Here is a 194,752-nt window from a genome sequence, read left to right on the forward strand (position 1 = left end):
TCCTGGAATCAATTCTGAATGTCCGCTGTCAGGTAGCGATCTTGTGATTTGCCTGATCGCGGACGGAACACGCAATCGCGCGTCGCAGGGAGCCGCAGATGACTATCGGCTGTTATGGCTATTGCACAGCTGATACATGGCTTGACCTCTAACACAACCGGTGATCAATCCGCGACATGGTGCTGTTTCAAGGGCGCGGCATCGGCGGCATCATTGGGGTGGAGGACTGTCCGGGCTTCATCATGCCGCCCGGGCCCGTCATGCCGCCCGGGCCCGTCATGCCGCCTGGACCCATCATGCCGCCTGGGCCCATCATCGGGCAGGTTCCATTGGAGCCATCCCGCAAAGAGTGCTGGGCATATCCGTGGTGCCACCCGTCGTAACTACTGGTGGACCATCCAGCGAATAGGCCGGACACGAACACCACAGCAACGATAAACAAGGTACCGGCGACGATTCCGACCCACGCGAGGGCTTGGTAAAGCCGATGGTTTTGACTGTCAATCCTGACGCCGGGTGTAACGGCAACAGAGTCCGCTGGCGCTGGTTGCGTTGACGATTCGGGTGTTTCGGTCATTTCGCACAACTCCTTTTAGGGGCGCTAGCCGACGTCCGTTCGCTAGTTTCGCGGTACGCCTTCAGCTGCTGAGAAAGTTACCGCCGAAGAACCATGCCGTGTAGCTATCATCGGTCCCCGATGACGTGGACCTTGGTCACGGTGAGGCGAATAATTCCTGCGCCCGGGTATAGGCGGCCGAGCCGCAGCGTCGTGAGAGGGTGGCCGGATCACGCTGTTGGGCAGGAGATTTTGTTGGGGTCGGACACGTCTTCGGTGAGGGTGAAGTAATTCTCCTCCTCCTGCATGAAGTGCAGCCGAAGCAGTTCGTACAGGCCGTATAGGCACGCCAGCAGATCGTCAACTTGATCGGGTTGTATCGCTCCGCCGCCCTTGGCCAGAGCCAGATGCGTGCCGATTCGCTCTGCGAGTCGCTGGATTTCGGCGTGGGTGCGACTCATCGTGGCGGTGGCCTCGCCGCTGCCCAACGGGTGCGCCAGCGCAGGGTAGAGCTCGGTTTCCTCGGCGTGTTCGTGGGGCAGCAGGCGATCGCACAGAAACGCGTGTGCCTTGGTCAATGCATCTAGCGCCGTCGCGCCGGTTCCGGCCGTGAGCAGATTGGCTGCGTCGCGCAACAGTCCAACGGCGTCGCGCAGTTCGTCGTGTTCGGCAGCGAAGCGGCGCAGCATCTGCTCAGTCTCGGCGGGCAGCTCGACCCTAACGGCAGGATTGCCGCCCAAGGCGCGCAGAGCATTGAGGATGACCGCGATATCGATCCCCTCCTGTAGCAGGGCACCCGCCGCGGGCGGTAGCCAACCGAGCGCAGCGATGACCATGGCGATGAGCGATAGGCCCATGCCCACGACGGCGCTCTCCACCGCGATGTGCCGTGACCAACGGGCGATGTCCATCGCATCGGCGAGACGGTCGAGACGGTCGGTGGTTAACACGATGTCGGCGGCTTCAGAAGATGCGGTGGCGCCGCGGGCCCCCATCGCAACGCCGACGGTGGCAGCGGCCAGCGCCGGCGCATCGTTGATCCCGTCGCCGACCATCACGGTGACGGCGCGATCGCGTTCGGCTCGGACGGCGGCGACCTTGTCGGTGGGAGTCTGTTGGGCGTACACCTCATCGAGTCCCAGTACCGTGGCGACCTCGCGGGCGGGTTCGACACGGTCGCCGGTCAGCATGACTAGTCGGTTGAGCCCGGCAGTGCGTAACCGGCGCATCGTGCGAGATGCATCTCGGCGCAATGGGTCCCGCAGTAGCAATGCCCCCACGGGGGTACTTTCCAGGCACACCCATGTGACAGCGGCGCTGTCGAGGCGGGCGTGATTGGTCGCCTTGCGGGCCCATTCGGCCGTCACGTTGTTCTCGGCGAGTTTGCCAACCTGGATCCGCAGGTCATCGATGGTGGCGGTGACGCCACGTCCGGGTTCCTCGGTGACGTCGACGGGAAGCGAAAGCTGCAAGCCCCGGTCGAGAGCCTCGGTGACGATAGCCTCGGCCAAAACGTGCGGCGAGAACTGGTCGACCGATGCGGCCAGCCGTAAAATCTCGGTGCCATCGCGCCCGGGTCCGGCCACGACCTCGACGACCGTAGGACACCCCATCGTCAGTGTGCCGGTCTTGTCCATGGCCAAAGTAGTTGCGTGCCCAAGATTTTCGAGCGCGCCGCCACTACGAACCACCACGCCGTGACGCGATGCTCGCGATAAGCCGGAGACGATGGCCACCGGCGCGGCGAGTAGCAGTGGACATGGCGTGGCCACAACCAGCACCGCGACCGCGCGCACCATCGAACCGGTAGCCAGCCATGCGCCGCCGGCTACCAACAGCGCCAGAGGTAGAAACCATGCCGCATACCGGTCGGCCAAACGCACGACCGGTGCGCTTTCTGCACCCGTCTGCTCCGCTAATCGCACGATGCCTGCGTATGTGCTGTTCTCGGCGGTGGCGCTGGCGCGTAGTTCACATGCGCCGCCTGCGTTGACGACACCGCTACGCACTGGCTCACCGACTGCTCGCTGCACATGCACCGGTTCGCCGGTTAGCGCGGATTCGTCAAATACGGCTACCGTGCCCGCGATACGCCCGTCCACCGGCACAATCTCACCCGGCCCAACGACGAGCAGATCGCCCACGGCCACCTCGGCGAGTGGAATCACGGTTACCTCGGACCCGGTGCGGCGTCGGGCGGACCGCGGTGCGCGCTGCAGCAGGGCTCGCAGGTCATGGGACGCGCGGCGGCCAGCGGCAGCTTCCAATGCTCGGCCTCCAGCGAGCATCACCGCGATCAACGCGCCGGCCAGGTACTCGTGCACGAGCATGGTGCCGATCAACGACAACACCGCAATAAGATCCACACCGGCCTGATGGCGACGCAAGGACGCGACGACCCACGCCACTGCTGGTACCACAGCCGTCACCGTGCCGGCCATCCAGCAGCCGTCTGCCGTACGAGACCAGCCGGCTAGCCAGGCCGCCGCACCGGCCACCAGTGCGCCTAGCGTCACCAGCACCAGCGCGGGCCCGAACCATCGACCTAATCGCGAGACCCAGCTGTCGACCGGCGATCCGACATTGTTCACCACAGACTCCTTGGCTGTCTCGGGCGTGCAGCTAGTTGCTGGAGGACGCCGTCTTGTTCTAGCGATTAAGAAGTCGCGAATGGACATGGTCTGCTTCCATGGCCCAACTGATCGTGACGTTTGTGTGCGATGGCGTTTATCGCAGTCTCTGTTGAGTCCACAATCTTTGGATAGAGAAGAAGGTCACCGGCTGTCCTGCCGCGCCGTAATTCGCGGCAAAAGCGAAGAACCGGATTTCATACGCGTAGCTTCGCGTACGCCCGACAGTTGCCCACGTACCGGATCGGGTCAGTGAGGTGGTGCCGTGGTGCGCAGTGAATCGATGACGGCCTGCATCTTCTTCGTAACTTCGTCCGCGATATCCCGCAGAGCGTGTTCGCCGGTAATCTCGGCCAGTATCTGCGGGTTCATAGCCTCGACGATGACGGACATGTCGTCATCCGGGTCGGAGCGCACGATGACGTTGCACGGCAACAGTAAACCGATCTGACGGTCCGCGTTTACCGCGCGGTGGGCTAGGGGTGGGTTGCAGGCGCCGAGAATGAGGTAGTCCTCCATGTCTTCGTTCAACTTCGCCTTGAGTGTGGCCTTCATATCGATCTCGGTAAGAACTCCGAAGCCCTCTTGTGCCAGGGCATCCCGGGTTCGAGCGACGGCATCAGCGAATGATGTATGCAGAGCGGCTGACAGCGCGATTGACATGATGACTCCGCGGTCGTGGGTGTGGATACGAAAGCGCAAGGTTGAGTCGTTTGCACCGTAGTATCAAAATGCAGTGGATTCTTGTCGAAATTTCGCGAAACAAGCAGGGGGCGCGGCGGTCCGGGTCCGTGCGGTGATATCAACGCCTGACTTGTCCGGGGCGATCAACGATCAGTCTTGATTGAGGCCCGTCTTCTCCAGGTGTTCACGTATCTGTGCGAGCTCCCCGCTGATCGTGACGAGAGCTTCCACCTGGGCGAGTCGCTGGCACCAGGCGAGGTAGTCGCGATGCGCCGGGTCCAGACTGTCGTATACGGTGCGCTGCTCAAACTTCTCGCAGTGTCTGACCCGATCCAACGCTTCATGACGCATCCGCGCCAAGTCAACTTCTTTCATGTGAATTACCTTCCTAGTTATCCCTTGTGTTCTCGGGCACTCCGCGGTGCTCTTGACGTAGCCGTGACTCAGGCAATAGATGCGGGTTGATATCGACGCGCGCAAACCGCCGTGCTGGAAGTCGAATTTCGTAGCATCGCAGACTATTTCATTATCCGAGGCTGCCAAGTTCGTGGCGAGACGACTTACCGATGTACGCCATGACGCGCTCTAGAAGCATGGTATGGATGTCGCCGTCATAGGCAGTCCGGGCAATCTCGTGATGGCGGAGAAATCCTTCGAGGCGTTGATCGATTGGCCAACCCGCGTATGTGTGGTCGACATATTCCGACCTCAGAAATTCCTGAGTGAGGAACCCTGCGCTAAACGCTGTCGACTGAATCCTATTGCGAACCATGGCATTCGTATCCATATCTTCGATGGTCGATCGGCTCCCCGCAGCTGAGGTGCCAAGATCATCATCGCTACAGCCAATGTCTCGATACAGAGCCGAAAGTCACCGTCCGGGGCTCTGCGGTGGAACATGTACTCGAGTGGAACGATGCCAGTCCCGGCTCTTCAAATGGCATGTCTCCACTGTGGAGATCGGAGAGCTGATGTCGTTGAAATCGGTTGGCGGCGAGTGCTCGTTGTGCGCCTACCGCTGACGAATGGCCCGCAGACACGGGACGTGTGCCTCTGCCGCTGGCTGCCGCCAACAGATCTACTAGCGCCATGATATTTCGTGATATTCGGTGACGTAGGAACCAAAGTAGTTGCGGCCAAACAACTCTAACCAGCGGAGGAGATCCTCATGAGTTCGCAAATCCAGAATCGCACCCGCCTGTTCGCCCAGGTGCTGGGTCCGTATCTCGTCGTCGCCGCGCTGACCATGGTCGCCCGCGTCGCATATATGCGCGCCCTGCTAACGGAGTTCGATACCGACGCCGCTTGGCCATGGATCTGTGGCGCATTTGTTCTGCCCATGGGCCTGTCTGTGATCGTGCTTCACCCCTACTGGCGTGGCGCCGCCGCTAGCATCGTGTCACTGCTCGGTTGGTTGACGGCGTTCAAGGGGCTGGCTTTGATGGTATTTCCCGTGTCGTACTTGTCATTTGGAAACAAAATGCTTGACGCGGTCATCTGGTGGCAGGTCAGCGGCGCCGTCCTGGCGATGGCTGGGTTGTACCTGACTGTCATCGGCTGGGTTCCTGCCGCGAGTCGAACGGCATCAGAACGGCCAACGTCCGCCAGCAACTAAAGTGCGGGCGGACCGGCGCTTGCGCGAACTGCCGGTCTCTCCACCTGCGGAGAGGTCCGTCCGTGCCATCGGCGGCCGGATGGAGAAACGGACAACAATTCTAAAAATGCTCCGTCAAGTGGGGTTCTGCGGTATCCAGAACGCATACCTGCGCGCTCGCTGAAGGAGCTCCCTGGAATGAGCCGGGACAATCCCACTTCGTTCACAGTGGGGCGTTTCTACGCGTATGCCGCCGAATCTGTGTGGCAGGCCCTCGTGTCGCGAGACTTTGTGCTGGCTGACTGGGCTCTGGAACTCGCGATGCCGGTTATTGAAGCCGGACGCACATTCACTTTCAAGACTTACCCCATACTCGGGACGGACTTCGACGGTCTCATTGAGTGTGAGCTTCTGCACGTGAAACCCCAGGAGACAGCCGTATTTCAGTACACCTCCGAGGAGGGGGCACGGTTGTGGACGTCCACTGCGGTGTGGACATTGCATCCAATGGACTGCGGAACACTACTTCTCTACGTGCAGTCTGGATTCGATCCCGACAACGCGGGGCATATGCGTATACGCAGTGTCTTGCGCGGTGGCCTGGTGGCAGGGTTGCAGCGGCTTGCGGAGATGCTCGACCACCCCGACGGGGACCGGCCCTAGGCGCGGTCATCTTGCGTTGTGCTGAACGCTTGGCCTGCGCCGACTGGTGATGGCCGGAGAAAATAAAAGGTGGGAGGCCTGAGGCCTCCCACCCGTGGGGTGGCTGACGGGACTCGAACCCGCGACAGCCAGGATCACAACCTGGTGCTCTACCAACTGAACTACAGCCACCATTGCCGCGTGAAGCGGCGTGAAAGATCTTAACCGGTGAGGGTGCCTTAGGCCGAATCGGTATCCGGCGCGTTGTCCAGGTCCGCCACGATCGCGACAAGGTCACTGGTAGACGGCCCGGGGTCGGGTACGAAGGCCGCGCGGCGGTAGTAGCGCAGCTCGCGGATCGATTCCTTGATATCGGCGAGCGCGCGGTGGGCCAGGCCCTTGTCGGGCTGGCCGAAGTAGATCCGGGGATACCAGCGGCGGCACAGCTCCTTGATGGAACTGACGTCGATCATCCGGTAGTGCAGGAAACCGTCGAGTTCCGGCATATCCCGTGCGATGAATCCGCGATCGGTGGCGATGGAGTTTCCGGCCAGGGGAGCGGTCTTGGCCGATGGCACATGCTGACGGATGTAGTCGAGAACCAGCGCCTCGGCTTCTTTCAGGGTGACCGTCGACTTGCGGACCTCATTGGTGAGCCCGGACTTGGCATGCATGTCCTTGACCACCGGGGGCATCGCAGCCAAAGCGGCGTCGTCGGCATGAATGACGACGTCGACGCCTTCGCCGAGGATGTTGAGATCGCCGTCGGTGACGAGGGCGGCTATCTCGATCAGCTTGTCCGAGCCGAGGTCGAGCCCCGTCATCTCGCAGTCGATCCAGACCAGTTCTTCGCGTGGAGCACTCACAGTCTGACCACAGTAGCGGTCGGAGCCGCCGGTGACGCCGAGATGACATCCACGAACGGGGTGTTTCGTGTTTCGCGTGCACAGATGTCATCTCGGCGATGAGCCGATAGGGTCGTTGCCATGGCCGAGCCGACCACCGCTGGAACCACCCCCGCACAGCAGATCGCCGCTGGATACGCCACCACGGGTCAAGCACTTGAACTGGGGTCTGTCATCGTCGACGGCACCGTCGACCCGGCCGCGCGGATCCGAATTCCGTTGGCGACCCTGAACCGCCACGGGCTGATCGCCGGTGCCACCGGCACCGGTAAGACCAAGACGCTCCAGGTGATCGCCGAGCAGCTCAGCGCCGCCGGAGTTCCCGTCGTCATGGCCGACGTCAAGGGCGACCTCTCGGGCATCTCCAAGCCCGGCGAGGCGAACGACAAGACCGCCGCGCGCGCCAAGGACACCGGCGACGACTGGGCGCCGTCGGGGTTCCCGGCGGAATTCATGTCGCTCGGGACGACGGGTATCGGAGTTCCGATCCGCGCCACCATTCACAGCTTCGGCCCCATCTTGCTGTCGAAGGTGTTGGGGCTCAACGCGACCCAGGAATCAACGCTGGGCCTGATCTTTCACTGGGCCGATCAGCAGGGGCTGGCGCTGCTGGACCTGAAGGATCTGCGTGCGGTTATCACCTACCTGGCCAGTGATGAGGGCAAGGCGGATCTGAAGTCGATCGGTGGGGTGTCTGCCGCGACCGCCGGTGTCATCCTGCGCGCTTTGGTGAATCTGGAGGCCGACGGCGGCGATACCTTCTTCGGGGAACCCGAGATCCAGCCCACCGACCTGATGCGCATCGCAGACGGCCGGGGCATCATCACGCTGCTGGAGCTGGGCACCCAAGCTGCGCGCCCGGCGTTGTTCTCCACGTTCCTGATGTGGATTCTGGCCGACCTGTTCACCGTCCTGCCTGAGGTCGGTGATGTCGACAAGCCCAAGCTCGTCTTCATTTTCGACGAGGCGCACCTGCTGTTCACCGATGCATCCAAGGCGTTCTTGGAGCAGGTCGAGCAGACGGTCAAGCTCATCCGTTCCAAGGGTGTCGGTGTCTTCTTCTGCACCCAGTTGCCCACCGATATCCCCAACGACGTGCTCTCGCAGCTGGGTGCACGCATCCAGCACGCCTTGCGCGCGTTCACGCCCGACGATCAGAAGGCTCTCACCAAGACGGTGCGCACCTACCCCAAGACCGGTGTGTACGACCTCGAGAAGGCCCTGACCTCGCTCGGTATCGGTGAGGCGATCGTGACGGTGCTCTCGGAGGTGGGTGCGCCCACCCCGGTGGCGTGGACCCGGCTGCGCGCTCCGCGCTCCCTGATGGGGGCCATCGGCGATGATGCGATCAAGGCCGCGGCCGCGGCGAGCCCGTTGCAGTCCAAGTATGGGCAGACGGTCGATTCACGATCCGCCTACGAGATCTTGCAAGAGCGCGCGGCGCAGCAGGCCCCGGCCGACCAGACTCCTACTGATCAGGCTCCGGCGAAGAAGGGTGCCACGCCCGTGCCCGAAAAGCCGCGCTGGTGGCAGCGTCTGCTCAGTAACCGGAGCTTTCAAAGCTTCCTCAGCGCGCTGGGCAAGCAGCTCATCCGCAATATGGGTAAGAAGTAAGGGCTGCCGGGCAGATCGTTGACTGTGCGTCCAGGGGCGGATTGCGACAGATCGCGGGTAATCGCCGCTGAGACCTAGGCGTCTGCCGCCCTGACCGACTGGGAGACAAAATCTTTGGGCAGCATTCGGGAGCGGCGCCAGAGGTGCTCAACCAGCCGCCCTTCGATCATGTTCGCCTCGTCCATGACGCGGACCAGGCGCTCGCCGAAGAACCTCAGATTCGCGTGATAGTGCGGATTGCGTAGCGCCGTCCAGGCCGCTCGCACGGGCGGAAGTCCGGCATCGCGGTAGACGGCCGGTTGCACCATGACCAGTGGCACCACCGCCGCGCCGGCGGCAACGATCAAGCGCTCCACGGCCATTCGGGTGCGTCCGGTTCGTGCGACGGCACGGTTCAGTGCGACGCGCGCGTAGCTGATGTGTCGGGCCTCCTCGACGACGTGGATTTTGGCGATCGCCCGGGTACGGGGTTGCAGTGTCTCGTCGTTCATGGTCTGACGCTGCAACCGGTCCAGTATTTCCTCGACCATCAGCATCATCGAGAAGATGGTCGCGGACAGCGGGGCGAGCGCGGTGATGCCCACCAAAGCCCGGGCAATCATCGGCGGGTCATAGCTTCGATCGCTCAGCGTGTTGATCTGGCGGCCGAACATCACCGAGTGGCGGCACTCGTCGGCGACCTCGGTCAGCGCGTATTGCGCCGTGGCGCTGCGCGGATCGCTGACCGAGGCCAGCTTGAGCATGGGATGCATCAGGGCGCTCTCGGCGAGAATGCCCCAGCTGGCCAGTGCCGATGCCTCGAGACGTCCGAGGCGGATCTTCTCCTCCTCGCTCATCCTGTCGAAGATTTTGGTGCCGTACAACGAGATGTATTTGTCGGGCACATAGCGCAGACCGGGAACGTCGGGCGCATCCCAATCGATGTCCACCTCCGGGTGGTAGGAACGCTCAACCGAAGAGCGCAGCAGTCGTGCGGCTGTGCGCTCGATGGGTGAATCGTCCTCGACGATGGGCGTTTGCGACATGACATGCCTCCGCTGTTCAGTGCGCCATTCCGTAGTAGTACTGAAAAGTACCGGGTACTTCAAGTATCGTCAATGGTATGTCAGACGGTGGTGACGCCCGGCGTGAACGCTGGGCACAGCACAAGGTGCGGGTGCGTCGAAGATTTATCGCCAGCGCGGTCGTCGCGATCGAGAGGAAGGGTCCGTCGGCGACCGTGGAGGATGTCGTCCGTGTGGCGCACTCTGCTAAACCCAAGTTGTATAGGCATTTTGAAGACCGCAATGATCTGTTCGATGCGGTGGCGCAGGCTATGGTCGCCGCCGTCCGGCGGCAGCTGTCCGGGGCCGTCGACATGGGCATCCCGCCACAACAGTCCGCGCGGCGCGCTGCATCCCGCCTCATCGAGCTGGCGCGGCGGTTCCCGCAGTCGACCCGCTTTCTTTTCGAGCACCAGATGATCAGCGTGCGCGACAGGCCTGCCCCGGCTCTTCGGCCCGGCGGGGTCATTGCCGAACTCACCGCGGCGATCTCGTCGTTCCTCGAGCGCGTCAATGTGCACCCGGCGGGTGCTGATCAGTTGGCCGCCGCGTTGCTCGGCACGGCGGCTACCACGGCGATATGGCAAGTGGCGCAGAGTGATATGCCGGATGACGCCGGGGTTCAGCGCCTTGCGGAGATGTTGTGGGCCCCGGTCGACGCCTTCCTGCGATCCAAGGGCGTCATTGTCGATCCTGACCGAATGCTCGATCCGGCGGGGGTCGAGATAGCCCGCGCTGCGCTAGTGGACTTGCGGGGCGCGGGTCAGTCGCCGAGCTTCTTGTAGAAGCTGCCGACGATCGGGGCCACGATGGCACGCGGCGCGTAGCCCGCGGCCACCGACATCGCCTTGGAGGTGATGCCCGGGACGACACGCATCTTGTTGCGGTCCAGCGCATTCAACGAGACGCGTGCGGTGTACTCGCCGTTGATCCAGAGGAAGTCTGGAACCACCTTGTCGACGATCGATGCCTCGGCGGGGTCGGGTTCGACGGTGCGCACCGGTCCGGGCGCCAGCAGCGTGACGTGCACACCCGTGCCCTTGAGTTCACCGCGTAGCGACTCGGAGAAGGTGTTCGCGAACGCCTTGGTGGCCGCGTAGGTGGCGTTGTTGGGGATGGGGGAGTTACCCGCCGCGGATCCAGAGATCAGGATGCCGCCGGCTCCGCGCTCAAGCATTCCGGGTAACACCGCCAGCGTAAGATCATGCACCGCAACAGCATTGAGCTGTACCTGCTTGCGTTCCCCCTCAGGGTCCAGGCCGCGGATCGGCCCGAACGTCGCGGTTCCCGCGTTGTTGCACAGGATCGAGATGTTGCGCTCGGAGAGTTCCTTGCACAACGCGTCGCGTGCGCCGGGGTCGGCGAGGTCTACCGCGCGCACCTCGACGATGACACCCGTCTTCTCGGTCAGGCTGTTGGCGAGGTCGTTGAGAATCTCGCCGCGACGGGCGGTGATGATGAGGCTGTGTCCGCGGGCGGCAAGCTCTTCGGCGAGCGCCGCTCCGATCCCTTGGGAGGCTCCGGTGACGACGGCGCGGGCTTCGGGACTTGGTGCGGGTATCGGCATGGGGCAATCGTAAAGGTTTGCGATGAGCGCTTGCGTGAAGAGCGTCAGGCGGCGTAGAGCGCTTGCGTGAAGAGCGTCAGGCGGCGTAAACGGGCCGGGTTACGCTGGTCGGTAATGAGTATCCCTGGGGTCGAAGAGCCTGTGGGGCGTCAAGACCCGGGACCCGGTCGACAATTGGACACCCCCACCTCGCGTGGTCGCATCGCCGCGTGGGCGGCATTCGACTGGGGTTCTGCGGCCTTCAACACCGTCATCGTGATGTTCATCTTCACGCCCTACCTGACCGGCCGTGTCGGTGCGGGTATGCCCGATGGCGTGCCGCAGGGCCTGCTGGGCTGGATGATGGGCCTCGGCGGTGTGCTGGTCTTCCTGCTCGCACCGGTGATCGGGGTCTGGGCGGACACCCCGCGGCGCAGGCGTGTCGCGCTGGGCACGCTGACCTCGCTGGTAGTGGTGGTGGCTACCGCGATGAGCATGGTGCGCGAGGATAATCGCTACCTCTGGCTGGGTCTCGGATTGTATTGCGCGGGTTCGGTATTCAACGAGCTGGCGCAGGTTCCCTATAACGCGATGCTGCACGGGCTCACCACACCGGCCAATGCCTCACGGGTGTCCGGACTGGGCTTGGCGGCCGCCTACATCGGCGGTGTCGTCGTCCTCCTGGTGTGTTACCTGGGCTTCATCTCGGGGGATGGCCCGACCCGCGGTCTCTTCCACATACCCGCCGCCGACGGATACGACGTGCGCGTGTCCGCGCTCCTGGCGGGCGCGTGGTTCGCGGTGTTCGCTTTGCCACTGGTGCTCACTCGGCCGCTGGCCGATCCCGGGGCCCCGCCGGCCAGCTCGCCCGGGCTGCTCGGGGTGTACCGGGAGCTGTGGCGCGATCTGGTCGAGCAGTGGCATATGGATCGGCGCATCATCTATTTCCTGGCGGCGAGTGCGATCTTCCGTGACGGGATGGTGGCGATGTTCGCGTTGACACCCGTCATCGCCAATGGGGTGTTCCACCTGTCCGGAGCGGACATCACGTTGTTCGGGGTGGCCGGGAACGTGATGGCGGCGGTCGGTGCGGTGGTGGGCGGATTGGTCGACACCCGGTTGGGGTCCAAGGGGATCATCATCGGTTCGCTGACCGCGATCGTCACTCTTGGGGTTGTGATGATGTGCCTGACGGGTGAATCGGCGTTCTGGATCTGTGGGCTCGCCATCGCGGCATTCGTCGGGCCACCTCAGTCGGCGGCCCGAACGCTGGTGTTGCGGATGGCGCCGGTTGGCCGGGAGGCCTTCGTCTTCGGTCTGTACACCATGACGGGGCGGGCGGTCTCTTTCGTCGGCCCGTGGCTGTTCGCCACGTTCGCGTTGCTATTCCACGCCACCAGGGCGGGAATCGCCGGGCCGGTGGTGATGATCGCTCTGGGTCTGGTCGCGGTGATGCTCGTCAAGGTCCCCCGTTACGACCCTGTCCTTGGTGAAAACGTCAGCGGTGCAAGCTAGCCCAGGGTGCTGCAGGTTGCCATCTTCCCCGAGGTGGCGCTCTTCTGCGCCCCGTTGACCAACAGGGTGCAGGACACGTCGTGCGAGAAATCGGCGGCGATCACCACGGCGTTCGTTACCTGCTCGGTGTTCAGCTTGACCTCTTTGTGCCAGGGCAGCTTGACGTTGAACTCCATTTGCAGCGAACCACTGGCATCGAAGTAGGTGATGTTGAGGGCGGGTCCGTGGCCCGCGACCTCGTAGACGACGCTCTCCGTCGCGGCCTGGCTTCGCTGTGTGGGCGGGTTCACCGGGATCGGTGGAATGGTGAAGCTCGGAAGCGGCGGGATGGTCGGCCGGCTGGGCGCTGTCGTCGTCGAGGTCCGGGTGGACGGAGTGGGAACGACGGTTGGGGGACGTTCGTCTTGGCGCTGAATCAGTACGACCAACGTGATGATCAACGCGATGATGACCACCAGCGCGCCGATCCCCACGACCCACAGCCAGAAGGTGTTCGATCGGCGTGGAGGCTCGGGATCCTGCGGCGGGGGGCCGTACGACCCGTACTGCTGCGGCAGCACCGCCGTTTGATTCGGCTGGGCAGCGCCGGACAGCGCGGGATACTCGAATGCCTGTGACGCGTAGGCCGGATCTTCGGGGTAGTCCAACGGCTGGTTGGACTGCGGCCACGAACCGTATGACGTGGAGCCGCTTGCGGCGGCCGCGTCGTCGCGACGGTTGCTGTCCATGGCCGTCAGGGTACCCGTCAAGCCATCAATGCAGGTGAAAGCCGGTCGGCCGTGTTTTCGGCGGTTATCGCCAGATGTGGGTGAATGGCGGGGTTGCGCTGTGATCCCGGTCACGGTACGGCACGATAGGGGCCATGACAGTGACCGAATCAGCGGCTTCCGAGAGCACACCACCGAAGAAACACAAGGACCGTACACATTGGCTGTATATCGCGGTCATAGTCGCGGTGGTGCTCGGTGTGATCGTCGGCATGCTGTGGCCGGGGTTCGGCAAGTCGGTGGGTGTGCTCGGTGAGATATTCGTCAGCCTCATCAAGATGATGATCAGCCCGGTGATCTTCTGCACGATCGTGCTGGGCATCGGATCGGTGCGCAAGGCCGCCAGCGTGGGCCGGGTCGGCGGGTTGGCGTTCGTGTATTTCCTGGCGATGTCGACCGTCGCGTTGGCGATCGGACTCGTCGTCGGCAACCTGCTCGCGCCCGGTACGGGTTTGCATCTTTCCGGCGCGAATCAGGGGGCCGGGGCCAAGTACGCGGACCAGGCTCATGCCGCCGGTGGAACCTGGTATTTCATCAAATCGATTGTGCCGGAGACCATGTTCTCGGCGTTGACCTCAGGCAGTGTGCTGCAGACCCTGTTCATCGCGTTATTGGTCGGCTTCGCGGCGCAAGCGCTGGGATCTACCGGCGAGTCGATTGTGCGTGGTGTCGGGATGCTGCAAAAGCTGGTCTTCAAGGTCCTCATCATGGTGCTCTGGTTGGCGCCCATCGGCGCCTTCGGCGCCATCGCGAATGTGGTGGGCCAGACCGGCTGGGATGCGGTCAAGGAGCTGGGCACTCTGATGCTGGGTTTCTACGTGACATGCGCGATCTTCATTTTCGGGGTGCTGGGTGCACTGTTGTGGGCGGTATCGCGGGTGTCGATCTTCCGGCTGGTGCGCTATCTGGCGCGCGAGTACCTGCTGATCGTCTCGACCTCATCCTCCGAATCGGCCCTGCCGCGGCTGATCGCGAAGATGACCCATTTAGGTGTCGACAAGTCGACGGTGGGAATTGTTGTTCCGACCGGGTATTCGTTCAACCTGGACGGGACCGCGATCTATCTGACGATGGCCTCGTTGTTCGTCGCCGACGCCATGGGTGCGCCGCTGTCGGTGGGGCAGCAGATCTCGCTGCTGGCGTTCATGATGATCGCCTCCAAGGGTGCGGCCGGCGTGACCGGCGCCGGAATGGCCACGCTGGCAGGTGGATTGCAAAGCCACCGGCCGGATCTGGTCGATGGGGTCGGCATGATCGTCGGCATCGACCGATTCATGTCCGAGGCGCGGGCGCTGACCAATTTCTCCGGTAACGCGGTGGCCACCCTGCTCATCGCAACGTGGACCAAGACAATGAATCGCGACCGGATCAAGGCAGTGCTGTCTGGTGAGGATCCGTTCGACGAATCCACCATGCTCGACGATCACGCCGGGGCTGCTGAGGTCGAGAAGGTGCCCGCGCCGGTGGCCACCTGACGCCCGTCCGTGGTGTCAGTTCATTCGGTACGGGTAGTTGGCGACAATCGCGTCGGTGCGATCAATCAGGTTTGCGGTCAACACAATTCCCGTCTGATTGTGCAGGATCTGGTGCCAGCGGCGCTTGGTCTTGATCTCCGTGATGAGCACCGTCACCTGGCGGCCGTCGCACTGACGTTTCTTGACGTACTCGACCAGCGGAGTGACCAGTGAGCGGTGTTTGGTGGGCAGGACCACGAGCTCTAGCCCCGGATTCCATTCCTCCCAGCGCTTGGTAATCGCTTCGGCCTTCTGGTCGGTGCGGCTGATGATGACCGGGACTACCTCACCCCCGAGATGTAGCGCCGCCTCCAGGAGCTGGACGGTGCGCTTGTTGATGTCATCGATCGGCACGATCACCAGCGGCGTCTGATCCGGCGGGTTAGGGGTGAGGGCCGGCAATTCGTCGAGGGCCAGTTCGCGTTTCACGCCCTGGTAGTAGTTCTCGGTACGCCCGAACAGTAGAACCAGTGACGGGATGATGATGAGGAGAACCCAGGCGCCCTCGGTGAACTTGCTGACGAAGAACACCACCATCGCGATGGCGGACAGTACCGCGCCGAACCCGTTGAGTGCGGCCTTCCACTGCCAGCCGGTTGTGCGAGCGCCAAACCAGTGCTTGACCAATCCGGCTTGGCTGATGGTGAATCCGATGAAGACACCGATCGCGAAGAGTGGCAGCAGCCGGTGGGTGTCGGCATCACTCGCGACGAGAATGATCGCGGAAAACAGTGCCAGGGCAATGACGCCGTAGCGGTAGACCGGCTTCTCGGCCCGCAGCCCGAACAGGTGCGGCATCCGGTCGTCCTTGGCCAGCAAACTCATCAGCACGGGCAGTCCGCCGAAACTGGTGTTGGCGGCGAATCCGAGGATCAGTGCGACGGTGACGTTGGTGACGTAGAACGGCCATCCGGTGCCGAACGCCGCAGCAGACAGCTGCGCCAGAATGGTGACGTCGCCGCGGGGGACCACGTGATGGGCCTTGATGAGGACGCTGAGCCCGATCAACATCAGACCCAACAGGATTCCGAGCGCAACTTCGGTGTTCTGGGCCCGCTTGATGGCGGGTGTCTTGAACGCGGGGACGCCGTTGGCGATCGCCTCGACACCTGTCAAGGAGGAACAGCCTGCCGCGAAGGCCTTCAGAACCAGGATGATTCCCAGCGCGCTCATCGGCTCGACGGGGCCGAGATCCTTGCCGATGACGGCCACCGGCGTGGAGTGCATCAGGCCAAAGACGATCACCGCGATGATGCAGACGATGAACAGTAACGTCGGCAGCATCAGTACTTTGGCCGACTCGCTGATCCCGATCAGGTTGATCACCGTCAGGATCGCCAGGCCGATCAACGTGATGGACAACAGATGCGGCGCCAGCGAGGGAAAGGCGCTCGCCAGGCTCGCCGCACCCGCGGCAAGGCTCACCGCGACGGTCAACACGTAGTCGACGACCAAGCTCGCTGCCGCCAACAGGCTGGCGCCGCGGCCTAGATCCTTCTTGGCGACGGCGTACGAGCCGCCGCCTTCGGGATGTACGGCGATCACCTGTCGGTAGGAGAACACCAGCACGATCAACAGCACGGTGATGGCGATGGCCACCGGGAGGGTGAAGGAGATGGCGCCGACCCCGCCGGCGATCAAGGCCAGCACGATGGCCTCGGGGCCGTATGCGACCGAGGAGAGCGCGTCGAGGGAGAGCGCCGCGAGTCCGCCTACGGCGGTCAGTTTGTGGGCGTCGTCCTTGAGGACCCGGCGCAGCCGGGGGTCGGCTACGCGCTGCGGTCTGGGCTTGGTGGGAGGGGCTGAAACCACCGGGGGAGAATAGGCACAGACATGGCCGTTTTCGTGGTTCTTTACGCAATCTTGAGGCCCTGAACATGGTGGTGCCCGGCAGTGCGACAGTGGTGTCAATCACGATGACATCGGCGAACCTATGTCCAATGAGGTCAACGGATGTAGACTCACCCGCATGAAGGGACTCAGTCTTACTGCGATGATCGCGATGGGTGCGGGTGCTGCGGCGATCGCCATGGCCTCCCCGGCACACGCCGACGATGTCAGCTTCAACGAGACGTTGCACTCCTACGGCATCTACGCGCCGCCGGACAAGACTGCTTACCTCGGCAAGATCGCGTGCCACCGGCTGGACACCGGCCTGGACAAGGACGCCTACCAGTCCACCGATTTCCTGGCCAAGAACCTTGACCGGAAGAGTTCCACCGAGCAGAAGTGGCAGTTCCTGTCCGCGTCCATCGACGAGTACTGCCCGGAGCAGCGGCCCGTTCTGGAACGCGCCGCCAACCGCACCTAAGCCGGTTCGTTCTTAACCGCGCTCAGCGAGCGCGGTTAAGAACGTCGAGTACCTGTGCCACCAGCTCGTCGATATCGGCCCCGGTGGTGTCCAGGATGAGCTCAGGATTCTCCGGAGCTTCATAGGGTGCCTCGACACCCGTCAAACCCTTCAACTCACCCGCGCGGGCCCGCGCATACAGCCCCTTAGGGTCTCGTTTCTCGCATTCGGCCAGCGGTGTGGCGATATACACCTCGATGAACGGCAGCTTCGCCGCGGCATTGATGCTGCGTGCGGTCTCGCGGTCGGAGCGCAGCGGCGATACAAGTGAAGCCAGGGCCACCACTCCGGCATCGGCGAACAGGCGCGTCAGGTGCGACACCCGGCGGATGTTCTCGGCGCGGTCGCCCGGAGAGAACCCGAGGTCATCGGAGAGTCCATGACGCAGGTTGTCGCCGTCGAGCAGGTACGCGACCTGCCCGGATTCCACCAGTGCGCGTTCCACCGCTACCGCAATGGTCGACTTGCCCGATGCCGGTAGGCCGGTGAACCAGATGATCGCGCCGCGCTGCGTGGTGCTGTCCCAACGGTATTCGCGGTCCAGCGCCGACGGATGCCAGCGGATGTCGGTACGCGAGTGCGTCTCCGGTTTGACCTCGCGCGCCTCGATGATGGTTCCGGCGCCGACGGTGTCGTTGGACGCCTCGTCGATCAGAATGAACGCGCCGCTGTCCCGGCTATCGGCGTAGGAGTCGGCCACCACGACCGAACTGGTGCGCAGGGTGACCGCGCCGATATCGTTGAGCGCCAACTCGACCGGTCCGTCGAGTTCGTCGAGTGTCTCCGGATCCAGGCGAGTATGCAGCGCCTGAACGGTGGCGCGCACGGTCCGGGTGCCCTGCTTGAGCGCCAGCCGATCTCCGGCGCGCAGCGGGCCGTTGGTGAACCAGCAGACCGTCGCATCCAGCTCGCGGGCCAGCACGGGTAACACCGCGTCTTCGGCACCGCTCACCAGCACATCGCCGCGGCCCACGTCGATATCGTCGGCCAATTCGATAGAAACCGACAGCGGAGCCACACCGGTGGAGCGGTTTTCGTCCAGGGTGTCGACCACCGTCACCGTTGATCGGGTTCCCGAGGGTAGGTTCACCACCTGATCTCCGACGCTGAGCGTGCCCGCGGCCAGCCGGCCGGTGTATCGGCGACGCTGTTCTGCGGTGGGGCGCGAGACCCACTGCACCGGCAGGCGCAGCTTGGCGGCCTCGGGCTGCGGGGGCGAAAGCTCCACGCCTTCAAGGTATTCGAGCAAGGTCGGTCCCGAGTACCAGGGTGTGTTCTCGGAGCGGTGCACCACGTTGTCGCCGTGCTTGGCGGCGATCGGAATGACCGTGATGTCCACCTTGCCGAGTCGGTCGGCCAGTAGATGCAGCTCGCGATCGACCTCCGCGAACCGCTGTGCATCGAAGTCGACCAGGTCAATCTTGTTCACCGCTGCCACGAAGTGCTTGATACCCAACACCTTTGCGATACGGGCGTGGCGGCGGGTTTGACGCAGCACCCCGGCTCGCGCGTCGACCAGCAGGATCGCCACATGGGCGTTGGAGGCGCCGGTGAACATGTTGCGGGTGTAACGCTCGTGGCCGGGGGTGTCGGCCAGGATGTAGCTACGGCTTTCGGTGGAGAAGAACCGGTATGCCACATCGATCGTGATGCCCTGTTCGCGTTCGGCGCGCAGGCCATCGGAAAGCGCTGCGAGGTCGGCGTTTCCCTCGTCGTCGGTGACGGCTTCCAGATGGTCGACCGGCAGGCTGTCGGTGTCGTGCAGCAGCCGCCCGATGAGCGTGCTTTTGCCGTCGTCCACGGAACCGGCCGTGGCGATGCGCAGTAGTTGGCGGGTATCCACCGCGGTGTGGGTGCTCATCAGAAGTAGCCCTCTCGTTTCCGGTCTTCCATGGCGGCTACGGACGTGCGGTCGTCGGCGCGGGTCTCACCGCGCTCGGACACGGTGGCCGCGGAGATCTCCGCGATCACCCCTTCGATCTCGGTGGCCTGGGAACGCACGGCGCCGGTGATGGTCATATCGCCGACAGTGCGGTAACGCACCCATTCAGTGGCGGCTGTCTCGTCCGCAGTCGGGGTGGTGTACTCGGAGGTGGCCAGCAGAATCCCGTCACGCTCGAAGACCTCACGCTGGTGCGCGTAGTAGATCGACGGCAGCTCAAGGTCTTCCAGCTGGATGTAGCGCCAGATATCGAGTTCGGTCCAGTTGCTCAACGGGAAAACGCGCACCTGCTCACCCTTGCGGATGCGCCCGTTGTACAGCGACCACGGTTCGGGCCGCTGGGCCCGAGGATCCCACTGCCCGAACTCATCCCGGAAGCTCAGGATGCGCTCTTTGGCTCGCGCACGTTCTTCGTCGCGTCGCGCGCCACCGAATGCCGCGTCGAAACCGCCGGCCTCCAACGCATCCAACAGGGTGCGGGTCTGCTGACGGTTACGCGACGCACCCGGGCCCGGGTCGGCAACCCGTCCGGCGTCGATGGTTTCCTGCACCGAGGCGACGATCAGCTTGTGGTCGTGTCCGGTGGTGCGACGGTCACGGAATTCGATGACCTCGGGGAAGTTGTGTCCGGTGTCGACGTGCAGAACCGGGAACGGCAGTGGCGCCGGACGGAAGGCCTTCTCCGCCAGCCGCAGCAGCACGATCGAGTCCTTGCCTGCCGAGAACAGCAGCACGGGGCGTTGCAGCTCGGCGACCACCTCGCGGATGATGTGCACCGCCTCGGCCTCCAACAGCCGAAGCTCGTTGACCTGCAACAAATCTGGTGTCGTCGCGGTATCGCTCATACCGGCAACCCCTCTCGTTCGGCGTCGATCCGGTATCGGTCCACCCAGTCGTCGGACCGCTGATCTGCTTGTCGTTCCAGCACCGGCGGCGGCGCCAGCCGGGGGTCTTGGCCGAGTGCCTCAAGTACGGTGCCGACCACCTCGGTCAGGTTGCGCCACAGGTATGGGTACGAGACATCGATCGGTTGGATGTTCTCCTCGGCGAACCAGCGGCGCCATCCCGCCTCCTGGGCCTGCAGCATCGTGATGACGTGCGCGATGGCGCCGGCGTGGTATTCGGCACGGGCGTCACGCACCGGGTCGGGGCGCCCGCGCCACACCCGGGTCTGCACCGCGCGCCAGAACGAAACCGCCTGGGACACAACGTCTGGGCGGTACACGTGTACCAATACCGGATCGCTTCCGACGACATCGCGTATCGCGGCCAGCAGACCTTCACCGGAACGATCGGGAAGTCCCTCGGCGCGGTTCAGCAGCAGCGGGGTCTGGTTCCACATGAGCTTGCCACCCCAGATTCCGTTCGGGGTGCGCCCAACGGTGCGGATGTAATCGCGCCAGATGGTGGGCGGTGCCAGGTCGGGCTTGCCCTCGTCCAGCGGATCGAGCAGACGCAGGATCGACTCGTCCTGTGTGTCGGCGAACCATTCGCGCGGCTGCGGGGACATGCTCGTGGTCGGCAGGTACTGGAAGAACTCCTGCGGTTCACCGGCCACACCGGTCGCGCGCAGGGATTCGACCAGCAGGGTGCTGCCGCTGCGCTGGGACGCGAGCACCAGATATGCGGTGGGATGGTCGGACATGCGCAGTAGCCTAACGGTAATTGTTTTGCATTCGAATAATTGGGTTCGCCATGAATTGCAATCACATCGAACAAAACTATTGTTCGATACCGCGTTCGTCCGCAATGGCGGAACGGTTAGCTCCCGGTCTGCCGTGGATCCGTAGGAATGTCTCGGTGTACCGAGCGGAAATGCGTGTGCCCGCAAAATCAGAGGGGATCACGTCGAAGGTCTGCTCGCGCCAATCGTTCAGGCGCAGCGACAGATCGTTGGCGATGGCCTCGGACTCCTCGTTGGCGTCGAGTCCGAGCAGGTTATGTGCCTCTTCCGGGTCGGCCTGGAGGTTGTAGAGCTCGCGGTGTGGCCGAGGGCCGGTGACGTGGCTGGCGACGGCGCGGCCCGGTGGGCTGTCGGCAATGTCCCATGGAAGATCCAGAACGGGCCGTGGCGCGTAATTCTCGATATAGCTGTAATTCTTTGTCCGAATAGCTCGAATAGGGTCAAAGGAATCGTGATAAGTCTTGGTGGTAAATACCTCGGATCGGACTTCTTCAGGTTCGCCCGATGGTTTATCGATATTGCCGGCGTGGGAAACACCCTGAATCTCTTCAGGAATGTCGATACCGAGTAGTTCCAAAAGGGTGGGCAGCAGATCGACCCCGCTGAAGAGCTCGTCGTACCGACGCGGCTCAATGGAGCGACCGCGTGGGGGCCGCACGATCAACGAGATGCCGGTGCCGGCGTCGTACAGGGTGGATTTGGCCCGTGGCAATGCCGGGCCGTGGTCGGTCATGAAGACCACCCAGGTGCTCTGGTCCAATCCCGTCTCGGTCAATACCTCGAGCAGTTCGCCGACTTTGGCGTCGGCCACCGTGATGGAGCCGTAGAACTCGGCAAGGTCATCGCGCACCTCGGGGGTGTCGGGCAGATAGTCAGGGACATTCACCGTCTCGGCATCGGAGGGTTCATAGCGTTCCCGGGGAAAGGGGCGGTGCGTCTCGAAAAATCCAGCGGTGAGCAGAAACGGGGCAGTGGGGGAATTGCGTAACCAGCGGGTCGCATGTTCCACCACGTATTCGCAATACGAGTTGGAGACGTCGTACTCGTCGAATCCCAGCGTGGCCGGATACGCCGATTCATGCTGCATTCCGAACAGTGCTGTGTGCCAGCCCGATCCGGACAAAATGTGCGGGAGTGTGCGCACCCCGGCGCGATATTCCCAGCCGTGATGTGCCAGGCCGATAAGACCATTGCTCTGCGGATATCGCCCGGTGAAAAGGGAGCCGCGCGACGGCGAACACAGCGGCGCGGTGGCGTGTGCGCGGGTGAACAGGATGCCTTCGGCGGCAAGCTGGTCCAGATGGGGGCTGGACACATCAGGGTGCCCGTAGACGCCCAGGTAGCGACCGAGGTCGTGCCAATGGACGATCAGAACATTGTCCCGTGACGCTTCGGCCACTGTGCTCCCTTCCCGAGGTTCAACGCTTCAGAGAACAGTGTGCCTTGCGTTTCTGGCAATCCTTCGGCTCACGGCGAACGGCTACCCCTCAGCGTGATCCCCAATGCCAGGGCGGTGCCTTCAGTGGCTCGAGTCCCACGATCTGGGTCTCGCCCCAATCTTTGACGAGTTCAAGTCGCACCGCCGTCCCTGCATCGTCGAATCGGTCGTGCTCACCCGCGAGGACGTCGCGCAATGGGCGGGCGGCAAGGTGATCCAGCAGGGCGCGTGCATGGGTGATCACCACCACCTGAGTTTTGGCGGCAGCGGCCCGAATGAGCGTTGCGAGCGGAGCGATGAGGTCGGGGTGCAGGGAGGTCTCGGGTTCGTTGAGCACCATCAGCGGCGGCGGCTCGGGACTGAGCAGCGCAGCGGCCCAGAGCAGGAAGCGCAGGGTGCCATCGGACAATTCCGCCGCCCGCAGCGGCCGCAGCATGCCGGGCTGCTGCACCTGAAGATCGAACATCCCCTCACTGACGGCCACCGCGACCGACGCACCATCAAAGGCGGCGGCGACGGCCGTGTCCAAGGTGTCGCTGCGCGTCTCGATGATGGTCTGGATGGCTGCCGCCAAATCGCTGCCGTCATTCGACAACACCGTTGTCCGCGTGCCGATCTGACGTTGACGTGCCGGTGCGAGCGCGTCGACGCGAAATCCGTCGTAGAACCTCCAGCCGCGGAGTGTGTCCCTGACAGCACCCAGTTCCGGGAATTTGTCGGGGAATTCGGAGAGCACGCTGCGATGCGTCGGTAGCGAGCGGCTGAATCCCTCGAATCCGCGCCCCGAATCCGGGCGAGCTTCTACCACCGGGCGAGTTCTTCGCACCAGGGTCGCGCTGGGGCGAAGGGACCGTCCGGTAAAGACGATCTCACGCTTGATCTCCGGATCGCGCCCGAACGCGGATTCGCTGGGTATCGGCAGGCCGAGATCGACGAGATAGCCGAAATCGGTTGATGCATAACCTAACTCAATTGACACTGGGCGAGTGCGCCTGGTGGGCTGGACGGCTCCGGTGCGGCGCGCGCCTTTGAGGTTCTCGGGCCCGGCCCACATGGCCGATTCCAGGCCGCCCTGCCGTGCCAGTGAGCCGATGATCTCGCCGCGGCCGCAATCGGCCAGTAGCTGCAAGGCTCGGTAGAGCGATGACTTTCCGGTGCCGTTGGCGCCGGTGACGACCGTCAGTTGGGCAAGTGGCAGTACAAGATCGCGCAGCGATCGATATCCCCGCACGGCGACGGTTGTCAACACGGGGCCAGGTTAGCCGGGGGTGCCGACAAGTGGCGATACGCTGCGACTGTGTTCCAGCGGATGCTGATGGCGATTGCGGTACTGCTGTGTCTCACGGGAGTTTCGGCATGCCGGACGGGCGCCGATTCTCTTGCACAGTGCCGGAACGTCTTCAGTCAAATGGATGCGAAGAATTGTCAGCTCACCTCGGCCGATTCGGTAGGGCTCCGATTCGAGAAATGGGTGGTTGGCACGTCCGCTCAGATTCGCATCTTCACCCGAAGCGGGATCATGGTGCAAACGGTCAGCTCGAAGATCGAGGGTTCCGCCGAGTCAGGTGTCATGCTCCTGCGAGATCTGGACGGCGACGGCCGCGACGAGTTGCTCCTTTCACTGGACACCGGTGGTGCGCACCCGAATTCGCAGTGGGCGTTGTGGCGCACGACCGGCGATTCCACGCAGTTCCGCGCGGTTCGTACCGGGATGCCGGACGACATCATGCATCGCGAGGGAGCGTTGTTCGGCAGCTCCTTCTGGCAGGTGGGGGATGGACTCGTCGCGGAGTACGGGACGGGTCCCACGCGCAGCTGGCTGACGCGGATCTACACATTCGAGGGGAGCCAGTTGGTTCCTATCGTGTCGGTTCAGAACGATGGATTTCGGTTGGACGGCAGCATGAGTCGGTGTCGGTTGGAGAAGGTGTACGACCTTGCGCGCATCGGTCTTACGGCAGACGAGGCACGGGATCGTTTCTGCGCCGCCACCGAAGAGCGTCAACGGCGTTAGATCACCCGGTTCTGTGCCTCGAGAGTGTTCGGTGTTCGGTACCATCACCCCGCATGGGGCTCGAGGGGATGCGCAAGTTAGCCATTGCGACGGCTGTGGTGACCATCAACCTGATCGGATCACTTTGTTCCGCAGCGCCGGCGATCGCGGCTCCCGAGTTCCCGGACATCGACTCACTGCCCATGGCCTCGATCAAATATCCCGCGGGCTTCGACCCGACCGACGGGAAACAGTGGCCAATCGAGAACATCTTCTCGCCCGCCGACGGGGTGTACTGCCGGTTGCGTCTGCAGGCGTGGGGGACCTTCCAAATGCCACCCGCGGATGTCGCCTGCGCGGGTGAGCTGCCTGGAATGCCGAACGGCGAGAACATCGCCCGTATTGACATCGGCACCTCAGGCGCCCCGCAGGCAAGATTCCTCAAGGGATCTAACTCCTTGGGGGACCTCAAAACATACCCGCACTTTTCTGCCGGGAAACAATTGCAAGTGTTTCTCAATGTTCGGAGCATTCTGATGTCGTGCGGCAGCGGCAATGGGGAGGATTTCATCTTCGCCTGCCATGCCTGGAAAAGCCTTGGCGAGGCCGATTTCCCTCCGCACGGCTTTGTGCTGGCCGCTTCGGGCAGCTGGGTGTTCTGAGGGGCGATGAAGCGCAAGATCGCTTCTGCACCGCCACGAGAGCATCGAGGGCGGATCGCGTACGGTCTGTTCGTCCGCAAGCCCGGCGAGGATCCCCCGAGCTCCTACCGTCCAAACCCCGCGTTGCGCAATGCGTCCGCCATCGAACCCGTCGGGCGGGCTTCTTCTCGCTGGCGGGAGCTCTTGTCGCGGTTCGGGTTTCGCCGCCCCTGATTCTTGTCATCGCGGTTCTTGTCGTCGCGACGGGGAGCGCTGGCGCGCTCGGGGCGCTTGCCCTGCTGCGGATCATCGTTGAGGCGTAGGGTCAGCCCGATGCGCTGACGGGGGATGTCCACTTCGGTGACCTTGACCCGGACCACCTGACCGGATTTGACCACCTCGTGGGGATCGGACACGTACCGGTCCGACATCGCCGAGACGTGCACGAGGCCGTCCTGATGCACGCCGACGTCAACAAACGCACCGAAGGCAGCCACGTTCGTCACGACGCCCTCCAACACCATGCCGACCTTCAGGTCCGACACCTTCTCGACGCCGGCGGCGAACGTAGCCGTGGTGAACGCCGGTCGCGGGTCGCGTCCCGGCTTCTCCAGCTCGCCGAGGATGTCTGTGACGGTGGGAATTCCGAACCGGTCGTCGGCGAAATCGGCGGGCTTGAGCGACCGCAGCGACCGCTCGTTGCCGATCAGCTCGGCAAGGGTCACGCCCGAGCGGTCCAGGATCTTGCGCACCACGGGATAAGACTCGGGGTGTACCCCGGACGCATCGAGCGGGTCGTCGCCTCCCTGGATCCGCAGGAATCCGGCGCATTGTTCAAAGGCCTTGGGGCCCAACCGGGGAACCTCCAGTAGTCCCTTGCGGCTCCGGAACGCGCCCGCCTTCTCGCGGTGCGCGACGATCGATTCCGCCAAGGACTCGGTGACCCCGGAAACACGCGCGAGCAGCGGTACCGAGGCCGTATTCAGGTCGACGCCGACAGCGTTCACCGCGTCTTCGACGACCGCGTTGAGGCTGCGGGCGAGCGTGCCCGGGGTGACGTCGTGCTGGTACTGGCCGACGCCGATCGACTTGGGCTCGATCTTGACCAACTCGGCCAACGGATCCTGCAGTCGCCGTGCGATCGACACCGCGCCACGCAATGTCACATCGAGGTCGGGAAGTTCGTGTGCGGCGTAGGCGGAGGCTGAGTACACCGACGCGCCGGCTTCACTCACCATCGCCTTGGTGGGCGCCTTGGCGCCTGCGGCCTTGATATCGGCGATGAGTTCGGCTGCCAGCGCATCGGTTTCACGTGACGCGGTTCCGTTGCCGACCGCGATCAGCTCGACATTGTGGCGGGCGACGAACGCCGCGAGGGTGGCCTTGGCCTCGTCCCACTTCTTCTGCGGCTGGTGCGGGTAGACCGCGCAGGTGTCCACCACCTTGCCGGTGCTGTCCACGACCGCCACTTTGACGCCGGTGCGGAAGCCGGGGTCAAGGCCCAGGGTGGCGCGCGTGCCCGCGGGCGCGGCCAGGAGCAGATCCTTGAGGTTGCGGGCGAAGACCCCGACAGCGTCTTCCTCGGCGCGCTGGCGCAGCTTGAGCCGCGCGTCGACGGAGGCGGAGAACATGAGTTTGGCGCGCCAGGCGACCCGAACGGTACCGGCCAGCCAGGGCGTCGCCGGGGTCTTGGCGGTCAGATTCACCCCGAGCGACTGCGCGACCATCGCCTCGTAGGGTGCGTCGTCGCCGCCGTCGAAGTTCAGCGACAAGACCTGTTCCTTCTCGCCCCGCATGACCGCGAGCACTCGGTGCGAGGGCATGCTCTCCAGGGATTCGGAGAATTCGAAGTAGTCGCGGTACTTCTGTGCCGCTTCGGTTTTCGCCGCATCCTCGGACCATGGGGCCGTGCGCAGGGCGCCATCCGCCCAGAACTTGGTGCGGGTGGCACCGACGAGCTCGGCATCCTCGGCCGCGCGCTCGATCAGGATGTGGCGGGCACCGTCCAGGGCGGCGTTGGCGTCGGCGACGTCTTCGGTGAGGAACTCGGTGGCCACCTCATCGGGCACCAGGCTCGGGTCCGCCAGCAGCCTGTCAGCCAGCGGCTCCAGGCCGGCTTCGCGGGCGATCTGCGCCTTGGTGCGCCGCTTGGGCTTGTAGGGCAGGTAGATGTCCTCGACACGTGCCTTGGTGTCGGCCGAGAGTAGCGCGGCCTTCAAGTCGTCGGTGAGCTTGCCCTGTTCCTCGATGGAGGACAGCACCGCGGCGCGTCGTTCGTCGAGTTCCCGCAGGTAACGCAGCCGCTCTTCGAGGCTGCGCAGCTGCCCGTCGTCCAGGCTGCCGGTGACCTCCTTGCGGTAACGCGCGATGAACGGGACCGTGGCACCCTCGTCGAGCAGCCGCACAGCCGCCGCGACCTGGGCCTCGGCGACTTCCAGTTCAGCAGCGAGGCGGGCATTTACAGATTTCACGGTCACGCTCTGAGTCACGCCGAGGGACCCTACCCAATGTTGGGGACAAGCTACGCTCACCGGGTGCGTGTCTGGAGCGTGTTGGCCCTGATCTTGCTGGTTGCGGGATGCGCACCACACCGGCAGCAGACGCCCTCAACCTCGTCCTCGGCGACGTCCACCAGCTCTTCGTCGACGGCATCGACATCGACAACGACAACGACTTCGACAACCACATCGAGGACCACGACAACAACGTCGCGTGCCCCCGCGCCGGGGCCGCGGGCGTCCGTGGAGTCGGTTACCCGGTGGATCGAGGCGGGCGATCCCGTCGCTGCCGAGAAATTCCGCACCGTCGATCAAGACGGCACGCCAGGTCAGCTACCGGAAGGCGACGTGGCTTTCCGCGCGCCCGGTGAGCTCGGTCCCCGCACGGTTGGCGGATGCATCACGGAGATGAAGTACCAGGAGCCGTTGTCGTGTCTGCCGGGGCTTCGCAACGCGCCGCGCCGTCCGCCCGATCTGCCGGGCCAATGGATCGGGGGCTGGGTGAGCTTCGACGGTGCCACTGTCACGGTCGGTAGTCGCCACGGTGACCCCGGGCCGTTCATCGCCGGCGTAGGGCTGCCGCTTGAGTACGGCAAGCGCCTGAAATTCGGTGACTACCAATGCAGATCGGACCAGAAGGGTCTGTATTGCGTGAACTATCCGCACCACTCGGCCATCAGGATGAGTGACGAGCTTGAGGTGTTCGGGTGCACGAAGCGCGCGACACCGCCGCGCGGTATCGGAGTGCAGTACGACTGCGGGTGAAACCCCTGCCGTCCTGTTCCCAGGTTGTCGACCCGGGAACAGGACAGCCGGACGGACTTACTTCTTGGCCCAGCGGTCCTTGCCGTCGTCGCCCTTGGTGCAGGTCAGGACGGTGCCGTCGCTGGCCTTGCCGGTCTTACCCTCGAGATCCTTGGCGCAGAACTTCCCGGCACTCGCCTTGTCGGCACCGGCAGAATCGGTGGACGCGGTCCAGCGGTCCTTGCCGTCGTCGCCCTTGGTGCAGGTCAGCACGGAGCCGTCGCTGGCCTTGCCCGTCTTGTCTTCCATGTCCTTAGAACAGAACTTGCCTGCGCTCGGGGTGGCGGTACTCGGCGCCGGGCTGGGGGTGCTGGGATCCGCGATCGCAGTCGGTGCGTAGCAACCGAACATCATGGCCGCGCTCACTGCTGCAACAGTCGCCAATCTTTTCATCACACTGTCCTTTGGTCGTTGACTTATCGGTGAGTCGAACGCCGACAACCTACCCGGCAAACGGGGCGTATCGGTTGCCAATCGCATGAACATCGGTGCGTGGATTTCGGCAATGTCGACACGTGTGAGCTGTTCGGCCGAAACGGCCTGGTCAGTAGTTGCCAGCTACTTCGCAGCTAATCCTCAGGCTTGGTGTCGTCGTGGCTCAGGAGGACCGCGGAAAAGCGATACAGGGCGAGTAGTGAGATGAATCCGAACATGAAGAGGATGACGCTGCCGACGGACTCGTTGACCGGGTTGAGGAACAAGCCGAACGCATACGCGCCGATGACCACGATGGGTGCGGCATCAACCCAGCTGAGCGGACGTTGTTCGGACTGTGTGAGCGCGTCCTTGCCGAGGAGCGGCAGGAGCACGAACGAGATGATGAAGGTGATCAGGAAGCCCCAGATTGCCCACCCGATGGGTAGGGCCGGATCGCCGAAGAACGAGTCCTCCGGGGCCAGCGCCTTGGATTTCCCGACCCATTCGTAGATACCGAAATTTGTGCAAAAACCGTTGGCTAAGAAGGCGATCCAGGCATGCAGCATGCCGTACAACACGCAGTGCCACACGACCTGCCACGCTCGCAGGGTGTGCGGGTTCACCACGATCTTGCCGTCGAGTATCACGTTGATGATCACGTAGATCGGCCACAACAAGGCGACCATTCCGACGGGGACGAGCAGAGGAACGCTGCCGATATGTGGGCCCATCATCGGTATGTCGCCGTAGCGCAGATCTCCCCACACAAACCCGCCGAAACTGATGTTCGCCTGCTCGAACGCCCACTCGACGATGGATGCGATGACGAAGTAGGCCGACGCGAGCTTGACGCCCAGATGTTTGAGCATATGGCCGAATACCGCCACCACCAGCGCCAGTGAGGTGATCGTCTGTGCGATCACGGGTAGGCCGGCGCCGCCGGTGGAAATGCCCGACCAGAGTGTCATGACCACCCACACCACGCAGGCGACGCCAAGAGCCACATCCATCGGGCTGGCCCGTCGCGCTTCGTTTTTCGTGTGGTTCTCGGTGTCCGCGCTCATCTGTCGCAGTCCCTCCCGCCGTGAGGTTCGCCGTCGGGTGGAAAATTATTCTAGAAAAATTCTCTAGTCAAGAGGTGGTTCAGTATTGTTCGGTGGTGCCCACCGCTTCGAATGCCGGCGTCGCCCGTCGGCGCGCGATCCTTGACGCGGCGCTCACGTCCTTCCTGAAAAGCGGGGTGGCGGGGGCCACGGTCGAGGCGCTGCATCGTGAATCCGGGGCCAGTGTGGGCAGCATCTACCACTTCTTTGGCAGCAAGGAAGGCGTGGCCGCCGAGCTGTACTTGGAAGCACTGCGTGATTATTACGACGCGTATCTTGCTGCATTGCAAGCGAGTTCAGGTGCCCGCGATGGGGTTGTGGCCGCGGTGCGCTTCCATCTGGAGTGGGTGGCCGCCCATGAGATGCGGGCCCGTTTTCTGTTTCATTGTCGTGAGTTCGAGGTGATCGAGGAATCGCGCTCGACGATCACCGCGCTGCACGAGGACTTCTACGGCAAGGCCAGCGCATGGTTACAACCGCACGTCGAGAAGCGGCGCATCAAGCCGCTGCCGCCCAGGTTGTGTCAGGCATTGTGGATGGGGCCCTGCGTCGAATATGCCCGGCTGTGGCTGGCCAGGTCGGCCGACTTCGATGTGCTTGCCGCGGCGCCGGTTCTCGGACAGGCCGCGTGGGACGCGATCAAGGTCTGAGCAACCCGCGCCCTTGTGTCATCAGTATGCATTCTTTAGGCTTATGGCCTAGGAAATGCATACTTGGAGGGAGGCGATGGTGCACCGTCGAAATATCGCGCCACCGGCGCTTGCACGCGTGCCACTGCGGACCATCCGAGCCGCCGATGCCACCGGGATTTATGCATTTCCAGGACCTGAACTTGCGAGGCTCGCCGACCGCGGGCTCCTGAAGAGAGTTGCCAACGGTTACTACGTGGTAGTGCCCCAGGACATGGTAGGCCGGCAATGGGTGCCCAGTCTGGAGGCGATTGCGGCTGGAATAGCCACGGCGATCTATGGCGCCGAAAGCGCGGTGTTGATGGGAATCAGCGCGGCCCGGTTGTTTGGGGCAATTCCACGGGCGCTTGCAACGGCGATTGTTGCCGTACCCAAACAACATCGGCTGATTCGGCTCGCCGATCGAGCTGCTGCGGTCACCTTCGTCAAACGAGACACCCGCGCGTTGGACGCGGAATTGATCGAGACGCCATTAGGGCCTGCCCTTGTGACAACACCTGAGCAGACCGTCCTCGATCTGGCGCATCGGCCTCAGCTCGGAAATGCCGAGGACGAGGTCCCCGCAGCCATCGCAGCGCTGTACCGCAGATGTGACCCGCAGCGGCTACAAGCGCTTGCAATTGAACAACGACTCGTTGCATCACTACATCGTGCGAAAACATGGGCTGGCGTCACCGGTGGACGGTGATGAGCGCGATGCAATCGCACTTCAGTTTGGTGTTGATTCCGGGCAAGTTGTCCGTGATCACCTCATCTCGCACCTGCTTGCCGTAATCAGTCAGACTCTTGGAGATCGGGTTCACTTCATTGGGGGTACAGCCCTCGCACGCACGTATCTACCCAATGGGCGGCTGAGCGAGGACGTAGACCTCATTGCTGTCGATAGTCGAAAGTCTGTAGCACAAGAACTTGATTCGGTGCTGCCGCGCGCACTGGCTCGGACGCATGGCCGGCTCACGCTGGACCCACCCCTGAGCTACATACGAGATACCGAAGCCAGCTTCCTACGTTCCACCGGCGGCGTATCGGTCAGAGTTCAACTGCTCTCTTCAAGCGATCGCACCTTGTGGCCGACGGAGCGCCAGACATTGGTTCAGCGCTACCAGGATGCCCCGCCCGCAGAACTCGCCGTTCCAACACTTCCAGGGTTCGCTGCGTCCAAGACCGCTACATGGGCAGATCGGGCAGCGCCTCGCGATCTATGGGATTTATGGGCGCTCAACGAAATTGGCGCCATAAATGCCAACGCCCTTGATCTGTTCAAGAGGTATGGGCCGACTGGTCGGGCACCCGGCGACTACATCTTTGACAAGCCGCCTTCGGATGTTGCATGGCGGACGCAGCTCGCTGGGCAGACCAGGCTTACGGTTACGGCGGCAGAGGCCATTACGGCCGTGCGTAAAGCGTGGGCTTCTGCAAAAAACTAGATCCCTCATCGGTTTTCGGGTTGATGGTGAGGATTACACCGACGGTGGTGGCGCCGGGTTCAGCGCATTCGGGCACAGCTCGCTTTGCAGAATGTCCAGGTACACCTGAGGGGCAGGCGCAGGCGCGACGCCGTTACCCCAGGGGAAAGAATTGCCGACCTCTTCGGGAGGGACGCCGTTGTGCAGATCGCGGCACGCCCGATGCCCCGCCTGGATCACGTACGGCTCGGCATCCTTGTGGATGTACACCCCCGCGGCGCGCAGACTGTCCAGGAACGTGTGGTCATTCGCCTGTGCGATCCCGGCGCCGAACGGGCCACCAACCGAAGCGCCAACGGCAGCGATCCCGACGACAATCCTGGTGCGGAGCTTGTACATCCTTGTATTCCTTCCGGTCACCAGCATTATTGCCATCAGGGCGGGCCCGGCAGTGCCGAATTGCGAAGACGGCCGCTCCTAGGGCGCCTTAGTTCAGGCCACCGCCGATGACCAGGATCTCTCCGGTGATCCACGAAGCCAGGTCTGAGGCCAGGAATGTCACTGCTGGCGCGATGTCCTCCGGCACGCCGATCCGGCCAAGGGGGGTTATGTTCTCGATCTCGGTGCGGAACTCGCGACTTGAGAAGGCACTCGACTGCATGCCGTCGGTCACGGTCAACCCGGGATTGACCGAGTTCACCCTGATGCCCCGCGGGCCGAGCTCCTTGGAGAGCGTGCCGGTAATCGTGTCCACGGCCCCCTTCGACGCGGTGTACACCAGCGAGTTGGCCGGCGTGAAGCTGGTGACGCTTGACCCGATGTTGACGATGCTCGCGCCGGGACCAAGGACGCTGCCGAGTGCTTCGGTGATCGTGGTCGTCAGGCCGAAGACGTTCAGGCTGAACTGGCGCTGAAGTTCTTCTGGGGTCACTGACTCAACAGCGCCCATCTCGTACACCCCGGCGTTGTTGACGAGGATGTCGAGCCTGTCGATCCGAGTTCTGAGCTGAACGAAGAGTTCTCTGACGCTGGACGGATCGGAGATATCAGCCTGGATGGCGAAGGCCTGGCCTCCGGCATCCAGGATTGACTTCACCACGTGGTCGGCTCCGCTCTTGCTTGACGAGTAGTGGACTGCCACATGTGCTCCCGCGGAAGCCAGGTCGCGCGCGATAGCCGCGCCGATTCCCTTCGACGCGCCCGTAACAAGTGCCGTCTTGCCTGTCAAAATACTCATTGATCTCCGTCTTTCACTTGACCGCAACATATTTCATTCACATACGGTTGCTTCCTCAGCGTAAATTCGCGGGCTGAGTCCTGGAAGGGTGCGCTACTCCTACCTGGGCATCCCGTGCGGCTGAAGTGACGCGCCGCTGGGTGGGTGTACTACACCCTGGTTGGCGCGAGTTGCCGTGAGTATGTTGAGGACATGGATCGGCGAAATGAGTTGGGCGACTTTCTGAAGGCGCGCCGTGCTCTGGTTTCGCCGCGACAAGTGGGGCTGCCGGAGGACGAGCCGCGCCGCGTCTTGGGCTTGCGCCGGGAAGAGGTTGCCGCGCTGGCCGGGGTGAGCGCCGACTACTACAGCAGGCTTGAACAGGGGCGTGAGCGGCATCCCTCAGAGCAAGTGCTGCGGGCGATTTCCCGGGCGCTGCAGCTGGATACGCATGCGACTGAACATCTCGCCGGCCTTTCCCGGCCGTCCGGGGCAGCGGCCGATGTAGGTGGCCAGCGCGACGCCAGCGAGGGGACGATGAGAATCGTCAACAATGTGGTGCACGCCCCAGCGTTGGTCATCAGCCCGGCACTGGACATTCTGGCTATGAACGCTCACGCGCAGGCGCTTTACGGTGACTTCTCGCGGGCGGACAACCTCGCGTACATGGTGTTTCTTGACCCTGTGGCCAATGAGTTCTACGCCGAATGGGACGACATCGCGCGGGATACCGCCCGAAATCTGCGTGCCATGTCGGTGTCGTTTCGCGATGACCCTCGTGTAGCAGAAGTCGTGGGTGAGTTGACGATTCAGAGCGACGTTTTCACGTTCGTGTGGATGCAGCACGATGTCCGGCCACGAACAAGCGGGACCAAGCGATTCCGCCACAGCCAGGTCGGTGAGATCAGCCTTCAGTACGACAGCTTCGCCGTCGGTGGGGCACCCGGGCAGCAGCTGCTCATCTACTCGGCTGACCCCGGCAGTGCCGACGCCGATGGGCTTGAGCTACTGGCCCGACTCGCCGCAGACCAGCAGCCCGAATAGTAGGAAACCAAATCCAAATCCCTTTGAAGCAAGCGATATTCGCGGCTTCTTGAGTTCAGATTGCGCAGGATCGAATCGTGACGTCAACACAGCCCGTTGGAGCAGGAACTCTTACCCTCGGCGGTGACATCACCGTCAATCGGCTCGGCTACGGCACGATGCAGTTGACCGGCCCAGGGGTATGGGGGCCGCCGCGAGATCCGGTATCCGCGGTGCGGTTGCTCATACGGGTGATCGAGTTGGGAGTGAACTTCCTGGACACCGCGGATGCGTACGGCCCGCAGATCGTCGAGGACCTGATCCGTGAAGCGCTGCACCCGTATCCCGGTGATCTCACGATCGCCACAAAAGTCGGTCTCGCACGCACTGGCCCGGCTGAGTGGGGCTGGATTCCGTTGGGGCGGCCCGAATACCTGCGCCAACAGACGGAAATGAGCCTGCGGCGCCTGAAACTGGAGCGCATCGATCTGCTGCAGCTGCATCGAGTCGACCCCACCGTTCCCTTCGAAGACCAGATCGGCGAACTCAAGCTGCTGCGAGACGAAGGCAAAATCCGGCACGTCGGGCTCTCCGAGGTCTCGGTGGACCAGCTGCACGCGGCACGGCAGATCGTGCCCATCGCCTCCGTGCAAAACCTGTTAAACCTCACCAACAGGTCAGCATCTGATGTGGTGGACTACGCCGCCGCTCACGGCATCGCATTCATCCCGTACTTCTCGCTCGCTACCGCAGGCCTCGACGGCGCCGGTAGCGCTCTGGATGTCATCGCGCACGCACACGGCCGCACCCCGGCGCAGATTGCGTTGGCATGGCTGCTTCGCCGCTCCCCGATTGTGCTTCCGATCCCGGGAACATCGTCGGAAGCGCACCTTGCGCAGAACGTCGCCGCTGCGGACATCGCACTGAGTGATGCCGAGTTCGCGGCCCTTTCCGCGGCGGTGCCGTTGCCCGACGACAGAGATGAATAGCCGGAGAGTTCCATGCGGATAGGTATTTTCACCGCGGTCACCGACGAAGGTATGGAGCCCGGCGAGCTAGCGGTCGAGATCGAGACCCGTGGGTTCGAATCCCTTTTCGTGCCGGAGCACACGCACATACCGGTGACGATCGAGACAATTCATGCCGGATGGGATGAGATACCCCGCGACTATTGCCGCAGCCTCGATCCGTTCGTCGCGTTGTCGTTCGCGGCGGCTGCGACTCGAGACCTCCGTATCGGTACCGCGGTGGCGCTGCTTGTGCAGCGAGATCCGATCACGTTCGCCAAAGAAGCGGCAACCCTGGACAGCGCATCGGGCGGGCGGCTGGAATTGGGAATCGGTGTCGGATGGCTGCGCGAGGAGATACGAAATCACGGCACCGATCCGCGCACGCGGGTGGCATTACAAAGCGAGCGTATCCACGCGGTCAAAAAGATTTGGACGGAAGAGCAGGCCGAGTTCCACGGCAAGTATGTGGCGTTCGACCCGATTCTCTCGTGGCCCAAGCCTGTTCAACGACCGTATCCACCGGTGTGGTTGGGGGGCTGGGGCCTGTCTACCCATGAGCGAGTGCTCGACCATGCCGACGGCTGGATGGCACCGACAACGCTTGGGGTGGAAGAGCTTCGTAAGGGAATCGGCGAACTCAACGTGCTGGCAGCGCAACAAAGCAAGCCGACTGTTCCGGTGACCGCGACCATCCTGGCGCCGCGGCCCGGAGATATCGAACGCCGCGCCGACCTTGGCGTGCATCGTGTGCTGTTGGGCCTGCTGCCGGTGGCGTCCCGCGACACCACGTTGCGCGAGCTGGACCGCTTCGTCGCACTGATGGCCTGAGCGCGCCGGCTGCGGACGTACTTCCGCCATTAGCCGATCAGACATGGTGGCGGTGATTACCATGCCAACTGACTCAGCTAGACGGGCTAGGGCGGTGCACATCGTGGACGGAGCGCGGCCCGGATCTGTTGGTGTCGACCCCGCCGAACTCGCGGAACTTGAGTTCTTCGCGGGCAACTCGATTGGTGCACTCGCCCCGTTGGCCGAGCTGCTCTCGTCGCTGCAGGCGACCCCCGGTGAGATGCTGATGCGCCAGCGGGAGGCGGCTGACTGGTTCCTGCTGGTCGGCTCGGGGGGCGGCGAAATCCTTCATGCCGGCCCGAGCGGGGATTCTGTGGTCGCGCATCTGATGCCCGGCACCGTTGTCGGCGAGATCGCGCTCCTGCGTGGGACCGCCCGGACGGCAACTGTGGTAGCGACCGAACCGGTGCGAGGCTGGGCCGGTGGTCGCGACGCGTTCGCCGTGATGCTCGAAATCCCGGGTGTGTCAGAGGCATTGGTATGGACCGCGCGGCAGCGGCTAGCCTCCTTTGTCACGCCCATTGCGGTGCGGCTGCGTGATGGCGCCGAGTTCCATCTGCGGCCCATCCTGCCCGGCGACAGTCAACGTCTGGCGAGGCTTTCCCCGCGCACCGTGTACCGCCGGTTTATGGGGGTCCCCAGTAAGCGGATGATCACCTACCTGTTCGAGGTGGACTACCTCGAGCACTTCGCGTGGGCCCTCACCGACGGGCCAGACGGTGTGGACGGTCTCGTCGTCGCCGACGCTCGATTTATCCGGCACGCCGACGAACCCGACAGTGCCGAGTTGGCATTCACGGTCGGCGATGACTACCAGGGCCGCGGAATCGGCACACTGCTGATGGAAGCGCTCTCGGTTTCGGCGCATGCCGGCGGTGTGCGCCGGTTCACGGCGACCGTGCTCTCGGATAACTACGCGATGCGCACCGTTCTGAATAGGTACGGTGCGTGCTGGGAATCGGACGGGCCAGGCGTGGTCACCACGGTCTTCGATGTTCCTCCGGTGGGGGAGTTGAGTCTTTCCCCGCGGGTATCCATACAGGTCGACGTCGCCACCCGGCAGATGGTGCAGGCGTTGTGTTGACGGTCGAACCAGCGCCCCCGGCAGGAATCGAACCTGCGACCTAGGGATTAGAAGGCCCTTGCTCTATCCGACTGAGCTACGGAGGCATGTGGCGCTAGCCGGATGGGAGTCTATCGAACCGGTGGCGGTGTGGATCGCATCTCGCCATACCCTTGACTGGTGACGACCACTCCCACCGCTAGGAAGACCGATTCGCCGATGTGGACGATCGTCGTCGGCCTTGCGGTACTGGCGGGCCTGGTCGCAGCCACTATCGGCGCCCTGTCACTCACGGACGCGCTGATCGCGACCGGTCTGCCCAACCCCGGCCCGGTCACCTCCTACGGTCTGCCGTTCGTGCGAGCGGCGGCCGAAATCGCAGCCGTCGTCGCCGTCGGCGCGTTCCTGGTCGCGGCCTTTTTCGTCCCCCCACAAACCAGCGGGGTGCTCGACGTGGACGGGTATCGCTCGTTGCGCATCGGCACGGCGGCATCGGTCGCGCTAGCGGTGCTCTCGGCGGCCATGGTGCCGCTGTCGATATCCGATGTGGCTGGTCAGCCGGTAAGCGATTTCGGCCCTGGCGAGCTCTGGACGCTGACCGGGCAGATCGAGACCGTGAACGCGTGGCGCTGGATGGCCTTCATCGCCGCCGGCGTCGCGATCGTTAGCCGCGTGGTGCTGCGCTGGTCATGGACGCCGCTGCTGGTGCTCGGATCGGTGGCGACGCTGATGCCGCTGGCTCTGGTGGGGCATTCGGCCACCGGCGGCGCACATGACCTGGGCACCAACAGCCTCATCATCCATTTGGTGTCGGCGGCGCTGTGGGCGGGCGGGCTGGTCGCGCTACTGATACACGCGTTGCGCGGTGGCGGCTATCTCGATGTGGCCGCACGCCGGTTCTCCACGCTGGCGCTGTGGTGCTACGTCGCGGTCGGGCTCAGCGGAATCATCAACGCGCTTATCCGAGTGCAGCTTTCCGACCTGATCACCACCCGTTACGGCTGGCTGCTGGTGGGCAAGGCCACCGCGCTATTGCTTTTGGGTGTGCTGGGTTATCTGCAGCGCCGCACGGCGATAACGGCATTGAACAAGGACCCGCAGAACCGTCGGCCGCTGATTCGGCTGGCCGGAGTGGAAGCCGTCATCTTCGCGGTCACCTTTGGTATCGCCGTCGGGTTGGGACGCACCCCGCCTCCTCCGCCGGTCAACCTCAACCCGTCGCCGGTCGAAGTCGCCATCGGATACAACCTCGGCGGCCCGCCGACCCCGCAGCGACTGATGTTCGACTGGCGCTTTGATCTCATCTTCGGAACGGCCGCGCTCGTTTTCGCCGTTGCCTACCTGGTCGGTGTGCGGCGGCTGAAGAAGCGCGGCGACGAATGGCCGGTGGGGCGCACCATCGCCTGGCTGTCCGGCTGTGCCTTCCTGCTCATCGCCACATCGTCCGGCGTTGGCCGGTATATGCCCGCCATGTTCAGCATGCACATGGCCGCGCACATGATGCTCTCGATGTTGATACCCGTGCTGCTGGTCCTGGGTGGCCCCATCACGCTGTTGCTGCGGGTGCTGCCTGCCGCGGGCAAGGGCGATCCGCCGGGGCTACGTGAATGGGTGCAGATCGCGTTGCACAGCAAGTTCTCTCGCTTCCTGACGCATCCGCTGGTGGCGACCTCGTTGTTCATCGGCGGTTTCTACGGCCTGTATCTCAGCGGGCTGTATGACGCTTCCGTTGATGTGCACGCCGCGCACTTGGCGATGAATCTGCACTTCCTGCTCAGCGGATACCTGTTCTATTGGGTGGTCATCGGCATCGACCCGTCGCCGCGGCGCCTGCCCCCGGTCGCCAAGCTGGGTATCGTGCTGGTGTCCCTGCCCCTGCACGCCTTCTTCGGTGTCATCCTGATGGGCACGAAATCGATTCTCGGCGAAAAGTTCTACAGCAATCTGGCGCTCCCATGGCGGATCGATCTGGCTGCCGATCAACACATGGGTGGCGCGATCACCTGGGCGACGGGGGAGCTCCCGCTGTTAGTGGTGATGATTGCCTTGGTCGTCCAGTGGTCACGCTCGGACGAGCGACTGGCCCGCCGCCAGGACCGTGCCGCCGACCGTGATGACGACGCCGACCTCGCGGCCTACAACGCGATGCTCTCCAAAATGGCCCAGCAAGACGAGAAGACGCGCGGTTAGACCGCACCCGCGGCAATGGCGGCCGGCCAGCTGCCGTGCTCGCTGATATCAACTCCGGCCTGTGCTGCCGCACCGTCACAGCCAAAACCGGTGCGCCACAAGCCGTCATCGCATTCGACCTTGCCCAGCAGCATCGGCTCGGGCAGTTGCGCGAGGAAGGTGCCCAATGCGGCGGGAGACAGCCGCCAGATCTCACCGCCGATGCTTACCCCGTCTTCTTCGGAGCGGGTGAGGCCGGGTTTGGGCGGGGTGGTGCGCAGCGCCGCCATCCGATACTTCGGTGCGGTCCGGATCGGACCGACCCACCGTGCGCCCAGGTCGGTGAGCTGGAACTCCAGCGGGCCGCCCTTGAGGTGCGCGCCAAACACCGCAAGCTCGTGTGACAGGGTGATCGCTGCAGGCCAAACGTCTTGTTCCACGGGGTCTCCAGTGACCAGCGCGGCAATGTCGAAGGCCACCGCATCGTCGAACGCGCGCGCCACCACCGTCACGCCGAACTGGGCCTCACCCGCGATTCCCGCCGGTACTGCCACCGCGCACAGGTCGAACAGGTTGCAGAAGTTGGTGTAGGTCCCCATGGCCGCATTGACGCCAATCGGGTCCGCCGCGACTTGTTCGATCGTCGGATGTAGCGGCGCGGTGGGTACCAGTAGCGCATCCGCGCCGGCTAGCGAGTTCAGGGCCTGCTCGCGAAGGCGTTCTACCTCGGCGCGATCGCGGACCAGGCGATGCGCGGGAATGTCACGTGCACCGGAAATAATTTGTGAGACAGTCGGATCCAACGACGCTCCGGGTTGGGCATCGATGAAATCGCCCACCGCTGCATAGCGCTCGCTGACCAACGCGCCTTCGTAGAGGAGTTTCGCGGCGGCTAAGAACGGTGTCAGGTCGATCTCGACAATCGTTGCGCCGGCATCGCGCAGGTCGTCAACCGCCGCATGAAATGCGTTGCGCCACAACTCATCTAGAGCGGGGAGCTCGCGCGGGATGGCGACCGTGGGTCGTGGGGGAGCAGCCAGTCGGGTGTTGGTGGGCCAGAGCCGTGGCCCCGCGGCCGTCCCCATAGCAGTCATCGCCGCGTTGGCGGCGGTCAGTGAAGGGGCGAAAATGGTCACGCAGTCATAGGATTCGCACGCCGGAACCACGCCTTCGGTGGAGATGACACCGACGGTCGGTTTGATGCCGACGATGCCCTGCAACCCCGCGGGAACACGCCCTGACCCGGCGGTGTCGGTGCCGATCGCGATATCGACCTCCCCGGTGGCGACGGCCACCGCGGATCCCGAACTGGAACCGCCGCTGATGTATTCGGGGCGGCGTGAGTCGGGCACTGGGCCGTAGGGCGAGCGCGTACCCACCAGCCCGGTCGCGAATTGATCGAGGTTTGTCTTGCCCACCACGACGGCACCCGCCGCACGTAGCGCCGCGACCGTCGGCGCGTCGTGCTCGGGAACGTATGCGTACTCGGGGCAGGCGGCGGTGGTAGGCACGCCGCCGACGTCCACGTTGTCTTTGACCGCGAGTCGCACCCCCGCCAACGGCCCTGATGAGCCCTCCAATTCGGAGGCGATTTCGTTCTCGGGGCGTCGCGTGATCCAAACCGTCATGTCAAGGAAGGTACGGGTGGTCCGACTCATCGGCCACTTATCCCCAATCCGAAGTTCATCCACAACCACCGCCCGAACCTGCCCTCATGTCGGTGCGCGGTGTCGGTGTCTGCCGGGTTACTGGAGTCACCAAGGGCACCCGTTGGAGGTGCTGAGGAGAGATGCAGAGATAGACAAGGAAGGCATGGACCATGTTTGAAACTCCAGTGACTGTGATCGGCTCCATCGTCGGAGACCTCAAGAGACGTCAGGTCGGCTCCGACGAGATGATCAAGTTCCGCGTCGCCAGTAATGCCCGCCGTCGGCGGGAGGACGGTAGTTGGGTGAATGCGAACTCCCTCTTCATCAATGTGACCTGCTGGGGCCGGTTGGTGACCGGGGTCGGTGCCGCGTTGGGAAAGGGAGCGCCGGTGATCGTGCACGGTCACCTGCACACCAGTGAATTCGAAGACAAAGACGGCAACCGCCGCCAGATCACCGAGATGAAAGCCATCGCCGTCGGGCCGGATCTATCACGGACCATCGCCCGGATAGAGAAGGCCGGATACACCGGAAAGCAAGAGGACGCCGAAGCGGCCGAGCAACCCGATTCGGGTGCCGAAGAATCGACCACCGAGCCCGTAGAGGCAGACGAGAGCAGCGAGGATTCGGTGAACATGCGCCTCAGCGCATGATCCGGGGCTGACACCGGCGACCGCGCGGTCGCCTCTCACCTAGGATGGTTCGGGCAGCTCACCTGAATGGTCGTGAGCTGCGACGAAGAACTTAGAGGAGAGGCGACAGCGCGGCAATGGCTGAGTACATCTACACGATGATGAAAGTCCGCAAGGCGCATGGCGACAAGGTCATCCTCGACGATGTCACCCTGAACTTCCTGCCCGGCGCCAAGATTGGTGTGGTCGGTCCGAACGGCGCCGGTAAATCCAGCGTCTTGAAGATCATGGCCGGGCTCGACAAGCCGAATAACGGCGAAGCATTCCTGGCCAACGGGGCCAGCGTCGGAATCCTGATGCAGGAGCCGCAGCTGGACGAGACGAAGACAGTGCGCGAGAACGTCGAGTCCGGCGTGGCGCTCAAGGGCAAGCTCAATCGGTACAACGAGGTCGCCGAGTTGATGGCTACCGACTACACCGACGAACTCATGGAGGAGATGGGCAAGCTCCAGGAAGAGCTGGACGCCGCCGACGCCTGGGATATCGACTCGCAGCTGGAGCAGGCGATGGATGCGCTGCGCTGCCCGCCGCCGGACGAGCCGGTGACGCATCTGTCCGGTGGTGAGCGCCGACGGGTTGCCCTGTGCAAGCTGCTGCTGTCGAAGCCCGACCTGCTGCTGCTCGACGAGCCCACCAACCACCTGGACGCCGAGAGCGTGCTGTGGCTTGAGCAGCACCTGGCCAGCTACCCGGGCGCCATCCTGGCCGTGACCCACGATCGGTACTTCCTGGACAACGTGGCCGAGTGGATTCTCGAGCTGGATCGCGGTCGCGCGTACCCCTACGAGGGCAACTACTCCACTTACCTGGAAAAGAAGGCCGAGCGCATCGCCGTTCAGGGTCGCAAGGACGCCAAGCTGCACAAGCGACTGCAGGAAGAACTCGCGTGGGTGCGTTCGGGTGCCAAGGCGCGCCAGGCCAAGAACAAGGCACGGCTCGGACGTTACGAGGAGATGGCTGCCGAGGCGGAGAAGACGCGGAAGCTGGACTTCGAAGAGATTCAGATCCCCACCGGTCCACGGTTGGGCAACGTGGTGGTCGAGGTGAGCCATCTCGACAAGGGGTTCGAGGAGCGCGCCCTCATCAAGGATCTGTCGTTCACGCTGCCCCGCAACGGCATCGTCGGCGTCATCGGCCCCAACGGTGTCGGTAAGACCACCCTGTTCAAGACCATCGTGGGGTTGGAGAACCCCGACGGTGGCGTGGTCAAGGTGGGCGAGACCGTCAAGTTGAGCTACGTCGACCAGAGCCGGGCCGGTATCGACCCCAAGAAGAACGTCTGGGAGGTCGTTTCCGACGGGCTTGACCACATTGTGGTCGGCCAGAATGAAATGCCTTCCCGGGCATACGTTTCGGCCTTCGGATTCAAGGGGCCGGATCAGCAGAAGCCGGCCGGCGTGCTTTCCGGTGGTGAGCGCAACCGTCTCAACCTGGCGCTCACCCTCAAGCAGGGCGGAAACCTGATCCTGCTCGACGAGCCCACCAACGACCTGGACGTCGAAACCCTGAGCTCGCTGGAGAACGCGCTAGAGCTGTTCCCTGGCTGCGCGGTCGTCATCTCGCACGACCGGTGGTTCCTGGACCGCACGTGCACGCACATTCTGGCGTGGGAGGGAAGCGACGATAACCCCGCTTCCTGGTTCTGGTTCGAGGGCAACTTCCAGGCGTACGAAGAGAACAAGGTCGAACGTTTGGGTATCGATGCAGCCAGACCTCACAGAGTTACCCACCGCCGCCTGACACGCGACTAGGGTGATGTTGCGTGCCGAAACCCGGTACGCAACATCGGCCAGGAGCGTTCTGCGTGACTGTTAACACAGGGACCACCACTTCCGAAAACACGCCATCTACCAATGGATCTGGCGTCCCGACCATCGAGGCGCTGGAGGCTGCGTTCAGCCACGCCCGGTATACGGGGGAGATGGACTGGGACGAGTCGCTGGACCCCGACGGTCACGCCGCACCCGCGGTGCCGCCGGTGCGTGAGGTGCTCATGCGCGCGCTGCTGCGGTTGGCGGCGCGGCGCCAGCCCCACGAGATCGCAATCGCGACCTATCGCAATGGCGATGATGCGGGACTGGGTACCGCCCTGCAGTTGGTCACCGATTACACCCCGTTGCTGACCGAGTCCATCACGGTGCTGCTACGGCGCCTGGGTGTAGCGATTGTCGATCTCATGGACCCGGTCTTCACCGTGCGGCGTGCCGCCGATGGCACGCTGCTGTCGGCGGAATCGGTGGACAAACCGCAAACTGACGTCGCCGCCGATACCGAGTGCTGGATCCATCTGCAGCTGCCACCGTCGATTGATGCCGAGCGCTTGGCGTTCATCGAAACACAGCTTCCCCACACTCTGGAGGATGGCAGCCACGTCGCCGCCGATGCCGATGCGATGCGCGATGCGGTCATTGAACTGGCCGGTGACCTGGACGCTTCGGCGGGCAATGCCAGGTTCTCCTCAGCCGAGCTCACCGAGGTCGCGAATCTACTGCGCTGGTTGGTAGACGGGAACTTCACGGTGCTCGGATACCAGCGCTGCACCGTGGAGAACGGGCGCGCCACCGCCGACGAGTCGAGCCGGCTTGGCCTGCTCAAACGACGCGAGGAGGTGCTCCCACAGCTCACCCACAATGATCAGCTACTGGTGCTCGCGCAGGCGACCACACCCACGTACCTGCGATACTCCATCTACCCGAACATCGTGGTGATCAGGCAAGAAGACGGCAGCGGACCGGCCATCGAGCATCGCCTCGTCGGTGTGTTCACTGTTGCCGCGATGAACGCCGACGTGCTTGCCATCCCGGTGATCTCCGACCGGGTGCACCAAGTACTAGGCCGTTCGGACACGAACCAGGACTCGCTAGCGGGTCACATGTTGATCGAATTCATGCAGAACCTGCCCCGGGCGGAGCTGTTCGCGTCGAGTGTCGACCGGCTGTACGACCTGGTAACCGCAGTGAGAAACATTGGCGCGCATCCAGGTTCGCTGTTGTTCCTGCGGGCTGACGAGCTGGGCAATTTCGTGACCGCGCTGGTGTACCTGCCCCGTGACCGCTACACCACCACGGTACGGCTGGCCATGCAGGACATTTTGGTGCGAGAGCTCGGCGGCACCGGTATCGACTACACCGCCCGTGTCAGTGAATCGCCTTGGGCATTGGTTCATTTCACGGTGCGCATGCCAGAGCACAGCGTGCACACCAGTATCGATACCTCGGAGGCCAACCGGGTCCGCATCCAGGCGCTGCTCACCCAGACCACCCGCACCTGGAGCGATCGTCTGGTCAGTGCGGTGCGCCCCGATTCTCCGATCGACAGGGCATGCGCGGAGCGGTACTCGGTCATCCTGCCCGAGGTCTTCAAGCAGAACGTCCCGCCCGCCGAGGCCATCGCCGATATCGCCAGAATCGAAGGGCTGCACGAGGACTCCATCGATCTAGCGTACGACGCCGACGCGCTGGGCACCGGTGTACTCAGCATGTACCTCGGTGGACGCTCGGCGTCCCTGAGTCAGGTGCTGCCGGTGCTGCACAGCATGGGTGTCGACGTGATGGAGGAGCGCCCATACCACTTCACCCGACCCGACGGCCTGGCCGTGTCGCTCTACGCCTTCCGCATCGTGGTGCATCCGGCGATAGCACGCAGCTTCGATGCGGAGGGCACCGCGCGCCGCGCCGACCTGCTCACCCACGCTATTGATGCTGTGTGGCATGGCAGTGTCGAAACCGACAGGTTCAACGAACTGGTGCTGCGCGCCGGGCTCACCGCCGGCCAGATCACCATCCTGCGCGGATATGCCAAGTACCTGCGACAGGCGGGTTTCCCATACAGCCAGGCGCATATCGAGACGGTGCTGGCCGACAACTCCCAGACCGCACGCGATTTCGTGGAGCTGTTCGAGGCCCGCTTCGATCCGGCCAACACCGACGACACCGTGGCCGACGCCAAGGCCGCGCATGTGCTGGCGGAGATCGACAAGGTGGTCAGCCTCGACACCGACCGGGTGCTACGCGCCTTCTTCGGTCTGATCCAGGCCACCCTGCGCACTAATTACTTTGTGACGAAGGAGGACTCGGCGCGCGCGAAGGGTGTGCTGTCCTTCAAGCTCAATCCGCGCGAGGTCAACGAGCTGCCCGAGCCGCGGCCCCGGTTCGAGATCTTCGTGTACTCGCCACGCGTCGAGGGTGTGCACCTGCGGTTCGGTCCGGTCGCCCGCGGCGGCCTGCGCTGGTCCGACCGTCGGGAGGACTTCCGTACCGAGATCCTGGGCCTGGTGAAAGCGCAGGCCGTGAAGAACGCCGTCATCGTGCCTGTCGGCGCCAAGGGCGGGTTCGTCGTCAAGAATCCTCCGGCGGCCACCGGAGATGCTGCGGCCGACCGCGATGCGTTCCGCGCGGAAGGTGTCGAGTGCTACCGGCGCTTCATCAGCGGACTGCTCGACATCACCGATAACCGCGATCGCACCACCAATGCGGTTGTGCCGCCCGAAGGCGTGCGCCGCCGCGACGGCGACGATCCGTATCTCGTCGTCGCGGCCGATAAGGGCACCGCGACCTTCTCCGATATCGCCAACGATGTCGCGCTGTCGTATGGGTTCTGGCTCGGCGACGCATTCGCCTCCGGTGGCTCCGTCGGGTATGACCACAAGGCGATGGGCATCACGGCCCGGGGTGCCTGGGAGAGCGTCAAACGTCACTTCCTGGAAATGGGGATCGACACCCAGACAGAGGATGTCACCGTCGCCGGGGTCGGCGATATGAGCGGCGACGTGTTCGGCAACGGCATGCTGCTGTCCCAGCACATCAAGCTGGTGGCCGCCTTCGACCACCGGCACATCTTCTTGGACCCCAACCCGGATCCCGCGTCCTCGTGGGCCGAGCGCAAGAGGATGTTCGCGCTGGAACGCTCCAGCTGGGCCGACTACAACTCCGCACTGATCAGCGCCGGAGGCGGCGTGTACAGCAAGGAACAAAAGTCGATACCGATCAGCCCTGAGGTTCGTGACGTGCTCGGAATCGACAGCGACGTCACGGAGATGACGCCTCCGCAGCTTGTCCGCGCCATCCTGCTCGCACCGGTCGACCTGTTCTTCAACGGCGGCATCGGCACCTACATCAAGGCCGAGAGCGAATCGCAGGCCGACGTGGGCGATAAGGCCAATGACGCCGTCCGCGTCAACGGAAACCAGGTGCGCGCCAAGGTGATCGGTGAAGGCGGCAACCTGGGTCTGACATCGCGGGGCCGCATCGAGTTCGAACTGAACGGTGGCCGGGTCAACACCGACGCCTTGGACAACTCCGCCGGCGTGGACTGCTCTGACCACGAGGTCAACATCAAGATCCTGATCGACTCGCTGGTCAGCGCCGGCAAGATCCAAGCTTCCGAGCGGACGGCACTGCTGGAGTCGATGACCGACGACGTTGCCACGCTCGTGCTGGCCGACAACGAATCCCAGAACAACCTCATGGGCACCAGCCGTGCCAATGCGGCCTCGCTGCTGAGCGTGCACGCCCGCCAGATCGCCTACCTGGTCAACGAGCGTGGCCTCGACCGTGAGCTGGAGGCGCTGCCCTCCGAGAAGGAGATCGAGCGCCGCGCCGCGCTCGGGATCGGTTTGACCTCACCGGAACTGGCGACGCTTATGGCGCACGTCAAGTTGGGGCTCAAGGATGACCTGCTGGCCAGCGACGCCCCGGACCAAGAGGTCACGCTACGGCGCATGGTGCATTATTTCCCGGACGTGCTGCGCGAGCGGTTCGACGCCGAGATCCGTCAGCATCCACTGCGCAAAGAGATCTACGCCACCATGCTGGTCAACTCGGTGGTCGACTGCGGTGGGATCACCTACGTGTACCGGCTTTTCGAGGACGCCGGGGCGGGTTCGGTGGACGGGCTCAAGACATACGTGGCCGTCGAAGCGATCTTCGGGCTGCGCTCGCTGTGGGATCGCATTCGTCATGCCGATGTGCCGGTAGCGGTTTCGGACCGGCTGACGCTCGACATGCGCCGCCTGCTTGATCGGGCCTCTCGCTGGCTCATCAGCTACCGGCCGCAACCCCTGGCGGTCGGCGCCGAGATCAACCGCTTCGCCGCGGGCATCGCCGAGCTGAGTCCAAAGCTGACGACCTGGTTGCGCGGACATGATCTGGAGATTGTCACCAAGCAGACCGAAGACCTGGTGGCGCTTGGAGTTCCGTTCGACATCGCCAGCGATGTCGCCAGCTGCCTGTACGGATTCAGCCTGCTGGATATCATCGATATCGCCGATATCGCCGATCGTGATGGTGCCGAGGTTGCCGATCTGTACTTCACCCTGATGGACGACCTGCGGGTGGATGATCTGCTGACCGCCGTCTCGCAGCTGGAGCGCAATGACCGGTGGCATTCGTTGGCCCGGTTGGCGATTCGCGATGACATCTATTCGTCGCTGCGGGCCCTCACCATGGACGTGCTGTCCGTCGGTGAACCGGATGAGACCGGCGAGCAGAAGATCGCCGAGTGGGAGTTCACCAACGCTTCGCGTCTGGAGCGGGCTCGCGGCACCCTTGCGGAGATCTTCGCCTCGGGGGAGCCGGACCTGGCGACACTGTCGGTGGCAGCACGCCAGATCAGAGGGATGATCAGGAACAGCATCACCGGTCCTGCATGATGGTGGGATGAGCGTTAGCGAAGACCATCACACGCCGATGAGTTCTGAGAAGCCCGGCTATGTCGCGGCGGTGCCGGTTCGTTGGTCCGATATCGACATGTACCAGCATGTGAACCACGCGACGATGGTGACGATCTTGGAAGAGGCGCGAGTGCCCTTCCTGCGTGATGTATTTGGCGCCGAGATCACCACCACGGGTCTGCTCATCGCAGATGTCCACGTCAAGTACAAGGGGCAGGTACGGCTCGCGGATTCGCCGTTGCAGGTGACCATGTGGGTGTCGAAGATCCGCGCGGTGGACTTCACCATCAACTACGAGGTGCGCTCGGTGAGCGCGTCGCCAGACTCCAAGCCCGCGGTGATCGCGGACACCCAGCTGGTGACCTTCCATCTCGACAGCCAGACTCTGCTGCGTCTTACCGACACCCATCGCGAATACCTGCAGCGGTGGTCTCGGCCATGAGCGAGGCCGCGCTGCGGGTTCCGGACGCCTCCGACCGTAAGGACCTGGCGACCTTCTTGGCCCGTGTCTCACAACTCGACGAGTCGGCCGTGGTGCGGCTGCGTGCTCGGGGAGACGATCGCGTAGTTGTCTGGGCCGCAACACAGTTCGATGTGCTGGTCTGCCGCGCGGTACGCGGCGAACTGAGAACGCCCGACATCAGCGCCGCAGTCGACGAGGTGCTGCGTGGCCTGCAGACCGCGGAAGCGGACGGATCGGTGCACACGGGATTCCCGATGGACTCGGTGTGGCGCGGTGCGCTGCCCGCCGACAACGGCTTCGAGTACCTCGACGATATTCCTGCGCGGTCCGTGCTTGAACTGGCGCAGCGCGGGGGAGAGCTGGCCCGTGAACACGGCAGCGCGCACGGGCCACCCGTGTCGCTGCTGGATCAGCCGGTCGTCACGATCGACGGGGCAGACGGCGAGCAGGTCGACGTACCGATGCGCTGCGTTTTCGCCTTGACCGCAATGGGATTCATCCCGACGAACCCTGCCGAGGATGAGCCGGTACGCGTGCGCGCTGTGCCGTCGTGGTTGCGGCTGGACGCCCGTTTTGGTTCGGTGTACCGCCGTCGGAACGATCTATCGCTGCGGGTGCGCTAGACGATCCAGGCCGCGGTGTTGCGTGGCAGCTTGCCGTTGACAAGCGGGCCGCTGGTCAAGATGATCTCGCCCGCAGGCAGATCGACCAGATCACTGCTGACGTTCAGGGCACACGTCAGGCCGCCGCCCTTGACGCGGAATGCCAGCGCTCCCGGTGGGCTGCCGTACCACTCCAGGCTGGTGCCGGTGAATTCCGCACGGTTCTTGCGCAATTCGATGGCCCGCCGATACAGCGACAGCATGGAGTCGGTGCGCTCCAGCTGGCGCTCCACCGTGAATTCGGCCCAGCCGTGCGGCATGGGCAGCCAGGTCTGGTCGTTGCTCGAGAAGCCGTACGGGGGATCGGTGCCCTCCCAGGGGATCGGCACCCGACAGCCGTCGCGGCCCCGCTCGGTGTGGCCGGAGCGCTCCCATACCGGATCTTGCAACGCTTCGTCGGGCAGTTCGACATTGGGCAGTCCGAGTTCGGAACCGTTGTAGATGAAGACAGTTCCGGGCAGCGCGAGCATCACCAACGCCATGGCCCGGGCGCGCCACTGGCCGATCTGGCCGTCGCCGTAGCGTGTCACCTCGCGTTCCACGTCGTGGTTGGACAACGTCCAGGTCGGTGTCGCGCCCACTGAATCCACTGCGGCAAGCGAGTTTTCGATGGCGGCGCGGATCTGGTCCGCATCGAAGTCGGCCTCAACCAGTTTGAAGTTGAATCCGAGGTGCAGTTCGTCGGGCCTGACGTACTCGGCGAAGCGGGTGTTGTCGTTCACCCAGATTTCGCCGACCGCGACCACGTCGCGGTACTGGTCGAGCACCTTGCGAATCTTGCGGTGGTGCTCGTGCACGCCCTCGTTGTTGAAACGCGGGTCTTCGTCGCTGATATGCAGCATCGAGGTTTCGGTGTCCTCGATGTCGGGAAGGCCCGGCGGCTTGGCCATGCCGTGGGCGACATCGAGGCGGAATCCGTCGATGCCGCGGTCGAGCCAGAAGCGCAGGGTGTCGGCGAAATCGTCGAACACCTCAGGGTTGTCCCAGTTGACATCGGGCTGCTCGGGCGCGAACAGGTGTAGGTACCACTGGCCGGGAGTGCCGTCGGGCTCAGTCACCCGTGTCCAGGCCGGACCGCCGAACACCGAAGGCCAATTGTTTGGCGGCAGTTCGCCATTGGCGCCCTTGCCGTCCCGGAAGATGTAGCGGGCGCGGGCATCACTACCGGGTTTGGCGGCGAGAGCCTCGATGAACCAGCGATGCTCGGAACTGGTGTGGTTGGGCACCAGGTCCATGATCACTTTGATGTCATGTCGGTGGGCGGATGCGATGAGCCGGTGCATCGCGGTGAGCCCGCCGAACAGCGGATCGATCTCGCGCGGGTTCGACACGTCGTAGCCGTGGTCGGCCATCGGCGATCTGGTAACGGGATTTAGCCAGATTCCCTGGATGCCGAGCAGATCAAGGTAGCCAAGTTTTGCTGAAATGCCATCGAGATCGCCGACGCCGTCACCGTCGCTGTCGCCGAACGACCGCGGATAGATCTGATAGAAAACGGCCCGCGACCACCAGGGGTCGTCATGTTGGCCCAAGTAGGCGGCGGTCACGGTTGATCATTCTGCACCACGGCGGCTCAGGCCTCGAATCGCGATCGACTGTCAGAACGGTGAATTGACCATTGACTGCGCCGCCATTTCCAGGTAGCTCCACAGCTGGGCACGATGATCGTCGTCGAGGGTATTTCGGTCGACGGAGTCGACGGCGGTGCGCATGCAGCGCAACCACGCGTCGCGTTCGATGGGGCCGATCCGAAACGGCGCGTGACGCATCCGCAGCCGGGGATGTCCCCGCTGGTCGGAGTACGTGCGTGGACCGCCCCAATACTGCTCAAGGAACATTCGCAGGCGATCCTCGGCGCCGGTGAGGTCTTCCTCCGGGTACAGCGGACGCAGCACGTCGTCGTCGGCAACGAGCTCGTAAAAGCGGGCCACAATCGCGTGGAAAGTCGTGGCGCCACCGACGGCGTCGTAGAAGTTTTCAGGGGTAGGGGCTGCCACGTTGTCCATTGTGCTGGCCATTGTGCCGGTACGTCCTTTGGCCGGTCAGCGGGGTTGGTCACGTGATGTTCATTGGATTGACCTGGGAACACAGTGCAAATTGTCGTGCGAAGACCGCCGAATCGTGGTGCACTGGTGGTAATGGCGCACCAGAAGAAGAGCCGTGGGCACCGGCATAACAGTGCCAGCGCTGGGCCGACCCAAAACGGGACGGCCCGAATACTGCACAGCGTCCCAGGAGTCCTTGAAAGCAGGATGCCTGGGGCGATGCCCCCGCAGCAGTCCAACGACGCCGGTTCCCTATGGGGCCGGCGTCGCGTGTTATTGCTGAACTCCACGTATGAGCCACTGACCGCGCTGCCGATGCGTCGCGCCGTGATCATGCTGCTGTGCGGTAAGGCCGATGTGGTGCACGACGATCCCGCTGCCCCCATCATTCATTCCGCTACCACGTCTGTGGCGGTCCCGTCGGTGATCAGACTGCGCACCTTTGTGCGGGTGCCCTACCGGGCGCGGGTTCCGATGACGCGGGCCGCGTTGATGCATCGCGACCGGTTCCGTTGCGCCTACTGCGGTGGACGGGCCGACACGATCGACCATGTGATTCCGCGCAGCAAGGGCGGCACGCACTCCTGGGAGAACTGTGTGGCCTGCTGTTCGTCCTGTAATCACCGCAAGGCCGACCGGTTGTTGGCGGAGTTGGGCTGGTCGCTGCACACCACGCCGATGCCGCCCAAGGGCCAACATTGGCGGCTGCTGTCGTCGGTGAAGGAATTGGACCCGGCGTGGGTGCGATACCTAGGCGAGGGTGCGGCATGACGCATCGGCTACGGTTTGCATTGTGAGCTTCCTCAACAGCCCTACATACATCGGGATGCCGGTCTGGGTAGCCCTGATCGCACCGGTCTTCCTCGTGCTCGTCGGCCTGTGGACGATGCGCAAGAAGGGGCCGCACCCCGCGACTTACAACATGAACGACGGCTGGACGCATGCCCCGATCCTGTGGGCCGCTGTCGACGAGAACATCGGTGATAGTCACGGACACGGCCATGGCCATGCCGGCGTCGAGGCGATTGGAGGGTCCGCAAGTGGCAAGTGGTGAGGTCACCAAGACTGCTCCCGCCGAGTTGCCCCGCGGCTGGGCCGAGACCGTAAGTGGACGCCTCTCGGGTGTTACCGAGCCTGGCGAACTGTCGGTTAAGTACCCGTTCCCCAACTACCAGCTGGCGACGTTGGACGACGCTCTGACCTACGGCAGTCGCTCGTCGAAGGCCCGCTTCTCCGTATACATCGGTGACCTGGGCAACGACACCAACAAGGGCGCCCGTGAGGTGTTCCTCGAGGTGCCGACGCCTGACGAGGCCGTGCTGATCGCCGTTTCTCCGGACCAGCACGTCGTGGAGGTCGTCTACGGCGAGGGGCTCAAGGGACGCGGGGCCGAATCGGCCGCCGACCTTGGTGTTGCCGCAGCGTTGGCGTCCTTCAAAGAGGGCAACCTGCTCGACGGGATCATCAGCGCGGTGCGTGTCATGAGCGCCGCCATCGCCCGTCCCTAGTTCTTCGCGCGGGTTCCCGCGCACCGCTTTGTGCCGAGCGTGAAGCTACTGCGAGATTTGAGTCCATTTCCCGCAGTAGCTTCACGCTCGTTGCATGTCAGCGGGTAAGCGCACACTGCCCGCATGGGGGAACCATTTCTGGGCAGTGAGGCGATCAGATCCGGCCGGCTGACGCCGCATGCCCTACGCACCCGCTTTGTGGCCCTACATCGTGATGTCTATCTGCCGCGCGCCGCGGAGCTCACGCCGCTTGTGCGCGCGCGTGCCTGCTGGCTGTGGACGGGGCGATGCGGAATTATTGCCGGCCACTCGGCATCCGCGTTACACGGTGCACGGTGGGTGGATTCGGCGCGCAACGCCGAGGTGATCCACGGCAATCGGCATCGACAGCCAGGAATCACCGTCTGGTCGGGGGATATCTCACCCGACGAGATCTGCATGGTCGATGGCATGCGGGTCACCACTCCTGCTCGCACCGCGCTCGACCTTGCCTGTCGCTATCCCCGGGGAGTGGCGGTGACTGCCATCGATGCGCTGTGTCGCGCGACCGAGCTCAAGACCTCCGAGATGTTTGATCTGGCCTCAAGACATCGCGGGATGCGTGGGATTCGCCGGGCGCGTGCTGCCTTCGATCTGGTGGACGCCGGTGCGCAGTCGCCCAAGGAGACCTGGCTGCGGCTATTGCTTCGCGATGCCGGGCTTCCACCCGTGACCACCCAGATCCTGGTGCACAACGGCGACTTCGTGGCGCTGGCGTACATCGATATGGGCTGGAAGGACGTCATGGTTGGCGTCGAGTACGACGGCGACCAGCACCGCAGCGACCGTCGGCAGTACCGCAAGGACATCACGCGGCTGGAAATGCTCGATGGCCTGGGCTGGCTGATCGTCAGAGTGGTCGCCGAGGACCACCCCGACGACATCATTCGCCGAGTACGTGAAGCCGTAGCCCGCCGACAGTGAAGCTATTGCGGGAAACTACCCGGAATCCCGCGATAGCTTCACGTTCGGCACGAAGTTACTGAGCGTCGAACTCCCGGGCCCGCAATGACCTGACGATCCCCGCGCGGCCCTCGGAAACCAGACGGCGCAGCGCCGACGGAATCTCCTTGGCCAAGAAGCCGTCTGACTGGTGAACGGCTTCCGATGAAATGTCCCAGGACGGGTACAGGCCGATCACCACGGTCTGGGCCACTTCGCTGGAACGGCGCGCCCACACCTTCTCGATGGCATCGAAGTAGCGGCCAGCGAACGGCGCCAACAGCTCGGCCTGTCCGGGCTGCACGATTCCCGCGATCACCGAGCGTGCGGTGATGTTCGGCAGGGAGTCATCCTCGATGACCTGCTTCCACGCCGCCTCTTTCACCTCGGCGACGGGCCGGGCCGCCCGGGCCTGCGCCGCCTGGCGCTTACCTGCGGCGGTCTGATCGCGCTCCAGCTCCGCGTCGATGAACACCGATGCGTCCGGCTCCAGCGCGCCAGATGCGGCCAGCGCGTTGACGATCCGCCAACGCAGGTCGGTGTCCACTGTCAGGCCGGGCAGGTCCAGCGTCGCCGGATCGGAGTCCAGCAGCGCCTGCAGCACCACGGTGTGTCCGGCCGACAACACCGAGTTGGTGAAGGCGTTCACGAAGGCCAGCTGATGATCCGAGCCCGGCTCGGCGGCGCGGGCCAGCTCCAGCAGCCGGTCGGCGAAGGCAGGCCAGCCGTGCTCGCGTGCCCACTGCGGTTCCACATACGAGCTCAGCGCCGTCTGGGCCTGCAGCAGCAGGCGCTGTGCCACACCGACTTCGGACTCCGCGTGCACACCGGAGGACACCAGTGCCACGAAGTCACGAGCTCGCAGCTCGGCCTCGCGGGTCATCTCCCAAGCGGCCGACCATGCCAACGTGCGCGGCAGCGGCTCGGCGATATCGGCGATCCGTGACAGCACCGTCTCCAGGGACTCGTCATCGAGCCGCAGCGAGCAGTAGGTCAGGTCATCGTCATTGACGAGGATCAGCTTGCCGCGGGAAACACCAACCAGCGCAGGAACATCCGTCGTGGGGCCCTCGACGTCAAGTTCCTCGCGATGGATTCTGACGAGTTTGCCGCTGGTCCCGGATGTCGCCGCCTCCGCGGCTCCGGCGTCGTCGTAGATCCCGACCGCCAGGCGGTGCACGCGGGTCTCGCCGGCACCCGGCGCGGCGCCGGACTGTTTGACGGCAAAGCGCGTGAACTTCCCGTCGGCATCGACCTCGAAGTCAGGCGACAGCGTGTTCAGTCCGGTGGTCTTGAGCCACTGGGTGCCCCAGTCCGACAGGTCGCGTCCCGACGCCTCTTCCAATGCGCCCAGCAGGTCGTCGAAGGTCGCGTTCCCGAAGGCGTGTGCCGTGAAGTACGCGCGCAGACCCGACAGGAAGTTCTCCAAACCGACATACGCCACAAGCTGTTTGAGCACGCTGGCGCCCTTGGCGTAGGTGATGCCGTCGAAGTTCACCTCGACGGCGGCCAGGTCCGGGATGTCGGCGGCCACCGGGTGAGTGGAGGGCAGCTGGTCCTGGCGATACGCCCACGACTTCTCGACGTTGGCGAAGGTGGTCCATGCCTCGGTGTACTCAGTGGCCTCGGCCTGGCACAGCACCGACGCGAACGTCGCGAAAGATTCGTTGAGCCACAGGTCATCCCACCAGCGCATGGTGACCAGGTCGCCGAACCACATGTGCGCCATCTCGTGCAGCACGGTCTCGGCGCGGCGCTCGTAGGAGTACTTGGTGACCTTGGACCGGAAGACGTAGTCCTCCAGGAATGTCACGGCGCCGGCGTTCTCCATCGCGCCCGCGTTGAACTCCGGTACGAACAGCTGGTCGTACTTGCCGAACGCGTACGGAACTCCAAAATTCTTGTGGTAGAAGCCAAATCCCTGCTTGGTTTCGGTGAACAGGCGATCGGCGTCCATGAACTCCGACAGCGAGGCGCGGCAGTAGATACCCAGATCGATGGTGCCGTGGTCATCGGAGTACGCATCGTTCCAGCGTGCGTACGGCCCGGCGATCAAGGCCACCAGGTAGGTGCTCATCTTCGGGGTGGTCGCGAAGGTGTGCACGCCGTCGGCGACCGACAGGGGCGCACCGTTGGAGATCACCTGCCAGTGGGCCGGGGCGGTCACCGTGACATCGAAGGTGGCCTTGAGGTCGGGCTGGTCGAAGCAGGCGAACATCCGCTTGGCGTCGGCGGTTTCGAACTGTGAATAGAGATACACCTCATCATCGACCGGGTCCACGAAGCGGTGCAATCCCTCACCGGTGTGCGAGTATTCGCAGTCGGCCTCGACCACCACGGTGTTGGTGGCGGCGAGCTCGGGCAGCGTGATGCCCTGCTCCTCGTCGTAGCTGCTGACGTCCAGCTCGCTGCCGTTGAGTTCGACACGGCGCACCGTGCGGGCGGCGATATCAATGACCGTCGATGTCCCGGGTTGCGCGGTAAAGGTGACGGTGGTCGACGAGTGGAAGGTCTCTTCGCTCGGACCACCTTCGGCGGTGGTGAGGTCGAGGGTGATTGCGTAATGCTCGACGTCGATCGCAGCGGCGCGGGCCGCGGCCTGGTCACGGGTGAGGTTAGGGAGTGCCACGTACCCAACGTAGCGGGTGCAGCGCGGAAGGGGTGGGGGTAGCCACTGGTGGCGGCGGGAACACGACGGCAGGATGGTGAGTTGGGATGGACGGGGACCCGTCCCACCCAACTCATATGCGAAAGGCGCGTTATGTCTGCAGGCAAGAAGGACCTCGCCGAGTTCTGGTTTGACCCGCTATGTCCGTGGTGCTGGATCACTTCGCGGTGGATTCTGGAGGTCCAGAAGGTTCGCGATATCGAGGTCAAGTTCCGGGTGATGAGCCTGGCGGTTCTCAACGAGGGGCGCGACGATCTGCCGGAGCGCTATCAGGAACTGATGAAGACGGCCTGGGGGCCGGTACGGGTTGCGATTGCCGCCGAGCAGGCCAAGGGCCAGGAAATCCTGGAGCCGCTGTACAGCGCCATGGGTACCCGGATCCACAACCAGGACAACAAGGATCTGCCTGCCGTCATCGCCGAATCCCTCGCGGAGGTGGGTCTGCCGGCAGAGCTTGCCGACGCCGCCGAGTCGACCGACTACGACGAGGCCTTGCGCGTCAGCCACCACGCAGGCATGGACAAGGTGGGCCCGGACGTCGGTACCCCGACCATCCACGTCAATGGTGTGGCCTTCTTCGGCCCGGTGATCTCGAAGATCCCGCGCGGCGAAGAGGCCGGAAAGCTGTGGGACGCGTCGGTGATCTTCGCCTCGTACCCGCACTTCTTCGAGCTCAAGCGCACGCGCACCGAGCCGCCGACGTTCGACTAGTAGCGCGGCGGGGGATTGTCGTACGTGTACCCCTGCTGAAGCGGCATGTAGCCGTGCGGGATCGGCGGCGGTGCGGGCGGTAGTACCGGCGGCACCGGAGGAATGGGGGTCGGCGGCAGCAGCTTGGGTCGAAAGAACAACGATCCGGCCTGCTGCCGGTTCCGCAGCGCCGCCGCCCGCCAGGTGTGCACAGGGTGGCCGGAGAGCATGTTGACCAGCCAGACGAAGAAGCCCGTTTCCAGGGTTGCGCGGTTGGCCAGGGTGTCGAATTCGACCCGCTTGAGCAGGTACTTGCCGGCCGCCATGACCCCGATGGCCCCCTGAATTCCAGTAGGGCGCATGGAGTATCCGTGGTTGTCGGCGGTGTACTCCATGGACCGCGACAGCGATGTGCCCAAGAACGGGACGAAGTTCATCGCCGTCTGAGCGAACTGGCGCCAGTACGACGCGTGCCCGGCGGCGATATGCCCCACCTCGTGGCCGATGATGAAGGCCAGGGCTTCCGGGTCCCGGGCGTCACCCCCGATCTCGAACAGGTCGCTGTAGACGACGACGAATCGACGGAAGCCGTGCCCGCTGGCGAACGCGTTGATCTGACCGTTGCCCAGCACCACGTAGGCGTCGGGTATCTCGTGTAGGCCGAACCGCTGCGCGGCCTCGACCACCATCGCGTACCCCTCGGGGAACTGTGTGGGGGACATTTTCACGCCATTGACCCGTTGCTGCCCGTAGAGAATGCCTCGACCGATGAACAGGGTCAGGGGGGTGGCGGCCAGCGCCAGGATGATGATGTTCAGCTGGACGTGCTCGGGATCCGCGAGAAAGCTGATGATGCCGAAAATCGCGCCGACATACAGCAGCACCGTGAACAGGATCACGACGACGAGCAACCCGATCTCCCACGGATGGCGGCGCGGGGGATAGGTGTACTGGGGCAGTCCGACCGGGTACATGCGCGCCACGGTAACCGACCGCAGGGCAACCTGGCACAACGCGGCTGTCACAATTGGGAGATGCGCGTCTATGTGGGAGCCGATCACGCCGGATACGAGTTGAAGCAGAAGATCATCGAGCATCTTCGTGGCCGCGGTCACGAGCCGGTGGACTGTGGTGCCTTTGAGCTGGACCCGCAGGACGACTACCCGGCGTTCTGCATCGACGCGGCCCGGCGCACTGTCGCCGATCCGGGCAGCCTCGGCATTGTGCTGGGCGGTTCGGGTAACGGTGAGCAGATTGCCGCCAACAAGGTTCCGGGTGCCCGCTGTGCGCTGGCGTGGAGCCTGGAGACCGCGGTGCTGGCGCGCGAGCACAACAACGCGCAGCTGATCGGGATCGGTGGCCGCATGCACACCGAGCCGGAAGCCCTTGCCATTGTCGACGCGTTTCTGACGGCCACGTGGTCGGAGGAGCCGCGCCATCAGCGCCGCATCGACATCCTGGCCGAGTACGAGGCTACCCACGAAGCGCCGCCGGTACCGGGCGCTAGCGCGTAAACGCTTGTGCCGGAGGGGCATACCCTGCACCGGCTGGCCCGGCTGCATCAGCGCCGGTTCGCCGGTTCACCGGTATCGGTGAGCAGCCCGCAGGGGCGGTTCACCGAAGGCGCCGCGGCGGTCAACGGGCGCACCTTCGTCAAGGCGCATGCCTGGGGCAAGCACCTGTTCCACGACTACGGTCCGGCGGGCGTCGTGCACGTCCACTTGGGGCTGTACGGCACCTTCACCGAACTGCCGGTGCCGATGGGGCTGCCCATCGGTCAGGTGCGGATGCGTATCGAGGGGTCCGAGTTCGGTACCGACCTGCGTGGCGCGACGGCATGTGAGCTGATCGACGCCCCACAGGTCGACGCGATTCTGGCCCGTCTCGGCCCCGACCCGCTGCGTCCACGGTCCGATCCGTCGCCCGCATTTGAGCGGATTGCTAAGTCACACAGGCCGATCGGCGCACTGCTGATGGATCAAAAGGTGATGGCGGGCGTGGGCAATGTGTATCGCAGCGAGGTGCTGTTCCGTCAGCGAATCGACCCGTACCGGGAAGGCAGCCGGCTGGATCCAGAACAGCTCGCGGCGCTCTGGGGTGAGCTGGTGGACCGGATGCGGGTGGGGCTGCGGGTCGGCAAGATCGTCATCGTGGACCCCGAACACGATCGCGGCGACCCGTCATATGCCCCTGATCGTCCCCGGACCTATGTGTACCGGCGCGCGGGCGCGCCGTGCCGGGTCTGCGGAACCCCGATCCTCACCGCGGAGATGGACGCGCGAAATCTGTTCTGGTGCCCCTCATGTCAAATTCGCTGATGCCCGCCGCGACGACGCCTCCGGCTGTAAACTGCACTGAATGGGACGGCGAGTACCAATAACCCGAAAGGGGAGGTCATGACGCGACCGGGTGCGCCACTGGGAAAGCTCATGGCGCGCGCAGTTCGCGGACTAGGCTCGCACCCCGAACCTGACGATATCGAGACCCGATTGCTGGACGCCGCCATCGAGGTGCTGGCCGAGCGGGGTACTCAGACGGCCACCATCGATGAGGTGGCGCGGCGGGCGAAAGTGGGCCGCGCCACGGTGTTTCGGCGCTTTTCCAGTAAAGACCAGCTGTTCGAGCGGGCGCTCACTCAAGAAATGCGAAAGTTCCTGGACGAGTTGCAAGAACGTGCGGGCGGTTTCGACGATATTGGCGAGCGCGTCGCCGAGGGGTTCGCGGTCTGTATCGAGATTGTGAATCATCCTCTCCTGCGCGGTGATTCACTTGTGGCCAGGATGACTGCGATAGAAGCGATCACCCAGGGCGATCCAGCACCGATAGAACTGGCGCGGACCTATCTCCTCACCCAGATCGACCGGATGCGCGAGGAAGGGCGCATTCCGCCGGGAGATTCCGGGCGGCAGGTCGATGTCCTGATTCACCTGGTGCTGGGATATCTTGCCGCGCCGGCGACCACCATCGACCTCAGCAACACCGAGGAGGTGCGTGCGTTGGCGCGTGAGACCTTCGCGCCCATTCTGCTCACGCCCAACGTGCCCATCCAGGCGCGGTAGCTATCTCTAGAAATCCCCGAAATCGCCACCGAAGTCGCCGCCGCCGCTATCCCAGCCGCCGCCGTCCCAACCGCCCCCACTTTGGTCCCAACCGCCACCGCTCTGATCCCAGCCGCCTTGATCGGCGCCTGACCCCTGATCCCAGCCTGTCTGGTCCACTCCGCCCTCGTTTCCGGCATTGCGCCCGGCGTCATAGCCGTCCGAATACCCTTGGCCGAAGCCGCTTTCGAAGCCTTGTGCGCCGTATCCCACGCCGTGCATACCGGAGAAGAGCGAGTTGAACAGCAGCGCGGAACCCACGCCCCAGGCACCGGCGACGAGGGCGGGTTTCCACCACGGCTCGGAGTACCAGCCGGCAGGAACCGGACGCCCCGCGACCGTGCCGCCGGGGTAGTAGTTGGGGGTCCGGCCCGACGGCTCCGGGGAGGCCTCGATGTCACGACCCTCGAAGTTGATGCGCCGCTCTTCGGTGACCGAGCCGGCCCGGCTCTGCCCGGCGGTCGAGGGGAGTTCCGGGCCCGGGTCCATGCCCATGGCAAGTCGAGCCGCCCGCACGTAGTACAGGCCCTCGATGGCGCTCTCCTTGGCAAGTGCCGCCTGTGAGGGGGTGCGAGCCTGCTCGATGGCCGAGGATGCGGCGGTGTAGCGCTCAGAGGCGTCGGCGAGTGCCTGACGGGAGGCGTCGTCGGTTCCGCCCAGACCCAGAACCTGTCCACCCAGACGCTCGGTGACGCGGCGAGCGTCGGCCTTGGCGTCTTCGAGCTGCTCGCCACGCCGGCGGTTCGACCCCTGTGTGTAGATGATCGCGCCGCCTACGATCACGCCGACAAGAAGCAGGCCCAGGATGATTTCCATGGCACCCACCGTACTGATGTGTGGAACGGGTGAATGCAGCGAACTTATGCTGATCGCGAAACAGTGGCGTGGTTAAGGTGACCGGTATGACGGGGCCCGATCGGATCGCCGAGCTGTCTCAACGGATCACCACCTTGACCGGGCAAACCCTGAGTCGCGACGAGGTGATGACGGTGGTTGGCCGGGCCTTCGAGCATCAGGTCGATCTCGACGACGACGGACAGCTGCGCGCCCTGCTCGGTGGACTCGCCTCGTCTCCGGTTGTCCGAGGGCCAGCGGTGGCCGCACCTCAGCCGGGCCGGCCAGCTGTGCCGCCGCGAGAACCTTCGCCCTCCGGCGCTACGGCGAAAACTGCGGCGGTGTTGGCGTTGCTCGGCGGTATCGCCAACCTTGCGATTGGTGCCGTGTTCTTCGCGACTGGCAATTACGTTTCCGAGAACGACACGATGCCCGGCTGGTACCACGCGGTTTACTACGTCGTTGCCGGTGGTTCGGTCATCGTGGGTGGGGCGCTGTTGACGGGCGCGGTGATGATGTTCAGGCGCAAGCGGTTTGGGCCGCGGATCGTGGCGGTCGGATGCGCGTTGTGCCTTGCCGTCTTCTTCGGTGACCTCGCCATGACGTTCGCCGCGGCCGACGAAGGTGGTGTCGGCATGAGTGGGTCGCCCGGCCGCCATCTGTCGGGCCTCGTCTTCCCGGTGCTAACGCTGGTGTTGGTGCTGCTGCCTTCGACCAAACGGTGGGTGATGCGCGAGGCGCTACTGGCCGACGGGCACTTGCTGCCTAGCCAAGTCCCCAGCGACAGCCCCATACCCCGCACTAAGACGCGCGGTGTTGTCCACATCGCAGGCATAGTGCTTGTCGCAGCATCGGTAGTGGCCGGGGGTGTCTTCGTTGTCAATCACTTCGTGCGCACCCAATCGACGCGCACCCAGTCAACGACGGCGTCGAGCCCAGATCGCCGACAGATCGAGCTTCCCTTCGCCGACTTCGACATCGTTCCCCTGTATGGCATCGCGATCGATACAGGAGGAAATGTCTACGTAAGCGCCGAGGCCGGGATGTTCAAACTCGCCCCCGATACGGCAGCCCCTATCAAGCTGCCCTTCCCCAAACTTCGCAGCACGTCCTACAACGAGTGGCACGGCCCCTCTGATGTGGCCGTCGACGTCGCGGGCAACGTCTATGCCACTTACGGCCAGGCCAACCGGGTACTCAAACTTGCGGTCGGCGCCAGCGCTCCCTCCGAACTGCCGCTCACCGACCTTGGCTGGCCGCGGGGGGTCGCCGTCGACGCCGCGGGCAACGTCTATGTCGCCGACGCCGATAGCGACAACCCCCGAGTGCTCAAACTTGCGGTTGGCGCCGATGCGCCTACCAAGCTGCCCTTTGTCGAGCTGGAGAAGCCGGCCGGGGTCGCCGTAGACGCCGGGGGCAACGTCTATGTCACTGACGTCGGCGCCGTCCACAACGGCGTCTTCAAACTCGCTGCCGGTTCCCGCACTTCCACCGAACTGCCGTTCAATGGCTGGTCTCGTCGCTCAGGGATCGTCGTCGACACCGCCGGAGACATCTACGTTGTTGATGAGCATGCGAAAAAGGTGCTCAAACTTGCCGCCGGCGCCGATGCCCCGACCACGCTGCCGTTCGGCGACCTGAACAGTCCGAGAGCGGTTGCCGTCGACAGCACCGGTGATGTCTACGTCATCGACGGCAGCGGTAGTAACGACCGGGTCGTCAAGTTGTACGCCCAATAGATCTGGAGCGGGTGACGGGAATCGAACCCGCGTAGCTAGTTTGGAAGACTAGGGCTCTACCATTGAGCTACACCCGCATGCGTGCGAGGTTGTCCCGCACGCGTTGACGAATGTACAGCGCCGGGGCGGATCAAATCCAATTCATACCGTTGCATGTTGAGGCCGTAAGATCGCTTGGTCTCGTACGGAGTCTTGGATGAAGTATGGACGCAGGTCCGACGGGGTGTAGCGCAGCTTGGTAGCGCATCCGCTTTGGGAGCGGAGGGTCGCAGGTTCAAATCCTGTCACCCCGACAGCACGACAGCACGAAGAACCGCAGGTCAGGACGATCTGCTGTGCCTATAGGAACGACTGAAGGAGTCACCGCACGTGAAGAGCACCGTCGAAAAGCTGAGCCCGACCCGGGTTCGCATCAACGTCGAGGTTCCCTTCGCAGAGCTCGAACCGGATTTCTCCAAGGCGTACAAAGAGCTGGCTCAGCAGGTTCGTCTGCCCGGATTCCGGCCCGGCAAGGCTCCCGCGAAGCTGCTCGAGGCCCGCGTCGGCCGTGCCGCCGTGCTGGAGCAGGTCGTCAACTCGGCTCTGCCTGCCCGCTACAGCGAGGCCGTCACCGCCTCCGACGTCAAGCCGCTCGGCCAGCCGGAGATCGAGGTCACCAAGATCGAGGACGGCCAGGAGCTGACCTTCACCGCAGAGGTGGATGTGCGCCCGGAGATCGAGCTGCCCGACCTGAGCACCGTGGCCGTCACCGTCGAGCCCGTCACCGTCGAGGATTCCGAGGTCGAGGGCGAGCTGGACGCGTTGCGTGCGCGGTTCGGAACCCTCAAGGGCGTGGAGCGTGCCGCCGAGAACGGCGACTTCGTCTCGATCGACCTGTCGGCCACCGTTGACGGCAAGGAGGTCGAGGAAGCCGCGACCACCGGTCTGTCGCACGAGATCGGGTCCGGACAGCTCATCGACGGTCTGGACGAAGCCATCATCGGCCTGAAGGCCGGCGAGGAGAAGGTGTTCACCACCAAGCTGGCCGCCGGCGAGTTCGCCGGGCAAGAGGCCGAGGTCACCGTTAAGGTCGGTTCCATCAAGGAGCGCGAGCTGCCTGCCGCCGACGACGATTTCGCCCAGCTGGCAAGTGAATTCGACACCATCGGCGAGCTCAAGGACAGCCTCGTCGAGCAGGTGAAGGGCCGCAAGCGCATCGCCCAGGCCGACGAGATCCGCGACGAGACCATCACCGCGCTGCTCGAGAAGATCGAGATTCCGGTGCCGGAGAAGATCCTCGAGGAGCAGATCGGCAACAGCCTGCACGAGGCCGTCCACGGTCTGGACCACAACGAGGACAAGCTCAATGAACTGCTGGAAGAGCAGGGCACCTCGCGTGAAGAGTTCGACAAGGACATGCGCGAGTCCGCGACCAAGTCCATCAAGACCGAACTGCTGCTCGACGTGATCGCCGACAAGTTCGACATCAATGTCGACCAGCAGGACCTCACCGAGCGTCTGGTGCTCATGTCGCGCCAGTACGGCATCGAGCCGCAGCAGCTGGTGCAGTACCTCACCCAGCAGCAGCAGCTGCCCGGGTTGTACGTCGACGTGCGCCGCGGCAAGGCCATCGCAGAGGTCATCCGTCAGGCCAAGGTGACCGACTCCACCGGTGCCGATGTCGACGTTGACGCCGTGCTGGGACCGCGTCGTGGCGGATCCGACGAGGCCGGTGCCGAGACCGACGCCGAGGACAAGGCGGAGAAGGCCAAGAAGAAGGCCAAGGACACCAAGGACACCAAGGACGAGGACAAGTCCGATAAGGCCGAGAAGAAGGCCAAGAAGAAGAGCAAGGACGAGGACGGCGAATAGTCCGCGTCACGCTCTGAGCGAACTCGCCCGTGGCGGGGAGTGCGCAGCAGCCGATGTTGGTTAATGTCGGCAGTACGCAAAGTGGTTCTCAAGATTGGTTTCATACGAACCCCGAAGAGCTAGACGAAGGCAGGTTGCATAGTGACTGAAATGCGTTCGGCGACAGCCGGGCTCAACCTGATCGACTCGGTGTATGAGCGTCTGCTCTCCGAGCGCATCATTTTCCTGGGCCAGCAGGTGGACGACGACATCGCCAACAAGCTGTGCGCGCAGATCCTGCTGCTGACGGCCGAGGACCCCACCAAGGACATCCACCTGTACATCAACTCGCCCGGTGGGTCGATCAGCGCCGGCATGGCGATCTTCGACACCATGGAGCTGTCGGAGTGCGATATCGCCACCTACGCGATGGGCATGGCGGCCTCGATGGGTGAGTTCCTGTTGGCGGCCGGTACCAAGGGCAAGCGCCACGCGCTGCCGCACGCCCGCATCCTCATGCACCAGCCGCTTGGTGGTGTCACCGGCAGCGCCTCCGATATCGCCATTCAGGCCGAGCAGTTCACGGTCATCAAGAAGGAAATGTTCCGCCTCAACGCCGAATTCACCGGCAAGAGTGTCGAACAGATCGAAGCTGATTCGGACCGCGACCGCTGGTTCACCGCGCCGGAGGCATTGGAGTACGGGTTCGTCGACAAGATCATCACCCGCGGCGATCTCAACGGCAGCAAGGGAGCATCCAAGTGATCTCGAAGCACCTCAACCCCGAGTTGGCGCCCCAAGCGCGCTACATCCTGCCCTCGTTCATCGAGCACTCGAGCTTCGGTGTCAAAGAGTCGAACCCGTACAACAAGCTGTTCGAGGAGCGCATCATCTTCCTCGGCGTGCAGGTGGACGACGCCTCGGCCAACGACATCATGGCGCAGCTGCTGGTGCTCGAGTCGCTGGATCCCGACCGTGAGATCACCATGTACATCAACTCCCCGGGTGGCTCGTTCACCTCGTTGATGGCGATCTACGACACCATGCAGTACGTGCGCTCCGACATCCGCACGGTGGTGCTCGGCCAGGCCGCGTCGGCCGCGGCCGTGCTGCTCGCCGCCGGTACTCCCGGCAAGCGGATGGCGCTGCCCAACGCGCGTGTACTCATCCACCAGCCCTCACTGTCCGGCGTGATCCAGGGACAATTCACCGACCTGGAGATCCAGGCCAAGGAGATCGAGCGCATGCGCGTGCTGCAGGAGACGACGCTGTCGCGGCACACCGGTAAGGCCACGGAGGTCATCCGCAAGGACACCGACCGCGACAAGATCTTCACGGCCGAGGAGGCCAAGGACTACGGGATCATCGACGTCGTTCTGGAGTACCGCAAGCTCTCCGCGCAGGCAGCCTCGTAGCTGCCGGGCGGCGGCCCCGGATAACAGTTGCAACACACCGGTCTCCGGTGCGCGTCATCCGAGGCTCCAGTCGGTGCGAGGCGATATGTTCTCCAGCACGGCAGCGCGTAAATGCCGTCGGTGCGATTCGCTTTATCGGTCGCGGTGCGGCCGAGATAGCGGGTAGCGTCGGGTTCGATAGCTCGTTAGTCAGGGCAGGGACGTGTCGACACCACGATCCACCACCGCGTGACAGGAAGTAGGACTGGCCACCATGGCACGTATCGGAGACGGCGGCGACCTGCTGAAATGCTCGTTCTGCGGAAAGAGCCAGAAGCAGGTCAAGAAGCTCATCGCCGGCCCCGGCGTGTACATCTGCGATGAATGCATCGACCTCTGCAACGAGATCATCGAAGAGGAGCTGGCCGACGCAGACGACGTCAAGCTCGATGAGCTGCCCAAGCCGGTGGAGATCCGGGAGTTCCTGGAGAACTACGTCATCGGTCAGGACAACGCCAAGAAGACGCTGGCCGTCGCCGTGTACAACCACTACAAGCGCATCCAGGCCGGCGATAAGGCCCGTGACGCCCGTGGTGAGACCGTTGAACTGGCCAAGTCCAATATCTTGATGCTGGGCCCCACCGGCTGCGGCAAGACCTACCTGGCGCAGACACTGGCCAAGATGCTCAACGTCCCGTTCGCCATCGCCGACGCCACCGCGCTGACCGAGGCCGGGTACGTGGGCGAGGATGTGGAGAACATTCTCCTCAAGCTGATTCAGGCGGCCGACTACGACGTGAAGCGCGCCGAGACCGGCATCATCTACATCGACGAGGTCGACAAGATCGCCCGCAAGAGCGAGAACCCGTCGATCACCCGCGATGTCTCCGGCGAGGGTGTGCAGCAGGCGCTGCTGAAAATCCTGGAGGGCACGCAGGCGTCGGTGCCCCCGCAGGGCGGCCGCAAGCACCCGCATCAGGAATTCATCCAGATCGACACCACCAACGTGCTGTTCATCGTGGCCGGTGCGTTCGCGGGCCTGGAGAAGATCGTGTCGGACCGCGTCGGCAAGCGCGGCCTGGGCTTTGGTGCCGAGGTCAAGTCGAAGGCCGATATCGACACCACGGACCACTTCGCCGAGGTCATGCCCGAGGACTTGATCAAGTTCGGGCTCATCCCCGAGTTCATCGGTCGTCTGCCGATCGTGGCCTCGGTGACAAACCTGGACCGCGAATCGCTCATCACGATCCTGTCCGAGCCGAAGAACGCATTGGTGAAGCAGTACACCCGCCTCTTCGACATGGACGGTGTCGAGCTGGAATTCAGCCAGGATGCGCTGGAGGCCATCGCCGATCAGGCCATCCACCGTGGCACCGGCGCCCGCGGTCTGCGCGCCATCATGGAGGAAGTGCTGCAGCCGGTGATGTACGACATCCCGAGCCGCGACGATGTCGCCAAGGTCGTCGTGACCGGCGAGACCGTCATCGACAACGTGCTGCCGACCATCGTGCCACGCAAGCCTTCGCGTACTGAGCGGCGCGATAAGTCCGCTTAGGTCGCTGTGCAGAGCGCCATGGGACTGGCGCGGGCCGAGCGAATCGACCTCGCAAATTTCCTGGCGGGGTTGACGACGGAGCAGTGGGACGCCCCATCGCTGTGTAGCCAGTGGCGGGTGCGTGACGTTGTCACGCACATGATCGGGTATGAAGACCTCAGTGGTATGGAGTTCTACTCCCGGTTGGCCAAGGCAGGTTTCAACCCGAATAAGGCTAACGCCAATCGCGTCGCCGAATTGGCCGATCGCACCCCGCAGCAGCTGCTGGAGATGGTTCGGGCCGCGCAAACGCCGGGTGTATTGACATCAGGTTTCGGCGGCCGGATTGCCTTGCTGGACGGGATCATCCATCAACAAGACATTCGGCGCCCGTTGGGCATCGCCCGCGAGATTCCCGGCGACCGGCTGATCGTCGCCATGGATTTCGCACGCTGGGCACCGCCGGTACGCGGAGCGATACGGGCCCGTGGGGTGCGGTTGGTGGCCACCGATCTGGACTGGTCGCGGGGGAGTGGACCCGAGGTGAGCGGGCCGGCGGAGGCGCTGCTGATGGCGATGGCGGCCCGCCCATGTGCGCTGGCGGACTTGGATGGCCCCGGTAAATCAACCCTGGCGCAACATATTTCGTAACTGCTCGTAAGCTGATAGTGATGTCCACCGAGTTCATGAGCCAACCGACGCTAGAGGGGCCGACGCTCACCCTGCGTCCGTTGGAAGAAGACGACCTTGAGCCGCTGTATCGTGCCGCCAGCGATCCGCTCGTCTGGGCGCAACACCCCAGCCCGGACCGTTACCAGCGGCCGGTCTTCGAGAAGTGGTTCACCGAAGCGCTGGCCGCGAAATCGCTTGTCATCATCGATCACTCAACGGGGGAGATGATCGGGTCGTCTCGATTCTACGAGTGGGATCCGAACAAGCGTGAAGTCGCGATCGGGTACACCTTCATTGCGCGCGAGTACTGGGGCGGCACCGTCAACGCCGAGCTCAAGACGCTCATGTTGGACTACGCGTTCATCAACGCCGACCTGGTGTGGTTCCACGTGGGGGCAACCAATCTCAGGTCACAAAAAGCGCTCGCCAAGATTGGTGCTCACGAGCATCACCGCCAGAAGCGGGTGGGCAGCAATGACGTGCCCGAGGACTACGTGTACTTCACCATCACCGCCGCCGACTGGCGGGATGCCTCCGACTGAGCGCGACGCTCGCCGTCGAGCAGAATGTCGCGCCCGTCAGCTGAGGATCAGTGCGCAGCAGGATCCTCGTCGACGTCCGTGACGTCCCGCGAGTGATCCTGCTCGGCGCGCTTGGCCGCCTCACGCATCTCGAAGGCGTCCGTGGCGATCTCGCCGATCTGCCTCGTGACGTCGACCACCGCGTTGGTGATGATCTTGGCGATCTCACCCACGTGGTCGGCAGCGGACGACACGACCTCTTGGGCCAGGTCCTTGTTGCGTTCGAACTTGCTCACCACATCCCCTAACTTACGCGTCTACCAGCTCGCCGGAGCCGCTGGCCGGTGACATCACGTTCCCACGCTCGTCAATGACGACGACCTCGGGCTCGGTGGCTGCTTGCTTGCGTGCGTCTCGCTCGATGTGCACGACGAGCTCCTCGTCGTCGCGGAACCAGCCGTTGGGCAGCGATAGGCGCGCGATCTTCTTCCAGGTGGACGAGAGCTGGGCGAAGAAGCCTCCCGTGTTGTAGGGCAGGCCGTACTTCTGGCACAGCTCTCGTACCTCGGTGGCCATCTCGGGGTAGCGGTTGGCGGGCAGATCGGGGAACAGGTGATGTTCGATCTGGTGGGACAGGTTGCCGCTCATGATGTGAAAGAGCCTGCTGCCCTCGATGTTCGCCGAGCCAAGCAGCTGCCGGACGTACCACTCGCCCCGGGTCTCGTTGGCGGTGTCCTCTTTGGAAAACGTCTGGGTTCCGGAAGGGAAGTGTCCGCAGAAGATGATCGAGAATGTCCACAGGTTGCGCACGAAGTTGGCAGACATGTTGCCCAGGAAGGTGATCGGAAATAGCGGGCCGGTGAGCGCCGGGAAGATCACGTAGTCCTTGAGAACCTGCTTACTGGCCTTGCGCCACATGCCCTTGATCAGGGGCTTGAGGTCGTACCACTTCCGCCTGCCCCGCACGATGTTCTCGGCCTCGAGCTCGTGCACCATGACGCCCCATTCGAAGAACACCATCAGGGCGGTCGCCCAGGCCAGGTTGCCCAGGTAGTACGGGTTCCACTTCTGCTCCGGCGCCATCCGCAGGATGCCGTAGCCGACATCGCGATCCATGCCGACGATGTTGGTATAGGTGTGGTGCATGTAGTTGTGCGAGTGCCGCCACTGATCGGCGGGGCACACCGTGTCCCATTCGAAGTCGCGTGAGTTGAGGCCCTTTTCGCGCATCCAGTCGTATTGGCCGTGCATCACGTTGTGGCCGATCTCCATGTTGTCGAGAATCTTGGAGACGGACAGCGCGCCCACCGCGGCGAGCCATACCGGCGGGATGAAGCCCAGGTACATCATGGCGCGCCCGGCGAGCTCGCAACCGCGTTGCGTCTTGATGATCGAGTAGATGTACTCGCGGTCGCGCTCGCCCAGATCGGCGACGGTCCGCTCGCGCAATGCATCGAGGTCCTTGCCCAGGGCCTCGATATCCGCTGCGCTGATGGTGATTTCGTTGCTGGTCATCGTCTATCTCCTGGATCTAAAGGCCGATCGAGACGTCACCGACGGGTGCGGTGATACAGAGCTGGATGTGCTGATCGGGATCGTGATTCTCGTCCCCGGTGCGCAGGTTCCGGGTGCATCCGGATGTCTTCACCGCGGTGCAGGCGAAGCAGATTCCCATCCGGCAGCCGAATTCAGGCTGCAGTCCGGCGGCCTCCGCCTGTTCGAGGATGGGCCGTCCATCGTTCTCGGCAGTGATGCCCGATGTCGCGAAGCGCAGCACGCCCCCGGCCTCGCCGGTGGTGCCCGATGTGGCGAGGGTGAACTCCTCGGTGTGCAGACGGTCGGAGAGTCCACGTTCGGCGTACAGCGCGGTCACCGCCTCATGCAATGACGGCGGTCCGCACAGGAACGTCTGAGCGTCCGCATGCCAGGGCGCGACGGCCTGCAGCTGTTCGGCGCTGAAGTGCTGGCCGCCGTCCCGGGTGTACTCCGTGTGCACCGTCACCGACGGCACCTCGCCGAGTGCAGCGAGTTCATTCGCGTAGGCGTTATCTGCGACTGTCGGGGCGTAATAGAGCACCGCGAGCTGGCCGGGGTACCCATTGCCGATGAGTGTTCTCGCCATTGAGAGTACGGGTGTAATCCCGCTTCCGGCGGAGATCAGTACCGTCCGGATGGGGCGCGGCGTGGGGAGCACGAACGTGCCCGCGGCCGGGGTGATGCTGTACACGTCACCGACGGCGGCGTGCTTGTACAGATAGTTCGAGACCAGTCCTTCAGGCCTGCGGGCAATGGTCAGCTCGATGATGTCCCGTGCGTCGTCGGCGCACGAGGGTGAGAAGCAGCGGACGTGCCGTACGCCGTCGACCACGATGCCCAGTTGTACGAACTGACCTGCGCGAAAGCCTTTGAATTGATGAGTTGTGCGCAAGGTCAGGGTCACGGACCGGGTGGTGCGGCGCTGCACGCGAATGACGCGGGCGCGAGCCTCTTCCCAGGTGATCATCGGGTCGACGAGTTCGAGATAGCGGTCGACGGCGTGCGGGGTGAGGGCGGCTGTCAGCAGTCGGCCCAGTGACGACTCGGGCGTGAGGATGCGTCGGGTGGCTTTAGTTAGAAATGTCATTCGAACTCCCTCCGTTAAGTTAACGAATGTACACTGAAATTGTGAATCAACATGCCCCCACTCAGTCAAGCCGTAATCACCGTGTCGGTCATCACAGCGATACAGTGATCGACATGACCAGTCATCGGGAACGGGGATCGCATGCAGGTGCCTCCTCCCGGCGCGACTCGGTTCGCGGTGAGCAGAAACTGCGCACCCGCACCGCTTTGATGGAGGCCGCGCTCGAGCTCTCGCGCACACAGTCGTTCGCCGGGCTGAGCCTGCGTGACGTCGCTCGTGGTGCGGGAATCTCGCCGACGGCGTTCTACCGCCACTTCTCATCTCTGGATGATCTGGGGGTGGCGCTGGCCGAGGAGGGCATGCGCATCGCGCGGGGGATCGCTCGGGAGATACGTCGAGGCGAACCGGCGACATTGGCGGAGTCCATGCGCATCCTCGCCGAGCAAGTGCGGGTAAACCCGGATCAGCTGCGGTTTGTCGTCACCGAGCGATACACGGCACCCACTGAGGTGCGGCGGGCGGTGAGTATCGAGATGCGCCTGCTCGCAGGGGAGCTGGCGATCGATCTGGCTCGACGCGATCAGATGCGGCTATGGGATTCCGCCGATCTCACGACGGCGGCCAACCTGATTTTGTCGATCGCCGCCAATGCGGTGGCCGAACTGGTGCAGCCCGATGCCGACACCGCCGAGGTTGTCGATGGTGCCACCAACGCGTTGACGATGGCCTTTGTTGGCTTGCAGAACTGGAAGTCGGTGCCGCGCTAACCGCGACGCTCCGATTCGCCGAGTCGTTGATGTAGTCGATCGCGGATCTCTTCCACCGTGTACGCCTTGCGTCTGCGTTGATCACGAGCGACCAGCACGCCCCCCGCTGCCACCCCGACGGCCCCCGCGAGCCCGACCCACTTCCACATGTTGGCCATCGGTCCAGGCTACGGTGCGGGAGTGGACGGGAATGCGACAGGATGAGCCGCTTGCGTGAAGACAATGGATCCGTGTCGATCGAGGAGGCCCTCGATGCGACACGGACCGGCGACATTTGGGTGTTCCGCGGACGATCGGGTCCCGATCGTCTGATTCAGACATTGTCGAACAGTCCGGTCAACCATGTCGGCATGACGTTGGCGATCGACGATTTGCCGCCGCTGATGTGGCACGCCGAACTCGGCAACAAGCTCACCGATGTGTGGACAGGCGATACCCACCGGGGAGTGCAGCTGCACGATGCCCGTGAGGCGATCGAGCGATGGTCACACGTCTACGGCCAGCGATGCTGGCTACGCCAGCTCAGCCCGCGGGTGACTCGTGAGCAGGAGGACGCAGCGCTGCGCGTGGTGGCCCGCATGGACGGGACACCGTTTCCGGCCACCGCCCGGTTGACCGGCCGTTGGATGCGGGGCCGACTTCCCACCGTCAGCGATCTGACTCGTGGACTTCCCTTCGTGCACAAGAAGGTTCGCGAGGTGGCCGAGCGGGACATTACGAAAAAACGGCAAGCTGGGCTGGAGACAGCGTTCTGCGCCGAGACGGTGGCGATCACCCTCGAGGAGATGGGGCTGCTCGTCACCGAGAAGCGGTCGAACTACTTCGATCCGGGATCGTTCTGGAGCGGTGACAATCTGCCGCTGGCGCCGGGCTACTCGCTGGGCAGGGAGATCGTCGTCGAGGTGCCCGAGCCTTAGGCAATCGGACTCACGTGATCCGAATTGAGCGGACCAGCTGTTCGGCCGGCGCCAGATCCCGTTCGTGGTCAAAGTAGACGGCGAGCTGGACGTGGCTGGGGACCCCGATTGCGAAGCCGAACAATGCAGGTGCGCGTCCATCATGTGATTGTTCGTCTACACGGTAGGAATGGAACAAGATTCCTTCGGCGGACCAGTCGTTGCGGTCATACGCAGCCGGAGAGGCGTTTTGGATAATTTTATCGAGCCGTTGCCGCGGCTCTTCGATGTTCTCCCATACCGCGATCCACGCGGTGAGGCCGGGGCGCCACAGCACGAGGTGCTCGTCTTCGGTTCGGCGGCTCATGGGCTCGGGCACAGCGATACTGCAATGTGCGGTCAGTTGGCCTCGCCCCTCGACCCACGGAAAGTCCGGATTCAAGCCATGCGGGTTTGAAGCAGCCGGATCGATTGGGGCGCCCTCCGGGTCCTCCACGAAGCGGTCGCCGTCTCGTATCCATGCGGTGCCGTGGCGCGCATCGAGATGGGGAAGTATCGCGCGGTCGTAATTGGCGATGGTGTTGAGCGAGTACATGCCTAGATTGGCGGCGTCGTCGACATAACTCTGGCTCTCGTCGCCGGCGAAGAAGGTCCAGCCGGAGTAGTCGCGGAACATGAAACCAACTGGCCGTCCATCGACCGTGATCCGATCGCTGGCGATGCAAGCCTCGTTTCGCGCAAGGTCGGGGACTATCTGTTCGGCGGCAAGCCGGAACTTCTTCTCTGTCACAGGGTCACCCGATCTGTTCGGCTGTAGACGTTCATGCTGTCTTCGCGCAGGAATGCCACGAGCGTCATCCCCGACTGCGCCGCGAGGTCCACTGCCAGAGAAGACGGTGCCGACACCGCGGCCAGGATCGGAATGCCCGCCATGGTGGCTTTCTGGGCGAGTTCGAAAGAGGCGCGACCACTGACCAGCAGCGCGGTCCCGGTGAGGGGCACCCTGTCGCTTTCGAGTGCCCACCCGATGACCTTGTCCACCGCGTTGTGTCGGCCGATGTCCTCGCGCACCGCCAACATGGTCCCGTCCACGGTGAACAGCGCGGCGGCATGTAGCCCACCGGTGGTCGCGAAAACCTTTTGCGCCGAACGAAGTTTGTCGGGCAGGCCGGCCAGTGTGCTTGATGTGATGGTGGACGGGTCATCGCCGGGGGAGAAGCGGCTGATGGTGCGCACCGCGTCCAGCGAGGCTTTACCGCAGACACCGCACGAGGAGGTGGTGTAGAAGTTTCTGGTCACCGTGGGGTCGGGGGCGGCAACTCCCGGGGCCAGGGTTACGTCCAGAACGTTGTAGGTGTTCAGGCCGTCGGGCCCGTCGCCTTGGCAGTAGCGCACGGTCCGCAGGTCGTCGCGGCTGGAGATGACTCCCTCGGTGAGCAGGAAGCCCTGGGTGAGTTCGACATCCGATCCCGGGGTACGCATGGTGACCGCCACCGCGCGCCCGTTCACCCGAATTTCCAGCGGTTCTTCGACGACGAGCGTCTCGCTGCGGTCATTGCGTCCGTCACCTTCGATGCGACGGATCCTGCGCCGGTCGGTGACCCTACCCACGACTCACCAATCGGATCACGACCGCCTTCGACACCGGAGTATTGGACCTATCCGCGACGTGATCAAGGGGCACAAGCGGATTGGTTTCTGGATAGTACGCGGCGGCGTTGCCGCGCGGAGTGGAGTACGGCACCACGAGAAAATCCTCGGCGCGACGTTCCTCGATCACACCGTCGGCACCCGGATACTCGGACACCAGGTCGACCCGCGCACCCTCGGACAACCCAAATGCTGCAAGGTCTTCCGGGTTGACAAAGATCACGCGCCGACCGCCCTTGACGCCGCGGTAACGGTCGTCCAGGCCATAGATGGTGGTGTTGTATTGGTCGTGGCTGCGCAGGGTCTGCAGCACCAACCGGCCTTCGGGGACCGCCACCCACTCCAGCGGTGCGGTCGAGAAATTGGCCTTGCCGGTGTGGGTTGGGAATTGGCGATCGTCGCGCGGCGGATGCGGCAGCGCGAACCCATCCGGTTGGCGCACCTTGGTGTTGTAGTCGGCGCATCCGGGCACCACCCGTGAGATCGCATCGCGGATGGTGTCGTAGTCGTCGGCGAACCGCTCCCACGGCACGGGATGCGTCGGTCCCAGGATGGCGTTCGCCAGTTGGCAGACGATGGCGACCTCGCTGCGCAGCTGAGTGCTCGGGGGGTGTAGACCGCCGCGTGACAGGTGCACCATGGACATTGAATCCTCCACGGAAACAACCTGTTTACCCGACTTCTGGATATCTTTGTCGGTGCGCCCAAGGGTCGGCAGAATGAGCGCGGTACGCCCGTTTACCACGTGACTGCGGTTGAGTTTGGTGGAGATCTGCACGGTAAGGGCGCAGTTGCGCAGCGCGGCCTCGGTGACGGCGGTGTCGGGTGTGGCGGAAGCAAAGTTGCCGCCCATCCCGATGAAAACAGAAACCTTGCCGTCCCGCATGGCACGGATGGCGTCGACGGTATCGAAACCGTGCTTGCGAGGGCTGGCGATACCGAACTCGGAATCCAATGCGGCCAAGAATGTTTCGGGCATCTTCTCCCAAATGCCCATGGTGCGGTCGCCCTGGACGTTCGAGTGGCCGCGAACGGGGCACACTCCGGCACCCGGCTTGCCGATCATGCCGCGCATCAGCAGCAGGTTTGTCGCCTCGCCTATGGTGGCGACCGCGTGCCGATGCTGGGTGAGGCCCATTGCCCAACAGAAGATGGTGCGCTTCGAGTCGGCCAAGAGCCCGGCAACAGTCTTGAGCTGGGACATCTCGATGCCTGTTGCCTGCATGACTGTTTCCCAGTCAACCGCGCGCGTGCGCGCGGCCCATTCCTGGTAACCCGCGCAGTGCTCGTCAATGAATTGGCGGTCGACGACGCTCCCCGGGTTGGCATCTTCGGCCTCCAGTAGCAGCCTGCCCAGTCCGGTGAACAGCGCCATATCCCCGCCGAGGCGGATCTGCACGAACTCGTCGGCGATCGCCACGCCATGTCCGACGACGCCATGGACCTTCTGTGGATCCTTGAACCGGAGCAATCCCGCCTCGGGGAGTGGGTTGACGGCAATGATCTTGGCGCCGTTGGCTTTCGCCTTCTCCAGCACCGACAGCATGCGAGGATGGTTGGTGCCGGGATTCTGGCCGGCGATGAGGATGACGTCGGCGTGTTCGATATCGGGCACTGACACCGAGCCCTTGCCGATTCCGATCGAGTCCGTCAGTGCGGTGCCCGACGATTCGTGACACATGTTGGAGCAGTCGGGCAGATTGTTGGTGCCCAGGCTGCGCACCAACAGTTGGTAGCAGAACGCGGCCTCGTTACTGGTGCGCCCCGACGTGTAGAACACCAGTCGGTCCGGGTCCGCGGCCGCCCGCACCTCGTCGGCGATCAGCGCATATGCGTCGTCCCAATCGATGGGGCGGTAGTGCGAATCGCCGGCGCGCAGCACCATCGGGTGGGTCAGGCGACCTTGCTGGCTGAGCCAGTACTCGGGGAGTTCCGCTAGCTCGTCGACCGAGTGTTGGGCGAAAAACGCGGGAGTGACGGTGCGTGTTGTGGCCTCTTCGGCAACGGCTTTGGCGCCGTTCTCGCAGAACTCGGCGAGTTTGCGGTGGCCAGGAGTTTCGGGCCATGCGCAGCCGGGGCAATCAAAGCCGTGACGTTGATTCAGCTTGGTCAGTGCCGCGGCGGTGCGCAGCGGGCCCATTTGTTCGAGACCGCGTTGCAGGGAAACCGCGACCGCGGTCATCCCCGCTGCGACGTCCTTCGCCCCGGTGACGGAGATATCGGGTTCGGCATGCGCGCCCGGTTCGGCCTCCATGTCTGGCTGAACCGTCGGTATCCGGTGCCCGGTCATGGTTCTCATTCTGGACCCGTCGTTCACTCTGGGCGCCACAACCCTGAGATGGCATTTCCCGTCCAGACGGTGTTCGGGAGTAACCAAGCAGATGCTTGGCTGATCCTTGTGATTTGCCTCACGTCTACTGGTGGGTAGCGCGGCAACGACACTGGCCAGGCAGCGGGAATGGCTCGACAGGTGTCAAGTTCTGCACCTGCGGGTATGCCCTCGGCAAGGTCAGCGGTGTGAAAGTGCAATAATCGGTACCGAGAGTGACAGAAAACTCTGCTGAATGGTGGCGTACGTACCGTCACCGCCAGAGTTCGTCGTGAAAGGTAGGTCACCGGTGGGCGACGGAGCCGTATCGGAGAAGCTGGAAAAAGTCGTCATCCGGTTTGCTGGAGACTCTGGCGACGGTATGCAGCTCACCGGAGACCGATTCACCTCCGAAGCCGCGATCTTCGGCAACGACCTCGCAACCCAGCCGAACTATCCCGCCGAGATCCGGGCCCCTCAGGGCACCCTTCCCGGCGTTTCTTCGTTCCAGATTCAGATTGCCGACTACGACATCCTCACCGCGGGCGACCGGCCCGACGTGCTGGTGGCGATGAACCCGGCGGCCCTCAAGGCCAACATCGGGGACCTGCCGCGCGGCGGCATGGTGATCGCCAACTCCGATGAGTTCACCAAGCGCAACCTTGCCAAGGTCGGCTACCAGTCCGATCCGCTGGAGCACGACGACATGTCGGATTACGTGGTCTATCAGGTTCCGATGACCACCCTGGCGCTTGGCGCCGTCGAGCCCGCCGGAGTCTCCAAGAAGGACGGCGCGCGCACCAAGAACATGTTCGCGCTGGGGCTGCTGTCGTGGATGTACCACCGTCCGCTGGAGGGCACCGAGCAGTTCCTGCGGGAGAAGTTCGCGAAGAAGCCCGATGTGGCCGAGGCCAACATCTTGGCCTTCCGGGCGGGCTGGAACTACGGCGAGACCACCGAGGCCTTCGGAACCACCTACGAGGTCGCCAAGGCGTCTCTTCCTGCCGGCGAGTACCGCCAGGTCTCGGGTAACACGGCGTTGGCCTACGGCGTGGTCGCCGCGGGCCAGCTTGCAAAGACCCAGGTGGTGCTCGGCACCTACCCGATCACCCCGGCATCCGACATCCTGCATGAGCTGAGCAAGCTCAAGAACTTCGGTGTGCTGACCTTCCAGGCCGAGGACGAAATCGCCGGAATCGGTGCGGCTCTGGGCGCTTCGTTCGGCGGCGCGCTCGGTGTCACCAGCACCTCCGGACCCGGTGTGGCGCTCAAGAGCGAGGCGGTAGGTCTTGCGGTGATGACGGAACTGCCGCTGCTGGTGATCGACGTGCAGCGCGGCGGACCGTCGACCGGTCTGCCCACCAAGACCGAGCAGGCGGACCTGCTGCAGGCTCTGTACGGCCGCAACGGCGAGTCACCCATCGCGGTGCTGGCCCCGCGTTCACCCTCGGACTGCTTCGATATCGCCGTCGAGGCGGTGCGTATCGCGCTCACCTACCGGACTCCGGTGATGATCCTGTCCGACGGCGCGATCGCCAACGGCTCTGAGCCGTGGGCCATCCCGGACATCGCGAGCTATCCGGCGATCGAGCACACGTTCGCTTCGCCCGACCAGGACTTCGCGCCCTACAACCGCGATCCGGAGACTCTGGCCCGTCAGTTCGCTGTTCCGGGCACGCCGGGTCTGGAGCACCGTATCGGTGGTCTGGAGAAGGCCAACGGCTCCGGCAACATCTCGTACGACCCGGCCAACCACGACCTCATGGTGCGGTTGCGTCAGCTCAAGATCGACGGCATTACCGTGCCGGACTTGGAGGTTGACGATCCGACCGGTGACGCGCAGCTGCTCATGATCGGCTGGGGCAGCTCGTACGGCCCCATTGGCGAGGCGTGCCGCCGTGCTCGTCGCAAGGGCCTCAAGGTGGCCCACGCGCATCTGCGTCATCTCAATCCGTTCCCGAAGAACCTGGGGGAGGTGCTGCGCAAGTACCCGAAGGTTGTGGCGCCGGAGATGAACCTCGGGCAGCTCTCGCTGCTGCTGCGCGGCAAGTACCTGGTGGATGTGCAATCGGTGACAAAGGTGCAGGGTATGGCCTTCCTCGCCGACGAGGTCGAAGAAATCATCGATGCGGCCCTGGACGGGTCGCTCGCCGAAAAGGAAAGTCAGAAGGCTGTTCTCGCGCGTGAATCCGCGGTGGCCGTAGGGGATCGAGCATGACCGACGTTTTGAACGGAACCGGCAGCCTTAACGGACTTGACCTTGGCCTCAGCGCCAATGCTCTGGTGCCGACCACTGACGTGGAGCAGAAGTCCAAGGACTTCACCTCCGATCAGGAGGTGCGCTGGTGCCCCGGTTGTGGTGACTACGTCATCCTCAACACCATCCGTGGCTTCCTGCCGGAGCTGGGCCTCAAGCGCGAGAACATCGTGTTCATCAGCGGTATCGGCTGCTCCAGCCGTTTCCCGTATTACTTGGACACCTACGGCATGCACTCGATCCATGGACGGGCTCCCGCCATTGCGACCGGCCTGGCGTTGGCTCGCGAGGACCTGTCCGTGTGGGTGGTGACCGGCGACGGCGACGCGCTGTCCATCGGTGGTAACCACTTGATCCACACGCTGCGCCGCAACGTAAACCTGACAATCCTGTTGTTCAACAACCGGATTTACGGCCTCACCAAGGGGCAGTACTCACCGACGTCGGAGACCGGAAAGGTCACCAAGTCGACGCCGATGGGCTCGCTGGATTACCCGTTCAACCCGGTGTCGTTGGCGCTGGGCGCCGAGGCCACGTTCGTCGGACGGGCGCTCGATTCGGACAAGAAGGGTCTGTCCGAGGTGCTGCGTGCCGCGGCCGCACACCGCGGGGCCGCGCTCGTCGAGATCCTGCAGGACTGCCCGATCTTCAACGACGGGTCTTTCGACCTTCTGCGCAAGGAAGGCGCCGAGCAGCGCGTCATCAACGTGCACCACGGCGAGCCGATCACCTTCGGCGCCGAAGGTGAACTGTGCGTCGTCCGTTCGGGTTTCGGCCTCGAAGTGGCCAAGACCGCGGACGTGAAGGCCGAGGACATCGTGGTGCACGACGCGTATTCGGATGACCCGGCCTACGCCTTCGCATTGTCGCGGCTGTCCGAGCAGGATCTTGAGCACACCGTGATGGGTGTTTTCCGCAGCGTGCAGCGTCCCACCTACGACGATCTGGCGCGTGAGCAGCTCAAGGTCGCCGCGGCCGCCAAGCCGAGCGACACCGCCGCATTGCAGGCACTGTTGACCGGTCGCGACACCTGGACTGTCGGCTAGACGGGATCACCCGTGCTGCCGGGGAAACGGCGTCGGCAGCAGGCACATTGGCGTCCTCACCGCCCGATATCCGGCGTGCCTGGGCTTCTCTTCGCGCGCGATATGCGGTTGCTCTCGTAGGATGCAATGACGTTGATGTTCCTGACCGGCCGACGTCGGGCGTGGGAACACAACCTTCATGCCCGAGATATGAGGTGAGAAGGCCGTGAGACAGTCGCTCATTGCGGCAGTGGCAGCAGTGGCGGCCATCGGTGCCTCCCTGGGCGCCGCAGCCACCGCGGCGGCCGCCCCCGGAGGTGGCAACGCCAACGATGTCATCAACGAGCTCAAAGCCAACGGCTATCGGGTGATCATCACCAAGAGCGGCGCCGGTGACATGAGCAAGTGCACGGTCACCTCGGTGGAAAAGCAGTCTCCGGTGACGGATGTGGGCGCCGGACGCGATGCCCAGAACTATCCGACTACCGTGCCGGTGACGCAGCGCAAGATCGCCGTGGTGGCCCTGCGCTGCTGAGCAGACCGCTCTGCGGGACGCTGCCATGCGTCGGCTCATCTGTGGTGAATTGGCTTGTATGTCAACACCTTTCGCACGGTTACTGAAAATTGCCGGACATAGACGCGTTGTCTTATGTAAAAATTGTGCCGCAATTGGTAAATGGCAAATAGTGTTACTCCTGATAAAGGAGTGAATGCAGTGAATTTGTCAATTCGCCACGCCGTATGTTGTTGAAGTTCCTAATGTGGCTTGAGTGATTTGCCGCAATCGTGGCCCCGCTCACAAAATCGACGTGATCTGACTCACTAATGCCAGGTAGGGGCGACCCTAAGGAAACCTGAGAATTTCCTAAGCGACCTGGGCTTAGTCGCTGAAAAAGGGTTCTGTAATTGTTTCGTGATTGGTTTGGAATGCGCGTGTCGTGAGATGACTTTCGCTGAATGGTTCCGTACGGTCCGAACGTCAACAAATCGGAGCAAAACTCCGAACCGTGAACCCTGTGTGTAAATGGGGCCAGGGACGCCGCCAGGCGGTATCTGGCCGCCGGCCACTACCAGCCGGTGAGGCAGCAGCCGCCTCCCTTGTCGCGCCTGACCGAGACGGCGCGATCCGACGAAGAAGTCCGCCTCACCTGGAGGCGTGCCAGAGCCCGCTGCGGTTTCCGCGAGCGGGTGTTGGTCGGTGCGTGCCCGGCGAGAGGAAACACATGAAGTACATCCGCAAAACGCTCACCACCCGCGCCGTCCTATGGGCCATGGCCCCTGCGCTTGTCGCGGCTCCGATGGCACTGGCTGGAACAGCGAGTGCGGATCCGGTCAACTGGGATGCCATCGCCGCGTGCGAGTCCGGTGGCAACTGGGGGATCAACACCGGAAACGGCTACTACGGTGGCCTGCAGTTCAACATGGGCACCTGGCGTGCCAACGGCGGCTCCGGCTCCCCGCACCTTGCCTCGCGCGAGGAGCAGATCCGGGTTGCCGAAAACGTGCTGTCCCGTCAGGGAATCGGTGCCTGGCCCGTCTGCGGAAGGCGCGGCTAAGCCCGAAGAACGCAGAACCACCCCAACGCGCCCCTAAGAGCGGATACCCGCTTCTTGGGGGCGTGTTGGCATTTGTGCGTACCTTTCAGTCATGAACCATCTCGCGGCGGTCGTGCTCACCGGCGGGGCATCGCGCCGCATGGGGCGCGACAAGGCGGCCATCCGCCTGGGTGGAGAGACGCTGGTGCAGCGCGTCGTGCAGTCGGTGAGCTCACGATGCGCTCCGGTGATCGTGGTGCGGGCCCACAATCAGGTGATCACGGACGTGCAGGCGACCGTGATCGAGGATCGTGAGCCCGGCCAGGGGCCGTTGGTGGCGTTGGGGCAGGGGCTGCGGGCGGCCGCCGAAGGGGGAGCCGCCAGGGCATTTGTCTGCGCCGTCGATATGCCCCTGATTGCCCCGGCGCTCATCGATGAGCTCGCGGTTGGCAGCGATCGCATCGCTCTGGCCAACGCGGGCGGCCGGGATCACTACCTGGCCGCCGTCTATGACGTAGGCCTATGCGACACCATTGATGAGTTGGCCTCCGCCGGGGAACGCCGACTGGGCGCGCTCATTGAGCGCGTTGGTGCCCAACGAATTTCGATATCAGACCCTCAATGGATCGTGAACGTGAACACAGCGGCAGACCTGGCTGCGTTGCCACCCTTACCCTGACAGTCGTGTCGCATTCACATACGCACTCCCACGCTCATCATGGCCTCGGGTCGAATGGAACCGCGCCCTTCGGTTCCACTGCCGCTCGCATCGTGGTGGGCTTGCTCTCCGTGATGGGGATCGCGGTCCTGATCGGGTTGGTGACCCTGTGGCCCGAGCATCGCACCGTGGACATTCCGCTGCCGTATCAAAATGCTCACGGCGGCGCGGTGACCACCGAATCGGGCACGGTGCTGTCGACGCGCCTGGGCGAATGCGGCAGCCCGTCCACCGGACAGGTGCTCACCGCCGATCCCACGGCGGGACAGACGCCCGAATCGGCATGCGCACTGGACCTCATCGCGATCACCTCCGGCCCGAACTCGGGTGCCAAGACCCAGCTGGAGTTCACCACGGGCGGTGGGCAGCCGAACCTCGCTGCGGGAGAACATATCCGGATCACCAGGCAGGTCGATGCGCAGGGTGCCACCAGCTACAGCTTCTACGATTACGAGCGCACCTGGCCGTTGATCGCCGTCGCCGCGGCCTTTGCGATCGTCATCTGCCTGGTGGCGCGCTGGCGTGGGTTGCGCGCCTTGGTGGGTATCGTGGTGGCCTTCCTGGTGCTGGCCGTTTTCCTGCTTCCCGCGCTGCGCGATGGCGGTCCGGCGCTACCGCTGGCGCTGGTCGCGTCGGCGACGATCCTCTTTGTGGTCATCTATCTAGCCCACGGCGTGAGCATGCGCACCAGTGCGGCCCTGCTGGGCACCCTCACGGCGATGTTGTTCGCGGCCGGTCTGTCGTGGGCTGTCATTGAATTGACCCACTTGACCGGCCTTTCTGATGAGCAGAACAATGAAGTCGCCGCGTACATGGGCGGAGTGTCGATATCCGGGCTGTTGCTTGCCGGATTCATCATCGGATCACTCGGTGTTCTCAACGATGTGACGGTCACCCAGGCGTCCACCGTCTACGAACTGGCGGAACTGGGCGATGGCTCTAGCCGCAAAGACGTGTTCCTGGGCGCCATGCGGGTGGGGCGCGATCACATCGCGAGCACCGTGTACACACTCGTGCTGGCGTACGCGGGCAACTCGCTACCGCTCCTGCTGCTGTTCAGCGTCGCCAACCGATCCCTGGGGGATGTGCTGACAAGCGAGGGTGTGGCGATTGAGATCGCCCGATCCGCAGTGGGCGGCATCGCGCTGGTGCTGTCGGTTCCCCTGACAACTGCCATTGCGGCGGCGTTGGCGTCGCCAGGCAAGGCGGTCTCACAGAGGGCGGGCAAGGCGGCCTAACCGAAGGCGGGCAAGGCGGCCTAACCGAAGGCGCAGAACTCGTTTCCGTCCGGATCGGTGAGCACGGTCCAGCGGATGTTGGTGTCGGGGCCGCGCAGCGCGCGGGCGCCCTCGTGTACCAATTGAGCGGCATCGGCACGCACGTCCCAGTGCCAGCGGTTCTTCACCACGCGCTCGTCGGCAACCCGCACGAACTTCCAGATCAGGTCGCCCCACCCGGCGCCGTCGCGCAACCAGCGCAGTGTCCCGTCCGGGCCGGGGGTAATCGTGCCGCCGATCAGCCCGTGCCACCACCGGGCGAGCTCGACTGGTCTGTCGCTATCGGTGCATACCGCGAAGAGTCTTGCAGGCGTATTACTTTCGAGATCCGGATCAAGGAATGCGCAGAATTCGTTGCCTTCGACGTCGGCCAGGACCACCCGGTCCTGGCCGTACTCGGTAAGTACCTTTGCGCCCAGCGCGACGAGATCCTCCGCAGCGCGCACGTAGACATCGAAATGCACACGGTTCTTGACGGTCTTGGCCTCCGGAACGCGATTGACCCAGATGTCGACAGCCTTGCCGCGCCGGATGAGCGCCTCTCCGGCCTCGTCGACATCGACCTCGCCGCCGATGGCCGCGGCCCAGAACTTGGCGACGGGTCCGGGCATCGTGGCGTCGAAACAGAAATCCTTGAGACTGGCACTGACTGTGGGCTCGAGCTCGGGATGAGGCACAGGGGAATCCTATGTGCGAATTGCAAGATCACCGGCGGTGTATCCGGCGATGTTCCCCAACTGTCGCCAGAACACAGCGGCCGGGATCCGTGCCGAGGCCCGCGTCAGCAGTCCGCTCAGTACGGCGGGCCGGGCGAAGGTCGCGTGACCGATTTGACGGCTCCGGTTGACGACAGCGCGTGTGCGGGATCTCCTTCGGCGCGCGTACTCGCGGAAAGCGCTTGGTAGAGAGGAACGTTCGGATGCCACGATGCTCAGTACCGCGGCATCTTCGAGTGACTGGCATCCGCCCTGGCCCAGGTGTGGGCGCATGGGATGGGCCGCGTCGCCCACCAGCACGACCCGTCCGCCGGCGATCCGCCGCAGACGCGCGCGGTCGTAGACATCACCGCGCAGTACCGAGGACTCCTTGCTCCGACTCAACACATCGGGGATGGGCTCGGCCCACGCGCCGAATTTCTGTGCCAAGTATTCGATTTCGCCGTCGGGGGCGCGTCGTGCTTCCTGGGACCGCTCAGCGGCGAACCAGTAGGTGCGGCCGTGGGATAGCGGGAGGTGCCCGAATTCGATTCCCGGTCCCACGGTGATACCGGCCAGCTCGTCGGGAATCGTGATATCGGCGATACCCCGCCAGGCCGTGTAGCCGGAGTACCGGAATGCGAGCGGTCCGTTGAGATATTGCGCGGCGAGCGATCCGATTCCGTCGGCGCCGATGACCGCGGCTGCGGTGAGTGAGTGGCCGTCGGCCAGTTCGACCGAGGTTCCGTGTAGCCCGTCGCGAACATGGCTCACCCGGGCGCCGTAGCGTACGGTTCCCGGCGCCAGCCGGTCGGCCAGAATCGCCAGGAGTTGATTGCGATCGGTGACTACGACAGGCTCACCCACAGCCGCGGTGAACTGCCCATTCGCGGGTTCTCGCAGAATTCGCCCGTCATGCCAGCGCACCTTGCCGGCTTCTACGCGTGCGCCCGCATCACGCACCTCGGCTCCGATGCCGAGGGCGTCGCACGCAGCTAATGCATTGGGCCACAAGGTAATCGCATATCCGGCGGAGGTTCCGTCCCGGTCGTCAAGAACTACGACGTCACGCCCGGACTCTTGTAACGCGACTGCGGTGGCCAGCCCGGCAATGCCGGCGCCAACCACGACGATGTGGTCGCTCATAGCTTGACGTTATGGGTGGACCCCACAGTGGTAAAGGGTCCGGGGTTGTGATGTTCGGCATTCGTTCACTCGGGGCTGATCTGCTTGGCTAAGGTTCACCAAACCCCAGATATCTAGGAGGAGACGCATGGCCACACTCGATGAGCTACTCAACGAAATCCCCACCGAACAGATCGCAGCGAAGCTCGGGGTCGACAACGAGACGGCCGACAAGGCGATCAAGTCCGTGGTCCCGCTGCTGGTGGGCGGACTGCAGGCCAACGCCGACGACCCAGACAAAGCGGCCGATCTGCAGGCCAATGTCAACAACGCACCGAGCACCCTCCTCGATGGCGGCGTCAATGTCGAGGACGTCGATCAGCACGCGGGTAACGCGGTGGTCGCCTCGCTGTTCGGCGACAACAACGCGGACGATGTTGCCGCGAAGCTGGCGGGTGCGGGAGCCGGTAACAGTGACTTGATCAAGCAGCTGTTGCCGATCCTGACCCCGATCGTCCTGGCCTTCGTCGCCAAGAAGCTCACCGGCGGCGGCGCCGCGGCCGCGCCCGCAGAGGCGCCAGCGGCCAGCGGCGGCATCGGAGACATTCTGGGCAACATCCTCGGCAGCGCTGTCGGCGGCGGGGCCGCCGCGGGCGGCAACAACCCGCTGGGCAGCATTCTGGGCAGTGTGCTGGGCAGCAAGGGCGGCAGTGACGCTCTGGGCAGCATTCTCGGCGGGTTGCTCGGAGGCAAGAAGTAGCCACTCGGCATCCGACGAAACCACCCGGCGCCCCACGGCCCGGGTGGTTTCGTCGTGCTGGGGCTCGGCGCGTGAAAATGCCCGTGAAAATTGTGGTGGACCGGCAACCCTAGAATCTGATGGGTGACCCAAAGCCCTGACACGAACGCCGCCAGCTCCCTGCCCACGTCATGGGATCCGGGAGCGGTAGAGGCGGAGCTCTACCAGGGCTGGGTCGATGCCGGATACTTCACCGCCGATCCGTCCAGCGACAAGCCTGGCTACTCGATCGTGCTGCCGCCCCCCAACGTCACCGGCAGCCTGCATATGGGCCATGCGCTCGATCACACGCTCATGGACGCGTTGACGCGGCGCAAACGCATGCAGGGCTACGAAGTGCTGTGGCTGCCCGGCATGGACCACGCCGGTATCGCCACCCAGAGCGTGGTGGAGAAGCGGCTCGCCGTTGACGGCAAGACCAAAGAGGACTTTGGTCGTGAACTGTTCATCGAGAAGGTGTGGGACTGGAAGCGCGAGTCCGGGGGGACCATCGGCGCGCAGATGCGACGGCTGGGCGACGGTGTGGACTGGAGCCGAGACCGGTTCACGATGGACGAGGGTCTTTCGCGCGCGGTGCGCACCATTTTCAAGAAACTGTTCGATGCGGGGCTGATCTACCGCGCCGAACGGCTCGTCAACTGGTCACCAGAACTGCAAACGGCGTTATCCGATATCGAGGTCAACCACAAGGAGATCGAGGGGGAGCTGGTCTCCTTCCGGTACGGCTCGCTCGACGACAACGAACCGCATCTGGTGGTCGCGACCACACGTATCGAGACGATGTTGGGTGATACCGCCATCGCCGTGCATCCCGATGACGAGCGCTACCGGCACCTCGTTGGCACCGAGCTGGCGCACCCGTTCCAGGATCGGTCGGTACCCGTCATCGCGGACACGCATGTCGACCCCGAATTCGGCACCGGCGCAGTCAAGGTCACCCCCGCGCACGACCCCAATGACTTCGAGATCGGGCTGCGGCACAGCCTGCCGATGCCGACGATCATGGACACCCATGGCCGGATCTGCGACAGCGGAACGCAATTCGACGGTATGGACCGCTTCGAGGCGCGCGTCAAGGTGCGTGAGGCATTGGCCGAGCAGGGCCGGATCGTCGCGGAGAAGCGCCCCTACCTGCATAGCGTCGGGCATTCCGAGCGCTCGGGTGAGCCCATCGAGCCCCGTCTTTCCATGCAATGGTGGGTGAAGGTCGAGCCACTTGCCAAGGCCGCCGGTAACGCGGTTCGTAGCGGCGACACCGTGATTCACCCGGCCAGCCTGGAGCCGCGTTGGTTCGCCTGGGTGGATGACATGCACGACTGGTGCATCTCCCGCCAGCTGTGGTGGGGTCACCGCATCCCGATCTGGCACGGGCCCAACGGCGAGATCGTGTGTCTAGGTCCCGACGAAACCGCCCCAGAGGGCTACGAGCAGGACCCGGATGTGCTCGACACCTGGTTCTCCTCGGCGCTGTGGCCGTTCTCCACCATGGGTTGGCCGGACGCTACACCAGAACTGGAGAAGTTCTATCCGACAAGCGTTTTGGTCACTGGCTACGACATCATCTTCTTCTGGGTGGCGCGGATGATGATGTTCGGCACATTCGTTGCCGGGGATCCCGAGCTGCATGGCGGCAAGGTGCCGTTCCGAAACGTCTTCCTGCACGGCCTGATCCGCGACCGGTTCGGTCAGAAGATGAGCAAGTCGAAGGGCAACGGCATCGACCCATTGGATTGGGTGGAAGGGTTCGGTGCCGACGCGCTGCGCTTCACTCTGGCGCGCGGTGCCAGTCCCGGTGGTGACCTGTCGGTCGGCGAGGACGCCGCACGCGCCTCACGTAACTTCACCACGAAATTGTTCAACGCCACCCGATTCGCGCTGATGAACGGTGCGGCATTGGGCGAGCTACCCGCCGCCGACGAGCTCACCGATGCCGACCGGTGGATCTTGGGCCGCCTGGAACAGGTGCGGGCCGACGTGGATGCCGCGCTGGATCGCTACGAATTCAGCGTCGCCTGCGAGGCGCTGTATCACTTCGCGTGGGACGAATTCTGTGATTGGTACCTGGAATTGGCGAAGGTTCAGATGGTCGACCGCGCCGACGGCACCCGCGTTGTGCTGGCGACGGTGCTGGACACCCTGCTGCGGTTGCTGCATCCGGTGATCCCATTTGTCACCGAGGTGCTGTGGAAGGCGGTTACCGGTCAGGAGTCGGTGGTCATCGCCGCCTGGCCAACCGAATCCGATGCTGTCCCGCACGGCTCCTACAGCGCGGCCGCACAGAGCGTCGCCGATATGCAGAGGCTGGTCACCGAGGTTCGGCGGTTCCGCAGCGATCAGGGATTGGGCGACCGGCAGAAGGTCGCGGCCCGATTGGCCGGTGTCGCCGAGGCGGGGCTGGACAGCCAGCTCGCCGCCGTGACGGCGCTTGCCTGGCTGACCCCCGCCGAGGAGGGTTTCACCCCGACAGCGTCGGTGGAGGTGCGCCTTTCCGGCGGCACCGTCACTGTGGAGGTCGACACCTCCGGCACCGTGGACGTCGAAGCCGAGCGCCGGCGGCTGGAGAAAGACCTTGCCGCCGCACGCAAGGAACTCGACGGCACCACAAGCAAGCTGGGCAACGACGCGTTCTTGGCCAAGGCCCCGGACGCGGTCGTCGAGAAGATTCGTGCCCGCCAGCAGGTGGCCACCGAGGAGGTCGAGCGGATCACCGCTCGTTTGGCGGGTCTGGCGTGAGCGAGTCACTGAGTCTGGAGCCGACACCCGACGAGATCGCGGCCCTGCTGCAGATCGAGTATCTGCTCGATCAGCGCTGGCCCGAAACCAAGATCGAGCCGTCGACCGACCGCATCGTCGCGCTCATGGAGCTGCTGGGCTCACCCCAGCGTGCGTATCCATGTATCCACGTGGCCGGCACCAACGGCAAAACCTCGGTGACTCGGATGATCGACGCGCTGCTGATGGCGCTGCACCGGCGCACCGGTCGGACCACCAGCCCGCATCTGCAGTCCGCGGTAGAACGCATTGCCGTTGACGGGAAACCGATCTCACCGGCGAAGTATGTGGAGATCTACGCCGAGATCGAGCCGTTCGTGGAGCTGGTCGACAAGCAATCGCAGGAACAGGGCGGGCCCGCGATGAGCAAGTTCGAGGTGCTGGTCGCCATGGCCTTTGTCGCTTTCGCGGATGCGCCCGTCGATGTTGCGGTCGTGGAGGTCGGGCTTGGCGGTCGTTGGGATGCCACCAACATCGTCGACGCACCGGTTGCCGTCATCACTCCCATCGGCATTGACCATGTCGAGTTCCTGGGTCCAGACCTTGCCTCGATTGCCAACGAGAAGGCCGGAATCATCAAGCGGCACAAGCTCGATGCGATGACCGGCGAGGCCGGCGCCGATACCGTCGCCGTGATTGCCCAGCAGGCCCCTGAAGCGATGGAAGTGCTGCTGCGCCAAACCGTGGAAGCCGACGCGGCCGTGGCTCGCGAAGGCTCGGAGTTCTCGGTGCTGTCGCGGCAGGTCGCCATCGGTGGCCAGCTCGTGGAACTGCAGGGTCTGGGCGGGGTGTACTCGGAGATCTTCCTGCCTCTGCACGGTGAGCATCAGGCGCATAACGCGGCCCTCGCGCTTGCCGCGGTCGAGGCGTTCTTCGGGGCGGGCTCCGAGCGTCAGCTTGACATCGATGCGATACGAGCGGGATTCGCGTCGGTGATCGTTCCCGGACGCCTGGAGCGGGTGCGCAGCGCGCCCGCGGTCTTCCTGGACGCCGCCCACAATCCGCATGGCGCGGCCGCGCTGGCCGACACCCTGCAATCAGAGTTCGACTTCCGGCGTCTGGTCGGTGTTGTCAGTGTGATGGCAGACAAGGACGTCGCGGGAATTCTCGCCGCCTTGGAGCCGGCGTTCGACGAGATCGTGGTGACGCACAACGGTTCTCCCCGCGCGCTGGAGACAGATGCACTGGCGGGCATGGCCATCGAACTTTTCGGCGAAGACCGCGTCGTCGTGGCGCCCACCCTGCTCGATGCCATCGAGACCGCCACCGCGATGGTGGAAGAGGCCGCCGAAGACGGGGGAGCGGAAGGCTTTTCCGGCACCGGCATCGTCATCACCGGCTCGGTTGTCACCGCGGGAGCCGCCCGGACACTGTTCGGCAAGGATCCGCAGTGAGCAATCCCGAGGATGGAATCGACCCCGGAGCGGACCAGAACGTCCCCGGCGGTGCGGCTCCGCCAGATCCATGGCGGAGCTTCCGTGGGGTGATGGCGGGCACGCTCATTCTCGAGACGATCGTGGTGCTGCTGGCGATCCCGGTGGTGAAGATGGTGGGCGGCGGGCTCTCGCCGTTGTCGCTGACGTACCTCATCGGGGTTGTCGTGGTCATGATCCTGCTGTCCGGCATGCAGGGCCGGCCGTGGGCGCTGCAGGCCAATCTGGCGCTTCAGCTGGTCCTGGTCGCGGGATTCTTCGTGAACGCCGCGATCGGTTTCGTCGGGCTGCTGTTTCTCGGCGTCTGGTTGCTGATCTGGTACATGCGCAATCAGGTCCGTGACCGTCAGAGCCGCGGGGAGCTGCCGGGTCAGCGAGGCAGCGCTACCGACCAGTAGGCTGTCGCCCGTGACTGAGCGGACGCTGGTTTTGATCAAGCCCGATGGTGTGCAGCGGGGACTTGTTGGTGAGGTGTTGAATCGGATCGAGCGCAAAGGCCTGAAGCTGGCCGCTCTGGAACTGAAAAACGTCGACGACGCAACGGCCCGGGCTCACTATGCCGAGCATGCGGAGAAGCCGTTCTTCGGCTCGCTGCTCGAGTTCATCACCTCGGGGCCGCTGGTGGCCGCAGTGCTGGAGGGACCGCGCGCCATCGCCGCGTTCCGCCAGATCGCCGGTGGCACCGATCCCGTGGAGAAGGCCGCGACCGGCAGCATCCGGGGCGACTTCGCGTTGGAGACTCAGGAAAACCTGGTGCACGGTTCCGACTCGCCCGAGTCCGCCGCCCGCGAGATCGCGCTCTGGTTCCCCGCCCTCTGAACTCAATCCATCTGATCTGAACCCCACGAGTGTGCGGTTTGCGTCGATTCCTTCTGGATTTTCGACGTAAACCGCACACTCGATTACGTATGTGGGTCGGGAGACGCGGCCAGTTTGTGTCTTGGTCCCCGCTACCTGATTCGTATGGGATACTGAATGTGGGTCACGGCACATGCGGCCACAACCGGCCAGCCACCGACCCGAATGACGACACGGCGAGCGCGATCACCATTGCAGCACGTCAAGCCATCATTCCAGCCAGGCACTGGGTGGGTTCGGAACTGCGGTATCGCAGCTACGGATCGCTCGGAGCAAGACCACCACAAACCCGGACCTAGCCCGGGTACATAGAGAGAAAGCCCTCGCGTGGCCGCGTCTGAAGACGCGCCCGGGGGCTTGAGGAGAATAAGTGGCCGACTATGAGCTACCAGAAGACCTACACACCAGCACTCCAGAAGGGGAACAAGCCGCGCTAGCGCCGGACACCCCGCAACCCCCTGCTGAGCAGGGGGAACTGCCCGAGAAGCTGAGGGTGCACTCCCTCGCGCGCGTTCTCGGAACCTCCACACGCCGCGTGCTCGACGCGCTGTCCAAACTGGACGGGCGCGCCCGCAGCCCGCACTCGAATGTCGACAAGCAGGACGCAGCGAAGGTTCGCGAGGTGCTTGCGAGCGAGGCGGAAGCCACCCCGGCAGAGGCGCCGGCTCCGGTTGTCGCCGAGACGGCGGCCTCGGCTGTAGCCGAGGAGACATCTGCCGTTGTTGCCGAGGGTTCGGTAGAGGACCCCGATAACCCGCCGACCGCGCCGATCCTGGTCGCGGAACCGACGATCATCGAGGCCGCGGCGGTACCACCGCAGGCGGTGCCGGGCCCCACCGCGTACGACTATGGCCCGCTCTTCGTGGCGCCGCAGGCTCCCGATCCGCAGGAACGCCCCGCAGCCGTCCGTGCCGAGAAGGCTGAGGACGTCGATGAGGATGTCGCCGAGGGAGACGATCCCGACGGTGACGGCGATGGTGATGGCGATGGTGATGGCGATCGTCCGGCACGCCGTAGGCGGCGGGGACGGCGCGGCCGTGGTCGTGGCCGTGGTGAGCAGGCCGGCGGCGAGGGATCCGAGGATGCCGATGCCGAGGGCGGCGAAGCTGCCGACGGTGATGACGCTGCCGAGGCCACCGAGGCCACCGAGGCCACCGAGGGCGACTCCTCGACGGCCGATGGTGACGAGTCGAACGCCGAGGACGGCGACACCCCCGAGGGTGCCAGCCGTCGCAGGCGTCGGCGTCGTCGTCGCAAGACCGGAAGTGGTGACGACGGTGACAGTCCGTCGGAAGACGATCCGCCGAACACTGTGGTGCACGAGCGCAAGCCCCGTGCCGAGCGAGGCGATGAGATTCAGGGGATTTCTGGATCTACCCGCCTGGAGGCCAAGCGCCAGCGCCGTCGCGACGGACGCGATGCCGGACGGCGCCGTCCCCCGATCCTGACCGAGGCAGAGTTCCTGGCTCGGCGTGAGGCCGTAGAACGGGTGATGGTGGTGCGGGACAAGACCCGTACCGAGTCGCCACATGAGGGCGCCCGCTACACACAGATTGCCGTTCTCGAGGATGGCGTGCTCGTCGAGCACTTCGTGACGTCGGCCGCGTCTGCCTCGCTGGTGGGCAACATTTACCTCGGCGTCGTGCAGAACGTGCTGCCCTCGATGGAGGCAGCCTTCGTCGATATCGGTCGCGGTCGCAACGGTGTGCTGTACGCCGGTGAAGTCAACTGGGACGCCGCCGGTCTCGGCGGCTCCAACCGCAAGATCGAGCAGGCACTCAAGTCCGGTGACTACGTCCTGGTCCAGGTCAGCAAGGACCCGGTGGGACACAAGGGCGCCCGGCTGACCACGCAGATCTCGCTGGCGGGTCGCTACCTGGTCTACGTACCGGGCGCGTCCTCGACCGGTATCAGCCGCAAGCTGCCCGACACCGAGCGGCAGCGTCTCAAGGAGATCCTGCGCGATATCGTCCCGTCGGATGCCGGTGTCATCATTCGCACCGCCTCAGAAGGCGTGCGGGAAGAGGACATTCGCGCCGATGTCCAACGGCTGCAGGAGCAGTGGCAGGACATCGAGCAGCGTTCCACCGACCTCGCCGCCAAGGCCTCCGGCGCCGCCATGGCTCTTTACGAAGAGCCCGACGTGCTGGTCAAGGTGGTTCGCGACCTGTTCAACGAGGACTTCTCCAAGCTCATCATCGAGGGTGACGTCGCCTGGGGCACCATCGATGACTACGTGAAAAGCGTTGCTCCCGATCTGCTTTCGCGTATCAATCGGTACGAGCCCACGGATGGTCCCGACGTCTTCGCGGTGCATCGCATCGACGAGCAGTTGGCCAAGGCGCTGGACCGCAAGGTCTGGCTGCCCTCCGGCGGCACTCTCGTCATCGATCGCACCGAGGCCATGACGGTCGTCGACGTCAACACCGGAAAGTTCACCGGCGCCGGCGGCAACCTGGAAGAGACGGTCACCCGCAACAACCTGGAAGCCGCCGAAGAAACCGTCCGGCAGCTGCGCCTGCGCGATGTCGGCGGGATCGTGGTCATCGACTTCATCGACATGGTGCTCGAATCCAACCGTGACCTGGTGCTGCGACGTCTCACCGAGGCCTTGGGGCGCGATCGCACTCGTCATCAGGTATCCGAGGTGACCTCGCTCGGGCTGGTGCAGCTGACCCGTAAGAAGCTGGGCACTGGCTTGATCGAGGCGTTCTCGTCGACCTGCACGCACTGCGCGGGCCGGGGAATCGTGCTGCATGTCGACCCCGTCGACAATGCCGGTGCCGCGGCCGGGGGAGCCAAGAAGCCCGAAACCGGCCGCCGTGCCAAGCGTTCCCGCAAGGGCAAGGCGGATGAGCCGGAAGTCGTGGTCGCCCGCACCCCGTCGCACCCGCAGGGTGAGCATCCGATGTTCAGGGCGATGGCGGCGGCAAATGGCCACGGCGAGGACGGTGAAGACGGCGATGTGGCCGAGGATGCGCTGGGTGACGACGCGTTCGATGAGGTCGAAGAGACTGTGGACACCGTGGACACCGTGGAGACCTTCGAGAGTGTCGAGACCGATACTCCCGAGGTTGAGCACGAGCCCGCGCCGGCTATCGCCGACGTTGTGCAGGAGGCCGAGGCCGACAGCGTGTCCGAGGCGGCTGTCGAGGAGCCTGACGAGCCCGAGACCGCACCCGAACCAGCTGCTAAGGCGCCCACACGGCCCCGGCGCAGGCGTTCAGCTGCGCGGGCCGCGGGACCGCCGGTAGAGCACTAGGCCGCGGCCGGATGTCGTTGGCTGTGCAGCTCCGCGAGCCGGTTTGACCCTTAGGCCGCTGGTCAAGTAGCCTTGAGCAGTTGTCGCGAGGCTTCCGGCCCGCGGCATGTGGCCCAGTGGAATTACTGAGCGGGCCCACCCCACGATCCAGATGCGTCAACCGACCTGGTTGCGCGCGTCCGAACAGCAGAGCAGAGGTAGACGCAACGATGGCGACCTACGCAATCGTCAAGACCGGTGGCAAGCAGTACAAGGTTGCCGTCGGCGACCTGGTGAAGGTCGAGAAGATCGACTCGGAGCCCGGCTCCTCGGTGCAGCTGCCCGTTGCCCTGGTCGTGGACGGCGCCACCGTCACCACCGATGCCGACAAGCTCGCCAAGGTTGCAGTGACCGGCGAGATCATCGAGCACACCAAGGGCCCGAAGATCCGCATCCACAAGTTCAAGAACAAGACCGGCTACCACAAGCGGCAGGGTCACCGTCAGCGGTTGACCGTGCTCAAGGTCACCGGAATCAAGTAGGAGCGTCTGACACATGGCACACAAGAAGGGCGCGTCCAGCTCGCGCAACGGTCGTGATTCCAACGCGCAGCGGCTTGGCGTCAAGAGGTTCGGTGGCCAGCTCGTCAAGGCCGGCGAGATCCTGATCCGTCAGCGCGGCACCCACTTCCACCCCGGCGTCAACGTCGGGCGTGGCGGTGACGACACTCTGTTCGCGACCTCCGCGGGCACCGTTGAGTTCGGCGCCAAGCGCGGCCGCCGGGTCATCAACATCCTCCCGGTCGACGCTTAATTTCGTTCTGTGTTCGGCGTCTGACCGGGCGCAGAACTGTGTGAAGGAGGCTTAGATGCCTCGTTTTGTTGATCGCGTTGTCATCCATGCCAAGGCAGGTACCGGCGGTCACGGCTGTGCTTCGGTACATCGTGAAAAGTTCAAGCCGCTCGGTGGGCCTGACGGTGGTAACGGTGGTCGCGGCGGCAGCGTGATCCTCGAAGTGGACCCGCAGGTGCATACCCTGCTGGACTTCCACTTCCACCCCCATCTGCAGGCACCCAACGGTACGCAGGGCATGGGTGGTCACCGCAATGGCGCCAACGGCGACGACTTGATTCTCAGGGTGCCCGACGGCACCGTTGTGCTCGACAACGACGGCCGGATCCTTGCGGATTTGGTTGGTGCGGGTGCGCGTTTCGACGCCGCCGCCGGAGGTCGAGGCGGACTGGGCAACGCGGCGTTGGCATCACGCGCCCGCAAGGCGCCCGGATTCGCCCTACTGGGCGAGACCGGGGCCGAAGTCGACCTGACGCTCGAACTGAAAACAGTCGCCGATGTGGGGTTGGTGGGGTTCCCGTCGGCGGGCAAATCCTCTCTGGTCTCCGTGCTTTCGGCGGCCAAGCCGAAGATTGCCGACTATCCGTTCACGACGCTGGTCCCGAATCTCGGTGTAGTGACCACTGGCGATCACTCCTTTGTGATGGCCGACGTTCCTGGTCTCATTCCCGGTGCGGCCGATGGGCGTGGGCTGGGTCTGGAGTTCCTGCGGCATATCGAACGCTGCGCGGTACTTGTCCATGTTGTCGACTGTGCGACGTTGGAACCCGGCCGCGATCCCGTTTCCGATATCGATGCGCTGGAAAATGAGTTGGCGCGGTATCAGCCGACGTTGCAAGATGATTCAGTGCTCGGTGATCTGGCCGACCGGCCCCGCGCGGTGGTGCTCAACAAGATTGACGTAGCCGAGGCCGACGAGCTCGCCGATTTTGTCACCGAAGAGGTGTCGAAGCGCGGCTGGCCCGTTTTCAAGGTGTCCACCCTGACTCGGGACGGACTGCGGCCGTTGACTTTCGCGTTGTGGGAGATGATCGTGGCGGCCCGTGCGGCCCGGCCCGAACCGGTGAAGACCCGCGCGGTGATTCGCCCCATCCCTGTCGATGAGAGCGGATTCACCGTGTCTGCGGACCTGGAGAACCCCGGTGGTTTTGTGGTCCGCGGTGTGCGCCCCGAGCGCTGGATTCGTCAGACCAACTTCGAAAACGACGAGGCTGTGGGCTATCTGGGCGACCGGCTGGCGCGTCTGGGCGTCGAAGACCAGCTGCTCAAACTTGGGGCACAGCCCGGTTGCGCGGTCACCATCGGCGACATGACCTTCGATTGGGAGCCGCAGACCCCGGCAGGCGTCGACGTGACCATGAGCGGTCGCGGCACCGATGCCCGTATCGACAAGACCGATCGAGTGGGTGCCGCAGAGCGTCGCCAGGCCAGGCGGGTGCGCCGCGGTCAAGTGGAGCCGGAGTGACTGGCGATGAGCGGCCTGCGGTCAGTGAACTGAGCGCAGGCGCGCAGGCGCGCCAGGCCATTCAGTCTGCCCGCACCGTGGTGGTGAAGGTCGGTACCGCTGCCCTCACCGATGCGACGGGGACCTTCAGCGCCGACCGGATGGAGTACCTCGTCGAGGTCATCGAGGGCCGGATGAAGGCCGGATCCGATGTGGTGATCGTGTCCTCCGGAGCGATCGCGGCAGGCATGGTTCCGCTCGGATTGACCAAGCGTCCAACAGATTTGGCGACCAAGCAGGCTGCTGCCAGTGCGGGTCAGGTGGCGCTCATCGGCGCCTGGAGCGCCGCCTTCGCGCGCTATGAGCGCACCGTGGGGCAGGTGCTGCTGACCGCTCATGACATTTCGATGCGGGTGCACCACACCAATGCGCAGCGCACACTCGACAGGCTGCGCACCTTGCACGCGGTCGCCATCGTGAACGAGAACGACACCGTGGCCACCAACGAGATCCGTTTCGGAGACAACGATCGCCTGTCGGCGCTCGTCGCGCATCTCGTGGGCGCCGACGCGCTGGTGCTGCTCTCCGATATCGATGGGCTCTACGATTCCGATCCCCGAAAGGGGAACGCGCGCTTTATATCTGAGGTGAGCGGGCCTGAGGACCTGTCCGATGTGATCGCCGGCCCCGGTGGCTCGCGCGGCACCGGGGGAATGGCCTCGAAGCTCTCCTCGGCGCTGTTGGCTTCCGACGCCGGTGTCCCGGTGCTGTTGGCCTCGGCGACAGAAGCTGCGGCGGCGCTGGGTGACGGCTCCTGCGGAACGGTTTTCGCGGCGCGGCCGCAACGCATGTCCGCTCGCAAGTTCTGGGTGCGCTACGCGGCCGAGGCCACCGGTTCGCTGACGCTGGACGCCGGCGCCGTGCGTGCGGTGGTGACCTCGCGACGGTCGTTGCTGCCCGCCGGGATTACCGGGGTATCCGGGCGCTTCCACGGGGGGGATGTCGTCGAGCTTCGCGACGTCGAGGGTTCGATGGTTGGCCGGGGCGTGGTGGCTTACGACGTAGCAGAGTTGGCGACCATGCTGGGCCGGTCTACCAACGAACTTCCCGAGGATCTGCGGCGTCCCGCCGTGCATGCCGACGACCTCGTCACCTGAACGCTTCGCGTATTTGCTCGAAAGAGTGGCGCGGTGTCTGAGCACCTGATACAAACGTTCAGCTAGTTCTCAGCTTGGGGGGTATTTCCCTGGGCTTCGTGTGGGAGGGATCAGATGACAGGCCGGAGCATAGGGATCATCAGCGCTTTCGTGAGCGCGGTGGCGTTGGTAGTGGGATTGTTCAGCTCGGTGGCCGTGGCAAGCGCGGCACCTGACACCGCTGAGACTCACATCAGGAGTCTGATCGCGGGCCAGCTGTCCGCGCTGCAGGCCGTCGACGCCGCCGCGTACGGCGCAACCTACTGCGCTGACTATCGCGACAAGGTGGAGGCCGACCACAGCCAGATGTTCACGCCGCCGGACGTGACGCGGCTTGCGGGCGCCAGTGTCAAGAAGCTGCGCGCCAAGACCAAAGAGATCTTCCCGATGGCATCCAGCGATGCCGTAGAGGCCTTTGTGCAGGCGGTCGGCGACGAGGACCAGAACGAGGTTGATACCGCGTGGCACCAGCTGTGGGCCAGCTCGTTCGCGAAGCTGTCGTACCGGGTGAAGAGCGTCGATGTCACCGGCGACAATGCCGAAGCCATTGTCGCGGTTCGCGTCGGCAGCACAAGCACCAATCAGCGCTGGGATCTGATCCGCGAGGGCCAGGACTGGAAGGACTGCACGGCGCCGCCGGAGCAGGACAACGTGCAGGGCATTGTCGGCGGCCAGGGCCGACAGGGTCTGCTGGATACTCCGCTGACAGGGGAGTAATCCCCGCGCGAAAACGTCTCCGACCGGCCGGTGAACGCGATTTTCGTGCCGCGCTGACTGGTAGGTTTGCTCGGTGAGAGTGCACGAGCTGATCTGGACTGATAGAAATTAGCTCAGGGGCAAGTGATCGATACGAGCGAGGGTAGTCATGGTTTGCCGGAGATGGGCCGGAGCGGCGCTGGTGGGGGCCCTGTTGCTGGGCGGTGTGGGTTGCACGCGAACTGTCGACGGTGACGGTCAGCCCAACGCCGAGGCGCTGGCCACTGTGCACGACGAGAAACAGATCAACGACTTGGTCCAGCAGCAAAACACCTATGCCGCGAATTTCGACTTCGCCAAGCTGGCCGAGACCAAGTGTGCCAAGTACCGGGACGCCACCGCCCAGAGCGGACCGCCCATTCCCGCGATGAACGAGATCGTCCCGCCCGAGATCGCCACTGCGCCCGGTGCGGGCGACGCACTGCGGGGATTGTTGTCGCAGAAGTTCCCCACGGTGCCGCCCGACGTCGTCAGCGCCGTCGTGGACAGCCTCGTCAATCAGGATGACCAGGCGTATCAGACGGCCATGCGCAATCTGCTGAAGTCGCTGATCGTCGTGAAGGCCGAAGTCCAGGACATCGAGATCAAGGGCGATCAGGCCACCGCGGAATTGACGGTGACCACCACCACCGGGGACAAGCCGGCCAAACGTGAGCAGCAGACCGTCAAGTTCATCAAGGAAAACGGCAAGTGGCTCGATTGCAATCCGCCGGGCTCGGGTAGCTGACCGACCGTAACGGATGCCGCGTTCCGCGGCGATAACGTGGTGTGAAGTACCGCCAATCAGGGGAGGGAACCGTCAAGCCAATGCTGGCCGTCGGCGTGGCTGTGGCCGCGCTGGCTGCGCTCGGTGCACCTGTGGTGCACGCGGCACCCAACCGGGACGCGGTGACAGAACACGTGCGGGCCTGGGAAAAGGCGTACAACGACGTCGACACCAACAAGATCGGCGACTTGACGTGCGATAAGTACCGCGACCGGGAGATGGCGAACAACGAGTCGCGGATTCCCACCTGGGACGACTTCGTCAAGCCCTCGGATCTGTACGCCAAGTTCCCCAAACTCACCCAGGAAACACTGGACCAGCTACTCGATGCCGCCAAGCGCAAGGACGCCGCTGCCTTTCGGCAGGCATCGGTTGATGTGGTGCGGGAGAACGCGCATCTGACGGTCACCAACATCGACAAGGTCAATGTCATCGAGGCCAAGAACGCGACGGTCACGGTGACCACATCGTCGGTGTGGGGCAACGACTCGCCCAAGACCACCACCTCTGATTGGTATCTGACCTACGAGCGCGACGCCTGGCGTTACTGCAATCCGGTGATCACCGTCCGCTGACTCAGGACCCCTTGAGCGACAGCTCGATCCGGGCAGCGGACGGGGCGCAGTTTCCGGCCCCTGAGCGCAGGGTGGCCAGCGCGCCTGCCACATTCGCGTGCCGCAAGGCCGTCTCCGCTCCGAGCGGCCACCAGGCCGCCAGCACACCCGCGAAAACATCACCGGCGCCGGTGGTGTCGAGCGGTCGCACCGGATACGACGGCACCGTGAGCTCACCCTGCGGGCTGCGATAGCGCGATCCCTCGTCGCCCAGCGTGGTGACCAGATGCCGTGACGGGTACAACCAGGATGCGGCCTCGGTCTGGTTGACGACGACCACGCTGGCACGAAAGGCCAGCTCTGCCAGGTCGGGCGAACGCTCGGGTACCGGGGATGCGTTGAGCACGAACTGCTTTCCGGCTTCGGCGGCCCAGCGGGCCGCCGTCAGCGCCACCTCGACGGGGATTTCCAACTGGCACAGCAGCACATCGTGCGAGCAGATGATGTCCTTGTGCAGCTTCTCGTCCAGCGTGAAATCACTGTTGGCGCCCGGGGCCACCACGATGCAGTTCTCGCCGGAATCCTCCACCGTGATGGTGGCCATTCCGCTGGGTCCGTCGACCTCGACGAGCCCATCCAGACCAATATTGTTGTCCGCCAGGTGAGATCGCAGCATCGGTGCGGCGCCGTCGGAGCCCACCGCGCCGATGAACTGCACCGAAGCGCCCGCCCGCGCCGCCGCCACGGCCTGATTGGCGCCCTTGCCTCCCGGAGCGGGCAGGGCCGATGTCGCCAGCACTGTCGCTCCAGGGGCAGGCAGCTCCTCCACCCGCAACGTCAGATCCATGTTGACGCTACCGAGGACGCATACCGTGGCTAACTCAGTCACCCGCCTAGGTTAGTCCTGGCGCAGCTACATTTCGGCCACCCGGATACCCTGACACGATGAGCGTTTCAACCAACGAGTTGGCCTACGGATCTGGGCGGTCCGCGGGTGGCCTCTCGAGCGACGCCGAGGACCTGCGCGCAAGCGTTCATGATGCCGCCCGGCGGGCGCGTGTGGCGGCCCGTGATCTGGCTCGGCTGACGGCCGATGCGAAGAACTCCGCGCTCCTCGCGGCGGCTGATGCCGTCGTCGCAGCCACCGATTCGATCATCGCGGCCAATGCCGATGACCTGCAGCGCGCACGGGACGCCGGTATTGACGAGGCCATGCTCGACCGCCTGGCCCTCGATGCACGCCGAGTGGCCGGTATTGCCGACGGTCTGCGCCAGGTCGCGGGTCTAGCGGACCCGATCGGCGAGATCCTGCGCGGCTCCACCCGCCCCAACGGACTGCGGTTGCGCCAGATCAGGGTGCCCCTCGGGGTGGTCGGCATGGTGTACGAAGGACGACCGAACGTCACGGTCGATGCATTCGGGTTGACCCTCAAGTCGGGCAACGCGGTGCTGCTGCGCGGCAGCTCCTCGGCCGCAACCTCCAATACCGAACTCGTGCGGGTGCTGCGCGAGTCGTTGGTCGCCAGCGCCCTGCCCGCCGATACTGTCCAGCTGCTCGACAGCCGGGACCGGGTGACCGTCACCCATCTCATTCAGGCACGTGGACTGGTTGACGTCGTGATCCCGCGCGGCGGGGCCGGCCTCATCGACGCGGTGGTGCGCGATGCGCAGGTGCCTACCATCGAAACCGGCGTGGGCAACTGCCACGTGTACGTGCACGCCGACGCCGATCTCGCTCTGGCCGAGCGGATTGTGTTGAACTCCAAGACTCGTCGCCCCAGCGTGTGCAACGCCGCCGAGACTCTGTTGATCGACCGGGCCATTGCGGACGTCGCGGTGCCGCGGCTCGTCGGCGCACTGCAGGCCGCCGGTGTCACCGTGCACGCCGATCTTGCCGTGCCGGGTGTGGTTCCGGTGACCGATGCGGATTTCGGCACCGAATACCTTTCCCTGGACATCGCGGCAGCTGTCGTCGACGATCTCGATGCCGCCATCCGCCACATCGAGCGTTACTCCAGCGGGCACACCGACGCTATCGTCACCGCGAATCTCGGTGCGGCCCAGGAATTCACCGATCGGGTGGATAGTGCCGCCGTGATGGTCAACGCCTCCACGGCGTTCACCGATGGCGAGCAATTCGGATTCGGCGCCGAGATCGGCATCTCGACCCAGAAGCTGCACGCGCGTGGCCCGATGGGCCTGCCCGAACTGACCACCACCAAGTGGATCGTCCTCGGCGACGGTCAGATCCGTCCCACCTAACACCTGGAGCACCGTGTCTGATTCTCTTCGCCCGAGCGGCTCATCGCAGTCTCGAACGCAGACCTCGCCGATGTTCACGAGCATCGATGACGTCACCACACGCTTGGCCGAGACCGGATACCTGGCGGACACCGCCACGGCGACGGCGGTATTCCTGGCCGACCGACTGGGCAAGCCACTTCTTGTGGAGGGCCCGGCGGGAGTCGGCAAGACCGAATTGGCCAGGGCGGTAGCGCAAACCACCGGTGCGGGTCTGGTGCGTCTGCAGTGCTATGAGGGTGTCGACGAGGCCCGCGCTCTCTACGAGTGGAATCACGCCAAGCAGATCCTGCGTATCCAGGCCGGATCGGGTGACTGGGATGAGACCAAGACCGATGTCTTCGCCGAGGAATTCCTGCTGTCGCGGCCGCTGCTGACGGCGATCCGCCGCGAGGACCCCACCGTGCTCCTCATCGACGAGACCGACAAGGCCGATATCGAGATCGAGGGCCTGCTGCTGGAGGTGCTCAGCGATTTCGCGGTCACCATCCCCGAACTGGGAACCATCGCGGCCAGCCGAAAGCCCTTCGTGCTGTTGACCTCCAATGCCACCCGCGAGTTGTCCGAGGCGCTCAAGCGGCGCTGCCTGTTCCTGCACATCGACTTTCCCGATGCGGAGCTGGAGCGGCGCATCCTGCTCAAGCGGGTTCCCGAGCTTCCCGCGGCGCTGGCCGAGGAACTGGTGCGGATCATCGGTGTGCTGCGCAACATGCAGCTCAAGAAGGTGCCCTCGGTGGCCGAGACCATCGATTGGGGTCGCACCATTTTGGCGCTCGGGCTGGACACCCTCGATGACGCGGTCATCGCGTCGACCCTTGGCGTGATCCTCAAACATCACTCCGATCAACAGCGTGCCGCCGGAGAGCTGAGGCTGAACTGATGAGCGCTCCCGCGAAGAAGAGACGGCACTAATGCCCCCGCGTAAGCCTCCGAAGGCGGTGCTGCCCCTGGCACCGCACGGTCTGCCGGGCCATCTGGTGGGCTTCGTGGAAGCACTACGCGAACAAGGTATTTCGGTGGGCCCGTCGGAGACCGTGGACGCCGGCCGGGTGATGACCGTGCTGGGACTGCAGAGCCGCACCGAACTTCGGGAGGGCTTGGCCTGCGCAGTATTGCGCCGTGCCGATCATCGTCTCACCTTCGATGTGCTGTTTGACCTGTGGTTCCCGCCCGCGCTCGGGGCGCGCTTCGTCGAGGTGGATCCGGAATCGACACCTCTGGACATTCAGGACATCGAGCAGGTGCGCGATGAGTTGGTGGACCTGCTGTCCTCCGATGCCGGAGACAAGCCGCTGAATTCGTTGATCGCGCAGATCGTGGAGGCCTACGGCAAGTACAACTCCACCCGGGGCACCTCCTATTCGGCGTATCAGGCCATGAAATCGCTGTCCCTGGATCAGATCGAGGCCAAACTGCTGGCGGGTCTGCTCGGCGACGGGGACTCAGACGCCCCGGCATCGCCGACCGATCAGGCGGTAGCGAAAGCGATTGCCAAAGAACGTGTCTCGAAGGTGCGCCAGCTCGTTGAGGCGGAGACCAAACGCCGCACCGCGGAACAGCTGGGGCGAGAACGCGTCACCGCGTACGGGGTGCCGCAGTTGGCCGAGAACGTGGAATTCCTGCGCGCCTCGGGGGAGCAGTTGCGCAACATGCGGCGGGTGGTGCACCCGTTGGCGCGGATGCTGGCCAGCCGCCTTGCGGCCCGGCGCCGACGTGCCCACACCGGCCAGATCGATCTGCGTCGCACGCTGCGCAAGTCCATGTCCACCGGCGGCGTGCCGATCGACGTCGTGCAGAAGAAGCCCCGGCCCGCACGTCCCGAGCTGGTGGTGCTCTGTGATGTCTCGGGATCGGTGGCGGGCTTCTCGCATTTCACGCTGTTGCTGGTCAACGCGCTGCGTCAGCAGTTCTCCCGGGTGCGCGTGTTCGCTTTCATCGACACTACCGACGAGGTGACCCACCTGTTTACTCCCGATACCGACCTGGCCGAGGCGATCGTGCGGATCACCCGGGAGGCGGAGGTGTTCACCGGCGATGGGCACAGCGACTACGGGCACGCGTTCAAGACGTTTGTCGAGAAGTTCCCGACGGTGCTGTCTCCCCGTAGCGCGCTGCTGATCCTCGGTGACGGACGCACCAACTACCGCAATCCTGCCGTCGAGGTGCTGTCCTCCATGGTGTCGTCCAGCCGCCACGCCCACTGGCTCAACCCCGAGCCCAAGAATCACTGGGGAACCGGGGATTCGGCGGCCACGCGGTACCAGGACGCCATCACCATGCATGAATGCCGCTCGGCCAAGCAGCTGGCCGCGGTGATCGACAACCTGCTACCGGTTTAGCGTGGCCTATCACTCCAGTAAGCTGGCAATTCGTGCAATCTGTCCCGGAGGCTCCTCGCGCAAGCGGCTCATCGCAGCGCCGACGACTTGGAGTGATGGGTGGGACGTTCGATCCCATCCACAACGGCCACTTGGTTGCCGCTAGTGAGGTCGCCGATCGATTTGAGCTCGATGAGGTCATCTTCGTGCCGACGGGTCAGCCGTGGCAGAAGCAGGGGCGCAAGGTCAGTCCCGCCGAACATCGGTATCTGATGACGGTCATCGCCACCGCATCGAATCCGCGGTTCACCGTCAGCCGGGCCGATATCGACCGCGGCGGCGCGACCTACACCGTCGACACCCTTATCGACCTGCGGGACGCGCATCCCGATGCGGACCTGTACTTCATCACCGGCGCGGACGCGCTCGCATCGATCCTGTCGTGGGAGAACTGGGAGCAGCTGTTCACCTTGGCCAAGTTCATCGGTGTCAGCCGGCCCGGTTACGAACTGAGTTCCGATCACATCGCCCATGCCGAGCTGCCGCCGGACGGGCTCACACTTGTCGAGGTGCCGGCGCTCGCCATCTCGTCGACCGACTGCCGGATACGGGCGGGCCAATCGCGGCCCATCTGGTACCTGGTACCCGATGGGGTGGTGCAGTACGTCGCCAAGCACCAGCTCTACAGCCGAAATCGAGGAGACGCCGCATGACCGCCGCCCCAGACGCCGTCGAGCTGGCCACGTTGGCCGCCCAGGCCGCCGCGTCCAAGCTTGCCACCGATGTCGTCGTCATCGACGTCTCCGAGCAGTTGGTCATCACCGACTGTTTCGTGATTGCCTCGGCGGCCAATGAGCGCCAGGTCAATGCGATCGTCGATCAGGTCGAGGAGGTTCTGCGTCGGGCCGGTCAGAAGCCGGTGCGCCGTGAAGGTGGCCGCGAGGGACGCTGGACACTGCTCGATTACGTGGACGTCGTGGTACACGTACAGCATGAGGATGAACGTAATTACTATGCGCTGGAACGGCTTTGGCGTGATTGCCCGGTCATCCCGGTTGACCTGGACGCGTTGCCGGCCGAGTACTCCACCGAGACGCCCGCCGACACGGAGGAAGGCGCATGATCCGGCGGTTGGTGCTGCTGCGGCATGGGCAGACGACCTTCAATGCCGACAGCCGGATGCAAGGACAGCTCGACACCGGACTGTCTGATCTGGGCCGCGCCCAGGCGGTGGCGGCTGCCGAGGTGTTGGCCAAGCGACTGCCGCTGGCCATTGTGTCCTCGGATCTGCAGCGCGCGTATGACACCGCGACGGCGCTGGCGGACCGCTGTCACGTCGAGGTATCGGTCGATGAGCGGCTGCGGGAAACACATCTGGGCGACTGGCAGGGCCTGACTCACCATGAGGTCGACGCCATCGCCCCGGGCGCCCGCGCCGAATGGCGTGACGACGCGACGCTGGCACCGCACGGGGGAGAAAGCCGCATCGACGTGGCCAATCGCAGCGTGCCTGTCGTCGCCGAACTCGTTGCTGCGGTACCGGAGTGGGGAACTGACGAGCGCGATCACCCGGTGGTGCTGGTGGCGCATGGCGGTTTGATTGCCGCGCTCACCGCCGCCTTGCTGCGGTTGGATGTGGGCAATTGGCCGGTGCTGGGCGGGATGGGCAATGCGAGCTGGGTTCAGCTGGGCGGACATTCGGCCGATGGCGCGGGCTTCGACGACATCCGCTGGCGCCTGGACGTGTGGAACGCCTCGGCGCAGGTGACCAATGACGTCCTCTGACGAAGACGCAGGGCGCAAGAAGCTCCTGATCTTCGCGGACTCGCTGTCCTACTACGGTCCCACCGGCGGCCTGCCCGCGGATGACCCGAGGATTTGGCCCAATATCGTTGGGCAGCATCTCGGTTGGGATGTGGAACTGATCGCACGGATCGGTTGGACGTGCCGCGACGTGTGGTGGGCGGCCATCCAGGATCCACGCGCCTGGGCCGCGGTACCCCGCGCGGGAGCGGTGATCTTCGCGACCAGTGGGATGGATTCACTGCCGTCGCCGCTGCCGACCGCGCTGCGCGAGTCCATTCGGTTGATTCGACCCCCGAGATTGCGGAGCTGGGTCCGTGACGGATATGGCTGGTTGCAGCCGAGACTGTCGCCCATTGCGCGGGTTGCGCTGCCGCCCAAGCTCACTGTGGAATACCTCGAAAAGACCCGTGGTGCACTTGATTTCAACCGTCCTGGGCTGCCCATGATCGCTTCATTGCCATCGGTGCACATCGCGGAGTCGTACGGTCGGGTGCACTCCGGCAGAGAAGCCACCGCGTCGGCCATCCAAAGCTGGGCATCCGAGCACAAGATGCCCGTGGTGGATCTGAAGGAAGCTGTCGGCGAGGAGATATTCTCGGGCCGGGGAAATCCGGACGGGATCCACTGGAACTTTGTCGCACACGAACGCGTTGCCGAATTGATGATCAACGCACTGCAGACTGCGCTGCCCGAGCTCGGGGTTCGGTGACCCATGCCGGTTGTCGTGGTGACGGATTCGGGGGCGCGGCTGCAGCCGCAAGACGCCCAGATGCTGGGTATCCGGCTGGTGCCCTTGCATGTACTGACCGGTGATCAGGACTTGCGTGACGGGGTGGATCCCATCCCCGCCTCGGTGTACGAGAAGGGACGTGCCACCACCGCCGGTGCGTCGCCGGCCGAGCTGACTGCGGTGTACCGGCAGGCTCTCATCGACAGCGGCGGCGACGGAGTCGTCGCGGTCCATCTGTCGGGAAGACTGTCGAGCACATTTGAGGCCGCCGAGCAGGCGGCCCGTGAATACGGCGAGCAGGTGCACGTCGTTGATTCACGATCGGCCGCGATGGGTAGTGGTTTCGTCGCCCTGGCCGCGGCACGGGCCGCGGCCGCCGGTGCCGATCTGAGTGCGGCGTACCAGGCCGCGCGGGATGCGGTGGGGCGCAGCCGGTGTGTGATGGTGGTGCACAAGCTGGACCATCTGCGGCGCAGCGGACGTATCAGTGCCACCTCATCCTGGCTCGGCACTGCGCTGGCGCTCAAGCCCGTGCTGCAGATCGACGAGGACGGCAAGCTGGTCTTGGCTCAGCGTGTGCGTACTGCCACCAAGGCGATCGGCGCGATGGTCGACAACATCGTCGAGTTCGTGGGTGAGCGCCGGGTCTCCGTGACGATCCACCACGTCGACAACACCGAAACCGCCGAGAAGGTGAACGAGCTGGTGTGCTCGCGGCTGGTGACCGCCCATGATCCGGTGATTTCGGAGATGGGGCCGGTGCTTGCGGTGCATGTGGGTCCGGGCGCCGTCGGGGTATGCGCTGAACCGGTGGACTGATCGAGGTTTGTCCACAATTCCGTATTGATCCACAATTGCCGATCTACCGCTGGCCCGTCGCTGTGCCGCTTTCTAGCGTCGAGACATGGATTCGGAGCTGTTGCGCCGGCGTCTGGCATCGGCCGGACGTGAACTTGATGGCGATGACGACGACGTCGTAGGGACGGCGCCTGGACTCGAATCCGAGTCGGCACTGCGTTGGCTTCCGGATTCTCTGACACCGAGTGGCACCCGCGGCTGGCTGGAGTCCGTCCGGACCGACCCGGGCCGTGCCGGTGTTCTCGCGTTGGGTGCGATTGGTGTGTTGGCGGTGCTGGTCACCGTCTTCACCGTGATGCGTCAGCCGCCAGCTCCTGTCAGCGCGAATCTTCCTCCGGTGCAACCGGTATCGTCGAGCTCGGTGTCGCCACCGAGTTCATTGGTGGTCAGTGTGGTCGGCTTGGTCAAACGCCCCGGCTTGGTCACCCTGACCGCCGGTGCGCGGGTCGCTGACGCGGTGACGGCGGCTGGGGGAGCGGTGGACGGCGCCGATGTGATCACGTTGAACATGGCCAGGCCGGTTGTCGATGGCGACCAGATCGTGGTCGGTCTGTCACCGATGCCCGGGCAACCCGTGGGGATGGCGAGTTCGATTGTCGCCGCCGGACAGGTGCCGACCGGGAGCGCGAACCCCACGGGGCCCGCACCGGGACGGGTAAACCTGAACACGGCAACGGTATCCGAGCTCGATGCGCTCCCCGGCGTGGGGCCGGTTATGGCGGCCTCGATCGTGCGGTGGCGATCCGAACATGGCAAGTTCACCAGCATCGACCAGCTGGCGGAGGTAGATGGGATCGGCCCGTCGCGGCTGGACAAGCTGCGTACCCTCGTCGTGCTGTGAAGTCGGAAGAGGCCGGTGAGCCTCTGCTGGATCTACGACTGGTGCCACCCGCGCTCGTCGGCTGGGCCGCGACGGCTATCGGAATTCTCTGGCCCATGGGCTATTTCATGGCCGCGGCGCTAGTCGTCGGAGCGGTTGGTTTACGGCTGTGTCGTGACCGGTTGGACAAGGCCGTCGTTGCCGTGATGCTCGCCGTTCTCGTCGCAGGCATCGGCTTCTCCGTGGCGGCCGCGATGCGATATCACGGGGTGCAGAGCCATCCCCTGCGTTCCAGGATGGGGCAGGTCGTCGCGGCACAGCTGCGGGTGACCGATGATCCGAAGAGTATTGCGGGTGGCCGGGCGATGATGCGCGCCGACCTTGTCGGGGTGGGTGATCCGGTGCAGGCGCTGACCGGCTCGGTGGTGGTCTTCGGGTCTTCCTCGCTGCTGGGCACGGTGGCGGTGGGTGACACGGTGCGGGTGCGAGCGGCGGTTGCGCGCCCCATCCGGCGTGACCTGACGGTGGCGACTCTTACCGCGGTGGGGGAACCCACGGTAAATGATCACTCACCGATTCATGGTGCGGCCAATGGTATTCGCGATCGATTTGTCGACGTTGCGCGAGCCGCCCTGCCACCCGATGAAGCCGCGCTGTTGCCGGCGCTGGTTCTCGGGGACACCAGCGCACTGGATGCGGGAACCGTCGCGGCATTTCGGACGTCGGGGCTCACTCATCTGATGGCCGTCTCCGGAGCCAACGTGTCCATTGTGTGCGGGGCGGTGCTGCTGTTGGGACGGCTGATCGGGCTGCGGGCCTCGGTGGTGTTGGCAGGACTGGTGCTGATGGGCTTCGTTGTCCTGGTACGGCCGTCACCGAGTGTGTTGCGCGCCGCGGTGATGGGTGCGATCGGGCTGCTTGGCTTATTGACGGCGCGGCGCCGCCAAGCCATACCTGCCTTGGCTGCAACGGTTTTGGTGCTTCTTGCGGTGTCGCCTGGTCTTGCCGTCGACATCGGTTTCGCGTTGTCGGTGGTCGCGACGGCGGCGCTGGTGGTGTTGGCACCACGCTGGTCTGTGCGCCTGACGGCGCGGGGCTGGCCCAAACCGCTGGCCGACGCGTTGTGCATCGCTGTCGCCGCGCAGGTGGTGACGGCGCCGCTGATTGCTGCCATCTCGGGCAGTTTCAGTGTCTCCTCCGTCGCCGCCAATCTGATCGCAGGGCTGGTCATCGCCCCCATCACCATTCTCGGAACTGCGGCCGCGGCACTCACCGTCATCTCCCCGCCGGCCGCGGGTCTGCTGGTGAGGTTCTGCGGCCCGGAACTGTGGTGGCTGCTCAGAGTCGCCGATTACGCGTCCGCCGGCGGATCTACCGCGATTCCGGTGCCGTCGGGTGCGGTTGGTTTCGTCGTTGTGGCTGCGGTGCTTGGTGTTTCGGTGTGGTTGTGGCGCCGACGGTGGTTCCGCGGGCTGGCCTGGTCCGGGGCACTGTGCGTGCTCGCGCTGGCAATTTCGGCGCGACTGGTGAGCTAGCAGAACGGCCGGACTAGGTCCCGGAGAGGGCAAGGTGGCGCCGAGGTGCCGGCACAGCGGGTGTCTCGTGTCGCCGCCAGCAGTATCGCAGTACTCGCAACGAGAAAGCGGGCCGACGCATCAACGAAGGGGAGTCGTGCAGATTGTTGACGCGCAGGATTGTCTCGGTAATCCGAATGTCGTTGCGCGCCGCCATCATCATCTTGTCCGACCACCATGCCATCAGCTTCCACAACATCCGATGTGAGAACGATGCGTTGGCAGGCATCTCGGTGAACAGTGGGGCCGATAGCGTGTTCTGCTGCCATACCGCGTTGATGCGACGTCCGACGGCATGGAAGTACCGGTGGGCCAGCCCGGCGTCGCCCTCGAAGAGGCAGTTCCTGAGAGCGACCGCTTCGAACACCGCCATCGTCATTCCCTGGCCCTTGATGGGGTCCAGGCTGCAGATCGCGTCACCTATCACCAGTAGGCCGTCCGGGAACTGCTCCATCTGGTCATAGCGGCGCCACACCGCCTCGCGATACCGGAAGATGCGCACATCGCCAATCGGCACCGCCGCGCGGATGGTGTCCAGGAGCTCGTCGGGTACGAATTGTTCTGCGAAAGAGATCATTTCGTCGAAGGTGGCGGGAGGTTCATCCAGGTTGAATGTGCCCAGCGTCATCATGACGGTGCCGTTTTCGCAGCGGGCGATGGCTCCGCCATACGGGAGCCCGGGTGCCGGGTTGAAGAAAGTGAGCTTGTCCAGGTCGGCGTCGTCGGCAATGTGTAGCAGTTGGCTCGCATAGGTCACCGGTGATGCCATGCGGACTTCGGCCGGACGGGCGTAACCAAGTCGGTCCAGGAAGGTCTGGGTCCGCGGGGTACGTCCGGTCGCATCGATCACCACGTCCGAGATCAGCGTTGTCACCAGGCCGGTGGAGCGCCGTGCCACCCGCACGCCGGTGACGCGCTGGCCCTCGGTCATGGGCTCAATGACGTCATGCCCATCCAGGAACTTCACGTTGCCCAGGCGCTGAACGCGTTGGCGTACATGCAGTTCCAAGAAAGGCCGGGTCGCAAGATAGAGCTTGAAAGTTTCCGGATCGCTGAACGTCCCTGACCGGTTGAACATCTCACGCGATCCGATCAGCATCCTGATGCGTGACAGGTCGCCCTCGTCGCACACCGTGGCGCCGTCAGACCGGAGTTCGTCGCGGATTCCGGGGAACAACTGGTCCAACGCCTGCGTGCCGGAGCTCATGAACATGTGGATGTGCTGTCCTTGGGGCACGCCACCGCGCGGGTCGGCGGCGGCTCTCAACTCGTCGCGCTCGACCACCGTGACCGATTCGTACGTCTCGGAGAGCACTCGCGCGGCGAGCAGTCCAGCCATGCCTGCGCCGAGGACAACCGCGTGATCTCTGCGTTCCCGCTTTTCAGGTGTCATCGCTGATCCTTTCGTCCCGATGGACCCTACCCTTACCGTTCTCTTATTTTCTTAGAAAATCCTTAGATTTATGTATCGGTAAGGTCGAGCGGCCAGTCGGGGGAGTTGTCGTCACGCCGTGGGACGATCAACGGGTGACCGATGCGCTGCACCTCATCCTGGGAGACGAAGAACTACTGGTCGAGCGTGCGGTGACCTCGGTGCTGCACGCGGTCCGTGGCAAGGCGAATGCGGACATCCCCGTCAATCGTCTGCGCGCGGGACAGGTCGACGTGGCGGAGCTGGCCGAGCTGCTGAGTCCCTCGTTGTTCTCCGACGAAAGAGTCATCGTCGTCGAGGCGGCCGCCGAGGCAGGCAAAGATTCCGTTGCCCTCATCGAGCAGGCGGCCGCCGATCTGCCGCCGGGGACCTTTCTGCTCGTTCAACATTCGGGCGGCGGCCGCGCAAAAGCGCTGGCGACCACACTGCAGAACCTGGGTGCCACGGTGCACAACTGCGCACGAATCACCAAGGCCGCCGAACGGGCCGATTTTGTGCACAAGGAATTTCGCCGTCTGGGGCAGAAGGTGGATGCCGACGTGGTGGCCATCGTGGTCGATGCCGTCGGCTCCGATATTCGCGAATTGGCGGCTGCTTGTTCGCAGTTGGTATCGGACACCGACGGCAATGTCGACGAGGCCGCGGTGCGCCGCTATCACTCCGGCCGTGCCGAGGTATCCGGATTCGACATCGCCGACAAGGCCGTGGTGGGCGACATCGCCGGCTCGACGGAGGCGCTGCGCTGGGCGATGCAACGGGGTGTCCCGCATGTGTTGTTGGCCGATGCGCTCGCCGAAGCAGTCCACACCATCGCGCGGGTGGGCCCCATCAAGCAGAACGCTTACTCCGCGGCCTCCGAGCTCGGCATGCCGCCATGGCGCATCGAGAAGGCGCAGAAGCAGGCGCGCCGGTGGACACGTGACGCGGTGGCGGAGGCGATGCGGGTGGTGGCCGCCCTCAACGCCGATGTGAAAGGCGCGGCGGCCGATGCCGATTACGCGTTGGAGTCGGCGGTGCGCAAGGTTGCGGAACTCGTCACTACCTGACGTATCGAACGGGCCTCAAGACGCGAAAAACGCCGAGTGCCCTTTTGTGGGCACCCGGCGTCGATCGAAAACTCGGGTCAGAGCTTGTTCAGAGCCAGGGCGAGCGCCGACTTCTTGTTGGCGGCCTGGTTCTTGTGGATGACGCCCTTGGTGACGGCCTTGTCCAGCTTGCGGCTGGCCGAAACGAGCAGCTCGCCCGCCTTCGTCTTGTCGCCCTCGGCGATCGCCTCGCGCAGGCCGCGGATGGCGGTGCGCAGGGACGACTTGGTCGCCTGGTTGCGCAACCGGGCACGCTCGTTGGTGCGGATGCGCTTTTCCTGCGACTTGATATTGGCCACGCGTTTAAATCCTTCGGTAAATCGTCTGGTGGGGCGGCAGGCCTCCAGATCATTGGATCCGGGGCGACTGAGCAGCGCCGCAAGGGAAGAGACTACCAGGGGAGCGCTCAAAACCTGAAACCGGCGGCTGAGCGCACAACGCGAGGTGGCGTCCAGGTGGCCAGCAAGTATCGAAGATACCGCGCACGCACTGCCGAATCCGCTGAGTTAGTGCAGCATAGGCAAGGTGAGCCTGCGAACAGTGATGCCGAACTCGGGGCGGCCGGCACGCGCGGCGTCGACGCCACGGCTAACCCGGCGTGACGACCAGATATTCGGTGGATACCGCGAGCTGGTGTCCGAGAAGGGGGCCTACTCCAAGGCCTTCGATGAAATGTTCGACGCCGAGGGGAACGTCCGCGGGCCCTATAAGGGCATCTACGCCGAGCTCGCGCCCACTGATGCCGCCGACTTGGCCGCGCGGGCGGATGCGCTGGGGAGGGCCTTCGTCGATCAGGGCATCACGTTCTCGCTGTCGGGTCAGGAACGCCCATTTCCCTTGGATCTGGTGCCGCGCGTCATCGCCGCCGCGGAATGGTCGCGGCTGGAGCGAGGCATCGCCCAGCGGGTGCGGGCACTGGAGATGTACCTGGCCGACATCTACGGCGATCAGGAGATCCTGCGCGATGGCGTGATCCCGCGCCGGCTGGTCACCTCCTGTGAGCATTTCCATCGTGAGGCCGCCGGGATCAACCCGCCGAACGGCGTACGAATCCACGTCGCGGGCATCGACCTGGTTCGCGACGCCCAAGGCACCTTCCGGGTGCTGGAGGACAATTTGCGGTCGCCGTCCGGGGTGTCCTATGTGATGGAGAACCGTCGCACCATGGCGCGCGTCTTCCCGGACCTGTTCGCCACCCATCGGGTGCGGGCGGTGGATGACTACTCCTCGCATCTGTTGCGGGCATTGCGCATGTCGGCGGCCACCAACGAGGCCGACCCCACCGTGGTGGTTCTCACGCCGGGTGTTGCGAATTCGGCGTACTTCGAACACTCGCTGCTGGCACGCCAGATGGGTGTCGAACTTGTCGAGGGGCGCGATCTGTTCTGCCGTGACAATCAGGTCTACATGCGCACTACCGAGGGCGAGCGTCAGGTCGACGTGATCTACCGCCGCATCGACGACACCTACCTGGATCCCATGCAGTTCCGCCCCGATTCGGTGCTCGGAGTCGCGGGCCTGCTCAATGCCGCACGCGCGGGGAACGTGGTGATCTCCAGCGCTGTCGGCAACGGCGTGGGCGACGACAAACTCGTCTACACCTATGTGCCGACCATCATCGAGTACTACCTGGGCGAGAAACCCATTGTGGCGAACGTGGATACGTTCCGATGTTGGCTCGACGACGAACGCGAGGAGGTCCTGGACCGCCTCGAGCACCTCGTCATCAAGCCCGTCGAAGGATCCGGCGGCTACGGGATCGTTTTCGGGCCCGACGCTTCCGAGAAGGAACGCGCCGTGATCGCCAAGAAGATCAGGGCCGATCCGCGCGGCTGGGTGGCCCAGCCGGTGGTGCAGTTGTCCACAGTGCCCACGAAGATCGGGGACCAGTTGGTGCCCCGGCACGTGGATCTGCGCCCCTTCGCGGTCAATGACGGCGACGACGTGTGGGTGCTGCCCGGTGGGCTCACCCGGGTGGCGCTGCCCGAGGGCTCGCTGGTGGTGAATTCGAGCCAGGGTGGCGGATCCAAGGACACCTGGGTGCTGGCCTCGCGGGCATCGGTGGCCGAGCGAGAGCTCGCGGGCGCCGAGCCGGTACCCGAACTCCCGGAGGCCACGGAGGTTGAGCAGGGTCCCGAGGCTGCCACCGCGGGCCTGCAGCAGCACCACCTGCAGCAACAGCAACAGCAGCAAGGGAGGGTGCGCTGATGTTGGCCCGAAATGCTGAGTCGCTGTACTGGATTGGCCGTTATGTGGAGCGGGCCGATGACACCGCGCGCATCCTCGATGTGACGGTGCATCAGTTGCTCGAGGATGCCAGCGTGGACCCCGACCATGCCTCTCGAGTGCTGCTGCGAGTGCTGGGCATCGATGCGCCGGACATTGTGCTCGACGTGTGGTCGGTGACCGAGCTCGTCGCGTTCAGTAGGGGAGTGCAGGGCGGATCGATCGTCGACTCCATCTCGGCAGCCCGGGAAAATGCCCGTGGCGCACGCGAAGTCACCTCGACCGAGATGTGGGAATGTCTCAACACGACGTACAACGCCCTGCCGGACCGCGAACGTGCGGCTCGCCGGCTTGGCCCGCACGAGTTCTTCACCTATGTGGAGGGGCGTGCCGCCCAGTTCGCGGGGCTCGCCGACTCCACCCTGAGCCGCGATGACGGCTACCGCTTCCTGGTGCTGGGCCGGTCCATCGAACGGGTGGATATGACGGTGCGGCTCCTGCTGTCGCGCGTCGGCGACCGCGTGTCCTCTCCCGCGTGGGTGACTCTGCTGCGTAGCGCGGGGGCTCACGACACCTATCTGCGTACCTACCGCGGGGTGCTGGACGCGAATCGCGTGGTCGAGTTCATGTTGTTGGACCGGCTGTTTCCCCGATCGGTGTTCCATTCGCTGCGTCAGGCCGAGTTGAGTCTTGACGAGCTGGATCACCGGCCGCACAGCCGCGTTGGTGCGCGCGCGGAGGCGCAGCGGCTCCTGGGGCGCGCCCGCAGCGAGTTGGAGTTCATGAGACCCGGTGTGCTGCTGGAGGATCTGCCTACCCGGCTGGCCGGGCTGCAGCAGACGTGCCGCGAGTTGGGCGAGGCGGTGGCACTGCAGTACTTCCACGCCGCGCCATGGGTGGCGTGGTCCGATGCCGGTGGTGCGCACGATCTGGAGCCCATCGAGGAAGGCGAGATCTGACATGTGGCGCCTGCGAATCGTGCATGCCACCGGGTATGCGTACAAGACACCGGTGACCGCCTCCTACAACGAGGCTCGGTTGACGCCGCGCAGTGACGGTCGGCAGAACGTCATTCTCAATCGCGTGGAGACCGTCCCGGCCACGCGCTCGTATCGGTACGTCGACTATTGGGGCACCGCCGTCACGACGTTCGATCTGCACGCTCCGCATACCGAGCTGGAGGTGACGGGGCTGTCGGTGGTGGAGACCGATGCCGCCGAGAAACCCGAGGAAGAGGTGGACTGGGACGAGGTGCACACCACGGCGGTGATCGACCGATTCGACGAATATCTGTCGCCCTCCGCGTACGTTCCGCACAGCAAGAAGGTGCAAGCGGTCGGCAAGAGGATCGCCAAGGACGCCACCCCCGCCGAGGCCATCATCGCGGCATCAAAATGGGTTCACGCCGAGCTTGATTACGTGCCCGGAACCACGGGCGTGCACTCCTCGGCGCTGGATGCGCTGCGGGAGAGGAAGGGCGTGTGCCAGGACTACGCACATCTGACCCTGGTGCTGCTGCGCAGCATGGGCATCCCGGCCCGCTACGTATCGGGTTACCTGCACCCCAAGCCAGACGCGGCGGTGGGTGAAACCGTGGATGGTCAAAGCCATGCCTGGATCCAGGGCTGGGCCGGAGGTTGGTGGGACTACGACCCCACCAATGACAGCGAAATCAACGAGCAGTACGTCACCGTGGGCGTCGGGCGAGACTATTCGGACGTTAGTCCTCTCAAGGGCATCTATTCGGGGGGTGGCTCGACCGATCTGGACGTTGTGGTCGAAGTAACACGACTCGCCTAAACACCGCAGAAAAGCCAGTTATTGCACAGGTGTCTGGCAAGAAGAGTAATAATGCGTAGACCATGGTGACCAAACAAGCTACCGGGCTATACGGCGGACGAACGGCAGACGAGCGCCGCGCGGAGCGGCGGCGACGCCTCCTTGAGGCGGGGCTCGAGGTGATGGCCAGCTCGGGCTGGGCAGCGACAACGGTTCGGGAGATCTGTAAGACCGCCGGACTGAACACCCGTTACTTCTACGAGTGCTTCGATGGCCTCGACGAGCTGTTGGTCGCGGTTTTCGACTGGATCATCGAAGACAGCATCGCCACGGCAGGCTCGGCGATGGCCGCTGCCGAGAAGGACTCACGCTCACAGGTGCACGCAGGCGTCGTGGGTGCGGTGACCGCACTGACCGCCGATCCCCGTCGCGCCCGTGTGATCGCCACCGAGGCGATGGGCAGCCAGCGGCTTACTCGCCGTCGTATGCGATTGACGCACTACATGGCATTGATGCTGGGTGCGGCACGCGCCGAGTTCGATCCGGATGCCGATCCGAACTACACCGCGGTTCAGGCCGAAGCGCTGGCCGCCGGGGTCGCCGGCACCGTGTTGGCGTGGCTCGACGGACGGCTGCGTCTGGAGCGCGAGGAACTGGCCGAATACACCGCCCAGTTCGTTGATCAGGCCATGTTCACGCCGCTGCCGGTGCGCAACTCCGTAGAACACTGAGGTGCGCTGGCCCAGCTGGGTCAGCTCCAGGAGAAGTGCGCGCGCAAACGTGCGGCGACGACGTTGAAACGTTCCACGTCCAGAATCGCGCCCTCGCGCCGAATCCCCGCTTCGGGGACGTCCAGTACCCGATCGAGCCGTACCCAGCTGGGGCGTCCGTCGTAATCCCAGCTCCCGCTGCCCAGCGCCACCCAATCCGGGTCGCTGTCATGGCGTTCCTGGCTCGAGAGCATCAAGCCCAGCAGTAACGTGCCGTCCCGTCCCACCACCAGCACGGGACGATCCTTGCCCTGTGAGGGGTCGTCCTCATAGACCACCCAGGTCCACACGATCTCTCCGGGATCGGCGCGGCCATCCAGGTCAGGGGTGTATTCGATGCGACGGGCCCGATGGGCCGTTGGCACGCTGCGGTTGGTCACCGGGCGGCCCGGAATGGCGGTCTGTTGCTCCGGCTCGACGACGCCGATCGCCTCTAGCCCGCGCTGGAGTCCGCGCTGGACCAATTCCGACCCCTGCAGTTGCCGCAGCACCTTCGGGCCTTCGCGGAAGACGACTTGTTCGAGAGTGTCCACCGCGAGCTTCCCGAGCCTCCGCCCGAGCGTCTGCCACTGTGACGCCATGGTGCGAGCATACTGACCGGTAGTCCCCGACGACGTGTGTGTCAGGAGCACGTCCGTCGGCATGGGAGCATGGTGCGGTGCCAAGTTTTGCCGACACGACGTTCACGGACCCGGCGCGTATCCGTAACTTCTGCATCATCGCCCATATCGACCACGGGAAGTCGACGCTGGCCGACCGGATGCTGCAACTGACCGGTGTGGTCGACGCGCGGTCGATGCGCGCCCAGTACCTGGACCGGATGGATATCGAACGCGAGCGCGGCATCACCATCAAGGCGCAGAACGTGCGGCTGCCCTGGAAGATCAGCACGGACGCCGATTCCGCCGAATACGTCCTGCATCTGATCGACACTCCCGGGCATGTCGACTTCACCTACGAGGTGTCGCGTGCCCTGGAGGCATGCGAGGGCGCGGTGCTGCTGGTCGACGCCGCGCAGGGCATCGAGGCGCAGACGCTGGCCAACCTTTATCTGGCGCTCGACAAGGACCTGACGATCATCCCGGTCCTCAACAAGATCGATTTGCCCGCGGCCGATCCCGACCGTTACGCGCAAGAGATCGCGCACATCATCGGCTGCGAGCCGTCCGACGTGCTGCGGGTGTCCGGCAAGACCGGTGAGGGCGTCGAGGCCCTGCTCGACGAGGTGGTGCGGTTGATTCCCGCCCCGCAAGGTGATCCGGATGCCCCGGCGCGGGCGATGATCTTCGACTCGGTATACGACATCTACCGCGGCGTTGTCACCTACGTCCGTGTGGTTGACGGCAAGATCACGCCGCGCGAGAAGATCGCGATGATGTCGACAGGTGCCACCCATGAACTGCTTGAGGTGGGCATCGTCTCGCCGGATCCCAAACCCTCTGTGGGCCTTGGGGTCGGCGAGGTGGGCTATCTGATCACCGGTGTGAAGGATGTGCGCCAGTCGAAGGTGGGTGACACCGTCACCTCCGCGCGCAAGGGTGCGACCGAGCCGCTCACCGGCTATCGCGAGCCCAGGCCGATGGTCTACTCCGGGCTGTACCCGGTGGACGGCTCCGATTACCCGAACCTGCGTGAGGCGCTGGACAAGCTGCAGCTCAACGACGCCGCGCTCACCTACGAGCCGGAGACCTCGGTGGCCCTGGGCTTCGGATTCCGTTGCGGCTTCCTGGGATTGCTGCACATGGAGATCACCCGGGAGCGCCTGGAACGCGAGTTCAACCTCGACCTGATCTCGACCGCACCCAATGTGGTGTATCGGGTGATTACTGAAGGAATGGCGCCCGGTGATCCAGGAATGATGGTGACCAACCCGTCGATCTGGCCCGAGGGCAAGATCCGCTCGGTATACGAGCCGGTGGTCAAGACGACCGTCATCGCGCCGAGCGAGTTCATCGGTTCCATCATGGAGCTGTGCCAGTCGCGCCGCGGCGAGCTCGGCGGCATGGACTATCTGTCGCCGGAGCGGGTCGAGCTGCGCTACACAATGCCGTTGGGCGAGATCATCTTCGACTTCTTCGACTCGCTGAAGTCGCGTACGCGCGGCTACGCCAGCCTGGACTATGAGGAGGCCGGCGAGCAGGAGGCCGACCTGGTCAAGGTCGACATCCTGCTGCAGGGTGAGGCGGTCGACGCGTTCAGTGCCATCGTCCACAAAGACGGAGCCAGCGCCTACGGCAACAAGATGACCGTGAAGCTCAAGGAGCTGATCCCGCGTCAGCAGTTCGAGGTGCCGGTGCAGGCTGCCGTCGGGTCGAGAATCATTGCGCGCGAGAACATTCGGGCCATCCGCAAGGACGTGCTCTCCAAGTGCTACGGCGGTGACATCACCCGTAAGCGCAAGCTGCTGGAAAAGCAGAAGGAGGGCAAGAAGCGCATGAAGACCATCGGGCGGGTCGAGGTACCGCAGGAGGCCTTCGTGGCGGCGCTGTCCACCGAGTCGGCGGCCGACAAACCGAAGAAGTAGTCCTGGCGGAGGTTCGGGCGGCGGCTGACCCAACCTCGTCGAGCGTGCGAATAGTGTCGATATTTCGGTGAATTTCGACCGTATCGGCACACTCGGGCTCAGTGCTTGCACTCCTGACTCGGCATGCCGACGACGGCTCCGCCCTGTGGCCATCCGGCAGGTGAGTCTTCCCATGGCTCTTGACGTCCGTACGGTGTGAGATCCAGGAACGGGTAACCGACCGCGGAGTGGTCCAGGCCGCGCGCGAAGGCCGAATAGGTATGAAAAACCTCGTCTTCCCGGCGCAAGAAGACGCTGGCACCGGGCCAGTCCCCGCGCAGGTCCGCGTCGGTGAACCCATCGGCGTGCAACTCCTCCAGGGACTTGTAGTTGTATTCGATCGGAACCCGCGCGCGGTCGAGCGTGACGTGGAAGTCGTAGCTGAAATCGCCGTCGTCGGTGGAGTACCAGGGGAACGTCCAGCCATGCTCGTCGCGGTAGCGCGCGATGCTCGCATACGGCGCACGGGAGACGCAGGCGAAGGTGACGCCCTTGCCGTGCAACAGTGCGATGTCCTGCTCGGTGAACGTCATATCGGCGGCGCCGGTGCAGCTGGGACAGCCGCGGTTGACGTCGTCCAGCCACATGAAGTGGTGGATGTACAGGGTGTGCCGCCCCTCGAACAGGTCAAGGAGCCGAACCTGGCCGCGGGGCCCCTCGAACCGGTAGTCCTTCTCGATCTTCACCATCGGCAGCCGTCGTCGTTCGGCGTTGACGGCATCGCGTAGATGCGTGACCTCCCGTTCACGGGCCAGTAGTTTCTTGCGCGCCGCCAGCCATTCTTCGCGGCTTGCGACATCGGGGTAAGCGGTCGGTGTGCTCATACCGATACCGACCCGCCCGAGTGCCGAAACTCATCGCGCCGATACGCTCAGATGTATGAGTACCGTGCTTGCCGGGCTTCGTCTTCCAGTGGTTGGTGCCCCGATGGCCGGTGGCATCACCGTCCCGGCGGTGGCACGCGGCGTGAGTGCGGCGGGTGGATTCGGCCTCATGCCCGCCGGGTACCGCACCGTCGCCCAACTGCAGCAGGACCGCGAGGCCATGGGCGAGCTGCCCTTCGGTTTCAACGTGTTCGTGCCCACTCCGGATCAGGGGGCCGACCTCGGCCAGTACCTGGACAAGTTGAAGATCTGGGCCGACAAACTCGAGGTCGCTCCCGGTGACCCGGTCTGGCACGACGACGCCTATGCCGACAAGATCGAGTACCTGGTCGCCAATCCGGTACCGGTGGTGTCCTTCACCTTTGGCGTGCCCACCGCGGCGGACGCGCACCGGCTGCGCGACGCCGGATCCGAGGTGTGGATCACCGTGACCAGCGCCACCGAGGCCACGATCGCCGAGGGAATCGGCGCCGACGCGCTTGTTGTCCAGGGCCCGGAGGCCGGTGGACATCGCAGCAGTTTCGACGCGGGCGCACCCGAGGAGCCGCTACTGGAACTGATCGCGAGCGTTCGGGCGGTGACCGCGTTACCAATCGTCGCCGCCGGCGGGATCATGGATGGCGCCGATATCGCTCGGGTGCTCGCGGCGGGAGCCACGGCCGCGCAGTTGGGGACCGCGCTGGTGGTGACCCACGAGTCGGGCGCTAAACAGATTTACAAGGACGCCCTGCTGAAACCGGCCGACACGGTGGTGACCCGGGTCTTCTCCGGCCGGCCGGCCCGCAGTATCTCCAACGCATTCCAGCGCGATATGGAATCGGTTGCCCCGGTGAGTTTTCCGGCGCTGAACTCGGCGACCAAGGAGCTGCGGGCAAGTGGCGACCCGGATGTGATGTCACTGTGGGCGGGCACCGAACACCACCGCGCCCGCGCGCTGCCGGTGGCTGAATTGATGGCCACATTGGGCGCCGAACTGGCCGCGGCTCGAGGATAGGTACGCATATGAAACCAGCCACCCTGATCTGGACCGTGCTCGTTGCCGCCTGCCTGTTGGTCGGCATCGACCTGATCATCTACCTGGCGGGTCCGCGTAGCGGAGGGTCCACCGGTGTCCTTGCGTCGCTCTTGGTGTTCAACTTGCTGCTCTTCGGTGGCCTCGGCATCTACCTACTCCGCCGGCGCTAAATGAGCCGGGCGCGTAGCCAGATCGCACCTACGATGGTCAGATGGTGTCGTCTCTTGATCCCGAGCTGTCGCTAGAAGGACTGCTCTCCAGTCAGTCTCCCGTTCAGCGGCGCGGTCCGTTTCCGCCGATTGCCGACTACGCATTCCTCTCGGATTGGGAGAACACCTGCCTGATCGCCTCCAATGGGTCGGTGGAGTGGATGTGCGTTCCGCGGCCGGACTCACCGAGCATCTTCGGGGCAATCCTGGATCGCGGGGCGGGCCATTTCCGGATAGGGCCGTACGGGCACAACGTGCCGGCCGCGCGCCGCTACCTGCCGGGCAGCTTGATGGTGGAAACCACCTGGCAGACCAAGACCGGATGGCTCACCGTGCGTGACGCACTGGTACTGGGGCCCTGGCATGACGTCGATTCCCGTTCGAAGACCCATAAGCGCACCCCGACCGATTGGGATGCCGAACACATCCTGTTGCGTACCGTGCGCTGTGTCAGCGGGACGGTCGAGGTGCTCATGAACTGCGAGCCCGCTTTCGACTATCACCGCGAGGGCGCCACCTGGGAGTACTCCGGCGATGGATACGGCGAGGCGATATGTCGGGCCACCAAGAACCCCGACGCGAATCCGACGCTGAAGCTCACCACGAATCTCCGGTTGGGGTTGGAGGGCCGGGAAGCGCGTGCCCGCACCCGGCTCACCGAAGGTGATAACGCGTTCGTCGCGCTGAGCTGGTCGAAACACCCTGTCCCGCAGACGTATGCGGAAGCAGCCGACAAGATGTGGAAGACCGCCGAGGCCTGGCGGCAATGGATCAACATCGGCGAATTTCCCGATCATCCGTGGCGTTCGTATCTGCAGAGCAGCGCGCTGGTTCTCAAGGGTCTGGCCTATTCGCCGACTGGAGCGCTGTTGGCGGCGTCCACCACGTCGCTACCGGAAACCCCTGGTGGAGTGCGTAACTGGGACTATCGCTATTCGTGGGTCCGTGACTCCACCTTCGCGCTGTGGGGCCTGTACACCCTTGGTCTGGATCGCGAGGCCGACGACTTCTTCTCGTTTATCGCCGACGCGTCGGGCGCCAACAATGGCGAGAAGCATCCGCTGCAGGTCATGTACGGCGTGGGGGGCGAACGCACGCTGACCGAGGGCGAGCTGCCCCATCTGTCCGGGTACGACGGGGCGCGACCGGTCCGAATCGGCAACGGCGCCTTCGACCAGATCCAGCACGACATCTGGGGCACCATGCTGGATTCGGTGTATGTGCACGCCAGGTCGCGGGAACAGATTCCCGCGACGCTGTGGCCGATCCTAAAGAACCAGGCCGAAGAGGCGGCGCGGCACTGGCGTGAACCCGACCGTGGCATCTGGGAAGTGCGCGGGGAGCCACAGCATTTCACCTCGTCCAAGATCATGTGTTGGGTGGCGATGGACCGTGGCGCCAAACTCGCCGAGATGCATGGTGAGAAGAGCTACGCCCAGCAGTGGCGTGGTGTCGCCGATGAGATCAAGGAAGACATCCTCGAGCACGGCGTCGACGAACGTGGGGTACTGGTACAGCGTTACGGTTCAACGGCTTTGGATGCCTCGCTGCTACTGGCGGTGCTGAACCGTTTCCTGCCGTCCGACGATCCGCGGATCCGGGCGACGGTGCTGGCGATCGCCGATGAGCTGACTCATGACGGCCTGGTGCTGCGCTATCGGGTGGAGGAGACCGATGACGGGCTTTCCGGCGAGGAGGGCACCTTCACCATCTGTTCGTTCTGGTTGGTGTCGGCTCTGGTAGAGATCGGCGAGGTGCGCCGGGCTCGGCATTTGTGCGAGCGATTGCTGTCTTTCGCCAGCCCACTGCAGCTCTACGCCGAGGAGATCGATCCGCGCACCGGGCGGCACCTGGGCAACTTCCCGCAGGCATTCACCCACCTGGCACTGATCAATGCCGTCGTGCACGTCATTCGCGCCGAAGAGGAGGCAGACGTGAGTGGCACCTTCCAGCCGGCCAACGCACCCACATGAGGGTGCGGGGCGGTACCGCCGCTGTCGCGGTGGTGATCTGCGTGCTCGCCGGTGGTTGCGGCCGCGCCGCCGACCAGGCTGAACAGACGACCGGTGCGTCCGAGTCTCCTTTGGGGACAGCGTCGTCGATTTCACCGGTGAACCCCGCCCCCACGGAACCCGCCCCGCCCACCGCATCACCCGCTTTTGGGTACACCCCCGAATTGACAGCAGAAAAGGGTGCGCAGGGGACGGTCTCCTACGACGTGCATCTACCGCAGCTGTCCGGCGGGGTGGACGCCGTGCGCGACCGATTCAACGACGGAATCCGCACCGCGCTGCGGGATCTGATCGAGAACCTGCCCGGCCCCAGCAAGGATCTGACGGTGTCGATCGATGACGGTGATCTTGGGCCCGGCCCCGAGACCACCCGCGTCGCCGTGATCGGGCCGCATGTGGTGGCGGGTATCCAGGTGTATCTCTGGTACGCGGGCGGTGCCGCCCACCCCAACCAGTCGGTCTCGACGACGGTGATCAACAGCGATACCGCGCAACCCATCACCTATGACGACCTATTTCCCAATCAATATGCCGCAATAGAGCGGCTGAGGCAGGTGTTACCTGGTCTGGACCCGACCGGACGGGTGCGGCAGGACAACGTCAACGTACGACTCGAGCAGTGGCTACCCGCACCGACCGGCGTGCGGTTCTATGTGCCGGTCTCACATGCTGCCGGTGATTTTGTGCCGATTGCGGTGCCCTGGGACAGGATTCGTGATCTGGTGGATCCCAAGATCGTGCCGGTGTTGAGTCAATAGTTGGGGGTCCCTGTTCGTGAAGCTTGGTCTTGTATCGATGTTGGTGTTGACGTGTGGCGTCGTCGCCGGCTGCCTCGAACCTCCGCCGCAACCCGCACAGACCTCGGAAACGCCGCCATCTACCAGCCCAACGCCATCGAAACCGGTTGTGGCGCTTACCCCGGCGGCGGCACCGCCGACCGCGAAGCCGGCATTCGGCTTCACCCCGATGCTGGATGAGGTGAGCGGTAAAAAGGGGAATGTCGAGTTCAAGGTCAAACTGCCTCAAGTCTCCGGAGAGAAGGCCGCCGCGCGGGACCGCTTCAATGAAGGCATGCGTACGGCACTGAACGATGCGGTGCGGGTGCGGGACGATCCCAAACTCACCAAGCCGGCGACCGTCGGTGACGGACAGCTGCAGGCACAGGAGTCGAGCCGGGTCTCCTTCATCGGCCCCCATGTGTTGTCAGGGGTGGCGGTGTTCCTGGGGTCTAGCGGTGGCCCTTATCCCAGCCATATGGTGGCGACCATCACCATTAATACCGATACGGCCCAACCGATTATGTTCGGTGACGTCTTTTCCGACCAGGAGGCTGCCCGGGAAAAGCTGCGGAAGTTGGCCCAGGAGCTTGGTTCGCCTGATCGCATCAAGGCGGCGGGAGACATGAAGTCCGAGCAATTCCTGCAGTGGGTTCCGGCGCCGAAGGGATTGACGTTCTACATCTCCGTTCCGCACGTCGCCGGAGACTATGTGCCGGTCACCGTGCCGTGGGAGAAGATTCGCGACCAGGTGGCACCCGCGACGGTGCCGATCCTCAGCCAGTAGGGGAGCGGCGGGCGAAATCGGGTGCGTGCTCAGGCAGTGGCCCGATCGCCACCCCATAGGCCGGAATTGCTTGCAGCCATGGGTACTTGGTGGCAATGGACAGCACCGACGCGATCTTGGTGCTCGGGGTGACGGTGGTGGTCGAGTCCACCGCTGAGAACACCCGTCGGTGCACGGCTCGCTGGATCCGCTGGATCAGTGCGGTCGGTCCCCACCGGCGGATCTGAACCTTACGAAGGTCGGCGGTGGTGAGCGTCCCCGTGCGCAGCGGCTCGGCCAAGATGCGCGCGGTGGCCACCGCGTCAGCGATCGCGAGATTGATCCCGACCCCGCCGACCGGAGACATGGCGTGTGCGGCGTCACCGATGAACAGCAGGCCGTCGCGGTACCACTTGCGAAGCCTATTGAGCTGCACATCAAGCAGTTTCACGTCATCCCAGCTGGCGATGGCGTTGGTCCGGTCGGCCAGCCACGGCGCCATTTCGGCGATCCGGTCGCGCAACACCTGCACGTCGCCGCTGCGCATCTGCGAGTCGGTGCCCTTGCCGATGAGATATCCGCACTGGAAGTAGTCGCCCCGATCGAGCATCACCATGAATCGGTTGGTGCCCACCCGTGCGCGCGGTCCCTGCGGATCGTCGGGATGCTTGGGCAGGCGGAACCACCAGACGTCGATCGGAACCCCGAACTGCCGTGGGCGCATTCCCGCAGCCGCGCGCAGCACCGAGCCGCGCCCATCGCAGGCAACCGTGAGGTCGGCCCTGAGCTGGCCGGTTTCGCCTGTGGCGGTGCGATATTCGACTCCGGCTATGCGGTCGCCCGCGCGGAGCAGGCCGGTAACCTCTGTGCTACGCCACAGATGGAAGGTGGGCTCGGTCTGGGCGGCGCTGGCCAGCATTTCCAGGAAGTCCCACTGAGGTGCCATGGCGATGTGCTTGTGCGGTCCGGGAAGCCGATTCAGGTCTCCCAACCGGAATGTCTGTTCACCCAGATCTACCGTGACCTGCTCCACCAGGTTGTGCGGCATGGCCGCGAAGTTGGGACCCAACCCCAACTCGTCGATCAGATTCAGGGTGCTCGCGTGCACCGTGTCGCCGCGGAAGTCCCGCAGGAAATCAGGGTGCTTCTCCAGAACGGTCACGTCGACGCCGGCCCGCGCCAGCAGCAGCGCCAGCATCATTCCGGCAGGTCCACCACCTGCGATGGCGCAGGTGGTGCTCTGTGGCAGCTCAGGTTTGGTCACGGGTCCTCCTCCACGCCACGATCAGAACCCCGACCAACGCGAACAGCGGGATCAACGAGATCGTCCAACTCAGTGCCAACGGCGGCCCCGGCTGGGACAGCACGTCGAGGTTGAGTGTGCCCTTCCCCGGTCCTCGCTGTCCGTCGATATCGAAGACGAACTGGAAGTGACCCTCCTCCTGCAACGCCTTGATATCCAGTCCCCAGACCTCGCGTTTGCGCGGATGGCGGGCCAGGGGCTCGGTGGGCCATGTGCGCCCGTCGGGCGGAACGACGGTGAGCGTGCCGGACTTCCCGGCGATCCCGTCGGAGGGAATGAAGGTGAAGTCGAGCGATTGCATGGCGCGCAACGGCCAGGTCGAGAAGCCGACCGTCAGTGCGTAGGGGCCGGCGACGACCTGTTCGGTATGTACCACGTTGACAGGCGCGTAGGCGTTGGCGGGAGCGCTGACGGTGAGGGACAGGCCGACGACAGCCAGGAAGGCCAACAGGATTCGGAGACGTCTCACGCTGTGGCCTCCACCGGTTCGGCGTCGTTTCCGGGCACCCGCAGCATAAGTGCGATGCGTTGCGCCAGGAACCCCGCGAGCGCGCCCAACACCAGGCCGATCAGACCGACGGTGATGTAGCTGCTGACCGTTTCGGTCCCTTGCCGGTACAGCAGCGCCCCCTGCAGCACATATCCCATGCCCGCAACCGAGCCGAGGATTGCGCCGATGAGGGTCATCGGTCGCCGCTGCCATGCGCGATCCTCGGCGAGGTACAGCAGCCCCGCGGCGAGGGCGGCGAAGACCACGAGAAACGTCGGCATCATCGCCGGTATCGTGGGGGCTCCACCCCACAGGTCGTCACGCAGCGGCAGCCCCACCGCAGCGGCGTATTCGCGTGCGGCCCAGGGCGAGAACCACCAGAAGACGGCCTGTACAGCACCCATGATGAGCGCCACGCCGAACGGCGCCACCGGAGAACGCACGACACCCGCGACGATCAGCAGGACCAACGGAACGATGAATGCCGATCCCAGTGAGATCGGGTTGAAGTCGAATTTGAAGAGGAACAGCGCGCTGAACGGAACCGCCGTCATCGCCGCGACCAGTGAGGCTTGCGCCATCAAACCGACTGTTCCCCAGCGGAACCGGCGTGCCGCGGCGAATGTGACGACGCTGCCCAGATCGGTGACGGTCCCGGAGACAAATAGCGCGAAATGCGGCGGCGAGGCCAAGATCGCGTCGAACCCGTACACCGTGTGCCACCACAGATCCAGCAGTCCGTACAGCAGGAACGACGCGGCCCCACAGCCGGACAGGAGGAAGCCCAGGGGAGCGGTGAATCTGCCGCCGAACACACGGATGGGGACACCTCCCACCCAGCGCGGTACCGCTTCCCCCGCGCGTTGGGCGCTGGTGACCATCAAAATCATCGCCAGGCTGGCGATTCCACTGATGGCACTACCCGAATACAAGAACAGGTGCGGCAGGGTAAAGAACGTATCGGGGCCCACATCGTTGTGCCACTGCACGTCCCACGTGGTGCCGGTCGCCCCCACCAGGCTGCCCAGCAGCACCCCATACGCTCCCAGCGGCGCGTACTTCTCGATGACGGCGCTCGCGATTCGCGGCCGTTGTTCCGCGCCGGAACGTGCTACGTCTGTCTCGGGGCTCATCTGAACCTCCACCTACCCGCCACTCACCCATAGTGGCATCGTCGCGCGTTCATCGGGATCACCAGACGGCGGCGTGATGGTCACGACTACCTCCCACGGGCCCGCCATCGACAACATCACCTGATCGAACTTGGTACGGCCCGATACGACCTCCCGCAACGCAGGCATGGCGTGGCCCATCAGTGGCATGACCAATTCCACTGTCACCGGCTCGGATTCGGGGAGGTCGTGATCCTCCCTCTCTTCGACGGCGATTTCCAGTGCGGTCATGCCAACGCGCGGGTTATCCACCGTCATCGTGACCGAGTAGTGCTCGGTACCGGAGTACAGGGTGACCGCCTTGGGTGGGCTCGGCCAGGCGATCCAGGTCAACGTCAGCACCCCGGCAACGATCAGGGCCAGCCCCGCCCACACGCGACGGGTCATGAGATGTCCAGTCGTACCGGGATCGTCAGCACCCGATAGTCGCGCTGTGCCTGAATCCAGGCGAGGTACCGGCCGGGCTTGGGGAACGTGAAGGTGAACGGCACCTTGGGTCCGAAGGCGGCGACGGTCTCGTCGGGCGGACTATCGCCGTTGAGTGGTGGGACGCCAACCATGGGCGGCATCGAATCATCTTGCGTGACAATGCTGTTGGAACCATGGCTCATACCCGGCATGCCCGGCATATCGGTGTCACCGTGCCCGCCCATGGAATGAGCGTGTGCCCACACCGCTGAATCCTGCACCGCGATGCCGAGGCCGCCCGCGGGGGTGTCGTGGGGAATCGGGCCGGCGATCACCAGGTGGCCGAGCATGCCTAGCCACGGCTGCAGCACCGGGTCGGATCCGATGGTTGCGGAGAGTGTCGTCGGCCGGCCCGCGCGCAGTCCCGTCGCGTTCACGTGCACGTGCAGCCCGTCGACCATCCGCATACCCGGCCCGTCGAACGATGCGGGTGCGGCGGGCTTCCCGGCACCGGCGGTGAGCCCGCCGGGCAGGCGCACCGTCTGGACTCCGCCGCCGCGCCGCACGAACTCGGCCGAGACCGCGTATCGACCCGCCACCTCCGCGGACATAGGTACCGAATAGCGGCCGGGCGCAACCCTTATCGGATGCAGATGGGATAGCCGTCCGTCCGGGGCCACGACCAGGAGGTGAATCAATGCGCTGTCGTGGATCACCAGATCGTCGGCGACGAGCCCGGTGGCGGTGTCGATCAGTGAGAAATCGACGTCCGTGGCGCGTCCCGAATCCAACTCGGACTGTTCGGCCATGAGCATTGCCGACGGCCGGGAGTAGTCGGTGACCGCGGGGCGATCGAGCCTGTAGGGGTTGGCGGTGTTGTCGACGGTCGGGTCCCGTTGCAGGCCGGGCTCGGGCGGGGGCGGTGCCGACGCAGACAGCACCGCGCCGGCGATGGCAACCGCGAGGGCCGTCACCGTGGCGGTGACCGGCACCGCGATCCACACCCCGCGACGTACCCGGGTGGCCACCACCAGCGAGACCACCAGCAGCAGCCCGGTGGCGGCCAGGCCGAGATAGGCCACGCGCTCGGGTGGTGACATCGCCTGACCCATCAGGACCAACGGAATGCGGGCGGTGTGCACGCCGTCGCTGATGGTGAGGTCAGCCGGACCGGTGCGGTCAACATCGAGGGTCGCGCTGTACGGGCCGGGTTTCTCGCCCAGCGCCACGATCGCCGTCGACGTGGGGACACCCGGTGCGGGTTCATATGCTTCGGTGCCGGCGCCGGTGGGCACGAGCTGCAGCCGGAGTGGGCCGCCGGCGCTGCCTTGGTGAGTGATGATATCGACGTGCAGCGGGCCGGGAATGCCGGTGACGCGGCGGGCCACGACAGTCAGTTCACGCTGACCGAGGCTCTGGGCGACCTGCACGTCGGCGCCTGCGGTCGCGGAGTCGGCCGCCGCGACGGCGGTACCGCTGAACAGTGTGAACAGTGTGAGCGCCAGCGACAGGCATGTCATGCGCAAGCGGGTCATCGGGGTCCAGTCTGCCCTGCGGCGACCGGACGGCGGTGTGGTCCGCCTAAACTGGCCCGCGTGAACAGCGACAGCGTAATCGGCCTCCTGAGTTGGTGGGATGGTGTCGAGCTGTGGCTGAGCGGGCGTGGCTTCATTCTTCAAACGATCATCGTGATGCCGGTTGTACTGGCGCTGGCCTATGTGATGGCCGTGGCCGGTGACAGGATCCTATTTATGCTGCTCAGCCTGGTGAATCGGGTTGGCCGGTTCTACCAGGCGACGCGCCAGCATCGCATCGAAAATTCGGTAGCCGTGGTCAGCCCGGGGGAGCTTTCATGAGTGGTATGCCGCAGTCCCGAGTGACGTTGGCGCTGGTTGCGCTGGCGGTTTTGGTGATCGTCGCCTGGCTGTTGAGCCGGTAGTCACTGTCTGTTGAGGTAATAGTGCTTCTACCTGCCGGTTCGACCGTAAAGACCGCGTCAAGGGGCTCTGCTACGCTTCCGCTCATGCATTCCGCAGCCCCGGGTAACCGTGTGCGCCACATCCTGGCGCTCATTGCGGTCGGTACGTGCGCGGTCGCAGACGTTCACTGTTGTCGCTAAACCCATCCCGTTCGCGGTTTGGTGTCGGTAGCGGCTAGTTCGAAGCCCACTGGCTGTTTCGCTACCTTTCTGTCGTTACGGGATTTCATGAGATATCCGTCCAGGTAATCGCTATCCCACGAAAGGCATCCCATGTTCTCCCCCTTGATCAACGTCGCGAAGACGGTCGGCGCCCGCCGGTGGCGCCACATCGGAGTTCTTGCCACAGCGGCAACAGTTCTCGCCGCCTGCGGTGGGGGAGCCAGCGATGTCGCCGGAGGCGATTCACACTCGAACGCAGACACCACGCTGACGCTGGTTGCCTACGCGGTGCCGGAGCCGGGTTGGCAGAAGATCATTCCCGCCTTCGCGAGTACTCCCGAGGGCAAGGGCGTCGCGGTGACGACTTCCTATGGGGCGTCGGGAGACCAGTCCCGCGCCGTGGTGGACGGCAAGCCTGCCGACATCGTGAACTTCTCGGTGGAGCCCGACGTGAGCCGTCTGGTCAAGGCGGGCAAGGTTTCCGAGGACTGGAATGCCGATGCCACCAAGGGGGTTCCGTTCGGATCGGTGGTCTCGCTCGTGGTGCGCAAGGGCAATCCCAAGAACATCAAGGACTGGGACGATCTGCTGCAGCCCGGCATCTCGGTGATCACTCCCAGCCCGTTGAGCTCGGGCTCGGCCAAGTGGAACCTGCTGGCGCCGTACGCGGCCAAGAGCGACGGCGGCCGCGACGAGCAGGCGGGTATCGACTACATCAGCAAGCTCGTCGGCGAGCACATCAAGCAGCGCCCCGGCTCCGGGCGTGAGGCCACCGACGTGTTCCTGCAGGGCGGCGGTGACGTGCTGATCAGCTACGAGAACGAGGCCATCAACGTCGAACGTCAGGGCAAGCCGGTCGAGCACGTGAACCCGCCGCAGACGTTCAAGATCGAGAACCCCGTTGCCGTCGTGAAGAACAGTGCCCACCTGGACAAGGTGACCGCCCTGAAGAACTTCTTGTACACGCCGGCAGCGCAGAAGCTGTGGGCCGAGGCGGGTTTCCGCCCCGTCGATCCGGCCGTTACGGCGGACTTCGCCAAGGATTTCCCCACACCGGAGAAGCTATGGACCATCGCCGAACTGGGTGGCTGGAAGACCGTCGATCCGGCATTGTTCGATAAGGACAACGGCAGCATCACCAAGATCTACAAGAAGGCCACTGGATGACAACGTCAACGGAACAGTCGACGGAACCGGCCTCCGAGCCGAAATCGGCCGCCCGGCCCGACCGTGAGGTCGGCGCCGGGCGATCGGGCGGCCTGTTGACGCGCCGATACGGCAGCACCTCGCTGCGTATCGGTGCGGCGTCCATCTGGCTCAGCATCATCGTGCTGCTGCCGCTGGCCGCGATCATCTGGCAGTCGGCCGGCGGTGGGTGGACCGCGTTCTGGGATGCGGTCACCTCCAACGCCGCGATCAGCTCATTCCAGGTCACCCTGGGGGTGTCGTTCGGCGTGGCGGTGGTCAACCTGTTCTTCGGGCTGTTGGTGGCCTGGGTGCTGACTCGCGACGATTTTCCCGGCAAGCGGCTGGTGGACGCCGTCATCGACCTGCCCTTCGCCTTGCCGACGATCGTGGCGAGCCTGGTGATGCTCGCGCTCTACGGCCCGGGCAGCCCGGTAGGCATCCACATTCAGCACACGAGGTGGGGTATCGGCATTGCGCTGCTGTTCGTCACCTTGCCCTTCGTGGTGCGCTCCGTGCAGCCGGTCCTGCTCGAACTCGATCAATCCGTCGAGGAGGCCGCCGCGTCGCTGGGGGCCGACAACTTGACGATCTTCCGGGCGGTGATCCTCCCCGCGCTGCTCCCGTCGCTGTTATCGGGTGCGGGACTGGCATTTTCACGCGCCATCGGTGAATACGGCTCCGTGGTGTTGATCGGCGGGGCGGTGCCCGGCGAGACGGAAGTGTCCTCGCAGTGGATCAGGACGCTCATCGAGAACGACGACCGGACCGGTGCCGCGGCCATCTCGATCGTTCTGCTGATCATTTCGTTCGTCGTGTTGTTCGTCCTGCGCACCATCGGATCGCGTGCGGCCAAGCGAGAGGAGCTGGCACCGTGACCCCGTCGCCGGTCGTTCGTTACCTGGCCCGATACGTGGCACTGCTGTATGTCGGCATCCTGGTGATCGTCCCCGTGGGTCTCATTCTGTGGCGCACCTTCGAGCCGGGCATCGGAGCGTTCTTCGAATCGATCTCCACACCGGCCGCCATTTCGGCCTTGCAGCTATCGCTGTTGGTGGTGGCCATCGTGGTGCCGCTGAACGTGATCTTCGGCATCCCCACGGCATTGGTGCTGGCACGGAACAGGTTCCGCGGCAAGGCCGTGCTGCAGTCGATCATCGACCTCCCGTTCGCGGTCTCGCCCGTGGTGGTGGGTGTCGCGCTGATCCTGCTGTGGGGGTCGGCGGGTGTGTTCGGGTTCGTCGAACACGATTTCGGCCTCAAGATCATCTTCGGGTTCCCGGGCATCGTGCTCGCCAGTATCTTCGTCACGATCCCGTTCGTCATCCGGGAAGTCGAACCCGTGTTGCACGAACTGGGGACAGAGCAGGAAGAAGCCGCCGCGACCCTGGGAGCCACGGCATGGCAGACGTTCTGGCGCATCACCTTGCCGTCCATTCGGTGGGGTTTGACCTACGGCATCGTGCTGACGATCGCCCGCACACTGGGTGAGTACGGCGCGGTGATCATGGTGTCGTCGAACCTGCCCGGCACGTCGCAGACCCTGACCCTGCTCGTATCCGATCGTCATGACCGTGGCGCCGAATACGGCGCCTATGCCGTCTCGGCGCTGTTGATGGCTGTTGCGGTGATCGTCCTGGTGGTCCAGGTGGTCATCGATGCGCGACGAGCAAAAGCCAATAGTGAATAGCAAGGAGCCACAAAATGACTGACGCGATCACCGTTCGCGGCGCGAACAAGCATTACGGCGACTTCGCCGCGCTGGACAATATCGACTTCGAGGTGCCGTCGGGCTCGCTGACCGCGCTGCTGGGGCCCAGCGGCTCGGGCAAGTCGACGTTGTTGCGTGCGATCGCCGGCCTGGATCAGCCCGACACCGGCACGATCACCATCAACGGCCGCGATGTCACCGGCGTCCCGCCACAGCGGCGCGGCATCGGATTCGTGTTCCAGCATTACGCGGCCTTCAAGCACCTGACCGTGCGCGAGAATGTCGGATTCGGCCTCAAGATCCGCAAGAAGCCCAAGGCAGAGATTAAGGAGAAGGTCGACAATCTGCTGGAAGTGGTAGGGCTGAGCGGCTTTCAGACCCGTTACCCCAATCAGCTCTCCGGTGGACAACGCCAGCGCATGGCGCTGGCCCGCGCGCTGGCTGTCGACCCCGAGGTGCTGCTCCTGGACGAGCCGTTCGGCGCGCTTGATGCCAAGGTGCGTGAGGACCTGCGGGCCTGGCTGCGCCGGCTCCACGAGGAGGTGCACGTCACGACGGTGCTGGTGACGCACGACCAGGCCGAGGCGCTGGACGTCGCCGACCGGATCGCGGTGCTGAACAAGGGCCGCATCGAGCAGGTCGGTTCTCCCGACGACTTGTACGACCGTCCGGCGAACAGCTTCGTGATGTCGTTCCTGGGCCCGGTGGCCAAACTGAACGGAATCCTGGTGCGCCCGCACGATATTCGCGTGGGACGCAATGCCGATCTATCTCGGGCTGCCGCGGAGGGCACCGGGGAGACCACCGGTGTCACCAAGGCGACGGTGGATCGCGTCGTGCATCTCGGCTTTGAGGTGCGGGTGGAATTGACCAGCGCCGCGACCGGCGAGCAGTTCACCGCGCAGATCACCCGTGGTGATGCCGAGGCGCTCGGACTGCACGAGGGTGATCACGTGTATGTCCGGGTGACACGGGTTCCCGACTTGGGTGAGTTGGCTGAGGTCGCGTCCTAGGACGTTCTCCGCGCTTTCGAAGTACACCTGCAAGTGCCCGGCTACGAGCGACACAGGTCGGCCTGTCGGTGGCACGTGTCATCGTGCGGTGATGGTAGTGAAGAAACGGGTACGTGGCATTGAGCTGCGGTATCTGCTGACGTTGTATCTGCATCGATTTGGCGCGAGGGACGTGTCAGAACTGGTGCAGATGCTGGACCACCGAGGGTTCGACACCAGCGGAAGAATGTCGAAGGCGATATCTGATGCGCTGCGCTGGGAGGTGCGCCGAGGTCGGGTGATCCACTACGGACGGGGGAGTTATGGCCCCGGTGGCATTCCGCGTGGCACCGAGTATCGAATGTTGCAGCGCGAAAAGGCGTTGTTGTCGCTCGTAGCCGGGCACGAAGAAGAATGCTCCTGAAACGCACGTGGCAAGAAAATGGCCCCCGGTTCTCCGGGGGCCATGTGCTATCGGACTCTAGTGCTCGTCGTAGTGATCGCCATGCGGAGCGTGGCGGTGCCCGTCATGGACGTAATCCACATGATCCTCGTGAGCGACTGCCTCGTGGCCGCAGTCGGGGCCGTGAACATGATCGGGGTGGCTGTGGGTTTCGTGTTCGGTGCTGGTCATGTGCCTAACGCTATAGCGCACATGCGCATATAACAATGCATTGAAGAGGGGGCGCCGGGATCTTGCGGAGAGTTCACTAGTGCGTTACCGGAACCGGTGCCGAGACCGCTGCGGAGTAGCGCTCGACCACCACCTCGGCGACCAGCCGATCGGGGCCGAGCGGAGCCGCCACCGGCATATTCAGTTGCGCGGCCTCCGCCCGCACCCGGTCCAGGAGCAGACCGGGGGAGAGAAACCACGGTGCCACAACGATTTCCGTCGCGCCGCAGGCCCGTAGTGCGTCGGCCGCGTCGGTAAGGCTCGTCGAGTCGCCGGTGGCAAACACCGTCGTCGAGAGCGCCCATTGCGCGGCCAGCGCGCGCGTGCGCGCATTGGCCGTGGAATCCGAGGAGCCGACAGCAGTGAGAATCACGCCGGGGTTGTCGATACCGAGCTCGATCACCCGGCGCCGAGCCAGCTGAAGCAGCCGGTGGTCCGCACCGAGCACGGCAGCCTGTGTCACCCGCAGTCCCGGGGGCGCCGAGGACAGCACCGTCGGCAGGTCGATCCGCGCATGGTAGGCGTCCGACAGCAGCAGCGGCACCACAACCGCATCACCGCTCAGATGACCCAGTACGTCGCCGAGATTCGGCTCGGACAGCTCGAGGAACGCCAGCCGCACATCCAGATCCGGCCGGAGGGAACGCGTCTGGCCAACCAATCGGCGCGCATTCTCCGCGAACCGCGGGTCGCGGCTCCCGTGCGCGACGGCGATAAGCGTCGGACTACGCACGATTCAGTTCGACGGCGCGCAGGGCGTCGCCGACCAGCCCTGCCGCTAACGTGTTACCGCTCGACGGGTCGATCAGCAGGAAGCTTCCCGCTGTCCGGTCGTCAGCGTACTCATCGACGCTGATCGCCTCGGCCAGGCGAATGCTGATCTGACCGATGTCGTTGAGCTCCAACGACTCCGGCTGAGCATCGGCAGACAGATTCTGCTCGTCGAAGCGCTCCACCAGCTCGCCGATGATCGCGGGAACCGTGCGAGTGCCGTGCTTGAGCAGCAGGCGCGCACCGGCCTTCAACGGCTTGTCGGCCAGCCAGCACACCGTGCCATCAATTTCCGAAACCGGATCTGGCACATCGGTTGATGCGATCAGATCGCCACGCGAGGCATCTACGTCGTCGGCGAGGATCAAGGTGACGCTGCGGCCCGCCTCGGCCACCTCAAGTGGCCCGTCCGCGGTGTCGATGCCCGCGACCGTGGTGCGCTGCCCAGCGGGGGAGATCACCACCTCGTCACCCACCCGCACCGTGCCCGCGGCCACCTGGCCGGCGTACCCACGGTAATCGGGATACTCGGCAGTGCGTGGGCGGATGACGTACTGAACCGGGAAACGCAGCCCCACCGTGCTGGACTCCTCATGCGCCGGAATCGATTCCAGGTGCTCGATGAGGGTGGGTCCGCTGTAGAAACCGGTCCGCTCGCTGCGGGTGGCGATGTTGTCGCCGTGCAGCGCGGAGACCGGGATCTCGACGACGTTCTCGGGCTTCCAGCCCAGCGAGCTGGTCAGCTCGTTGAACTCGGCGCTGATGGCCTCGAAGATACGGGCGCTGTCGGGCACCAGGTCGATCTTGTTGACCGCCAACACCAACCGCGGCACACCCAGCAGCGCCAGCACCGCCGCATGGCGACGGGTCTGCTCGATGACACCCTTGCGCGCATCAACCAGCAGGATCACCAGCTGCGCGGTGGAGGCGCCGGACACCGTGTTTCGGGTGTACTGCACGTGCCCGGGAGTGTCGGCGAGGATGAACGACCGCTTGGGGGTGGCGAAGTAGCGGTACGCCACGTCGATGGTGATGCCCTGTTCGCGTTCGGCCCGCAGCCCGTCGACCAACAGCGATAGGTCGGGAGCGTCGAGTCCACGTGACTCGGAAGCCTTTGTGACGGCGTCGAATTGGTCGATGAGCACCGACTTGGTGTCGTACAGCAGCCGGCCCACCAGGGTGGACTTACCGTCGTCGACACTGCCGGCGGTGGCAATGCGCAGAAGATCGCTCATGATCAGAAATAGCCCTCTCGCTTGCGGTCTTCCATGGCCGCCTCGGATACTCGGTCGTCGCCGCGGGTCGCGCCGCGTTCGGTGATCCGTGAGGAAGCCACCTCGGCAAGCACTGCCTGCACATCGATGGCATCCGAGAGCACGGCGCCGGTGGTCGATCCGTCGCCCACGGTGCGGTAGCGCACCGAAAGTGTTTGCAGCTCTTCGCCGTCGCGCGGGCCGCCCCACGGGCCGGGGGTCAGTAGCATGCCGTCGCGGTTGAACACCTCGCGCTCATGGGCGTAGTACAGGCTGGCCAGTTGGACGTTCTCCCGCGCGATGTAGCGCCAGACATCCAACTCGGTCCAGTTACTGATCGGGAACACCCGGACGTGCTCGCCCGGGGCATGCCGACCGTTGTACAGGCTCCACAACTCGGGGCGCTGTTTCTTGGGATCCCACTGGCCGAACGCATTGCGCAGACTGAAGATTCGTTCCTTGGCGCGCGAGCGCTCCTCATCGCGGCGCCCGCCGCCCAACACCGCGTCGAACTTGTTGTCGGTGATGGCTTCCAGCAGCGGAATGGTCTGCAGCGGATTGCGGATTCCGTCGGGCCGCTCGGTCAGACGGCCGTCGGCCAGGTAGTCCTCGACGTTCGCGACCACCAGGCGCAGGTTGTGGCGTTCCACGATCTCGTCGCGGAAGGCCAGCACCTCCGGAAGGTTGTGCCCGGTGTCGACATGCAGCAGCGCAAAGGGGAGCGGTGCGGGCCAAAAGGCCTTGAGTGCGACGTGCAGCAGCACCGTCGAGTCCTTGCCGCCGGAGAACAGCAGCACCGGGCGCTCGAACTCACCGGCCACCTCGCGGATGATGTGAATCGACTCAGATTCCAGATCGGTAAGTGTCTCTGTCTGATTCAATGCAGCTTCCGTTCCGATTTGAGTCGTCATGAGGCGTGCAACCCGCATTCTGTCTTGGAGAGGCCCTGCCAGCGTCCGCTGCGTGCGTCGCCGCCGAGAACCGGTTTCGCCGTGCACGGCGCACAGCCGATCGACGGATATCCCTCGTCCACAAGCGGATTCACCAGGGTTCCGTGTTCGTCGATGTACTTCTGCATGTCTTCATCGGTCCATGCCGCGATTGCGTTGATCTTGACCAGCCCGAATGCCTCGTCGAAGCTGATCAACGGTGCGTTGGCGCGGGTCGGCGCATCGACGCGACGCAGGCCCGTCACCCAGGCCGAGTATCCGGCGAGCGACGTGCGCAGCGGCACCACCTTGCGCAGTCGGCAGCATTCGGCGGGATCGCTGGCGAACAGGTCCTTGCCCACCAGCTCGTCCTGCTGCGCCACCGTCTGCTCGGGGGCCACGTTGACCACGTGGATGTCGTACACCGACTCCACCGCATCGCGGGTGCCGATCGTCTCGGCGAAGTGATACCCGGTGTCCAAGAACAGCACGTCTACGCCCGGGCGCACCTGTGCGGCAAGGTCAACCAGCACCGCGTCCTGCATGTTGGAGGCGACAACGTATGTGTGCGGGTCGCTGCCGAAGTTCTCGTCGGTCCACCGCAGCAGTTCCTCGGCAGAGGCATCCTGCAATTCGGCGGCACCCCGCTCGGCGAGCGCGCGAAGTGCGTCGAGATCCTTGGTGGTTGTCTCCGTGCTCATCGCAAGTCCGCCTCCTCCGCGCGAACGGCCCACTGCGCGAAGCGCTCTCCGTCTGTGCGTTGGCTGACGAAGTTGCGCACCACCCGATCGATGTAATCGCCAAGCTCGGTGCTGGTGACCTTGTGCTGACGCAGCTTCCGGCCGAATCCGCTGTCGAGACCCAGGCTTCCGCCCAGGTGCACCTGGAAGCCTTCGACGCTGTTCCCGTCTCCGTCGTCAACCATCTGACCCTTGAAGCCGATGTCCGCGACCTGCGATCGGGCGCAGGAGTTCGGGCAGCCGTTGATGTTGATGGTCACCGGAGTGTCGATCTGCGCGTTCAAGTCGTCCAGCCGCTTGTCCAGTTCTGGTACCAGATCCTGTGCGCGCTTGCGGGTTTCGGTGAACGAGAGCTTGCAGAACTCGATACCGGTGCAGGCCATCAGGTTCTTGCGCCAGTGCGACGGGCGTGAGGGCAGCCCGAGTGCGTCGAGTCCCTCGGTGAGCTCGCCGATCTTGTCGTCAGGTACGTCGAGGATGATCAGCTTCTGGTACGGCGTAAACCGAACGCGGTCCGATCCGGCCTTCTCGGCGAGGTCGGCGACCGCCGACAGGATCGTTCCCGACACCCGGCCCGCAATGGGGGCGACGCCGACGGCATTGAGCCCGTTCTTGAGACGCTGCACTCCCACGTGATCGATGGGATGCGGCGGCGGCACCAGCGCGGGCCCGTCGATGAGCTTGCGCTTGAGGTACTCGGTCTCGAGAACTTCGCGGAACTTTTCAACCCCCCAGTCCTTGACCAAGAACTTCAACCGGGCCTTGGCGCGCAGCCGCCGGTAGCCGTAGTCACGGAAGATGCTGACGACGCCTTCCCAAACGTCGGGGACCTCGTCCAGGGGCACCCACACGCCCAGGCGTTGGGCCAGCATGGGGTTGGTCGACAGGCCGCCACCCACCCACACGTCCAGGCCGGGGCCGTGCTCGGGGTGGACGACGCCGATGAACGCGACGTCGTTGATCTCGTGCACGACGTCCTGCAGCCCGGAAATGGCGGTCTTGAACTTCCTGGGAAGGTTCGCGTACTCCTTCTTCCCGATGTAGCGCCGCACGATCTCGTCGATGGCGGGCGTCGGGTCCAGCACCTCGTCGAGGGATTCGCCGGCCAACGGGGATCCGAGGATCACACGCGGGCAGTCGCCACACGCCTGGGTGGTGTGCAGACCCACCTCGTCCAGGCGGCGCCAGATCTCCGGCATGTCCTCGACCCGGATCCAGTGGTACTGGACGTTCTCCCGATCGGAGAGATCGGCGGTGTCCCGCGCGTACTTGGTCGACAGGTCACCCAGGGTGCGCAGAGCGTTGACCGTCAACGCACCACCGTCGGAACGGACCCGCAGCATGAAGTGCTCGTCCTCGAGCATGTCGGTGTTCTCGTCACCGGTCCAGCTGCCGTCGTACCCGGGCTTGCGCTGCGTGTACAGACCCCACCAGCGGAACCGGCCGCGCAGGTCGGTCTTGTCGATGCTCTCGAAACCCTGCTTGGCGTAGATGGTTTCGATGCGCTCGCGCACATTGAGCGGGTGATCGTCCTTCTTGGCCTGCTCATTGGGGTTCAGCGGCTCGAGCTCTCCAAGAGCCCATTGCCCTTCACTGCGCTGTTGCTTGGGGCGAGCCGGGCGGGTCTCGCTGGTTGTCATGGTGCTCCTAACGAAGGCAGGCACAGTCGTGGGCGACACACCGGGGGCTGACCGGAGGCGCAGATCCTCACGACCGTTCGGGTGGCAGACGGGGCAGGACTACGTCAGTAAGGGAGACAACACGCGCTACAGACACGCTTCAGGTCGATATGCCGCCGCGCGACAAGTGGGACCTGATGTGTGCTCACGTTGCCAATTGTGCCATGCACAGGCCGGACCCCACGCCACCGGGCAGTAATTCCGCTCATTGTGAGCAAAACCTCCAATCGGTGTGGGGGATTCCCGCCACCGCGCGCATTGATTTTTTCTCCCGTCGCGCCTGGCACACACTTGAGCAGTGAGACCCGAAACGATAGCCACCCTGCCGCCCCTGGTGCCGGCGGCCGGGCGTCCGTTCGGGATTTACGTGCATGTGCCGTTCTGTGCCACACGCTGCGGATACTGCGATTTCAACACCTACACCGCGGACGAACTGGGTGACGGGACCTCGCCGGCGGGCTGGCTGGAGGCATTGCGCGCCGAGCTCGGATTGGCCGCGCAAACCCTGGCCGGCAACCCGCCGGTGCAGACGGTATTCGTCGGTGGCGGCACGCCGTCCTTGCTGGGCGGTTCCGGGCTGGCCGAGGTGCTTGCTGCGATTGGCGCCCACTTCACGCTGGCGCCCGGGGCCGAGGTCACCACGGAGGCCAATCCCGAATCCACCTCACCCGCCTTCTTCGAAACGATCCGGGCCGCCGGGTACACCCGTGTCTCATTGGGCATGCAGTCGGCGGCCCCGCATGTGCTGGCGACGCTGGATCGGGTGCATGCGCCCGGACGGGCAGTGGCGGCCGCGCAGGAAGCGCGCGCGGCAGGTCTGCGGCACGTCAACCTCGACCTCATCTACGGCACCCCCGGGGAGACCGACGACGACCTGCGTAGGTCCATCGCGGCCGTGCTCGAGGCCGGGGTTGATCACGTGTCGGCATACGCGCTGGTCGTCGAGGAGGGCACCGCCCTCGCGCGGCGTGTGCGTCGCGGTGAGCTGCCCAACCCTGACGAGGATGCGCTGGCCGACCGGTATCAGCTGCTGGACGCCGCGTTGTCGGAGGCGGGACTGGGTTGGTACGAGGTATCCAACTGGGCCCGACCCGGCGGGCAGTGCCGGCACAATCTCGGGTACTGGGCGGGCGGTGACTGGTGGGGTGCCGGGCCGGGTGCGCACGGACACGTCAACGGTGTGCGGTGGTGGAATGTCAAGCACCCCAACACTTATGCGAAACAGTTGGGGGAGGGGCGGCTACCCGTCGGCGGGCACGAAATCCTCAGCCCCGTCGAACGGCATACCGAGGACGTGCTGCTGGCGGTGCGGCTCCATACTGGAATTGCGTTGGCGGACTTGACTGTCGAAGAACGTGGGCGTGTCCCCGCGGTGGTTGACCGTGGGTTGGCGGGGCTGGTGGATGATCGGTTGGTGCTCACCGATCAAGGGCGGTTACTTGCCGACGGTGTGGTCCGCACCATTCTGGATTGAGTGCCGCCTAGGCCGGCCGCAGCTGATCCATGTCGAAAACCCTGGCGTGCAGCACGACCCGATTACGTAGCGCGGCGCGGACGGCTCGGTGCAGGCCGTCTTCCAGGTAGATGACGCCCTGCCATTTCACGGCATGCGGGAACAAGTCCCCGTAGAAGGTGGAGTCCTCGCTCAGCAGACGGTCCAATGCGAGCACCGTGGTGGTGGTGACGAGTTCGTCGAGACGAATCTGCCGGGGTGGGATGCGCGACCAGTCCCTGGTCGATAGCCCATGTTCCGGGTAGGGCTTTCCCTCCCGGACGCCTTTGAATATCACTGCAAATCTGTCCGAATCAGATCCACCGTCTCGGCCGTCATAACACCTGAGGTTAGCGTGAACAGCCATGGCAGCGGGCCCGGGCAGCCTGGCCCCGTAAAATAAGGGCAAAATCACGTGTGAGGGAGGTGACCATGGCCACTGCCGATGACCGACGCTTTGAGGTGTTGCGCGCCATCGTCGCCGATTACGTCACCACCAAGGAGCCGATTGGCTCCAAGGCCCTGGTCGACAGGCATAGCCTCGGGGTGTCCAGCGCCACCGTCCGCAACGATATGGCCGTCCTGGAGGCCGAGGGCTACATCGCCCAGCCCCACACCAGCTCGGGGCGTGTCCCGACGGAAAAGGGTTACCGCGAATTCGTCAACCGGCTCGAGGACGTCAAGCCGCTTTCGGGCGCCGAACGCAAGGCCATCCTGAACTTCCTGGAGGGCGGCGTCGACCTCGATGACGTGCTGCGCCGGGCCGTGCGGCTGCTGGCCCAGATGACCCGGCAGGTCGCCGTCGTGCAGTACCCCACGCTGTCCTCGTCCAGCGTGCGCCACCTGGAAGTGGTGTCGCTGAGCCCGGCCCGGCTGCTCTTGGTGGTCATCACCGACTCCGGGCGGGTCGATCAACGCATCGTCGAGCTGGGCGATGTCCTCCGCGATGACCAGCTGAGCAGGCTCCGGGTGCTGCTGGGCGCGGCGTTGGACGGCAAGAAGCTGTCGGCGGCCTCGGTGGCCGTCGCGGAGCTCGCGGATCAGTCCGATGACGACCTGCGCGACCCACTCACACGCGCGGCGACTGTCCTGGTCGAGACGCTCGTCGAACATCATGAGGAACGTCTGCTGCTGGGCGGCACCGCCAACCTGACGCGCAACGCCGCGGACTTCGGCGGCCAGCTGCGTACCGTTCTGGAGGCGCTGGAGGAGCAGGTAGTGGTGCTGCGCTTGCTCGCCGCGCAGCAGGAGGCCGGTCGCGTCACCGTGCACATCGGTCACGAAACCGCCGCTGAGCAGATGATTGGCACCTCCGTCGTCTCCACCCCGTATGGTGCGGGCGGAGCGGTATTCGGCGGCATGGGTGTGCTGGGGCCCACACGGATGGACTACCCGGGAACCATCGCGAACGTCGCGGCGGTTGCCATGTATATCGGCGAAGTGCTAGCCAACCGCTAGCAGCATGTGAACTAGACAGATAGCAACGGAACGAGATCAACACAGTGGCGCGTGATTACTACGGCATCCTCGGGGTCAGCAAGGGTGCCAGCGACAGCGAGCTCAAGCGGGCGTACCGCAAGCTCGCCCGCGAGCTGCACCCCGACATCAACCCCGACGAGCAGGCGCAGGCGCGCTTCAAAGAGGTCAGCGTCGCCTACGAGGTGCTGACCGACCCGGAGAAGCGGCGCATTGTCGACCTCGGCGGCGACCCGCTGGAGAACGGCGGCGGAGGCAACGGGTTCGGCGGCTTCGGTTCGGGCTTCGGCGGCCTGGGTGATGTCTTCGAAGCATTCTTCGGCGGTTCGGCGGGCGGATCGCGGGGTCCGCGTGGCCGCGTGCAACCCGGGTCCGACTCACTGCTGCGGATGCGTCTGGACCTGCTGGAATGCGCGACCGGCGTCAGCAAGCAGGTGACCGTCGATACCGCGATTCTGTGTGATGGATGCGCCGGCAAGGGCACCCACGGCAACTCGGCGCCCAGCGCCTGTGAGACCTGTGGTGGTCGTGGCGAGGTGCAGACAGTGCAGCGTTCGCTGCTCGGCCAGGTGCTGACATCACGCCCCTGCCCGACGTGCCAGGGCGCCGGAGAGGTCATCACCGACCCCTGTCACAAGTGCGGTGGCGACGGCCGGGTGCGTGCGCGTCGTGACATCACCGTCAAGATCCCGGCCGGTGTCGGCGACGGGATGCGGGTGCGGCTGGCGGCTCAGGGTGAGGTCGGTCCCGGTGGTGGACCGGCCGGTGACCTGTACGTCGAGGTGCACGAGAAGCCGCATGACGTGTTCATCCGTGACGGGGATGACCTGCACTTCACGGTGCGCGTCCCGATGGTCGAGGCGGCGCTGGGCACCAGCGTCTCGGTCGAGGCCATCATCGACGGAGAAACCGTCGTCAAGATCGAGCCGGGCTCACAGCCGGGTTCGGTGGTGACGATGCGCGGGAAGGGCATGCCGCACCTGCGTACCGGTGTGCGGGGCAACCTGCACGCCCATCTGGACGTGGTGGTTCCCACGCGGCTGGACTCCAAGGAGCGCGAGCTGTTGAAGGACTTCAGGGCCCGCAACAAGGAGGGCTCCGAGGTCGTATGGGCCGAGTCCGCGTCCGGCGGCGTGTTCTCGCGGCTGCGCGAGGCCTTCACGGGTCGCTAATCGATGGCGGCCGCCACGATCTTCTACGTCGATCGCGTTCCCGCAGCCGGTGAATCGGTGGTGCTCGACGGGGATGAGGGCCATCACGCCACGCGGGTGCTGCGCATGCGGGCCGGCGAGTCCGTCATGGTGTGCGACGGTGCCGGCGAGGTCGGTGATGGTGTCGTTGGCTCCGTCGATCGCGCAGGCCTGACGATCGAGGTGACCGGACGCTGGAGCGTCGATGCGCCGAGCCCCAAAGTGGCTGTGGTGCAAGCACTTCCCAAATCCGATCGCGCCGAGCTGGCGGTCGACCTGGCGGTAGAGGCGGGAGCCGACGAGGTCATCCCGTGGCAGGCGCAGCGGTGTGTATCGCGCTGGGACGCGCAGAACGACCGGGACAAGGCGGCCAAGGGCCGGCGACGCTGGGAGGCGGTGGCGCGCGCGGCGTCGCGACAATCCCGTCGGGCCTTTGTGCCGACGGTGCCCGATCTGCACTCGACGGCGCAGCTGGCCGATGTGGTGCGTGCGCGGACCGCGGACGGGGCCGTCGTGCTGGTGCTTCATGAATCGGCGAGTTCCGGGCTGAGCGCTCTGGGGGAGCGGCTGTCGTCGGCGCCATCGGTGGTGCTGATCGTGGGTCCCGAGGGCGGCGTCGCGGACGAGGAGCTGGGAGTTTTGGTCGAGGCGGGTGCCGCTGCGGTGCGTCTGGGGCCGACGGTGCTGCGTACGTCCAGTGCCGCTGCCGTGGCGTTGGGGGCACTCGGGGTACTGACGGATCGGTGGGCCAGCGGCCCGCTGGCGCACCAGTGAGCGCTAATCGCGTGGAGGCTGACGGTTGCCAGCGGTAAACTCAAAGCAACTTCACAACCCAAGAAAGCAGGCGACCTTAACCACGTGACGAGCCGAGAACAAGGTGCCGCTGTGCCGTCTTCGGATGTACGCAGCAGCGTCGAGATTCCGAACGATCTCATCATGGGCCTGCTGGGTTCTGCTGATGAAAACCTGCGCGAGCTTGAGGACCTGCTGACCGCGGATGTCCACGCCCGCGGCAACACCATCACCTTCACCGGAGAGCCCGCCGATGTGGCGCTGGCCGAACGGGTGGTCTCCGAGCTGATCGTGATCGCCCGCCGGGGCCAGCAGCTCACGCCCTCGACGGTGCGGCACACGGCGGCAATGCTCACCGGCGACGACGACGAGTCTCCCGCCGAGGTGCTGAGCCTGGACATCCTGTCGCGGCGCGGCAAGACCATTCGCCCCAAGACGCTGAACCAGAAGCGCTATGTGGATGCCATCGACGCCAACACGGTGGTTTTCGGTATCGGCCCGGCAGGTACCGGCAAGACATACCTGGCGATGGCCAAGGCGGTGAACGCCTTACAGAGCAAGCAGGTCACCCGCATCATCCTGACCCGACCGGCGGTCGAGGCCGGGGAGCGGCTGGGCTTCCTGCCCGGCACGCTGAGCGAGAAGATCGACCCGTACCTGCGGCCGTTATACGACGCGCTACACGACATGATGGATCCCGAGCTGATTCCCAAGCTGATGTCGGCCGGGGTCATCGAGGTTGCGCCACTGGCCTATATGCGCGGCCGGACCCTCAACGACGCCTTCATCATTCTCGATGAGGCGCAGAACACCACGGCCGAGCAGATGAAGATGTTCCTCACCCGGCTGGGATTCGGTTCCAAGATCGTGGTCACCGGTGACGTCACGCAGGTCGACCTGCCGGGCGGTGCCCGTTCGGGGCTGCGGGCCGCGGTCGACATTCTTGACAACATCGAGGGAATTCATTTCTCGGAGTTGACGAGTGCCGATGTGGTGCGCCATCGGCTGGTATCGGAGATCGTGGATGCCTATGCGCGTTTCGAGGATTCAGACCTGACAGGTAACCGCGCGCAGCGGCGCGCATCGGGGAACCGGAGCCGGCACAGATGAGCATTGAGGTCGTCAACGAGTCGGGTGTCGACGTCGCCGAGGGCGAGCTGGTCAGCGTCGCGCGATTCGCCATCGCGGCAATGGATGTCCATCCCGCGGCGGAACTTTCGATGATGCTCGTCGACCTCGCGGCGATGGCCGACCTGCACATGCGGTGGATGGACCTGCCCGGCCCCACCGATGTCATGTCGTTCCCGATGGACGAGCTGGAGCCCGGCGGGCGTCCCGACGCTCCCGAGCCGGGGCCGTCGATGCTGGGGGACATCGTGCTGTGCCCGCAGTTCGCGGCCGAACAGGCTGAGGCGGCGGGTCATTCGCTGGCACATGAGTTGGCGCTGCTGACCGTGCACGGCGTATTGCACCTACTCGGCTACGACCATGCCGAACCCGAGGAAGAGCGCGAGATGTTCGCGCTGCAGAACCAGCTGCTGCAGGACTGGTACGAGCAGCAGGCTCAGCTGTACCGCGATAGCCGTCTGCTCGACAAGTCGCGCAACTTCGACGAGTGATGAGCGTCTTGCGCGAAGAACGTAGGGCCTGAGTATGTCTGGCATAGGGCTGCTGCTGGCGGCGATTGCGCTGGTCGGTCTGGGCGGTGCCTTCGCGGCCATCGATGCCGCCATCAACACGGTGTCCTCGGCGCGTGTCGACGAACTGGTTCGCGAGGAAAGGCCGGGGGCGGTACGCCTTTCCGTGGTGATCCGGGAGCGCCCGCGCTATGTGAACCTCGTCGTCCTGCTGCGTACCACCTGCGAGATCTTGTCGACGGTGTTTCTGGTCGGGTACCTGACCGCACGGATGAGTCTGGGCGCCGCACTGACCATCTCGGCGATCGTCATGGTGGTGACAAGCTTCGTGGCGATTGGCGTCGGCCCACGCACCTTGGGACGCCAGCACGCGTACTCCATCGCGCTGGGCGCCGCGGTGCCGCTACAGGTGATTTCGGTACTGCTGGGCCCCATTTCGCGGTTGCTCATCCTGCTGGGTAACGCGGTGACTCCTGGACGTGGTTTCCGCAACGGCCCGTTCGCCTCCGAAATCGAGCTGCGCGAGGTTGTCGACATGGCGCAGCAGCGTGGTGTGGTGGCCGATACCGAACGCCGGATGATTCAGTCGGTATTCGAGCTGGGTGACACCCCCGCCCGCGAGGTGATGGTGCCGCGCACCGAGATGGTGTGGATCGAATCCGACAAGACAGCCGGTCAAGCCACCTCGCTCGCGGTGCGCAGCGGGCACTCGCGTATTCCGGTGGTCGGGGAGAACGTCGACGATGTCGTCGGTGTGGTCTTCCTCAAAGACCTTGTGCAGCAGACGTACTACTCGGTGAACGGTGGACGTGACGTCACCGTGGCGCAGGTGATGAGGCCGGCGGTGTTCGTCCCGGACTCCAAGCCGCTGGACGAGTTGCTGCGTGAGATGCAGCAGGATCGCAAGCACATGGCGCTGCTGGTGGACGAGTACGGCGCCATCGCCGGCTTGGTGACCATCGAGGATGTGCTGGAGGAGATCGTCGGAGAGATCGCCGACGAATACGACCAGGATGAGGTCGCTCCGGTGGAGGAATTGGGCGACAAGACGTTCCGCGTCTCCGCCAGGTTGCCGATCGAGGACCTGGGGGAGCTGTACGGCATCGAATTCGACGAGGATCTCGACGTCGAGACGGTGGGCGGACTGCTGGCGCTCGACCTCGGCCGCGTGCCGCTGCCGGGCGTCAAGGTCGCCTCGCATGGACTTTTGTTGCAGGCTGAGGGTGGTCCGAACACGCGTGGCCGGGTGCGCATCGGGACGATTCTGGTGCAGCCCGACCCGGATGCGACAGACGACGAGAAAGCGGAGGAAAGAGATGACTGAATTGGACGCGGAAGATAACAAGCTCGTCGTGCTGGCCCGTGGAGCGATGGGCCGTGCCGAGGCGACGTCGGGCGCTGCGGTGCGCGACGGTGATGGCCGAACCTATGCCGGTGCGCCGGTGACGCTTTCGGTGCTGTCACTGACCGCCCTGCAGGCGGCCGTCGCGGCCGCGGTCTCCAGTGGCGCGTTGGCCATCGAGGCAGCCGTACTGGTCGGCGGTTCACATGAAGACCCGGGTATCGCCGCCGTGCGGGAACTGTCGCCGACGGCGACCGTCATCGTGACCGATCGCACCGGCGTACCCGCGGGGCAATTGTGAGCTCGCCCGAATTTCGTTCGGGATTCGTCTGTTTCGTCGGGCGGCCGAACACCGGCAAGTCGACGCTGACCAATGCGCTGGTCGGCCAGAAGGTGGCGATCACCTCGAACCGGCCGCAGACCACCCGGCACACGATCCGCGGAATCGTGCACCGTGAGAATTTCCAGATCGTGCTCGTCGACACCCCGGGGCTGCACCGGCCGCGCACGCTGCTCGGTCAGCGGCTCAACGACCTTGTGCGCGATACGTATTCCGAGGTGGACGTGATCGGGCTGTGCATTCCGGCCGATGAGGGGATTGGGCCGGGCGACAAGTGGATCCATGAGCAGATCAAGCTCATCGCGCCGCGCACCACGCTGATCGCGATTGTCACCAAGATCGACAAGGTGAGCAAGGAGAGGGTGGCCGAGCAGCTGCTGTCGGTTTCCGAGCTCGTCGGGCCGGATGTGGACATCGTTCCGGTGTCCGCCATCTCGGGCGCCCAAGTCGAGGTGCTGACAGAGGTTTTGGCGTCCAAGCTGCAGCCGGGGCCGGCGTTCTACCCGGACGGTGAGCTGACCGACGAGCCCGAAGAGGTGCTCATGGCCGAGCTGATCCGCGAGGCCGCACTCGAGGGCGTGCGCGATGAGCTGCCGCACTCGCTGGCCGTGGTGATCGACGAGGTGAACGAGCGCGAGGGCCGTCCCGAGGGCTCCGAGCTCATCGACGTGCACGCCATCCTTTACGTCGAGCGGGACAGCCAAAAGGGCATCGTCATCGGCAAGGGCGGATCACGGCTGCGCGAAGTCGGGACAAATGCCCGTGTGCAGATCGAAAAGCTGCTCGGCACAAAAGTGTTCCTGGATCTGCGCGTCAAGGTCGCCAAGAACTGGCAGCGCGACCCCAAGCAACTCGGCAAGCTGGGCTTCTAGGGGGCACGCTCCCACCCCTCCCGCCGACACGCCGTGTTTTGCGGAGGCCACTCGCGAAATACGTCGAAAATCGTAGTCTCGGTGACTTGTCGGAGGGGCGTGCAACGCTCCGGTCATGGGTGGGCTCATAGTTGCAAGTGAGGCGCTGGCGGCGGGGACCGTAACGCCGCAGATGCTCCGCAAGGACTACGCGAAGGTGTTTCAGAATGTCCACCGGCGTCGAGACGCCGAGTTGACGGCGGCGCTGCGTGCCGAGGCTGCGTTCTTGTGGTCAGGACGCAAAGGGGTGGTTTCGGGTGTGTCGGCTGCGGCATTGCACGGCAACCCTTGGATATCCGCGGATCGACCAGCCGAGCTAGTGCGCCAGCGGCATGATGCGCCGAGTGGCATCGTCATCCATAACGACAGACTGTTGCCGGCTGAGTTGATGACTGTTCGTGGGATACCGGTGACTACGCCAGCTCGGACCGTCTTCGACGTCGGACGACGTGTCCGCGTGAACCGGGCCATCGAACTCGTCGACGTGCTGCTTCGACTCTGCACCGTCGAGTCGGTCACGCGAGTCGCCGAGCGCCATCGGGGTGTACGGGGCCTCCGACAGTTGGAGCGGGTCCTGGCATTGGCGGATGCGGGCGCGGAGTCGGTGCAGGAAACTCGCTTGAGGTTGTGCCTGGTTACCGGCGGATTGCCCGAACCAGAAACTCAGATCGAACTGCGGGGGCCGGACGGGCGGATCATTCGTCTGGATATGGGTTGGCGCGAGCAACGGGTTGCCGCCGAATTTGACGGCGCACAGCATTGGGGCGATTCGACACAGCACCGCCGAGACATTGAGCGGCAGGAAACAATTGCCTCGCTGGGCTGGAGACTTGTCCGCGTGAGCCGTGACCAGTTGATGAATCAGCAGAAGACCGTAATCGAGCGTGTGCGCGCAGCCTTTAGCGCTGCGCAGCGAGCCGCATAGTCATCGAAACTACGGTTTTCGACGCATCTCGCGAGTAGCCGACGCAGAACACGGCGTGTCGGCGCGAAGGGGCGGCGCATGTCACTCACCACCAGGGGTCGGGAGTCTCCGCTGCCCAGTTGTTGACCGACTCCAGCTGCGCGGCAAGGGAAATCAGCAGCGGCTCACTGTTCGCCGGGCCCATCAGCTGCACGCCGATCGGCAACCCGTCTTGGGTGAACCCGGCGGGCACATTGATCGACGGCCAGCCGAGGACATTCCATGGCCAGGTCATGGGACATGCACCGACTTGCCCGCGATCCGTTGCGAGACTGCCGATATCGTCGAAATCGTAGATACCCGTCGGCGGCTGGGCGGTGGTCGGTGCCAACACCACGTTGAAGCTGCCGAAGATCTTGCCGACCCGCGCCTGCAGCCGCGGCTCGGCCGCTCGCGCCCGCCGCAGCGCCCAGCCTGCCAATCGGCGGCCGGTGCGCATGTTCGTCAACGTCCGCTGGTCCCAATGCGCCCCGGCATCGAGTCGATCTCCCCACGGCAGCAGCCCGGCCGTTGCGCGTGGCAGGAAGTTCAGGCCGAGCCCGACGCCGTAGTCCGGGTCGCCCTCGGACACCATGTGTCCGAGGGAGCGCAGCTGATGGGCGACGTAGCGGGTGGCAGCCTCGATCGTGGGATGTATGTGCGCCGGGAAGCCGGAGAACGGAACCTTGAGCGATAGCGCGACGCGCAGCTGTCCCGGGTCCTCGTGGACGGCATCGAGAATCCGCACATGCGGTGGCTTGTGCAAGTCGCCGGAGACGTTTCCCGACGCCACATCCAGCAGCAGTGCGGCATCGGCAACCGTGCGGGCCAAGGGTCCGTGGACGGTTATCCCGTTGAACGCCTCGGCCAATGGCCAGGTGGAGATCCGGCCGCGTTGGGGCTTGATGCCGATCAGATGCGTCCAAGCGGCCGGAATCCGGACGCTTCCGGCGCCATCTGAGCCGATGGCACCGGCGACGAGCCCGGACGCGACCGCGGCGGCGCTGCCGCCCGAGGATCCACCGGGGGTGTGGCCGCGGCTCCATGGATTGCGGGTGTGTCCGAAGCCGGGCCCGCTGGTGAAGCCCCACTGGCCCAGCTCACAGGTATTGGTCTTGCCGACGATCACCGCGCCCGCGGCCCGCAGTCGGCGCACCAGCTCGGCATCCTCGGACTCCGAGCCGACGGCTCCGGCGGTACCGAATGCGGTTGGGGTGCCCGCCAAGTCGGTGTCGTCCTTGATGGCGATGGGCACCCCGAGCAACGGCAGCCGCTCGCCCCTGGCTAACCGCTTATCGGCCTCGGTGGCATCGGCAAGAGCGCTCTTGGTGCACACCACCCGGAACGCGTTGAGGGTCGGTTGGCTCGACTTGATCGCGTTGAGCGCCGTGAGGGTCAACGAAATGGAGCTGACTGACCCCTCTGCCAGCGCTGCGGCCTGGGAAGTCAGCGTGGGAAAGCCCGACATGACCAGAAGGGTAAGCGGTCGAAATCGTGCGTCAATGCGGGGATTCGTCGGTACCAGATGGGAGACTACTCGAATGCGGCTTTATCGGGATCGTGCTGTCGTGCTGCGGCAGCACAAACTCGGCGAGGCCGATCGCATCGTGACCCTGCTGACCCGCCAACATGGCCTGGTGCGCGCGGTCGCCAAGGGGGTGCGCCGCACCCGCAGTAAGTTCGGCTCACGGCTGGAACCATTCGCGCATATCGACGTGCAGCTGCATCCGGGACGCAATCTGGACATCGTCACTCAGGTGCAGGCCATCGACGCTTTCGCCGCGGACATCGTCAGTGACTACGGCCGGTACACCACCGCCTGCGCCGTGCTGGAGACCGCGGAGCGGATCGCCGGTGAGGAGCGCGCCCCGGCCCTCGCCCTGCATCGCCTGACCGTCGGCGCGCTGCGGGCCATCGCCGATCAACAGCGTTCCCGCGAGCTGGTCCTCGATGCCTATCTGTTGCGCGCCATGAGCATTGCCGGGTGGGCGCCCGCCATCAGTGAATGCGCGCGTTGTGCCACTCCCGGCCCGCACCGCGCCTTCCATGTGGCGGCGGGTGGCAGCGTGTGTGTGCACTGCCGTCCGGCGGGTGCGGTGACCCCGCCGCAGGGTGTGCTGGAGCTGATGGCGGCACTTCATGACGGCGACTGGGCGGCCACCGATGACGTGCCGCAGACCCAGCGCACGCAGGCCAGCGGATTGATCGCGGCACATTTGCAGTGGCATCTGGAACGCAAGCTGCGGACACTCCCGCTCGTCGAACGTGGCAGCAGGTTAAATATGAGCCATGGTGAAGAGCAGTCAGCCCGATCCGCAGCAGGATAAGTACTTCACGGATTGGGCCGATGTCCCACAGGGCTATAACCCGACGTTCCCGGACAAGACGGTTTTTCCTGCGGTTTTCCCCAAGCTGTTGCCTGGTTCTGGCCCCGGCGGCACCCGGCCGCATCCCGCGCCCAAGCACCCGTCGGGTGCTGTACCCCCGATCATTCCCAAGGAGCTGGTTCCCCGGCACGTCGCGGTGGTGATGGACGGTAACGGGCGCTGGGCCCGGGCCCGTGGATTGCCGCGCACCGAGGGCCACAAGATGGGCGAGGCCACCATGATGGACATGGTCTGTGGCGCCATCGAGATGGGCATCCCGTGGCTCACCACCTATGCGTTCTCGACGGAGAACTGGCGCCGCCCCGCGGATGAGGTGCGCTTTCTGATGGGCTTCAACCGCGACGTGGTCAAGCGTCGCCGCCACGACCTGAACAACATGGGTGTGCGGTTCCGTTGGGCCGGGCAGAAGACGCGGTTGTGGAGCAGCGTCTACAAGGAGCTCGAGATCACCGAGGAGCTCACCAAGAACAACAGCACCCTGACGTTGACCACGTGCATCAACTACGGCGGTCGGGCCGAAATTGCCGAGGCGACAAGGAGAATCGCCCGTCTGGTGGAGTCCGGTCAGCTCAAGCCGGACCGCATCACCGAGGAGACCATCGCCAAGTATCTCGATGAGCCCGATATGCCCGATGTCGATCTGTTCCTGCGACCCTCGGGTGAGTTCCGGTCGAGCAACTTCATGATGTGGCAGTCGGCGTACGCCGAGTTCGTGTTCCAGGAAAAGATGTACCCGGACTTCGATCGCCGCGACCTGTGGGCGGCCTGCCTGGAGTACGCGCAGCGCGACCGGCGATTCGGGTCGGCGTGATGACAGATCCCGAAAGCGGTGCCGACGAGATCCTCGATCGGATGTACCGCGTGCTGCATCCGGTGCTCCCGGTCACCAGGGAGCCCGACGGAGCGCTGACCGCCGACTACGAGGGCACGCTGACCTCGATCCGGGTGGTCACCATCGTGGCCGGGCTGGACGTGGTGTCGCTGTCGCAGGTACTGGCGTGGGATGTGGCCGTCAACGCCAAGTCGCGGCATCTGGTCGATGGGCTCGCCCAGAAGTCGCTGTTCGGGAATATCCTGCTGATCGCCAAGGGGCGCAAGGCAGATGTGTTGCTGCGCTACAACTTTCCGGCGACCGGTATCGACGACGATGACGCGTTGATGACGTTGCTGATGATGGTGTTCGCCACCGGATCCGACGCGCGAAAGGCGCTGGGCAACTAAGAGTTGCGGCGCTCGGCAGTGCAGCGGCTGCAGAAACCGAAGACCTCGACCGTGTGGTGCACCTCGGTGAAACCGTGCTCCTCGGCGATATCGGTGGCCCACTTCTCGACCGCACCGGCCTGCACCTCGACCGCGAAACCGCAGCTTTGGCATACCAAGTGGTGGTGATGGCCGTCCGAACAGCGGCGGTACACCGACTCCCCGGTGTCGTTGCGCAGCACGTCAACCTCGCCTGATGTCGACATCGACTGCAGGGTCCGATAGACGGTGGTCAGGCCGATGCCCTCGCCGGTCCGCTTGAGCTCGTCGTGCAGTTCCTGCGCGGACTTGAACTCATCGGTGCGCTTCAGCAGGGCGGTGATGGCCGCGCGCTGACGAGTGGAACGTACCGTCCCGCGCAGTGCCGGCCTGTCCTCGCGGAGGCTGGGGGGACCCCCTGCTTGCGTGGGAGTCATCTCTGTTCCTCGGTATGGGCAACCGCGTCGACGACGATATGGGAGAGGTGATCGTCGACGAGGCGGTACATCACCTCGCGTCCCTGACGCTCCCCGGAGACCACTCCGGCGGCCTTGAGCACCCGCAGATGCTGGCTGATGAGCGGCTGGGCCACACCCACCGCGTCGACCAGCTCATGGACGCAGCGTTGCGATTCGCGCAGCTGCAACACGATGGCGATGCGCACCGGCGCGGCGAGTGCGCGGAGCAGCTCACCGGACTGTTCGAGGATCTCGCGGGAGGGCAGCGGTCCCGGTGGCGTCAGCGGGGCATGCGGTGGCTCGTCATGTGCGGAACTGAGCACGGTGTTCACCACGGCGGTCTACCTCAACCTGAATCACGCCCCGGCTTATCCGGAGACCCAATGTACGAGTCCGGCGGCAAACCGGGCCCATCTATTGAGGGTAGTGGCCGATTGCCGATCTGGGGGTAAGGGTGCGGCCGTGGCGGTCCTGGCACTGCACTGACCCCCAGGATGACTGGGCCGGCTCCTGTGCGCCTTCGATATTTGCTGATGCTTCGGGATTCATCGTCGCGGGGCGCGGATCCGGGCACGAAAGGGCCTGCAAGTGCCGCGCAAACCGGTATTTCATGCCGTCGTGGGATTCGGTTCACTCCGGGCGTGTGTCGCGGCCTTCCGGGCTCGCTTCCCATCAAAATATGCGTCCTAACTGCTGCATTTCGGGTGAGCAGTGTCACAGCGTGCTCACAGGCCGCGGCGTTGACACGAGACCCTGCGGTCTCTACGTTATGAAAACGATAATCATTATCAATTAAGTCTTTGACGCCTACCCGAGGATGATCGTGATGGCCACCTTTGCTACCGACACCAATGAGCTGAAGAACATCGACGGTCAAGGTCGGCCGGGATGGTTCGTCAGCAGACGCGTCGACATCCTGTTTGTCTTCGGGCTGGGCGCACTGTTGTCCGCGGTGCTCTTCGCGGCCGACGGGCATAAGGGCGTGTTCCTCGTGGGTGCGGTCGTGTTCTCGCTGTTGTCCGACCTACCGCATGTGTTGACGACGACCGCCCGGGTATGGATGGATCCGCGCGAACGATCTCGGTACTGGGCGCACTACGTGATCAGCTTCATCGTGGTCGGCGCCATCGTCGGCACACTGTGGTTCGGCGGCTGGATGGTGCCGCTGCTCGCCATCTGGGCCTACTGGCAGGTCTTCCACGTCCTCAAACAGCACTTCGGCATCATCAACATCTACGCAGCGAAGAACGGTTACAAGGGTCCGCGAAACCGGATCAAGTACGCGTTGTACGCCGTCTGCCTGGCCCCGGTGCTGTACCGGGCGAGTCATGGCCTGAACTTCTCCGCGTACGAGGTCTTCGGCCACCGGTTGCCGTTCTCGAATCTGAGCGTGCCGGTGCCGCCGATCCCCGGTTTCGTGGTGATCGCCGGATTCGTCTGTGCCGCAGCGTTTTTAGGTGCAGCGGTGTGGGAGCAGTTCCAGCTCAAGCGGGCCGGGCAACGGACCCTACCGGCGATGTCGGTGGCCACCTTTGTGATCGCGGCGCTGTCCTACAACCTGTCCTACCTGCTGGTTTCGGATCTCTTCGCACTGATCCTGATCGCGACGACGACGCACAGCCTGCAGTACCACCTGATCAACTGGACCCGGAACAACACGCGCTTCGCACGCACCCAGGATCCGGGCGAGAAGAAGCTGCTGCTGGCACGGCTCTCGACACGCAAGGCATTGCCGCTGTACATCGCCTTCTTGGGCGGCCTGGGCATCCTCGCCGGTCAGCTCGACACCGTCATCTTCGCGGTCCCGCTGACCTTCGTGCTGCACCACTTCTACATGGACGGCGCGCTGTGGAAGAGTAAGGGCAACCCGGAACTCGCCCATGACCTGGGAATCGTCCGTGCTGGATAGGGGACTGATCGAGCAGCCGGCCGGGCAGCGGCAGGGGCGCCCGCCGGTATCGGTGCGGCGGGTCCAGTCCCACAGCGACGCCAAGCAATTCATCGCGATGCCATGGCGCATCTACGGCGAGGATCCCCGCTGGCGCCCCACGCTGCGCCGCGTCATGCACGCGAAGATGAATTCCAAGCACAACCCACTGCATGGCGAGGTCCAGGTCGAGAACTTCGTCGCCTACCGTGGCGGCCGCCCGGTGGGACGTATCTCCGCAGCGATCGACTCGGCGTACGTGCAGCGTTACGGCGACTGCGCATTCTTCGGGTTCTTTGAAAGCGAGGACGACGACGCGATTGCCCGCGCTCTGCTCGGGGAAGCCGAGCATTGGGCAGCGCGTCGAGGGGTCACCAAGATGGTCGGCCCGTTCAGCTACACCTCGCGGGAGGAGGTCGGTCTGCTTGTCTCCGGATACGACCGGCCGCCGGCGCTCATGCAGCCGTACAACCCCCGGTACTACCCGGGATTGGTGGAGGCATCCGGATACCGCAAGAAGTTCGATACCGCTTCGTACCGTTGGCATATCGACGGCAGCCAGGAGGTCCGGCAGCGCCTGGTGCGACGTGCCGATGCGGTGATGCGCGATCAGGGCGTGACGGTGCGCTCGGTGCGGATGCGTCACTACGCCGACGAGCTGGAAATGCTGCGCGGTCTCTACAACGACTCCTTCGCCCATCACCCCGAGAATGTTCCGCTGAGCCGCGAGGTGTTCTCGGGGATGGCTGCGGAGATGCGTCCGCTGATCGATCCGAACATCGTTCGGATCGTTGAATCCGAAGGCGTACCAGTCGGATTCCTGCTGATGCTGCCCGATGTGAACGAGATTGTGGGGCGCTCCGGTCGGCTTACCCCGACACTGCTCGCCCGGCTGGCGGCCCGGCGCGACGGACGCATCCGTGGGATCGACACCGCCGTCGTGGTGCTCATCGGTGCGGTACAGACCCAGTTCGGCGCCGGGATCGGCAGGGTGCTGGCGGGGGAGATCGTGCGGACGATCACCGGTAGCGGATACTCCTCGGTCGCCACCACCTGGGTGCACGAGGACAACGTGTGGTCGAATTCGCTGACCTCGCAGATGAAGACGAACCCCGAGAAGATCCACCGGGTCTATCAGAAGGCACTGTGATGGGCGGCCGGACACTGGTCACCGGGGCCACCGGGTACCTGGGATCCACCCTCGTCACGTCCCTGGTGCACGCAGGCGAGCGGGTCACCGTCCTGATGAACCCACACGACGCCGTCGCGCTTCCCGAGGAGCTGCGCCCATATGTAGAGACGGCCCGCGCCGACATCACCGACGCGCGCAGCATCGAGGACGCGATGCGAGGCGTGTCCCACGTGTATCACCTTGCCGGCATCGCGTCGCCGAATTCACGCCTTGGGCACAGGATTTGGCAGACCAACGTGCTGGGCACGTATCACGTGGCGCGCTCGGCGCTGCAGCATGGAGTGCAGCGGGTGGTGCACGTGTCATCCACCGCAGCCATCGGATACCCACCCAACGGTGTGGTGGCGGACGAAGACTTCGACCCGCGGCACTCTGTGCTCGACAACGTGTATTCGGCAACCAAGCGTGCGGGGGAGCGGCTGGTACTGGACTTCGCCGAACGCGGTCTGGACGTTGTCGTCGTGAATCCTGCCGCGGTGTTCGCGCCTGGGGCGGGTCCCGTTCGGTCCTGGCAGGGGCTGCTGGTCGCCGCGCGTAAGGGCCTGCTGCGTGTCGTGCCGCCCGGCGGAACCGCGGTGTGCTCGGCGCAGGATTTCGTCGTGGGCATCACCGCGGCAATGGCCAAGGGAGACAACGGACGCCGGTACATTTTGAGTACCGCCAACCTGTCCTACCGGCAGATCGGGGAGCTGCTGGTGGCCGCGGTGGGACGTGAGCACCCAGTGCGGTCCGCGCCCATGGGGTTGTTCCGGGCGGCGGGACGGGGAAACAGGCTGCTGCGCGACGTGTCCGGGCGCTTTGACCCCGACGACGTGCTGGTTACCGAGAACGTCGAACTGATGGCCCGTGAGTTGTATTACGCGCCCGACAGGGCGGTGCGAGAACTGGGAATTCCCAAGGTCTCCAACGACGAATTGATAGCGGAGTTTGTGCGATGAGTCCCCCACGAGCGGGAGGTACCCCCAGCATGCGCGAAGAGCATCAGGACAGGGTGACGGTCGAGCCACGGCAGGTGCAGGGCGGCTCCAAGGAAGCCCTGGGCATCTCGATGGCTGATGCGCGTGCGCTGGTGGCCGACCTCACCGCGCGTAGCCAGTGGATCTACTGGCTGGATTTGACCGCTTGTGTGGCCATCGGATACACCGCGTTCCTGCTGTGCCCTGCCGAGAACCTGCTTTCGCTGCCGGCGGTGGCGTGCATTGTGGTGGCCGCGTTCGCGTTCTATCGCGCCGTCTTGTTTGTCCACGAACTCGTGCACGCCGAACACGATCTGCACTGGTTCTCGGTGGTGTGGCACGCGGTATGTGGAATTCCTTTGCTGACACCGAAATTCACCTTCGAGTTCCATCACGAACACCACGCGTCGCGCACCTACGGGACGGCCGAAGACGGGGAGTACGTGACCTATGCCAGCGAGCCGCGCTGGCGGATCGTCCTGTTACCGTTCACGGCGCTGGGTGGGCCGTTGGCCTTCGTCCTCCGGTTCCTGGTCCTGGCGCCGCTGAGCTGGCTGGTTCCCGCCATCCGGCCCCTCGTGCTCACCCGGGCGTCCTCACTCATGATCGACGCCGATTTCGAGCGTCCGTTGCCGCCGGACGGGACGCCCCGCTCCTGGTTGGTGCAGGAAATCGCTTGTTTCGCATACACATCGGCGCTCCTGGTGCTGCTGCTCCTGGGCGTCTACTCACCGAACAGGCTCGTGGAGGCCTACCTGGTGATGGCGCTGGCGCTGTTCGTGAACTGGCTGCGCGTCCTGGTGGCACATCGGTATGAGGGCCGCAGCGAGCGTATGACGTTCCCGGAGCAGGTTCTCGATTCGATCGACCATCCGTCGGTGCCCGTGCTGGGCCCGTTGTGGGCGCCCGTCGGTTTGCGTTTCCACGCGGTGCACCACTTCTTCCCGCAGCTGCCTTACCACCAGCTCGGTGAGGCACGCCGCCGGCTGATGGCGGCGATCCCGCCCGATGCCGGGTATTGGTCCACCCAAGACCGTTCACTCGCCTCATCGCTGCGGCGGCTGCTCGCCCACCCGCGTAAGGAGGCGGTATGACCACAAGTCAATTCATGTCCACGGCAAGAGAATCCGGAGCCGTGACCTACTCGCGGCGGTTGCCGATACGGCCCGTCGAGGCACGGGGTGCGCGGGTGCGTGCCGATGATGGCCGCTGGTATGTCGACTGCCTGGCCGCGGCAGGGGCCATGTCGCTGGGCTGGAATCACCCGGTTGTCAACGAGGCGGTGATGAAGACGGTTTCCTCCGGGGAGCCGCTGCTGTCACTGGACTTCCACACCCCGGCCCGGGACCGCTTTGTCGAGGAATTGCTCTCCATCCTGCCGGTCCGGCTGGCCGCGGACGCCAGCATTCATCTGTGCTCGCCCAGTGGGGCGAGCGCGGTGGAGGCCGCGTTGATGCTTGCCGAGATCGCCACGGGTGGTCGCGAACACATTGGTGTGCAAGGCGGTTTCCACGGATGCACCCGGGCAGCGCGCGCCGCGAGCTCGGGTGGCGGTCTGCGCAAGCAGCCGGTGGTGCTGTCTCCGCAGGCGAGTTTCCTGCCGTACCCGCAGGAGTACCGCAGCCCCTTCGGGGTGGGTGGCGAGCACGGCGTCGAGCTGGCGATCGCGGCGGCCGATGCCGTCGCACGCCCGCATAGCGGCGTGACGGCACCGGCGTCGCTGATCGCCGAGTTCGTTCTGGGTGAGGGTGGCGTGATTCCGGCTCCGGCGCGGTGGGGACAGGCGCTGCGCCGCACCGCATCGACGTTGGGCGTACCGCTGATTGCCGACGAGGTGCAGGCGGGCATGTTCCGCACCGGCCCGGCCTGGGCGTTCCAGCACTGCGGTATCGAACCCGACATGGTGGTCATCTCCAAGGGCCTCGGCTCAGGTATTCCCATCGCGGTCCTGGTGGTGCGCAAGGAATTCGACGTGTGGGAACCCGGTGCGTTCACCGGCACCTTCCGCGGGAACGCCATGGCCTTCGCCGCGGCCAGCGCGGTGATGCGCTTCGCGCGGGAGAACGGCCTGCGCGGGCACGTGACCGCCCGCGGCAAGGTTTTCCTGGATGGCCTGAACGCGATCGCCTCCGGTTCAACACTGGTGGGTGATGTGCGCGGGGTCGGGCTCATGCTGGGTGTGGAGATTGTGGACCCCGACCTGCCATGGCCAGATGACGCCGGCGCTCCGGCACCCGAACTTGCCGCGCGTATTCAACAGGCCTGCCTGCTACACGGTCTGATCGTCGAGACCGGCGGGCAGTACGGCAACGTGGTGCGTTTCCTGCCGCCGCTGACCATCGAAGAGCCCGATATCGCCGCGGCGCTGAACGCGTTCGACGCGGCACTGGCCGCGGTGGAGCGCACGCGGTGATGGCCGACCAGAGCCCCTTCGTGAGCGAATTTCTTACGGGGGATAGTGAAAACACGTATCGCGAAGCCATCGCGCTGGCGGCCGACCGGGCGAGCGCGGCACTGGGCGGTGCCGTCGCGCCGGGACTGGTGGACGGGTACGCGGCGCTGAAAAATGATGTCGAGCGGCTAGATCTCGATGACGCCGACGGTGTGGGGCTGAGCCGGGCGCTGGACGAAGCGGCGGGACTGCTGGCCGAAAAGTCGGTGGTGGTCACCCATCCGGCGTACCTGGCGCACCTGCATTGCCCACCCGCGTTGCCGTCGTTGGCTGCCGAAGTGCTCATCAGCGCGTTCAACCAATCGATGGACTCTTTCGACCAGGCGCCGGCCGCCACCGCCATCGAGCAGCAGGTCATCGAATACTTGTGCGCCAGAATGGGGTACGGCCCAGGATCGGACGGGACGTTCACCAGCGGAGGCACCCAGTCCAACCTGCAGGCTCTGCTGCTGGCCCGCGATCTGTTCGCGCACACATCCGGTTGGGATGTCGCGGCACGCGGTCTGCCGCCGGAGGCCGCTTCATGGCGGGTGCTGTGCACGCGGCAGACGCATTTCTCGGTGCAGCAGGCACTGCGCCTGCTCGGGCTCGGCAGGGCCGCCATCATCGAGGTACCCACCGATGACGCCGGGCGACTGCGGGCCGAGACACTGCCGGAGATCCTTCAGGACGCCGAGCGTGCCGGAACGCCGGTGTTTGCCCTCGTGCTCACCGCCGGGACAACGGATTTCGGGGCGATCGACCCACTGCTGGCGGCCACGGAGATCGCCCGGGCACACGGGATCTGGGTCCATGTGGATGCCTGTGCGGGCGGATGCCTGATCTTCAGTGAACGGTATCGGCACCTGCTGCGCGGTATCGAGCAGGCCGATTCGGTCGCCATCGATTTCCACAAGCTGTTGTTCCAGGCCATCAGTTGCAGTGCTCTGCTGGTGGGCAACCGGGCGAGCTTCGACGTGCTTGCCGCGCATGCGGACTACCTCAACCCGGCCAGCGATGCCGAGCACGATGTGCTCAACCTGGTAGGCAAGTCGCTGCAGACCACCCGCCGTTTCGACGCACTCAAGGTGCTGGTCACCCTGCGGGCCGTGGGCCGGCGGCATATCGCCGCGATGATCGATGCCACCTGTGCGGCGGCGTGGGCTGCGGCGCAGGTGGCGGCCGCGCATCCGGACCTGGAGTTGGCTGTGCCGGTGTGCACCAACACCGTGGTGTTGCGTTGGCGGCAGCCGGATATGACATCGGAGGCTCGCGATGATGTCAACGAAGCGATCCGGGCGGAACTAGCCCACACCGGTAAGGCGATCGTCGGCAGATCCAGTGCGGCAGGTGGACAGGCGATCAAACTCACCTTCGTCAATCCCTTGGTCACGGCTTCCGTGGCGGGCGCCATGGTCTCCGAGATCGCGGCGCACGGCAACCGAATCTGGCGTGCGCGCACCCCGGAGGTCAGCGCCGTATGAGCAATCAGTTGGTACGTGTCGAGCGCGTCGCGGCCTCCGATGCCCGTTTCGGTTGGGCCAAGAATGTCGAGTTCTCGATCTTCGGCCTGGAGAACGACTTTGCCGACCCTGTCGATATCGCGGCTGGCGAGATGGTGCACTACCGGCCATGGGAGCGGTCCTCGGAGATTTACGTCGGCTTCTCCGCGGAGTCTCCGGAGCATCCCGTCGGGGTACTGCGATCGCTGCGTCACGACCCCGAGCTCGGGCTCGCCAGCTTCAGCACCCTGCGTGACGCCCGAAGCTACCGGGACGGCACCAAGGATGCTCGCAATTACCTTTACCCGCACTGGGATTCGTTCTTCGGCGGGGTTGCCCCGGAGCGCATCGCGGAGCTGGCCACCCAGGGCGTGCGCAAGAAGCATCGTCGCGCCGGGATGATCGAGCAGATTTGGCGAGAGTTCTTCGGCGGTCTGGCCGCCGAGGGCGTCCAGTTCGTGACGGTGGCGCTGGTGGTGCCGCTGTTCGATTGGTACCAGCATCTACTGCCGGACCGGCTTCATCAGATCGGCGACATCCTGCCCGACTACATCGGTGCCGACAGCGTGCCGGCCGTCGTCGACATCAGCCGGTCCTTCGTTCCCGACGCCGCAGACGCTGTGCACAACGGCTCGCTGCTGGCCGCCAGCGCCAACCCTTCGTCCCCCGAGAAAGAAAGAATCCGATGAGATCGATTCACACCGAAGAGCACGTTTTCCGGAAGGTCAGCGAGATCGACTGTCCCGTAGACAAAGTGTGGGAACGGGTGACCAGTCAAGAGGGCATCAACGATGAGATGGGCCCGTACATGAAGATGACCATGCCCAAGCAGTTCCGCGGCAAGTCCATCGCCGATGTGACGCCGGGTACCCGCATCGGCAAGAGCTTCCTGCTGCTGTTCGGCGTGCTTCCGTTCGGGTTCGACGACATCACCGTGGCGCGGGTAGAGCCCGGCCGGATGTTCCGCGAGGAATCGCTGATGACCGGAATGCGGGTGTGGGTGCATCACCGTACTTTGGAACCGTTGGCGTCCGAGACGGGCGAGAAGACCAGGGTCACCGACGAAGTCACCCTGGCTCCGCAGGCGCCGATGGGTCTCATCCCCGGATGGGGCCGGCTGCTGAGCAGGATCCTCGCGGCCTTCTTCACGCATCGGCATCGGCGACTGAGCCGCACCCTGTCCGCCACCGGAGTTCCGCGATGAGGCGCCTCACCACAAGCGCGGCCGCGCTGCTCGCGGTGACGGCGGCCGCCGGGTGCGCGCCGGTGAACGAGGAGGCCGGCAAGCCCGTCGGCCACGCCTTCCAGTTGTTGAAGTACCCCGTCGCGCAGTCGGATCCGGCAGCGCAACCGCAGGGTAAGTCGCCGTTCGGTGATTACGCACTGGAAGTCTCCGGTTCGGTGACGTACCTCGGCGAGACCACCGCGCTGCCCGGTGCGGGTGTCATGACCATCGGGCCGGGCCCGCGGCGTGGCGAGCTGAAGATCGAGCAGTACTACCAAGGAGACCGGTTCCCGTATGAGACCGGAATCGTGTCGGGTGGTGAGGGCAAGCCCAGCACCCTGGATGCGATCACCATTGTCAACCCGCTGGATTCGCGGGTGACATTGCAATGCGCTGTTGACGGCGGAATCGCCTTGGCGGACATCGACGGTGAGCGTGAGCTCACCGGGACATGCGGTGGGGGATCGAAGGCGCACGGGCACGTGAGGGCCGACGGCAGCCGCAAGGTGACCTGGCGCGACAGGCCCGTCGAATTGATCCGCACCGTCGTGGATCTCACCGTCACCGGTGCGAGCAGCGGACAGATTCATCAGGTCAACGAGGTTCCCCGGGACAGCACGGTCGGCAGCTTCCCCTTGACCACGTCGATTGACGTGAACATGACGGCGCAGGGCATCAGCCTGACCCAGAAGCTGCAGCGTCAGGTCCTCCCGAAAGTGAAGGACTGATCCATGACAACGGACACAAAGACTCCAGCGCTGCGTGCGACCGATCTGGTCAAGGCCTACCCAGGGTCGGAAACGCGGGCGGTGGACGGGCTGAATTTGACCATTCCGCAGGGGATTGTCTACTGCCTGCTGGGCAGGAACGGTGCCGGCAAGACCACCACTATCCGCATGGCGACCACGCTGCTGGCCCCCACCAGTGGGGAACTCGAGGTGCTTGGTGTTCCCGTCGACAAGACCAAGGAGCTACGCCCCCTGATCGGTGTGGCACTGCAAGAGGTGGCACTGGACCTGTGGATGTCACCGGTCGAGCAGATCCGGATGAGCCTGGCCATCGCGGGGTGGCCCAAGGCACGCCGGAAGGCGCGTGAGGAAGAGCTCGTCGAGCAGTTCGGTCTGAGCAGCTACGTGAATCGCAAGGTGGGTGCGCTGTCGGGCGGCATGCGGCGCCGCGTCGATGTCGCGCTGGCCGTCGCCCACAACCCGCAGATGTTGTTCCTGGACGAGCCCTCCAGTGGGCTGGATATCGAAGGCAAACAGGAGGTTTGGAATGCCATCCGGTTGCTGCGCTCTGAAGGGCGCACCGTGGTGCTGACCACTCACGATATGGATGAGGCGGTGTCCCTGGCCGATGAGGTCGGCATCGTCAAGAGCGGTCAGTTGGTGGCCTCGGGCTCCACGCAGGAGTTCACCCGTAGCCACGGTTACGCCATCGAGATCTCGTCGGACGGTGTGATACCCGAGGAGGCCGCCGGGCGATTGGCAGACGCGGGGTATGCCGTGCAGTGCACCGACTCCGGAACCTTGTCCGGGACATTGGATTCCGCGTCGGCGTCGGACCTGGCGGCATTGGGCGCGGAACTCGATCGCGTCGGATTGGGTGCGGCCAGTATCGAAGTGCGGTCTACCTCGCTGCGCGACGCATTCCTGGAGGTGACCCAGTGAGCGCCCTGTCCAACACCGCGCGGCTGTTCCGCCGGTATGTCGTCGTGGGACTGCGGCAACCGGTGTTCGGGTTCATCTTCCCGATCGTGTTCCCGGTGGTTCTGGTGATCTTCGTGCGATCGATGTTCCAGCGGGTCGCGGACCTCCCCGGATTCCCCTTGTCGTCCTACACCGCATATATCGCGCCCGGGCTCATCATGCTGATCCCGATGCTCGGGGCCGGGTACGGTGCCGGGACGCTGATCGACGAGATCAGGTCGGGGTTCACCGATCGGCTGCGGCTCTACGGCGTATCCACCGGTCAGATCATGGCGGCCAAGATCGGCTTTGAGATGTTCCGCATTCTGCCGGCGGCGGTCATCGTCATCGGGCTGCTGGCATTCCTCGACGCGCCGCTGCGGGCGGGACTGCTGACCGGGGTTTTCCTGGTCCTGGTGATGTTCCTGTGGTCGGCCGCCTACAGCTCGCTGTTCTATCTGGTGGCGCTGCGCACCCTCAATCCGCAGGCGCCGGTGGCGATGCTGCCGCTGGCACTGCCGGTGCTGTTCGTCAGCCAGGCACTCATGCCGTCGGTGTTCCTGTCCGACTGGCTCCGGATCAGCATCAACGCGAACCCGTTCTCCCACATCGTGTCCGCCGCCTCCACCATCATGTACGGCGAATTCGACGCGATGTCGGTTGTGAAGGGTGTGCTGGTGGCCGTCGGGATGTTCGCGCTGCTGCAAATCCCCATCCATCTGGTGATCCGCCGGAAAATCGGCAAGTAGAAGGTTTAGAGAAAAATATGGAAACCCCGTCACAACCCGATGTGCTTCGCGCGAGCGGCTCACCGCAGGTCCGTGAATTCCTCATCGAGTTCATCGCCGAGGAGCTCGAGCTGCCCACCGCGGATGTCAACGACTTCTCCGAGTTGGTCGGTGATCTCGGTTTCGACTCATTGTCGTTTGCCCTGGGCGTCTCGGAGATCAAGGGCCGCTTCGGCATTCAGCTGACCAAGGACGATGTCTTCGAATGCAAGACACTCGGTGCACTGATCGAACTGGTGGAGAGTCGGTTGTGATGAGCCGCGTGCGCGAAGAACGTCCTGGGCCGAACCCGGTGATCGACAGGTTGCGAGCCGGGGCCGGCCTCACGGACCGCGGCCTCACCTCGGCACCGATCGCTCCCGACGGAACGTCACTGCTGGAAGAGCTGCGTACCGTGCCGTGGGCGCAGGTGCACCAGGCCGGGCTACGTATTGCGGGCGCGCTGCAGGCCGCGGGTGTGCGATCCGGTGACGCGGTCGCGGTATTGGCCGGTGCGCCCGGGGAAATCGCGCCACTGGTGCAGGGCATCTGGCTCTCTGGCGCCTCGGTGACAATGTTGCACCAGCCCACCCATCGCTCCGATATGCAGCTCTGGGTCGAAGACACCGGCCGGGCGCTGGCAGCCGTCGGCTCCTCGACGGTCGTGGTGGGCGACCCGTTCATGGCCGCGGCCGGTCAGTTCGGGGCCGTCGCCGCGCGCGTCCTGGAGCTGCCCGCGCTGTTGGACGGTGCACCCGGCGATGTTGTGGAGACCGATCAGGACGCTATCGCGTTCTTGCAGTTGACCTCCGGGTCCACCGGCACCCCAAAGGCCGTCAGCATCAGCTACCGCAATATCGAGGCGAATCTGCGGGCCATGGTGAGCGCATCCGGCGCGGATCCCGAAACGGATGTGGTGGTGAGCTGGCTGCCGCTGTTCCACGACATGGGGATGATGGGCTATCTCATCGTTCCCATGTGCCAGGGGATGAACACGGTCAGCGTGACACCCATGGACTTCCTCGGTGATCCGCTGCTGTGGGCGAAGCTGATCAGTACCTACCGCGGCAGCATGACGGCGGGCCCCAACTTCGCGTACTCGCTGCTGGCCCGTCGGCTGCGCAAGGCACCCGACGGCGCATACGACTTGTCCTCGTTGCAATTCGCGCTCAGTGGTGCCGAGGCCATCGATGTCGCGACCCTCGACCGGTTCGTCGCCGAGGGCGCCCGCTTCGGCATGCGTCCGGATGCCATCGTGCCTGCCTACGGTATGGCGGAGGCCACGCTAGCGGTCTCGTTCGTGCGCCGTGGTGAGGGATACCGGGTGTGCCCGCCCCATCCGGATCTCGTCGCTGCGGAGGGTGCGCAGGCCAGCGCCCGTGTTCCACTGGGTCTTCCGCTGCCGGGATGTGAGGTTCGGGTGGTCACCGAGGACCGTGCGGTGCTGCCGGCGGAATCGATCGGGGAGCTGGAGATCCGCGGTGACAACGTCACCGCCGGGTATCGCACGGCGTCCGGATTCGAGCCGATGCTTGATGCGCAGGGCTGGTTGTCCACCGGCGATATCGGCTATCTCACCCACGACGGTCAGCCCGTGATCTGTGGCCGCAAGAAGGACATCTTGATTATCTCGGGCCGCAACGTGCATCCCGAGGACATCGAGCGTTCGGTTGCCGGGGTATCCGGAGTACGTTCCGGTGGTATCGCGGCGGTACGCCTGCACACGGCGGCAGCCGGCGAGGGGTTCGCGATGGTCGCCGAATCGGCGCTGCACGCGAACACCACCGAGAGTGAGCGCATTCGTGCCGAGGTGGCCGATTGTGTGTACCGCACCCTTGGGGTGAGTCCGCGTGACGTCCATGTGGTGCCGGCCGGATGGATTCCCAAGACATCCTCCGGGAAGCTGCGTCGGCGGGCCACCTCCGAACGGTTGAAGAGGTGTGAACCCGCCCGATGACGACACGGGATCAACTAGTCCGTGTCGGCAGCCAAATGCCCAAAGGGATTCGCACACTTGGTGATCACGGCGCGAGATATCTGCGGCACCATCCGATCGCCGCGCTCACCACCGTCGGCGAACAGTTCGTCCTCGGTGTGCACACCCTGCGGTACTTCGCGACCGACCTGATGACGGGCCGCTTCCCATGGGCCGAGTTCGTGCGGCAGGCTGCATTCATGGCGGGCACGGCGGTGATGCCGACGGTGCTGGTGGCGCTGCCCATCGGGGTGACACTGTCCATTCAATTCGCGCTGCTGGCAGGGCAAGTCGGCGCCACGTCGCTGGCGGGCGCGGCCAGTGGCCTGGCGGTGGTGCGGCAGGCCGCCTCGCTGGTGGCGGCGATGCTGCTGGCCTCGGCAGTGGGCTCGGCGATGACCGCGGACCTCGGTTGTCGGACCATGCGGGAGGAGACGGCGGCTATGGAGGTGATGGGGATATCGGTGGTGCGGCGCCTGGTGGTGCCGCGCTTCGCCGCGGCGATCGTGGTCGGTATTGCCCTGACCGGGGTGGTCTGCTTTGTGGGATTCCTGGCCAGTTATCTGTTCAACGTGTTCGTACAGGGCGGTGCCCCAGGAAGTTTCGTCGCCACCTTCGCATCGTTCGCGACCCCGGCGGACCTACTGCTGGCCTTGCTCAAGGCCGCGGTGTACGGGGCCATCGTGGCGGTGATCGCCTGCCAGAAGGGGCTGGCCTCCCATGGTGGGCCGACGGGTGTGGCGAACTCGGTGAACGCGGCGGTCGTCGAGTCGGTGTTGCTGCTCATGATCGTGAACGTCGTGATCAGCCAGGTCTACACCATGCTGTTTCCCCGGGCGGTGCTATGACCCTCACCTTGCCAACCCGTCGGGAGACCCTGCGCCCCAAGGTGTTTACCGCAGAAGCGGCGGCCAGGCCGCTGGCGCGCTTCGGCCATATGATCACCTTCTTCGTGCATGCGTTCCTCGCGATCCCGATTGTGCTGCGCCGCTACCGTCGCGAGTTCCTGCGGCTGCTGTCCGATATCACCTGGGGTAACGGCTCGATTGTCGTCGGTGGCGGTACGGCCGGTGTGGTGCTGGTGCTCGGTATCACCACCGGCGCGTTGGTGGCCATCGAGGGCTACAACTTCCTGGAGCTGATGGGTCTGGGGCCGGCCACCGGTGTCATCTCCTCACTGGTGACCACGCGTGAGCTCGCCCCGATCATGGCCGCACTGGCCTTCGCCGTGCAGGCGGGCTGCCGCTTCACCACGCAGCTCGGGTCGATGCGCATGGCAGAGGAAGTCGATGCGATGGATTCCCTTGCCATCCGGCCCATTCCGTATCTGGTGACGACGCGTCTACTGGCCTCCGTGGTCGCCATCATTCCGCTGTACGTGGCCTGCCTGACCGTCAGCTATCTGTCCTGCCAGATCATGGTCGGCATTGTCAGCGGCGGCTCGATGGGGCCCTACCTGCACTACTTCACGCTGCTGGCCAGCGGTACCGATATCGCCTACTCCGTGGGTAAGGCCATCGTCTTCGTCTGGATTGCCTCGGCGGTGCAGTGCTACTACGGCTTCTGCGCCGACGGGGGTCCGGAGGGTGTCGGCATCGCCGCCGGGCACGCCATGCGCGCCAGCATCACCGCGGTGATCATCGTCAACATGCTGCTGACCATGGCGCTATGGAGTGTCGACTCCGGCGCCAGGTTCGGGGGATGACATGTTGAATCGCCCTGATGGTCACCATGATCTGGATGGTGCCGTATTCTCGCGCCGCCAGCTGCTGGTGCGCGGGGGCGCCGCGCTGGCTCTCGTCGTCGCCATCACCTCGGCGCTGCTGGTCAAGTCGACCGGCGTGCTGGACCTATACGTGAACGTTGTCGCCGAACTGCACAACGTCGGCGACGGCCTACCGCCGCGCTCGGATGTGAAATACCGGGGTGTGCTCGTCGGTACCGTGGACGGCGTCACTCCGTCGGTACAGACACAGCCCAACCAGGTGCACGTGCGGCTGAAACCGGCGTATGCCAAGTCGATTCCGGCCACGGTGACCGCTCGCGTGGTGCCGAGCAATGTGTTCGCCGTCTCGGCGCTGCAACTGGTGGACCACGGGCCCGGTGCCCCGATTCGCGAGGGTGGGCATATCGCCGAGGACACCCGGCTGCCCACCGTGCTGTTCCAGAGCACCGTCAACAAACTGCGCGAAATCCTCACCGCGGCGGGCCGCGGCCGCGAGGACAACAGCCTGGGGATTCTGGCGGCCGTCGGAGCCGCCACCGATCATCGCCGCGTCGAACTGCTCACCGGCGCCGCGCAACTCGATCGCATACTGGATCAGCTCAACGCCATCGTCGCGACCGATCAGGGACCGTCCACGGTATCGGCGCTGGTGCAGGCCGCACATGGGTTGTCGCAGACCGCACCGGATCTCGTCGACGCCCTGCATCAGGCGGTGAGACCCATGCAGACTCTCGCCGAGAAACGAGACCAGCTGCGGGCATTCATCGGTGCCGGGGTGCACACCACCGGCACCGTGGTGGAGTCGCTGCACAACCACACCGACCAGCTCATCGAGATCACCACCGATCTGACTCCCGTGTTGGGTGTGCTGGCCGATAACGCCCAGCACTTCGTGCCGATCACCCGGCGCATCACCCGGTTCTCGGACACCTTCTTCCAGGAGGTGTGGGACCCGGAACTGGCCACCGCCAAGGGGCGGGTCAACTTGTCCTTCACCCCGTCGTATTCGTACACCCGCGCGGACTGCCCGCGTTACGGGGAACTCAAGGGGCCTAGTTGCTTTACCGCGCCGCAGATCGCGGTGCGGCCCGACCTTCCGGAGGTACTGCTGCCGCAGAACTACCGCCCGCCGGCCGGGTTGGCGCCGCCACCGGGAACGGTGTTGGGCCCCAATGGCAACCCCGTCGTCGTCGGGCCGCCACTGATCAACCCCAATCCGGACCTGCGTGACCCCAACCCGCCGGTGCCGTCCTGGCTGAGTCCCGCACCGCCGGTACCCGGCAGCGCCGACCCCGGGGAAACCGCGATCGCGCCGGCATCTTTCGGCGGCACCGTGGGTCCCGTCGGCAGCGCGCAGGAACGCGGCCAGCTGGGCCGCATCCTGGGGCAACCGGTCACCTCGGCGCAACAGCTGGTGCTCGGGCCTATCGCCCGGGGTGCCATCGTGACCCGCACCGAGGACCCGCAGGGTGAAGGAGGTGCTCGATGAGAGGCACGGCAACGCGCGGCCCGGTGATCGGGTTGGCCGTCTTCCTGGTGATCGCCACCGCACTGACCTGGCTCGTGTACGTCACGCTGCGCCGGGATGTCAAGGGCTCCAAAGTGTCCTACGCGGCCATGTTCACCGACGTCTTCGGGCTGCGGGAGGGCGATGACGTGCGGATCGCCGGCGTGCGTGTCGGAAGGATCCAGCACATCGAGCTCATCGGCACCACCGCCAAGGTGAGCTTCGCCATCCAGGACAACCAGCGCCTGCCGGTCAGCACCACCGCATCGGTGACCTACCAGAACATCGTGGGTCAGCGTTATCTCGCGTTGGCACAGACAAATTCGGGTCCGGACGGACTGCTGGCCCCGGGAGCCGTCATTCCCGTCGAGCGCACCGAGCCCTCCTTCGATATCGGCACCCTGCTCAACGGATACGAACCGCTCTTCGCGGTGCTGGACCCCACGCAGGTGAACAACCTCACCCAGGCCGTCATCGGATCGCTGCAGGGGGATACCGCGTCTTTCGCCACCCTGGTGGACCAGACATCGACATTGACAAAGACATTCACGGGCCGCGACGAAGCGCTGGATCATGTGATAGCGAGCCTGGACAACGTGGTGGGCAGCCTGGCGGCGCAGAACCGGGACTTCGAGGATGCCATCGGCGCGACCCGTCAGGTGGTGGGCCAATTCGACAGCCGCCGTCCCGAGCTGGTGTCCTCGGTGGGGAAGATGACCGAGGTGGTGAGGAGCCTGTCCCGGATCGCCCGGGATGTGGACCCGTCGGTGCACGAATTGCTCACGCGCGAACCCGGTTACACCCGGCACATGCTGAACATCGAACCGCAGATCGCCTACACGGGACTCAACACACCGCTATTCCTCAAGGGACTGGCGCGCATGTTCGGTGAGGGCGCCTACATGAACGCGTACGCCTGCGATGTGAACCCCTACGGATTCTTCCCGGGGCTCAACGAGGTCGTCCCGATCATCGTTGACGCGGCCACACCGGGAAACAAGGCCAAGCACACCGCACGGTGCCGGAACGCAGGAGATGGTGGCTGATGATCAGACCGCTGGACTCCTACAACAAGACCTGGCTCGGTGTGATCGCCGTGGCCGTGATCGCCGCACTCATCGGTGGTCTGTTGCTGGTGAAGGAATTGGGCATCGGATACCGGCAATTCACCGCCGAATTCCTGCAGGCGGCCGCGCTGCGACCGGGCAATATCGTCACCGTCGCCGGCGTGCAGGTCGGTTCGGTCACCGGTGTGCGGTTGGCAGGTGACCGTGTGGAGGCCACCTTCCGAGTGCGCGACAACATGCCGGTCGGTGCCGAGTCGCGCGCCGCCATCAAGATCACCACCCTGTTCGGGTCCCGGTATATCGACCTGCGACCGGCGGGCAGTGGCATGCCGGCAGATCGCCGGATCGACCTGCAGCACACCGAGGTTCCGTACGACTTGCGGGCCGCGCTGGCCGACTCAACCCGCACCTTCGAACAGGTGGACGCTGATCGGATTGCCTCCTCGCTCAACGTGCTGGGCACCCAGCTTGACGGGCTACCCAAGGTCGTACCGCAGGCCATGGAGAACGTGCGCGCCCTGTCCTCGGTCATCGCGCAACGGCGCGACCAGTTGGGCACACTGCTGACGAGCACGGAAAGCGTCACCAGCATGCTGCGCCGCCAGCAGTCCGATATCGGCACGTTCATCCATCAGGGGCAGGAGCTGGTGGGGGAGTTCGTGGCCCGCTCGGCCGCCTTCCACGCGATGATGCGCTCGCTGCAGAGCATCGTGGCGTCCCTGCGCACCATCGTGGTCGGTGATCACCGCGCGCTCGCCGGCGTCATCGGCACCTTGGACGAACTCAGCGGCAAGCTCGCGCAGCAGGATGCCCTGTTACGCAACCTGCTCCAGATCGCGCCGGTGCCCATTCGCGAGATCGCCAACGCCACCGGGTTCGGCAACTCGATCGAGGGCAACCCCGGCGGCGGCGCGCTCATCGACTCGTGGATGTGTGCGATCAGTGGCCGCGCCAAGCAATTCGGGATGATCGAGTACTTCAAGGACTGCCAGTGACCACGATGCGCAAGATACTCCTGATCGGTCTGGGGCTGGCCGTTGCCGCGACGACGGCAGGTGCGGCGTGGTCCGTCACCCGGGACAGCGGGACCATCACCGTCACGGCCCAATTCGACAGCGCCGCAGGCTTGTATCCCGGAAACGTGGTGGCCGTGCTGGGCATGCCGGTGGGTCAGGTCTCCAAGATCACGGCCCGGGGCGGGTACGCCGAGGTGGAGTTCACCGTCGACAGCCAGGTGAAGGTTCCCGCCGATGTGCAAGCGGTCACGCTCTCGACCTCGATCCTGACCGACCGCCAGGTCGAACTGTCACCGCCCTACCGCGGTGGGCCGGTGCTGCATGACGGTGACACCATCGGCCTGAACCGGACCCGGACCCCCGTCGAATTCGATCGGGTGCTCGGCATGCTCGACAAGCTCTCCGGATCCCTGCGCGGGGACGGTGCCGGCGGTGGACCCATTGCCGCGGTGCTCAACGCCGGTGACGGTGTGGCCGCCGGTAACGGCGATCGCATCAAGACGGCGCTGGACGAGCTGTCCCGGGCGCTGCGCCTCGGCGCCGACGGCGGGGCGCACACTCGCGAACAGATGACTGCCATCGTCAGGAACGTCAGCGGCCTGCTGGACGCGGCGGCTCGCAATGACGCGAGCCTGCGGCAGTTCGGGTCCACCGTGCGCCAGCTCAGCGACATCTTGGACCGCGAGAGCTTCGGTTCGGGCAGCACCGGGCGGCAGTTCAACGAGGTGATCGAGCAGACCGGGAACATTCTGCAGGCCAACAGGGATGCCATCCGCCGCGGTATTGCCAACGGCAACAAAAGCATCCAGACGGTCTACGACCGTCAACGCGAGGTCGCCGAGTTCTTCGATGTGCTGCCGCTGATGGCCGACAACCTGTACAACGCCATCGATCAGCGCAACGGTGCGATACGCGCGCACTTCCTGGCCGACCGCATGGTCTTTGACGGCCAGATGGCCAAGGAAATCTGCAATCTGATGGGTCTGCGCCAACTGGGCTGCAGCACAGGCACACTGCAGGACTACGGACCCGATTTCGGGCTCACGTACATGCTCGACGGTCTGGCGACGATGGGACAGAAATGACGGGGCACAGGCTATCGGCGTTCATCGCGGTCGCGCTTCTCTGCGCGGGGTGTTCCACCGGCGGACTGGCCGACTTGCCGCTACCCGCCCCAGGGCTGGGCGGCGGGGGATACCGGCTGACGGCGGTATTCGCCAACGCACTCAACCTGCCCGAGCGGGCCAAGGTCAAGCTGGCCGGTGTTGATATCGGCGAGGTGGAATCGATGGCGGCCAAGGAATTCCGTGCGGTGACCACCCTGAGCATCCGGCATGACGTCACGCTTCCGGTAGGTAGCACCGCGCAATTGCGCACGGCCACACCGCTTGGCGATGTGTTCGTGTCCATCACATCGCCCGAACAGCCCGGCGGCGGCACACTTGTCGACGGGGACACCATCGGCATCGACCGGACCGGTGCGGCGGCGACCGTGGAGTCGGTGCTCAGCTCGGCGGCAATCCTGGTGAACGGGGGTGCGGTGCACAACCTCACCAACGTCGTCAACGGCACAGGGCGGGCGGCCGGTCAGGACGGTCAGGCCTTCGGCCACATGATCGGAAAGTCGAACGAACTGCTGGGCAAGCTCAACGCGCGCTCGGGGCAGCTGGATGCCGCGATGACTGCGACGGCTCAGCTGGCCGAGGCGCTTGATGCCAAGAGCGAGCAGCTGGGGCAGGTACTGCACGCGGCTGCCCCGGCGACGGCGACCTTGCAGGAGAATGCCGGTCAGATCTCCGATCTGGTTCTGCTGCTGGGTGATACGGCGCACGAGTTGGCCAAGTTCCCGTCCATCGCGGGCACCGACACCAGCGGGCGCAGCGTGCTCGCCGACGCCAACGCGATATCCCGGTCCTGGAACGATGTGGTGCTGGACCCGGAGACCAGCCTGCTCTCGCTCAATCGGCTGTACGCGCCGTTCATCAAGATCACTGCGGGGTCGGCCATTTCCGGCCGCGCCGGTATCGACCGGCTGGTGCTGGGCGCGATCCCGGACGCCGGTTTCGGGGGAGACCCGGGCTTTCACGGCCCCAAGCGGTACGACTGGGCCAAGTTCGTCGGGACCATCAAGTACTCGTTGTGGCGGCTGCAAGAACGCGTCGTCGGGCAGGGGCCTGAGGCACAAGGCTTTGGTGTGCAGGGCCCGGGACGATGAGCCGCGCCTGGGCCAGTGGCCTGTCTCTCGTTCTCCTGCTGACGGTTTCGGTCACCTACCTGCTGGTCGGGGTGCTGCATGTGCGGCCGCTGGCATCGAGTTACCCGGTGACCGTCCAACTCGCCGAATCCGGAGGGCTGCTGCCCAACCAGGATGTGACATTGCATGGGGTGCGGATCGGCTCGGTCGATTCACTGACTTTCACCGGCGACGGCGTGAACGCGACAGTGAATGTCGATGGCGGCGTGCGCGTGCCCGCTACCGCCGCGGTGCGGGTGTCCGGGCTGTCCCCGGCGGGTGAGCAATATCTCGACTTCTCGGCGGGATCGGACACGGGCCCATTCCTGAACCCGGGTGATGTGATCACCCGGAACCGCACCGCCATCCCGGTCACCCCGGCGCAGCTGCTGTCCCACGCCGATGGCGTGCTGGCTCAAGTGAATCCGGCCAAGATCGAGCGCATCAAGAAGGAACTGAGCCTGAGCTCCGCGGGTCCGCGCAAGCTCACCGACATCGTCGACGGCGGGGTCTTCTTGTTGGCCACTCTCGATTCGGTGTTGCCCGAGACGGTCAGCGCTATCAAGGACAGCCGGACGGTGCTCTCGGCCGCGGTCGACGTCAACGGCGGTATCGCGGCCACCTCACGCAACCTGCGCAGCGCCCTGGCAGGTATCAACGCGATGGAAGGGGGCTATCGGAGACTCATCGAGCAGTCTCCGCGGGTGCTGGCGGCCACGGACAAGCTGTTCGCCGACAACTCCGACACCATGGTGCAGCTGCTGTCCAACCTGGCCGTCAACGCACGGCTGTCCTATGTACGAGTGCCCGCGCTGAACGCGCTGTTCCCCAACTACCGGGGCTCGGCGCTGGAGGCGTTCATCAGCACCATGCACGAGCATGGGCTGTGGGTGACGGCCGATCTGTATCCGCGGTACGCCTGCGATTACGGCACCCCGCGGCATCCGCCCTCCTCGGCCGACTACCCGGAGCCGTTCCTCTACACGTACTGCCGCGACGATGATCCCGCCGTCCTGGTGCGGGGTGCCAAGAACGCTCCGCGCCCGGCGGGGGACGACACGGCCGGGCCGCCGCCCGGTGCCGACATGGGTGCCAAATCCGACCCGACGCCGCCCGGCCGGTACACCATCCCGACGCCCTACGGTGGACCGGCGCTGCCCATCGAACCCCCGAGGTAATGATGCCGGTGAACAATGGGCAATCGCGTCCGTCGTCGGCCGTGGGCCGCGCGGTGCACACCCGCCGAATCGCGTTCACGTTTGACCGGTCCGCGCCCTCGCGGCGGCATTTCGTCGCCGGTGATATCGCCATGAGCCATCTGGTGGCGCTGCTGTCCGGCTTTTTCCCGTCCGGGGAGGAGTTCTTCATCCAGTCGGTGCGGCGCTACGACCGGCAGATCGCCGATCCCGTCCTCAAGAAGCAGGTCGCCGGGTTCATCGGGCAGGAGATGACGCACGGAATCCAGCATCGTGAACTGAACGCCCAGCTGGTTCATCGTGGCTACTGGGCAACAGGGCTGATGGATCGCGTCGGCACCCGGCTCGTCAAACGCATGAAACAGCACAGGGACCGGCTGCCGGATACCGTCGCCCGGTCAGCGCTTGCGGTCACCGCCGCCGTCGAGCACCTCACCGCCATCCTCGGGGAACAGGTGCTCAGCGTGCCCTGGATACAGCAGCAGCTGACTGATCCCGAGGTACGCGCGATGCTCAACTGGCATGCCATCGAGGAGATGGAGCACAAGTCAGTCGCCTTCGACGTCTACCGGTACGTCGGCGGCGGCGAGCGGATGCGCATCACGGCGATGGCGCTGACGCTGGGGCTCTTCCTCAGCAGGTCGGTGATCCTGCTGGCCTCGATCGTCACCGACCCGTGGGCGTGGCGCCACCCGGTGCGGACCCTGCGCAGCGTCGTGGCCCTGCCGCGCACCCCGCTTTTCGCGGGGCTCTGGCCCAAGATCCGCTGCTATCTGCGGCCCGGATTTCATCCCGATGACATCGACCACGGCCCTTTGCTCGAGAAGTGGCGTGACGAGTACTTCGGCCCCGAGGGCATCCTGCTGGACCACCTGAAGTAGCTGCTTGCGGCCACCGAGGTAAAACGCGCTTTGTCCGGCCCTTAGGCTGTTCAGGTCAATTACTGCAGTCTTGTGGACCTCAAGAGGAGCCTGAGCAGATCGTGGCCGCCAAGCCGAACAGTGCCGATAGGAAGCCGGTCAACAATATCGAGGCCGTCGTCAACCTCGCCAAACGCCGGGGACTCGTGTACCCGTGCGGTGAGATCTACGGCGGTACCAAGTCGGCGTGGGATTACGGGCCGCTCGGCGTGGAACTCAAGGAGAACATCAAGAAGCAGTGGTGGCGCTCCGTCGTCACCAGCCGCGACGATGTCGTCGGCCTGGACTCGTCGGTAATCCTGCCGCGTCAGGTCTGGGTCGCCTCCGGACACGTCGAGGTGTTCAACGATCCGCTGGTCGAGTGCCTGAACTGTCACAAGCGCCACCGTCAGGACCACCTGCAGGAGGCGTACCTGGAAAAAAAGGGCGCGAAAGAAGGCCTCACGGACCCCGAGTCGGTTGCCATGACCGAGATCGTGTGCCCGGACTGCGGCAACAAGGGTCAGTGGACCGAGCCGCGTGACTTCAACATGATGCTCAAGACCTACCTGGGCCCCATCGAGACCGAAGAGGGCCTGCACTACCTGCGCCCCGAGACGGCGCAGGGCATCTTCATCAACTTCAAGAACGTCGTGACGACGTCGCGGCAGAAGCCGCCGTTCGGCATCGGCCAGATCGGCAAGAGCTTCCGCAACGAGATCACCCCCGGCAACTTCATCTTCCGCACGCGTGAGTTCGAGCAGATGGAGATGGAGTTCTTCGTCGAGCCTTCGACGGCGCCCGAATGGCACAAGTACTGGATCGACACCCGTCTGCAGTGGTACGTCGACCTGGGCATCGACCCGGAGAACCTGCGGCTGTACGACCACCCCAAGGAGAAGCTGTCGCACTACTCCGACGGCACCGTCGACATCGAGTACAAATTCGGTTTCAGCGGCAACCCGTGGGGCGAGCTGGAGGGCATCGCCAACCGCACCGACTTCGACTTATCCACGCACGCAAAGCATTCCGGAGAAGACCTGTCGTACTACGACCAGGCCGAGGACCGTCGCTACACCCCGTACGTGATCGAGCCCGCGGCCGGTCTCACCCGGTCCTTCATGGCGTTCCTCGTCGACGCCTATCACGAGGACGAGGCCCCGAATGCCAAGGGCGGCGTGGATACGCGCACCGTGCTGCGGCTTGACCCGCGTCTGGCCCCGGTCAAGGTCGCGGTGCTTCCGCTGTCGCGTAATGCCGACCTGAGCCCGCGGGCCAAGGCGCTGGCCGCCGAGCTGCGCCAGTACTGGAACGTGGACTTCGATGACGCCGGTGCCATCGGCCGGCGGTATCGTCGACAGGACGAGATCGGCACCCCGTTCTGCGTCACAGTCGATTTCGACTCGCTGGAAGACGACTCGGTTACCGTCCGCGACCGCGACGAGATGACCCAACAGCGCATTCCGATCGGCGGCGTGGCCGATCATCTCGCCAAGACACTCAAGGGCTGCTAGCCAAGGAGCAGAAATGACTGACGTCCAGAATCACATCGGAATCGATCCCGCCAGCGCGCCGATCGAGGCACCGGCGGCCGAGGCGCAGGTGCGCGCCGACGACCGTGGGCACGTGTTCCACTCATGGTCCGCGCAGGCGATGATCGACCCGCTGCCGATCGCCGGCGGCTCGGGTGCGACATTCTGGGATTACGCTGGCAAGGAGTACCTGGACTTCGCCTCGCAGCTGGTGAATCTCAATCTGGGACACCAGCATCCGCGTCTGATCGAATCCATCCAGCGTCAGGCCGGCCGGCTGGCCACCATCGCGCCCGCCTTCGCCAACGACGTGCGCGGCGAGCTTGCGCGCCTGGTCGCCGAGCGCGCGCCGGGAACGCTGAACAAGGTCTTCTTCACCAACGGCGGCACCGAGGCCGTGGAGCACGCGGTGCGGATGGCGCGTCACCACACCGGCCGTCGCAAGGTGCTTGCCGCGTACCGCAGCTACCACGGCGGCACCACCACGTCGATGTCGTTGACGGGTGAGCCGCGCCGCTGGGCCAACGATCCGGGCGACAACTCGGTGGTGCATTTCTTTGGTCCGTACGCCTACCGTTCGGCGTTCCACGCCACCTCGGCCGAGGAGGAAACCCAAAGGGCGCTGGAGCATCTGGAGCAGGTCATCAACCTGGAGGGGCCTCCCACCATCGCCGCGATCATCTTGGAATCGGTGGTCGGCACCAACGGTGTGCTGGTTCCGCCGCCCGGATACTTGGCTGGCGTGCGGGAGATCTGCGACCGGTACGGCCTGGTGTTCATCGCCGACGAGGTGATGGTCGGGTTCGGCCGATTCGGCGAATGGTTCGCCATCAACGCCTTTGACGTCACCCCGGACCTCATCACCTTCGCCAAGGGCATCAACTCCGGTTACGTCCCGCTGGGCGGTGTGGTGATCTCCGATGCCATCGCCACCAGCTTCGACCACCGTCCGTACCCGGGCGGACTGACGTACTCGGGGCATCCGTTGGCCTGTGCGGTCGGCGTCGAGACCATCAAGGTCTTCGAGGACGACAAGATCCTCGAGCGGGTGCTCGACCTCGGTGAGCGCGTGGTGCGTCCGGAGCTCGAGCGCTGGGTGCAGGCGCACCCGAGTGTCGGCGAGATCCGCGGCCGTGGCCTGTTCTGGGCCGTGGAACTGGTGCGCAACAAGGAAACTCGCGAACCGCTGGTTCCGTTCAACGCCAGTGGTGAGGCGGCGGGCCCGATGAACGCCTTCGCGGCGGCGTGCAAGAAGGAAGGCCTGTGGCCGTTCACGCACTTCAACCGCACGCACGTGGCACCTCCGCTGATCATCAGCGAGGAGGATCTGCGGCGCGGGCTGTCGATCATCGACGAGGCACTGAACGTCGCCGACGGCTATACGGATTAGAAGCGGCCCCCGCCGCCTCGGAAACTCGACCCGGAGGACCGGGACGAGCCGCCGTAGGACGACGATCCGGATCCCGACCAGGAGCTGTGGTGGCTTGAGCCACCGCTGATCATCCCGCGCAGGATTCCGCCGATCACCGCGCCGGCGACATTGCCGGCCACGTCGCCCGCGACGCTGTATCCGCCGTACCCATTGCTGTAGTAGCGCTGGGCGCCTTGCACCTCTTGTTGCGCTGCGGATTCGGCCTGTGCGGCCAGTTCTGCGGCGCCGTTGGCCAGCAGGATGGCATCGGACGGATTCGATGTGCGGCTCTGCTCGGCCGAGGCCAGCTTGCGCTGCGCCTCGTCCAGGTTCTGGCGGGTGCGGGCGCCCACGGCGCCGCGGTGCACAGCGATGTACTGGTTGACGGAATTCACCCGTTGGCGTGCGGTCACCAGCGCCTGGTCGAGTACGCGGGCCCGCCGTTCGGCGGCAGCCTGTTCCTCCTGCGCGGTGGCCAGCAGCTTGTCCAGCTGTGCATCGGCGGCGGCGAGGTGAGTGAAGGCGGTCAACGGATCCGTCGCGCCGATGCGCTCGGCGTCGGCGACAGCCGCGACGGCAGCATCGTGGGCCTTGGTCAATTCCTCGGAGGACGGGAGCGTGCCCTGTCTCTGGAGTGCTTCTGCCTGGGCGATATCGGATTTGGTGTCGGCGATGGACGCCGCCAGTGTGTCGGTGGCGTGGTGGATGTTGTTGGAGGCGTTGTCGATCGCGTCGAGCAGTGCGTTGGCCTGTGTGAGCGCCGATTCGGCGCCGCGGATGGCGTCCACGAGGCTCATCTGCTGACCTTCCACCGCGCGGGCGGCCAGCTCTCGCCCATGCGTTATTCGCGTATCGGCAAAGCTGACGCGTTCGGTGGCTTCCTTGATGTTGTCGCCGATGGATGCCAGTGCGGCGGCGTCGAACTCGGTGCGCAGCTGCGCGAGGATCCGCTCTGACTCCGGTACCCGGGCGGTCACGGACACCACCTGCTGGGTGAGGGCGTCCAGCTTGGTGGGTGCGTTGATCACCAGGTTCCGCAACGCGTCGAAGGCACTGGACTGGTCGTCGAGGGTGCGGTCGGCGCGGGCGGCGGTCGTGATGACGTCGATCAGCAGACGACGCTGTTCCAGGGGCGTCTCCGGGATCGTGTCGTCGAGCTGCTTGCGCACCGAGAACGCCTGAGCCAGTGCCTTCTTCGCCGAATCCACGGCCTGCTGGAAGGGGGCGGTGGATTCGGTGCCGAACTCCTCGACGGCCAGCGCGAGCTCGGCCTCGCTGGTGCGTACCGCGTTGTCGACGTTCACCACGATGGATTTCGACAAACCGTCGAGCGCGTAGACCGGCTGATTCGCAAGAGCTTCCGTGTCGGAGGGGTCAATGCCCTTGGCGGCCTCGATCTCCGCGCGACGACGCGACCGCGTCCGGAACCAGGAGTACAGCATGAATGCTCCGACCACGACGGCGCCGAGTGCCAGCGCGCCGAGGACCGGCTTCCAGGGAATGGAGGTCGACGATGATGCGGCCGACTCCAGGCCGGTGGCGGTGTTGATGGCGGCGCCATCCCAGTCCGATTTACGTAATGCGGGCTCGATGGTGTTGGTCCGCAGATTGTCGATCTCAGAGTCGCTGACGTTCTTGATGCCCGAAGCGACTTGGAACGCATAACTGCGCTCCTCGGTCGCCACCGCCAGCAAGGCGTCACGGTCCCCCAGGCTGCTCGCCGTGATGGTCTTGTTCGCCCATGCCGCCGGATCGGCGCCGTCGAAGTCCTTGACGTACACCACCCAGAGCCGCACGTGCTGCTGGTCGTAGAGCTGGTCGATGGCGGCGCGTACCTTCGACGGATTCTTCAGCGCCCCGGCCCGATCGGTGACATAACCCGGTATCCGGAAGGGCGGATCGGCGCTCGCGCCGGGTGCCAGCAGCAGTGCCGGGGCAAACACCGCGATCAAGACTCCCAGCAGGCCCCCGAGGGCACGCAGCAGACGCATGGTCGCCAATCTAATGCCTCGCAAGACGCTTCGAAGGGTCCTGGCAGACTGTGCCTACGATGCGCAAAAAGGATGCCTACACCGATTCCGACCGTGAACGCGTCGTCACCGAGACGCCCAAGACGGCGATGATCGACATCCCTACTGTGCCGTTCTCGGAGTACCGGACCGACTTCGCGCGGGACCGGGCGCGCGTTCTGCACAGCGCGGCGTTCCGGCGGCTTGCCGACAAGACGCAGGTGGTGGGTCCGCGAGAAGGTGACACGCCACGTACCCGGCTGACGCACTCGGTGGAGGTCGCACAGATCGGGCGCGGTATCGCCACCGGTTTGGGTGCCGATCCCGATCTTGTCGATCTGGCCGGGCTGGCCCATGACATCGGCCATCCGCCGTACGGACACAACGGTGAACGCGCGCTCGATGAGGTGGCCGTCGATTGCGGCGGGTTCGAGGGTAACGCCCAGAACTTGCGCATCCTGACTCGCCTGGAGCCCAAAGTCGTTGATGCCGACGGCAACAGCGCCGGGCTGAACCTGACACGGGCGGCGCTGGATGCGGCGACGAAGTACCCGTGGCTACGTCCGCCGGGCGGTGGCAAGTTCGGCGCCTATGACGACGAAGTGGACGCGTTGACCTGGGTGCGCGCCGCGGCGCCGCCGCGGCGCCGCTGCCTGGAAGCGCAGATCATGGACTGGTCCGACGATGTCGCCTATTCGGTGCACGACGTCGAGGACGGCGTCATCTCCGGGCGTATCGACCTGCGGGTGCTGGCATCGCCGGGGGAGGCTCAGGTGCTCGCGGAGCTGGGGGTGAAGTCCTTCGGTGGGCTGGAGCAGGGCGCGCTGGAGGAGGCCGCCGCCCGGTTGGCGACACTGCCGGTGGTCGCGGCGATCGGCCCGTATGACGGCACGTTGAGTGCGTCGACCAGCCTCAAGCGGTTGACCAGTGAATTGGTGGGGCGGTTCGCCTCGGCGGCGATCGGGGCGACCCGGGACGTGGCAGGGGCGGGGGCGCTGATCCGTTTCGAGGCCGAGCTGACCGTGCCCGAGGTGGTGGCCGCCGAGGTCGCGGTGCTGAAAATGCTTGCGCTGCAATTCATCATGTCCGATCCCAAGCACATCGCGGTGCAGGGACGTCAGCGGGAACGCATTCACCGGGTGGCGCGCTGGCTGGCCGAGGGGGCGCCGGCCACGTTGGATCCGGTGTTTCTGCCCGCGTACACGGAGGCGGCGGATGACGCGGCCCGCACCCGGGTGGTTGTCGACCAGATCGCGTCCTATACCGAGAGCCGATTGGAGCGGGTGGACAGGGATAGCCTGGGTGTTCAGGCCAGCTGGGGGTAGAGCGGCCTAGACTGACCCAAATGGCCGGACGTATCCCTGATCGCGATATCGCGGCGATCCGTGAGCGCACCCGGATCGAGGACATCGTCGGCGACTACGTCCAGCTCAAACGTGCAGGGGCGGACTCGCTCAAGGGCCTGTGCCCCTTCCATGACGAGAAGTCCCCGTCGTTCCATGTGCGGCCCAATCACGGGCATTTCCACTGCTTCGGTTGCGGTGAGGGCGGCGACGCCTACACGTTCATCCAGAAGGTCGAGCACATCAGCTTCGTCGAGGCTGTCGAGCGGCTGGCCGACCGGCTCAGCTACACCATCAACTACGAGGGTGGCGGCACGGCCACGCAGCGTGACCGCGGCACCCGGGCCCGGCTCGTCGCCGCCAACGCCGCCGCGCAGGAGTTCTACGCCGCCGCATTGGATTCACCCGAGGCGGCCCCGGCACGCCAGTACCTGACCGAGCGCAACTTCGATGGCGCCGCGGCCAAGCAGTACGGTTGCGGATTCGCGCCGGCCGGATGGGACACGCTGACAAAGCATTTGATGCGCAAGGGCTTCGAGTTCAAGGAGCTCGAGGCCGCGGGCCTGTCACGGGAGGGGCGCCGCGGTCCGATGGACCGGTTCCACCGGCGGCTGCTGTGGCCGATCCGTGCCAGCAGTGGTGAAACGATCGGCTTCGGGGCGCGCAAGATCTTCGACGACGACACCATGCCCGGCAAGTACGTCAACACCCCGGAAACCATGCTGTACAAGAAGTCTTCGGTGTTGTTTGGCCTGGATCTGGCCAAACGCGATATCGCCAAGGGGCATCAGGCCGTGGTGGTCGAGGGCTACACCGACGTGATGGCCATGCACCTGGCCGGCGTGACGACGGCCGTGGCGTCGTGCGGCACCGCCTTCGGCGACGAGCACCTCTCGATGCTGCGGCGCCTGATGATGGACGACTCGTACTTTCGTGGCGAGCTCATCTACGTGTTCGACGGGGATGCTGCCGGTCAGGCAGCGGCGCTGAAAGCCTTTGAGGGAGAACAGAATCTTGCGGGACAGTCGTTCGTGGCGGTGGCCCCGGACGGCATGGATCCGTGCGATCTGCGACTGAAGTCAGGGGAGGGGGCGCTGCGGGATCTGGTCGCGCGTCGAATCCCGCTTTTCGCCTTCGCGATTCGGTCGGCGCTGGCGGAGTCGGATCTGGAGATCGCCGAGGGGCGTGTGGATGCGCTGCGACGGTGCGTGCCGATGGTCGCCAAGATCAAGGACCCGACGCTGCGCGACGAGTACGCCCGACAGCTCGCCGGATGGGTCGGGTGGGATGACGTGGCACAGGTGCTCGCGCGGGTGCGTGAGGAGGCCGGTAAGGCCGCCAAGGGCGGTTCCGTATCGAGTGACCGTCGTCCCCGTGGGGCCGAGGCCGCCGCGGCGCCGAAGGCCAGCATGCCCGACCCCAAGGACCCTACGTTGTGGCCGCAGCGGGAGGCCCTGAAGGCGGCGCTGCAGTTCCCGGCGTTCGCCGGTCCGGTCTTCGACTCGTTGACGGCCGATAGCTTCACCCATCCCGGATATGTGGCGGTGCGCACCGCTATCGAGGCGGCGGGTGGTGCTGCCGCCGGGATCGTCGGAGGGGAATGGATCGACAAGGTGCGTCAGTGCGCGTCGTCGCAGAATCAGGTGACGTTGATCAACGCCCTGACCGCGGAGGTCATCCAGGTCGACAGCGACGAGCGGCTGCCGCGGTACATCGGGTCGGTGCTGGCCAAACTGCAAGAGGTGTGGGTGGGGCGGCAGGTGGCCGAGGTGAAGTCGAAGCTACAGCGGATGTCGCCGGTGGACCATGCCGACGAGTACCACGCGTTGTTCGGTGATCTGGTGGCGCTGGAGGCGTACCGGCGAAGCCTGCTGGAGCAGGTCAGCGGCGACGATCTCTCGGTTTGACCTACTTGTTGTCGAGCTGAGGCTCGGGCTCCAAGATCATGGTCGTCTCATCGATCGGTGTGAGCTCCACCATGTGCGGGTCGGGGGACAGCGAGTTGGCCAGGCGCCGTCGGCTGATCTCGATCAGCTTCTTGGTCGCGGGGCTGCCGGTGACGGCCTGATACCCGTTGACGATCTGCTCGTAACGGCGGCGGCCAGCCTTCGCACCCAGCACGTAGCCGGCTGCCAGCACCAACAAAACCCGAATCACGAACCCTCCACCAACTAACGAAGTTCTCCCTATCTTGCCTGACGCACCTGTGAACGGCTGCGTCAGGAGTGTCACATCTGCCCGCCTCTATGCGACAACACGCAATGCTCGCCGTCTTTGTCGCGCAGAGGCGGGCACAGAGGGGAACCGACTTGGCTTTCACCCCCGCTCGTAGGCTAGAGTCATGCCTCGGCTCGCGGCATAAATCGGCGCGAACCGGGTAATCCCCTGTAGCTCAATTGGCAGAGCTTCCGACTGTTAATCGGACGGTTCTTGGTTCGAGTCCAAGCGGGGGAGCAACCAGAGGGCCACCGTGATCCACGGCCCTCATCTGGCACTTTTCGAGTCCACGCCGGCACAGACTGTGCTGGCGTGTTCTTTTTTGGGCATCGCTGGGAAGGGCCAGACCCGCGCAAATTTCTCGAAGATTCATGGAACCGAATCCAGCCCCGCGTCGTCGTACTAGATGAATGCCAGTTCTGACGATGAAACGCGAGGTGAGCGGTGGGCGAGTACAAGTTCGACATCAACGGGATGTCCCAGGACGCTCGTCAGGAGGCCGCCGAGGCTGCTCGGACCACGCTGAAGTTCAAAGATGGCTATGGCATGGAGCTCGCTGGGGACATGCTGCGGGCCCGCGATATCATCGACAAGCAACTCGCGGCGGTGACCCGAGAGCAAGACTTGTCGTTAGGCGACCTGCCGTCGGGACATGAGGCTGCGAAACACTACAAAGAACAGCGACAGAAGGCGTACGACGCGCTGGTCAAGATCAGGGATCACTATCAGGGCCACGCTGACCATTTCATCGCCACGGAGATGTTGTTTCGTAACACCGAGGAGCGCAACGCCGGTCGGATAAATCCGTACAAGGACGGAACAGCGACGGTGGGCTACTGATGATGCGGCTAGTTCTGGCGTTGACGGCTGTAGCGTTCGCAGTTGCGGGCTGTGGGCCGTCGACTGGTATCACCAAGCCAGCTGATGTCAGCGGTTCCGCCGCGACTTCGGCGGCGACAACGGTGACTCCGCAGCCGCAGGTGTCGAGCACGTTGACTGCGCCGCATCCGCCACCCAATCACTGGAACGACGGGACGAGCTACGACTCCTGCCTGAGCTACACCGCCGATCAGCTCCGTACGTGGGGGGTCGACCCGACGACGGTTGATGACGTCGGGATTCAAGACCGACAGCTGCGGGGCTGTCAATGGAGGGGCAATAGTGGCGGGTGGTTCTTGGAACTCACCGTTGCTAACACGAAGGTGGCCTCGTATATGGACCGCGAGCTATTCAACAACCCGCGCGCAGTGACGGTCGCTGGGCTCGACGGAGTTCAGTACGACGGAGGTAGCGCCGCGGCTCCTTCCTGCACTGTGATTCTCCCGTCGCAGCAGTCGACGGTGGCAGCCCTTGTTGTGATTGTTGATCCGAAGCGCGCCGGAGACGTACCGGACGCGTGCGCGAAATCGATCGAGGTGGCTACTGCGGTAGCTCCGACTCTTCCGAAGTGAAATGGGGTGTGAGTGATGGCTGATGATGGCTGGCAGGGGATGTCGCATCAGGAGATCGTTTCCAAGCTGACAGGGCTGGGTGTGGAGTCGGCGCGTGCAGAGTCGGACCGATGGACCAATGTTTATGGGGCCGTTTCCGATTCGGTGGACACAGCGATGAAGGTGCGCAGCAAGCTTCTCGATTCCGAGTCGTGGTCGGGTGAGGCTGCAAACTCGGCGTACGACGCGGTGGATCGCACTTACAAGAAGATCGCTGCTCCAGATACCGGGTTGGCGGCCGAAGCGGGGAAGCTGAGCCAGGCTGCGGAGCAGGATGGCGAGACGCTGATCGCGGCTAGCAGGGTTCCGAACAGTTATCCGGTTCCGGATAAGAACGCTTCGAAAGACGAAAAGCAGCAGGCACTGAACGCGATTCGTGCTGCGGCGCAAAGCACATATACCGATCCGATGTCGGCTAACCGACCCAACGTCACGGACCCCGACGTGCAACAGCTCGGGCAGACACCGAATGATCCTGGTGGCGGTGGCGGCAATGGTGGCGGTGGCAATGGAGGGGGCGGTTCCGGTAGCGGTACGCAAACTCCACCAGCTTCCGACGGCCTGGCCAACAAAGAGACCAAGCCTCAGTTGGCCGGTCGCGATGGCCAACAGGCGGGTGCGGGCCAAGGCCAAGGCTCGGGTGGCGGGCAAGGTGGTGGTTCCGGTGGCGGTCAAGGATCCGGCTCGGGTGGCGGCTCAGGTTCCGGCGGTGCGGGATCCGGGTTTGGTTCTGGCTCTAAGGATTCCGGCTTGCCGCTGGGTAGCACGACTGCAGCGGGATTCTCGCCGTCATCGACGGGAACCACCGGGGGTGGATCGGCCACCGGTCTGAGTGGTCCCGGCGGGCTCAGTGCATTGCGCGGTGGTGGCCTACCCGGCGGAGCGGTAGGCGGTGCCGGTGCCGGTGGTGTCAACCCCGCCGCCATGGGTGCTTCCGGTGTACGTGGGGGCCCCATGGGCATGATGGGCGGCGCCGGAGGCCATGGTCGCGGCGGTAAGGGTGAGGAAGACGAAGAGAGGCCAATCCCGAGTTTTCTGATCAACGTCGACAACGGCAACGAACTGTTCGGTGAATCAATCAAGGCTTCGCCCGGTGTGATCGGTGACTGGAGTGAGAACGAGGAAGCCGAGAAGAAGGCCCGTGAAGCCGAGATCCGCCGTTACAAGTCCATGGGCTGGGACGTGAAGTTCGAATGAGAATTACTGGAACTGCCGGGGGTGATTGTGGAGGTTGATCCGACGAATGTGCGTCAGGGTGCGGGCAAGGTCGACGGTGCGCACTCTGATGTATCCAAGCTGCAGGCTCCGTTGTCGCTGAGCGCGGCTTCTGGGTTGAAGGGTTTCGCTACGGCTGGCGTGCTACAGGCAGCTCATGACGGTGTGAAGTCCTCGTTGGAGGTTGTTTCGGGCCGCTATGACGTAATGGGGCAGCTCCTGCGGCGCTCTGCGGACATGTATGAACATCAGGACGGTAAGAACCGGATTTCGTTGACGGATTTGGCGGCCAACGGGTTGACGTCCTTGGGGGACTTGAACGGTGCCACGTGAGAGTGGTTGTGATGCAGGGGGTTCGGTGTGAGTAGACCAGGAAAGAGTGTGGTGTACAGCGCGAACGCGACAGCGCTGGGTGATTTGGCTGAGCCGACGCGCACGTTGGGGACTCAGGTTTTGGACGCGGCGGGCAAGGTACATGGCGCGATAGCGGATCTGGACTGGGAAGGCGACGGCAAGGACGCGGCGGTGGGACGTGCGGATCGTGAACTAGCCCAGGACCGCCAGGTGGTCAACGGCTACAACGCGCTGGCGGATGCCTATCAGAACGGGGCGGCCGTGATGGCGCCGATGATTGCTGACTTGACCAAGACCGGCCAGGGCTTGGAGGCCGATACGTTCGCGGTGTCTGAGGATTGGGCGGTCACCGACATGTTCGACTACCGGGCGGGCAAGTTCGCCATGATGGCGTTCGGTGTCCCAGAGCCGGTGGCCACCGAGCGGATGAACCAACTGCAATCCGAGCGCGGCAACGAAGCGCAAAACAATACCGCCAGCTTGCAGCAGCGGGCCGATGCCCTCGGGCAGGCCGATCAAGACACTGCGACCGCGATCAGCGGCGCCAAGGGTGATATCGATGCTGCCGCCCCACCGGCCGCGGGTCTAAGTGGCGAGGAAGGCAAGAAGGACCTTCTCGACGCGATCGCCGTGAGTAAGTACACCGGTATGCCTGTTGATCCGGCGGCGTTAGCGAAACTCGTTGCGGCAGGCACATTGTCGCAGGCAGATCTCGATAAGTTGGCCCGCGGGGAGAAGGTGGAAATCCCGGCAGGGCAGATGGCCTACCTGTATCAGATGTCCCAGTCGCTCAACGGCATGAGTCCTGAGCAGATCAAAGAACTGCAGCGGACGCTGCCCGCGGATGCCCAAGCGGCGCTGGCGCAGGGTTTGAAGATCGTTTCGGATCCCAATGTGCAGGTCGCAGGTGCCGATCAGATCAAGCCGTACGCCCAGGGCGCCACTGATGCGACCCGAGGGACATTCGTGCCCGTGACTGGTTCAAAGGTCAACCTGCCCTCAGAGATGGCCAAGGAGCTCTCTCGCACCGACCGCGTCACCACACAGGTAACGCCGGCCCGCGATATCGGCAAGGAAACGATGCCCTCGGAGAGCCATACCAAGCTCAATGGTGTTGGGGCGATGCAGGATATCGCCGACATCCTGCGGCCGGGCGCAGCGATTTCGGGCAGTGAGGCCACCAAGTCAATGCTTGAGGCTGCCACGCAATACGCCAATGCCGATATCAAGCACCCCGATACCGGCGCCTACGTTCAGCACTTCGACAGCGGAGATCAGCATGGCGGCTCACTGCAACACGCGTTGGCTGATGTGGTGCAGGTCGGTGGCAGTGACCACTTAAGCGTGCATGATCTGGCCACCAACCCGTCCACAAGTGACGGGTTCTTACACGCAATGACCCAGGAACGCTGGGGCGACGAATCGAGCAAGATTGGCGATGCGTTCCGGTGGACCCATGACGACACCGGTAACCCCATCTCCGGGGAGACCGCGAATGCGGTCGGTCACTACGTAGCTGACCACGCTGACACGTTTAAGAACATGCCAGGTGGCGGAACGTTCGGCGAAGTCAACGGTGGCCTGGCGAAAGCGATGGCCGATGGCGTCAACCCATATCTGGCCCAGTTCGCCGGAGCAGATCCAGAGACCGGTTTCGACTCGCCCGGTATCCAGCATTTCGGCTCCGCTGATCAGATGAAGAATCTGTTCTCGGTGTTCGATCAGAACCACGACTCCGCCATCAGTATTAACGGTGCCGCCAAGACTGAATACGAGGGTCTGGTGACTAGCGCAAGCCAACATGGCACCCCGGACAGGGATCTGGAGATTGCAGGTCGCCTGGCTCATTCGATGAACGAAGGGGCCAACGACGCGCACCTGTTCGACCAGGAGAAGGCACGCTGGGAAGCCGCAGAGAAAGCGGATGGCCAAAAGAACATGGTTGAAAACAGTCTCAAAGCACTCGGCATGATCCCCGGATTCGGAGAATCCGTCTCGGCCATTGAACTGGCAGCCAAACTCACGCAGCCTCCGGGGCCCAATCCACTGCTGATCCATGGCGACGAGTTCGCCCGCCAACTCGTGGACACAGGAGGAGCCTCGGCCAACTCCACTGATTACCGGGCCACCGTCCTCAGAGGTCTGATCGCACGCGACGCCTCCATCGCCGCAGACCCTGCCCTTGCCGAGCTCATCACCGGCGATCACGTCGATATGCAAAAGGTCGTAAGCAGCGGGAACGCGCACAAAATTCTGACAGATTGGTTCCAGACCACGGGGAGGAACCAGTATGGCGTGGATATCGGCAACTGGCAGGGGCTAGAGAACGTCGGCGTGGGCAAGTCGGATTGGAGCCACTGAACATGGATCGCACCCGTTTGGTGCGCAGTTGCACTGTTGTGATGGCCGTGGTGCTGTTGGCGGCGGGATGCCATCGCGGCGATCAGCCCCAGCCCACCACGTCGTCACCTGCGGATGGGCTTGATAAGTACAAACCCAATGTGTCTGGCCGTTGGATCGCGAACCCCGCCATCGACTTAATGTCACCAGAAGGCACCTTCATCCGCGCGGCTTTCGAATCCTGGGAGCGAGCCGACCATTCTCTCCGCCGTGATGTTGACACCGTCGACGCTGGCGGCTACCCCGGATTCGTCCGCGCCCTCGGCAACTCGATCTCGCCCGCCCTCGTGACCGGCGGCGCCGGAGGCGGATGGGCCGGCACCATCTATTACGAGGTGGTGTCTTTCCGTCAGGAGGGGAATCAATTTGTCGCAGGAGTCTGTGACTACCTTTCGGCGCTGTCCCAGAACTCCCTCGGGAGGTATGAGCGGGGTGGCCCCCCAAATAGCACGGGGCATTGGTTCACATTTGGTCCCGATCCTGCCGTTGCGCCTGACCAGCAGCATGAGCCTCCGGCAAATCAGAAAGGCCCGGCACTGCGTCCCTCCGGCAATGTGTTTGGCACCTGGGTGATCACCAAAATCGATTTGGTAACCGACAAGACGCTGCCGCAATGCCACAACAAATACCCGCCCGGTGTTCCCACTGACCGGCCCGATAAGTACTTGAGTGCCGATCCCGCACCGGTCCTGCCGCCCGATCCGGGTTGGCCCGGGGCAGGGGGTGCGTAGCCGTGGCTGATACCTCCGACCTTCATCCGACCGTCGTGCATGCCCTTCGGACCGGGAACGTTGAGTCGGCAGTCGCTGCTGCCAAACTCAATGCACCATCCACCGCAAAATCCGCACGCACCTCCCCAACAGAATCGCCCCGTCGGACCGATAGTCAGCAACAGCGACCGGTCGAATTCGACGAGGACGATTTTTACGAGAGCTTCCGGCGCAACCCGTTGGGCCGGCGATGAAGAGCCCGTAGGCGGACGTTGCAGTTTCTGCGCAAGCGGCAACAAGACGCTGCCGACAAGCTGGTTGGTAACGGTGATTTTGGAGTCGTGGCGCGGTAAGTGTTCGATGAATTGATCTGCCGCGCACAGGTTATCGCCGACGGATAGCCGGCACCTCAAAGATCAATCCGCGGGATATCTGAAGAGATACCCGCGGCGGTCGGGGCAATTCGAGCAGTCATTGACACCGGGCGAATGCGCGCCGACGCGGCGACGGCCGACGTGATCCTGTGATCAAATTCGTTGCACGCGCAGCCTACGCAGTCAACGAGTTCCGCGATTAGATAGGTATCGGGCGCGAGATCGGCCAACGACTGCTGCAGATGTGCCGCGCATGATGAAGCTCGCCGGCGAGGCACCGGCCTCTGCGACCTTCTGCAAGGTGCTCGGCC

General features: G+C 64.6%; 188 protein-coding genes and 5 tRNA genes. 134 read left to right on the forward strand and 59 right to left on the reverse strand.

Annotation, left to right across the window (positions count from 1 at the left end):
• Positions 1-786 precede the first annotated feature (786 nt).
• The 3 genes from B4393_RS02680 to B4393_RS27425 form a co-directional block, all read right to left on the reverse strand.
• Positions 787-3,147, reverse strand: a complete 2,361-nt coding sequence (locus B4393_RS02680) for a heavy metal translocating P-type ATPase (RefSeq protein WP_236743094.1) — start codon at positions 3,145-3,147, stop codon at positions 787-789.
• Positions 3,148-3,435: 288 nt separating this feature from the next.
• Positions 3,436-3,849 (reverse strand): DUF302 domain-containing protein, encoded by a 414-nt coding sequence (locus B4393_RS02685; protein WP_078333001.1) that lies wholly within the window; start codon positions 3,847-3,849, stop codon positions 3,436-3,438.
• A 171-nt stretch (positions 3,850-4,020) separates the two neighbouring features.
• Complete coding sequence (locus B4393_RS27425; protein WP_133052524.1) at positions 4,021-4,245, reverse strand: hypothetical protein; 225 nt, start codon at positions 4,243-4,245, stop codon at positions 4,021-4,023.
• A gap of 823 nt (positions 4,246-5,068) precedes the next feature.
• Between B4393_RS27425 and B4393_RS02700 the strand changes: the two genes are divergently transcribed.
• On the forward strand, positions 5,069-5,485 hold the full coding sequence (locus B4393_RS02700) for a hypothetical protein (RefSeq protein WP_078333002.1): 417 nt from the start codon (positions 5,069-5,071) through the stop codon (positions 5,483-5,485).
• Positions 5,486-5,662: 177 nt separating this feature from the next.
• Positions 5,663-6,127 (forward strand): SRPBCC family protein, encoded by a 465-nt coding sequence (locus B4393_RS02705; protein ID WP_078332797.1) that lies wholly within the window; start codon positions 5,663-5,665, stop codon positions 6,125-6,127.
• 95 nt (positions 6,128-6,222) lie between these two features.
• Here the strand turns inward: B4393_RS02705 and B4393_RS02710 are convergent.
• Both B4393_RS02710 and orn read right to left on the reverse strand, forming a co-directional pair.
• Positions 6,223-6,298, reverse strand: a tRNA-His gene (locus B4393_RS02710).
• 47 nt (positions 6,299-6,345) lie between these two features.
• Positions 6,346-6,972 carry an oligoribonuclease gene (orn, locus tag B4393_RS02715; RefSeq protein ID WP_109558244.1) on the reverse strand — a complete coding sequence of 209 codons (627 nt, stop codon included), beginning with the start codon at positions 6,970-6,972 and terminating at the stop codon, positions 6,346-6,348.
• A 120-nt stretch (positions 6,973-7,092) separates the two neighbouring features.
• Between orn and B4393_RS02720 the strand changes: the two genes are divergently transcribed.
• Positions 7,093-8,625, forward strand: coding sequence for a helicase HerA-like domain-containing protein (locus B4393_RS02720; protein ID WP_078332799.1), 1,533 nt, complete (start codon positions 7,093-7,095; stop codon positions 8,623-8,625).
• 74 nt (positions 8,626-8,699) lie between these two features.
• Here B4393_RS02720 and B4393_RS02725 read toward each other — a convergent pair whose 3' ends face one another.
• Positions 8,700-9,650, reverse strand: a complete 951-nt coding sequence (locus tag B4393_RS02725) for an AurF N-oxygenase family protein (protein ID WP_078332800.1) — start codon at positions 9,648-9,650, stop codon at positions 8,700-8,702.
• A gap of 125 nt (positions 9,651-9,775) precedes the next feature.
• On the opposite strand from B4393_RS02725, the gene B4393_RS02730 reads away from it, so the two are divergent.
• Positions 9,776-10,453: a TetR/AcrR family transcriptional regulator gene (locus B4393_RS02730; protein ID WP_236743105.1), complete on the forward strand. Its 678-nt coding sequence runs from the start codon at positions 9,776-9,778 to the stop codon at positions 10,451-10,453.
• Here B4393_RS02730 and cmrA read toward each other — a convergent pair.
• On the reverse strand, positions 10,432-11,235 hold the full coding sequence (gene cmrA, locus B4393_RS02735; RefSeq protein ID WP_070935666.1) for a mycolate reductase: 804 nt from the start codon (positions 11,233-11,235) through the stop codon (positions 10,432-10,434). The two genes, B4393_RS02730 and cmrA, sit on opposite strands and share 22 nt — an antisense overlap.
• Before the next feature lie 174 nt (positions 11,236-11,409).
• Between cmrA and B4393_RS02740 the strand changes: the two genes are divergently transcribed.
• On the forward strand, positions 11,410-12,729 hold the full coding sequence (locus B4393_RS02740; protein ID WP_078332802.1) for an MFS transporter: 1,320 nt from the start codon (positions 11,410-11,412) through the stop codon (positions 12,727-12,729).
• Here B4393_RS02740 and B4393_RS02745 read toward each other — a convergent pair.
• Positions 12,726-13,457 carry an MmpS family transport accessory protein gene (locus B4393_RS02745; RefSeq protein WP_078332803.1) on the reverse strand — a complete coding sequence of 244 codons (732 nt, stop codon included), beginning with the start codon at positions 13,455-13,457 and terminating at the stop codon, positions 12,726-12,728. The two genes, B4393_RS02740 and B4393_RS02745, sit on opposite strands and share 4 nt — an antisense overlap.
• A gap of 134 nt (positions 13,458-13,591) precedes the next feature.
• On the opposite strand from B4393_RS02745, the gene B4393_RS02750 reads away from it, so the two are divergent.
• Entirely contained in the window at positions 13,592-14,971 is a 1,380-nt protein-coding gene (locus B4393_RS02750; RefSeq protein ID WP_078332804.1) for a cation:dicarboxylate symporter family transporter, read from the forward strand.
• Between the two features lie 15 nt (positions 14,972-14,986).
• Here B4393_RS02750 and B4393_RS02755 read toward each other — a convergent pair whose 3' ends face one another.
• Positions 14,987-16,822, reverse strand: coding sequence for an APC family permease (locus B4393_RS02755; protein ID WP_078332805.1), 1,836 nt, complete (start codon positions 16,820-16,822; stop codon positions 14,987-14,989).
• A 157-nt stretch (positions 16,823-16,979) separates the two neighbouring features.
• Between B4393_RS02755 and B4393_RS02760 the strand changes: the two genes are divergently transcribed.
• Positions 16,980-17,321: a DUF732 domain-containing protein gene (locus B4393_RS02760; RefSeq protein WP_078279357.1), complete on the forward strand. Its 342-nt coding sequence runs from the start codon at positions 16,980-16,982 to the stop codon at positions 17,319-17,321.
• 22 nt (positions 17,322-17,343) lie between these two features.
• On the opposite strand, the gene cysC is transcribed toward B4393_RS02760, so the two are convergent.
• The 5 genes from cysC to B4393_RS02785 all read right to left on the reverse strand — a co-directional run bounded on the left by cysC (position 17,344) and on the right by B4393_RS02785 (position 23,673).
• Entirely contained in the window at positions 17,344-19,221 is a 1,878-nt protein-coding gene (gene cysC, locus B4393_RS02765) for an adenylyl-sulfate kinase (RefSeq protein WP_078332806.1), read from the reverse strand.
• A complete protein-coding gene (gene cysD, locus B4393_RS02770; RefSeq protein WP_078332807.1) occupies positions 19,221-20,147 on the reverse strand; it encodes a sulfate adenylyltransferase subunit CysD in 927 nt (308 codons plus the stop codon). Before cysD (B4393_RS02770) ends, cysC begins: the two co-directional genes overlap by 1 nt.
• On the reverse strand, positions 20,144-20,947 hold the full coding sequence (gene stf0, locus B4393_RS02775) for a trehalose 2-sulfotransferase (RefSeq protein ID WP_078332808.1): 804 nt from the start codon (positions 20,945-20,947) through the stop codon (positions 20,144-20,146). Before stf0 ends, cysD (B4393_RS02770) begins: the two co-directional genes overlap by 4 nt.
• 76 nt (positions 20,948-21,023) lie before the next feature.
• The gene (locus B4393_RS02780; RefSeq protein WP_078332809.1) at positions 21,024-22,385 is read right to left on the reverse strand and encodes a sulfatase family protein; all 1,362 of its coding nucleotides are present in this window, start codon (positions 22,383-22,385) and stop codon (positions 21,024-21,026) included.
• Between the two features lie 88 nt (positions 22,386-22,473).
• Positions 22,474-23,673, reverse strand: coding sequence for an AAA family ATPase (locus B4393_RS02785; RefSeq protein WP_078332810.1), 1,200 nt, complete (start codon positions 23,671-23,673; stop codon positions 22,474-22,476).
• Positions 23,674-23,733: 60 nt separating this feature from the next.
• Between B4393_RS02785 and B4393_RS02790 the strand changes: the two genes are divergently transcribed.
• Together B4393_RS02790 and B4393_RS02795 are read left to right on the forward strand one after the other, a co-directional pair.
• Positions 23,734-24,438 (forward strand): hypothetical protein, encoded by a 705-nt coding sequence (locus B4393_RS02790; RefSeq protein ID WP_413816124.1) that lies wholly within the window; start codon positions 23,734-23,736, stop codon positions 24,436-24,438.
• A 68-nt stretch (positions 24,439-24,506) separates the two neighbouring features.
• Complete coding sequence (locus B4393_RS02795) at positions 24,507-25,079, forward strand: hypothetical protein (protein WP_078333003.1); 573 nt, start codon at positions 24,507-24,509, stop codon at positions 25,077-25,079.
• 104 nt (positions 25,080-25,183) lie between these two features.
• Here the strand turns inward: B4393_RS02795 and B4393_RS02800 are convergent, their stop codons facing one another.
• Entirely contained in the window at positions 25,184-27,547 is a 2,364-nt protein-coding gene (locus tag B4393_RS02800; RefSeq protein WP_078332812.1) for a Tex family protein, read from the reverse strand.
• 45 nt (positions 27,548-27,592) lie between these two features.
• On the opposite strand from B4393_RS02800, the gene B4393_RS02805 reads away from it, so the two are divergent.
• Complete coding sequence (locus B4393_RS02805; RefSeq protein ID WP_078332813.1) at positions 27,593-28,321, forward strand: hypothetical protein; 729 nt, start codon at positions 27,593-27,595, stop codon at positions 28,319-28,321.
• 57 nt (positions 28,322-28,378) lie between these two features.
• Here B4393_RS02805 and B4393_RS02810 read toward each other — a convergent pair whose 3' ends face one another.
• A complete protein-coding gene (locus B4393_RS02810; RefSeq protein ID WP_070935641.1) occupies positions 28,379-28,753 on the reverse strand; it encodes a hypothetical protein in 375 nt (124 codons plus the stop codon).
• Positions 28,754-28,929: 176 nt separating this feature from the next.
• Complete coding sequence (locus tag B4393_RS02815) at positions 28,930-29,841, reverse strand: hypothetical protein (protein ID WP_078332814.1); 912 nt, start codon at positions 29,839-29,841, stop codon at positions 28,930-28,932.
• A 74-nt stretch (positions 29,842-29,915) separates the two neighbouring features.
• On the opposite strand from B4393_RS02815, the gene B4393_RS02820 reads away from it, so the two are divergent.
• The 3 genes from B4393_RS02820 (at position 29,916) to B4393_RS02830 (ending at position 31,996) form a co-directional block, all read left to right on the forward strand.
• Positions 29,916-30,530, forward strand: coding sequence for a TetR/AcrR family transcriptional regulator (locus B4393_RS02820; RefSeq protein WP_078332815.1), 615 nt, complete (start codon positions 29,916-29,918; stop codon positions 30,528-30,530).
• 340 nt (positions 30,531-30,870) lie between these two features.
• Entirely contained in the window at positions 30,871-31,257 is a 387-nt protein-coding gene (locus tag B4393_RS28345) for a type IV toxin-antitoxin system AbiEi family antitoxin (RefSeq protein WP_330359267.1), read from the forward strand.
• On the forward strand, positions 31,160-31,996 hold the full coding sequence (locus tag B4393_RS02830; RefSeq protein WP_330359266.1) for a nucleotidyl transferase AbiEii/AbiGii toxin family protein: 837 nt from the start codon (positions 31,160-31,162) through the stop codon (positions 31,994-31,996). The genes B4393_RS28345 and B4393_RS02830 overlap by 98 nt, the downstream gene beginning before the upstream one ends.
• A 33-nt stretch (positions 31,997-32,029) precedes the next feature.
• On the opposite strand, the gene B4393_RS02835 is transcribed toward B4393_RS02830, so the two are convergent.
• A complete protein-coding gene (locus tag B4393_RS02835) occupies positions 32,030-32,374 on the reverse strand; it encodes a DUF732 domain-containing protein (RefSeq protein WP_078332818.1) in 345 nt (114 codons plus the stop codon).
• A gap of 88 nt (positions 32,375-32,462) precedes the next feature.
• Positions 32,463-33,212: an SDR family NAD(P)-dependent oxidoreductase gene (locus tag B4393_RS02840; protein ID WP_078332819.1), complete on the reverse strand. Its 750-nt coding sequence runs from the start codon at positions 33,210-33,212 to the stop codon at positions 32,463-32,465.
• Between the two features lie 192 nt (positions 33,213-33,404).
• Here B4393_RS02840 and B4393_RS02845 point away from each other — a divergent pair, with 192 nt between their 5' ends.
• The 4 genes from B4393_RS02845 to B4393_RS02860 all read left to right on the forward strand — a co-directional run bounded on the left by B4393_RS02845 (position 33,405) and on the right by B4393_RS02860 (position 37,157).
• Positions 33,405-34,235 carry a helix-turn-helix domain-containing protein gene (locus B4393_RS02845; RefSeq protein WP_078332820.1) on the forward strand — a complete coding sequence of 277 codons (831 nt, stop codon included), beginning with the start codon at positions 33,405-33,407 and terminating at the stop codon, positions 34,233-34,235.
• A 74-nt stretch (positions 34,236-34,309) separates the two neighbouring features.
• Positions 34,310-35,203, forward strand: coding sequence for an aldo/keto reductase (locus B4393_RS02850; protein ID WP_078332821.1), 894 nt, complete (start codon positions 34,310-34,312; stop codon positions 35,201-35,203).
• Positions 35,204-35,215: 12 nt separating this feature from the next.
• Positions 35,216-36,052, forward strand: coding sequence for an LLM class F420-dependent oxidoreductase (locus B4393_RS02855; RefSeq protein WP_078332822.1), 837 nt, complete (start codon positions 35,216-35,218; stop codon positions 36,050-36,052).
• A gap of 94 nt (positions 36,053-36,146) precedes the next feature.
• Positions 36,147-37,157 (forward strand): GNAT family N-acetyltransferase, encoded by a 1,011-nt coding sequence (locus B4393_RS02860; RefSeq protein ID WP_109558246.1) that lies wholly within the window; start codon positions 36,147-36,149, stop codon positions 37,155-37,157.
• Between the two features lie 12 nt (positions 37,158-37,169).
• Here the strand turns inward: B4393_RS02860 and B4393_RS02865 are convergent.
• Positions 37,170-37,243, reverse strand: a tRNA-Arg gene (locus tag B4393_RS02865).
• A 73-nt stretch (positions 37,244-37,316) separates the two neighbouring features.
• Between B4393_RS02865 and B4393_RS02870 the strand changes: the two genes are divergently transcribed.
• On the forward strand, positions 37,317-39,326 hold the full coding sequence (locus tag B4393_RS02870) for a cytochrome c oxidase assembly protein (RefSeq protein ID WP_078332823.1): 2,010 nt from the start codon (positions 37,317-37,319) through the stop codon (positions 39,324-39,326).
• Here B4393_RS02870 and atzF read toward each other — a convergent pair.
• Entirely contained in the window at positions 39,323-40,933 is a 1,611-nt protein-coding gene (atzF, locus tag B4393_RS02875; protein ID WP_078333005.1) for an allophanate hydrolase, read from the reverse strand. The two genes, B4393_RS02870 and atzF, sit on opposite strands and share 4 nt — an antisense overlap.
• Before the next feature lie 191 nt (positions 40,934-41,124).
• Between atzF and B4393_RS02880 the strand changes: the two genes are divergently transcribed.
• From B4393_RS02880 to B4393_RS02900, 5 genes are all read left to right on the forward strand, one after another.
• Positions 41,125-41,607 (forward strand): single-stranded DNA-binding protein, encoded by a 483-nt coding sequence (locus tag B4393_RS02880; RefSeq protein ID WP_078332824.1) that lies wholly within the window; start codon positions 41,125-41,127, stop codon positions 41,605-41,607.
• Between the two features lie 116 nt (positions 41,608-41,723).
• Entirely contained in the window at positions 41,724-43,397 is a 1,674-nt protein-coding gene (gene ettA / locus B4393_RS02885; RefSeq protein WP_078332825.1) for an energy-dependent translational throttle protein EttA, read from the forward strand.
• Between the two features lie 227 nt (positions 43,398-43,624).
• On the forward strand, positions 43,625-48,295 hold the full coding sequence (locus B4393_RS02890; protein ID WP_078333006.1) for an NAD-glutamate dehydrogenase: 4,671 nt from the start codon (positions 43,625-43,627) through the stop codon (positions 48,293-48,295).
• Between the two features lie 7 nt (positions 48,296-48,302).
• A complete protein-coding gene (locus tag B4393_RS02895; RefSeq protein WP_078332826.1) occupies positions 48,303-48,758 on the forward strand; it encodes an acyl-CoA thioesterase in 456 nt (151 codons plus the stop codon).
• Positions 48,755-49,402, forward strand: coding sequence for a hypothetical protein (locus B4393_RS02900; protein ID WP_078333007.1), 648 nt, complete (start codon positions 48,755-48,757; stop codon positions 49,400-49,402). The genes B4393_RS02895 and B4393_RS02900 overlap by 4 nt, the downstream gene beginning before the upstream one ends.
• Here B4393_RS02900 and B4393_RS02905 read toward each other — a convergent pair.
• Both B4393_RS02905 and B4393_RS02910 read right to left on the reverse strand, forming a co-directional pair.
• Positions 49,399-50,988 carry a glycoside hydrolase family 13 protein gene (locus B4393_RS02905; RefSeq protein WP_078332827.1) on the reverse strand — a complete coding sequence of 530 codons (1,590 nt, stop codon included), beginning with the start codon at positions 50,986-50,988 and terminating at the stop codon, positions 49,399-49,401. The genes B4393_RS02900 and B4393_RS02905 overlap by 4 nt on opposite strands.
• 51 nt (positions 50,989-51,039) lie before the next feature.
• A complete protein-coding gene (locus B4393_RS02910) occupies positions 51,040-51,447 on the reverse strand; it encodes a globin (RefSeq protein ID WP_078332828.1) in 408 nt (135 codons plus the stop codon).
• Positions 51,448-51,705: 258 nt separating this feature from the next.
• Between B4393_RS02910 and B4393_RS02915 the strand changes: the two genes are divergently transcribed.
• The 4 genes from B4393_RS02915 (at position 51,706) to B4393_RS02930 (ending at position 53,957) form a co-directional block, all read left to right on the forward strand.
• Complete coding sequence (locus tag B4393_RS02915; protein ID WP_109420529.1) at positions 51,706-52,257, forward strand: HNH endonuclease; 552 nt, start codon at positions 51,706-51,708, stop codon at positions 52,255-52,257.
• Between the two features lie 22 nt (positions 52,258-52,279).
• Positions 52,280-52,540, forward strand: coding sequence for an aa3-type cytochrome oxidase subunit CtaJ (gene ctaJ / locus B4393_RS02920; RefSeq protein WP_078278480.1), 261 nt, complete (start codon positions 52,280-52,282; stop codon positions 52,538-52,540).
• Positions 52,527-52,994 carry a DUF5130 domain-containing protein gene (locus tag B4393_RS02925; RefSeq protein WP_078332829.1) on the forward strand — a complete coding sequence of 156 codons (468 nt, stop codon included), beginning with the start codon at positions 52,527-52,529 and terminating at the stop codon, positions 52,992-52,994. Before ctaJ ends, B4393_RS02925 begins: the two co-directional genes overlap by 14 nt.
• Before the next feature lie 123 nt (positions 52,995-53,117).
• Positions 53,118-53,957 (forward strand): hypothetical protein, encoded by an 840-nt coding sequence (locus tag B4393_RS02930; protein ID WP_078332830.1) that lies wholly within the window; start codon positions 53,118-53,120, stop codon positions 53,955-53,957.
• A 55-nt stretch (positions 53,958-54,012) separates the two neighbouring features.
• On the opposite strand, the gene pepN is transcribed toward B4393_RS02930, so the two are convergent.
• Positions 54,013-56,604 (reverse strand): aminopeptidase N, encoded by a 2,592-nt coding sequence (gene pepN / locus B4393_RS02935; protein WP_078332831.1) that lies wholly within the window; start codon positions 56,602-56,604, stop codon positions 54,013-54,015.
• 132 nt (positions 56,605-56,736) lie between these two features.
• On the opposite strand from pepN, the gene B4393_RS02940 reads away from it, so the two are divergent.
• Complete coding sequence (locus B4393_RS02940; protein ID WP_078332832.1) at positions 56,737-57,354, forward strand: mycothiol-dependent nitroreductase Rv2466c family protein; 618 nt, start codon at positions 56,737-56,739, stop codon at positions 57,352-57,354.
• Here B4393_RS02940 and B4393_RS02945 read toward each other — a convergent pair.
• Entirely contained in the window at positions 57,351-58,307 is a 957-nt protein-coding gene (locus B4393_RS02945; RefSeq protein ID WP_078333008.1) for a M48 family metallopeptidase, read from the reverse strand. The two genes, B4393_RS02940 and B4393_RS02945, sit on opposite strands and share 4 nt — an antisense overlap.
• Before the next feature lie 60 nt (positions 58,308-58,367).
• On the opposite strand from B4393_RS02945, the gene B4393_RS02950 reads away from it, so the two are divergent.
• The 3 genes from B4393_RS02950 (at position 58,368) to B4393_RS02960 (ending at position 60,392) form a co-directional block, all read left to right on the forward strand.
• Entirely contained in the window at positions 58,368-58,847 is a 480-nt protein-coding gene (locus B4393_RS02950; RefSeq protein ID WP_078278477.1) for a ribose-5-phosphate isomerase, read from the forward strand.
• Between the two features lie 6 nt (positions 58,848-58,853).
• Positions 58,854-59,651 (forward strand): Fpg/Nei family DNA glycosylase, encoded by a 798-nt coding sequence (locus tag B4393_RS02955; protein WP_078332833.1) that lies wholly within the window; start codon positions 58,854-58,856, stop codon positions 59,649-59,651.
• Positions 59,652-59,729: 78 nt separating this feature from the next.
• Complete coding sequence (locus B4393_RS02960) at positions 59,730-60,392, forward strand: TetR/AcrR family transcriptional regulator (RefSeq protein WP_078332834.1); 663 nt, start codon at positions 59,730-59,732, stop codon at positions 60,390-60,392.
• Between the two features lie 6 nt (positions 60,393-60,398).
• Here the strand turns inward: B4393_RS02960 and B4393_RS02965 are convergent, their stop codons facing one another.
• Positions 60,399-61,247 (reverse strand): hypothetical protein, encoded by an 849-nt coding sequence (locus B4393_RS02965; protein ID WP_078333009.1) that lies wholly within the window; start codon positions 61,245-61,247, stop codon positions 60,399-60,401.
• Positions 61,248-61,333: 86 nt separating this feature from the next.
• Here B4393_RS02965 and B4393_RS02970 point away from each other — a divergent pair, with 86 nt between their 5' ends.
• Entirely contained in the window at positions 61,334-63,004 is a 1,671-nt protein-coding gene (locus B4393_RS02970; RefSeq protein ID WP_078332835.1) for an NHL repeat-containing protein, read from the forward strand.
• 3 nt (positions 63,005-63,007) lie between these two features.
• Here the strand turns inward: B4393_RS02970 and B4393_RS02975 are convergent.
• Positions 63,008-63,081: transfer RNA gene (locus B4393_RS02975), tRNA-Gly, on the reverse strand.
• A gap of 142 nt (positions 63,082-63,223) precedes the next feature.
• On the opposite strand from B4393_RS02975, the gene B4393_RS02980 reads away from it, so the two are divergent.
• From B4393_RS02980 to B4393_RS03010, 7 genes are all read left to right on the forward strand, one after another.
• A tRNA-Pro gene (locus B4393_RS02980) sits at positions 63,224-63,297 on the forward strand.
• 76 nt (positions 63,298-63,373) lie between these two features.
• The gene (gene tig / locus B4393_RS02985) at positions 63,374-64,855 is read left to right on the forward strand and encodes a trigger factor (RefSeq protein ID WP_078332836.1); all 1,482 of its coding nucleotides are present in this window, start codon (positions 63,374-63,376) and stop codon (positions 64,853-64,855) included.
• Between the two features lie 150 nt (positions 64,856-65,005).
• On the forward strand, positions 65,006-65,599 hold the full coding sequence (locus B4393_RS02990) for an ATP-dependent Clp protease proteolytic subunit (protein ID WP_109398847.1): 594 nt from the start codon (positions 65,006-65,008) through the stop codon (positions 65,597-65,599).
• On the forward strand, positions 65,596-66,249 hold the full coding sequence (locus tag B4393_RS02995) for an ATP-dependent Clp protease proteolytic subunit (protein WP_078332837.1): 654 nt from the start codon (positions 65,596-65,598) through the stop codon (positions 66,247-66,249). Before B4393_RS02990 ends, B4393_RS02995 begins: the two co-directional genes overlap by 4 nt.
• 253 nt (positions 66,250-66,502) lie before the next feature.
• The gene (clpX, locus tag B4393_RS03000) at positions 66,503-67,783 is read left to right on the forward strand and encodes an ATP-dependent Clp protease ATP-binding subunit ClpX (protein ID WP_070935582.1); all 1,281 of its coding nucleotides are present in this window, start codon (positions 66,503-66,505) and stop codon (positions 67,781-67,783) included.
• Between the two features lie 18 nt (positions 67,784-67,801).
• Positions 67,802-68,413, forward strand: coding sequence for a maleylpyruvate isomerase family mycothiol-dependent enzyme (locus B4393_RS03005; RefSeq protein ID WP_078332838.1), 612 nt, complete (start codon positions 67,802-67,804; stop codon positions 68,411-68,413).
• Positions 68,414-68,433: 20 nt separating this feature from the next.
• Positions 68,434-68,976: a GNAT family N-acetyltransferase gene (locus B4393_RS03010; RefSeq protein WP_078332839.1), complete on the forward strand. Its 543-nt coding sequence runs from the start codon at positions 68,434-68,436 to the stop codon at positions 68,974-68,976.
• A 47-nt stretch (positions 68,977-69,023) separates the two neighbouring features.
• On the opposite strand, the gene B4393_RS03015 is transcribed toward B4393_RS03010, so the two are convergent.
• From B4393_RS03015 to B4393_RS03025, 3 genes are read right to left on the reverse strand one after another with little or no spacing between them, the layout of a single operon-like run.
• Positions 69,024-69,254, reverse strand: coding sequence for a hypothetical protein (locus B4393_RS03015; protein WP_070935576.1), 231 nt, complete (start codon positions 69,252-69,254; stop codon positions 69,024-69,026).
• Positions 69,255-69,264: 10 nt separating this feature from the next.
• Positions 69,265-70,470, reverse strand: a complete 1,206-nt coding sequence (locus tag B4393_RS03020; RefSeq protein ID WP_078332840.1) for a fatty acid desaturase family protein — start codon at positions 70,468-70,470, stop codon at positions 69,265-69,267.
• Between the two features lie 16 nt (positions 70,471-70,486).
• Complete coding sequence (locus tag B4393_RS03025; RefSeq protein WP_078332841.1) at positions 70,487-71,578, reverse strand: ferredoxin reductase; 1,092 nt, start codon at positions 71,576-71,578, stop codon at positions 70,487-70,489.
• Between the two features lie 104 nt (positions 71,579-71,682).
• On the opposite strand from B4393_RS03025, the gene B4393_RS03030 reads away from it, so the two are divergent.
• Positions 71,683-72,345: a TetR family transcriptional regulator gene (locus B4393_RS03030; protein WP_078278466.1), complete on the forward strand. Its 663-nt coding sequence runs from the start codon at positions 71,683-71,685 to the stop codon at positions 72,343-72,345.
• Here the strand turns inward: B4393_RS03030 and B4393_RS27105 are convergent.
• On the reverse strand, positions 72,342-72,503 hold the full coding sequence (locus B4393_RS27105; RefSeq protein WP_109558250.1) for a hypothetical protein: 162 nt from the start codon (positions 72,501-72,503) through the stop codon (positions 72,342-72,344). The genes B4393_RS03030 and B4393_RS27105 overlap by 4 nt on opposite strands.
• Before the next feature lie 72 nt (positions 72,504-72,575).
• On the opposite strand from B4393_RS27105, the gene B4393_RS03035 reads away from it, so the two are divergent.
• Positions 72,576-73,262, forward strand: a complete 687-nt coding sequence (locus B4393_RS03035; protein ID WP_191987144.1) for a guanylate cyclase — start codon at positions 72,576-72,578, stop codon at positions 73,260-73,262.
• A gap of 10 nt (positions 73,263-73,272) precedes the next feature.
• Here the strand turns inward: B4393_RS03035 and B4393_RS03040 are convergent, their stop codons facing one another.
• From B4393_RS03040 to B4393_RS03050, 3 genes are read right to left on the reverse strand one after another with little or no spacing between them, the layout of a single operon-like run.
• Positions 73,273-74,031, reverse strand: coding sequence for a DUF2185 domain-containing protein (locus B4393_RS03040; RefSeq protein WP_078332843.1), 759 nt, complete (start codon positions 74,029-74,031; stop codon positions 73,273-73,275).
• Entirely contained in the window at positions 74,028-74,852 is an 825-nt protein-coding gene (gene fdhD / locus B4393_RS03045) for a formate dehydrogenase accessory sulfurtransferase FdhD (protein ID WP_078332844.1), read from the reverse strand. The genes B4393_RS03040 and fdhD overlap by 4 nt, the downstream gene beginning before the upstream one ends.
• Positions 74,845-77,145 (reverse strand): FdhF/YdeP family oxidoreductase, encoded by a 2,301-nt coding sequence (locus B4393_RS03050; RefSeq protein WP_413816125.1) that lies wholly within the window; start codon positions 77,143-77,145, stop codon positions 74,845-74,847. Before B4393_RS03050 ends, fdhD begins: the two co-directional genes overlap by 8 nt.
• 310 nt (positions 77,146-77,455) lie before the next feature.
• On the opposite strand from B4393_RS03050, the gene B4393_RS03055 reads away from it, so the two are divergent.
• From B4393_RS03055 to B4393_RS03080, 6 genes are all read left to right on the forward strand, one after another.
• On the forward strand, positions 77,456-79,417 hold the full coding sequence (locus tag B4393_RS03055) for a 2-oxoacid:acceptor oxidoreductase subunit alpha (protein ID WP_070935561.1): 1,962 nt from the start codon (positions 77,456-77,458) through the stop codon (positions 79,415-79,417).
• Positions 79,414-80,502, forward strand: coding sequence for a 2-oxoacid:ferredoxin oxidoreductase subunit beta (locus B4393_RS03060; protein ID WP_078332846.1), 1,089 nt, complete (start codon positions 79,414-79,416; stop codon positions 80,500-80,502). The genes B4393_RS03055 and B4393_RS03060 overlap by 4 nt, the downstream gene beginning before the upstream one ends.
• A gap of 205 nt (positions 80,503-80,707) precedes the next feature.
• Positions 80,708-81,016, forward strand: coding sequence for a hypothetical protein (locus B4393_RS03065; protein ID WP_070935557.1), 309 nt, complete (start codon positions 80,708-80,710; stop codon positions 81,014-81,016).
• Between the two features lie 688 nt (positions 81,017-81,704).
• Positions 81,705-82,037, forward strand: a complete 333-nt coding sequence (locus tag B4393_RS03070; RefSeq protein WP_078278459.1) for a transglycosylase family protein — start codon at positions 81,705-81,707, stop codon at positions 82,035-82,037.
• Positions 82,038-82,128: 91 nt separating this feature from the next.
• Complete coding sequence (gene mobA, locus B4393_RS03075; protein ID WP_078332847.1) at positions 82,129-82,695, forward strand: molybdenum cofactor guanylyltransferase; 567 nt, start codon at positions 82,129-82,131, stop codon at positions 82,693-82,695.
• A 5-nt stretch (positions 82,696-82,700) separates the two neighbouring features.
• On the forward strand, positions 82,701-83,972 hold the full coding sequence (locus B4393_RS03080; protein ID WP_170209635.1) for a YibE/F family protein: 1,272 nt from the start codon (positions 82,701-82,703) through the stop codon (positions 83,970-83,972).
• Positions 83,973-83,992: 20 nt separating this feature from the next.
• Here the strand turns inward: B4393_RS03080 and B4393_RS03085 are convergent, their stop codons facing one another.
• Both B4393_RS03085 and B4393_RS03090 read right to left on the reverse strand, forming a co-directional pair.
• Positions 83,993-84,622 carry a VOC family protein gene (locus tag B4393_RS03085; RefSeq protein ID WP_157901265.1) on the reverse strand — a complete coding sequence of 210 codons (630 nt, stop codon included), beginning with the start codon at positions 84,620-84,622 and terminating at the stop codon, positions 83,993-83,995.
• Between the two features lie 75 nt (positions 84,623-84,697).
• Positions 84,698-85,852 (reverse strand): FAD-dependent oxidoreductase, encoded by a 1,155-nt coding sequence (locus B4393_RS03090; protein WP_078332850.1) that lies wholly within the window; start codon positions 85,850-85,852, stop codon positions 84,698-84,700.
• 127 nt (positions 85,853-85,979) lie between these two features.
• Between B4393_RS03090 and B4393_RS03095 the strand changes: the two genes are divergently transcribed.
• The 13 genes from B4393_RS03095 (at position 85,980) to B4393_RS03155 (ending at position 100,523) form a co-directional block, all read left to right on the forward strand.
• A complete protein-coding gene (locus B4393_RS03095) occupies positions 85,980-86,591 on the forward strand; it encodes a DUF937 domain-containing protein (protein WP_070935547.1) in 612 nt (203 codons plus the stop codon).
• A gap of 123 nt (positions 86,592-86,714) precedes the next feature.
• The gene (locus B4393_RS03100) at positions 86,715-89,363 is read left to right on the forward strand and encodes a valine--tRNA ligase (protein ID WP_078332851.1); all 2,649 of its coding nucleotides are present in this window, start codon (positions 86,715-86,717) and stop codon (positions 89,361-89,363) included.
• Entirely contained in the window at positions 89,360-90,796 is a 1,437-nt protein-coding gene (gene folC, locus B4393_RS03105) for a bifunctional tetrahydrofolate synthase/dihydrofolate synthase (protein WP_078332852.1), read from the forward strand. The genes B4393_RS03100 and folC overlap by 4 nt, the downstream gene beginning before the upstream one ends.
• A complete protein-coding gene (locus B4393_RS03110) occupies positions 90,793-91,233 on the forward strand; it encodes a DUF4233 domain-containing protein (protein WP_078332853.1) in 441 nt (146 codons plus the stop codon). Before folC ends, B4393_RS03110 begins: the two co-directional genes overlap by 4 nt.
• A gap of 10 nt (positions 91,234-91,243) precedes the next feature.
• A complete protein-coding gene (ndk, locus tag B4393_RS03115) occupies positions 91,244-91,654 on the forward strand; it encodes a nucleoside-diphosphate kinase (RefSeq protein WP_078278450.1) in 411 nt (136 codons plus the stop codon).
• 409 nt (positions 91,655-92,063) lie between these two features.
• A complete protein-coding gene (locus B4393_RS03120) occupies positions 92,064-94,955 on the forward strand; it encodes an Rne/Rng family ribonuclease (protein ID WP_078332854.1) in 2,892 nt (963 codons plus the stop codon).
• A 209-nt stretch (positions 94,956-95,164) separates the two neighbouring features.
• Positions 95,165-95,476, forward strand: coding sequence for a 50S ribosomal protein L21 (rplU, locus tag B4393_RS03125; RefSeq protein WP_078332855.1), 312 nt, complete (start codon positions 95,165-95,167; stop codon positions 95,474-95,476).
• Between the two features lie 13 nt (positions 95,477-95,489).
• A complete protein-coding gene (rpmA, locus tag B4393_RS03130; RefSeq protein WP_070935535.1) occupies positions 95,490-95,747 on the forward strand; it encodes a 50S ribosomal protein L27 in 258 nt (85 codons plus the stop codon).
• A 55-nt stretch (positions 95,748-95,802) separates the two neighbouring features.
• Positions 95,803-97,251 carry a GTPase ObgE gene (obgE, locus tag B4393_RS03135; RefSeq protein WP_070935533.1) on the forward strand — a complete coding sequence of 483 codons (1,449 nt, stop codon included), beginning with the start codon at positions 95,803-95,805 and terminating at the stop codon, positions 97,249-97,251.
• A gap of 29 nt (positions 97,252-97,280) precedes the next feature.
• A complete protein-coding gene (gene proB, locus B4393_RS03140; RefSeq protein WP_078333010.1) occupies positions 97,281-98,387 on the forward strand; it encodes a glutamate 5-kinase in 1,107 nt (368 codons plus the stop codon).
• A gap of 114 nt (positions 98,388-98,501) precedes the next feature.
• On the forward strand, positions 98,502-99,143 hold the full coding sequence (locus tag B4393_RS03145; protein WP_078332856.1) for a hypothetical protein: 642 nt from the start codon (positions 98,502-98,504) through the stop codon (positions 99,141-99,143).
• A 148-nt stretch (positions 99,144-99,291) separates the two neighbouring features.
• On the forward strand, positions 99,292-99,909 hold the full coding sequence (locus B4393_RS03150) for a hypothetical protein (protein ID WP_070935529.1): 618 nt from the start codon (positions 99,292-99,294) through the stop codon (positions 99,907-99,909).
• An 80-nt stretch (positions 99,910-99,989) separates the two neighbouring features.
• Positions 99,990-100,523 carry a hypothetical protein gene (locus B4393_RS03155; RefSeq protein ID WP_078332857.1) on the forward strand — a complete coding sequence of 178 codons (534 nt, stop codon included), beginning with the start codon at positions 99,990-99,992 and terminating at the stop codon, positions 100,521-100,523.
• A 1-nt stretch (position 100,524) separates the two neighbouring features.
• Here the strand turns inward: B4393_RS03155 and B4393_RS03160 are convergent, their stop codons facing one another.
• Complete coding sequence (locus B4393_RS03160) at positions 100,525-101,391, reverse strand: ribokinase (protein WP_078278446.1); 867 nt, start codon at positions 101,389-101,391, stop codon at positions 100,525-100,527.
• A gap of 56 nt (positions 101,392-101,447) precedes the next feature.
• Here B4393_RS03160 and B4393_RS03165 point away from each other — a divergent pair, with 56 nt between their 5' ends.
• From B4393_RS03165 to B4393_RS03210, 10 genes are all read left to right on the forward strand, one after another.
• Positions 101,448-102,764, forward strand: a complete 1,317-nt coding sequence (locus B4393_RS03165; protein ID WP_078332858.1) for a glutamate-5-semialdehyde dehydrogenase — start codon at positions 101,448-101,450, stop codon at positions 102,762-102,764.
• 70 nt (positions 102,765-102,834) lie between these two features.
• Positions 102,835-103,683, forward strand: a complete 849-nt coding sequence (locus B4393_RS03170; RefSeq protein ID WP_070935523.1) for an AAA family ATPase — start codon at positions 102,835-102,837, stop codon at positions 103,681-103,683.
• A gap of 31 nt (positions 103,684-103,714) precedes the next feature.
• Positions 103,715-105,142 (forward strand): vWA domain-containing protein, encoded by a 1,428-nt coding sequence (locus B4393_RS03175; protein ID WP_078332859.1) that lies wholly within the window; start codon positions 103,715-103,717, stop codon positions 105,140-105,142.
• 32 nt (positions 105,143-105,174) lie between these two features.
• A complete protein-coding gene (gene nadD, locus B4393_RS03180; protein ID WP_078332860.1) occupies positions 105,175-105,834 on the forward strand; it encodes a nicotinate-nucleotide adenylyltransferase in 660 nt (219 codons plus the stop codon).
• Positions 105,831-106,244, forward strand: a complete 414-nt coding sequence (rsfS, locus tag B4393_RS03185) for a ribosome silencing factor (protein WP_078332861.1) — start codon at positions 105,831-105,833, stop codon at positions 106,242-106,244. The genes nadD and rsfS overlap by 4 nt, the downstream gene beginning before the upstream one ends.
• Complete coding sequence (gene gpgP / locus B4393_RS03190) at positions 106,241-106,906, forward strand: glucosyl-3-phosphoglycerate phosphatase (protein WP_078332862.1); 666 nt, start codon at positions 106,241-106,243, stop codon at positions 106,904-106,906. The genes rsfS and gpgP overlap by 4 nt, the downstream gene beginning before the upstream one ends.
• On the forward strand, positions 106,893-107,636 hold the full coding sequence (gene octT / locus B4393_RS03195; RefSeq protein ID WP_078332863.1) for a diglucosylglycerate octanoyltransferase: 744 nt from the start codon (positions 106,893-106,895) through the stop codon (positions 107,634-107,636). Before gpgP ends, octT begins: the two co-directional genes overlap by 14 nt.
• Before the next feature lie 3 nt (positions 107,637-107,639).
• A complete protein-coding gene (locus B4393_RS03200) occupies positions 107,640-108,476 on the forward strand; it encodes a DegV family protein (protein WP_078332864.1) in 837 nt (278 codons plus the stop codon).
• A gap of 85 nt (positions 108,477-108,561) precedes the next feature.
• The gene (locus B4393_RS03205) at positions 108,562-109,356 is read left to right on the forward strand and encodes a ComEA family DNA-binding protein (protein ID WP_078332865.1); all 795 of its coding nucleotides are present in this window, start codon (positions 108,562-108,564) and stop codon (positions 109,354-109,356) included.
• A 23-nt stretch (positions 109,357-109,379) separates the two neighbouring features.
• Positions 109,380-110,870 (forward strand): ComEC/Rec2 family competence protein, encoded by a 1,491-nt coding sequence (locus B4393_RS03210; RefSeq protein WP_413816126.1) that lies wholly within the window; start codon positions 109,380-109,382, stop codon positions 110,868-110,870.
• Positions 110,871-110,883: 13 nt separating this feature from the next.
• Here the strand turns inward: B4393_RS03210 and B4393_RS03215 are convergent, their stop codons facing one another.
• Positions 110,884-112,302, reverse strand: a complete 1,419-nt coding sequence (locus B4393_RS03215; RefSeq protein WP_078332867.1) for an FAD-dependent oxidoreductase — start codon at positions 112,300-112,302, stop codon at positions 110,884-110,886.
• A gap of 134 nt (positions 112,303-112,436) precedes the next feature.
• On the opposite strand from B4393_RS03215, the gene holA reads away from it, so the two are divergent.
• Entirely contained in the window at positions 112,437-113,387 is a 951-nt protein-coding gene (holA, locus tag B4393_RS03220) for a DNA polymerase III subunit delta (RefSeq protein ID WP_078332868.1), read from the forward strand.
• A 77-nt stretch (positions 113,388-113,464) separates the two neighbouring features.
• On the opposite strand, the gene rpsT is transcribed toward holA, so the two are convergent.
• Positions 113,465-113,725, reverse strand: a complete 261-nt coding sequence (gene rpsT / locus B4393_RS03225; RefSeq protein ID WP_078332869.1) for a 30S ribosomal protein S20 — start codon at positions 113,723-113,725, stop codon at positions 113,465-113,467.
• A 244-nt stretch (positions 113,726-113,969) separates the two neighbouring features.
• Between rpsT and B4393_RS03230 the strand changes: the two genes are divergently transcribed.
• The 4 genes from B4393_RS03230 to gplR1 all read left to right on the forward strand — a co-directional run bounded on the left by B4393_RS03230 (position 113,970) and on the right by gplR1 (position 118,162).
• Complete coding sequence (locus tag B4393_RS03230) at positions 113,970-115,634, forward strand: circularly permuted type 2 ATP-grasp protein (RefSeq protein ID WP_078332870.1); 1,665 nt, start codon at positions 113,970-113,972, stop codon at positions 115,632-115,634.
• On the forward strand, positions 115,634-116,611 hold the full coding sequence (locus B4393_RS03235; protein WP_070935495.1) for an alpha-E domain-containing protein: 978 nt from the start codon (positions 115,634-115,636) through the stop codon (positions 116,609-116,611). The genes B4393_RS03230 and B4393_RS03235 overlap by 1 nt, the downstream gene beginning before the upstream one ends.
• Position 116,612: 1 nt before the next feature.
• A complete protein-coding gene (locus tag B4393_RS03240) occupies positions 116,613-117,452 on the forward strand; it encodes a transglutaminase family protein (RefSeq protein WP_078332871.1) in 840 nt (279 codons plus the stop codon).
• Between the two features lie 62 nt (positions 117,453-117,514).
• Positions 117,515-118,162 (forward strand): TetR/AcrR family transcriptional regulator GplR1, encoded by a 648-nt coding sequence (gene gplR1 / locus B4393_RS03245; protein WP_057964958.1) that lies wholly within the window; start codon positions 117,515-117,517, stop codon positions 118,160-118,162.
• A gap of 20 nt (positions 118,163-118,182) precedes the next feature.
• Here the strand turns inward: gplR1 and B4393_RS03250 are convergent, their stop codons facing one another.
• Positions 118,183-118,782 (reverse strand): type II toxin-antitoxin system PemK/MazF family toxin, encoded by a 600-nt coding sequence (locus B4393_RS03250; protein WP_078332872.1) that lies wholly within the window; start codon positions 118,780-118,782, stop codon positions 118,183-118,185.
• 77 nt (positions 118,783-118,859) lie between these two features.
• Here B4393_RS03250 and lepA point away from each other — a divergent pair, with 77 nt between their 5' ends.
• Positions 118,860-120,725, forward strand: coding sequence for a translation elongation factor 4 (lepA, locus tag B4393_RS03255; RefSeq protein ID WP_078332873.1), 1,866 nt, complete (start codon positions 118,860-118,862; stop codon positions 120,723-120,725).
• A gap of 98 nt (positions 120,726-120,823) precedes the next feature.
• Here lepA and B4393_RS03260 read toward each other — a convergent pair whose 3' ends face one another.
• Positions 120,824-121,588 carry a DUF899 domain-containing protein gene (locus B4393_RS03260; RefSeq protein ID WP_078332874.1) on the reverse strand — a complete coding sequence of 255 codons (765 nt, stop codon included), beginning with the start codon at positions 121,586-121,588 and terminating at the stop codon, positions 120,824-120,826.
• 55 nt (positions 121,589-121,643) lie between these two features.
• On the opposite strand from B4393_RS03260, the gene B4393_RS03265 reads away from it, so the two are divergent.
• Genes B4393_RS03265 through B4393_RS03285 form a run of 5 tightly spaced genes read left to right on the forward strand, consistent with a single transcriptional unit; the run spans position 121,644 to position 126,447 of the window.
• Positions 121,644-122,642 (forward strand): NAD(P)H-dependent flavin oxidoreductase, encoded by a 999-nt coding sequence (locus B4393_RS03265; RefSeq protein WP_078332875.1) that lies wholly within the window; start codon positions 121,644-121,646, stop codon positions 122,640-122,642.
• Between the two features lie 8 nt (positions 122,643-122,650).
• Positions 122,651-122,833, forward strand: coding sequence for a hypothetical protein (locus tag B4393_RS03270; protein ID WP_078332876.1), 183 nt, complete (start codon positions 122,651-122,653; stop codon positions 122,831-122,833).
• Positions 122,834-122,874: 41 nt separating this feature from the next.
• Complete coding sequence (locus B4393_RS03275; protein ID WP_078332877.1) at positions 122,875-124,845, forward strand: glycoside hydrolase family 15 protein; 1,971 nt, start codon at positions 122,875-122,877, stop codon at positions 124,843-124,845.
• On the forward strand, positions 124,842-125,642 hold the full coding sequence (locus tag B4393_RS03280) for a hypothetical protein (protein WP_078332878.1): 801 nt from the start codon (positions 124,842-124,844) through the stop codon (positions 125,640-125,642). Before B4393_RS03275 ends, B4393_RS03280 begins: the two co-directional genes overlap by 4 nt.
• A 16-nt stretch (positions 125,643-125,658) precedes the next feature.
• Positions 125,659-126,447, forward strand: a complete 789-nt coding sequence (locus tag B4393_RS03285; RefSeq protein ID WP_078332879.1) for a hypothetical protein — start codon at positions 125,659-125,661, stop codon at positions 126,445-126,447.
• Here the strand turns inward: B4393_RS03285 and B4393_RS03290 are convergent.
• Genes B4393_RS03290 through B4393_RS03310 form a run of 5 tightly spaced genes read right to left on the reverse strand, consistent with a single transcriptional unit; the run spans position 126,437 to position 131,334 of the window.
• Positions 126,437-127,690, reverse strand: a complete 1,254-nt coding sequence (locus B4393_RS03290; protein ID WP_078332880.1) for an FAD-dependent oxidoreductase — start codon at positions 127,688-127,690, stop codon at positions 126,437-126,439. The genes B4393_RS03285 and B4393_RS03290 overlap by 11 nt on opposite strands.
• On the reverse strand, positions 127,677-128,198 hold the full coding sequence (locus B4393_RS03295) for a hypothetical protein (protein ID WP_109558617.1): 522 nt from the start codon (positions 128,196-128,198) through the stop codon (positions 127,677-127,679). The genes B4393_RS03290 and B4393_RS03295 overlap by 14 nt, the downstream gene beginning before the upstream one ends.
• Entirely contained in the window at positions 128,195-129,352 is a 1,158-nt protein-coding gene (locus B4393_RS03300; protein WP_078333012.1) for a hypothetical protein, read from the reverse strand. The genes B4393_RS03295 and B4393_RS03300 overlap by 4 nt, the downstream gene beginning before the upstream one ends.
• A 12-nt stretch (positions 129,353-129,364) precedes the next feature.
• The gene (locus tag B4393_RS03305; protein ID WP_078332881.1) at positions 129,365-129,778 is read right to left on the reverse strand and encodes a hypothetical protein; all 414 of its coding nucleotides are present in this window, start codon (positions 129,776-129,778) and stop codon (positions 129,365-129,367) included.
• Positions 129,775-131,334: a hypothetical protein gene (locus B4393_RS03310; RefSeq protein ID WP_078332882.1), complete on the reverse strand. Its 1,560-nt coding sequence runs from the start codon at positions 131,332-131,334 to the stop codon at positions 129,775-129,777. Before B4393_RS03310 ends, B4393_RS03305 begins: the two co-directional genes overlap by 4 nt.
• Before the next feature lie 60 nt (positions 131,335-131,394).
• Here B4393_RS03310 and B4393_RS03315 point away from each other — a divergent pair, with 60 nt between their 5' ends.
• From B4393_RS03315 to B4393_RS03340, 7 genes are all read left to right on the forward strand, one after another.
• Positions 131,395-131,655, forward strand: coding sequence for a hypothetical protein (locus tag B4393_RS03315; RefSeq protein WP_078332883.1), 261 nt, complete (start codon positions 131,395-131,397; stop codon positions 131,653-131,655).
• Positions 131,656-131,822: 167 nt separating this feature from the next.
• Positions 131,823-131,918 carry an Ms4533A family Cys-rich leader peptide gene (locus tag B4393_RS28435; RefSeq protein WP_407661639.1) on the forward strand — a complete coding sequence of 32 codons (96 nt, stop codon included), beginning with the start codon at positions 131,823-131,825 and terminating at the stop codon, positions 131,916-131,918.
• A 132-nt stretch (positions 131,919-132,050) separates the two neighbouring features.
• Entirely contained in the window at positions 132,051-133,106 is a 1,056-nt protein-coding gene (locus B4393_RS03320) for a sulfate ABC transporter substrate-binding protein (protein WP_109558616.1), read from the forward strand.
• Entirely contained in the window at positions 133,103-134,002 is a 900-nt protein-coding gene (cysT, locus tag B4393_RS03325; RefSeq protein ID WP_078332884.1) for a sulfate ABC transporter permease subunit CysT, read from the forward strand. Before B4393_RS03320 ends, cysT begins: the two co-directional genes overlap by 4 nt.
• Positions 133,999-134,814: a sulfate ABC transporter permease subunit CysW gene (gene cysW / locus B4393_RS03330; protein ID WP_078278420.1), complete on the forward strand. Its 816-nt coding sequence runs from the start codon at positions 133,999-134,001 to the stop codon at positions 134,812-134,814. The genes cysT and cysW overlap by 4 nt, the downstream gene beginning before the upstream one ends.
• 14 nt (positions 134,815-134,828) lie before the next feature.
• Complete coding sequence (locus B4393_RS03335; protein WP_070935467.1) at positions 134,829-135,848, forward strand: sulfate/molybdate ABC transporter ATP-binding protein; 1,020 nt, start codon at positions 134,829-134,831, stop codon at positions 135,846-135,848.
• Positions 135,849-135,939: 91 nt separating this feature from the next.
• Complete coding sequence (locus B4393_RS03340) at positions 135,940-136,251, forward strand: hypothetical protein (RefSeq protein ID WP_078332885.1); 312 nt, start codon at positions 135,940-135,942, stop codon at positions 136,249-136,251.
• Between the two features lie 57 nt (positions 136,252-136,308).
• Here B4393_RS03340 and B4393_RS03345 read toward each other — a convergent pair whose 3' ends face one another.
• From B4393_RS03345 to B4393_RS28440, 7 genes are all read right to left on the reverse strand, one after another.
• A complete protein-coding gene (locus tag B4393_RS03345) occupies positions 136,309-136,461 on the reverse strand; it encodes a zinc transporter permease (protein WP_078278419.1) in 153 nt (50 codons plus the stop codon).
• Positions 136,462-136,537: 76 nt separating this feature from the next.
• Positions 136,538-137,233, reverse strand: a complete 696-nt coding sequence (locus B4393_RS03350; protein WP_078332886.1) for a sirohydrochlorin chelatase — start codon at positions 137,231-137,233, stop codon at positions 136,538-136,540.
• On the reverse strand, positions 137,226-138,506 hold the full coding sequence (locus B4393_RS03355) for a sulfate adenylyltransferase subunit 1 (RefSeq protein WP_070935459.1): 1,281 nt from the start codon (positions 138,504-138,506) through the stop codon (positions 137,226-137,228). The genes B4393_RS03350 and B4393_RS03355 overlap by 8 nt, the downstream gene beginning before the upstream one ends.
• Before the next feature lie 2 nt (positions 138,507-138,508).
• Positions 138,509-139,435, reverse strand: a complete 927-nt coding sequence (cysD, locus tag B4393_RS03360) for a sulfate adenylyltransferase subunit CysD (protein ID WP_078278416.1) — start codon at positions 139,433-139,435, stop codon at positions 138,509-138,511.
• A complete protein-coding gene (locus B4393_RS03365) occupies positions 139,432-140,154 on the reverse strand; it encodes a phosphoadenylyl-sulfate reductase (protein WP_078333014.1) in 723 nt (240 codons plus the stop codon). Before B4393_RS03365 ends, cysD (B4393_RS03360) begins: the two co-directional genes overlap by 4 nt.
• The gene (locus tag B4393_RS03370; RefSeq protein ID WP_078332887.1) at positions 140,151-141,833 is read right to left on the reverse strand and encodes a nitrite/sulfite reductase; all 1,683 of its coding nucleotides are present in this window, start codon (positions 141,831-141,833) and stop codon (positions 140,151-140,153) included. The genes B4393_RS03365 and B4393_RS03370 overlap by 4 nt, the downstream gene beginning before the upstream one ends.
• 104 nt (positions 141,834-141,937) lie before the next feature.
• The gene (locus B4393_RS28440; RefSeq protein WP_413816123.1) at positions 141,938-142,081 is read right to left on the reverse strand and encodes an Ms4527A family Cys-rich leader peptide; all 144 of its coding nucleotides are present in this window, start codon (positions 142,079-142,081) and stop codon (positions 141,938-141,940) included.
• Positions 142,082-142,170: 89 nt separating this feature from the next.
• On the opposite strand from B4393_RS28440, the gene hemW reads away from it, so the two are divergent.
• Positions 142,171-143,346, forward strand: a complete 1,176-nt coding sequence (gene hemW, locus B4393_RS03375) for a radical SAM family heme chaperone HemW (protein WP_078332888.1) — start codon at positions 142,171-142,173, stop codon at positions 143,344-143,346.
• 7 nt (positions 143,347-143,353) lie between these two features.
• Here hemW and B4393_RS03380 read toward each other — a convergent pair whose 3' ends face one another.
• Entirely contained in the window at positions 143,354-143,662 is a 309-nt protein-coding gene (locus tag B4393_RS03380; RefSeq protein WP_078332889.1) for a type II toxin-antitoxin system VapB family antitoxin, read from the reverse strand.
• Between the two features lie 134 nt (positions 143,663-143,796).
• On the opposite strand from B4393_RS03380, the gene hrcA reads away from it, so the two are divergent.
• The 9 genes from hrcA to B4393_RS03425 all read left to right on the forward strand — a co-directional run bounded on the left by hrcA (position 143,797) and on the right by B4393_RS03425 (position 151,977).
• Complete coding sequence (gene hrcA / locus B4393_RS03385) at positions 143,797-144,822, forward strand: heat-inducible transcriptional repressor HrcA (RefSeq protein ID WP_078333015.1); 1,026 nt, start codon at positions 143,797-143,799, stop codon at positions 144,820-144,822.
• 44 nt (positions 144,823-144,866) lie between these two features.
• Positions 144,867-146,012 (forward strand): molecular chaperone DnaJ, encoded by a 1,146-nt coding sequence (dnaJ, locus tag B4393_RS03390; RefSeq protein WP_070935444.1) that lies wholly within the window; start codon positions 144,867-144,869, stop codon positions 146,010-146,012.
• Between the two features lie 3 nt (positions 146,013-146,015).
• Positions 146,016-146,804: a 16S rRNA (uracil(1498)-N(3))-methyltransferase gene (locus B4393_RS03395; RefSeq protein WP_078332890.1), complete on the forward strand. Its 789-nt coding sequence runs from the start codon at positions 146,016-146,018 to the stop codon at positions 146,802-146,804.
• 84 nt (positions 146,805-146,888) lie between these two features.
• Entirely contained in the window at positions 146,889-147,932 is a 1,044-nt protein-coding gene (locus B4393_RS03400) for a PhoH family protein (protein ID WP_078278408.1), read from the forward strand.
• Positions 147,929-148,441 (forward strand): rRNA maturation RNase YbeY, encoded by a 513-nt coding sequence (gene ybeY, locus B4393_RS03405; RefSeq protein ID WP_070935438.1) that lies wholly within the window; start codon positions 147,929-147,931, stop codon positions 148,439-148,441. The genes B4393_RS03400 and ybeY overlap by 4 nt, the downstream gene beginning before the upstream one ends.
• 34 nt (positions 148,442-148,475) lie before the next feature.
• Entirely contained in the window at positions 148,476-149,783 is a 1,308-nt protein-coding gene (locus tag B4393_RS03410) for a hemolysin family protein (RefSeq protein ID WP_078332891.1), read from the forward strand.
• A complete protein-coding gene (locus tag B4393_RS03415; RefSeq protein ID WP_078332892.1) occupies positions 149,776-150,102 on the forward strand; it encodes a cytidine deaminase in 327 nt (108 codons plus the stop codon). Before B4393_RS03410 ends, B4393_RS03415 begins: the two co-directional genes overlap by 8 nt.
• Entirely contained in the window at positions 150,099-151,013 is a 915-nt protein-coding gene (gene era, locus B4393_RS03420) for a GTPase Era (RefSeq protein ID WP_078332893.1), read from the forward strand. The genes B4393_RS03415 and era overlap by 4 nt, the downstream gene beginning before the upstream one ends.
• Before the next feature lie 115 nt (positions 151,014-151,128).
• The gene (locus B4393_RS03425; RefSeq protein ID WP_078332894.1) at positions 151,129-151,977 is read left to right on the forward strand and encodes a DUF559 domain-containing protein; all 849 of its coding nucleotides are present in this window, start codon (positions 151,129-151,131) and stop codon (positions 151,975-151,977) included.
• Positions 151,978-152,062: 85 nt separating this feature from the next.
• On the opposite strand, the gene B4393_RS03430 is transcribed toward B4393_RS03425, so the two are convergent.
• The gene (locus tag B4393_RS03430) at positions 152,063-153,463 is read right to left on the reverse strand and encodes an amidase (protein ID WP_078332895.1); all 1,401 of its coding nucleotides are present in this window, start codon (positions 153,461-153,463) and stop codon (positions 152,063-152,065) included.
• 73 nt (positions 153,464-153,536) lie between these two features.
• On the opposite strand from B4393_RS03430, the gene recO reads away from it, so the two are divergent.
• The 3 genes from recO to B4393_RS03445 are packed head-to-tail and all read left to right on the forward strand — an operon-like array spanning position 153,537 to position 155,603.
• Positions 153,537-154,322 (forward strand): DNA repair protein RecO, encoded by a 786-nt coding sequence (recO, locus tag B4393_RS03435; RefSeq protein ID WP_070935426.1) that lies wholly within the window; start codon positions 153,537-153,539, stop codon positions 154,320-154,322.
• Positions 154,285-155,193: an isoprenyl transferase gene (locus tag B4393_RS03440; protein ID WP_078332896.1), complete on the forward strand. Its 909-nt coding sequence runs from the start codon at positions 154,285-154,287 to the stop codon at positions 155,191-155,193. Before recO ends, B4393_RS03440 begins: the two co-directional genes overlap by 38 nt.
• A complete protein-coding gene (locus B4393_RS03445; protein ID WP_078332897.1) occupies positions 155,193-155,603 on the forward strand; it encodes a hypothetical protein in 411 nt (136 codons plus the stop codon). Before B4393_RS03440 ends, B4393_RS03445 begins: the two co-directional genes overlap by 1 nt.
• On the opposite strand, the gene B4393_RS03450 is transcribed toward B4393_RS03445, so the two are convergent.
• Together B4393_RS03450 and B4393_RS03455 are read right to left on the reverse strand one after the other, a co-directional pair.
• The gene (locus B4393_RS03450; protein ID WP_109558614.1) at positions 155,600-156,058 is read right to left on the reverse strand and encodes a Fur family transcriptional regulator; all 459 of its coding nucleotides are present in this window, start codon (positions 156,056-156,058) and stop codon (positions 155,600-155,602) included. The genes B4393_RS03445 and B4393_RS03450 overlap by 4 nt on opposite strands.
• Positions 156,055-156,414 carry an ArsR/SmtB family transcription factor gene (locus B4393_RS03455; protein ID WP_078278400.1) on the reverse strand — a complete coding sequence of 120 codons (360 nt, stop codon included), beginning with the start codon at positions 156,412-156,414 and terminating at the stop codon, positions 156,055-156,057. The genes B4393_RS03450 and B4393_RS03455 overlap by 4 nt, the downstream gene beginning before the upstream one ends.
• A gap of 491 nt (positions 156,415-156,905) precedes the next feature.
• Here B4393_RS03455 and B4393_RS03465 point away from each other — a divergent pair, with 491 nt between their 5' ends.
• From B4393_RS03465 to B4393_RS03580, 24 genes are all read left to right on the forward strand, one after another.
• Positions 156,906-157,988: a hypothetical protein gene (locus tag B4393_RS03465; RefSeq protein WP_078333016.1), complete on the forward strand. Its 1,083-nt coding sequence runs from the start codon at positions 156,906-156,908 to the stop codon at positions 157,986-157,988.
• Positions 157,960-159,156 (forward strand): N-acetyltransferase, encoded by a 1,197-nt coding sequence (locus tag B4393_RS03470; protein WP_078332899.1) that lies wholly within the window; start codon positions 157,960-157,962, stop codon positions 159,154-159,156. Before B4393_RS03465 ends, B4393_RS03470 begins: the two co-directional genes overlap by 29 nt.
• Positions 159,156-160,136 carry an NAD-dependent epimerase/dehydratase family protein gene (locus B4393_RS03475; RefSeq protein ID WP_078332900.1) on the forward strand — a complete coding sequence of 327 codons (981 nt, stop codon included), beginning with the start codon at positions 159,156-159,158 and terminating at the stop codon, positions 160,134-160,136. Before B4393_RS03470 ends, B4393_RS03475 begins: the two co-directional genes overlap by 1 nt.
• Before the next feature lie 29 nt (positions 160,137-160,165).
• On the forward strand, positions 160,166-161,248 hold the full coding sequence (locus B4393_RS03480) for a fatty acid desaturase family protein (RefSeq protein ID WP_078332901.1): 1,083 nt from the start codon (positions 160,166-160,168) through the stop codon (positions 161,246-161,248).
• Positions 161,245-162,567, forward strand: coding sequence for an aminotransferase class III-fold pyridoxal phosphate-dependent enzyme (locus B4393_RS03485; protein ID WP_078332902.1), 1,323 nt, complete (start codon positions 161,245-161,247; stop codon positions 162,565-162,567). The genes B4393_RS03480 and B4393_RS03485 overlap by 4 nt, the downstream gene beginning before the upstream one ends.
• On the forward strand, positions 162,567-164,069 hold the full coding sequence (locus B4393_RS03490; protein ID WP_078332903.1) for a pyridoxal phosphate-dependent decarboxylase family protein: 1,503 nt from the start codon (positions 162,567-162,569) through the stop codon (positions 164,067-164,069). Before B4393_RS03485 ends, B4393_RS03490 begins: the two co-directional genes overlap by 1 nt.
• Positions 164,066-164,776: a hypothetical protein gene (locus B4393_RS03495; RefSeq protein WP_078332904.1), complete on the forward strand. Its 711-nt coding sequence runs from the start codon at positions 164,066-164,068 to the stop codon at positions 164,774-164,776. Before B4393_RS03490 ends, B4393_RS03495 begins: the two co-directional genes overlap by 4 nt.
• Positions 164,773-165,291, forward strand: a complete 519-nt coding sequence (locus B4393_RS03500; RefSeq protein ID WP_078332905.1) for an SRPBCC family protein — start codon at positions 164,773-164,775, stop codon at positions 165,289-165,291. Before B4393_RS03495 ends, B4393_RS03500 begins: the two co-directional genes overlap by 4 nt.
• The gene (locus tag B4393_RS03505; RefSeq protein ID WP_078332906.1) at positions 165,288-166,040 is read left to right on the forward strand and encodes a hypothetical protein; all 753 of its coding nucleotides are present in this window, start codon (positions 165,288-165,290) and stop codon (positions 166,038-166,040) included. The genes B4393_RS03500 and B4393_RS03505 overlap by 4 nt, the downstream gene beginning before the upstream one ends.
• A gap of 3 nt (positions 166,041-166,043) precedes the next feature.
• Positions 166,044-166,982 (forward strand): ABC transporter ATP-binding protein, encoded by a 939-nt coding sequence (locus tag B4393_RS03510; protein ID WP_078332907.1) that lies wholly within the window; start codon positions 166,044-166,046, stop codon positions 166,980-166,982.
• On the forward strand, positions 166,979-167,749 hold the full coding sequence (locus tag B4393_RS03515; RefSeq protein ID WP_078332908.1) for an ABC transporter permease: 771 nt from the start codon (positions 166,979-166,981) through the stop codon (positions 167,747-167,749). The genes B4393_RS03510 and B4393_RS03515 overlap by 4 nt, the downstream gene beginning before the upstream one ends.
• Positions 167,750-167,766: 17 nt before the next feature.
• The gene (locus tag B4393_RS03520) at positions 167,767-168,042 is read left to right on the forward strand and encodes an acyl carrier protein (RefSeq protein ID WP_078332909.1); all 276 of its coding nucleotides are present in this window, start codon (positions 167,767-167,769) and stop codon (positions 168,040-168,042) included.
• The gene (locus tag B4393_RS03525) at positions 168,039-169,724 is read left to right on the forward strand and encodes a fatty acyl-AMP ligase (protein WP_191988877.1); all 1,686 of its coding nucleotides are present in this window, start codon (positions 168,039-168,041) and stop codon (positions 169,722-169,724) included. Before B4393_RS03520 ends, B4393_RS03525 begins: the two co-directional genes overlap by 4 nt.
• Positions 169,721-170,590: an MlaE family ABC transporter permease gene (locus tag B4393_RS03530; protein WP_078332911.1), complete on the forward strand. Its 870-nt coding sequence runs from the start codon at positions 169,721-169,723 to the stop codon at positions 170,588-170,590. The genes B4393_RS03525 and B4393_RS03530 overlap by 4 nt, the downstream gene beginning before the upstream one ends.
• The gene (locus B4393_RS03535; protein WP_078332912.1) at positions 170,587-171,447 is read left to right on the forward strand and encodes an MlaE family ABC transporter permease; all 861 of its coding nucleotides are present in this window, start codon (positions 170,587-170,589) and stop codon (positions 171,445-171,447) included. Before B4393_RS03530 ends, B4393_RS03535 begins: the two co-directional genes overlap by 4 nt.
• 1 nt (position 171,448) lies before the next feature.
• On the forward strand, positions 171,449-172,957 hold the full coding sequence (locus B4393_RS03540) for an MlaD family protein (protein ID WP_078332913.1): 1,509 nt from the start codon (positions 171,449-171,451) through the stop codon (positions 172,955-172,957).
• Positions 172,954-174,021: an MCE family protein gene (locus B4393_RS03545; RefSeq protein WP_078332914.1), complete on the forward strand. Its 1,068-nt coding sequence runs from the start codon at positions 172,954-172,956 to the stop codon at positions 174,019-174,021. The genes B4393_RS03540 and B4393_RS03545 overlap by 4 nt, the downstream gene beginning before the upstream one ends.
• On the forward strand, positions 174,021-175,037 hold the full coding sequence (locus B4393_RS03550) for an MCE family protein (protein ID WP_078332915.1): 1,017 nt from the start codon (positions 174,021-174,023) through the stop codon (positions 175,035-175,037). The genes B4393_RS03545 and B4393_RS03550 overlap by 1 nt, the downstream gene beginning before the upstream one ends.
• Before the next feature lie 5 nt (positions 175,038-175,042).
• The gene (locus B4393_RS03555; protein WP_413816127.1) at positions 175,043-176,143 is read left to right on the forward strand and encodes an MCE family protein; all 1,101 of its coding nucleotides are present in this window, start codon (positions 175,043-175,045) and stop codon (positions 176,141-176,143) included.
• Positions 176,140-177,273: an MCE family protein gene (locus tag B4393_RS03560; protein ID WP_078332917.1), complete on the forward strand. Its 1,134-nt coding sequence runs from the start codon at positions 176,140-176,142 to the stop codon at positions 177,271-177,273. Before B4393_RS03555 ends, B4393_RS03560 begins: the two co-directional genes overlap by 4 nt.
• Complete coding sequence (locus B4393_RS03565) at positions 177,270-178,469, forward strand: MlaD family protein (protein ID WP_078332918.1); 1,200 nt, start codon at positions 177,270-177,272, stop codon at positions 178,467-178,469. Before B4393_RS03560 ends, B4393_RS03565 begins: the two co-directional genes overlap by 4 nt.
• 2 nt (positions 178,470-178,471) lie before the next feature.
• Positions 178,472-179,368, forward strand: coding sequence for a metal-dependent hydrolase (locus B4393_RS03570; RefSeq protein WP_109558618.1), 897 nt, complete (start codon positions 178,472-178,474; stop codon positions 179,366-179,368).
• Between the two features lie 101 nt (positions 179,369-179,469).
• Complete coding sequence (locus tag B4393_RS03575; RefSeq protein ID WP_078332920.1) at positions 179,470-180,900, forward strand: glycine--tRNA ligase; 1,431 nt, start codon at positions 179,470-179,472, stop codon at positions 180,898-180,900.
• Positions 180,901-180,913: 13 nt separating this feature from the next.
• Positions 180,914-182,308, forward strand: a complete 1,395-nt coding sequence (locus B4393_RS03580) for an aspartate aminotransferase family protein (protein ID WP_078332921.1) — start codon at positions 180,914-180,916, stop codon at positions 182,306-182,308.
• Here the strand turns inward: B4393_RS03580 and B4393_RS03585 are convergent.
• Positions 182,305-184,320 (reverse strand): TPM domain-containing protein, encoded by a 2,016-nt coding sequence (locus tag B4393_RS03585; protein ID WP_078332922.1) that lies wholly within the window; start codon positions 184,318-184,320, stop codon positions 182,305-182,307. The two genes, B4393_RS03580 and B4393_RS03585, sit on opposite strands and share 4 nt — an antisense overlap.
• A 59-nt stretch (positions 184,321-184,379) precedes the next feature.
• Between B4393_RS03585 and B4393_RS03590 the strand changes: the two genes are divergently transcribed.
• A complete protein-coding gene (locus B4393_RS03590; protein ID WP_078332923.1) occupies positions 184,380-185,663 on the forward strand; it encodes a deoxyguanosinetriphosphate triphosphohydrolase in 1,284 nt (427 codons plus the stop codon).
• A 20-nt stretch (positions 185,664-185,683) separates the two neighbouring features.
• A complete protein-coding gene (gene dnaG, locus B4393_RS03595; RefSeq protein ID WP_078332924.1) occupies positions 185,684-187,588 on the forward strand; it encodes a DNA primase in 1,905 nt (634 codons plus the stop codon).
• Position 187,589: 1 nt separating this feature from the next.
• Here dnaG and B4393_RS03600 read toward each other — a convergent pair whose 3' ends face one another.
• Entirely contained in the window at positions 187,590-187,838 is a 249-nt protein-coding gene (locus B4393_RS03600; protein WP_030095233.1) for a hypothetical protein, read from the reverse strand.
• 224 nt (positions 187,839-188,062) lie between these two features.
• Between B4393_RS03600 and B4393_RS03605 the strand changes: the two genes are divergently transcribed.
• The 7 genes from B4393_RS03605 (at position 188,063) to B4393_RS27115 (ending at position 194,088) form a co-directional block, all read left to right on the forward strand.
• Positions 188,063-188,135: transfer RNA gene (locus B4393_RS03605), tRNA-Asn, on the forward strand.
• Between the two features lie 207 nt (positions 188,136-188,342).
• Positions 188,343-188,738: a hypothetical protein gene (locus B4393_RS03610; RefSeq protein WP_078332925.1), complete on the forward strand. Its 396-nt coding sequence runs from the start codon at positions 188,343-188,345 to the stop codon at positions 188,736-188,738.
• Positions 188,738-189,349, forward strand: coding sequence for a DUF3558 family protein (locus tag B4393_RS03615; RefSeq protein WP_078332926.1), 612 nt, complete (start codon positions 188,738-188,740; stop codon positions 189,347-189,349). The genes B4393_RS03610 and B4393_RS03615 overlap by 1 nt, the downstream gene beginning before the upstream one ends.
• Before the next feature lie 15 nt (positions 189,350-189,364).
• Positions 189,365-190,585 (forward strand): hypothetical protein, encoded by a 1,221-nt coding sequence (locus B4393_RS27430; protein ID WP_078332927.1) that lies wholly within the window; start codon positions 189,365-189,367, stop codon positions 190,583-190,585.
• 27 nt (positions 190,586-190,612) lie between these two features.
• On the forward strand, positions 190,613-190,936 hold the full coding sequence (locus tag B4393_RS03625; protein ID WP_070936787.1) for a type VII secretion target: 324 nt from the start codon (positions 190,613-190,615) through the stop codon (positions 190,934-190,936).
• A gap of 27 nt (positions 190,937-190,963) precedes the next feature.
• On the forward strand, positions 190,964-193,318 hold the full coding sequence (locus B4393_RS03630) for a TPR repeat region-containing protein (RefSeq protein WP_133052609.1): 2,355 nt from the start codon (positions 190,964-190,966) through the stop codon (positions 193,316-193,318).
• Positions 193,319-193,320: 2 nt separating this feature from the next.
• Positions 193,321-194,088: a hypothetical protein gene (locus B4393_RS27115; protein ID WP_109558611.1), complete on the forward strand. Its 768-nt coding sequence runs from the start codon at positions 193,321-193,323 to the stop codon at positions 194,086-194,088.
• The last annotated feature ends 664 nt before the right edge of the window (positions 194,089-194,752 follow it).

Origin of the sequence: Mycobacteroides franklinii, assembly GCF_002013895.1 — a bacterium.
Classification (GTDB): Bacteria; Actinomycetota; Actinomycetes; order Mycobacteriales; family Mycobacteriaceae; genus Mycobacterium; species Mycobacterium franklinii.

Coding starts and splice junctions, on each gene's coding strand:
- B4393_RS02915 (WP_109420529.1), top strand. CDS start 51,706: ATGCCCCCGCAGCAGTCCAACGACGCCGGTTCCCTATGGGGCCGGCGT.
- cmrA (WP_070935666.1), bottom strand. CDS start 11,235: ATGCCGATACCCGCACCAAGTCCCGAAGCCCGCGCCGTCGTCACCGGA.
- B4393_RS03370 (WP_078332887.1), bottom strand. CDS start 141,833: ATGACAACCAGCGAGACCCGCCCGGCTCGCCCCAAGCAACAGCGCAGT.
- B4393_RS03495 (WP_078332904.1), top strand. CDS start 164,066: ATGAGCAATCAGTTGGTACGTGTCGAGCGCGTCGCGGCCTCCGATGCC.
- B4393_RS27430 (WP_078332927.1), top strand. CDS start 189,365: ATGGCTGATGATGGCTGGCAGGGGATGTCGCATCAGGAGATCGTTTCC.
- clpX (WP_070935582.1), top strand. CDS start 66,503: ATGGCACGTATCGGAGACGGCGGCGACCTGCTGAAATGCTCGTTCTGC.
- B4393_RS03165 (WP_078332858.1), top strand. CDS start 101,448: ATGAGCGTTTCAACCAACGAGTTGGCCTACGGATCTGGGCGGTCCGCG.
- B4393_RS02840 (WP_078332819.1), bottom strand. CDS start 33,212: ATGAGTATTTTGACAGGCAAGACGGCACTTGTTACGGGCGCGTCGAAG.
- B4393_RS03235 (WP_070935495.1), top strand. CDS start 115,634: ATGTTGGCCCGAAATGCTGAGTCGCTGTACTGGATTGGCCGTTATGTG.
- B4393_RS03520 (WP_078332909.1), top strand. CDS start 167,767: ATGGAAACCCCGTCACAACCCGATGTGCTTCGCGCGAGCGGCTCACCG.
- B4393_RS03475 (WP_078332900.1), top strand. CDS start 159,156: ATGGGCGGCCGGACACTGGTCACCGGGGCCACCGGGTACCTGGGATCC.
- B4393_RS02760 (WP_078279357.1), top strand. CDS start 16,980: ATGAAGGGACTCAGTCTTACTGCGATGATCGCGATGGGTGCGGGTGCT.
- mobA (WP_078332847.1), top strand. CDS start 82,129: ATGAACCATCTCGCGGCGGTCGTGCTCACCGGCGGGGCATCGCGCCGC.
- B4393_RS02815 (WP_078332814.1), bottom strand. CDS start 29,841: ATGAGCGCGGACACCGAGAACCACACGAAAAACGAAGCGCGACGGGCC.
- B4393_RS03445 (WP_078332897.1), top strand. CDS start 155,193: ATGACAGATCCCGAAAGCGGTGCCGACGAGATCCTCGATCGGATGTAC.
- B4393_RS03095 (WP_070935547.1), top strand. CDS start 85,980: ATGGCCACACTCGATGAGCTACTCAACGAAATCCCCACCGAACAGATC.
- B4393_RS02705 (WP_078332797.1), top strand. CDS start 5,663: ATGAGCCGGGACAATCCCACTTCGTTCACAGTGGGGCGTTTCTACGCG.
- B4393_RS03150 (WP_070935529.1), top strand. CDS start 99,292: ATGGTTTGCCGGAGATGGGCCGGAGCGGCGCTGGTGGGGGCCCTGTTG.
- B4393_RS03200 (WP_078332864.1), top strand. CDS start 107,640: ATGCCGGTTGTCGTGGTGACGGATTCGGGGGCGCGGCTGCAGCCGCAA.
- B4393_RS03415 (WP_078332892.1), top strand. CDS start 149,776: ATGACTGAATTGGACGCGGAAGATAACAAGCTCGTCGTGCTGGCCCGT.
- B4393_RS03590 (WP_078332923.1), top strand. CDS start 184,380: ATGCGCAAAAAGGATGCCTACACCGATTCCGACCGTGAACGCGTCGTC.
- B4393_RS02720 (WP_078332799.1), top strand. CDS start 7,093: ATGGCCGAGCCGACCACCGCTGGAACCACCCCCGCACAGCAGATCGCC.
- B4393_RS03615 (WP_078332926.1), top strand. CDS start 188,738: ATGATGCGGCTAGTTCTGGCGTTGACGGCTGTAGCGTTCGCAGTTGCG.
- atzF (WP_078333005.1), bottom strand. CDS start 40,933: ATGACGGTTTGGATCACGCGACGCCCCGAGAACGAAATCGCCTCCGAA.
- B4393_RS03465 (WP_078333016.1), top strand. CDS start 156,906: ATGGCCACCTTTGCTACCGACACCAATGAGCTGAAGAACATCGACGGT.
- B4393_RS02910 (WP_078332828.1), bottom strand. CDS start 51,447: ATGGACAACGTGGCAGCCCCTACCCCTGAAAACTTCTACGACGCCGTC.
- rpmA (WP_070935535.1), top strand. CDS start 95,490: ATGGCACACAAGAAGGGCGCGTCCAGCTCGCGCAACGGTCGTGATTCC.
- B4393_RS03300 (WP_078333012.1), bottom strand. CDS start 129,352: ATGAGCCCCGAGACAGACGTAGCACGTTCCGGCGCGGAACAACGGCCG.
- B4393_RS03145 (WP_078332856.1), top strand. CDS start 98,502: ATGACAGGCCGGAGCATAGGGATCATCAGCGCTTTCGTGAGCGCGGTG.
- ettA (WP_078332825.1), top strand. CDS start 41,724: ATGGCTGAGTACATCTACACGATGATGAAAGTCCGCAAGGCGCATGGC.
- B4393_RS03265 (WP_078332875.1), top strand. CDS start 121,644: ATGAGTACCGTGCTTGCCGGGCTTCGTCTTCCAGTGGTTGGTGCCCCG.
- B4393_RS03585 (WP_078332922.1), bottom strand. CDS start 184,320: ATGCGTCTGCTGCGTGCCCTCGGGGGCCTGCTGGGAGTCTTGATCGCG.
- B4393_RS02900 (WP_078333007.1), top strand. CDS start 48,755: ATGAGCGAGGCCGCGCTGCGGGTTCCGGACGCCTCCGACCGTAAGGAC.
- cysT (WP_078332884.1), top strand. CDS start 133,103: ATGACAACGTCAACGGAACAGTCGACGGAACCGGCCTCCGAGCCGAAA.
- cysC (WP_078332806.1), bottom strand. CDS start 19,221: ATGAGCACCCACACCGCGGTGGATACCCGCCAACTACTGCGCATCGCC.
- B4393_RS02855 (WP_078332822.1), top strand. CDS start 35,216: ATGCGGATAGGTATTTTCACCGCGGTCACCGACGAAGGTATGGAGCCC.
- stf0 (WP_078332808.1), bottom strand. CDS start 20,947: ATGTCCGACCATCCCACCGCATATCTGGTGCTCGCGTCCCAGCGCAGC.
- B4393_RS02810 (WP_070935641.1), bottom strand. CDS start 28,753: ATGAAAAGATTGGCGACTGTTGCAGCAGTGAGCGCGGCCATGATGTTC.
- B4393_RS03410 (WP_078332891.1), top strand. CDS start 148,476: ATGTCTGGCATAGGGCTGCTGCTGGCGGCGATTGCGCTGGTCGGTCTG.
- B4393_RS03545 (WP_078332914.1), top strand. CDS start 172,954: ATGAGAGGCACGGCAACGCGCGGCCCGGTGATCGGGTTGGCCGTCTTC.
- B4393_RS03365 (WP_078333014.1), bottom strand. CDS start 140,154: ATGAGCACGGAGACAACCACCAAGGATCTCGACGCACTTCGCGCGCTC.
- B4393_RS03270 (WP_078332876.1), top strand. CDS start 122,651: ATGAAACCAGCCACCCTGATCTGGACCGTGCTCGTTGCCGCCTGCCTG.
- B4393_RS03010 (WP_078332839.1), top strand. CDS start 68,434: ATGTCCACCGAGTTCATGAGCCAACCGACGCTAGAGGGGCCGACGCTC.
- B4393_RS02685 (WP_078333001.1), bottom strand. CDS start 3,849: ATGTCAATCGCGCTGTCAGCCGCTCTGCATACATCATTCGCTGATGCC.
- B4393_RS03215 (WP_078332867.1), bottom strand. CDS start 112,302: ATGACACCTGAAAAGCGGGAACGCAGAGATCACGCGGTTGTCCTCGGC.
- B4393_RS02945 (WP_078333008.1), bottom strand. CDS start 58,307: ATGTACCCGGTCGGACTGCCCCAGTACACCTATCCCCCGCGCCGCCAT.
- B4393_RS03560 (WP_078332917.1), top strand. CDS start 176,140: ATGACGGGGCACAGGCTATCGGCGTTCATCGCGGTCGCGCTTCTCTGC.
- gplR1 (WP_057964958.1), top strand. CDS start 117,515: ATGGTGACCAAACAAGCTACCGGGCTATACGGCGGACGAACGGCAGAC.
- B4393_RS03055 (WP_070935561.1), top strand. CDS start 77,456: ATGGTGGCGTACGTACCGTCACCGCCAGAGTTCGTCGTGAAAGGTAGG.
- B4393_RS03505 (WP_078332906.1), top strand. CDS start 165,288: ATGAGGCGCCTCACCACAAGCGCGGCCGCGCTGCTCGCGGTGACGGCG.
- B4393_RS02895 (WP_078332826.1), top strand. CDS start 48,303: ATGAGCGTTAGCGAAGACCATCACACGCCGATGAGTTCTGAGAAGCCC.
- B4393_RS03425 (WP_078332894.1), top strand. CDS start 151,129: ATGGGTGGGCTCATAGTTGCAAGTGAGGCGCTGGCGGCGGGGACCGTA.
- B4393_RS03480 (WP_078332901.1), top strand. CDS start 160,166: ATGCGCGAAGAGCATCAGGACAGGGTGACGGTCGAGCCACGGCAGGTG.
- B4393_RS03570 (WP_109558618.1), top strand. CDS start 178,472: ATGCCGGTGAACAATGGGCAATCGCGTCCGTCGTCGGCCGTGGGCCGC.
- B4393_RS02950 (WP_078278477.1), top strand. CDS start 58,368: ATGCGCGTCTATGTGGGAGCCGATCACGCCGGATACGAGTTGAAGCAG.
- cysD (WP_078278416.1), bottom strand. CDS start 139,435: ATGACGACTCAAATCGGAACGGAAGCTGCATTGAATCAGACAGAGACA.
- B4393_RS03090 (WP_078332850.1), bottom strand. CDS start 85,852: ATGAGCGACCACATCGTCGTGGTTGGCGCCGGCATTGCCGGGCTGGCC.
- B4393_RS03310 (WP_078332882.1), bottom strand. CDS start 131,334: ATGACCCGCTTGCGCATGACATGCCTGTCGCTGGCGCTCACACTGTTC.
- B4393_RS02970 (WP_078332835.1), top strand. CDS start 61,334: ATGACGGGGCCCGATCGGATCGCCGAGCTGTCTCAACGGATCACCACC.
- B4393_RS02940 (WP_078332832.1), top strand. CDS start 56,737: ATGTCTGCAGGCAAGAAGGACCTCGCCGAGTTCTGGTTTGACCCGCTA.
- B4393_RS03500 (WP_078332905.1), top strand. CDS start 164,773: ATGAGATCGATTCACACCGAAGAGCACGTTTTCCGGAAGGTCAGCGAG.
- B4393_RS03355 (WP_070935459.1), bottom strand. CDS start 138,506: ATGAGCGATCTTCTGCGCATTGCCACCGCCGGCAGTGTCGACGACGGT.
- obgE (WP_070935533.1), top strand. CDS start 95,803: ATGCCTCGTTTTGTTGATCGCGTTGTCATCCATGCCAAGGCAGGTACC.
- B4393_RS02880 (WP_078332824.1), top strand. CDS start 41,125: ATGTTTGAAACTCCAGTGACTGTGATCGGCTCCATCGTCGGAGACCTC.
- B4393_RS03395 (WP_078332890.1), top strand. CDS start 146,016: ATGGCGGCCGCCACGATCTTCTACGTCGATCGCGTTCCCGCAGCCGGT.
- B4393_RS03060 (WP_078332846.1), top strand. CDS start 79,414: ATGACCGACGTTTTGAACGGAACCGGCAGCCTTAACGGACTTGACCTT.
- B4393_RS03580 (WP_078332921.1), top strand. CDS start 180,914: ATGACTGACGTCCAGAATCACATCGGAATCGATCCCGCCAGCGCGCCG.
- B4393_RS02845 (WP_078332820.1), top strand. CDS start 33,405: ATGGATCGGCGAAATGAGTTGGGCGACTTTCTGAAGGCGCGCCGTGCT.
- octT (WP_078332863.1), top strand. CDS start 106,893: ATGACGTCCTCTGACGAAGACGCAGGGCGCAAGAAGCTCCTGATCTTC.
- rplU (WP_078332855.1), top strand. CDS start 95,165: ATGGCGACCTACGCAATCGTCAAGACCGGTGGCAAGCAGTACAAGGTT.
- B4393_RS03345 (WP_078278419.1), bottom strand. CDS start 136,461: ATGACCAGCACCGAACACGAAACCCACAGCCACCCCGATCATGTTCAC.
- B4393_RS03320 (WP_109558616.1), top strand. CDS start 132,051: ATGTTCTCCCCCTTGATCAACGTCGCGAAGACGGTCGGCGCCCGCCGG.
- B4393_RS03175 (WP_078332859.1), top strand. CDS start 103,715: ATGCCCCCGCGTAAGCCTCCGAAGGCGGTGCTGCCCCTGGCACCGCAC.
- hrcA (WP_078333015.1), top strand. CDS start 143,797: ATGGCCACTGCCGATGACCGACGCTTTGAGGTGTTGCGCGCCATCGTC.
- B4393_RS03240 (WP_078332871.1), top strand. CDS start 116,613: ATGTGGCGCCTGCGAATCGTGCATGCCACCGGGTATGCGTACAAGACA.
- B4393_RS02750 (WP_078332804.1), top strand. CDS start 13,592: ATGACAGTGACCGAATCAGCGGCTTCCGAGAGCACACCACCGAAGAAA.
- B4393_RS02795 (WP_078333003.1), top strand. CDS start 24,507: ATGCGCAAGTTAGCCATTGCGACGGCTGTGGTGACCATCAACCTGATC.
- B4393_RS03430 (WP_078332895.1), bottom strand. CDS start 153,463: ATGTCGGGCTTTCCCACGCTGACTTCCCAGGCCGCAGCGCTGGCAGAG.
- B4393_RS03025 (WP_078332841.1), bottom strand. CDS start 71,578: ATGACATTTCTAACTAAAGCCACCCGACGCATCCTCACGCCCGAGTCG.
- B4393_RS03470 (WP_078332899.1), top strand. CDS start 157,960: ATGACCTGGGAATCGTCCGTGCTGGATAGGGGACTGATCGAGCAGCCG.
- B4393_RS03230 (WP_078332870.1), top strand. CDS start 113,970: ATGCCGAACTCGGGGCGGCCGGCACGCGCGGCGTCGACGCCACGGCTA.
- B4393_RS28435 (WP_407661639.1), top strand. CDS start 131,823: ATGCATTCCGCAGCCCCGGGTAACCGTGTGCGCCACATCCTGGCGCTC.
- B4393_RS03340 (WP_078332885.1), top strand. CDS start 135,940: ATGGTAGTGAAGAAACGGGTACGTGGCATTGAGCTGCGGTATCTGCTG.
- B4393_RS03070 (WP_078278459.1), top strand. CDS start 81,705: ATGAAGTACATCCGCAAAACGCTCACCACCCGCGCCGTCCTATGGGCC.
- B4393_RS03260 (WP_078332874.1), bottom strand. CDS start 121,588: ATGAGCACACCGACCGCTTACCCCGATGTCGCAAGCCGCGAAGAATGG.
- B4393_RS03155 (WP_078332857.1), top strand. CDS start 99,990: ATGCTGGCCGTCGGCGTGGCTGTGGCCGCGCTGGCTGCGCTCGGTGCA.
- B4393_RS03490 (WP_078332903.1), top strand. CDS start 162,567: ATGGCCGACCAGAGCCCCTTCGTGAGCGAATTTCTTACGGGGGATAGT.
- B4393_RS03550 (WP_078332915.1), top strand. CDS start 174,021: ATGATCAGACCGCTGGACTCCTACAACAAGACCTGGCTCGGTGTGATC.
- cysD (WP_078332807.1), bottom strand. CDS start 20,147: ATGAGCGATACCGCGACGACACCAGATTTGTTGCAGGTCAACGAGCTT.
- B4393_RS03275 (WP_078332877.1), top strand. CDS start 122,875: ATGGTGTCGTCTCTTGATCCCGAGCTGTCGCTAGAAGGACTGCTCTCC.
- gpgP (WP_078332862.1), top strand. CDS start 106,241: ATGATCCGGCGGTTGGTGCTGCTGCGGCATGGGCAGACGACCTTCAAT.
- B4393_RS03280 (WP_078332878.1), top strand. CDS start 124,842: ATGAGGGTGCGGGGCGGTACCGCCGCTGTCGCGGTGGTGATCTGCGTG.
- B4393_RS27115 (WP_109558611.1), top strand. CDS start 193,321: ATGGATCGCACCCGTTTGGTGCGCAGTTGCACTGTTGTGATGGCCGTG.
- B4393_RS28345 (WP_330359267.1), top strand. CDS start 30,871: ATGGGAATCAGCGCGGCCCGGTTGTTTGGGGCAATTCCACGGGCGCTT.
- B4393_RS27105 (WP_109558250.1), bottom strand. CDS start 72,503: ATGGCCAACATGTGGAAGTGGGTCGGGCTCGCGGGGGCCGTCGGGGTG.
- B4393_RS02930 (WP_078332830.1), top strand. CDS start 53,118: ATGGGGGAACCATTTCTGGGCAGTGAGGCGATCAGATCCGGCCGGCTG.
- B4393_RS03485 (WP_078332902.1), top strand. CDS start 161,245: ATGACCACAAGTCAATTCATGTCCACGGCAAGAGAATCCGGAGCCGTG.
- B4393_RS03540 (WP_078332913.1), top strand. CDS start 171,449: ATGTTGAATCGCCCTGATGGTCACCATGATCTGGATGGTGCCGTATTC.
- B4393_RS03050 (WP_413816125.1), bottom strand. CDS start 77,145: ATGGAGGCCGAACCGGGCGCGCATGCCGAACCCGATATCTCCGTCACC.
- rsfS (WP_078332861.1), top strand. CDS start 105,831: ATGACCGCCGCCCCAGACGCCGTCGAGCTGGCCACGTTGGCCGCCCAG.
- B4393_RS27425 (WP_133052524.1), bottom strand. CDS start 4,245: ATGAAAGAAGTTGACTTGGCGCGGATGCGTCATGAAGCGTTGGATCGG.
- B4393_RS03555 (WP_413816127.1), top strand. CDS start 175,043: ATGCGCAAGATACTCCTGATCGGTCTGGGGCTGGCCGTTGCCGCGACG.
- B4393_RS03440 (WP_078332896.1), top strand. CDS start 154,285: ATGGTGAAGAGCAGTCAGCCCGATCCGCAGCAGGATAAGTACTTCACG.
- B4393_RS02990 (WP_109398847.1), top strand. CDS start 65,006: ATGCGTTCGGCGACAGCCGGGCTCAACCTGATCGACTCGGTGTATGAG.
- B4393_RS03170 (WP_070935523.1), top strand. CDS start 102,835: ATGTTCACGAGCATCGATGACGTCACCACACGCTTGGCCGAGACCGGA.
- B4393_RS02960 (WP_078332834.1), top strand. CDS start 59,730: ATGACGCGACCGGGTGCGCCACTGGGAAAGCTCATGGCGCGCGCAGTT.
- B4393_RS02965 (WP_078333009.1), bottom strand. CDS start 61,247: ATGGAAATCATCCTGGGCCTGCTTCTTGTCGGCGTGATCGTAGGCGGC.
- B4393_RS03205 (WP_078332865.1), top strand. CDS start 108,562: ATGGATTCGGAGCTGTTGCGCCGGCGTCTGGCATCGGCCGGACGTGAA.
- B4393_RS28440 (WP_413816123.1), bottom strand. CDS start 142,081: ATGAGCGGAATTACTGCCCGGTGGCGTGGGGTCCGGCCTGTGCATGGC.
- B4393_RS02745 (WP_078332803.1), bottom strand. CDS start 13,457: ATGGACAGCAACCGTCGCGACGACGCGGCCGCCGCAAGCGGCTCCACG.
- B4393_RS03005 (WP_078332838.1), top strand. CDS start 67,802: ATGGGACTGGCGCGGGCCGAGCGAATCGACCTCGCAAATTTCCTGGCG.
- B4393_RS03530 (WP_078332911.1), top strand. CDS start 169,721: ATGACGACACGGGATCAACTAGTCCGTGTCGGCAGCCAAATGCCCAAA.
- ybeY (WP_070935438.1), top strand. CDS start 147,929: ATGAGCATTGAGGTCGTCAACGAGTCGGGTGTCGACGTCGCCGAGGGC.
- B4393_RS03335 (WP_070935467.1), top strand. CDS start 134,829: ATGACTGACGCGATCACCGTTCGCGGCGCGAACAAGCATTACGGCGAC.
- B4393_RS03535 (WP_078332912.1), top strand. CDS start 170,587: ATGACCCTCACCTTGCCAACCCGTCGGGAGACCCTGCGCCCCAAGGTG.
- B4393_RS03305 (WP_078332881.1), bottom strand. CDS start 129,778: ATGACCCGTCGCGTGTGGGCGGGGCTGGCCCTGATCGTTGCCGGGGTG.
- B4393_RS02790 (WP_413816124.1), top strand. CDS start 23,734: ATGCTGATGGCGATTGCGGTACTGCTGTGTCTCACGGGAGTTTCGGCA.
- B4393_RS03020 (WP_078332840.1), bottom strand. CDS start 70,470: ATGACCAGCAACGAAATCACCATCAGCGCAGCGGATATCGAGGCCCTG.
- B4393_RS03250 (WP_078332872.1), bottom strand. CDS start 118,782: ATGGCGTCACAGTGGCAGACGCTCGGGCGGAGGCTCGGGAAGCTCGCG.
- B4393_RS03450 (WP_109558614.1), bottom strand. CDS start 156,058: ATGACTCCCACGCAAGCAGGGGGTCCCCCCAGCCTCCGCGAGGACAGG.
- B4393_RS03085 (WP_157901265.1), bottom strand. CDS start 84,622: ATGCCCGGACCCGTCGCCAAGTTCTGGGCCGCGGCCATCGGCGGCGAG.
- B4393_RS02725 (WP_078332800.1), bottom strand. CDS start 9,650: ATGTCGCAAACGCCCATCGTCGAGGACGATTCACCCATCGAGCGCACA.
- B4393_RS02835 (WP_078332818.1), bottom strand. CDS start 32,374: ATGTACAAGCTCCGCACCAGGATTGTCGTCGGGATCGCTGCCGTTGGC.
- dnaG (WP_078332924.1), top strand. CDS start 185,684: ATGGCCGGACGTATCCCTGATCGCGATATCGCGGCGATCCGTGAGCGC.
- B4393_RS03565 (WP_078332918.1), top strand. CDS start 177,270: ATGAGCCGCGCCTGGGCCAGTGGCCTGTCTCTCGTTCTCCTGCTGACG.
- recO (WP_070935426.1), top strand. CDS start 153,537: ATGCGGCTTTATCGGGATCGTGCTGTCGTGCTGCGGCAGCACAAACTC.
- B4393_RS03510 (WP_078332907.1), top strand. CDS start 166,044: ATGACAACGGACACAAAGACTCCAGCGCTGCGTGCGACCGATCTGGTC.